We start from the raw sequence: 227156 nt of genomic DNA, 5'->3' as shown, positions 1-227156 counted from the left end.
CAATGCAGGGCGCAACTTGCTCAAAAACCTGCCCGCGCAACCGGATGCCTTGAACGCGCCACGGGCTGTGTTTTTCACAGGCGAAGCGCGCAATGCGCAGGGCATGTGGCAGCTGGGCAACCCCAAGTCTTTTGTGTGCACTTCGTCCAAGCCTACCCAGCAATGCGAGTTCAATGCACTGGACGATCAGCAGGAACGTGCCCGGTACGCACTCCTCGACTGGAACGTGCGCGTCTCGCTTCATAAATAATCGGGGTCTATGACCGACAAACTCAACGATCTCTTTTCCAGCAACCGCGCATGGGCCGCGGAGATGGAGCGCACCCGTCCCGGCTTTTTCACCGGGCTGGCCAATCAGCAAAAGCCCAAGTACATGTGGATCGGCTGCTCCGACAGCAGGGTGCCCGCCAATGAAATCATCGGCCTGGCACCGGGTGAAATTTTTGTGCACCGTAACGTGGCTAATGTGGTGGTGCATTCCGACCTGAACGCCTTGTCCACCATTCAGTTTGCGGTAGAGCGGCTCAAGGTCAAGCATGTGATGGTCGTGGGCCACTACGGCTGCTCGGGCGTGCAAGCAGCGCTCGAGGGCGCCCGTATCGGCCTGGCCGACAACTGGCTGCGCCATATCCAGGACGTGCGGGACCGCCACCGCGATATCCTGGACGCGATCCCCGACCACGGCAAGGCCGCCGCCTTGTGCGAGCTCAATGTGATCGAACAGGTGATCAACGTCGCGCAAAGCACCGTGCTGCAAGACGCCTGGGCCGCAGGGCAGGAAGTGACGCTGCATGGCTGGGTGTACGGCGTGCACGACGGCCTGGTGCAGGACCTGCACATGACGGTGGGCCGCGAGGACAACCTCGATGCGCTGTACCGGGAAGCCATTTCCGGCGTGCGGCTCATGCCCCGTCATCCCCGTTAAGCATCAAAACGGCCTGTGGCGCCCATGGAATATGCGCGAGCAGCTATCAAAAATATAGTGAATCTCGCGCATGTTTCCTACCCGGCTTGATTCCTCGGTTGCCTACGACATCGCGCGGGCGCTGCTTGACGGCTTTAACCGCCACTACCAGCTCTTCCGCACCGAGAGTGCGCGGGCCAAGCACCGGTTTGAAACCCGCGACTGGCATGGCCAGCAACGCGCCCAGCGCGAGCGCATTGAGTTTTACGGCTTGCGGGTACAAGAGTGTTCGCGCCGGCTGGAGCGCGAGTTCAAGGCCGGCGAGCAGGGCGCCGAGGTGTGGCAGCAGATCAAGCTCCACTACATCGGCCTGTTGGTGAATCACCATCAGCCGGAACTGGCCGAGACCTTCTTCAATTCGGTGACCACCAAAATCCTGCACCGCAGCTACTTTCAGAACGATTTCATTTTTGTGCGACCAGCGGTCAGTACCGAGTACATCGAGAACCTGGACGCGCCGGGTGCCCGCTACCAGCCCACCTACCGCTGCTACTACCCCACCCTGGACGACGTGCAGGCGCAGCTGGTGCGCATGGTGCAGGACTTTGACCTGCGGGTGCCGTTTGAAGACCTGGAGCGGGATGCCCGCAACGTGCTGGCGGTGATGACCCGGCAGTTGGGTGAGGCCAAGTTGCTCGCCAACTTTCAGGTGCAGGTGCTCTCCAGCCTGTTCTTCCGGAACAAGGGTTGCTACATCATCGGCAAGCTGATCAACGGCTATACCGAAGCCGGCTTTGCGCTGCCGGTGCTGCACAGCAAAGACGGCCAGCTGCGTATCGATGCGGCGCTGTTCGGGGAGGATGATCTTCTGCGCCTCTTCAGCTTTGCGCGGGCCTACTTCATGGTGGACATGGAGATCCCCAGCGCCTATGTGCAGTTTCTGCGCAGCATGATGCCGCGCAAACCGCGCAACGAAATCTACAACGCGCTGGGGCTGGCCAAGCAGGGCAAGACCCTGTTTTACCGCGACTTTCTGCACCACCTGCAGCACAGTAGCGACAAGTTCCGCATTGCAGCCGGTATCAAGGGCATGGTGATGCTGGTGTTTGACCTGCCCAGCTACCCTTATGTGTTCAAGGTCATCAAAGACTACTTTCCGCACCAGAAGGAAACCACCCGCGAGCAGGTCATGGGCAAGTACCAGCTGGTCAAGCAGCACGACCGCGTAGGCCGCATGGCCGATACGCTGGACTATGGCGATGTGGCGTTCCCTCGGGATCGTTTCAGCGATGAGCTGATTGCCGAGCTGCAGCAGTTTGCGCCCAGCCAACTGGAGATCAGCGACCGCGATGGCGATGGCCGTACCGAGGTCATCCTCAAGCACGTCTACATCGAGCGCCGCATGATCCCGCTCAATATGTACCTGCAAGAAGCGTTTGATGCGGGCGGCGCGGACCGCAGCAACCAGAGCCCCGCAGCCCTGCGGGCACGGCACCAGATTGAGCGCTCGGTGATTGACTACGGCTACGCCATCAAAGACATGGTGGCCGCCAACATCTTCCCCGGCGACATGCTCTGGAAGAACTTCGGCATCACCCGTAACAACAAGGTCGTGTTCTATGACTACGACGAAATCGAATACCTCACCGATTGCAACTTCCGCAAAGTGCCCGAACCACGCAACGAGGAAGAAGAAATGTCCGGTGAAGTTTGTTACGCCGTCGGCCCGCGCGATGTGTTTCCCGAAACTTTTGCGCCTTTTCTGCTGGGCAATCCGCTGGTGCGCGACGTGTTCATGCAATACCACGCCAATCTGCTGGACCCCGCCTTCTGGCAGACGCAGAAGGAGCGTATTGCTGCGGGGTATGTGCATGATGTGTACCCGTATGAGAAGGAAAAACGATTCACACGGCTGTGAGTTTTTTACTTTGTCGTACACTCCGCCCTGCCCGGGGTGCGCAGTGGTTGCGCTGAGATGGATACCAAACCCGTGAACTTGATCTGGTTCATACCAGCGTAAGAAGTGCAGAGCAGTGCCCCCGGCCGTGTGCCGTGCGGGCCGTGGCTCATTCCAAGTTTTCGGGGGCGTGTTTTTCTCTTTCTTCGGGCGTTAACCCGGAGATTTCCCAGTGAACGCACCCGACAAACTCGCCCAATTCATTCGCCTCACACGCGAGCCGCTTCCCGCTTCCACCAAACGTTATCTGCAAGGCAGCCGCCCTGACATTCAGGTGCCGCTGCGCGAAATCATGCAGAGCAATGGCGAGGCCATCACGGTGTACGACACCTCCGGCCCGTACACCGACCCGCGTGCCCACATCGACGTGCGTTCGGGCTTGCCGCTGGTGCGCGCACAGTGGATTGCCGGTCGTGGCGACACCGAGTTGTACGAAGGCCGCAAGCCCTTTGCGCTGGATGATGGCCTGAAGCACGGCGAAACCGACGCCCTGGCTGCCTTGCGTGCTCAAGCCGCCGGCCTGCAACGCCAGCCGCGCCGTGCCAAGAGTGGCGCCAACGTCACGCAAATGCACTACGCGCGCAAAGGCATCGTCACACCCGAGATGGAATACGTCGCCCTGCGTGAGAACCAGAACCTGGAGTGGCAAGCGCAATACCTGAGCAACGCAGACCGCGAGAAGCGTCTGGCCGGCAACAGCTTTGGAGCCAGCATCCCGAAGGTGGTGACGCCCGAGTTCGTGCGGGATGAAGTGGCCCGCGGCCGCGCCATCATCCCCGCCAACATCAACCATACCGAGCTGGAGCCCATGGCGATTGGCCGCAACTTCCTGGTGAAGATCAACGCCAACATCGGCAACTCGGCAGTGACGTCCAGCATCGAGGAGGAAGTGGAAAAGCTGGTCTGGTCCATTCGCTGGGGTGCCGACACCGTGATGGACTTGTCAACCGGCAAAAACATTCACACTACACGCGACTGGATCGTGCGCAACAGCCCGGTACCCATCGGCACCGTGCCGATTTACCAGGCGCTGGAAAAGGTGGGCGGCATTGCCGAAGACCTGACCTGGGAGATCTTCCGGGACACATTGATTGAGCAAGCGGAGCAGGGCGTGGACTATTTCACGGTGCATGCCGGCGTACGCCTGCCCTTCATCCACCTCACGGCGAACCGGGTAACAGGCATCGTCTCGCGCGGTGGCTCCATCATGGCCAAGTGGTGCATCGCCCATCACAAAGAAAACTTTTTGTACACGCACTTCGACGAGATGACGGAGATCATGCGCGCGTACGACGTGAGCTATTCGCTGGGCGATGGCCTGCGCCCGGGCTCTGGTGCTGATGCGAATGACGAAGCCCAATTTGCCGAGCTGCACACCTTGGGTGAGCTGACGCACAAGGCCTGGCAGCAGGATGTGCAGGTCATGATCGAAGGCCCCGGCCACGTGCCCATGCACATGGTGCAGGCCAACATGACCGAGCAGCTCAAGCACTGCGGTGAAGCCCCGTTCTACACCCTCGGGCCGCTGACGACTGACATTGCGCCGGGCTACGACCACATCACCAGCGGCATTGGTGCAGCCATGATTGGCTGGTTTGGTACCGCCATGCTGTGCTATGTGACGCCCAAGGAACACCTGGGCCTGCCGGACCGCGAGGACGTGAAGACCGGCATCATTACCTACAAGATTGCCGCCCACGTGGCCGACGTGGCCAAGGGCCATCCGGGCGTGCGGGCGCGGGATGATGCCTTGTCCAAGGCGCGCTTTGAGTTCCGCTGGATGGACCAGTTCAACCTCTCGCTGGACCCCGACACCGCCAAGCAGTTTCACGACGAAACCCTGCCGGCCGAAGGCGCCAAGGTGGCGCATTTCTGCTCCATGTGCGGCCCCAAGTTCTGCTCCATGAAGATCACCCAGGAGGTGCGTGACTACGCCAAGAACTTGGGCGTGAGCGAGGAGCAGGCGTTGCAATCGGGCATGGCCGTGATGTCGGGCGAGTTCAAAAAGGTGGGCGGGGAAATCTACATCCCCATCAACCTGGTACCGACCTCCGACCAAGACCCCAAGGCCTGACGATGGCGATGCGCATAGGCATTGCCGGCGCGGGCGTGCTCGGGCGGCTACTGGCGTTCACGCTCAGCCGCGCAGGCCACGACGTGCAGGTGTTTGACTCGGCGTCGGGCCCCGGCCCGCGTGCGGAGTCCGGTTCGCGGGCTGCGGGCTGGACCGCGGCTGGCATGCTGAGCCCAGTGGCTGAGCTGGAGCGCGCGGGTAGCGAAGTGTTTGTATTGGGCGTGCGCTCCTGCCAGCTCTGGCCGCAGATCGTGCAGGCGCTGTCTGAGCCGGTAGCCCTGCACATGCACGGCAGCCTGCTGCTGGCCCACCGCAGCGATGCCGGTGCGGCCCAGCGCGTTGTCGGACTCTTGCAAGCCAAGGCCGATGCGCCATACCAACCGCAGTCGTTAACGATGGATGCACTGCGCGCGCTGGAGCCCTCCATCCAAGGCCCGGCGCTGGCTTGGTTGCTGCCCAGTGAGGGCCAGATACACCCCGTTCAGGCCCTGCAGGCGCTGGGCGCACAAGCCGCGGTGCAAGGTGTGCAATGGCATTGGGGCAGCACCGTCACGGCGTTGGACGCAGGCGCGATCCAGGTCGGTGAAACACAACATCGCTTCGACCATGTGTTCGACGTACGTGGCGTGGGCGCCAAGCCCGCGTTGCCGGTGCGCGGTGTGCGTGGCGAGGTGTTCTGGTTGCACGCGCCCGGCGTGCCCTTGCACCGCCCGGTGCGCCTGCTGCACCCGCGCCACTCCATCTACATGGTGCCTCGCCCCGGTGATGTGATCGTGGTGGGGGCCAGCGAAATCGAAAGTGAAGACCGCTCGCCCGTGTCCCTGCGCAGCACGCTGGAGCTGCTGAGTGCGGCCCACAGCGTCATGCCCGCACTGGCCGAAGCCCGCGTGGTGCACACCGAAACCAACCTGCGCCCCGCGTTGCCCGACAACCTGCCGGCCATCCGCCACAGCGCACGCAAAACAGACATCAACGGCCTCTTCCGCCACGGCTGGCTCATCGCCCCGGCACTGGTGGAGCAGGCATTGCAAGAGCTCAAGCTATGACCACCACAGACACCGAGCCAAAGACCATCACAATCACTGTGAACGGCACCCCGGAAACGACAAACGCCCGAACCCTACAGGAATGGTTGGATGCACGCGGAGTGCTGCCGGCGGCGCTGGCCACCGCCGTCAACGGCAACTTCGTACCCCGCAGCCAGCGCGCCCAGCAGCCGCTGGCAGAGGGCGACACCATCCTCACCTTTCAACCCATCGAAGGCGGTTGACCCATGACTACACACATGAATGGCGAAGCGGTGGATCAACTTACCGCATCACAAAAGATCGATGGACTCGAACGCTCAACCGCCACACAAAGTGACTTGGCGGCAGCGTGTTCTGCGCAGGTCAAGGAGGAGCCCGCAAAGCGGGCGGGGGACACGGAGCAGAGCACACTGCCGCCAAGTCGCCTCGAAGAAGTAAGCGAATGGCACATAGGTGGAAAAGCATTGACCAGCCGCTTCTTCCTGGGCACCGCAGCCTACCCCTCGCCCCAAATACTGCAAGACGCTATTGCAACTTCCGGCGCCCAAGTCGTCACCATGGGCCTGCGCCGCCAACTCGCCCACGGAGCCGAGGCCGGCGACTTCTTCGCCCTCATCAAAGCCACAGGCGCCCACCTGCTGCCCAACACCGCCGGCTGCCACACCGCCCGCGAAGCCATCACCCTGGCCCACATGGCCCGCGAACTGTTTGACACCACCTGGATCAAGCTCGAAGTCGTGGGCGACGCCCACACCCTGCAGCCCGACCCCTTCGAACTGCTGGCCGCCGCCACGCAACTGGTGAAAGACGGTTTTGAAGTGTTTCCCTATTGCATGGACGATCTGGTGAGCTGCCAGCGCCTGCTGGATGCCGGCTGCAACATCCTCATGCCCTGGGGCGCGCCCATAGGCTCCGGCCAAGGGTTGGTGAATCCCGGCGCACTGCGCACCCTGCGCGCGCGCCTGCCCGGCGTGCCCCTCATCGTGGACGCCGGCATCGGCTCGCCGGCCGATGCGGTGCAGGCCATGGAACTGGGGCTGGACGCGGTGCTGCTCAATAGCGCTGTGGCCCATGCGGTAGATCCGGTGCGCATGGCCCGCGCGTTCAAGCTCGGTATAGCTTCCGGCCGCTTGGCCTATGAAGCCGGGGTCATGCCCCGCCAGGACATGGCGGTGGCGTCTACTCCGGTCGCGGGCCACCCCATCTTGTTGTGAATTTGCTATGAAAAAAGAAGCTACCCGCGCAATACCTATGGGCGCCAGAAGCACTTTAGACACCGAATTTGCCCGCGCCTCTGCGGGCCGACGCCCCGTGGTTTGGAGCATTGCCGGCTCCGACTCTGGCGGCGGTGCCGGCTTGCAGGCGGACCTGAAAGCCTTGCAGGCATTCGGGGTGCATGGCTGCACGGCCGTGGCCGCCATCACCGCGCAGAGCTCCGTGGAGGTTGTGCGTGTGGAGCCTGTCAGCGCCGATCTGCTGGACGCGCAGTTGGCCGCGCTGGCGCAGGACATGCCGCCGCAGGCCATCAAGACCGGCTTGCTCGGGAGTGTGGACAACCTGCGCGTGGTGTGCCGGTGGGTGGATGCATTGCGTGCACAGGGTTTCCCGATAGCGCTGGTGGTAGACCCCGTGCTGGGTTCCACTACAGGTACCCCATTTGTGGACGACGCCCTGCTGGACGCCTACTGCCGCCAGCTGCTGCCCCGCGCCACATTGATCACGCCCAACCGCAGGGAGGCATTGCGCCTCTTGCAGGCCGAGCGTGCAGATCACCCCCTGCATGCCGCCCCGGCTCCCGAACTGGCGCAAGCGCTGCAAGCCCGTTGGCGCCTGGGTACCCGGGAACGCGCACCTGCCAATGGGCAGAGCGCGTATGACTGCTTTGCGGTAGCCATCACCGGCGGTGATGACGCGCGTGCGCAAGGGTTGGCCAGTGATTGGTTGCAAAGCCCGCAGGCTACAGGCTGGCTGAGTCTCCCGCGTGTAGACACTTCGCAGCACCACGGCACGGGCTGCACTTTCGCCTCCACGGCGGCGGCGGCGCTGGCCAGCGGCTACTGTGTGGCGGATGCGGTGGTCATGGCCAAAATGGCTACGACCCATGCGCTGCGCCATGCCTATGCCGCAGGGCAGGGCGCAGGTCCGGTGCAGGCACTGCCTGACTTTGCGCAGCACGTGGGCAATCTGCCTTGCCTACAAAAAACGCCAGCGGCGCAGACTGCTTTTCCCGGTCTCACCGACCCGGCTTTGGGCGTCTATGCGGTGGTGGACAGCGCCGCCTGGGTGCGCCGTGTGTTGGCAGCAGGCATCCGCACGGTGCAATTGCGCATCAAAGACCCGGAAGAGCCCACGCTGTCTGCCCAGATCGCCGAGAGCATTGCAGCGGCCCAGGCCACGCCGGGCGCACAGCTGTTCATCAACGACCACTGGCAACTCGCCCTGCAACTTGGCGCCTATGGCGTGCATCTGGGGCAGGAAGATATGGACACCGTGGATTTGGACGCATTGCGCCAGGCCGGCGTGCGTCTGGGGCTCAGCACCCACAGCTACTGGGAGGTTGCCCGAGCCTGGGCGCTGCGACCCAGCTACATCGCCTGTGGCCCCATCTTTGCCACGCAAAGCAAAGACATGCCGTGGATTCCCCAAGGCTTGGACAACCTGCGCTACTGGGCGGGTGTGTTTCCAGTACCAGTGGTGGGCATCGCGGGCATAGATGCCAGCAATGTGATGGAAGTTGCCGCAACCGGTGCGGCCAGCGCAGCGGTGATTTCGGCGATCACCAAATCCTCAGACCCCGAGGCTGCCTGCGTCGCCTTGATGGCCGGCTTCGCAGCCGGTGCGGCTACGGCAAGCTAAGCGCCAAGTAGCTCTTGTCCCCGCCGTGCTGCACCAGCACAGCGACAGACTTGCCCGCTTTCGCCAGCAGCTGGCGGGCTTGCTCTACCGAGGTGAGTGGCGTCTGGTTGATGGCCAGCAGGATGTCGCCGGGTTCGATGCCGGCTTTGGTGGAGGGGCCTTCTGCCACGGCATCCACCAGCAGGCCTGTTTTGGTGTCCGCAGCGCGCTGCTCCAGCGGCAACAGATTGCGGACCGCAATGCCCAGTGGAGCGAGGATCGGAGAGTCCGGCAGGTTGCCAGCCTTGGCGTTGACGGCCGCTTCGGGAGCTTCCAGGGTGGCAATAGTGTTTTGTGCCTTGCCGTTGCGCAAGTAGTCCACCCGAATCTTCTGCCCCGGCACGGCCATGGCGATCCACAAGGGCAGATCGCTGGAGGTCTCAATGGCATGGCCGTCGATGCCCACAATCACGTCGCCGAACAGCAGGCCCGCTTTGGCGGCTGCACTGCCGGCATGCACTTCGGACAGCAGTGCGCCCGCCGGCTTGGACAGGTGCAATGCGGTGGCCAAAGCTTGCGTCACCTCTTGTGCCGACACACCCAAAACGCCGTGCGCGGCATGGCCGGTGGCTACAATCTGGCGTGCTACGGATTGGGCCAGGTCGATGGGGATGGCAAAGCTCAGACCCTGGTAGCCGCCGCTGCGGGTAAAGATTTGGGAATTGATGCCCACTACTTCCCCACGGGCGTTGAACAGGGGCCCGCCCGAGTTGCCGGGGTTGATGGCGGCATCGGTCTGGATGAAGGGCACGGTGTAGTCGTCGGGCAGGGTTCGGGCCTTGGCGCTGACCACGCCGGTGGTGACCGTGTTGTCCAGCCCGAAGGGCGAGCCAATGGCCAGCACCCATTCCCCCACGTTCAGCTCCGTGGGTGAGCCAATGGTGACTGTCGGCAGGTTCTGGGCTTCTATCTTCAGGACCGCCATGTCGGTCTTGGTGTCCACGCCCAGAATGCGGGCGGGGAACTCACGGCGGTCGGTCAGTTTCACGGTGACTTCGCTGGCGTGCGCCACCACGTGGGCATTGGTCAGCACCAGGCCGTCGCCACTCACGATAAAGCCGGAGCCCAGGCCGCGCACCGGCACTGTCATGCTGGCACCCGTGGCGCCAAATTGCTCCTGGAATTTGCGCAGAAAGGATTGCATGGCGTCACTGTCATCCGCTTCCGGGCTGCTGCCCTTGGGGGCGTCTTTGCCTCCGGCGGACACCAGGCGGGTGCCAGTAACACTGATGTTGACCACCGCGGGGCCGTAGCGCTTCACGATTTGCGTGAAGTCCGGCGCCACGATCTGGCGGATGGCCTGTGCGCTCGTTGTGGAGGGGGATGGTGCTTCCTGCGCGAAGGCAGAGTGTGGCGCAGCAAGCATGAGCGCGGCAGCAAGGCCGGCAAGCGCAGTCGCGCGGAGGGGGAGTCGCACAGGGGTAGTGAGGGTCAGCATGTCTGCATGGTGCCATGCGGGGGTGAAGTGCTTGCAATCTTGGGTGAAGCACGGGTAAAGATGAAGCTTGGCATCTTCTGGCAGAATTGACGTTTACGTAAACGTCAATTCATATGAGACGTCCCGCCACCCTACTGACCCCGAGGAAGACCATGCCAGAAACCGTTGTGATCGTCAGCGCTGCCCGCACGCCCATGGGCGCTTTTCAGGGCGACTTCGCTTCTCTTGCCGCCCACGACTTGGGCGGTGCCGCCATCCACGCCGCCGTGGAGCGCGCCGGCATCAGCCCGGAGCTGGTGACCGAAGTCATCTTCGGCAACTGCCTGATGGCCGGCCAGGGCCAGGCGCCAGCGCGTCAGGCAGCCTTCAAGGGCGGCTTGCCCAAGAGCGCCGGTGCGGTCACCCTGAGCAAGATGTGCGGTTCCGGCATGCGCGCGGCCATGTTCGCGCACGACATGCTGCTGGCCGGCAGCCACGATGTGCTGGTGGCCGGTGGCATGGAGAGCATGACCAACGCGCCCCACCTCTTGCTAAAAGGCCGCAGTGGCATCCGCATTGGCCACGACCGCGTGATGGACCACATGATGCTCGACGGCCTGGAAGACGCCTACGAGGCCGGCCGCTCCATGGGCACCTTCGGGGAAGACTGTGCTGCCAAGTACAGCTTCACCCGTGAGCAACAAGACAGTTTCGCCACAGCCAGCGTGCATCGTGCGCAAGCAGCTATCAAATCAGGAGCGTTTGAGGCGGAAATCACCCCCGTCACCGTCAAAACCCGTGCCGGCGACGTGCAGGTCAGCATCGATGAAGGCCCCGGCAAGATCAAGCTGGACAAGATTCCCGCGCTCAAGGCCGCGTTCAAAAAAGACGGCACCATCACCGCCGCCAGCAGCAGCTCCATCAATGACGGCGCAGCCGCCATGGTGCTGATGCGCGAAGGCACCGCCAAGGACTTCGGCTGCAAGCCGTTGGCGAAAATCGTGGCTCACTCCACCCATGCCCAAGAGCCCAACTGGTTTGCCACCGCGCCGGTGGGTGCCACCCAGAAGGTGCTGGCCAAGGCCGGTTGGAAAGTGGAAGACGTGGACCTGTGGGAAATCAACGAAGCCTTTGCCGTAGTGCCCATGGCGCTGATGGCTGAGCTGAACATTCCGCACGACAAAGTGAACGTGAACGGCGGCGCCTGCGCGCTGGGCCACCCGATAGGCGCGTCCGGTGCGCGCATCATGGTCACACTGATTCACGCCTTGAAAGCCCGTGGACTCAAGAAGGGCGTGGCGACCTTGTGCATCGGTGGCGGTGAGGCAACGGCCATGGCGCTCGAATTGCTATAAATTTAGGAGCTGCTCGCGCTTATTGGATGGGCGCTAGAGTTTCAAATGACCATGCGGGGATGCAGAGTGTCGGGGGCCGATTTGGCTGCGCCGAAGCTTCGCTTTCTGCTTCTTGGCAGTATGAGGCCCCCGGCACTCTGCATTCCTGCATAGCGAGAGCCACAAACTTGGAGTGAGCATGACTGTTTTTGTAATCGGCGCATCCCGCGGTATCGGCTTGGAGCTGGTGCAACAGTACCTGGACGCAGGCGACCGCGTGATCGCTACCGCGCGGGACGAGGCGGGCCTGACCCGTTTGCGTGACATGGGTGCCCAAGCCCTGAAGCTGGACGTGACCAACCCCGCCAGCATCAGCGGCCTGAGCTGGCAGCTTGATGGCGAAAAGCTGGACGTGGCGTATTACGTGGCAGGTGTGTTCTCGGAAGACGATGCCAAGTCTCCGCCGACGGTGCAGGCCTTTGACTCCATGATGCACACCAATGTGTTGGGCGCCATGCAGGCTTTGCCACAGGTGGCGCCGTGGGTGGAAGAGGCGCAGGGGCAGTTTGTGTTTCTGACCAGTGACTTCGCGCAAATCGGCGGTGTCGAGAGCAGCCGGGGCTGGGTGTACCACGTGAGCAAGGCGGCACTGAATATGGCGGTGGTGGCCGCGCAGCCGGATTACCCGAATGCCCAGTTCCTGCTCATCCATCCCGGTTGGGTGCGTACGGATATGGGCACGTCCGCCGCGCCCTTGTTGCCTGAGGAGAGCGTGTCAGCCATCCGTGCCACCGTGGCCGCACGCAAGACAAACGCGACAGGATTTGCCTGCAGCGATGTGCCCTACCTGCGCTGGGACGGAACCCCGTTTTCCAGCTGGTAGCGCCCCACAATAGAAAACGACCCGAGAGAGACATCCCCATGCTACTGACCCAAGACCAGGAAATGATCCGCGACGCGGTGCGCGACTTTGCCCAAGCCGAGCTGTGGCCGAACGCTGCGAAGTGGGACAAGGAACACACCTTCCCCAAAGCCGCGCACCAAGGCCTGGCCGCGCTGGGCGCCTACGGCATTTGCGTGCCTGAAGAATGGGGCGGCGCGGGGCTGGACTACGTGACCCTGGCGTTGGTGCTGGAAGAAATTGCCGCAGGTGATGGCGGCACTAGCACGGTGATCAGCGTCACCAACTGCCCGGTCAACGCCATCCTGATGAAGTTCGGCAATGCGCAGCAGAAAAAGCAGTGGCTGGAGCCCCTGGCCCAGGGCCGGATGCTGGGTGCCTTTTGCCTGACCGAGCCGCATGTGGGCAGCGATGCCTCCAGCCTGCGCACCACAGCGGTGAAGGACGGCGATAGCTACGTCATCAACGGCGTCAAACAGTTCATCACCAGCGGCAAAAACGGCGATGTGGCCATCGTCATCGCGGTGACCGACAAGGCGGCCGGCAAGAAGGGCATGAGCGCCTTTCTGGTGCCCACCCATGCGCCGGGCTATGTGGTCGCGCGGCTGGAAGACAAACTCGGCCAGCACAGCAGCGACACCGCCCAGATCAACTTCGACAACTGCCGCGTTCCCGCCGAGAACCTGATCGGCAAGGAGGGCGAGGGCTATGGCATCGCGCTCGGTGGGCTGGAGGGCGGGCGCATCGGCATTGCCGCGCAAAGCGTGGGCATGGCCCGCAGCGCACTCGATGTGGCGATTGCCTATGCCAAAGACCGCCAGAGCTTCGGCCAGCCCATCTTCAATCACCAGGCCGTCGCATTCCGTTTGGCGGACTGCGCTACCCAGCTGGAAGCGGCGCGGCAGCTGATATGGCATGCCGCTGCCCTGCGTGACGCGGGCCGCCCCTGCCTGAAAGAAGCTGCCATGGCCAAGCTGTTTGCCAGCGAAATGGCGGAGAAGGTGTGCAGTGCCGCCATCCAGACTTTGGGCGGCTACGGCTATGTGAGCGACTTTCCGGTGGAGCGCATCTACCGCGACGTGCGTGTGTGCCAGATTTATGAAGGCACCAGCGACGTGCAGAAGATCATCATCCAGCGCGCACTGGCTTGAGCTCCATGGCGCACGTACTGCCTGCCGGCGTTACTGTCTTTGAGCGAGGCTGGCTGTCCAGCAACAACATCCTGATTCAGGGCGAGGGCGGCACCGCACTCATCGACAGCGGCTACTGCACCCATGCCGAGCAGACGCTTGCGCTGGTGGACTCGGCTCTGCAAAGCCGGCCGCTGGACTTGCTGCTCAACACCCATTTGCACAGCGACCACTGCGGGGGCAATGCCGCACTGCAGGCGCGTTACCCCGCGATGGAAACGCATATTCCACCGGGCCACGCCGACTTTGTGCGCGTGTGGGACGCCCATGCCCTGAGCTACACACCCACCGGCCAGCAATGCCCACGCTTTCATTTGAATGCCACACTGCAACCGGGCACCGATATGCGGCTGGGCGACTTGCATTGGCAGGTGCATGCGGCGCCGGGGCATGACCCGCATTCGGTCATCCTGTTTGAGCCGCAAAGCCGCACGCTGGTGTCGGCAGACGCCCTGTGGGAAAAAGGCTTTGGCGTGGTGTTCCCCGAGCTGGACGGCGATGACGCGTTCGACGAAGTCGCCGCCACGCTGGCTGTGATCGAGCGGCTGAACCCGGCCACCGTCATTCCCGGCCATGGCGCGCCCTTCACAGATGCTCCGCAGGCCATTGCCTACGCCCGCCAGCGCCTGAACGGTTTTGTGCAAAACCCGGCCAAGCACTTGCAGTACGCGGCCAAGGTGCTGCTCAAGTTCAAGCTGCTAGAAGCCCGCCATGTGCCCCTGCCTGCGCTGATTGCGTGGGCGCGCAACACCAGCTATTTCAACCACACCTTCCAGAGCCACTTTGCCGGCGCCACTTTGGAAGAGGCTACCCAGCAACTGGTGCACGACTTGGTGCGCTCCGGTGCTGCAACGTTGCAAGATGGCGTGGTGTACAACCTCGGGTGAGTTGTTTGATTGGGGGCGCGGATGATGAAGCTTGTTTCTTTCTTGCTGGTTTACTTGTTTGGATTTTGGAGCTGGAATGCCTCGGCCCAAACGGTGGAGTGGGTGGATGTGCATTTTCACTACACGATGGACGATGCCAGCAGTACCAAAGAGTTGGCGGAAAAGTCTCTCGCTTTGATGCAATCCGAAAACATGCGGACCATGGTGGTTTCATCGTCACCACGTCCCGCGCTCAATGGTCCGGATTTTCTGGAAGTCCAGAGGATCTTGGCTCAGCATGGCAAACGCTTTGCCGTGTTGGCGGGTGGAAATTCTCTCAACCCCATGATGCATCACCTGCACGAAGGCAAGCTTCCGCCTGATGCGATCGAGAAATTTCAGGCGCTGGCAGAGCGTTCTGCGCAGAGTGGCGTAAAAGGCTTTGGCGAAATCGCGTTGCATCATATTTCTCTGAATGAGCAACATGCGTACGAGGTGATTCCTGCGGATGATGCGTTGGTCAAAATTCTGGTGGATACCGTGGCGAAGTACGACCTGGTACTGGATGTTCACTTTGACCCTGTATTGGCCAAAATGGTGAAACCATCAGTCCTGACATCATCCCGCAACCCGGGGGAGTTTGAACCGAACTTCGAGGCCTTTGAGCGCCTATTAGCGCATAACCGTAAAGCCAAGATCGTCTGGGCTCATGCCGGCGGTACCGACATGCTCGGAAGTTTTACCCCGCAATTGGCCGCGGCCATGTTGGCCAAGCATCCGAATCTGTATATGAGTTTGCGTCCTCGCGGCCAGCAGCCCAGCGTGATGTTGCCTGCACGTGGCAGGCTCAACAGTGATTGGGTGGCAGTAGTCGAGAAGTACGCCGATCGATTTGTCATGGGCAGTGACAGCTTCCTGGTTGCAGACAGCTTTCAAGGGGGCGGCGCAGCGCGCATTTTTGCAGAACGCTCGGCCAACCAGCGGCAGGGCATCCAGATGGTGCTAGCCGCTTTGCGTCCTGAGGTAGCCCGAAAAGTGGGCTCGGAAAATGCGATACGCCTTTACAAACTTGAACCTTGAGGAAACAGGATGCCCATTACCAAAGGATACCGCGCACTGGTGGACGAAGCCATGGCGCAGGTCACCACCTACAGCGTGGCCGAGGTGCAAGCCCGTTTGCAAGACCCGCGCGTCCAGATCGTGGACATCCGCGATATCCGTGAGCTGAACGATGGCACCGTAGTGGGTGCCTTTCATGCGCCGCGCGGCATGTTGGAGTTCTGGGTAGACCCCGAGTCGCCGTACCACAAGCCTTTGTTTGCCGATGAGTCCAAAGAGTTCATCCTGTTTTGCGGTGCGGGCTGGCGCAGTGCGTTGGCTGCCAAAGCCTTGCAGGACATGGGCATGAGCAATGTGGCCCACATCGACGGCGGTTGGGGTGAATGGGTGAAGGCTGGCGCGCCCACAGAAACCCTGGAAGCGCAAAAGGCACGCCGCCAAGCCAAGGGCTGATGCCACCTCAAGCCGAGGCATGATGGAGGGCATGAAGCCCTTTGTGATGACCGATGCCTGCCCCTGTGGCCGGCAACACCAGAAAATAACACTCCCCTATGGCCAATGCTGCGGCCGTTGGCTGGAGAGCGACACTCCCGCACCTGATGCTGAGAGCCTGATGCGCAGCCGTTACTGCGCCTTTGTGCTGGAGCGCGAGCCGTACCTGCTCAAAACCTGGCACGCCAGCCACCGCCCGGAGCGCATCGAGTTCGACCCCGGCGTCAAATGGTTGGGGCTGGACGTGCGCAGCCACACCATACAAGATGCCACCCATGCGGAGGTCGAGTTCGTGGCTCGCCAGAAACCGGTAAGTGGGCCAGCAGTGCGCCTGCATGAGCACAGCCGTTTTGTGCTGGAGGCGGGTGAGTGGCTGTATGTGGATGGAGATCAACCATGAAATTTGAAGCCGTTTTGTTTGACTGCGACGGCGTGCTGGTGGACAGCGAGCGGATTACCAATGGTGTGTTGCGCGACATGCTGGCCGAGCAAGGCTGGACCATGAACCTGCAGGAGTGCATGGCCGTGTTTGTGGGCAAAGCTGTGATGGATGAGCGCGCCCGCATCGAGGCGGAAACCGGCAAGCCACTCACGCCCGAGTGGATGGCGTCGTTCCGCGCGCGTCGCAATGCCGCGCTCATGGAACATGCCAAGCCGATTCCGTATGCGCCCGATGCGATTGCCCGCATCCACGCGGCCTACGCGGGCCAGATTGCCTGTGCTTCCGGCGCAGACTTGCCCAAGGTGCTGATGCAAATGGGCAAGACCGGCTTGCTGCCTTACTTTGAAGGGCGGGTGTTCAGCGGGCACGACTTGCCGCGCTCCAAGCCCCACCCGGATGTGTACCTGGCTGCGGCCGCTGCGCTGGGTGCAGACGCTAAGCGCTGCGCTGTGGTTGAGGACACGGTGACCGGCGTCACAGCGGGTGTGGCCGCAGGCGCTACCGTGTTCGGCTACGCCCCCCAGGGCGGCGGGCAAGCTTTGCTGGACGCGGGCGCGTCTCAGGTGTTTGCTTCGATGGCGGATTTGCCCACACTGCTGGGGGCTTGAGCGCTCAGGTTCCGGGTGTGGCGCTGCGCCGGAACTCGGCGGGCGTCTGTCCGGACCATGTTTTGAAGGCGCGGATAAAGCTCTTCTCGTTCTGAAACCCTGCGGCCTCCGCCACCTGCTTGATGGGCCGCTGGCTGCGCAGCAACAGTTCGCTGGCTTTGCTGTGGCGCACCTCATCTTTGAGGGCCTGCAGTGTGGCGCCTTCTTCCCTGAGTTGGCGGTGCAAGGTGCGGGGGGATACGTTCAACAGGGCGGCCAGTGCCTCTGCACTGTGGGTGTCTTGGGGCTGGGCGCTCAGCAGCTGGCGCACCTGCTGCACCAGCAAGCGGTCGCGCCGGTACTGGTGCACGGTCAGTGGCAGCGCATGTTGCAGCATCTGCTGCAAAGATTTTTCATCCCGCCGCAGGGGGAGCTTCAGGTACTCCGCATCAAAAACAATAGCGGCCCGCGCTTGCTGGAAGCGCGTGGGGCCCGGAAACAGCACTGCATAAGCATCTGCGTGCGGCGGTGGTTCAAAGGGGAAGTCCGCCTGTAGCAGGGTGATGCGCGAGTCGATCAGCCAGCAGGCTACGCCCAGCACATTGCGCAGTACGGAGACCATGCAGAACTCGCGGAATGGCTCAGGTAGCCGGTTTGTTAGGCGCAGACGGGGTGGCCGAAGTTTTTGCTCCGTGTCCCCCGCCCGCGTTGCGGGCTCCTCCTTGACCTGCGCAAATACTTCGGCCACCCCGTCCTCGTACCGGCCGTCCTCGGTGAGCGTGATGCTGGCGGTGTCACCTGCGGTGCTCAGCGTGAGGGTGATGTCCGGGGCGATCAGACCATGGTGGCGGCACCAGCGGCTTAGTGCGACGTACAAGGTGGGTGCTGAAATCGAGGCGCGGGCCAGCATGCCGTAGCTGCCCCAAGGCAAGCGACGGCTGAACCAGCCCAGGGCTTCGTCGTCCAGTTCGCGCATGGCCGTCTCTGACAGGCGCTCCATCTGCCACGCCGTGATGCGGGCATCCGATTGTTGCAGTTCACCTGGCGTAATCTGCGCCATCTCCAGTGCCCGGGAAGGATCTTTCTGATACCGCGCATACGCCTCTACCATGGCTCTGGCAAAAGCCATGGGCGTGGCGGCAACAGGGGCTTGGGAAGGCATGTCGCCAGTGTGCCAAAAATTGTGCCTCTTGTGGCGCAATTTGCAACCTCAGCGAGGCGGTGCTTGCCAGCCGTCAGTCGCACAATGCCGGATAACTGTTCAACCTTGACCGGATGCGCCCATGACGATGCTGGAATCCAAACTCAACCCGCGTTCTGCCGACTTCGCGGCCAATGCTGCCGCCATGCGCGCGCTGGTGGCAGACCTGAATGCCAAGATCGAAAAAGCGGCGCTCGGCGGTGGCGAAGCAGCCCGCGCCAAGCACACCGCCCGCGGCAAGCTGTTGCCCCGCGACCGCGTAGGCATGCTGCTGGACCCCGGCACCCCCTTCCTAGAACTCTCCTCCCTGGCCGCACTGGCCATGTACCCCGACCGCGATGGCACCGATAGCGCGCCTTGCGCCGGCGTCATTGCCGGTATCGGCCGCGTTAGCGGTGTGGACTGCATGATCGTGTGCAATGACGCCACCGTGAAGGGCGGCACCTACTACCCGCTCACCGTCAAAAAGCACCTGCGCGCCCAGGAAGTGGCCGCGCAGAACAACCTGCCGTGCATCTATCTGGTGGATTCGGGCGGCGCCAATCTGCCGAATCAGGACGAAGTGTTCCCCGACCGTGACCACTTTGGCCGCATCTTCTTCAACCAGGCCAATATGAGCGCGCAGGGCATTGCGCAAATCGCCGTGGTGATGGGCAGCTGCACGGCCGGTGGCGCCTATGTGCCCGCCATGAGCGACGAGACCATCATCGTCAAAAACCAGGGCACCATTTTCTTGGGTGGTCCCCCGCTGGTGAAGGCGGCTACCGGCGAGGTGGTGACCGCCGAAGATCTGGGCGGTGGCGATGTGCACACCCGCCTCTCCGGCGTGGCCGACCATCTGGCACAGAACGATCTGCATGCGCTCTCATTGGCGCGTGAGGCGATTGCGCATTTGAATAGAAAAAAGGCCCCGGCGCCCGAATTACGTGCGCCGGTAGCTCCTAAATATGTAGCAGATGAGTTGTACGGCGTCATTCCCACTGACACCCGCAAGCCTTTCGATGTGCGCGAAATCATCGCCCGCATCGTCGATGGCTCGGAGCTGCATGAGTTCAAGCCCCGCTATGGCTCTACGCTGGTGTGCGGCTTTGCCCATGTGGAAGGCATGCCGGTGGGCATCATCGCCAATAACGGCATTTTGTTCAGCGAGTCCGCGCTCAAGGGCGCGCACTTTATCGAGCTGTGCTGCCAGCGCAAGATTCCGCTGGTGTTCCTGCAGAACATCACCGGTTTCATGGTCGGCCGCAAGTACGAGAACGAAGGCATCGCCCGCAACGGCGCCAAGATGGTCACGGCCGTGGCCACCGCGCAGGTGCCCAAGTTCACCATCATCATCGGCGGCAGTTTCGGTGCCGGCAACTACGGCATGTGCGGCCGCGCCTACAGCCCCCGCTTCTTGTGGATGTGGCCCAACGCGCGCATCTCGGTCATGGGTGGCGAGCAGGCGGCCAGCGTGCTAGCGACCGTGCGTCGCGATGGCATTGAAGGCAAGGGTGGCAACTGGAGCGCGGAGGAGGAAGAAGCCTTCAAAGCACCCATCCGCCAGCAATACGAAGAACAGGGACACCCCTACTACGCCACGGCGCGCCTGTGGGACGACGGCATCATCGACCCCGCCGATACCCGCCGCGTGCTCGCGCTGGGCCTCAGCGCGTCATTGAATGCACCCATTCCCGACACAAAATTCGGCGTGTTCCGCATGTAATTTTGAAAGGGGCGAGGAATGCGTTTTCGTTATTGGTCTGCCGTAGCAGCGTTGTATGCATCGATGTTGATGCCGCACGCACTGGCACAAACGACATCCGCCACGCCCTCGGAAGTGATGGCCAAGGACATGCGCGAGGAAATTGTGCGCATCCCTGTCACGGTCAAAAACCTCTATGGCAAGGAAGAGACCAAGCCCATGCCCGTCACCATCTATCGCCCTGCGGGCGAGGGGCCTTTCCCCCTGATGGTGTTCAACCATGGCCGGGCAGTCCCGGAGAAAAGGGCCAGCCAAGGCCGCTATCGCCCGGAGATGGCCGCCCGCTACTTCACTGCGAAAGGCTTTGTGGTGATGGTCCCTACCCGTATTGGCTATTGGGAAACCTATGGCGACTTTGATCCCGAAGACACCGGCGGCTCCAACAGTCCCCGGTTTGAGGGCTTTGCCGACGCGGTGTACACCCAGGTCATGGCGACGGTATCCATGGCCAAGACCTTGCCGTATGTGGACGCCACTCGCTGGGTCGTAGCCGGACAAAGTGCGGGGGGGCACACCTCGGTCATCGTCGTGTCCAAATCCCCGCCGGGGCTCGTGGGTGGCATCAATTTCGCGGGCGGTTCCGGCGGCAATCCTTACACACGGCCAGGGCAACCTTACTCGCCGCAAGCGGTTGAATATTTCTGGGGCGGGCTCGCCAAGACGGCCAAGGTTCCCATGATCTGGTTGTATTGGCCGAATGACAAATACTGGGGTGCAGAGTTACCCAAGTCCTGGCACAAGGCCTGGGTCTCCAACGGCGGCAAGGCCGAGTTTCCGGTGTTCGGTCCCTCGCCCGGTGACGAAGGGCACCACGGCCTGGACGAAGACATGGACCATTGGCTGCCCTACGTGGACAACTTTCTCAACCAGTTGGGCTTTACTGCCCCGGCCATCGCAACCCGCCCAGCCGCCACAGGGTATGCAGATATCAACGACCTCAGCAAAGTACCCGTGCGCGAGGAACACAAGCAGGGCTACCAGCAATTTCTGGCAACCAAACTTCCGCGCGCATTCGCCGTCACCGAAAAGGGCGGCTACGGCAGCGCAACGGGTGACTACGCCGTGGGTCGGGCCATGGGCAAATGCCTTCGCTACGGTTTGAAATGCAAGCTTTACGCGGTCGATAACGATGTGGTTTGGAGCGGCAAATGAGCGCTTGGGGCGGTCCTGTGCGGAACATTGTTGTAGGGGCTTGGGCCGTTTGGGTGGGCCTGTGCAGTGCAATGGCAGCACCCGTGACCCAGGAAGTGAGCTTTGCCAGCCAGGAAGCGGGTGTCACGCTCAAGGCCTATTGGACCGCTCCCGCTGGATCGGCCAAGGCGCCAGCTGTTGTTGCATTGCATGGCTGCGGCGGGCTGCCGCAAGACCGGACCACGCTGAACTACGCGCAGAGCCGCTATATCCGCATCTTCCACGATGCGGGCATGGGCGTGTTGTACCTGGACAGCTTCGGGCCGCGTGGGTTCCACAGTATTTGCGAGCAAAAGCCCACTGAGCGCACGCTGACTGAGGCCAACCGGCGCCAGGACGTGCTGGCGGCTTTGCAATGGCTGGCCACACAACCCGAGGTAGACGCCAGCAAAATGGCGGTGGTGGGCTGGTCCCACGGCGGGCAGACGGTGCTGGCCACTGCGGACCGCAATGCCGATGGCGTGGCCCAAGCGCGCATCAAGCCTGCGGCATTGGTGGCGTTTTACCCAGGGTGCAATGTGTTTGAGAAGCAATGGGCCTACAGCGTGGTGGCGCCCTTGCTGGTGATGAGTGGTGAATTGGACAACTGGACGCCGGCTGCAACCTGCAAATCGAGGACTGATCGGCTGACTGCAGCCAAGCAGCCGGTGCGCTATGTGCAGTACCCCGGCAGCTACCATGCGTTTGACAGCGCCACGCCGGTGGTTGAGCGCGACAACGTGGGTGGCACCAAATCCGGCAAGGCCATGGTGGGTGGCAATCCGGAAGCACGGGTGGCGTCTGCCCGCGAGATGCTGCAATTCTTGTCCCGCGAGTTGGCGTTCCCGGTAGATCTGGCTGTGCTGGACGACAACGTACACGCGGCACCTGTGCCTGCGCCCAGCGGCTTTGCTGCCCTGGCCAATGTGGATGCGCTGCCTCGCATGAGCGAAAAGGGCAAAACGCTATACCGCGAATGGCTGGAAAAGTCATTTCCCCGAGCCGTGGCCCTTTCCGACAAGGGCGCGATTGCCCGAGGTTACGGCCGAACCGCCATGGAAACCGCCATCAAAAATTGTGAAAAGTTCGGTAACCCCTGCCGTCTCTACGCGGTAGACGACCAGGTGGTCTGGACCAACCCTTAGGCGTGGGCTACACGCGTCATTGAAAGAAAGAAACCCATGTTCACCAAAATTCTCATCGCCAATCGTGGAGAAATTGCCTGCCGCGTGGCCGCCACCGCTGCGCGGCTAGCTATCAAAACCGTAGCGGTTTATTCCGATGCGGATGCGCATGCCAAGCATGTTGCGGCGTGTGATGAGGCGGTGCACATCGGGGGCAGCGCACCGAAAGACAGTTACCTGCGCTGGGAGCGCATCATCGAAGCGGCCCAGGCCACGGGCGCGCAGGCCATTCACCCCGGCTATGGGTTTCTGAGCGAGAACGAAGAATTCGCCAACGCTTGCGCTGCCGCGGGTCTGGTCTTCATCGGGCCGCCTGCCAGCGCCATCCAGGCCATGGGCCTGAAGGCCGAGTCCAAGCAGCTGATGGAAAAGGCCGGTGTGCCGTTGGTGCCCGGCTACCACGGCAAGGACCAAGACCCCGCCATGTTGCAGCGCGAGGCCGACCGCATCGGCTACCCGGTGCTCATCAAAGCCAGCGCAGGTGGTGGTGGCAAGGGCATGCGCGCGGTGGACAAGTCAGAAGACTTTGCCGACGCGCTGGCATCGTGCAAGCGCGAGGCGATCAACAGCTTTGGCGATGACGCGGTGCTGATTGAGAAATACGTGCAGCGACCGCGCCATATCGAGATTCAGGTGTTCGGCGACACCCAGGGCAACTATGTCTACCTGTTCGAGCGCGATTGCTCGGTGCAGCGCCGCCACCAGAAGGTGTTGGAAGAGGCTCCCGCGCCAGGGATGACGCCCGCATTGCGCGCCCAGATGGGCCAGGCCGCCGTGGAAGCCGCCCGTGCCGTGAACTACGTGGGCGCTGGCACCGTGGAGTTCATCGTGGAGCAGCCCGGCGGCTACGAGCACCCCGAGGCCATGAAGTTCTATTTCATGGAGATGAACACCCGCCTGCAGGTGGAGCACCCGGTCACCGAGGCTATCACCGGCCTCGACCTGGTGGAGTGGCAGTTGCGTGTGGCCAGTGGCGAGCCGCTGCCTTTGCACCAGGACCAATTGCAGATCCACGGCCACGCCATCGAGGCCCGCATTTGCGCCGAGAACCCCGATAACAACTTCCTTCCTGCCACCGGTTCATTGCAGGACTATGGTTTGCCGCCCCATGCGAGCTTCACGCGTGCAGAGCGCGGCGTGCGGGTGGACTCCGGCGTGCGCGAGGGCGATGCCATCAGCCCGTTCTACGACTCCATGGTGGCCAAGCTGATCGTGCATGGTGCCACCCGTGAGGAGGCACTGGCCCGATTGGACGCAGCCTTGGCGCAGACCCACATCGTGGGCCTGGCGACCAATGTGCAGTTCTTGCGCCACGTGACCACTAGCGCTTCGTTTGCAGCCGCCCAACTGGATACGGCGCTGATTCCGCGCGAAGCAAGCGCCTTGTTCCATCAGGATAAGGTGGGCTTGCCACTGGCCGCGGCGGCACTGATTGCCCACACATTGCAGACGGGATCACGCCAAGCCGCACAAGCCGATGCGCGCGGCTGGCAAGACCCTTGGGCGCAGCGCGATGGTTGGAAGTCCCACGGCGCTCAGGTGCGCAGCTTTGCACTCGAATATGCCGGCGCGCCCCACACCGCCCTGTTGCGCACAATGCGTGGCGGCGCGCTGGAGCTGACGGTGGACGGGCAGACGTACCCGCTGCAATGGTCGGCGCAAGGCGAAGCCTTGGATGTGCGCGTCGGCGAGCAGCGCAGCTTGTTGCATGTGTATGGAAATGGGCCTCTGGCGCACGTATTCACTGCGCGAGGCGCTACACAAATCATAGCGATTGATGCGTTGGCCCATGCTGGTGATGCACAGGCTGAAGGCGGCCGCCTGACCGCGCCCATGCCCGGCAAAGTGGTGTCGTTTGCAGTGAAGGCGGGCGATGTCGTCAAAAAAGGTCAGGCCCTCGCCGTGATGGAGGCCATGAAGATGGAGCACACCATTGCCGCGCCGGCCGACGGCACAGTGGATGAACTGCTATTCGCGCCGGGCGACCAGGTGACCGAGGGTAGCGAACTGCTGCGCATGGCGGTCCCCGCTTGAAGGAAGGCGGCCTGCGCTGCGGTGAAAATGCGGGTATGAGTTCTTTGCGCATTACCTACTATTCGGCCGATTACGACGAGGCTACCTGGATCCCCGGCCTTCAAGGCGCCATTCCCGGCGCCGAGGTCTCCCTCTGGCAACCCGGCGCACCGGCGGCGGACTACGCAGTCGTTTGGAAGCCCCCGCAGCAAATGCTGGACGAGCAGCAGGGCCTGAAGGCCATCTTTAACACCGGTGCCGGTGTGGATGCCCTGATGAAGCTGAACCTGCCTGCCGGAGTGCCCGTCATCCGCTTGGACGATGCCGGCATGTCGGTGCAAATGGCGGAGTATGTGTGCCACGCGGTGATCCGCCACTTCCGTGAGTTCGATGGCTACGAGGCCGACATGGCCAACGGCAAGTGGTCTTTCCGCAAGCCGCGCAGCCGGGTGGACTACCCTGTGGGCGTGCTGGGGCTGGGGGTCTTGGGCGAGCGCGTGGCCAAAGCCGTGGCGCAGTTCGATTTTCCGGTGAATGGCTGGAGCCGTTCACCCAAAAATCTGGAAGGTGTGCAGTGCTTCCATGGGGAAGTGCGGCTGAAGGACTTTCTGGCGGCCAGTCGCATCGTGGTGTGCCTGCTGCCTCTCACGCCAGAGACTGACAGCATTCTCAATGCCCGCACACTGGCCCACATCCGCCCCGGTGGTTATGTGATCAACGTGGCCCGTGGTGCCCATGTGGTGGATGCTGATTTGCTCGCCGCCATCGACAGTGGCCATCTTGCAGGTGCCACGCTGGACGTATTCCGCGTGGAGCCCTTGCCCAAACGGCACCCTTTCTGGTCGCACCCCAAAATCACGCTCACACCCCACACCTCAGCGCGCACCCTGCGTTCGGAAAGCATTGCCCAGATCGCCCGCAAGATTGCAGCGCTGCAAAGCGGGCAGTCGGTGGCAGGGTTGGTGGATGCTGGGCGGGGCTACTGAGCGGCATGTCGGACCTCGACGCCTTCACCGCTTTGGCGCGCGCCCGCACTTCGGTGCGCGGCTTTACCGACCAGCCGGTGCCTGATTCCCTGTTGCATGAGTTGCTCGTCAATGCGCGTTTGGCGCCCAGTGGTGCCAACCTGCAGCCGGGCAGTTTCATTCAGGTGCGTGGCGCGGTGCGCGAGGCCCTGTCGCAGGCCATGTCTGGTGCTTACCGCGAAGGCAGCGCCGAGGCCGAGGACTACAGCTACTTCCCCGACCCCATGCCCGGCCATTTGCGCCGCCGGCAAGTGGCCGCGGCCCGAGCCCTTTACGACAGCATAGGCATTGCCCGTGAGGACCGCGCCGGGCGCGACCAGCAGTTTGAGCGCAACTTCCGTTTCTTTGATGCACCGGTGGCGCTGGTCGTGACCATCGAGCGGGGTTTGGGCAGCGGCAGCTTCATGGATTTGGGCATGGCGCTGTACGGCCTGTTGTTGGCGGCGCAGTCCCGCGGGTTGGCCAGCTGTGCCATTGGCGCGCTGGCGTCGTACCCCGGTCTGGTGCGCGAGCATCTGGGGCTGGGGCCGGAGAGCCATGTCGTGTGTGGCGTGGCCCTGGGGTACGCTGATGAAGCGGCTCCGGTCAACCGCACGCGCACCAGCCGCATCGACGTGGACAGCTTTTTCAAAGTGGTCGGCTAAGCCGTTTCGCCTAGCCACTCCACTACCGTCGCAGCGCCAATGCCGCCTGCGCCGGCCACCGCCGCCAAGCCCAACGCACACGGGCGGCCCAGGCGCTGCAAATCCGCCAACACCCGCACCAAGGCAATGGCGCCTGAAGCGCCGATGGGGTGGCCCCGCGCGATGCCTCCGCCCAGCCGGTTGATGGAGTCCGGGCTCAGACCCAAGGCCGCGCAATACGAGAGTCCTTGCACGGCAAAGGCATCGTGCAGCTCGATGACCTCACAGTCACTGGCGTTTTGCAGGTTCGCACGTTGCAACACCGCCCGCGTGGCCGCTTCGGCCGCCAAGAGCGGCATGGCGGGGTCCAGGCCTACCGACGCGCTGGCGCGCCATTGGGCAGCAGGCCGTACGCCATGTTTGCAGGCTGCGGCTTCCGTCATCAGCAGCACCATGGCCGCACCATCGGCGCGGGTGGAAATGGCCAGGGTGCTGACGGCGCAGTCCAAGGGGGCTATGCCTGCATCTGTCTGAGCGCCCACCGCTTGCACCGGCAGCCGGGCAACCGCAGCAGGACGCATGGCGCGCGGGTAGGCATCCCAATGCAGGCCCGCCACGGGCACGATTTCAGTTGCCTGCAGCTCGCGGTGCGCCAAAGCCCGCTCGTGGCTGTGCAGGGCGTAGGCGTCTTGCTGGGCCCGGCTGATGTGGTGGGTCGCTGCAAAGTCCGCAGCCGCTTGCAGCAAGTCGGGGTCGCGCGCCGGTTCAGGGGCAAAAGCGGGACGCTCGTAGGGTGATGTGGGATCGCCGGCCACCAAGGGGCGGTGCTGCCGTATGGGCGCGCGGCTCCAGGCTTCGACACCCCCAGCCACCACGACGTCGGCCTGGCCGCTGGCGAGCAGCCCGGCGGCAATAGCTACTGCATCCAGTCCGGCGCAGCATTGGGTGTCAACAGAAAACGCAGCGCAGCGGTCCGGTAGCCCGGCAGCCAGTGCCACCATGCGTGCCGGGTTGCCGCCTGCGCCCAGCGCATTGCCCATGACCACGGCATCCACCGCGCTGGCCGGTATGCCGGCACGCTCTAGCAGTGCTTGCAGCACTGGGGCACCGATCTCATGAGCATGCAAATGACGGAACGCGCCTCCGTGCGGCGCGACCGCGCTGCGGGCCCACGCAGCGATCAACGCAGCGGTGTCAGGCATGGCGCGGCCTCGTGCAGGGGAGAGGGCAAGTTGCGGCTCAGGGCCGGGTGGTCCGTCTTGCCGCTGGCCGTAAATGCCCAATCAGCGTGCACCCAAAGTTGGCGCGGTACCTTGAAGGCTTCGAGCCGGCTGCGACACCAGTTTTGCAGGGCATGCAGGTCGGCGCGTTCACTGCCCGTTGCCCACTGGATGATGGCCACGATCTGCACACCGCGCTGGGCATCCGGCAGCCCATGCACCGATGCGCGGGCCACGGCGGGGTGGGCTTCCAGTACGGCTTCCAGTTCTTCGGGGAACAGTTTTTTGGCCATGGTGACCAGCATGCGGCTTTCGCGTCCGGCCACCCACAAGCGGCCTTGCGCGTCCAGGTGACCCAGGTCGCGCACGCAGACCCAGTCACCATCGCGCAGAGCGGCGGTGTGGTCGTGGGCCGCGCCCACGTAGTCCATGAACACCATGGGGCTGCGGACATAGATCAGGCCGTCCGGACTGTCCGGCGTGGCCCCACGCACATCCAGCTCCACGGTATCGAACGGACGCCCCACCACTTGGTCGGGCAGGTCAGGGTGGGATTCGGTCCAAGCGATAAAGCTGGTCTCGGAGGCACCATAAAACTCGATGATGTGCGCCTGGGGAAACAGCGCTTGCAAGTCCGGAGTGCGGCTGCGCGTCCAGCGTGCGCCGCTGATCAAAATGAGCCGCACGCCACGCACGGGAGGCAGTTGCCGGTGGGCGGCCCACTCCAGCATCAGCAGCAACTGGCTGGGCACCGCCACCAGGCAGGGTGTTTGCCCCGTGGCCAAGGTGGCCAGCGCTGCAGAAGCCGAAAACTGCTCTTGCACCACCACGCCTGCGCCCGTCCACAAGCCCAGCAACATGCCGAAGAGAAACAGCGAATGTGAATCCCGACCCGGTGCGAGGATGCGGGTGGAGGCAGCGTCGCCAAAGGTGCTCAGGCACAGCGCGAAGCTTTCCGTCCAGGAATGGTGATGACGCCGGAAGCCTTTGGGCAGGCCGGTGCTGCCGGAGGTGAAGCCGGTGTAGAAAGGACTCAGCGGGGTAGGTGCGGCACTGTCGCAGGGCGTATCAGGCAGATTGGCACGCACGGCAGTCAGCACCGCCTCGGGCCAGGCCGGGTCGCTCACGGCAGCACAACGGCCGCTGGCAATCGTGCCCAAGAAAGCGGTCAAGCGTTGCAGCAGCGGCAGGCCGCTGTCTTGCAACACAGTGGCTGGTGCGCGGGAGCGAGACAAAGCCTCCGCATGGGCTTGTACCCGCTGAGCCAACTCCGCGAAAGTGATGTTTCCGGCCTCGCTCTGGATGGCGAGTGCCGTTCCCCGGTCCCGGGCCCAGCGGACCAGCCGGCTGTGCACCAGCTCCGGGGTTTCAGGCATCAGGCGCCTTGCTTGCCGAATTTCCAGTCGGGCAGGCCGCGCGCCACGGTGTGGCACACCACGGCGGTGAGCACGCACTTGATCAGGTCACCGGGCACGAACGCGCTGGTGGCGATCAAAGCTTGGGTGAAGCTCATGCCGGCGATTTTCATGAGACCGACTACGCCACTGGCGTGGATCACCAAGAGGCCGCCGATGGCTGAGGCTACAAAGGCACTCAGGGCAACACCGCGTGGCGAGCCGGCGGGCAGCGCGCGCATGACCAGACCTGCGACGAAGGCGCCCAAGGGCCAAGCCAACAGGTAGCCGGCCGAGGCCTTCATGAACACATCGAGTCCGCCGCGACCGCCGGAGAGCAAGGGCAGGCCGATGGCTACAGCCACCAGGAACAACACCAGTGCGCGCAGCGCCAGGCGGGGGCCCAGCAGGCAACCGGCAAGCATCACGCCCAGCGTTTGCAAGGTGATGGGAACGCCAAAAGGCAGGTCGATTTTGGGGATCAAGCCCAGCACCGCCATGAGGGCGGCAAACAGGGCGACGAGGGCGATGGAATGGTTACGTTGCATGGGGCTATTGTCGCGGTTTTGAGGTGGGCGGCTCGCCCAATCGGACGTCGAGTGTATCTGCGACCCTCCGTGCCGTTTGCAACATCTGGATGGTCAGCGGAGCCAGCAACCGGAAGCCACCGCCCTTGCCGGTGCGCAAACGGTAAGAGTCATCCAGACGGTTCCAGACCACAAAAAAATATTCAATAAAACGCAGCATCAGGGCAAGTTGCAGTGCAAATCGATCTGCGCGGATGCCGAAGCGTTGGAGTGGCGTCAGCAGGCGCTCCAGCACGTCCTGCAATTCGCCGCTGCTGGTGGTCAGGGTGAGGGCAATGCTCAGCAAGCACGCGCTGGCCATGCGCAGTACGCTGACTACGCCCACATCCATTTGCTGCAGTACGGCGTGAAATGCCAGCACCAATACCAAGGTGAATAGCAAGGCCCGTAGGGGTTTGAGCCCTTGCCTCATCGCTTGCCCCAGTGAAAGGTAGACCAAGCTGCACAGCACTCCCGCCACGCCGAGATGGGTCATGGATGAAAGCCGGAAGATGGCTGCGCACACGACCACCAGCAGGCCCAACTTCCAACCGGCGGGCACGGCGTGCAGCCAGGTGCGGTGTTCGCTGTAAAGGCTGCCCATGTTCAGCGCGTCAAGGCAGTGCGCGCCGCAATGCGGGCGGCTACATCAGCGCGGTACGCTGCGCACACCGCTTCGGCGTCGCCGTCGGCACGCACCCGGCCAGAGTCCAGCCAGATGACGCGATCAAAGTCGCGCAAATGCTCCAGCACGTGGGTGGAGACGATGATCTGCTGCGATGCCCGCGCCATGTCCTCGTGCAGCAAGGCCTGGCCCGGCAGGTCCAGGCTCGCAAAGGGTTCGTCCAGCAGGATCAATGCCGGTTGGCACAGCAGGATCGCCAGCCAGCAGACATGCTGGCGCTGCCCTTGGCTCAGGCTGCTGATGGCGCGTTCGGCCCAGGCTTCCAGTCCGCGGGTGGCGAGGAAAGCGCGGGCTCGGGTGATGGCCTCGCGCCGCGTCAAGCCGGTGGCCGTCAGACCCAGCGCCAGCTCTTCTTGCACCGTGGGAAAGACGATCTGGTCGTCCGGGTTCTGGAACATCATGCCCACGAGATTGGGCCGCTGGGCGTTGATGCGGAATGCTTGCAAGCCCTGCACGGTGACGCTGCCACTTTGCGGCGCCTCCAGTCCGCAGGCCATGCGGAACAGGCTGCTTTTGCCGGCGCCGTTGTCGCCAATGAGCCCGATGCGGGGCTCATTCAGTTGCAGAGTCAGGCCGTCGAACACCGGGGTGATTCCCCGCGTCAGGACGGCGTTGGAGATGCTTAACAAAACGGGCGCCTCTTAAGTGCCCCGGATGGGTGCTCCGGGAAAAGCCTGTGACTATAACAATGCCTCTACCCAGGCCCTCCGGGGTGGCTTGCGGGTTCGCGGTTTAATACAAGGCTTCGCGTTTGAAACTCTGAGTACGCCCCATGAACACTCCCTCCCGCGTCAAGATCATCGACGTCGGCCCGCGCGACGGGCTGCAAAACGAAAAGCAACCGGTGCCAGCCGCCATCAAGGTCGAGCTGGTGCACCGCTTGCAGGATGCCGGCCTCAAGGAAATTGAAGTCACCAGTTTTGTGAGTCCCAAATGGGTGCCGCAAATGGGCGATAACGCCGAAGTGATGGCGGGTGTGCAACGCCGCGATGGCGTGCGCTACTCGGTGCTCACGCCCAACATGAAGGGCTATGAGGCGGCGGTGCTGTCCCGACCCGACGAGATCGTGGTGTTTGGCGCTGCGAGTGAAGCCTTCAGCCAGAAAAACATCAACTGCTCGATCGAGGAGAGCATTGAGCGCTTCCGCCCGGTGGCCCAGGCAGCCAAAGAAGCCGGGATCGCAGTGCGGGGCGCAATCTCCTGCGCGGTGGGTTGCCCGTATGAAGGCGACATCGCGCCCGAACGTGTGGCGCTGGTAGCCCAACTGATGCGCGACATCGGTGTGGAGCACGTGGGCGTGGCCGACACCATTGGCGTGGGTACTCCGGTCAAGGTGCAGCGCGCCTTGGAAGCCACATTGCAGTACTACACCGTGGACCAGGTTTCCGGCCATTTCCACGACACCTATGGCATGGCGCTGGCCAACACGCTGGCGTCGCTGGAGCTGGGTATCTGGCACTTTGATACCTCGGTGGCCGGATTGGGCGGCTGCCCCTATGCCAAGGGAGCCACCGGCAATGTGGCTTCTGAGGACGTGGTGTACATGCTGCACGGCATGGGTATAGAAACCGGCATCGACCTCGACAAGCTGATTGACGCGGGCCAATTCATCAGCGATTTTCTGGGCCGCAAGCCGCATTCGCGTGCGGCCAATGCGCTGCTGTCCAAACGCTTGGGCTAGTTAAAAAGATGTGTGGAGCTGAATTGACGGAATTACCTGAAGGCGTGCAGCGCGTAGCGGCTGCATTGCAAGAAAAAAACCATCCCCATGGCCCTGTGATGTTGGATGGTGCTGCGCGTACCGCTCAGCAGGCCGCAGACGCGCTAGGCGTGGCGGTGGGTCAGATTGCCAAGAGCATCATCTTCAAGCGGGTTGCTGATGAGGCGGCTGTGCTGGTCGTGACCTCCGGCGACCGGCGTGTGGACGAAGCCAAGGTAGCCGCGCTGGTGGGGCCACTGGCGCGGGCGAATGCGGCGTTTGTGAAGGAGCGCACCGGCTTTTCCATCGGCGGGGTGAGCCCGGTGGCGCATGCCATGCCCGGTGTCACCTTGATTGACCGCGAGCTATTCCGCTTCGAGCAGGTGTGGGCCGCAGCCGGCCACCCGCATGGGGTGTTCCAGTTGCATCCGCAAGACCTGGTGGCGCTGACAGGGGCACCGGTGGCTGATGTGGTGGAAGCGCCGGAGGAAGAAAACGTGCTGGATACCCTTGCGCGTGAAAATGCTATCAAAACGCTAGCTGCTCGCGCAATATCCGTGGGCGCCATGGCCGAAAACATTCCTAGTCCCTGTGTGAATGTGTGCCGCATGGACACGGGCAGTGGCCTGTGTGAAGGGTGCTTCCGTACTATCGAAGACATTCGCGAATGGGGCCGCAGCGACGATGCCGCCAAAAAGGTGATGTGGGGCCAGATCACCGAGCGTTTGCGCCAGACGCACCCGGAAGCTTTTGTTGAAGCCTAGTCAACACCCTTCAGCCTGACAAACTACCCACATCCGGAGCCCGCATGAAACACATCACGTTTTATCTGGATTTCATTTCTCCCTACGCTTATCTCGCGTTTGAGGAGTTGCCTGTCGCGCTCATGGGGCTGAGCTACAGCGTGCGCTACAAGCCCGTGTTTCTGGGCGGCTTGCTCAAGCACAACGGGGTGCTGGGTCCGGCTGAGGTGCCGCCCAAGCGGGCCTGGATTTACCGCCATGTGCAGTGGCTGGCGCAGCGGCAGGGTGTGGAGCTGGCTTTTCCCGCCATGCATCCTTTCAACCCGCTGGGTTTGCTGCGGCTGGCCATTGCGACACAGGCCCAGGGCTTGCCCAATCGCTATGTGTGCGAGACCTTGTTCAAACATGTGTGGACAGGGGGAGCCGATGCGGCGGATGCTGCGCGGCTTCAGGCCGTGACGGCCTTGCTGGCTCCCGGGCGCGAACCGGGTGAGGACAGCGTGAAAGCGCAGCTCAAAGCCCATAGTGATGAGGCCATTGCGCAGGGCGTGTTCGGCGTGCCGAGCTATGAGGTTGACGGCAAGGTGTTTTGGGGCTTGGATGCCTTGCCCATGCTGCGCGCCTACCTAGAGGGCGACGCCTGGTTGGCTGACAACGACGCTGACAAACGCTGGAATGCCGTGCAAGCCATTCCCTCGGGTATACCCTCGCGCACGGCCTGATTTGCCGTGATGTGAAAAGCCCCTGCAGGGTTAAACCCTATTCTGTCAGAGGGGCGTCAGTTTGGCGCAAGCCTGCGTTGGTTTCGCGTCAGAGCAGGGTCAGTGGGTACTCCAAGAATACGTTCAAGCCTTCATGTCGAGGGCTGAACATAATGATTGGAGAGACAACATGGCAAACGCAGCCCCACGGCCGATGTCTGCGGAAGAGAAGAAGGTTATCTTCGCTTCCTCACTCGGCACTGTTTTCGAGTGGTACGACTTTTACCTGTACGGTTCTTTGGCAGCCATCATTGCCAAGCAATTCTTCAGCGGTCTGGACGAAGGTTCTGCCTTCATTTTTGCGCTGTTGGCGTTTGCCGCCGGCTTCATCGTGCGTCCCTTCGGCGCGCTGGTGTTCGGCCGTTTGGGCGACATGATCGGTCGCAAGTACACCTTCCTGGTGACCATCCTGATCATGGGCTTGTCCACTTTCATCGTGGGTATCCTGCCTAACTACGCCTCCATCGGCGTGGCTGCTCCCGTTATCCTGATCGGCCTGCGTTTGCTGCAAGGCTTGGCGTTGGGCGGTGAGTACGGTGGTGCTGCGACCTACGTAGCTGAACACGCTCCTCAGGGCAAGCGTGGTGCTTACACCGCTTGGATCCAGACTACAGCGACACTGGGCTTGTTCCTGTCCCTGATGGTGATTCTGGGTACACGTACCGCTATCGGTGAAGATGCCTTCGCGGATTGGGGTTGGCGCGTTCCGTTCCTCGTGTCCATTCTTCTTTTGGGCATTTCTGTCTACATTCGTTTGAGCATGAACGAATCCCCCGCTTTCACCAAAATGAAAGCAGAGGGCAAAACTTCCAAGGCGCCCCTGTCTGAGTCTTTCGGCCAGTGGAAAAACCTGAAGATCGTGATCTTGGCTTTGATCGGTTTGACTGCCGGTCAAGCGGTGATCTGGTACTCCGGCCAGTTCTATGCCTTGTTCTTCCTGACCCAGGCCTTGAAGGTGGACGGTCCTACCGCCAACATCATGGTGGCGATCTCCTTGATCATCGGCACACCGTTCTTCATCGTGTTCGGTTCCCTGTCTGACAAGATCGGCCGCAAGTGGATCATCCTGGGTGGCTGCTTGTTGGGAGTACTGACCTATTTCCCCGTGTTTGAAGCGTTGACCAAAGCAGCTAACCCTGATTTGTACGCCGCACAGCAGACCGCGAAGGTGACTGTAACTGCGGATCCCGCAGAGTGCTCGTTCCAGTTCAACCCCACGGGCACCAAGAAGTTCACTTCCAGCTGCGACATTGCCAAGCAACGTCTGGCTAGTGCCTCGGTATCGTATGACAACGTGGCAGCGCCTGCTGGTACACCCGCTGTCATCAAAGTCGGCGATACAGTGGTGAACGTGAAATACACCCCCGAGCAAATCGCAGAAGCCAAGGCCAAAGCCGAAGCCAAGCTGGCTGAGCTGTCTGCTGCCAACCCCGTGGACGAAAAAGCCGTGGCTGCTGCCAAGAAGTCTGTGGCTGACCTGAGCAACGAGAAGACCGCCGCCGGTACCCTGTTGGGTTCCAACCTGGGTGCTGCTTTGAAGGCTGCCGGCTACCCCGCCAAGGCTGACATGGCCAAGTTCGACAAGGTCAAGGTTGTCATCATCCTCACCTACCTGGTGTTGTTGGTGACCATGGTGTACGGTCCCATCGCCGCCATGTTGGTGGAAATGTTCCCGACCCGCATCCGCTACACCTCCATGAGCTTGCCCTACCACATCGGTAACGGCTGGTTCGGTGGCTTGTTGCCCACGACTGCCTTCGCTATCGTTGCGCAGACCGGCAACATGTACAACGGCTTGTGGTACCCCATCATCATTGCGGGTGCAACCGTGGTGATCGGTGGCTTGTTCATCAAGGAAACCAAAGACGTTGACATCTACGCCAACGACTGATTTTTGCGAGTGAAGTGAGTTAACGCCCCGGTCTCCAAGCCGGGGCAATTTCCAGGCTCTCCGCTCCGGAGAGCTTTTTTTTTGAAAGAAGTGGTATGTGGAAAATTGCTGTGGGTTTTGCGTTGTTTGCCGGCCTGGCTTTGTACATCCTGAGCAAGGGTGGAGATATTGATATGAGTGGTGAGAAGCACGGCGCTGATGCGACGCACAGCGAAGCTCCCGCAACTGCGGTCTCTGCACCTGCCGCTGCCCCCGCAGCACCTGCTGCCAGCGAAGCCAAATAAGCGTCTCCCGGATAGGGTAAACGAGGGGGCCTGATGGCCCCTTTCGTTCGAGTGGAGCTGCACCGCAGTCCTAAAATGCCACTCATGAAATTCACAAAAACGGAAGTGGGACAAAAAGCGTTCAAAGAGCGTTCGCCCTTGTTTTCGGCCCGCCAACGCTCCGCTTTCATCCTGTTTGACGGTCAAAAGACGGCAGACCAGGTGCTGACCGCGACCGCCGGCATGGGGGTGACCCGGGCCGATGTGGATTACATGGTGGAACAGGGCTTTCTGGCCCCCGTAGCGGGTCAGGTGCCTGCATCGGTGCCTGGGCCTGTCGTTGCGTCGGCAGATGCGGTGGAGCTGGCGGAAGCGTCTGCCAGCCCGGCGCAGCCCGTGAGTGACCGCACGCCCCAAGAGCGATACAGCGACGCGAAGCCGATTGCTACCAAGCTCACGGCGGGCTTGGGCCTCAGGGGTTTCATGTTGAACCTGTCGGTCGAATCCGCCGCAGGGTACGAGGACCTTCTGGCCCTTTTGCCCAAGATCCAGGACGCCGTGGGCACCAAAGCCTGTCGGGAATTGGAGCGTGCCCTGAAAGGGTAACGGTGCGTGCCTAGAATGTCTCTCCCCACCGCAGAGAGCATTCACCATGACCCAGGGCACCATCCGCATTCGCGGGGCGCGACAGCACAATCTCAAGAACCTCGATCTGGACATCCGCACGGGGGAGCTGACCGTGGTCACCGGCCCCAGCGGCTCGGGAAAATCCAGCCTGGTGTTCGACACGCTGTACGCCGAAGGCCAGCGCCGCTACGTGGAAACTTTCAGCGCCTATGCGCGCCAGTTTCTGGACCGCATGGACAAGCCCGCCGTCGACAAGGTTGAGGGTGTCCCGCCTGCGATTGCAATTGACCAGACCAATCCGGTGCGCTCCAGCCGCTCCACCGTGGGCACCATGACGGAGCTCAACGACCACCTCAAGCTCCTGTTTTCCCGCGCGGGTAGCCTGTTTGACAAAGACACTGCGCTACCCGTGCAGCACGATACCCCCGAGACGATTTACACCACGCTGCTGCAGCGCGCCGCTGCCGAAGGTAATCCCCGCTTGGTGCTGACCTTTCCTGTAGAGCTGCCGGGCAACGCCACCCCTGACGAAGTAACCCAGTGGCTGAGCGCCAGTGGCTTCACCCGTGTGCAGGCCGAGCGGGAAGAAGTGCGTGCGCTGAGCCCCGCCGGGCCGCCCCAAGGGGCGAAAGCCCCCAAGGGGGGCAGCGCAGCACGCGAAGCGGCAAGCGTGGGGGCAGTCAAAATTCTGGACGTCGTGGCGGACCGCTTCCGCATCGACGGTGTGGAAAAAGCACGCGTTCTGGAGGCTATTGAGACCTCCCTCAAGCGCGGCAGCGGGCGATTGAACGCTTATGTGTTGAAAGAGGACCTGGCGCCCGTGGATAGTGCGCGAGCAGCTCCTGAAACCATAGCAAACCCAGCGCCTGAGATCTGGCGTTTCTCCACGGGTCTGCACTGCCCTCAGAGCGATATCCGCTACACCGACCCGATTGCGTCCATGTTCAGCTTCAACTCGGCTGTAGGCGCCTGCGACGCGTGCCGGGGATTCGGGAGGGTGGTGGGCGTGGACTATGGGCTGGTCATTCCCAATGACAAGCTCACCTTGCGCGCCGGTGCCATCAAGCCCATGCAGACGCCCGCTTGGCAAGAGTGCCAGGACGACTTGATGCGCCACGCCGAGGCCAGCGGTATTCCGCGCGACACACCTTGGTACAAGCTGACCGCAGAACAAAAGCACTGGGTGCTCAAGGGCTCCCCAAACTGGAACGGCAAGTGGAACCAGCACTGGTTCGGGGTGGACCGGTTCTTTGAGTACCTGGAGACCAAGGCCTACAAGATGCACATCCGCGTGCTCTTGTCCAAGTACCGCAGTTACACAACCTGCCCGACCTGCAATGGCTCGCGATTGAAGACGGAGAGCCTGCTTTGGCGCATAGGCACCAAGGACCAGGCTGACATGGCGCTGGACCCGGCCAAGCGTTTCATGCCCAAGGGCGTGAAGTGGTCTCGTGAGCAGTTGGAAGCGCTGCCCGGCTTGTCGCTACACGATTTGATGCTGATGCCATTGGACCGGCTCAAGCGGTTTTTTGATGCGCTGCAATCCGATTTGGGCATCTTTGGGGGGGCGGAGCCCGGCGTGCCGGCAGGGGCCTCATCAACTCGCTTCGCGAGTAGCAAATCGGCCCCTTCCGGCACACCGGGCTCCGCTTCGCGTTCGGAAGATGTCGCGCCGGATAGCCAAGCCGAAGGCAGGGAAGTGGCGGGTGACGATTTGGCAGTTGCGCAGCAAATGCATGAGGAGCCCGGCGCTTCCCTGCCTGCGGCCCGCCCGGAGAAAACAGCTCCAACCGCCTCCGAGGCCGAGCACAAAACCCTCAAGCTTTTGTTCGAAGAGGTCGGCACCCGGCTCAAATACCTGTGCGATGTGGGCATTGGCTACCTCACTCTGGACCGCCAGAGCCGCACGCTGAGTGGCGGCGAGGTGCAGCGCATCAACCTCACCACCGCATTGGGCACCTCGCTGGTCAACACGCTGTTCGTGTTGGACGAGCCCAGCATCGGCCTGCACCCGCGCGACATGAACCGCATCATCGTGGCCATGCAGCGCTTGCGCGATGCGGGCAACACGCTGGTGGTTGTGGAGCATGACCCGGCGGTGATGCTGGCCGCCGACCGCATGATCGACATGGGCCCCGGCCCGGGTGAGAAGGGCGGCCAAATCGTATTTGACGGTACCACCGAGGCCCTCAAGGGCGCAGACACCATGACCGGCGCCTACCTGGGCGGCCGCAAGCAGGTGGGCATGGGCTTCAAGCGCATGGTCGCACCCAACCACCCGCGCCTGATTCTGGAGGGCGTGACCGAGCACAACCTCAAAAACGTGTCGGTGGAGATTCCACTGCAGCGCTTGGTCTGCGTCACCGGGGTCTCCGGCTCCGGCAAGTCCACGCTGATTCAGGATGTGTTGGCCCCTGCCTTGTTGCGCCACTTCGGAAAAGCCACCGAAACACCGGGCGCCCACACGAGCCTGCTGGGTGCGGAGCAGCTCAGCGACATGGTGTTTGTGGATCAGTCGCCCATCGGCAAAACGGCGCGCTCCAACCCGGTGAGCTACGTGGGCGCGTGGGACGCGATTCGCGAGTTGTTTGCCGGTGCCGCCTTGTCCAGGGAGCGCAGCTACACCGCCGCCAAGTTCAGCTTCAACAGCGGCGATGGCCGTTGCCCTACTTGCGGTGGCTCCGGTTTTGAGCACGTGGAAATGCAGTTCCTGAGTGATGTGTATTTGCGCTGCCCGGACTGCGATGGCAAGCGTTACCGTCCCGAGATTCTGGAAGTGACGATTGAGCGTAAGGGACGGAGCGTCAACGTGGCTGATGTTCTGGAACTTACCGTCAGCGAAGCGGCGGATCTGTTCAGCGCGGACCGCGAGGTCATCCGCGTGCTGCAACCCATCGTGGATGTGGGGCTGGAATATGTGAAGCTGGGCCAACCGGTGCCCACGCTGTCGGGTGGTGAGGCGCAGCGCCTCAAGCTCGCAGGCTTTTTGGCTGAAGCGGCCAAGAGCTCCAGTGCAAGCAAGCAGTTGCTGGCGCGCAAGGGCTCGCTCTTCATGCTGGACGAGCCGACGACCGGTCTGCACTTTGAAGACATCGCCAAGTTGATGCGCGCGCTGCGCAAGTTGCTGGACGCCGGGCATTCGCTGGTGGTGATTGAGCACAACCTCGATGTGATTCGTGCGTCCGATTGGCTGATCGACCTGGGCCCCGAGGGGGGCGATGCGGGTGGGCAGGTGGTGGCGTATGGCACGCCGGAGGACCTGTTGTTGCATCCCACTTCACATACCGGTAAGGCATTGCGGGAATACGCGGCGGCGATGGGTGTGGTGCATGAGGTGGCGGAGTCGTCGGCTACGTTTACTTCTGTTGCTGCGGCGGATGGTCGGGCGCGTGCTCCGGCGGATGGGCTTGCGCCCACGGCCTCATCAACTCGCTTTGCGAGTAGCAAATCGGCCCTAGGCGCGAGCCCATCCGCCTCCGGGGCGGGGGTGGTCGACACGTCGAATTCCATTCGCATCGTGAATGCGAAGGAGCACAACCTCAAGTCTTTGTCGGTGGATATTCCGCGCGGCAAGTTCAGTGTGGTCACTGGCGTGTCCGGGTCTGGCAAATCGACTTTGGCGTTTGACATCTTGTTCAACGAAGGGCAGCGGCGTTACCTCGAATCTTTGAACGCCTATGCCCGTTCCATCGTGCAACCTGCAGGTCGCCCTGAGGTGGATGCGGTGTATGGCATTCCGCCTACGGTGGCGATTGAGCAGCGGCTCTCGCGCGGCGGGCGCAAGTCCACGGTAGGTACCACTACCGAGGTGTGGCACTTCCTGCGCTTGCTTTATGTGAAGCTGGGCACCCAGCATTGCTTCAAAGACGGCGCAGCGGTGGAGCCGCAGTCCGCAGACAGCATTGCGGCCCAGTTGCTCAAGAACTACCGCGGCCAACACATTGGTCTTTTGGCACCGTTAGTGCAAGGGCGCAAGGGCGTGTACACCGAGTTGGCCGACTGGGCGCGACCCAAGGGTTTCACCCATCTGCGGGTGGACGGCAACTTCCTGCCCACCAGTGGCTTCCCGCGGATTGACCGTTTCAAGGAGCACAACATTGAGCTGCCTGTGGCCAGCCTGGATGTAACGCCTGCCAACGAGTTTGCCCTGCGCACCGCGCTGGCGGACGCGCTCACCCACGGCAAGGGCGTGGTCTATGTTCTCAGCGATATTGGCAGCTTGCGGGAGGTGATGGCATCAGGTGAGTCTGCTGCCAATGTGGGCAAGGTGCAGGTGTTTTCCACCAAGCGCGCTTGCCCGGTCTGCGCGACCTCGTATGCCGAGCTGGACCCGCGCTTGTTCTCGTACAACAGCAAACACGGCTGGTGCCCGGACTGCGTAGGCACCGGCGTGGCGCTCACCAAAGAGCAGCGCAAGGTGTTTGACGACTCAGTCAAGGACGATGACAACAAGGGCCGCGAGCAGACCTTTGCCGAAGCCGACATCGAAGACCTGCACGACAAAGCCTGCTCCACTTGCAACGGCACGCGCCTGAATGCCACGGCGCGCAATGTCAAATTTGCTGGTGTGGGCATCACCGACATTGCACGCCTTTCCGTGACCGATGTGCGCCAGTGGGTGCAGACATTGCAATTGGCGGGTGGCATGACGACCCGCGAGGCCGACATCGCCCGCGACCTGGTGCCTGAGATCCGCAGCCGCCTCGAGTTCTTGGAAGAAGTCGGCCTGGGCTACCTCACGCTGGACCGGGGCGCGCCCACACTGAGTGGCGGTGAGGCACAGCGCATCCGCCTCGCAGCGCAGCTGGGTAGCAACCTGCAAGGTGTGTGTTACGTGCTGGATGAGCCAACCATTGGCTTGCATGCGCGCGACAACAAAATCCTGTTGGGAGCCTTGCAAAGCCTGAGTGACAAGGGCAACACGCTGGTGGTGGTGGAGCACGACGAAGACACCATCCGCCACGCGGACCACATCATCGACATAGGGCCGAGTGCGGGCAAACGCGGTGGGCGGCTGGTGGCGCAGGGGTCTATTGCCGATGTGCAGAAGGCTGCGGAGTCTCAGACGGGGCGGTACTTGTTGCATGCGATGAAGCATCCTTTGGCTGTGCGTCGTGGCATGGTGTCGTTTGCGGAGACATTGGCGCTCGACGCGGTAGAGGCGCTTACGCCGGGCGCCTCATACGCTCGCGATGCGAGCTCGAAATCGGCTTCCGGCGCAAGCCTCTCCACCGCGGGTGCGGGTAAGCCTGCGAAGAAGCTCAGTGCCAAAACACAGAAGGCAGCCGTTGAAGCAGCGCGCATTCTGGACAGCGCCGCCGCCAACACGGAGCTAGCAGAACGCACCAAGGTTGCCGCCGAATACGCCGCCTTAGCCGACCGCCGCACCGCCCAAATGTCCGTCGCAGCCGCGGGTAGCCCGGCAGCGGGCGACGATTTGGAGCTCGCAAAGCGAGCGTATGAGGAGCCCGTTGCCGGGCTACCCATGGCGGGTTCAGCAACTACAGCCGCAACGTACAAACCAAAAATCGACTGGCTCACCGTCCACAACGCCACCATGCACAACCTGCAAGGCGTCACCGCCCATGTGCCACTCAAACGCCTGGTGGCCATCACCGGCGTCAGTGGCTCGGGTAAGTCCACCCTGGCGCGCGACGTGTTGTTGGCCAACGTGCAAACCGCCGTGCAAAAGCGCAGCACCAAAGCTGGTCGCGATGCGCTGGAGGCCGGTGAAAAAATCGACTGGCTGGGCTGCGAAGGCGTGACCGGCTATGAATCCATAGACCGCGTGCTCGAAGTGGACCAAACGCCCATCGGCAAAACACCGCGCTCCTGCCCGGCCACCTACATTGGTTTCTGGGACACCATCCGCAAACTCTTTGCCGACACGCTGGAAGCCAAGGCGCGCGGTTATGCGTCCAACCGCTTCAGCTTCAACACCGGCGAAGGCCGCTGCCCCAGCTGCGAAGGGCAGGGCATGCGCACCATCGGCATGAGCTTCCTGCCGGATGTGAAAGTGGTGTGCGAAACCTGCAAGGGCGCCCGCTTCAACCCCGAAACGCTGGCCGTCACCTGGCGGGGCAAAAACATCGGCGATGTGCTGCAAATGGAAGTGGACGAAGCGGTCGATTTCTTTGCCGCCATGCCTGTCATCGCGCATCCGCTACAGCTGCTCAAAGACGTGGGCCTGGGCTACCTGACCTTGGGCCAGCCCTCACCCACACTGAGTGGCGGCGAGGCACAGCGCATCAAGCTGGTCACCGAACTCAGCAAGGTGCGCGACGACGTGGGCAAGCGCGGCAACAAAGTGCCGCACACGCTCTACGTGCTGGACGAGCCTACTGTTGGCCTCCACATGGCTGATGTGGAAAAGCTCATCCATGTGCTGCACCGCCTGGTGAACGGCGGCCATAGCGTGGTGGTGATTGAGCACGACCTCGATGTAATTGCCGAAGCCGACTGGGTGCTGGACCTCGGCCCCGAAGGGGGCAATGGCGGTGGACGGGTAGTGGCCGCCACCACGCCAGAAGATGTGGTCAGGTTGGGCACACACACGGGCAAGGCGCTGGAGGCGGTGCTCGCCCGGTGATTTGTAGCACTTGCTGACAACGGGTAACACATAGCCACCCATGTCAGCACATCCGTGCTTACACTGAAGTCTTTGGTGTCGTAAACGAATGAGAGAGGTTTTTATGGTCCCCACGCTCAAGGCAGCCCGTAGAGTTCTTGTGGCCGGAATGACGGCTTGGGGGATGTTGGCACCCTGGCAGATGCTGCATGCACAGACGTCGAGCACCACCACCACTGCTACTAAATCAACTGCAGCCAACACCAAGCTGGTTGCCGAATACACCCCATGGGCGGGCTCCAAGGCCAATGCAACGGCCTTGATCACCAGTTTGCAAACCGGCAGCACCGTCACGCTGACAGGCTCCGGCACGACCTCTTCCACCAGCTTCACGCCCAGCACCGGCAAGCTGGGGAACGGCGAGGTCAATATTGCTTTGTCTCTTGCCAAGGCGTCGCTAGCCCAACAGGGCATCACCAACCCCACCCCTGCGCAGTTGAGCGCGGCCCTTAACGGCGGCGTGGTTACTTCGCCGACATCTACCACCAGCCTTGCAGGGGTGTTGACCCAGCGTCAGTCCGGTAGTGGCTGGGGCGAGATTGCGCACAGCTTGGGCATCAAGCTCGGTGCCGTGGTCAGTGCCAGCAAGACGGATAAATCCAAGGCGGGCGCTTCCCGCGAGGACCACGCAGGGCACCATGCCGGCAAGACCGGGCATGACACCGGGCGCGATGAGAATGCGGGCAGCAACCGCAGCACCTCGGGCTCCGGCCATGGCGGCGGGCATGGCGGCGGTGGCGGAGGCAGCAAGAAGTAAGCGCGCTGCTTGAAATAAACTGAAACAAACCGCAACCGCCCTGACAACCTGTGTCAGGGCAGCGGCGGCACCATCACGGTCATATTCCAACTACCCGACTGGGTTCAGAAAGACCGTGATGACCAACTTCTTCCTTCGTAGCCATGCCAAACGTACGCTCATCGGTGCCGTGACCGCCCTGGTGCTGGTCGGTGGCCTCGCAGCCTGTGGCCACCGCCCGCATGATTTCGGTGCCAACATGAGCGCCGAGCAATACGCCACCCAGCGCGACAGGATGGTCGACAAATTGGGCGGCAAGCTCGACCTGAACGCTGACCAGAAGAAGCTGCTGGCCTTGGTGGGTGACAAGATGTTCGAGCAGCGTTTGGCCCTGATCGGCCAGACCCAAGACCCGCGCGCTGAAATGAAGGCACTTGTGGCCGGCGACAAATTTGACGCCACCCGCGCCCAGACCCTGATTAACGACAAAACCGCCGCCATCCAGACCAAGAGCCCCGAAGTCATTGCGGCCATGGCCAACTTCTACAACAGCCTGAACCCCGCCCAGCAACAGAGGGTGCGCGACTACATGGACGGTCGCGGTCACTGGTTCAGCCGGGGTTGATCGTCATGGCGCCCGCAACCCTGAGCGCCATTGCAGCACCCTTGCGCGCCTACGGGGCCGTGGTGCTGGAGGGCTATGAAGAACCTCACGCCGAAGTCATGGCCCTGGTGTGGGGCCCGCGCTTTGACCGGGAGCACGCCCTGCGCCTGCTGGAGCGCCGGCCCGGTTACGTGCCCCAGGTGCTGCACGAAGTGCAAAAGGCGGCTGACCTGTTTGACCGGCTGGCCGATGCCGAGCGCGACCGCCTGCGCAGCCTGATCCAGCGCCACCGCAGCCTGCTTTTGGGCGGTGACAATAGGCCCGCAACCCACTGACGCCTATGCACCGCATTTTGCTCATCGATGACGACACCCAGCTCGGCGGCCCCTTGGCCGCCTACTTTGCGCGCTTCGACATGGCGCTGGAGCATTGCCTGCGCCCCAGCGATGGTCTGGCGCGGCTGGCGCAGGGCGGCATTGATGCGGCCATTCTGGATGTGATGCTGCCCGAGATGGATGGTTTTGCCCTGTGCCGCGCCATACGCAAAGACAGCGACCTGCCCATCGTGATGCTCACCGCGCGTGGCGAGGTGATGGACCGCGTGGTGGGCCTGGAACTGGGTGCGGACGACTATGTGCCCAAGCCGTTTGAGCCACGCGAGCTGGTCGCCCGCGTGCAAACCGTGCTTCGCCGCCGTGCCCCCGCCGCGCCCAAGGCTGCAGCGGCCGACCCCAACCACCTGTGCTTTCAGGGTCTGCGCATCGACGTGGCTACCCGCACAGTGCTGCGCAATGGCGACGCGGTGGACCTTACCGGGACCGAGTTTGATTTGCTGCTCCTGCTGGCCCGAGCGCCGGGCAAGGTGTTCAGCCGTGACGACATCCTGAACCAGCTGCGCGGTCATGAGGCCGAGCTCTATACCCGCGCGGTGGACATTGTGGTCAGCCGCCTGCGCAAAAAGCTGGAGCCGCTGGACTGCATCAAAACCTTGCGCAACGCCGGCTACACGCTGGCTTTGGCTCCTTTGGCAGCATCAGCGGCAGGAAGTGCCGCATGAGCATGTGGGCTGATTGGTGGCGCGTCTGCCGGGGCTGGCCGGCGTTCAAGGCCTGCATCCAGGCCCAGCGCCAGGCCAAACACGCCTTGGTGCACTCGCTGCGCGTGCGGCTGATTGCCATGTTTGTGCTGCTGGCCCTGGCCATGGCAACCACTTTCATGTTCGGCATGCAGGCGGCGCTCAGCATCGGTTGGCGCGATGCGGCCAAGCCGCTGGTGGCCGACTACATCGACAAACTGGCCGTTGAGATTGGCGACCCGCCCGACATTGAGCGCGCTCGCGCCATCACCCAGCGCCTGCCCTTGAGCGTGCGCATCAGCGGCCCGCAGATCAACTGGCGCAGCAACCCGGAGCAACCCGACAACCAGCACGACTGGATGGACGACAAACCGGCTGACCCCGAGAGCCCCCGCTTCTATGTGCGCACCACGGCAGATGGCCACCGCATTCAGTTCGGGGTGAGTGTGCAGGCCTGGCATGACCGCCCGCGCTTCATTGGCTGGGTCACGCTGTTCAGCCTGTTGGTGCTCACCACGCTGGCCTATGTGCGGGTACGCCGCATGCTGCGCCCGTTGGACGACATTCGCGCAGGCGCCCTGCGCTTTGGCGCGGGCGACTTTGCACAGGCTATTCCCGTGCGCCGCTCCCACCACCCGGACGAGCTGGGTGAGCTGGCCGCCACCATCAACACCATGGGCGCCGACATCCACCAGATGTTGGAAGCCAAGCGCACCTTGTTGCTGGCCATCAGCCACGAGCTGCGCAGCCCGCTCACCCGCGCCCGGCTGAATACCGAGCTGCTGCCTGAAACGGCCGACGTGCAGCCCGGCCGCGATGCCCTTTTGCGCGATCTGGCCCTCATGCGCGACCTCGTCACCGACTTGCTGGAAAGCGAGCGCCTGGCCAGCCCGCATGCCGCGCTCCACCGCGAGGCGGTAGACGTGCGCGCATTGGTGGAAGACGTGGTCTGCGAGCTGCAAACCGCCCACTCCGCGGAAGCTGATGCCGGCCCTGCCATCGACATGCATGTGCCCCTCGCCTTGCCCTGTCTGCAGCTGGACCCGACCCGCATCCGACTGCTGGTGCGCAACCTGCTGGACAACGCCTTGCGTCACAGCGCGGGTGCATCCGCGGCACCACAAATCACCGTGCATTGGACGGACGGGCAGTTGTCGATCACGGTGCGCGATTTCGGCACTGGTGTGGAGGAAAACCAGCTCCCCAACCTCGGTCAGCCCTTCTTCCGGCCTGATGCCGCCCGTACCCGCGAAGGCGGCGGCGTGGGGCTGGGCCTGTACCTGTGCCGCCTGGTGGCGCAGGCGCATGGCGGCAGCTTCGCGGTGCGCAATGCCCAGCCGGGCTTGGCGATTGAAATCGCCTTGCCAGCCGCTACAGTGTGAGCTGCAGCGCCGGGCAGGCAAATTTTTGCCCTGGCGCTTTCATGAGTTCACTATGTTTTTGATAGCTGCTCGCGCATATTCCGCGGGCGCTGGAGCCTGATTTGACTACCAAAAACCTCGTATTGCTCCCCGGCCTGATGTGCGACGCCGCCGTCTGGGCGCCGCAGGTGCAGGCCTTGTCCGCCACCCACCACTGCATGGTGATGGACTGGGGCCTGACCGACTCGCTCACCGCCATGGCGCAGCAGGTGTTGGCCGACGCCCCCGCTACGTTTGCCCTGGCCGGCCACAGCATGGGCGGGCGCGTGGCCCTGGAGGTGATGCGTCTGGCCCCCGAGCGGGTGGAGCGCGTAGCCTTGCTGGACACCGGCGTGCACCCCTTGGCCGAAGGCGAAGCCGGCGCCAAAGAAAAAGCCGGCCGCATGGCCTTGCTGTCGCACGCGCAGCGCGCCGGCATGCGGGCCATGGGCGCCATGTGGGCGCGCCCCATGGTGCACCCCGCCGTGGTGGGCGGCCCGGTGTTCGAGCAAGTGCTGGCCATGCTGGAGCGCAGCAGCCCCGCCCAGTTTGCAGCGCAAATCAACGCGCTTCTCACCCGGCCTGACGCCTCTCCGGTGCTGGCCGGCATCACCTGCGCTACGCTGGTGCTCACCGGCCGGCAAGACGCCTGGAGCCCGCCCGAGCAGCACCAGGCCATGGTGGACGCCATGCACGCAGTGCGCGCCGAGCTGGTGGTGCTGGAGGACTGCGGCCACATGGCCACCCTGGAGCAGCCCGACGCCGTCAACACCGCCTTCGCCCGCTGGCTGGCCGCCTGAAAAGTGCCAACTACGTCGCGGTTCCTGTAACCGTTACAGCACAAAGTTACATGAATCGTGCCCGGAGCGGTAACAATCTCCCCCTCGGCCGGAAAACCCCGGCCTCCCAACACTGAATCTCACCATGTCGACATTTGAAATTGAAGGCGGCGTGCCCCTGCGAGGCACCATTCGCGCTTCCGGCAACAAAAACGCCATCCTGCCCATGATTGCGGCCTGCATCCTGACGGACCAGGAAGTCATCCTCGACAACGTGCCCGACATCATCGACGTGCGCCATATGCTGGACGTGATCGTCGAAATCGGCGGCAAGGTCGAACGCAGCGGCGAGCGCGTCAGCATCCATGTGGCCAGCGTGCGCACCAGCGAAATCGGCCAGGCCCTGTGCAACAAGGTGCGTACGTCCATCCTGTGTGTGGCAGGCCTCTTGCATCGCACCGGCTCCGCGCGTCTGTATCCGCCGGGAGGCGACGTTATCGGCCGCCGCCGCTTGGACACGCACTTTTACGGCCTCATGAAGCTGGGCGCCAAGGTCAGCATCAATGGCGTGTACGACTTCACCATGTCCGGCCCACTCACCGGCGCCGAGCTGTTTTTTGACGAGCCCTCGGTCACCGGCACCGAGCACATCCTCATGGCTGCTGCCGTGAGCCGGGGCCACACCCTGATCCGCAACGCCGCCTGCGAGCCGCATGTGCAAGACCTGGCCCACCTGCTCAATGCCATGGGCGCCAAGATCAGCGGCATAGGCACCAACCAGCTCAGCGTGGAGGGCGTGGATTCGCTGCACGGCGCCACCTACACCGTGTGCCACGACCACATCGAGGCGGCGTCTTACCTGGCGCTGGCCGCTGCCACCGGTGGCGAAATCACGGTGGAGGGCACCGACAAACACGCCTACGGCATGTGCCACCGCGTGTTCGAGACCCTGGGCGTGAAGATTGATTTGCATGACAAACACATCTTCCTGTCCGGCAACCAGCGCATGCAGGTCACCCGCGACTTTGATGGCGCCATGCCGGTGATTGGCGACGGCCCCTGGCCCCAGTTCGCCACCGACCAGATGAGCTGCATGATCACGCTCGCCACGCAGGTCGAAGGCAATGTGCTGTTCTTCGAGAAGATGTTTGAGTCGCGCCTGTACTTTGTGGACAAGCTCATCGGCATGGGCGCCGCCGCCGTGGTGTGCGACCCGCACCGCGTGGTCATCAGCGGCAAGAGCCGCCTGCGCGGCACCACCTTGCCAAGCCCCGACATCCGAGCCGGCATGGCCCTGTTGGGCGCCGCCTTGTGCGCCAGCGGCAAGTCCACGGTGCAGAACGCCAACATGATCCAGCGTGGCTACGAAAAGCTGGACGAAAAGCTGCTCGCCCTGGGCGCACGCATCACCCACAAGCCCAACTGAAGGCAGCACGCGAAAGCGTGCTTGCTATCAATAAAAGAGCTGCTCGCGCACATTCCATGTGGGCTAGCGGCTCTTTTTTGTTTTTAACCTAGAATGGTGAAAAGGGAAAAAATATGGGCATGACGCCAGAGCAAGAAGCCAGAGTCAGCATCGATGCGCTGCTTGTCGCGGCCGGTTGGCGCGTCTGTGGTGAGGCGAAAGCCAACCTCCAACACGCGCAGGTGCTGAGGCCGTCATTTCTCGCAGCAGCATTTGCACCAGACCAAACAAAAGGGACAACTCCATGACCATCAACGCGCTTTACAAGGAATTGGAAACTTCACGCATTGCGTGGGGGAGCCTAAATGATCTGTTGGTCAATGGAAGTTATGACTTTGGAAGGCAACGGCCAGTACTTGACCAGCAGTCGATGGAAGTTTTTCGCCGTCGTGTCGACTTGGTCTTCGAGGTCTTGTTTTCTTTGCGTCCACAAAATGAAAGCGATGTTGCGCATCTGGTTATTGGATCGAAACTTGCTGAACTGCGCGCGCACCTGCTGAACTTTCAGCGTCATTTGGACGGGTCTCTCAGCCAGCTGAGGTCGCCATGGCGTGATGGTCTCACCATCCAGGATGGGAACGACAATTTCCTTTGGCAGTTGATGGACGGACCGACGAATGTCTCGGCCGTGGACGTGACTCCAAATTTTCAGCAAATGCATCCAGCGCTGAATTATTTGGTCGGCGCGATTGGCATGTTTCTTCCGCTTTGCAAAGCCAATGGGGTGGCGGATCTTTTGCAGCGTGTGGAAGCCTTTGGCAATGCAAATCGTGAAGCCGAACTGCTTCGAAGGCAAACGCAAGAACAGGGTGCGGATGTTTCTGCCACTGCATTACAAGTCGCAGCGCACGAGAAGGAGGCCCGGGACCATGTCGTGCAGGCTCAAACGGTAGTTGCCAGTTTGCGCGAAGTTCAAGTCAAGGCTGCAGCGGATGCGAGTAACGTCGCTACGCTGGTAGAGCAAATTAAAACGGTTGGGGCAAATTCGGACAAATTGGAGGCGCTAATCGGGACCTACACGAGCAAATTTGAGGCGTTTCAAAAGGAATTGGATGCTCGAAATTCGGAATTCACGCAGTTCCAAACAGACTCAAAAACTGCTACGGATGCAAACGTCAAGCGAGAAACAGAGATTGATCGTTTAACGACGCTTGCAGACGCGATGATTTCGGGGTCAACGACCGCAGGGCTCGCCAAGAGCTTAGAGGTGACTCGGAAGCGATATGAAGACCGAATGACTGCCGCAAGAACTGGGTTCATGGTTTCAATTGCGATTTTGGTTCTGTCTGCATTGCCATTGGCTGCCCATTTATTGCCCGGTTTATTTGGTGACTTTTTTCCGAGAGTGAGTGATACAGCCCATGAGAGTTGGTACGGAGTGCTTGGCAAGGTTTTGTTGATGGTGCCCGCCACATGGTTGACGGGTTTTTATACCAAAACGTTTGCAGACTTTTTCCACTTGGAGCGCGAGTACGCCCACAAAGCCGCGTTAGCGATGTCCGTAGATGGATTCAAGAGGCAGGCGCCTAAATATGAGGAGGAAATCACGGCGGAGGTTTTCCTTGAAATTCGTAACAACCCGGCAAAGGGCAGTCCCGTAGAACCTGCTTCTCATCCGCTTTACGACGTTTTGTCGAAGGTTGTTGGAAAAGTATTGGACAAGAAAAAGGAATAAGGCCCATCAATGCGCCAGCTCGACCTCTTCTCCGCCTTGCAGTCCAGCACCGAGGGCATCGACACCGAATTCAAGTCGGCGCGCGGTGGCATGCCGGGCAGTTTTTGGGAGTCCTACTCCGCCATGGCCAACACGCAGGGCGGCACCATTGTGCTGGGCGTGGCCGAGAAGGCTTCTGGCCTGGTGTGGGAGGGCGTGCCCGATGCCGCGCAGCTGCGCACGGTGTTGTGGGGGCAGTTGAACGACCGACATAAGGTCAGCGCAAATTTGCTGCGCGATGACGATGTGCGCACGGTGGAAGACGAGGGCCGTCAGTTTGTGGTGGTGCATGTGCCACGCGCATCCCGGTTGCAGCGCCCGGTGTTTGTGGGGCCTAACCCGATGACGGGCACCTACCGGCGAGCAGATGAAGGCGACTACCGCTGCTCGGACGATGAGGTGCGCCGCATGTTGGCCGACCAGTCCGACACGCCTGCGGACTCGCAAATCGTGGAGCATTTTGGACAGGCAGACTTTGACCCCGAGACGGTGAAGCAGTACCGCAACCGCTTTGCGTCCCGCGCGCCAGACCATCCGTGGCTGCTGCTCGACGATGCGCCGTTGCTCACCAAGTTGAGCGCCCTGCGTCGCGACCGTGCCACGGGTTTGGAAGGTGCCACCGTGGCAGGCCTGTTGATGTTTGGTCGGTTTGAGGCCTTGCGCGATGCGTTGCCCGGTTTTCATGTGGACTATCGCGAGCGTCTGTCTGACGACCCCGCTGTGCGCTGGACCGACCGTGTGTTGCCCGATGGCACCTGGGAGAACAACCTTTTCCAGTTTTATGTGAGGGTGATGCAGCGCCTGTCGGGCGACTTGAGGATGCCATTTCAGCTGGATCGAGAGCTGTACCGCAAGGACGACTCGCCGGTGCACGAGGCGCTACGCGAGGCGGTGGTGAACGCATTGGTGCACGCCGACCATCGCGGGCAAGGCGGCGTGGTGATAGAGCGCTACCCGGACCGCATTGAGTTGTCCAATCCCGGTTCGCTGCTGGTGTCGCGGGTGCAGTTGTTGCAAGGTGGCGTAAGCGAGTGTCGTAACAAGAGTTTGCAGCTCATGTTCCAGCTTATGGGCGGCGGCGACAAGGCCGGCTCCGGCATGGATAAGATTCGGGCCGGTTGGCGTGCACAGCATTGGCGCTCGCCCCGGTTGGAAGAGGTTTTGCAGCCCGACCGGGTGAAGCTGGTGTTGCCCATGGTTAGCCTGATTCCCGACGAGGTGGACCAGGCGCTACGCGTGCGCTTTGGCGACCGGTTTGCCAAGCTGGACAAGACGGCGGTGCAGGCCGTGGTGACTGCACAGGTCGAAGGCAGCGTGACCAACAGCCGCATGCAGGAAATCACCGGGGAACACTCCAAAGACATCACCGGCGTGCTGCAAAGCCTGGTGCGCGATGGCCTGCTGACGCAGCAAAATCAACGGCGCTGGGCCAGCTACCGCGTGGCGGAGGATTTCCCCCAATCAGACGGGGGCTCCCCTCATTTGGGGGTGGACTCCCCCCAAAGCTCCCCTCAATTGGCCGGGGACTCCCCTCATTTGGCGGCGAACTCCCCTCATTGGCCTCTGGAACTCCTGTTATTGGCGGAGCCCGCACGCATCAAAGGAAAGCTGCCTGCGGCTGAAATGCAAGCATTGGTTTTGCGCCTGTGCGATGGCCGTTGGCTGACTTCCAAGGATTTGGCTGCTTTGTTAAACCGTGACGCGGAAAACCTGCAGGGTCGCATTCTTGGCGGGATGGTGAAGAAGGGACAGCTTGAGCTGAGATTCCCTGATGTGCCAAATCGGCCAGATCAGGCGTATCGCAAGTTGGCAGTCGGATGAGGTCGCAAGTAGCCATCAAATACGCTTCTGTTTTGATAGCTTCTCGCGCAATATCCATGAGCGCTAGAGCCTGATTTGGCATAGATACTATGAAAACTCTCCCCATCCGCCTCACCCCCGGCCAAGACCTGCGCGCCACGCTGGAAGCCGCGGTTCTCGCCCAAAACTGCCGCGCAGCGTTTGTGTTGTCCGGCATCGGCAGCCTGTCCACGGCGGGCATCCGGCTAGCGGGCGCGGCGCAGCCCACGCGGCTGACCGAAAGCATGGAGATACTCACCCTCTCGGGCACCGTGGCTGCCAGTGGTGACAAGACCGGTTCGCACATGCACATGGCTATTTCCACCACCACGGGGCAGGTGCTGGGCGGGCATGTGGCGCCTGGCTGCATCGTGCTCACCACCGCCGAGGTGCTGCTGGGCCTGCTGCCCGACTGGCAGTTCACCCGCGAGCCGGACTCGCTCACCGGATACGATGAACTGGTGATCCGTCCCCGGAACTGATTTGCTATTTATTTAATAGCTGCTCGCGCATATTCCACGGGCGCTAGTGGCCAATATGTTTCGTAATCCATCATGAAAACCTTTTACAACCACCTCCACGCCCAACACCAGGGCAAAGTCGAAATGTTCCGCGGCGCGCTGGTGCCGTGTTTTGAGGTGCCGGCCCGTGCCGACCATGTGCTGGCCGAGCTGCAACGCCGCCAGCTGGGCGCGGTGCTGGAGCCGCAAGCCTTTGACGAGGCGGCGCTCACCGCCATCCACAGCCCGCGCTACCTGAACTTTTTGGCAACCGCCTGGGACCAGTGGGTGGCGTTGGACGCAGCCAATGCGGACAAGGACATCCTGCCCTCCGTCTGGCCCACGCGCACCTTCCGCACCGACATTGAACCTGACAACTTTGCCGCCAAGGTGGGGCTGTATTCGTACGACGCGGGCACGCCCTTCACCAGCGGTACTTGGGTGGCCGCTCGCGCCGGAGCGCACTGCGCATTGAGTGCCGCGCAAGCGGTGTTGGCCGGCGACCGTGCTGCCTTCGCCCTGAGCCGCCCGCCCGGCCACCACGCAGGGGCGGACTTTTTCGGCGGCTACTGCTTCCTGAACAACGCAGCTTTGGCGGCACAGCACCTGCGCAATGCTGGGATGCACAAAGTGGCGGTGCTGGATGTGGACTACCACCATGGCAACGGCACGCAGGCCATCTTTTACGACCGGCCCGATGTGTACTTCGCCAGCATTCACGGCGACCCGCGCACCGAGTACCCGTTCTATCTGGGCCATGCGGATGAAACTGGCTCCGGCGCTGGATGGGGGGCCAACCTCAACCTGCCACTGCCTCGCGGTACCGACTACGCCAGCTGGGCCCAGGCCCTGGAGACTGCCTTGGCGGGCATTGCCAAATTTGGCGCAGATGCATTGGTGGTGTCGCTGGGCATGGACACCTTTGAGGGCGACCCGATTTCCGGCTTCAAGCTCAAGACGGACGACTACCTGCGCATCGGCGAGCGCCTGGCGAAAGCCGGCTTGCCCACCGTGTTCATCTTTGAAGGCGGTTACGCCGTGGAAGAGGTGGGGGTGAATGCGGTGAATGTGTTGCAGGGCTTTACCAATCCGTAACACGCGCCGGGGCGGGCAGCCCGCCCGGAGCGGCTAAGCTTGCGTTTATGACTTCGATTTTTCAAATCTGCAGCCCCGTGTGGCTGCGGCGCGGTGTGCGCGCCACCGTTGTAGCCATGGCTTGTGCCGTGGCTACCCCCGCACTGGTGCTGGCCCAGGGCGTGACAGCCACCCTCGACAACGCAGCTTCTACGGAGCGGCTTATCTCCGAGTTCGGTGGCTGGATCGGCAACCGCCACGATGCGGATCAACTGGTCACCACCTTGCGCAGCGGCCGCCCGACGGCTACCGAAGGTGCGGCCAGCAAAGAACCAGCGACCGGACCTTTGGGTTACGGCGAAGTACGCCTGGCGCTCAAGCTCGCGCAAGGCGCACTGGCGCAGCAAGGCGTGGCCTACCCCAATCCGGATCAGCTGCAGGCGGCGCTGCATGGCGGGGTGTTGCGCACTCCGCAGGGCGAACAGGTGATGGATGGGGTCTTGCCCCAAAAGGCGAGGGGCACCGGGTGGGCCAACATGGCCGAGCGCTATGGCCTGACCATGGAAGATTTGCTGCCCCCGCCGGGCAAGGCCGTGACGGTGAAGAGCGCCAAGCAGTCGGCCGCCAAGGGCAAAGCCAAGGCGGGTGCCAAAGCCAAAGCATCTGCAAAAGCATCATCTAAAGGCAAGGCCAAGGCTTCGGCTAAAAAACCGGCAGCCAAGTCTGCCAAGCCAGCGGCCAAAGTCGTCAAAAAAGCGACCTCGGGCAAATAAGCGTTAAGGGCGGCAAGGCCGCGCGGTGGCGGATCAGGCCGGGTTGCGGCGGGCGCGCAGCAGGGCGGCCAGACCCACGGCCGCCACCAGAATCAATACCGCCGGAAAAGCCACCGTGGCCGACCAGTCAATCAGCGCGCCGCTGATGCCGGAGGCCACCAGCCCGCCCAAGGTGTAGTTCAACACCAGCACCGCGGTGCAGTTGACCAAGGCAATGCCTTTTTCGCGTGCGCCTATGTCGGTCATGCACAGGGTGTAGAGGCTGCTGCCGGCGGCGCCGAGCAAAAACACCACCGGCCACGCGACCCAGATGGCGTGCTCCACCAAAGGCAGGGCTGCAGCACACACTAAGGCGACGGCGGCCACGGCCACCATCAGGCTGCGGCGGCCACGCACCGGGTCGGCAAACCGGTCTGCAGCCATGCCCACTGGAATGGCTGCCAGCGTGCTGCCCAGACCGCTCACAGAAATCAACAACGCGGCTGCACTGGCGCCCAGACCCATGCTCAGGCCGTAGAGCGGCAGGATGGAGGCCAAGCCCAGCTCAAAGAAGCCGCCGATAAACCCGGCCAGCATCAGGATGGGGTGCTGCTGCACCGCCTGCCACAGGCCGCGCGGTCCGACGCTGGTGTTGCCGGCCTCTGCTGGGGTGGAGATGGGCGGTATGAACATCGTCCATACCAGGCCCAGGGTCAGCAGTGCGATCACCAGACCCAGCGCCACATGCCCTGTGCTGCCGGCCCAGGCCAAGAGGCTGGGGCCGATGATGAAGGTCGCGCCCACCATGGTGGCGTACATGCCCATGGTGCGCCCCAGGCGCTCGGGCGGCGAGAACTCGGCAATCAAGGCCTCGGCCAGCACCCAGCGCATGCCGCCTGCAATGCCCGCCAGAAGCTCCAACACAAACCACACCGGTATGGAGTCGGTACTCAAGAAGCCCACTGCCGCTGCCAGCGGCACGCCGGAGGCAAACCACATGGCGCGCCGACGGCCCCATCGCCGTGTGAGCGCTGACGCAAAGGGCGTCACGATGAATATGCCCAGCCAGGTCGTCGCCGCAAACAGGCCGGCGATGGTGGTGGACACCTCCCGCTCTGTGAGCAGCACCAGCATCAGCGGCGACAACATAAAGACGCCCGAGAGCTGAAACAGCGTGGAGCCGAACACGGCCAGCAAGCCCGTGCGGGAGCTGGGGTGCGCAGTGGCGCCGGTGGTGGGGTCGTTATGCAAAAGAACGTGCTTCCAGAATGGCGCGGGCGACCTCGGCAAAACCTGCGCCTCGCGCAGAAGGCGTGAGGTAGGTCGGCAGGTGGCTGAGCTGTGGCACAAAGCGCGCAATGTTGGCCACGCCCGCGCTGTGCCTGAAGTGCTCAAACATGGCCTGGTCGTTGCCCGAGTCGCCCACAAACACCCACTGGTCCAGCTCGGTGCTGAGGTCGCGGCCCAGCAGCTCGCGGACGATCCAGCAGGCGCCGGTCCATTTGTTGAAGTCCCCGAAGCAGCCGTGGATGTGGATGCTGCTCACCGTGGTTTGCATGCCGTGGCTTTGCAGCAGGGCCAGCACGCGTTGCACCGTTTCGGGCGAGTGATGGGCAAATTCGGCGTAGTCGAACGCGAGGTCGGTCTCGCGTCCCGCGCTGTCGCGGCTGAGCTCCATGCCCGGCACTTCGGCACAGACCTGGGCGGCAATGGCGTCCATGCGCTGTCGATTGGCGGTACGCACCTCGGCACTTTGTTGATATCTTTTTGATAGCACCTCGCGCATATCCGAAGGGCGCTGGAGGCCGATTTGGCTTGTAACCGCGTTGGCAGCGCCGGGCACAAACGCAACAGCCCCGTTCTCGGCCACCATGGCATCCACCGGCCAGGACGGGCCATTGGTGCCCGCCATGAAGGGCTCGCACCAGCCGATGGGCCGCCCGGTGATGGGAATCACCGTGAGCCCCGCAACCTTCAAATCGCCCAGCGCTTGCAGCGCCTCTGGGGCGATGTGGCCGTCGTGGGTGAGGGTGTCGTCGATATCGGTGAACACCCCGCGGATGGCACGGCGGCTGTCCACCGGCCATTGCGCCAGGGGTTTCACGTGGGGGCCTCTTGGTTAGCCTGCGGTTTGCAGTGCCAAGCCCGCATGCTCGCGCAGCGGGTGGAAGTGGATTTTGGGGAAGCGCTCTTGCGCCAGGCGCACGTCATAGGGGCTGGTGCAGAGGTAGGCCAGGGTATCGGCCGCGTCGTGCGCCATACGCAGTGGGTAGGCGGTTTCGAAGTCGCGCAGATCGGCGGCGTTGTCAGCCGTGATCCAACGGGCGCCGGTGTATTGGCAGCTTTCCAGTCGCACATCGCAGTCGTACTCTGCCTTCAGGCGGTGTTGCACCACTTCAAACTGCAATTGCCCCACGGCGCCCAGCAGCATGTTGCCGCCGGCATCGGGTTTGAAAACCTGGATGGCGCCTTCCTCCCCCAGCTGCATCAGGCCTTGTTGCAACTGCTTGGTGCGCAGCGGGTTTTTGAGCACCACGGTCATGAACATTTCGGGCGCAAAGAAAGGCAGGCCGGTGAACTGCAGGTTGGGTCCATCAGTGATGGTGTCGCCCAGCTGTACGCCGCCGTGGGTGGTAAATCCGATGATGTCGCCCGCGTAGGCTTCGTCCACCGCTTCGCGGCGCTGGCTCATGAAGGTCACCACGCTGGTAGGACGCAATTCTTTGGCGGTGCGCTGCACTTTCATCTTCATGCCGGGGGTGTACTTGCCGGACGCCACGCGCACAAACGCAATGCGGTCGCGGTGGTTGGCGTCCATGTTGGCTTGCACCTTGAACACCACGCCGGAGAAGCTCTCGTCGTCGGGCTGTATGGTTCGGGCTTCGCGGTTGCGGTTGACTTCGGTGTAGGCCACGCGCGGGCCCGGTGGCGGAGACATGTCCACCACCGCGTCCAAAACTTCCATCACACCGAAATTGTTCACCCCCGAACCGAAGAACACCGGCGTGAGTTTGCCGGCCAGGAAGGCGTCGTGGTCCCAATCGGAAGATGCACCCACCGCGAGTTCCATGCTCTCCAGTGCATCGTCAAAGGCTTGGCCAAAGCGTGCGCGAAGGTTGTCGGCATCCGACAGCGCAATGGTCTCGAAGTCTTGCGGGCGCTTTTCGCTGCCGGGCTGGAACACGGTCATGCTCTTGGTCAGCAAATTGATGATGCCGCCAAAGCTCTTGCCCTGGCCCACCGGCCAGGTGATGGGGCAGCAGGGCATGCCCAGTTCACGCTCTACTTCGTCCATGATGTCCAAGGGGTCGCGCACTTCGCGGTCCATCTTGTTCACGAAGGTGATGATGGGTGTGTCGCGCTGGCGGCAGACCTCGATCAGGCGGCGGGTTTGGCTTTCCACACCGTTGGCGGCGTCAATCACCATCAGGGCCGAGTCCACGGCGGTCAGCACGCGGTAGGTGTCTTCCGAGAAGTCCTTGTGTCCGGGGGTGTCGAGCAGGTTGACCACGTGGTCGCGGTACGACATCTGCATGACCGACGAGGCCACAGAGATGCCGCGCTGCTTTTCGATTTCCATCCAGTCGGAGGTGGCGTGGCGGCTGGCTTTGCGGGCCTTCACCGAACCGGCGATCTGGATCGCGCCCGAGAACAGCAAGAGCTTTTCGGTGAGCGTGGTCTTGCCGGCGTCCGGGTGGGAAATGATCGCAAAAGTGCGGCGGCGGCGGGTCTCGGGTGCGTAGGTCACAGGGGGGTCCAGGGTCGGGTGGGCCGCGCATCACAGGCGGGCCGCAGGAGAAGAGGGCGTATTTTACAGAGCCGCCTCGACAGCCGCGCGCGGGGCAGGCCTTAAACTCATCCCCATAACAAACGAGCAATCCCGGAGACACGCGTGAGCATCAAGCAGTTGGCCCAGGCATTGGGTCTGTCCACTTCCACGGTCAGCAGGGCCCTGAACGGGTACACCGACGTCAATGCCCTGACCCGCACCCGTGTGAAGGAAATGGCAGACGCCATGGGCTACCGCCCCGATGCGGGTGCGCGCAGGCTGGTGCGCGGCAATACCGATGCGATCGGGATTGTGTATTCCGCTGCGGTCGAAAACTTGGGTAACCCGCAGTTTCTGGACATGGCCGATGGTTTGGGCGAGCGCTTGGAGCGTGAGCACCAGGACTTGCTGCTGGCGGTGGCCAAGAACGAGACCGAGCTCGAAATCTACGAGCGCCTGTTCCGGGGTGGCCGGGTGGATGCGGTCATCGTGCCCAACACCCGGGTGCAGGACCCGCGTGTGGATTTTCTGCTGGAGAACAACTACCCCTTTGTGGGCTACGGCCGCACGGCCGACTGCGCGCATTACTCCTGGCTGGACTTTGACAACGACCTTGGCAGCCAGTTGGCGGTGGAGCACTTGCTCGCCCTAGGCCATACGCGCATTGCCTATGTGCACGCGCCGCTGGAGCTGAACTTCGCCTTTCAACGCCATCGGGGCTACATCAGCACCCTGAAGACAGCAGGCGTGGAGTGCCCGCCCGGCTATTGCATAGGGGGGGTGAACGACAGGCGCAGCGGCCTGAATGCCGTGGCGCAGGTCTTGGCCTTGTCACCCCGGCCGACCGCTGTGCTGGTGGACAACAACCTGGGCGGCGTGGGCCTGATCCGTGGACTGATGGATGCCAAGTTGCGGGTGGGGCAGGACATCTCGGTCGTGGTGCATGGCGACATTCCGCAGGACACCTTGCTCACCGGCTTGGACGTCACCACCGTGACCCAGCCCACCCCGCAAACCACCGGTTTCGCTTTGGCTGAGATGGTGATGAAGGTGCTGCGCGACCCCGAGGGCGGCCCTTACCAGCTGTTGCGCCAGCCGGCATTGCAGGTGGGTACCAGTACCGGCCCAGCGGCCTGAAGGCCGGACGCGGTCGGGTGACTTTGACCCAGTGGCTTGGTGCGGCAATCGACACGAGGTTAAAATCCGCAGCTTCCGAGGAGCGTTGCAGCCCGCCAAGTGCCCATACCGGCACCGCGAGTGAGGCTCGGAACCCACGATGCGCCCTGCATCGTGTCCCCCAACGGCGCTCACCCACTGGAAATGTGTGCGGTGAGTGGCCTCAAAAACCCCCGTGTGCGCCAGTGGCAATGCAAATCAACGTTTGGAGCACACCATGAGCGCTGTATTGAAACTGGTTAAGAACGCCAAGACCCCCAAAGCCGTGAAGGCCACCAAAGCGGTAGCTGCCGCCAAAGCGGTCGTCGCCCAATTTGAAGACTACAAAATTGCCGACCTGAGCCTGGCCGATTGGGGCCGCAAAGAGCTGACCATCGCCGAAACCGAAATGCCCGGCCTGATGGCCATCCGTGAAGAGTTCGCCAAGAGCCAGCCGCTCAAGGGCGCACGCATCACCGGTTCCCTGCACATGACCATCCAGACCGGCGTGCTGGTCGAAACCCTGCAAGCCTTGGGCGCCGAAGTGCGTTGGGCTTCTTGCAACATCTTCTCCACCCAAGACCACGCAGCCGCTGCGCTGGTGGCCAAGGGTACGCCCGTGTTCGCCCACAAGGGTGAGTCGCTGGAAGAGTACTGGGACTTCACCCACCGCATTTTTGAATTCGGTGGCAAGAAGGGCACTGCGGCTGAAGGCCCGAACATGATTCTGGACGACGGCGGCGATGCCACCTTGTTGATGCACCTGGGCGCTCGCGCTGAGAAAGACATCAAGGTGCTGGCCAAGCCCGGCAGCGAAGAAGAAGTGTGCCTGTTCAATGCCATCAAGGCCAAGCTGAAGGTGGACCCCACCTGGTACAGCCGTCGCCTGAAGAACATCATCGGCGTGACTGAAGAAACCACCACCGGTGTGATGCGTCTGGAAGAAATGTCCGCCAAGGGCACTCTGGCCCTGCGTGCCATCAACGTGAACGACTCTGTGACCAAGAGCAAGTTCGATAACCTGTACGGTTGCCGCGAATCGCTGGTGGACGGTATCAAGCGCGCGACCGACGTGATGATCGCCGGCAAGGTGGCTGTGGTGGCGGGTTACGGTGACGTGGGCAAGGGTTCTGCCCAAGCGCTGCGTGCACTGTCCGCCCAAGTGTGGGTGACCGAAATCGACCCGATCAACGCCCTGCAAGCCGCCATGGAAGGCTACAAAGTGGTGACCATGGAATACGCTGCCGACAAGGCCGACATTTTCGTGACTACCACCGGCAACAAGAACGTGATCACCTACGCGCACATGGATGCGATGAAGGACCAGGCCATCGTCTGCAACATCGGTCACTTCGACAATGAAATCGATGTGGCTTCCCTGTCCAAGTGCAAGTGGGAAGAGATCAAGCCCCAGGTGGACCACGTGATCTTCCCCGCCAAGGGCAAGAAGGCTTCCAAGCGCATCATCCTGTTGGCCAAGGGCCGCTTGGTGAACCTGGGTTGCGGTACCGGTCACCCCAGCTTTGTGATGTCCTCCAGCTTTGCGAATCAGACGATCGCCCAGATCGAACTATTCACCAAGCCCAAGGATTACAAGGCCGGCAAGGTCTATGTGTTGCCCAAGCACCTGGACGAAAAAGTGGCACGTTTGCACCTGAAGAAGGTCGGCGCCATGTTGACCGAACTGACCGACGAGCAGGCTGCGTACATCGGCGTGAGCAAAGCCGGTCCGTACAAGAAAGACACGTACAGGTACTGACACCCCCGAGGCGCTTGTAGCGCCTCCCCCTCGAGGGGGCGACACCTGCGGTCCGGCGAAGCCGGTCCCGCGGTGTCTCTGGCTTTAGGGGCAAATAACTTTGGATAACGATGCGAATTGATCAACTTTTGGTGCAGCGCGGGCTGGCCAGCACCCGCTCGCAGGCGCAGCGCCTGATTGCGGATGGCGTGGAGTGGCTGAAGATGGAGCTTTCGGGCGAAGTCTGGAAGCGTGTGGCCAAAAATGGCGACGACGTGCCCGATGGCGCCAAGATCCGTTTGCTCGATGATTCCGAAGCGCGATATGTGTCCCGCGGTGGCCTCAAGCTCGAGGCGGCGCTGAAGCACGTTGGCTTGTCTGTCACCGGCTTGCGTTGTCTGGATGTGGGGCAGAGCACCGGTGGCTTCACCGACTGCCTGCTCCAGGCTGGCGCGCAATCGGTGGTGGGTGTGGATGTGGGCAGTGCCCAGCTGCACCCAACGCTGCGCGACGATACCCGCGTGCTGTGTGTCGAGAGTGTCAATGCCCGTACCCTGTCCGCTGCAGATTTGATAGCTGCCTACGCAGACAGCACGGGCGCTGGTGGGCAATTTGATGTTGAACCCGATGGCGATGACGGCTGGGATGATGAGGACGACTTCGACGACGAAGACGACGCCCGCCCGCCCGTGGATGCGTCGGATGATGCTGACGAAGAGGCCGTGGAGCTGCCGCCTGAGTTTGCGCCGCCGTTTGACCTCTTGGTCGCTGACCTGTCCTTCATTTCGCAGACCCTGGTATTGCCTGCTGCAGTGCCCTTGTTGAAAGAGGGCGGCATCATGCTGACCTTGGTGAAGCCGCAGTTTGAATTGCAGCCGGGTCAGGTGGGCAAGGGCGGTATCGTCAAAGATCCGGCCATGTACCCCATCGTGGAGCAGCGCTTGCGCGATACCTGCGCCGATCTGGGGCTGACCGTGACGCATTGGTTCGACTCCGCCATTGAAGGTGGAGACGGGAACCGCGAATTCTTTATTTGTGCCCGCAAGGCGGGCTGAACCCGGTGCCTGCCATGCAGGCGCGGGAGACGGAGATGACTATGTCTACCAACCAACGGATTCCACTGAGCCTGGAGTTTTTCCCGCCCAAAACGCCGGAAGGCGCTGAAAAGCTGCGCACCGTGCGCCAGCAGCTCTACGGGCTCAAGCCTGAGTTTTGCTCGGTGACTTTCGGTGCAGGCGGCTCCACCCAGGAAGGTACGTTCAACACCGTGCGCGACATCCTGTCAGAGGGCGTGAGCGCGGCGTCCCATTTTTCGTGTGTGGGGGCGACCAAGTCCACCGTGCGCGAGCAATTGGCTACCTTGAAGACCATGGGCGTGAAACGATTGGTGGCCTTGCGGGGCGACTTGCCCAGCGGTTACGGTGCTGGCGGCGAGTTCCATTACGCCAGCGACCTGGTGGCATTCATCCGTGCCGAGACGGGCGATGACTTTCACATCGAGGTGGCGGCCTACCCGGAAGTGCACCCGCAAGCCAAGTCGCCGGCGAGCGATTTGCTGGCTTTCGCCACCAAGGTGAAAGCAGGTGCCAATTCAGCGATCACCCAGTACTTTTACAACTCTGACGCCTACTTCCGCTTCCAGGAAGAGGTGGATGCATTGGGCATCACCGTGCCTGTGGTGCCCGGCATCATGCCCATCACCAGCTCTACCCAGTTGATGCGCTTTTCGGACGCTTGCGGTGCAGAGATTCCCCGCTGGATTCGTCTGCGGCTGCAGAGCTACGGGGATGATGTGGCTTCCATCAAGGCCTTCGGTCTGGAGGTAGTGACAGACTTGTGCGAACAGCTGCGTGCCGGTGGCGCGCCTGCACTGCACTTCTACACCATGAACCAGAGTGCGCCCACTCTGGCTTTGTGCGAGAACCTGGGCCTGGGCGCTTAACGCGCCAGGGCCTTAGCCGCCGGCGTTCAGGGTGGACGTCGCGTTGGTGTCCTGACCCAGCAGCTCCACCATCTGCGGCAGCGCATCTTTGAGTGCTGCTTTGAGGGTGTGGGGCGGGTTGATCAAAAACATGCCGCTGGCGGGCAGTCCGGGGCGTACCACTTCACCTTGGGCATCCTGCGTGAGCTTGCTGGACTTGACGGTCAGTGTCGCGTGCAGCCAAGACTTGCCGGCCTTGTTCGCCATGGTCTTGAGCTTTTTGGGCAGGTCGTGCGCTTCCGGGCGAGGGATGATGGGGTACCACACCGCATACGTGCCGGTTGCAAAGCGTTGCATGGCATCTGCCACCATGCCGACCACGCGGGCGTAGTCGTTTTTGACTTCGTAGCTGGGGTCGCATAGCACCAGCGCACGGCGTGATGGTGGAGGCAAAAACTTCTTGAGCCCTTCAAAACCATCTTCCCGCAGCACGGTGACTTGTCGGCCGGCTTCCAGCTGGGCAACGTTGGCGATCAGTGTTTTGGTGTCGGTGGGGTGCAGCTCGAAGAGCTTGAGCTTGTCGCGACCGCTCAGCAGGCTTTGGATGATGAAGGGCGAGCCGGGGTACACCGACCAATGGTTGCCGGCGTTAAAGCCCGCCACCATGTCGATGTAGTCTTGCAACGCGGGGGCAAACGGCTTTTCAGGCTTGGTGGCAACCAGCTTCAGAAAGCCCTCGGCGGCTTCCTCGCTGGTCTTGGCAAAGTCGCCATCCAACCGGTACAAGCCCGCACCGGCATGGGTGTCAAAGACGTTGAGGGCGGTTTCTTTTTGCGTCATGTGACGCAATACAGCCAGCAATGTGGTGTGTTTTAGCACGTCGGCATGGTTGCCGGCGTGGAAGGCGTGTCGGTAACTGAACATCCCCTATGATACCCAGCGCCCCGGGATGCCTGCTGACATCTGGATTGGAAAGGCGCCTTTTTCGGGCGTTTGCGGGCATAAAAGAACAGATTTCACCTCTCCCCATGGCTGACATCACCACACCGACCAGTAAACCCAAGGCCACCGCGGCCGGGCATCTGGACGCCCTTGCACCCGGAACCCGATTGGCTGAATTCGAAGTCCAAGGGCTGCTGGGCGTTGGTGGTTTCGGCATGGTTTACCGGGGCTACGACCACTCCTTGCACAGGGCGGTGGCCATCAAGGAATACATGCCCACCAGTTTGGCGGGACGTGATGGCAACCAAGCTGTCACCGTCAAGTCCGCAGTGGACACTGGATCGTTCGATTCAGGCTTGCGTTCTTTTATGGCCGAGGCGCGTTTGCTGGCACGGTTTGACCACCCGTCTCTGGTGAAGGTGTACCGCTTCTGGGAGGCAAATAACACTGCCTATATGGCCATGCCCCTCTACGAGGGCATCACACTGAAGGAGGCAAGGCGTCGCATGAGCGGTCCGCCGCCTCAGGCGTGGCTTCAGTCGGTTCTGTGGTCGGTGCTGGCGGGGTTGAAGGTGCTTCACGACAACAGCACCTTGCACCGCGATGTATCGCCGGACAATATCTTCTTGCAAAACGTCGGACCGCCGGTGCTGCTGGATCTGGGCGCCGCCCGCCGCGCGATTCTGGACACCAGCCACAAACATACGGCGGTGCTCAAGGTGAATTACGCACCTATTGAGCAATATGCCGACGCTCAGGATATGCAGGAAGGCCCTTGGACAGATTTGTATGCCGTTGCCGCCGTGATGCACGGCTGCATTTGCAATGAGCCGCCTTTGCCTGCCACCTTCCGGGCCGTGCGGGACCGTATGCCGAGCTTTGAGCAGGTCACACAAACGGCCCAGACGCATTTCAACCAGACCTACTCCGATAGCTTTGTACAGGCGATTTCGCACGCACTGGCCATTGAGCCCACCGAGCGCACGGCCAGCGTTGAGGCTTTTGCCCGAGAAATAGGCATGAAATCGCCTCCTGACCTGGCCCGGTTTGATTGGCGCAAAGCTTTGGGCGATTCGGTTACCTTGGCCGAGACCGGTGATGATCCGTCGCCGATTACGACTGAGTTGTTGACGACCCAGCCCGCATCGGACTTTCCGGATACTGTTTTCCAGCCCTCGACTTACGACCATTCCAAAACTGTCAAAACCCCGTCACGGGCCGACACGGCGGCCAAACCACGCGCTGTCAGAGGCTCTGCGAAGGTCAGTAAGGGCATGCCGCTTTGGCTTTGGCTGGTGCCGGCGGTATTGCTGCTGGCGCTAATCGCGTGGTGGGTGCGGCCGACCGTTCCTCCTTCAGCGGTCGTTATGCCGCCCACGCCCGCCTCTACCCCTGAGGCGGTGATCCCAGAGCCGGTAAAGACGCCCTCCGTGCCCGCCGACTCCTTGCCCGTGTCCAAGCCGACTGCACCGGCTGTTGCCAATGTTTCCAAGGCGCCTGGCTCGGAGGCGATGGGTAGCGCGCAGCGTACGGTTGTCCCTGCAAAGCCTGTGGCTCAGGCGCCTGTAGCGGCTTTTGACAAGGCGGTGACATCCAAGCCGCAGCCACGCACTGATGCCAAGCCTTTGGAAGACAAACCCGCTCCCGCCAAAGATCCGGTTGCGATTTGTGCGGAGGCCAGCATCCTGACCCGGACCATGTGCGTCTACCGGGCGTGCCAGAAACCTGAGTTTTACCATCTGCCGGTTTGCGTGGCAGACCGCCAACACTGGGAAGAGCAGAACAAGGCCCGTAACTGAGCAGTTCGAGCCCCATTTGGTGAATTCGCCAGCTCTTTGTATAATCGAGGGCTTCGCAGCGCTTTTGTGGCTCCGCGGCGAAGGACTGAACCCCACCTAAGAGATTCCCATCAGAGGAACGCCGACCGTGGAAAAGAGCCCTCCCAAACCTTCTTTTTAAAGAGAAAACTCATGTCTACATTCAGCGCAAAACCCGCTGAGGTCGTGCACGAGTGGTTTGTGGTTGACGCGACCGACAAGGTCCTCGGACGAGTAGCCAGCGAAGTTGCTCTCCGTTTGCGCGGCAAACACAAGGCCATTTACACGCCTCACGTCGATACCGGTGATTTCATCGTCGTTATCAACGCAGCCCAACTCAAAGTGACTGGCACCAAGTCCTTGGACAAGGTGTACTACCGCCACTCCGGTTACCCCGGCGGTATCACAGCCACCAACTTCCGTGACATGCAGTCCAAGCATCCCGGTCGCGCTTTGGAAAAAGCCGTCAAGGGCATGCTGCCCAAGGGGCCCCTGGGCTACGCCATGATCAAGAAGCTCAAGGTGTACGGTGGTGCTGAGCACCCCCACACTGCCCAGCAACCCAAAGTGTTGGAACTGTAAGGAGCTCACATGATTGGTGAATGGAACAATGGAACAGGCCGTCGCAAATCCAGCGTCGCCCGCGTTTTCCTCAAAAAAGGCACTGGCAAGATCACCGTGAACGGTAAGGACATCGAAAACTTTTTCGGTCGCCAAACCTCCATCATGATCTGCAAGCAACCCCTGCTGTTGACGAATCACGCAGAATCGTTTGACATCATGGTCAACGTTGCTGGCGGCGGTGAATCCGGCCAAGCGGGTGCTACCCGTCACGGCATCACACGTGCTTTGATCGATTACGACGCGAGCCTCAAGCCCGCACTGAGCCAAGCCGGCTTCGTAACTCGTGACGCACGTGAAGTGGAACGTAAGAAGGTCGGCTTCCACGGCGCACGTCGTCGCAAGCAGTTCTCCAAGCGTTAATCACGCTGCAACATTGCGTTGCAATCCGGAGGCCGCCAGAGTGCAAACTCAGGCGGCTTTTTTCTTTCTGGCTGATAGACTTCGCCCTCCATGAGATTCCGTCTATTACGCCGCCGCCTCACCATCAGTGCCCCTCGCATGGCCGTGCGCAGTGCATTGCCGTGGCCATTCCGCTGGGCCTTGCTTGCCATCGTGTTGGGCTTTTGTGCTGCCATTGGTTTATGGGCGTTTGAGTTCGGCAAAGACATTGCTGGTCTGGAAAAAGGCTCCAAAGACGAATTGATGCAGCTCAGGGCCAACGCTGCCGCTCTCCAAACGGAAATGCTGACCCTGAAGGCCGAGCGGGACAAGGCCCAATCGATTGCCAACACGGCGGATACCTTGGTGACGGCAGAAAGAGCCGCCCAGGAAAAACTCATCGCGCAGGTCAAGCAACTGGAGGCGGACAACCGCACATTGCGGGACGACCTCGGTTTTTTTGAGAAGCTGATCCCGTCAGGTGGCACCGAGGGCGTAGCGATCCGGGGTCTTCAGGCAGAACTGATATCCCCGACCACACTAAAATGGCAGGCGCTGGTCATGCAGGCCGGCCGTAACACCCAAGAGTTTGCAGGTCGTTTGGAAATAACTCTGGTGGGTACGGCCAACGGAAAAACCTGGACCGCTTCGTTGCCGGACGGCGCCATGCCCGTCAAGCTCAAGCAGTACGGGCGTTTGGAAGGGGAGTTCCAACTCCCTCCTCAAACCGTGGTGAAAAGTGTGTCAGCACGTGTCCTTGAAGGTACGACGGTCCGCGCGACCCAGACCCTCAAGCTCTAGGTCATCACGAGATACGCCATGTTCAACAAAAATAAGCAGCCCCCCATCAAAAGCCTGATTGCCGATGGCACCGAAATTCAGGGCAACCTGTCATTCTCGGATGGCTTGCGCGTAGACGGAGTCATTGTTGGGAATGTGTTGGCAGCAGAGGCCGTGGCCAGCATTCTGGTGATTTCGGATTCTGCAAGCATTACCGGCGCGATCACTGCAGACCACATCATCATCAATGGCACCGTAAAGGGCCCTATCCATGCCCGGCGCATGCTGGAACTCCAGCCCAAAGCCCGTATTGAAGGTGACATTGAATACGCCGCACTGGAGATGCACCAGGGTGCTCTCATCGCGGGTCAGTTGCGCCCCATGCTGGCTGGTGAAGAAAAACCCACACTGAAACTAGCGGCAAATAACCAGTAAAAGAATTCCCGAGCGAATTCCTGTACTATTTGCCAATTCTTGAATCTGAATGGAGCTGCCATGAGCGCTGTTGCCGAAAACATCCAAACTGACATGCCCGCCCCGATCCTGTTTACCGACAGTGCCGCGGCCAAAGTGGCTGACTTGATTGCCGAAGAAGGCAACCCTGATTTGAAACTGCGTGTATTCGTGCAGGGCGGTGGTTGCTCCGGCTTCCAATACGGCTTTACCTTCGATGAAATCACCAACGAAGACGACACCACCATGACCAAAAACGGTGTGTCCTTGTTGATTGACGCGATGAGCTACCAATACTTGGTTGGCGCCGAGATTGACTACAAGGAAGACTTGCAAGGCGCCCAGTTTGTGATCAAGAATCCGAACGCCACGACCACCTGCGGTTGCGGCTCTTCATTCTCGACCTGAAGCACCATCCCGCCGCGCCTGATGAGTCAGGCGGGGTAAATTGCTCCCAGTATGCGGGCGCCTCTGGCGCCCGTAACTTTTGGAAGGTTGGCCGTGTGCCGCAGAATGGCTTGGCGTGCCAGCCATGCGAAGGCCGTAGCCTCCACTTGCAAGGGAGGCAGCCCGAGTTCATCAGAGCTTTGAACTTTGCAGCCAGGTAGCAGCTTTTGGATGCGCTGCATCAAATACTGGTTGTACGCGCCTCCCCCACACACTGCCAAAGTCGTGCATCCCGGCATATTCCGGCGCAAAGCATCCGCACAAGCGCCTGCTGTGAGTTCTGTGAGCGTGGTTTGGACATCTACCGAAGCTGCAGGGCCATGCCGGTCTTCATGGGTTTTGAGAATGTTCTCAAGCCACGCAGCGCTGAATAGGTCACGTCCTGTGCTCTTGGGCGGCTGGCGATGCAGAAAGGGCTCGGCCAACATGTGGTCCAGCAAGTCTGGCAACACGGTGCCGGAGGCTGCCCACGCTCCACCATTGTCGAAATGCTGTCCGGTGTGGCGGTGACACCAGCCGTCCATCAATGCATTGCCCGGGCCGCAGTCGAATCCCAGTACGGAGTTCTCCGCGCTCGCGTGCAGCAGTGTCAGGTTGGAGATGCCGCCGATGTTCAAGACGGCCAGGCGCTCGCCGTGGGGACTGAAGAACGCTTGATGAAAAGGGGGCACCAAAGGGGCGCCTTGTCCGCCTGCTGCGACGTCCCGGCTGCGAAAGTCCGCAACTACGTCCACGCCGCACAGCTCTGCCAAAAGTGCCGGTTGGTTCAGCTGGACGGTGTAACCGGTGCCATCGAATTCGCCAGGCCGGTGCCGAACGGTCTGGCCGTGGGCTCCGATGGCACAAATGGCAGAAGGGGGCAGCCCGGTCTCCTGCAACAGCTTGCCAACCACCGAGCCATACAAGCGGGCCAGCCCATTGGCTGCCAATGCGCCACGATGAATTTCGTCGCTGCCGGAGGCGTTAAGTGCCAGAAACTCAGCGCGTAAAGCATCGGGAAATGGGGACGCCTGATGCGCCAGGACGCGCATTCTCTCGCCAGAAAAGTCGGCCAGCACACCATCCACGCCATCGAGCGACGTGCCGGACATCAGCCCGATGTAAAGCTCTGACACAGGCTGGCCGTGGCTTACTCAGCCGAGCCTGGAGTCAACTGGGCAGCACTGGCCAGCTGTGCACGTACGCTTTGTGCAGCCTTGTCAAACAAGGGTTTGGCCGCGGTCGACACCGGTACCGCTTCGCTCTGGCGCGCGATGGTCAACGGATCATGGTGCACGCCATTGACGCGGAACTCAAAGTGCAAATGGGGTCCTGTGGCCCAGCCCGTGGCGCCTACCGCACCGATGTTCTGACCTTGCGAAACGTTTTGGCCCTTTTTGACATGGATACGGCTCAAGTGGGCATACACGGTGGTCTGGTTGTTCCGGTGCTTGACCATCACTACATTGCCAAAACCACCCTGCACACCTGCAAAGTCCACGGTGCCGTCACCAACGCTGCGCACGGGTGTGCCGGTAGCCGCTGCATAGTCCACGCCCAGATGGGCTCTCCACGTTTGCAAAATGGGGTGGAAGCGCATTTTGAAGCCGCTGGTTACGCGGGAGAACTCCAGCGGAGAGGCCAGAAAGGCGCGGCGCAGGCTTTCGCCGGCCAGGGTGTAGTAACCGCCTTTGCCGGGAGCCACCGGGTCCTTGAACCACATGGCCTGGAAAGGCTTGCCGGCATTCACGAACTCGGCGCTGAGTACCCGCCCCGCGCGCATCGGTTCGCCATCACCTTCCAGGGTTTCATACACCACCGAGAATCGGTCGCCCTTGCGCAGCGCGCGGTGGAAATCGATGTCACCCGAAAAAATCTCTGCCACTTGGGTCGCAATCGAATCCGGCAGGCGAGCGTCGTCGGTGGCGGCAAATAGCGAGCTGTTGATCACACCACTGGCCAGGCGCGTGTTGGCCACCAAAGGCAGCGTTTCCACTTGGGAGCGGAAGCCACTCACCGTCTTTTCGATGGTCAGGCGTTTGAAGGTGCCGTCATCAACAGGGCTCCAGCGAGCGCTGAGCTTGAGCAACCCTTGGCGTTCGTTGACTTCCGCAGTGACGTTGCGGCCGGCGCGGCCCAGTAATGCAGACTGCGCCTGAGCATCAGCCCGTAAGTAAGCGGCAGCCTGCGGGTCAATCACCCCGAGGCGCTTGAGGAGGGTGTCAGCCGTGTCGCTGGAGCGCGTGGTTTCCGAGCGGTAGAGGCGCATCGCCAGCTCGCTGATGTCCTCATTGCGAGCGGCGAGCAGGTCGCTTTGTACGGTCTCGACCACTGTGCGTACCGGCAAGTCCGATGCGTCCGGTGCGAAATTGGCCACGGCAAAGGTGGCGCCTGTGCCGCCCACCAGCAGGGCTGCAATGATGGCGGTTATACGCTTGGGATACTGCTGCACGAGAGCCGCGGCACGCACCACGCACTGCTCTACAGCCTGGTTCAGTCCATGCTTCAAATCAAAGACTCCGGTATGGGGGATGCGGCCCGACTAAAATCCAGCCGCTGGCAACGCTTGCGTTGCTGAAGGGAGCGGGCAGTATAGCCTTCGCTCCGATCCCGGCCACAAGAAAAACCCTTATGAATCAAGCCTTAAGCCCTCAGTTAGTTGTAAGCGATCGTGTGCGCGAGGCCCTTGCGGTCACCCTGCGCGGCGTGGAAGAACTGCTCCCGCAAGACGAATGGGTGAAAAAGCTAGTCCGATCCGAGGCCACCGGCAAACCGCTGCGCATCAAGCTGGGGCTGGACCCTACAGCGCCTGACATCCACATCGGCCACACCGTGGTGCTGAACAAGATGCGCCAGCTGCAAGATCTGGGCCACACGGTGATCTTTTTGATCGGTGACTTCACCAGCATGATCGGCGACCCGTCCGGCCGCAACAGCACCCGCCCGCCCTTGACGGCTGAGCAAATCAAGGTGAACGCTGAGACCTACTACCGCCAGGCCAGCCTGGTGCTGGACCCCGCCAAAACAGAAATTCGCTACAACAGTGAGTGGAGCGACCCGCTGGGCGCGCGCGGCATGATCCAGCTGGCCAGCCGCTACACCGTGGCCCGCATGATGGAGCGCAATGACTTCCATGACCGCTTCAAGGCCGGCACCCCTATTGCGGTGCACGAATTCCTCTACCCGCTGATGCAGGGCTACGACTCCGTGGCGCTGGAAAGCGACCTGGAGCTGGGCGGCACCGATCAGAAGTTCAATCTGCTCATGGGCCGCACCCTGCAGGCCGAATACGGCCAGGAACCCCAGTGCATCTTGACCATGCCGCTGCTCGAGGGGCTGGACGGCGTGGAGAAAATGTCCAAGAGCAAGAACAACTACATCGGCATCTCGGAAGAGCCGAACACGATGTTCGCCAAGGTGCTGTCCATCTCCGACGTGCTGATGTGGAAGTGGTACACGCTGCTCAGCTTCAAGAGCGAGGCGGAGATTGCTGCGCTGAAGGCCGAGGTGGAGGGCGGGCGCAACCCCAAAGACGCCAAGGTCGCGCTGGCCAAAGAAATCACGGCGCGATTCCACAGCGCTGCTGCCGCTGATGCGGCAGAGCAGGACTTCATCAACCGCAGCAAGGGCGGCATACCCGACCAGATCGACGAAATCACCTTGCCCTTGGGCGAAGGTGGTGCAGCGGTGGGCATTGCCGCGCTGCTGAAGTCAGCAAACTTGGCCGCCTCCAGCGGCGAGGGCAACCGCCTGATTGACGGTGGCGGTGTGCGGGTGGACAGCAACGTGGTGAGCGACAAGGGCTTGAAGCTCGGCGCGGGCACCTACGTGCTGCAAGTGGGCAAGCGCAAGTTTGCCCGCGTGACCCTGGCCTGAGTCCGGGCCTAGCGCTTCTCCAGCAAGCGCACCATCTCCGCGTAGCCATAGCTGCGCGCCAGATCCAGCGGCGTTTTGCCGTGGCGGTCGGTGAGTTGTAGGTTAGCGCCTGCTTCTACCAAGGCCCTCAGTGTGGCTTGGTGACGGGCGCCTCCGTTGCCCAGCACGATGGATTCAATGGTCGCGGTCCAGTGCAGGTTGTTCACATGGTCTAGCGGGGCGCCGGCGGCAATCAGCTGGCGCACCACGCCGTCGTGGCCCAGGTGGGCGGCCGCAATCAACGCAGTGCCCTCAAAACGGCTGGTTACCAGCTTGGCGCTGGCGCCCAGGCCCAGCAGGGTGCGCAAGGTTTCCTCGTCATCGGCCACTGCGGCGATGGTGACGGCGTCGTACCGGTCATTTTCCAAAGCGCCGGTGTCAGCGCCCGCTTGAATCAAGGCGCGCACCGCCGCGCGCTGTTTGGCAAAGGTGGCCACATGCAAGGGCGTGCGGCCATAGGCATCGCGCTGATTGATGTCGGCTTTGGCGCTCAGTAGCTGCGTGAGTGTGGCCACATCGCCCCGCGCTGCTGCAGCGTGCAGGCCGCGGTAGTCCGCTGTCTCGGCGGCCGTGGGCGCTACCTGCGCCTGAGACAGCGGCAACCACGCCATACCCGCCAGTAGCAGGGCGAATCGAAGGGTCCGGACAAGCCGGGTGCTAACGGGGGTTGACATGGTGCTTTACTTTATAAATGCTATAAAAACAGGAGCTGCTCGCGCAATATCCACGAGCGCTAGAGGTCTATTTACTTCAAAGAATCCTTGACCTTGTCCAACGCGGTCATGGCGCATTGTTCGTCCAAGTGGCCGCCAGGTGCGCCGCCTACGCCTACCGCACCAATCACTTCGTTCCCCACCTTGACCGGCACACCGCCACCCACCAGCAAGAAACCGGGGATGTAGACCAAGTTAGCCGCGGTCGGGTTCTTCTGGGCGCCTTCCATCATGGCCAGGGTGGTGTTTTTGGCAGAGGCGGAGGTAAAGGCCTTTTCCTGGCTGGCGGCCAGAGTGTGGGGGCCGGCATTGTCCGCGCGTTGTACTGCGCGGACGCTGCCGGCGCGGTCCACCACGGTGGCGGTCACGGCATAGCCGTTGGCGGAGCAGGCAGCCACGGTGGCGGTGGCAATCTGGTTGGCCAATTCCAGGGACATGTTGCGCTCGGTGCGCACGGCTTGCGCGCTTGCTGCGGTGGCAACGGTGGAAAGAATCAAAGCGAGGAGGTGGGAAGTACGCATTGAATGCTCCGGATATTGAGGGGTACAAGCGGTTCGATCAACCGTGCAGGTACTGTAAAAATCCGGGGCCGATTTGCCCATGCGTACCGCTACGCCCGCGCCTCCGTACAACTACGGAGCGCCACGACCTTCACGCTGCGGTGTCTTCGTCCACCAGTGCGGCGTACTGGCGCACCAGCTGGGCCAGCGCGTCAATCTCCAGCTTGGCGAACAGGTTGGCGCGGTGGGTTTCTATGGTGCGGGGTGACACATTGAGCGCGCGGCCGATTTCCTTGTTGGTCAGCCCGGACACAATCAGGCCCAGCACCTCGCGCTCGCGCTCGGACAGTTGCGCGTAGCGCTGTCGGGTGACGCGGTCCGCCTGGTTGCGTTGGCGGGACTGCACATGCTGGCGCACCGCAGTTTGCAGCGCTTCAAGCAGGCGCTCGTCGTCCACCGGCTTTTCCAGAAATTCGGCGGCTCCGGACTTGAACGCGCGGCGGCACATGTCGATGGTGCCGTGCCCGGTGAGCATGATGACGGGCTGGTCCACTTTTTGTTCCTTCAGGGTGTCCAACACCGTCAGCCCGCTGATGCCGGGCATGCGCACATCGAGCACGATGGCGCCAATGCTCTCCCGGTCAAAGGTCTGCAAAAACGTTTGAGGGTCGTCCCAAGGCTGCACGCGCAAGCCCACGGTGCTGATCAGCAAGGCCAGGCTGTCGCGCACGGCTTCGTCATCGTCGATCAGGTGGATCAGGGGCGAAAGCGGCGCGGTCATGGGGCGGGCGTTGCGAGAGGCATCTGCAAGGTGAACTCGGCGCCTTGGGTGGGCAGATTGGCAGCGCTCAAGTGCGCGCTCATGCCCTGTGCCAAAGATTCGCACAGGCTCAGGCCCAGACCGAGGCCGCCTTCACGCGTGGAAAAGAAGGGCTCAAACACCTTGGCCAATGCGTCCGGCGGGATGCCGGGCCCGGAGTCCTGCACACGCAGCACGCCGTGGGTGGCTGTGTGGCTGAGCACCAGTTGCAGCGTACGCTGCGGCGGCTGCACCTGCTCCATGGCTTGCAGTGCGTTGGTCAGCAGGTTGTGGATGATTTGCTCTAGCGCCACCGGGTCGGCCTGCACTTCCAATGGGGTGCCGACCACGGTCAAGGTGGGGGTGCAGCGGCCGCGCTGCAGCTCGGGCTCCAGCAGGTAAAGCGCGTGCTGGCAGGCCGCGTGCAGGTCCACGCTTTGCACCGCTGCGGCGCTGCCCGGGCGCTCTACCGTGCGGCGCAGGCGCCCCACCACATCAGACGCTCTGCGCGCCTGCTGCACCGCCATCTGCATGGCGCTACGGGCGGCGGTCAGGTCCGGTTCGGCGTCGTCCAGCAGGCGACTGGCGGCCTGGGTGTTGGCAAGGATGGCGGTGAGCGGCTGGTTGATTTCGTGGGCCATGCCGGCTGCCAGTTCGCCCAAGGTGTTGAGCCGTGTGCGTTGGCCCACGCGTTGGCGCTCTTCTTCACGGCGTTGCTGGGTGTGTTGCTGCACCAGCATCCGGCCGCGCAGCAAGGCCAGTGCAATGGCGCCGGCGCTGATCAGCATATAGGTCCATGGCAGAGCCGACCACGGCACAAGCAGGCGCGACACCACCTCAAAAGGCTGGCTCTCCGCCGCCAGTACTTTGCGGGCTTCAAAGGTCCAGCCCGCATCTTCCGGGGCAAAAGGGCGACCGGCTTGCACGGTGTAGGTCTTGGCGCCCAGATCGAGGCGGACTTGCACCGGGCTGGTGTCCGGCTTCATGGGCCATTCCGCCCACGGCACCATGTTGCGCAGGGCAATGGTCAGGGCATAGCTGTCCGGCTGCGCAGCCAAGACCAGCTGGTAAGTGCCCTTTTGCAGGTCGACATCGGCCAGCACTGCGCGCTTGAGGCGGAGGGATTCGGCCTCCGCGTTGGCAAGTTCGGGCGAGGGCCAGGTTTCATTGGCGCCCCGGTGGGCTGCCGCCGCAATCTGGCCATACAGCGCGGGCAGGCGTTGCTCAGGACGATCAGCCGCATTGCCGCCGTGCAGCAGCGCCAGCGTGGCCAGAATGGCATCGTGTTGCACCACCTGCTGGCTGAGCAAGCGGTGCACGATGCGGGCGTTGGTGTCGAACACGTCCTGCTGACGCGCCAGCTCGCCGCGCGCGATGTACACACCGCTCAACAGCGACAGCGCGGCCCAGGCCAGCAGCCACAATCGGAGGCGTTGAAGGTGTGCAAACATGGTGATTCATTGTGGCACAGGGGTGCGCGGCACAATGGCCGCAGACAGTTTCGAGAGGTACACGGGATGATGGCTTTGGTACAGCGCGTTCGCCGCGCACAGGTGGTGGTGGATGGTGCTACGGTCGGCAAGATTGAGCAAGGCTTGCTGGTGCTGGTGTGCGCCGAGCAGGGGGATACCGAGGCCCAGGGCGACAAGCTGCTGGCCAAGCTGCTCAAGCTGCGTATCTTCAGCGATGCTGACGGCAAGATGAACCGCAGCGTGCAGGATTTGGATGGCGCAGGCCAGCACGGCGGTCTGCTCATCGTGAGCCAATTCACCCTGGCCGCAGACACCTCGGGCGGCAACCGGCCCAGCTTCAAAGCGGCTGCTGCGCCCGATGAGGGGCGACGTTTGTACGACTACTTTGTGGCCCAGGCCCGCACAGTGCACCCCATCGTGCAGACCGGAATTTTTGCGGCGGACATGCAGGTGGAGCTGGTCAATGACGGGCCGGTGACGATTCCCATGCGGGTGGCGCCTGCTGTTTAAATGCTACTGATTTTATAGCTGCTCGCGCATATTTCGCGCGCGCTAGAGGCTGAAAATATTCAAGGGTCAACGCCGTCGCTTCCAAAGGAAGGCCCCTGCAAGCGAGGGCTCATGCTGCGGCATGTCGCGGCGAATTCACGCGCGGTCCCGATAATTTGCGCATGAAAATCGCACTCGCTATCGCAACCGTATTTCTCGCCCTGTTGTGGACTGGCTTTATCGGCCTCTCGGCGGCCTTGGCCAACTGGGTGGCAGGCCAAGGTATGGACCTGCAGGGCGGGCTTCAGACCATCGCACAGTGGCCGCTGCCACCATGGATTGCGCTTTGGACCGACGCAGCCACGGCGGAAGCCGTGCGCGCAACGATCGTTTGGTCCGTGGAAATGCTCGCCGCTGTCATGCCCTGGATTACTCCACTGCTGGACTGGGTAGCCCCGCTGTTGTGGGTGATCTGGGCTTTCGGCATGGTGGGGTTGGTGGTGCTGGCTGCCGTGGGCTTGCTGCTGATTGGCCGCATGCGTAAGCGTGCACGGGTCGCTGGGGCGCGATACGCGGACTGACCTGGGGCCTGGTGCGTGCCTCCCGGAGGCGTAGCTGCCTTGGGTGCTTTGCGCAGGTCAAGGAGGAGCGCGAAGCGCGGGGGACACGGAGCAAAGCGCCCAAGGCAGTTACGCCGGAGCGCAACTACCATCGAAGTCAATACGGATTCTTAAACCCCAACCGCCCCATGATCTCGCTCTCGCGCAGCTCCATCACCTCGGCGTCTTCATCCAATTCGTGGTCCCAGCCCTGCGCGTGCAGGGTACCGTGCACGATCATGTGGGCGTAGTGGGCTTCGAGCGTTTTCTTTTGCTCTTTGGCTTCTTTGGCAATCACCGGCGCGCACAGTACCAGGTCGGCGGTGACGGGCTCTTGGGTGTAGTCGAAGGTCAGCACGTTGGTGGCGTAGTCCTTTTGCCGGTATTCGCGGTTCAGCGTTTGGCCTTCTTCGGCGTCCACGATGCGCACGGTGATTTCACCGTCCACCTCCAAGGTGTTGCGGATCCAGCGAATCACTTTGTGGCGCTTGAGCGCGTCGCGGTGTTTGTCTGCGTCTTGGATCTTGCCGAATTGCAGGGAGAGGCTGAGTTCTGGAAGCATGGGGTTCGTAGGTGCAAAAAGGTTTAGCTACTGCGCACGGTTCGTGATGCACTGCGGGTCTTGGGCAGGCCGACGCGGGGGAGTTCGGGCTCAGGCTCGGGAATAGCGATCTGCGGCAGGTCTTCCAGCCGTGCGGCCTCGTAGGCATCCACGATGCGGGCCACTAGCGGGTGGCGCACGATATCGGAGCTGGTCAGGCGGGTGATCGCAATGCCCGGCGTGCGGCGCAATACGCGCTCGGCTTCCACCAGGCCGCTCATCTGCGCTTTGGGCAAATCAATCTGGGTCAGATCGCCGGTAATGACAGTTTTGGTGCCGAAGCCAACGCGTGTCAAAAACATCTTCATCTGCTCGGGCGTGGTGTTCTGCGCCTCGTCCAGGATCACAAATGCATTGTTCAAGGTGCGCCCTCGCATGAAGGCCAGAGGGGCAATTTCGAGCTGCTGGCGCTCGAACGCTTTGTGCACCTGGTCGTAGCCCATCAGGTCGTAGAGCGCGTCGTACAGGGGGCGCAGATACGGGTCTACCTTTTGGTTCAGGTCGCCGGGCAGAAAGCCCAAGCGCTCGCCGGCCTCTACCGCGGGGCGGGTCAGCACAATGCGTTGTACCGAGCTGCGTTGCAGCGCGTCCACGGCCGCAGCCACGGCCAGATAGGTCTTGCCGGTGCCGGCGGGGCCGATGCCAAACGTGATGTCGAACTCGGCAATATTGTCCAGGTACAGCGCCTGGTTCTGACTGCGCGGTTTGAGGTCGGCGCGGCGGGTGGAGAGGCTGGGGCCCTCGGCGCCCAGTTCGCCATCGCCGCTGAGCATGAGCTGCACGGTGGATGCTGCAATCGGTCGGCCGGCAATCTCGTACAGGGCCTGCAGCATCTCCATGGCGCGTTGGGCTTTGGCCTTGGGGCCTTCCACCTTGAACTGTTCATGTCGGTGGGCAATTTTGACTTCCAGCTCGCGCTCGATGGTGCGCAGGTGTTCGTCGGTCGGGCCGCACAGGTGCGAGAGACGCGTGTTGTTCAGCGGGGTGAAGATGTGTTTGAGAATCAAGCTGATAATCCGGCAAAGCAGAGGACTGCGAAGGGGCGCCACTTAAGCGCTACCCCTGCATTGTCCCCAATTTGATCGGAACCGTGGCCTCGCCGGCCATCCACCACCCCAGAACCCCGGACTCCGCACCATGATCGGCAAACTCACAGGCATCGTCAGCGACAAAAATCCACCGCAAGTCATCATCGACTGCGGCGGCGTGGGCTACGAGGTGCAGGTGCCCATGAGCACCTTCTACAACCTGCCGGCTGACGGCAACAAGGTCACGCTGCTCACCCATTTTGTGGTGCGCGAAGACGCGCAAATCCTCTACGGTTTTGCCACCAGCACCGAGCGCGAGGCCTTCCGCGAGTTGATCAAGATTTCCGGTGTAGGGCCGCGCACGGCGCTGTCGATTTTGTCGGGCCTGAGTGTGGGGGATTTGGCGCAGGCCGTGACAACCCAGGAGGCCGGGCGCTTGGTCAAGGTGCCAGGCATCGGCAAAAAAACGGCCGAGCGCTTGCTGCTGGAACTCAAGGGCAAGCTGGGCGCCGACCTCGGGGCGCCTTTGGGCGCCGTGGGCGATGCGCAGTCCGACATCCTGCAGGCGCTGCTGGCCCTGGGCTACAGCGACAAGGAGGCGGCAGCCGCACTCAAGGCCTTGCCCAAGGATGTGGGCGTTAGTGATGGTATCAAGCTGGCCTTGAAGTCTTTGGCCAAATAAGCCCCTGGCGCCCATCGACAGGGCGCGAGTAGCTTCTCTTTTGATAGCAAAGTCGGATCTCGGGGATGCGGGTTTGCGATAGGTGGGGTACCTTGCCGTCTGGCTACCATGCAGTCAGGCCCGTAGAGGCCGTGTCTGTTGACGTACCCCACCAGAGAGGAACTGCCCCATGAAGAAAACCGTGTGCCCGAGTGTGTTGGCTTTGTGTCTGTTGTCCGCCAACGCATGGGCGGCCAAAGACTGCGAAGTGTTGAAAACGGAACTCAACGCCAAGATCGAGTCCCACGGGGCCAAAAACTTCACCTTGGACGTGGTGGACCGCGATGCCGACAGCGGCAAAAAGCGCGTGGTCGGCACCTGTGAGGCGGGCAAAAAGAAGATCGTCTACACCCGCAATTGACATCGCTCGGTCACGGGTCTGCACCGGCCAGAGGCCGGTGCATGCTTACTGCGCGTCACGCACGGGGCGGCCGTTCAGCGGCTGCACCGGGCGCGCATTCATGGGGTAAAGCTGGGTGAACAAGCGCAGTTGGTTGCGGCTGATGGCCATGGGTTGCTTGAGCACCATCCACAGTACGCCTTCGGTACAAGGCGGCGTGGTCAGTGAGCCAATGAACTGGTAGTAGCGCTGGTCGGAGGGCAACAGTTCGTTCATGTTGAGCAGTTCGCGCGGCATGCGCACCCGGTCTCCCGCGTCCAAGGGCATGTAGGTCCACACTTTGTCGATCAGCGGGTTGGGCGCTGAGCCGGGGTCCAGCAGCACGGCCACCACGGCAAGCTGGCCTTCATCATTTTTATGCACCAGGTGCGCCACCATGGCAAAGCGCTTGTAGTTCACCGACTCTTCCGAGGGGGTGTGGAAATGGAACTGCAGCAACCGGTAGCGCGAGCCGCGGACGGTGATGTTGTTATCGCCCTGGACGTCCACCTGGATGGTGTGGCCGTTGTTCACCACGGTGCCACTGCTAGGGGTGTAGTTGAACTGCACCGGCTCCGCAGGACCTTGAAGGGTCGTGCCCTCTTCGATGTTGATAGGAGACTGGCGTTTGCCGATGGCGCAGATGTTGAAGTCTGGCTTGAGTTTTCCCCAAGCCTGCGGGCCGTTTTCGCCCTCATAGGTCCAGTGGACTTCGCTTCCATGTGCATCGGCAGCGGGTGCACCAGCTGCTGCGATCTGTGCCGTGTCGCCGTGGCCTGCCAATGCGGCAGCGCGTGCCTGGATGTATTGCCGGCTGCTCATGCCAGCGCCAGAGGTGCTGCCACTGCTGCGGCCACTGGCGGCTGGAGCGGATGTGCCGCCTGGCACTTTGGATACATTGATCAGCAGCTTCTTTTTTCCGGCTACTTCGGCGCCCAAGGCTTCGCGCAGATGGTCGCCAACTTCCTTGGCGTTGGACGCACTGGTGGCCGAAATCTCGCCCAGAACCTCTTTTTTGGCCGCTTTGGTGGCGGCCTTGGCGGCCGGTTCCGCGTCATTCGCCCAAGCGGGTGCGCAACACAGGGCGGCCAGAAGCAAGGCGATCAGAGCCTTGGGGCGCAGGCGCTGCGCGGCAGAGGGTGGGCGGATGGGCATGGCGGGCGCTGCCTTTCAAGCAAACACAAATGCAAATCTCCGGCGGGCCATGGGGCACGCCAGAAGGGGATAAGGTGCTTATCGGCAGTCTGCCGCCTTCTCTTGAGCGCGGTAAGCTGCGCGCTATAGTGGGCACCCCGCTGGAGTTTCTTGTTTTTTCTGCTTGGATAGGCCGCTGCTGTGAGCATTCAGACCGACGATTTTGCTGTTCCCCCGCCGCCCGCACCCCGCGTGGTGTCGGCCGCGCCCGTGTCCAACAGCGAAGAGGCCATCGAACGCGCCCTGCGCCCCAAGCTGCTCGACGAATATGTGGGCCAGGCCAAGGTGCGCGAGCAGCTGGAAATCTTCATCGGTGCCGCCAAAAAGCGGGACGAGGCACTGGACCACGTGCTGCTGTTCGGTCCGCCCGGCTTGGGCAAAACCACTCTGAGCCACATCATCGCCCACGAGCTGGGCGTGAACTTGCGCCAGACCTCGGGCCCGGTGCTGGAAAAGCCCAAGGACCTGGCTGCGCTGCTGACCAATTTGGAGAAGAACGACGTTCTCTTCATCGACGAAATCCACCGCCTCTCAGCGGTGGTCGAAGAAATCTTGTACCCCGCGCTGGAGGACTACAAGATCGACATCATGATCGGCGAAGGCCCGGCGGCCCGCTCCATCAAGCTCGATTTGCAACCCTTCACGCTGGTGGGAGCCACCACCCGCGCCGGCATGCTGACCAACCCGCTGCGCGACCGCTTCGGCATCGTGGCGCGGCTGGAGTTTTATACGAATGAAGAGCTGGCCCGCATCGTCAAACGCAGTGCGGGCCTCTTGGGTGTGCCCATGGACGAGGATGGCGGTTTCGAGATCGCCCGCCGCTCGCGCGGCACACCGCGGATTGCCAACCGCCTGCTGCGCCGCGTGCGCGACTTTGCCGAGGTCAAGGGCGACGGCAAGATCACTCTGGACATTGCCAACCGCGCGCTCGCCATGCTGGATGTGGACCCGCAAGGCTTCGACCTGATGGACCGCAAATTGTTGGAGGCCGTGATTCACCGCTTTGACGGTGGCCCTGTGGGACTGGACAACATTGCCGCCAGCATCGGCGAAGAGCGCGAAACCATTGAAGACGTGATCGAGCCCTACCTGATCCAGCAGGGCTACTTGCAGCGCACTCCGCGTGGCCGCATTGCCACGCTGGCCGCTTACCGCCACCTGGGGGTGACGGCACCTGCGGGTCCGGCGGTGGATTTGCTGGGCGACTAAGCGGGCGAGTCTGCGGCTTCTGTGCCGGCAGGTCGTGCGAAATGTACGATCAGCAACTGCGCCGCAAAATAGGTCAGCAAAATCCAGAAAGAAGCCAGAGGTATTGGCGCCAGGAACTTGTTGACCGCGATCAGAGAGTCACTCGCCATGAAGATGCAGGCACCCAAAGCCACACGTCCCGCCGCCGCATCGCCCAAGGTGCCGGCCCGGCCCAAGGCTTGGGACGTCATCAGGCAAATCACCGTGACGTAGGCGGCCACAGCGATTTGCAGGCCCGCGTCGGGCAAATGGCTCCACAGCAAGGCATAGACCGCAGCGCCGAAAGCCAGCACCACTTGCAAAGCGCGGCGGTTGGCAAACCAAGGGGCATCCTGCCGGAACAGGGCGATGTAGAAGGCGTGCGCCACCAGGAACGCCGCCAGTCCGGGGATGAAGTAGTCGCCCGGCAGCATCAGGAACACATCACCCGCCAACGAGAACACCAATGAAGCCAGTAGCAGTGCGGTAGATTTTGATTGTTTTTGGCCGTTGGCGCTCATGGAATATGCGCGAGCAGCTACGAAAACAATAGCAATCGTCATGACCAGCGGCTTGGCCAGCAGGTGGCCGGGCAGCAGGTCTACCGCACTCAGGCTGGCCCATGCGGCAGCCTCCACCGCCAATACCTCCAGCATGCTCAGGCCATGTTGCATGAAGCGCCCCACTGCCCATACCGAAGCAAACAGCCCTGCCGCATACAGTGCCGCATTGGTAAAGCTCAAGCTGTCCGCAACCCACAAAAATGCCGCCACCGCACCCAGCAGTCCCAAAAACTGGAGGCCTGCAAACCACTGTTGGGTGGTGGTCAAGGGCGGGTTGAAGGTCTGCACCTGCTCAAGCCGGAAAGCGGGTTTGGGGTGGGCAGCGGCCAGGTCTGCCGGTTGCCAGCCCGGCGGCATGAACCAGACGCGCAGCTTGTCCATCCAGCGGCGGGTGGCCCAGCTGTCTTTGGCCAGGCCCCAGTACACCTCGGCATTGGCCCAGACCGGGTCCCAGCTGTTGAGCGCGCCGCGGGTGCCGTAAACGCAGGGCTCCTCTTCTTCACGGAAGGTGCCGAACATGCGGTCCCACACCATCAGGATGCCGCCGTAGTTTTTGTCGATATACGGGTCGTTCACGGCATGGTGCACCCGGTGGTTGCTGGGTGAGCAGAACACGCGGTCAAACCAGCCCAGCTTGCCCACCTGCTCGGTGTGCACCCAGAACTGGTAGAGCAGGTCGATCAGTGCCACGATGCCGAAAACCAGCGGTGGTACCCCGGCTACGGCCATGGGCAGGTAAAACACCCAGCCGAAAAATGCCCCGCTGCTGGTCTGGCGCAGGGCAGTCGAGAGGTTGTAATGCTGGCTCTGGTGGTGCACCACATGGGCCGCCCAGAACAGCGCGACCACGTGGCCGGCACGATGCAGCCAGTAGTAGCAGAAATCGTAAAACACCAAGGCCAGCACTACGCCGTACCAGGTGCTCCAGAAAGCTAGGTCGGGGTACAAGGCCACGGCCTTGAACACCGCGGCATAGATGCCCACGGTCAGCACTTTGGTCAGCACGCCTGCTACCTGGCTCAGGATGCCGAGGCTAATGCTGTTGATGGCGTCATTGAGCCGGTAGGCCCGGCTGCCGGGGACGCGGGCGTTGGCACGCCGGCTCCAGGCGAATTCGAGGGCGATGAGTAGAAAGAAAACCGGGGTGGCGAAGACGATGATTTTGCTCATGCAGCATTTTTGCCGAGCAAGCGCTTGGTGCCGATCGGGGGAACCCTAGGCCGCGCTGGAGGGGCGCGCCTATTTACGGCCGCGGAAGTCGCGCCACTTCACGCGGGTGAACCAAGCAGTCACGCCGCCAAGCACCATGTAGAAGGCAAACGTGCCCCAGTCTGATGGCGGGAAATGCCAAATATCACTGAAGACGGCCAATACGCTGATCAAGCAAAGCAGGCCGGAAAGCAGGGACAAAATCAGTGCCAGAAAGCGCTCCACGCCCGTCTTGACGTTCTCCATGGTGTGCCGGGTTTCCTGCCAGGCATCAGCCGCATCGGCCAGTGGGCTTTGGGCTTGGGCCTCCAGTGCTTCGGCCACGTTGCCCTGTTGGACCAGCGCCGCGAAGTCGCCTTGTTGCGGGCGACTGGCCCGCTTGCGCCACCAGAGACCAAAGAACACTACGGCAATCACCGCGATGATGAGGCCGGCATACAGCAGTTGGTCTTGCCAAGGGACGGAGCCGGCGTGTAGCACGTAATGGAGCATGGCAGGTTTTTGTGGCGCCTCAGGCGGTGGTTTCGTCCAATGCGTCGTCTTCCAGATGGCGTGCATCGCCCCAGCCGACCAGGCTCAGACCATCCGGTGTCCACAGTAGCCGGTTGATCGCCGCGTTGCCCAAGTGCCAGGTGCGCGGGGCATGCAGCTCCTGCCGGGTGGCCAGGCGGTAAAGCATGTCCATCACACCGCCGTGGGCTACCAGCACGATGTGTTCGCCGGGATGGCGAGAGGCAATGTCGTCCACTGTGGCCTGTACACGTGCCAGCAGTTGGGTCGGAGTTTCACCGCCGGGCGGGGCGAAGTGAGGGTCGCGCTGTTTCCAGCGGCGGGACTCGTCGGGCCACTTTTCTGCAATGTCGGCCCAGGTCTCCCCTTCAAAGGTGCCGAAGCCGCGCTCACGCAGGCCGGTGTGCAGTTGCACTTCGCGTGCTGTCGGGTTGGCCGTGTGCCGTGCTATGGCTTGCGCGGTGCTGTGGGCGCGTTGCAGGTCGCTGCTGTAAATCCGGTCTATGGCTTCTTCAGCCAATGCTTTGCCCACACGCTCTGCTTGCCAGAGACCGCGCTCGTTCAAGCCAATGTCGAGTTGCCCTTGGATGCGGGTGTCCACATTCCAGGCGGTTTCGCCGTGGCGCACGGCGATGATGCGGGTCACGGGCATTCAGGGGTTCTCTTTTCCGGGAGCAGGCAGCTCCACCACCACACGCCTGCTGCCGGGGTTGGGGTAGTCCTTGAGTGCGGCTTCCAGCATGGGCGGTACAAGGTTCAGGGTGTCGCGCCAGGGGCCGTCAAAGATGGCGGTGGTCTCAAAGGCCACTTGGCTGATAGTGCTGTCGCGCAGGGTCAGGTGTACTCGGTGGCGGAACCAGGGCACTTCAATGTCCGGCATCACTGGCCATTCTTCGTACAACTTGCCATCGGCACCCCGCACCAGACGGGGGCGGGGCGGGCGGTAGTGCGGATTGCGGATGTTGTCCACACCGATGCCCACTTGCGCCAGATAGCGGCCGGAGGTGTCATTGCGGGTCAGCCCCACGCGCTCCAGGGCTTCCTGCGCCATGCTTTCCAGCGTGTCCTGCAAGCCCGGGTTTTGCTGCTGCGAGGGCAGGCGCTCAAACCGGAAATCCGCATTGCTGACGGGCAGTGCCGCACCGGCGAAGCTTTGCACATCGCTGTCGATCATGCGCGGCAGGGAGCAGCCGGTCAGGCCAACCAAGGCTGCCAAAGCCGACCAGCGGGCTAGCGTGTGAAAGAAGTGAGGCATGGTGTGTTCCTCGCGTTTCAAAGTGGGTTGCCGCGTCAGAGGTTCACGACTTGCACACCCGGCAGCCCGGAGAGGCTGGGCAGGGTGGGGGTGGGCAGGTCTTCCGCGTCGAAGGCTTTGTCACCATTCTCGTCAGCGATGCCGGTGGGGCGGATGTTCTTGAAGTCGTGCTTGGTGTGGTCCATAAGGTGCGAGGGCACCACGTTTTGCAGCGCAGTGAACATGGTCTCCGCACGGCCGGGGTATTGCTTTTCCCAGTCGCGCAGCATGTTGCCGACCTGTACGCGCTGCAGGTTGGTCTGGCTGCCGCACAGCGAGCAAGGGATGATGGGGAACTCGCGGTGCGCGGCCCAGCGGATCAGGTCTTTCTCGGCCACATAGGCCAGCGGGCGGATCACGACGAATTCTCCGTTGTCGCTGGTGAGCTTGGGCGGCATACCCTTGAGCTTGCCACCGAAAAACATGTTCAGGAAGAAGGTTTGCAACATGTCGTCGCGATGGTGGCCCAGCGCGAGTTTGTTGCACTTGAGCTTGCGCGCCACGTTGTACAAAATGCCCCGGCGCAAGCGGCTGCAGAGGCTGCACATGGTCTTGCCTTCGGGGATGTTGCGCTTGACGATGGAGTAGGTGTCTTGCGTTTCGATGTGGAATTCCACCCCCAACTTGGCCAGGTACTCAGGCAAGATGTGGTCGGGGAAGCCGGGTTGCTTCTGGTCGAGGTTGACCGCCACGATCTCGAAGTTGATGGGCGCGCGCTGCTGCATCTTGAGCAGGATGTCGAGCATGCCGTAGCTGTCTTTGCCGCCAGACATGCAGACCATGACGCGGTCGCCTTCTTCAATCATGTTGAAGTCCACAATGGCCTGGCCCATCTGGCGGCACAGTCGCTTTTCCAGCTTGTGGGTTTCACGCTCGATCTTGAGTTCTTTGTTGCGGTTGGCAGCAGCCTCCGCCGCTTCGGTAGTTGTGTCTTCTTCAACCCATGTAGCGTTCATGCTTCTCTCCTTGTTGCGTTGGTGCGATGGCGGGGTGGATCACCACTCTCCGGTCTCCATGCGGATGGCAACTTCACAGTCTTCAAAAATTTCCAGTTTCGCGATCTTGACGCGCACGCCCAGCACGCCGGGCAACTGCATCAGCCGGTGGGCCAACTTGCCGATCAGGGTCTCCAGCAGGTTCACGTGCTCCGCCGTGCATTCGCTGATGATGATCTGGCGCACCTTGCGGTAGTCCAGCACGTGGTTGATGTCGTCGTCATGCGGCAGCAGGGGCTGGGTGCCCAGGCTCAGCTCGGCGTCCACCTGGATGGGCTGGGGTGCGACTTTTTCGGACTCCAGAATGCCGAGGTTGGCGTCAAAGCGCAGGCCCGTGAGGGTCAGGGTTTGGTGACCGGTGCTGGCCTTCATGTGTTCACGCCTTTCATGCGGAATACTTCGACGCCTACGCCCGCGCAGTCGGGGTACACGTCCGGTTTTTGGGTCGACAGGCGCACGGCGCGCACCTGCGGGTGGGCCAGCATTTGCTGCACCAATTCATCGCACAGGGTCTCCTGCAGTTCGACATGGCCACGCGCAATGCGGCGGGCAATGAGTTCGCGCACAAAGTCGTAGTCCACCACTTCTGACAAGCTGTCAGAAACAGGCGTGCTGCCCTCATAGGGCACGAACAATTCCACATTGAAAATCAAGCGCTGCGACACACCTTTTTCAAAGTCATGGGCGCCGATGTGCACTTGCACTTCGTGGTCCCGTAAAAAAAGGCGGCGGCATTCCAGTGCCAGGGTCAGCAAGGGATCGTGGCTCATGGGGTGTCTTTCACAGAAGAGGGCTCCACGGCAAACATCACATCGCGCTCCAATGGCACCAAATGTTGGCCGTTGTCCACGCACAGGGTGCTGCCGGTAATGCAAGGGTTCTCGGCCAGAAACAGGCAGGTGGCAGCGACCTGGCCGGGGTCTATGGGTTCGCGCAACAGGTTGACGCGTGCGGCCTTGTCGAAGTTGTCCCGGGTTTGCGGGCCGCTCAAAAACATCAGGCCCGGAGCCACACCGCACACGCGCACGGCGGGTGCCAGCGCCTGGGCTTGCAAAGCCACTGCCCGTTCCAGCGCCAGCTTGCTGACGGTGTACGAAAAATAGTCGGGGTTGAGGTTGAACACCTTCTGGTCCAGCACATGGATGATGCTGTGCGCGCCCGGGGTGGCGTCCGCCCCCAAGCTGTTGGCCATCCAGCGTGAAAGCGACAAAGGTGCCATCAGGTTGACTTCCAGCTGTTGGCGTGCGCCCTCGGTATCGATGGCATCGCCACTGTCGGGCTCGAAGCTGGAGGCGTTGTTCACCAAGCAGTGCAGCGGGCCGGACTTGGCGGCAATTTCTGCAATCACGGCCTTGCGGCTGCCTTCATCTGACAGGTCTGCATGGATGGCGTGGGCCTCATGCCCTCGGGCACGCAGCCCGGCGCACAGCGCCTCGGCCGCTTCAGCGCTGCGCTGGTAATGGCACCACACCTCCCACCCGGCCGCAGCGAAACGGGCGCAAAGGAGCGCACCCAAACGATGGGCACCACCGGTGACAAGTACGCGCTTCAACACAAATGCATCCTGAAAAAAGGGAGGGGGCGTGGAGGGAAAGATAATCCGTGGCTTTACGCAACACGAGACCCATGCCCATGTCCACGACGGAGAGTATTCCGGCCAACTTGACCCGAATTATCGCGGATGCCATTGAAAAGGCGGGCGGATGGATGGGATTTGACACCTTTATGGCCCTGGCTTTGTATGCGCCGGGTTGGGGCTACTACGCCAACGGCTCCGCCAAATTCGGCCAGATGCCCCAGGGATTGGTGGGTGAAGCAGGGGTCGAAGGTGCCGGTAGCGACTTTGTGACGGCCCCGGAGATCAGCCCTTTGTTCGGCCAAGCGCTCGCCCGCCAGGTAGCGCAGGTGCTGGAAGCCACAGGCACCGACGAGCTCTGGGAATTCGGCGCGGGCACTGGAGCCTTGGCGCTGCAGTTGCTCGACGCATTGGGCGACCGGGTGCGCTCGTACACGATTGTGGATTTGTCAGATTCCCTGAAAGCCCGCCAGCGGGAGCGACTGGCAGGCCATGCCGGCAAGGTGCAGTGGGCGAGCTCGTTGCCTGCACAGATGCGTGGCGTGGTCGTGGGCAATGAGGTGCTGGATGCCATGCCGGTGCAGCTGCTGGCCCGTGTGGCGGGGGGCTGGCATGAGCGCGGTGTGGCCTTGGCTCAGGGCCAATTGGTCTGGGCAGACAAGCCCAGCACCTTGCGCCCGCCTGTCGATATCGATGGCGAACATGACTACCTGACGGAAATCCACGCACAGGGTGAAGCCTTTGTCCGCACGCTGGCGGATCACCTGGAAGCTGGGGCTGCTTTCTTGCTGGACTATGGTTTCCCCGAGAGTGAGTACTACCATGTGCAGCGGTCCGGGGGGACGGTCATGTGCCACCGCGCCCACAGGGCGGACGCCGATCCATTGAGTGATGTGGGGCTTAAAGACATCACCGCGCACGTGAACTTCACGGGTGTTGCGGTTGCCGCCCAGGACGCGGGCCTGGATGTGTTGGGCTATACCAACCAGGCCCACTTTCTGATGAATTGCGGCTTGGTGGAAGCCATGCAATCGCAGCCACTGCAAGCCCGTGTAGCCGCCCAGAAACTTCTGATGGAGCACGAGATGGGCGAGTTGTTCAAGGTAGTCGCGTTGGGTCGGGGTGTGGATGTTCCGCTTCTGGGCTTTGCCCGTGGCGACAGGACCCATCGGCTGTAATCCTGAGGCATTCGCGGTTTCTCCTGAGGCATCCTTCGGGATGCAGCGGAAACTAAGGCTACAATCTAAATGCGAATTGTTGTTATTTGTGTTGTGGCCGAAACAAGACGGCCGGATTAAACCCTTTGCCTGCACCATGAAACGTAAATTCCTGACCTCTTTGTTCCGCTTGGCTGCCTTGGGCGCTGCGATCGCCACCGTAGGATTGCCTGCACAAGCGCAGACGCCTTCCGCAGAAGGCATCCTGGTCTACAACGCCCAGCACGCCAGCTTGACCCAAGCCTGGGCAGAGGCCTTCACCAAAGAAACCGGCATCAAGGTTACTTTGCGCCAAGGCGGCAATACCGAGTTGGGCAACCAACTGGTGCAAGAAGGAGCCGCCTCGCCGGCCGACGTGTTTTTGACTGAAAACTCCCCGGCCATGGCCCTGGTGGATGGTGCCGGCTTGTTTGCTCCGCTGGACCCTGCCACGATCAACCAGATTGCGCCCGCCTACCGCACGGCGCATGGTCGCTGGGTAGGTATTGCTGCGCGTAGTACCGTCTTTGTGTACAAGAAAACCAAATTCACCCCTGAGCAATTGCCCAAGTCCCTGATGGATCTGGCCAAGCCCGAGTGGAAGGGCCGTTGGGCTGCCTCTCCCGCTGGCGCTGACTTTCAGGCCATCGTGAGTGCTGTGCTGGAGCTCAAGGGCGAGTCTGCTACAGCTGCCTGGCTCAAGGGTATGAAAGAAAACGTCGTGCCTTTCAAGGGCAACAGCATTGCCATGAAAGCCGTGAATGCAGGCCAGGTGGACGGCGCGGTGATCTACCACTACTACTACTACGGCGACATGGCCAAGACCGGTGAGAACAGCGAGAAGGTGGGTTTGCACTATTTCCGCAATGAAGATCCGGGCGCGTTTGTGAGCATCTCCGGTGCGGGCGTGCTGGCTTCCAGCAAACGCAAAGCAGAAGCCCAGGCCTTTGTGAAGTGGATCGCCGGCAAAGGCGGCCAGGAAATTTTGCGCACGGGCAGCTCGTTTGAATATGCCGTGGGCCAGGGTGCCGCATCGCACCGCAGCCTCGTGCCACTGGCAGACTTGCAAGCACCTAAAGTCGAACCTTCCAAACTCAATAGCAAAAAGGTCTCTGACCTGATGACCCAGGCGGGCCTGCTGTAATCCTCTCGTGACTTCTATCGCAGTGCGCGTTCCTGCGCCCCTGGCCCGCCCCGCGCGCCAGGGGCGTTTGTCTTGGGTGGCGCTGGCTGCGTTGCTCGTGTCCGTGTTCGCCTTGCTGCCGCTGGGCTTCGTGACATGGGTCGCTTTTCAGAGCGGTTGGGACACGGTGGTGGCCTTGGTATTCAGGCCGCGGGTAGGCGAGTTATTGATCAATACCGCGCTGCTGGTGGTGTTGACCGTGCCCCTTTCCATCGTGCTCTCCTTGGCCTTGGCGTGGCTGACCGAGCGTTCGGATTTGCCCGGTGCGCGATGGTGGTCGTGGTTGGCTGCGGCGCCTTTGGCAGTGCCGGCCTTTGTGCACAGCTACGCATGGATCAGCGTTGCGCCCGGCATGCACGGCCTGTGGGCGGCGGTGCTGATTTCGCTGGTGGCTTATTTTCCGTTTGTGTATTTGCCTATCGCAGCCGCATTGCGCCGACTAGACCCGGCCATGGAAGATGCTGCGGCTTCGTTGGGCTACGGCCCGTGGGCCGTGTTTATCAAAGTGGTGCTTCCTCAGCTGCGGCTGGCCATCTGGGGCGGTGCACTGCTGGTGGGGCTGCATTTGCTGGCGGAATACGGATTGTTTGTGACCATCCGCTTTGACACCTTCACCACCGCCATCGTGGACCAGTTCCAATCCACCTACAACGGCCCGGCCGCCAACATGTTGGCAGGGGTGTTGGTGCTGTGCTGCTTTGGCTTGCTCGGCTTGGAAGCCGGCACCCGCGGACGGGAGCGGTATGCGCGGGTCGGCGCGGGTTCTGCCCGGCAAGTGCCTGTGCGGGCCTTGGGCCGCTGGACTGCACTTTGCCTGCTACTGCCTGCTGCGACTGCCTTGTTGTCGCTGGGCGTGCCGCTGGTCACCCTGAGCCGCTGGCTGTGGGCCGGTGGCGCAGAGGTCTGGAACTTCAAGGAATTGGCGCCCGCACTGTGGCAAACCTTGTTGTTGGCCGGTTTGGGGGCCTTGCTCACTACCGTATCTGCGGTACCCATGGCTTGGTTGTCTATCCGGTCGCCCGGGAAAGTGCAACGTTGGGTAGAAGGTGCCAATTACCTGGCCGGTGCTCTGCCCGGCATCGTGGTGGCGCTGGCATTGGTCACCGTGACCGTGCGTGTGGCGCTGCCGCTGTACCAGACGGTGTTCACGGTATTGCTGGCCTATGCGCTCATGTTTTTGCCGCGTGCGCTGGTGAGCCTGCGCGCAGGCATTGCACAAGCCCCCATGGAGCTGGAGCAAGCCGCACGCAGTCTGGGGCGCACGCCATTGCAGGCCCTGTGGCAGATCACCATGCGCTTGGCGGCACCCGGCGCAGCTTCAGGGTACGCCATGGTGTTTTTGGCCATTACCACTGAACTCACGGCCACCTTGTTGTTGGCCCCCAATGGCACCCAGACGCTGGCGACCGCTTTCTGGTCCCACAGCTCGGAGATCGACTATGCCGGCGCCGCGCCGTATGCGCTGCTGATGGTGCTGATGTCGCTCCCGCTAACCTGGATGCTTTACCTCCAATCTCGACGCATGGCGGGACGATGACGACTCTTGAACTGCACGGTGTGCACAAATCGTATGGAAATGTGGCGGCCCTCAAAGGCATACAGCTGAGCGTGCCGCGCGGTAGCCGCACCGCCATCGTGGGCCCCTCGGGCTCCGGCAAGACCAGCCTCTTGCGCATCATTGCAGGCTTTGAGGCGCCTGACGCAGGTCGCGTGGTGTTGCAGGGTGATGTGCTTGCGGACGGGCCTGCCATCGTGCCTGCGCACCAGCGTGGCATTGGCTATGTGCCGCAAGACGGCGCGCTGTTTCCGCATTTGAGCGTGGCGGACAACGTGGGCTTCGGACTGGATAAGTCGGCTCCCGATCGCAAGGCGCGTATCAATGAATTGATGGACATGGTCTCGCTGGACCGGGCCATGCTGCAACGCCGCCCACACGAACTTTCGGGTGGCCAACAGCAGCGCGTGGCGCTGGCGCGCGCCTTGGCGCAGCGGCCCAAGTTGATGTTGCTGGACGAGCCGTTTTCTGCGCTGGACACGGGCTTGCGGGCTTCCACGCGCAAGGCGGTCGCCCGGTTGTTGCAAGACGCAGGCATTACCACCATTCTGGTCACACACGATCAAGCGGAAGCTTTGTCTTTCGCAGACCAGGTCGCCGTGATGCGTGGCGGCTTGCTCGCGCAAGTGGGCATGCCTTTGGACTTGTACTTGCGCCCGAACGATCCGGTCACTGCCAGCTTCCTGGGCGATGCCGTGGTACTCGACGCGACGCTGTCAGCCGGCTGGGCAGACTGCGCGCTGGGCCGGCTGCCCACGCAAGACCACGCCCGGGTGGGGTCGGGCCAGATTCTGTTGCGCCCTGAGCAGCTGTCAGTCAGTCCCCTGGATACGGCGGCAGTATCCGCAGGGGAGGCGCCTTCCTGTGTGGGCACGGTGGTGGAAACCGATTTTTGTGGCTCGGTATGCGAGCTGATCGTGCAGTTGGATACTTCTGCCAACGGTGCTCGTGTGCACGTGCACAGTGCAGGGCTTGAGGCGCCTGGCGTGGGTGCGCGGGTGCAGGTTTCAGCGCGTGGCATGGCCCACGTGTTTCCCGCATCCTGATATTCGGCAGTAACAAGCCCGTAACGACGGGGGTGTGATGCGGGGTAGGATAGCCGCGCCGTTTTAAGGATTGTTTAATCATGCAAACTACCTTGCGAACCGAGACCATCGAACGCACCCTGCGCCCGTGGGGCTGGTACGAAACCATCTCCGAAGTACCGGGCAACAAAATCAAGCGCATCGGTGTGCACCCCGGCCAGCAACTGAGTTTGCAGAAGCACCACCAGCGTGCAGAGCATTGGGTGGTGACCGAAGGCATTGCGCGGGTCACACTGGATGACCGCCAGTTTGATCTGAGGCCCGGTGAGTACTGCGACATTGCCATCGGGCAAGTGCACCGCCTGGCCAATCTGACCGACGGCCCGGTAGAGATTGTGGAAGTACAGTTCGGTAGTTATCTGGGCGAGGACGACATCGTGCGTCTGCAGGACGACTACGGCCGCAACTGAAACCCAACCCCTGTTAATTTTCAAGATTTGAGAGCGAGTGCATCATGGCATTGACCCACGACATTGAATTGAACATCGCCCCCGGCAGCGCGCCAGTCGCCTGTGTGGACATCGGCGGCACCAAGGTGGCAGTCAATATTGCCGATGCTGCCGGCGTGCGGGGCAAGGTTTCTGAGCCCACCGCCAAAGAAGGCAACAACGACGCGCTGGCCCGTCAGATCATCCGCATGGTGGGCGAGAGCTGCGCCTTGGCGGGCGTGGCCGTGGCGGACATTGCTGCAGTGGGGGTGGCCACCTGCGGGCCTTTTGTGATCAACCAGGGCATGGTCGAGTTGGCCGGCCCCAACATCTGTGGCGGCCTGGCTGGCAAGGCGCGCGGTTTGCCCAACGACTGGGTGACCGCCTTGCTCGAAGCCCCCTTGAAAGCCACATTCCCGAACGTGCGGGTAGAGAACGACGGAGTAGGCGCCCTGGAAGCAGAGCGCCGCTGGGGTGCGTTGCAGGGTGTGGCCAATTGCGCTTACGTGACCTGGAGTACCGGTATCGGCATGGGCTTGTGTGTGGACGGCAACATCCTGCGCGGCAAAAACGGAAACGCAGGCCATGCGGGCCACACCTTTGTGAGTTCCAACAACGATGCCTTGTGCGGCTGCGGCAACGTGGGCGATGTGGAAGGGCTGGTCGCCGGCAACGCGATTCCGCGCAGGTTCGGCGCACAAGGCTTTGCAGATGCTGCTACGCTTTTTGTAGCTGCTCGCGCAGGCGACGCGGGCGCTGTGGCCATTGTGGATGATCTTTGCGACGTCATGGGGCGCACCCTGTACAACATGGTGGCCACGCTGGACCTGCAGCGCATCAGCGTGGGCGGCAGTGTGTTCTGGCACAACCGCGATTACCTCTTGCCCAAACTCCAAGCCGCTCTCAAAGGCAAGCTGCCGGCCCTGACCGACGGTGTGGAGATCGTGCCCGCCGGCTTGGGTGAGAAGGTCGGGGATTACGCCGCGCTCGCATTGGTGGTGGCCTGAGCCGGTAAATCAAGCTGATAGATCTAAGTCTCCCTAGGGAAACTCCTAGTAGTTCAACGTTAAAAATTAATTAAAAATTAATTAATTCAAGTGGACATGGTGTTCGCTCGAATTCAACGTTGCTTCCGGCCCGTTTTGTTGCACAGCCGGACAGATACACTTTTTTGGAGACAAGATGTTGAAGCTTTCTAAACTCGCCACCGCAGTGGCACTCGTGGTTGCTGGTTCGGCCGCTGTGGCTGGTGAAGTGGAAGTCCTGCACTACTGGACATCCGGCGGCGAAGCCAAGTCCGTGGCTGAACTGAAGAAGATCATGCAAGGCAAGGGCCACACATGGAAAGACTTCGCAGTGGCCGGCGGCGGTGGTGACAACGCTGCTACCGTGCTGAAGAGCCGCGTGGTGAGCGGAAACCCTCCTGCAGCCGCCCAGATCAAAGGCCCTGCCATTCAGGAGTGGGCTTCTGAAGGTGTGTTGGCTAACCTCGACGCTACCGCCAAGGCTGAAAAGTGGGACGACCTGCTGCCCAAGGTGGTGGCTGACGTCATGAAGTACAAAGGCAACTACGTGGCTGCTCCCGTGAACGTGCACCGCGTGAACTGGATGTGGGCTAACTCCGCTGTCCTGAAGAAGGCCGGCGTGACGGCTACCCCCAAGACATGGGACGAGTTCTTTGCTGCTGCTGAAAAGGTCAAGAAGGCCGGCCTGATCCCCGTGGCACACGGTGGCCAGAACTGGCAAGACTTCACCACCTTTGAGTCTGTGGCTCTGGGCGTGGGCGGCACCAAGTTCTACAACGAAGCTCTGATCAAGCTCGACCAGAAGGCACTGACCAGCGCCACCATGACCAAGGTCCTGGAAACATTCCGCAAGGTCAAGGGTTACACCGACGCAGCCGCCCCCGGCCGCGACTGGAACCTGGCGACCGCCATGGTCATCCAAGAGAAGGCCGCATTCCAGTTCATGGGTGACTGGGCCAAGGGCGAGTTCTCTGCTGCTGGCAAGGTTCCCGGCAAAGACTACGTCTGCGCTGCTGCTCCCGGCACCGGCAATGCGTACACCTTTAACGTGGACTCCTTCGCGATGTTCAAGCTGAAGGACGCTGGCGCCCAAAAGGCCCAGGCTGATCTGGCTGCTTCCATCATGGGCACAGAGTTCCAGGAAGTCTTCAACCTGAACAAGGGTTCCATCCCCGTGCGTTTGAACATGTCCATGGACAAGTTCGACGACTGCGCCAAGACTTCCGCCAAGGACTTCGTGTCTACCGCCAAGTCCGGTGGTCTGGTTCCTTCCGTGGCTCACGGCATGGCCATCAAGCCCGCTGCTGAAGGCGCGATCAAGGACGCCGTGTCCCAGTTCTGGAACGACGACAAGATCTCCGTTGCTGACGGTGTGAAGAACATCGCCAAGGCCGCTGCTACCAAGTAAGCCCTGGCCGGGCGCCTGGCGCCCGTTCTTCCAAGATGGCCCCATCCCTTGACGGGGGTGGGGCCATTCCCCATCACGTGTTCTTCAGGTCACTCTCATGTACTTTTCAGCCCTAGCGCGCACCATGGCCGCTGCATTTGCGCTGTGCGCAAGCGCCGCGTTGCATGCCGGCGAAGTAGAGGTCTTGCACTACTGGACCTCCGGCGGTGAAGCCAAATCGGTTGCAGAACTCAAAGACATGATGGGCAAACGCGGCCACACCTGGAAAGACTTTACCGTGACCGGTGGTGGTGGCCAGAATGCCATGGCGGTGCTCAAACAGCGTGTGCTCGCGGGCAATGCTCCAGCGGCAGCCAACATCAAAGGGCCGGCCATTCAGGAATGGGCCGAACTGAACGTGTTGACCAACCTCGACGCGATGGCGTCGTTCGAAAAGTGGGACGAAGCGCTCCCCAAGGTCGTGGCCGACCAGATGAAATACAAAGGCCGCTACGTGGCCGTCCCGGTGAATGTACACCGGGTGAATTGGTTGTGGGCCAACTCCGCCGTGCTCAAAAAAGCGGGTGTCGCAGCACTGCCCAAAACCTATGACGAATTTTTTGCCGCAGCCGACAAGATCAAGGCTGCCGGCTTCATCCCTGTCGCACACGGCGGGCAGGACTGGCAGGACTTCACGGTGTTTGAAAGCGTGGTTCTTGGCGTTGGCGGTACCGCGCTGTACGACAAAGCCTTGGTCAAGCTGGACCGCGCTGCGATGACCAGTGACGAGATGAAAAAGTCTCTGGAAATCTTCCGCCGCATCAAGTCTTACACCGATGCCAATTCCAACGGCCGTGACTGGAACGTCACCACCGAGATGGTCATCAACGGCAAAGCCGGCTTCCAGTTCATGGGCGACTGGGCCAAGGGCGAGTTTCTGGCTGCGGGCCAGACACCGGGCAAGGAATTCACCTGCTCCGCTGCACCCGGCACCGCCAACGCCTACACCTTCAACGTGGACTCCTTTGCCATGTTCCAGCTCAAGAGCTGGGAAGCCCAAAAGGCCCAAGGCTACCTGGCCTACCTGCTCATGGGCAAGGAGTTTCAGGAAAAGTTCAACCTGCGCAAAGGCTCCATCCCTGTGCGACTGGGCATGAACATGGAGAAGTTTGACGACTGCGCCAAGACCTCCAGCAAAGACTTTGTAGCCACCTCCGCCTCGGGCGCGCTGGTGCCCTCGGTAGCCCATGGCATGGCACTGTCGTCATCACAGCAAGCGGCCATGCGTGCCGCGGTGAGCGAGTTCTGGAACAACGACAAGCTGAGCGTGAGTGAGGCCGTCGCCAAATTGGTCGCAGTGAGTGCGCCCAAGCAAAAGTAAGACTTATGAAAACCCTTGAAAACATCCTCCCCAAGCTGGTGATTGCTCCGGGCTTTGTGCTCGGCTTCGCCTTCATTTACGGATTCATGATCTGGAACGGCATCCTGTCGGTCACCGGCTCGCGCATGCTGCCCAACTACGAAGAGTTCGTGGGGCTGGAGCAGTACGTGCGCCTGTGGGAAATGGACCGCTGGTACATCGCTCTCAAAAACCTCGGCATCTTCAGCGTGTTGTATGTGGGTGGCTCCATGATTCTGGGCATGGCCTTGGCGATTTTTCTGGACCAGAAAATCCGTGCCGAAGGCGTGCTGCGCACCATTTACCTCTACCCCATGGCCTTGTCGTTCATCGTGACCGGCACTGCCTGGAAATGGATCTTGAACCCGAGCCTTGGTTTGGAAAAGTTGGCGCACGATTTCGGCTGGACCAGCTTCAGCTTTGACTGGCTGGTGCAGTCTGAAACCGCCATTTACTGCGTGGTAATTGCCGGCATCTGGCAGTCCGCGGGCTTTGCCATGGCCTTGTCGCTGGCCGGCCTGCGCGGCATTGACGACAGCATCATCAAAGCCGCCCAGATCGACGGCGCTTCGCTTCCCCGCATCTACTGGCGCATCATTCTTCCCATCCTGCGCCCCGTGGTGTTCTCCACCGTGCTGGTGTTGTCGCACCTGTCTATCAAGAGTTTTGACCTTGTGATGGCGCTCACGTCTGGCGGCCCCGGCTATGCGTCTGACGTACCCGCCACCTTCATGTACGTGATGAGCTTCACCCGCGGCCAAATCGGCCTGGGTGCAGCCAGCGCCACCATGATGCTGATGTTCGTGGCGGCCCTCGTGGTGCCGTATCTGTACAGCGAATTGCGCACCAAACCTCACGACCGTTAATCCACGACCGTACCACCACGATCGCACCCTATGTTGTCTAAAAACCTACCCCGCATCCTGATCTACGGCACGTTGCTGTTGGCCGCCTTCTTTTTCCTGGCGCCGCTGTACGTGATGTTGGCCACCTCGTTCAAAGATGCCGAGCAAATCCGCTCCGGCAATTTGCTGAGCTTGCCCAACTCCCTCAATTTCGAATCCTGGCAACTCGCCTGGTCCAGCGCCTGTACCGGTGTGGACTGCCGCGGCCTGCAGCCTTACTTCATGAACTCCATCATCATGGCGGTGCCCGCTGTGCTGATCTCCACCGCCTGGGGCGCCATCAATGGCTATGTGCTGAGCATGTGGAAGTTCAAGGGCAGCGAAGTGCTGTTTGGCTTCATGCTGTTTGGCGTGTTCATGCCCTTCCAGGTGGTGTTGTTGCCCATGAGCCAGGTGTTGGGCTACTTGGGCCTCTCCAGCTCACTCGGTGGCTTGGTGCTGGTGCACTGCATTGCCGGTTTGGCCGGTACCACGCTGTTCTTCCGCAATTACTACACCGCCATCCCCAAAGAGCTGGTGAACGCAGCGCGCATTGACGGTGCCGGTTTCTGGCGCATCTTCTTCCGCATCGTGGTGCCCATGTCCACCCCGATCCTGATGGTGACGCTCATCTGGCAGTTCACCAACATCTGGAACGACTTCCTGTTCGGCGTGGCCTTCAGTGGCGCGGACAGCAAGCCCATCACCGTGGGCCTGAACAACATGGCCAACACTTCCAGCAGTGTCAAAAGCTACAACGTCGACATGGCTGCGGCCGTGATCGCAGGTCTCCCCACCATGTTGGTCTACGTACTGGCAGGTCAATATTTCGTGAAAGGTCTCACCGCTGGCGCGGTGAAAGGATAAAAAATGGCAGCTTCTCTCCAAATCGCAGGCATCCGCAAAGTTTTCGGCAAGGGCGACAAAGCCGTTGAAGTCCTGAAAAAGATCGAAATCGACGTCGCCCCCGGCGAGTTCCTGATCCTGGTCGGCCCCTCCGGCTGCGGCAAGTCCACCTTGCTCAACATCATTGCGGGCCTCGAAGAGCCGTCCGAAGGCGAGCTACGCATTGCCGGCAAAAACGTGGTGGGCGTGGCCCCCGCACAGCGCGACATCGCCATGGTGTTTCAAAGCTACGCGCTCTACCCCACCATGAGCGTGGCTGACAACATCGGCTTCGCTCTGGAAATGCGCAAGGTGCCCGTGGAAGAGCGCAAAAAGCGCATTGCTGAAGTGGCGGCCATGCTGCAAATCGAACACTTGCTGGACCGCCGCCCCGCGCAGTTGTCTGGCGGTCAGCGCCAGCGTGTAGCCATGGGCCGTGCTTTGGCACGTGACCCCCAACTCTTCCTGTTTGACGAGCCGCTCTCCAACCTGGACGCCAAGCTCCGCGTAGAAATGCGCGCTGAAATCAAGCGCCTGCACCAGGTGTCCGGCATCACCAGCGTGTACGTGACGCACGACCAGATTGAGGCCATGACCCTGGGCAGCCGCATCGCAGTGATGAAGGACGGCATCCTGCAACAGATCGGCACACCCGACGACATCTACAACCGCCCGGCCAACACCTATGTGGCCACCTTCATCGGCTCGCCCACCATGAACCTGATCAAGGGTCATGTGGAAGTGCCCGGCGCGCAAGGCCGCTTTACTTTCAACGGCAGCACCCTGGAGCTGGCGACCCCCGCCGCTGGCGACGCCACCCTGGGCGTGCGGCCCGAGCACATCGAGCTGATCACTGGCGATGCCGCCTGGCGCGGCGAAGTGGCAGTGGTGGAACCCACTGGCGCCGACACGTACGTGGTGGTGAAAACCTCTGCGGGCGAAGTGACTGTGCGCACCGCTCCGAGCGCATCCTGGAAAGCCGGTGATCAAGTCGGCCTGCGCGTGAACCCTGCGAACACCAACTGGTTCAGCACTGCGACGGGTGTGCGTTTGGACGTGTAAGTCTTCTGGACTTCAACGCAAAAGCCGAGCTGTCCAAAAAAGGCAACCCGGCTTTTTTGCCAAAAAACTATCGTGCGCGGCCCGTGAGATTCACAGACTTTTCGCCTCGACGTGCTTGGCAAAGTTATTCAAGATGGCCTGCCAACCCTGACGCTGTTGTTCCAAAGGGTGTTGGGTTTCAGCATCAAAAGTAACGCGAACCGTCACACCACCGGAAGTGCTGTTGAACTCGACCGTCCCATTCCTGTCACCAAAGGCATATTCGATGCGTTCATGGAGCACCACTTTGGTATAGGTCCCTGCGAAATCAAAGCCGAAGCTGCCATCTTTGGCTTCCATGCGCGAACTGAAGTTGCCGCCCGCGCGCAAATCAACAGTAGCTTGCGTGGTGTGCCAGTCATCAGATGCCGTGTTCCACTGCTTGATATCTTGCGGAGTTGTGTAGGCGGACCAGACGGTCTCAATCGGCGCCTTCACAGTAGTCTCAACGGTGATTTGCATGTCGTACACCTTTCGTGGAAAAAATGGATGCGGAGGTGATGCTGTGAAAAAAAGATTTCTCTGCAAGACTATCTAAATTAGGGGCTGTAAAGGCAACTGCAACCGAATCGTCAACCCATGCGGCAACGTCGTCTGCGCTGTTGCCGTGCCGTTATGGCGCCGCGCGATTTCCGCCACGATGGACAGGCCCAGTCCACAGCCGCCGGGCAGTTCGCTGGCGCGCCAGAAGCGTTCAAACACGCGCTCTAGCTGCTCACCAGAGACGCCGGGGCCGGTGTCTTCCACATCCAGCCAGCAGAAGCCATCGTGCACCGTGGTGCGCAGCGTAACCACGGCACCTTTGCCGGCGTAGCGCAGGGCGTTGTCGATGAGGTTGCTCAGCACTTCGCGCAGCAGCAGTTTGTCGGCGGGCACCATGACACTGTCTTCGCCCTCGTAGCCCAGGTCCACGCCAGCCGCCAGGGCGCGGCGCGTCCATTCGCGTGCCACTTCCCGCGCCAGCGAAGCAGCATCCACCGGCACCAGGCTCACCTCCGCTTCCGTGCGGGCCAAAGACAGCAGCTGATGCACCAGGTGTGCGCTGCGCTGGGCGCCGGTGTGCACTTTGGTCAGGCGCTGTTGCAAGGCCTCGGGGTCTTTCTCTTGCATGGCCAGCTCGGTCTGGCTGATCAGGCCCGCAAGGGGCGTGCGCAGTTGGTGGGCGGCGTCATTCAAAAAGCGCTTTTCCTGGCTCAGGCTGCGGCGCAGGGTGGTGAGCAGCTGGTTCAGGGTGTTGGCCAGGGAGTGCACTTCCTCCGGCGCTTGCGTCATCTCGATGGGAGAGAGCGACGCCATGTTGCGGTTGGCCAGCTGCGCCTCCAGCCGCTCCAGTGGAGCCAGGCCGCGGCGTATGCCTTCGTACACCAGCACGCTGAGCACGGCGCCCAAGATCAGCAACGGGAAGAGCACGTCACGCACCAGCTCCCGGGCAATGCGTTGCTGCGCTACCAGGCTCTTGGCCACCTGCACCCGCATGCGCTGGTCGGTGAAACCATCGCCAAAACTCAGGTCGATGGAAGCCACGCGCATGGGCCGGCCATCCATCACCACTTCGTAGAGCACGGGCTCGTTGTCGGCGGAGTACAGGTCGGGCGTGCGCCCTGGAATTTTGGTGTTGCCCAGCAAGAAGCTGCCGGGCGGGGAGGACACCATGTAGGCCACGCGGTCGTCCGGGTCTTGTTCGATGATGTCGCGCGCCGCACGCGGAAAGTCCACCAGCAGGCCGGAGCCCATGGGCTTGACCTGCCTGGCCAGCGAGCGCACCGATTGCGTGAGCGACTGGTCAATGGTTTTCTCCGCATAGGCCAGCGCCACGCGGAATGCCAGCACGCCACCCATGAGCCACAACACCAGCTGGGGCAGCAGCAACCAGATCAACAACTGCCGCTTGAGCGAGAAGCGCGCAGGGCGGCTCACGGAGTGTCCGATTCGAGCATGTAGCCCAGGCCGCGCACGTTGCGGATGTTCAAGCCGCTATCGGTGAGCTTGCGGCGCAGGCGGTGCACGTACACCTCCAGCGCGTTGGAGCCGGCGGCGCCGCCCTCCAGCGGAGCGGTTTGCCAGACGGACAACACGTCTTCCCGGCCGACGACCTGCCCCATGTTGTTGACCAGCAGCGAGAGCAAAGACCATTCGCGATGGGTGAGCTCCATCGGGTCATCGCCCAGCCAGGCCAGGGGCAGTACCGGGTCCAGACGCAGGTTGCGGCTGTGGGTGCTTTGCACCTCCAGCGAGCCACCGAATGCAGGCAGGCGCGAGCGGCGCAGCATGGCCTGCAGGCGGGCCAGCAGCTCGGCCATGTTGAAGGGTTTGGTGAGGTAGTCGTCGGCGCCCGCGTTGAGGCCTTGTACGCGGTCGTCAACGCCATCACGCGCGGTGAGGATGAGCACCGGCAGCGCGGCAAGGCGCTGGCGTATCCATTGCAGCACGGCAATACCGTCCACCACCGGCAGGCCCAGGTCGAGCACCACACCGTCAAAGCGGGTGGACTCCAGCAGGCCTTGGGCTTGCGCGCCGTCGCTGGCGCTGCTCACGCTGTGGCCGGCGTGTACCAGCTGCGCGCACAGGCCGTCGCGCAGCAATTCATCGTCTTCAACAATCAGTAAATGGGCCATGCTTGGAGCATACCAAGGCAAGCCCCGGCGCTGGCAGCGGAACAACCCTCAGGCAGCGGTGGCAGCCGGCAGGCCAGCGGCAATGGCCTCAGCGCGGGCGGTTTGGATGAATTGACCGATCTTTGGGCCGGTAGCGCCCATGGATATTGCGCGAGCAGCTATGGAATCTGTAGCAACTGCCAGCGCCAGGTCCAGTGCCTGCCCCAGCCGCTGGGCTTGGGGGTAGGGCGCATCGTGCAGACCGAGGCGACCTTGGGCATCGCACTGGCAGGCCAGCAAGGCGGCGCGAAAGCGCTCAGGTTTGCGGATGGCGTCGCAGCGCTCCAGGAGGCGCAGCAGGGCAGCAGCATTGAGCGAGCCGCTGCGGTGGATGTTGCCGTGCTCGCGGGCGACTACGTCGGCCAGCTCGGCGCAGTCGTTGGGCACGCGCAGCCGCTGGCAAACGCCCTTGAGCAGGCGGGCGCTGCGCTCCTCATGGCCGATGTGGCGGGGCAGCACGTCAGCGGGCGTGGTGCCTTTGCCCAGGTCGTGGCCCAGGCAGGCAAAGCGCACCGCCAGCGGCGCATCCAGCTGTGCTGCGCGGTCCAGCACGAGCATGACGTGCACGCCCGTGTCCACCTCGGGGTGGTGCTCGGGGCTTTGGGGCACGCCCCAGAGCCGGTCCAGCTCAGGCAGCAGGCGCTTCAGGGCGCCGCAGCTGCGCAGCACCTCAAACATGCGGGAGGGGCGGGCTTCCATCAAGCCTTTGGCGATCTCTTGCCACACGCGCTCAGGCACCAGGTGGTCCACCTCGCCGTCTTCCACCATGGTCTGCATCAGGGCGGTGGTTTCAGGTGCCACCGTGAACTCGGTAAACCGCGCCGCAAACCGGGCCACACGGAGGATGCGCACCGGGTCTTCGCGAAAGGCAGGCGTCACATGGCGCAGTACACGCATCTGCAGGTCTGCCTGGCCGCCGAAGGGGTCTATCAGGTCTTTAGTATCAAAAGTGCCATTGGCGCCCGTGGAATCTGCGCGAGCAGCTATGGAATTGATAGTGAGGTCGCGCCGGGCCAGGTCTTCTTCCAGCGTCACATCCGGTGCGGCGTGCACCGCAAAGCCCTTGTAGCCGGGCGCGGTTTTGCGCTCGGTGCGGGCCAGGGCGTATTCCTCCTGGGTGCGGGGGTGCAAAAACACCGGGAAGTCTTTGCCCACGGCGAGGTAGCCCGCATCCAGCATTTGCTGCGGGCTGCTGCCCACGACCACCCAGTCGCGGTCTTTCACCTCCAGGCCCAACAGCGCGTCGCGCACGGCACCACCTACCAGAAAGGTGCCGGTGGAGTGGGTGTGGGCGGGCGAGCCGGCGGGCATGGAAGGTTCAGGCTGAGGAAGGGGTTCAGCGTTGCAGGCGGTAGGGTTCTTCAAAGTCCAGAAAGTCTTTCTCCGCCAGCGCGCCGGTGATCCAGGCCTGCACGCCGGGCAGTGCCAGCACGCGGGACACATAAGCACCCACCACCGGGCTGACCGGCAGGCCATAGGTTTTGAGGCGGGCGCAGACGGGGGCGAAGTAGGCATCCGCCACGGAGAACTGGCCGAACAACATGGGGCCGCCATACTGGGCCAGCAGCTCTTCCCACATGGCGCTCAGGCGGGCCACATCGGCGCGCACGGCGGGCTTGTCGCGCCAGATTAGGGCGCCGGTTTCCAGCAGGGTGGCCTCGATGTTCATGGGGCAGTTGCTGCGCAGGCCGGTGAAGCCGGAGTGCATCTCGGCGCACACGCTGCGGGCCCGTGCACGGGCGGCTTTGTCGGCGGGCCAGAGCTGCAGGTTGGGAAACGCTTCGGCCACGTATTCGGCAATGGCCAGGGTGTCCCAGACCGCGAGGTCGCCATCGACCAGCAAAGGCACCTTGCCGGTGGGGCTGAGCTTGGCGAGCGTGGTTTTGAATTGCGACTGGCTGTCGAAGGAGTCAAACCGCACCATGACTTCTTCAAAATCGATTCCGGCTTGCTTTAACAGCACCCAAGGGCGCATGGACCACGAAGAATAATTTTTGTTACCGATGTAGAGCTTGATCATGCGCAATCCTTGGTCAAAACGTCATGCTAGCACCGCCTGTGGGGGCTAGGCGCGCGGCGGGGCCGGTCCTATACTGGCTTCAAGGACTCGGACACTGCACTCCAGCAGACACAACGAGAGGGACACAACCATGGCGCACACCACAAGCTCTTGCCGGCGCACCGTCTTCGGGCTGATGGCTTTTTGCCTGGTCATGCTGCATGGCGCAGTGGCGGCACAAACCATCCGCTTTGCGCCTGAAAAAGATTACGCCCCCTTTGTAAGCGCCGGGCCTGCCGGGCAGGTGCAAGGCCTGTCCATCGATGTGCTGGACATCCTCAAGCCCCGATTGGGCGCCAACGTGCAGGTGCTGCCCGCAGACAATCTTGCAAATATCTTGCAAGCGGCGCGCCGTGGCGAGGTAGACCTGATTTCTTCCTTGCGCCCCACCCCGGAGCGGGCCGAGTTTCTGGCCTTCACGGAACCTTACGTCAAGGTACCCGCCGTGTTGGTGGTGAAGCAGGGGCCCATTCCCCCGACGCTGAAAGACCTCGCCGACCGACCGGTCGCCGTGGGCAAGGGCTATGCGGTAGAGAGCTTTGTGCGCACCAATTACCCGCTGATCCGTTGGGTTGCGGTGTCCGATGATGTGGCCGCGTTACAAGCCCTGCTGCGTGGTGATGTGGACGGCGTGGTGGCGGATGTGGCCAGCGTGAGCGATGCCACCCGTCACAGCGGCATACGCGGGGTGCAGGTGGTGGAGTCGCTCCCCTTTGAGTACGAGCTGAGCTTTGCCTATCGCAAAGAACTGGCAGCGCTGGGCGATGCCTTGAATGCCGGCCTCAAGGACATCACGCCCGCTACCCGACAGGCGCTGTTGCGCCGCTGGATAGACACTGAGACATTGACCTACGAAGACCCGCGGCTCACCTGGGTGCGCAAACTGGCCATGGTGTTGTCGGTGCTGGCTTTGGTCATGGTGGGGGTATGGCGATTGCGGGCCAAACGTTCTTCAGACAGGGCTGCGGATGGTCTTTGAAGTCCAGCAAACCGGTGCCATGCGGCCCCGCGCACGCAGCGTGCGGTGGATGCTGCTGTGGGCAGGTGTCTGCGCAGCCATGGGGCTGCTATCGCTGATGGTGTCCGACGCGCGGCCGGGGCAGGTCATTATCTGGATGGCCAACCCGGTAGGGGCCGTGGCTCTGTTGCGCCTGCAGCGCTCGCAGTGGCCCGCCATGTTGGCTGCTTTGTTGGTGGCCGTGTGGGCGGCGCACGTGGCGTACGCCTGGGGGGCCGGACCAGAGTTTCAAGCCTGGATCAGCCCCATGACCATGGCGTGGCGTGCCGGCTTGGACGTGCCAGTGCATTTGTTGGAAATGATGCTGTCTGCCGTCATGCTGGACCGCATCCGTGCCTTGGAGCACGCCGGGGAACGGGCCGCAGTGCAGGGAATGGTTCTGCTGCGCGCGGCCCTGTTACCCGCAGCGCTGCTTGCTCCATTGGGTGGAATGGTCTGGGTGGGCGCCGCCATCGGCGACTGGCAAGTGTTGTCGCTGAACTGGTTCATCGGACACACCATAGGCACAGTGGCGGCATTGCCTCTGGCTTTGTCCGTGGCCACCAAGCGGCCCCGCGTGGCGCTGGCGCAAGTCACCGAACCTCTGGCCCTGGCCATGTTGTTGGGCAGTGTGGCGGTCACGCTGTGGGCAAGTACCAGCCTGCCCAAGCCCTTTGTGATCATGGTGGCTCCCGTCGTATGGATGGCCATGCGTTCGACCCTGGTAGCCACCTTTGCTGCCAACCTGCTGGTCGCCGCCAGCATGGCTGCACTGATCCGCTACGGCGTGTTGCTGCCTCCGCCAACCTCCAGCTGGTGGGGCGATGCCTTGTTCTATTTGTCGGTATTGGCCACGCTCTTGCCGGGCTTGTTTCTGGCTGTGATGTCTGAAGGGCAGCGCCAGGCTTTGCAGGTGCTGGCCGACAGTGAATCGCGGGCCCGGGACCTTTACTTTCAGACTCCGGCCATGCTGCATTCGATTGATGCGCAAGGTCGCATCGTGCAGGTCAGCAAGTTGTGGCTGGACACGCTGGGCTATGCCGAGGCAGATGTGTTGGGACGGCATGTGGCCGACTTTATGGATCCCGCTTCCGCGCGCAAAGCACGTGAGGTCGTGATCCCTGCCGCCGTGCGCGATGGCCGTTGCGACAACATCGACTACCAGTTATGTCGCCGCGATGGCACGCTGTGCGACGTGATCCTGTCTGCCATTTGGGAATACGACGAAGCGCACCAACCCGTGCGCAGCCTTGCCGTATTGCAGGACGTGACGGAGAAAAAGCGGCTTGAAGCCCGCAGCCACTTTGCCGAGCATGACGCCCTGACGGGTTTACCCAACCGGGTGCTCCTGCAAGACCGGCTCAAGATGCTGTGCGCGCACTACAGCCGGCACAAAGGGGTGTTTGCCATCGGGTTTCTGGATCTGGACCACTTCAAAGAGGTCAACGACAACCACGGCCACGACGCAGGCGACTTGCTGTTGAAGGAAGTGGCCCGCAGGTTGCAGGGCACTTTGCGCGCGGCGGATACGGTATGCCGCTTGGGTGGTGACGAGTTTGTGATGATTTTCAGCGCAGTGGAAGGCCGGACCGAACTCCAGGTGCTGGCCACCAAACTGATGTCTGCCATTGCCGCACCGTGCGTCTTGGGTGAGGGGCCTGACCCACCGGTGGTGCAGGTGTCAGGCAGCCTGGGGCTGGCGCTTTTTCCTGAGCATGGCTCGGAGCCTCAGACGCTGCTAACGCATGCGGACCAAGCCATGTATGCCGCCAAGCGCGGCGGCCGCAACCGATACGAGTTTTATCGAGGAGCGGCCTGAGCCTTCTGCAACTTCATCAAGGCAGGTCCAGGCCTGCTTCAGGGCTAGCTGCATCCCGGGGGCCCACGGTGCCTAGTTTGGCCTTGAGGGACTGAGGTTGACCCGTGATGAGCGCGGCATATAGCGTGGTGTTGGCCAGTACTTTCTTCACATAGTCTCGGGTTTCAGAGAAAGGAACATTCTCGGCCCAGATGGCGGCCTCCCAGGTGGGGCCGCCGGACTGGCCGCGCCAAATCCGGGGGCGGCCGGGGCCCGCGTTGTAAGCTGCCGCTGCCATGGGCATGGAGCCGTTAAAGCTGTCGAGTACCAGCTTCAAATACCCGGTGCCGATGGCGATATTGGTGTCGCGGTCAGTGATCTGGTGGCCCTGGAAGTCATTGAGGCCGATTTTCTTGGCGGTCCATTTCGCGGTAGCCGGCATGACCTGCATCAGGCCGGAGGCGCCCACACTGGATTTGGCGTCGGTGATGAAGCGGCTCTCCTGCCGGATCAAACCGTAGACATAGGCCGGGTCCAGCCCTATGAGTTGGGTACGGGCCAGCACCGCGATCTTGTGCGGCATGGGATAGCGCTGATCGATATCGACCATGCCTTTGGTGCGTTCGCTGGTGTTGATGCAGCGGTCCCACACCTCGGCCTTGCAGGCCAGATCAGCTGCTGCCAGCAAAGCACGGTCATCCAGGCCGCCGCGGTTGTGCAGGTTGGTGGTGTAGTTCCATTCGCGCACGCCGTCGCTGCGCAAACCAATGGCGATGGCGTGCAGGGCGCGGGCCAGACCGGGGTTCTTTTTGGCTTGCTCTTTTTCTTCCGGTGTCAAAGGTGCCGGTTTGGCCGGCACCACGATTTTTTGGCCCAATTCTTCCAAGGCCAGCATCTCGTAAAAGCCTTTGGTTCCGGCAATGGATTCGAGCAGAGCCTGGCTCTCCATCTTGGCCGTCTCTACGTTGCTGCGTTGCGCCAGTGCGCGGGCACGCCAGTAGACCCAGGTCGGGTCACTGCGCATGGACTCGGGCATGGCGGCAATGGCTTCCGCCACCTGGCTCCAGCGGCCAGCCCGCAGTGCGGCGCGCGCAGCCCAAGCAAGATGGTCTTCATGCATTTGGGCGAGCTGCCCTTTTGCGAAGGCTGCGGGAGCCTCGTCGGAGAGTTTTTGCGCCAGACGTTTACCGATGACACCCCAGACCCAGCTGCGTTCTTCCTGGTTGAGCTGGGCTTTCCAGCGCAGTTTGTCGATCTCAACAGCTGCACTGTCCGGGTCTATATAGGCCAGCCGGATCAGGGCGAGCGATACAAATTCGCGCGTCTGTGGACGCAGCGCGGTGACTTTGTCGTTCAGGTACTTGGCCGGCGTGCTGTAAATGGTGTTGACGGTTTTGACGTAGTCGCTGTCCAGTGCCGCAACGGCTTGTGTGGCCACACGCAAGCGGTCGTTTTCCATGCCCAACCGTGCCCGGACCCATGCGCTGTGCGCGCTGAGCTTTTTGTCTTTGACCAGTTGGGCAGCCAGACCGCCGCATGCGTCGTCGGCTTCTTTCTGTCCCCACCAAACAGGTTCCAAGGCACCGGCTACATCGGCATTGCGGGTGCTGTAGTCTGCCCACAGCGCATAGCAACGCACGGATTTGTCGTCGTTCATTCGGTAGAGCGGGTACTCGCGCCCGAAAGTGTCCCAGTCGCGGTTGCGGCCGAGTTGAAGCAGCCACTCAGCGCGCAGGCGATCTTCCTGGTAAGTGCCGTTGTAGCGATTCAGATAGTCTTGAATTTCGGACTTGCTGGCCTCGTCTAGGCGGGCAGAGAGTTCCCAATACGCGGCCCATGGTTCCAAGATGTAGCCCTTCATTGAGGGCAAGGCAGCGCTCAGACGTTTGCGGTCCCGGTTTTTGTAGGCTTGGGCCAGGTCCAGAATGGTCTCATCGAGACGGGTGATATCGCGCCCTTGCGCGTATGCTGAAGTGAAAGTGGAGGACATCAGGGCACCGCACAGGGCCAGTGATGTCAGAATGGCTGAAAACTGCATGTGGGGATTATGGACAACTCGGACGACAGCAAAGCTGCACAAAAGAAAGCCCTTCGCAAGGCCCTGTTGGATCAACGTCTGGCGATGCCGGATCGACTACAGCGTGCCGATCTTTTACAACGCGTGATGCGCATCTGGCTGGTAGGCCGGCCGGATGCGGTGATCGGTGCCTATTGGCCGATCAAAGGCGAGTTTGACCCCTTGCCGGCCTTGCACCGCTGGAAAGAAGACGGGGAGCTGATCGACCAGCCCCAGCCGCGCCGCATCGGCTTGCCGGTGGTAAACCGCGCGCACAAAACCATGACCTTCCATGCCTGGTACCCCGGCTGCCCGATGGAAGAGGATGCCTATGGCATTCCCAAGCCCAAAGACACCGAGCTGATCGTGCCCACCTTGCTGTTTGTGCCCTGCGTGGGCTATGGCCCCGGCGGGTACCGCTTGGGCTATGGCGGTGGTTTTTACGACCGCATGCTGGCCAGCTTGAATCCCAAGCCCTTCACCGTAGGCTTGGGTTTTGGTACTGGTTTTGTGGATGATTTTGAGCCGGAAGCCCACGATATGCCGCTGGACGCCATTCTCAACGACCACGGAGTGGTTTGGCCCGTCTAGCGGGGGCTGGATTGCGGGCTGCCAGCGCAGCCTGCCAGGCTAGCTGTGCCCAATCCCGCATCAAGGCCGGTGACTCCATGGCGTCCGCCGGGGCGCTGTAGTAATTCATGCCACGTGGCACGCCCTTGGCGGTGTAAACGAAGCGTTTGCAGCCCTCCGCTTCATAGATGGCACGGTTGTCTGCACTGGCTTTGAGCCAGAGTGTGTCGCCGTCGCCCAGGTCCACTATCACGGCCACCGTCAAACCATCGCAGCTGATGCCCCAACCACCAAACATGCGTTTGGCGTGGCAGGGTCCCAGGCTGGCCAAGAGTTCGCAGCAATAGTCGGCAAATCCGGAGTCAGTGGTGCTCATGGCGATTCAGCGTTGCATCAGAGCGCGCACATCGTTTTCGTAGCCCTGCAAGGTTTGTTGCAGCTTGGTGCGCTGGGCCGGGCTGGTGGCATTGTGAAGCTCTGCGGCAGATTCACAGAAATGGCTGCGAACCCGCTCGGTGTATTGCACAAACGTGGTGTCAGGCGACTGGAGGCTGCGCAACAACAGGGCCCGCATTTCGGCCTGTACATGAATCTCACTGGGCGCGCCGGCTTTGAGCGCGCGCAGGGTTTGGAGTGCGTCTTTCTGCCGCCGCAGCACCTCTTTGTATTGGATGGCCGCATCGAAAGGCGAGCTTTCCAATTGGCTGCGGATCAGCGCTTTCTGGACGTCGGTGAGCCGGCCGTAAAAGCCCTCGGCGCGTTCGATGGTAGTTTTCAGGCGCCGGCTCAGTCGTTCCTGCGGGGACCCGTCCAGCCATTCCTCCCGCCATTCCGCATTGCGCTTGTCCCAGGAGCGCGCCAAGTGGTCCAACTGGGCGTTGCTCAGGGTGGGGCCGAGTGCAATCGCTGTCGGCGTGGCGCGGTCAAGCACCGCCTGGAACCGGCCTTCCAAGTAGCGCGATAACTGGCATACCTGATCGCCCGCCACGGGCTGGGGAGACGCGGCTTGCAGGTTCTTGAGCATTTCAGCCACTGCGGGCAACTCTTCTTTGCGGTGCCAGGCCTGCAGGGCATTCAGGTCACTGCGCAGGCGCACGCTTTGCGTGCTATCGAGGTCCAGAAAGCCATCCAGCCACCAGTAGGTGAGGTCGGGGGCGTTGTTGTAGGCCAGTCGCACCGCGCCGCAACCTGTCAGAGTCAGCCCCGCTGCCAGCAGGCAGATAATGGCGCACCAGCGCCGGACTACACCCCCCGCGCGAACTAACGTTCCAGAATTCAACAAAGGCATGGCTTTGACTTCCAATCCCCATCTTTCAAGTGGCGCACCGGCACACGCTCCGGTGGACGTGGTCATTATGGCGGCGGGCAAAGGCACCCGCATGCGCAGCAAAATCCCTAAAGTCTTGCAGCGCTTGGCCGGGCGCCCCTTGTTGCAGCACGTGGTGGAAACCGCAGCGGACCTGCAGGCCCGTCATGTGGTGGTGATCACCGGCCACAGTGCTATGGAAGTGGAAGCAGCCTGCGCAGATTTCACGGGCGCTGGCGCCGGATTTGCCTTGAATTTTGTGCGCCAGGTGCCGCAGCTCGGCACCGGCCATGCCGTGCAGCAAGCCGCGCCGGTGCTGCCGGACGATGGCGTGGTGGTGGTGCTCTCAGGTGACGTGCCCTTGACGCAGTCCGATACCTTGTTCCACCTTATTCAGGCCTGTGGCGGCAACAAACTGGCGCTGCTGACGCTGGAACAAAGCAACCCGGCGGGCTACGGGCGCATCGTGCGGGATGCGGGTGGCGCGGTGCAAGCCATCGTGGAGCACAAAGATGCTTCTGAGGCACAACGTGCAATCACAGAGATTTACAGCGGCATCATGGCGGTGCCTGCGGCGCAGCTTAAAACTTGGTTGGCTCGCCTGGACAATAAAAACGCCCAGGGCGAGTACTACCTGACCGACGTGGTGAAGTTTGCAGTGGCCGACGGCGTGGCGGTGGTGGGGCACAAGATTTCGGATCCCGTGCAAGTGGCCGGGGTGAATAGTCCGGTGCAACTGGCAGAACTGGAGCGTGCCTACCAATTGCAGCAGGCCCACCGTTTGATGGACGAAGGCGTTCGGCTGGCCGACCCTGCGCGCATCGATGTGCGTGGCGACCTGTTGTGCGCCCATGACGTCAGCATCGATGTGAATTGTGTTTTTTCAGGCCAGGTGAGTCTGGGCGAAGGCGTGTCCATTGGCGCCAACTGCGTGATTGCCAACTGTGTGATCGAGGCGGGCGCAGTGATTCACCCTTTTACGCACATTGATGGCGAGAGTTTGGGCGTGACCGTGGGTGCAGGCGCGTTGATTGGCCCCTTCGCCCGCTTGCGACCCGGCGCCAAGTTGGGCGCCGAGGTGCATATCGGCAATTTTGTGGAGGTGAAGAATTCCACCCTTGCCGCCGGCGCCAAAGCCAACCACTTGGCTTATTTGGGCGATGCCACAGTCGGTGAGCGGGTGAACTATGGCGCAGGCAGCATTACCGCTAACTACGACGGCGCCAACAAACACCGCACTGTCATTGAGGCGGATGTGCATGTGGGCAGCAATTGCGTGTTGGTCGCGCCCGTCACCATTGGTGCAGGCGGCACCATCGGTGGCGGCTCGACCATTACCAAGAGCACCGAAGCCGGTGCCCTGAGTGTGGCGCGCGGTAAACAGGTGAGCATTGCCAACTGGAGCCGGCCGGCAAAGAAACCCAAAGCCTGAGGGGTGAACATGCACAGCAGCGAGCACCAATTGCAGCAACGTATCCAAGAGCTGGAAGCAGAACTTGCTGCCAGCCGTGCTGAGCTGCAGGAGTTCACCTATACCGTGTCTCACGACCTGCGGGCGCCGCTACGCCATCTGGTGTCGTTTGCGCGTTTGCTGGAGGAGGAAGCCGGTGCCCAGCTCACGGGCGAAAGTGCTGACTTTCTGCGCACCATCACGGCCTCCGCCGATCACATGGGCGTGTTGCTGGACGCTTTAACGGCCCTGTCCCGCCTTGGGGCTGTGCAGGCAATGCCGAGTGCTGTTGAACTGGCTCCCTTGGTGGAGTCTTGCGTGCGGGAGGTGCAGGCAGGCTTTGCTGCTCGCACTGTCGCAGTGACGGTGGATGTGCCCGCCCCGCTCGAGGTGCTGGCTGATGAGGCCATAGTTCGGCAAGCGCTGACACAGGTTTTGGCCAATGCCTTCAAATTTACCGCCAAGGTGGCGGAGCCTGTGATTTCCGTGTCGGTCCATCAAGGTCCGGAAGGAAAGGTGCAGCTGCGGGTGGAAGACAACGGTGCCGGTTTCAACCCGGCGATGCAAGACAAGTTGTTCAAGGTGTTTGGCCGATTGCATTCCGCCAAGCAGTTTCCCGGTTTGGGTATGGGCCTACTGACGGCTCAACGCCTGCTGGCCAAAGTGGGCGCGACCATCAGCCTGATGCCCAGAGAGCAGGGCGGCGCGCTGGCATGTCTGTCTTTCCCGCAGGCAAAAAAATAGCCCGGCGGTGCCGGGCTGGTGCGGGTTGCGCTCACGGCCTGTGGGCCGTAGTGCGGATTACCACTTCTTGATTTTGTCCAGGTCCGCGTAAGCGTCAGTGGACTTGCTGTCAGCTGCTTTGGCGGCAACGGCTTGCTTGTCGGCAGCCTTGGCATCGGTAGCAGCGTCAGCAGCGAAAGCTTGACCGGCCAACAAAGAGCCGAGAACCAGGGTGATCGCAGCAAAAGTAGTCTTGTTCATGATGAAGTTCCTTTCAAAGTTGAAGATTCCGCTCCGGCGGGTTTCAGTCCGTCTGAACAGCATCGATGGGGCGTTTATTTCGTTTGCGTCTCGTCGATGGGATGAACTGTAAAATTCCTCAAAACAAAGATAAACTATCAAAATAGAACTTCAGCGTTGCTGATTTGGAAACAATCGAGTTCTTGTTGGAAAAGGAAAGTGCGATGGACCGGTTGCAATCCATGCGGGTGTTTCAGCGAGTCATTGACGAAGGCGGTTTTGCAGCTGCAGCACGTGCCTTGGACATGTCGCCGGCCGTTGTGACGCGGCTGGTGGCCGATCTGGAAGAACACTTGGGGACCCGTTTGCTCCACCGCTCGACGCGGAAGGTTTCTTTGAGTGAAGCCGGTGAGGCCTATCTGGCCCGGGTACGCGCCATTCTTCAGGACATTGACGAGGCTGATGCCTTGGCCAACTTGCATACCCAGGAGCTTGCCGGGGAGCTGCATGTGCTGGCCACGCCGGTGCTGGCCACCTACTTGTTGGCCCCCATGCTGGCTGGGTTCCGTGCCAAGTACCCCAAAATCACGCTGCACATCCGGGTGGAATCATTTGAAGAGCCCTCGGTCGAGGAGCACGACGTGACACTTTTTGCGGCAGATGAGGCGTATGACGGCACCATCGTGGCACGGAAAATCGCGACGACGCACGGCATCCTGGTGGCCGCGCCCTCGTATATGCAGCGCAAGGGCATACCTCAAACTCCCGATGAGCTGGTTGCACACGATTGTTTGGAGCTTTCGGGCAGCATTGCCCGCCACCAGCGTTGGCACTTGCGCAATGAAACGAATCCGCAAGAAACGGTGGACTTGAATCTCACTCCGGTGATCAGCTCAAACCACATCGAAACCCTGATTGCCGCCACGCTGGACGGTGTGGGCATCACCCCTTGCACCGTGGAGTTGGTGGGGCCATTGCTGGCCACAGGCGAGTTGGTGCGTGTGCTCGCGCCTTGGGTGGCGGGGCAGGTGCACTTGTATGCAGCATTGCCCAGCCGCCAGTATTTGCCGCGTCGTACCCGCGTGTTCTTGGATTACCTCACAGAGCAAACCGCCCTGATGCTGGCCGATGCCCAAGCGGTATGCGGAGGCATGAGCGGCTTGCGTTAGCGCAGGGGCAGTTCTGCGCCGAATTTGCTGCGCTTGACGCTGAAAAAAGCTTTCACGTTGCGCACATTGGCATCACTGGTGAAAAGACGTTGCGTGAGCGCCTGGTAGTCCGGCATGTCTTTGGCATGCACTACGAGGCAAAAGTCAGGACCGGGTGACACGCGATAGCACTGCTGCACGCTGAAGTCGTCTGCCACACGGGCTTCAAACTTTTCCAGTGCGCCGGTGTCCTGCCGGTCCAGCGTGATTTCCACAATAGCGGTCAGACCATGGCCTGTGACTTCTGCTACACGCTGCGGATTCAGGATGGCGACTTGCCGTTCAATCAACCCGGCCTCATGCAGGCGCTTGACCCTGCGCAAGCAGGTGGGGGGCGAGGTATGCACCCGCTCTGCCAAGGCCTGATTGCTCAAGCTGGCATCCGCTTGCAATTGCGCCAGCAACTGAAGGTCGGTGGGGTCTAGCTCCATAAATTCAAAATGTAATAAAAAATGAAATTAAATTTCTCAACGAAGATTGGATGAAATTTTCATTCAATTCAAATAAAAAAACAATTATAAATTTCTTTCAAAAGTTCTACCATCCACACCATTGTTTGAATTGGAGACTGTCTATGTGTGGCATCGTTGGCGCGGTTTCGACCCGCAACATCGTTCCCGTCTTGGTCCAGGGCTTGGAGCGGCTGGAATACCGGGGGTATGACTCCTGTGGCGTGGCGGTGTATGCGCAAGACGAAGCTAGTAACGGTGGCGCTCCGTTCAATGGCTTGCGACGTGCCCGCAGTACGTCTCGCGTGGCCGAGCTGGTGGAGCAAGTGGCGGCTGGTGCCGTACAAGGGCACCTGGGCATTGCCCACACACGCTGGGCCACGCACGGAGCTCCGGTGGTGCATAACGCGCATCCCCATTTCAGCCACGGCCCCGGTGCGGATGCAGAGAGCAAACCCGGCCGGATTGCACTGGTCCACAACGGAATCATCGAAAACCACGATGACCTGCGATGGGCTCTGAAAGCCAAGGGCTATGTCTTTCACAGCCAGACCGATACGGAAGTGATTGCCCACCTGATCGACAGCATCTACGACGGCGACTTGTTCGAGGCGGTCAAAGCCGCCGTGTTGCAGTTGCATGGCGCCTACGCGATTGCCGTGTTTTGCAAAGACGAGCCGCACCGGCTGGTCGGTGCGCGCGCAGGCTCGCCGCTGATACTGGGTGTCGGCAAAGACGGGCAAGAACATTTTTTGGCCAGCGATGCGATGGCGCTTGCCGGTGTGACGGACCAGATCGTCTACCTCGAAGAAGGCGATGTGGTGGACCTGCAGCTGGGCAAGTACTGGCTGGTGGACAGGGCACACAAAGCAGTTGCACCTGCGCAGCGCCCGGTCAAAACCGTGGTGGCCCACAGCGGTGCCGCAGAGCTGGGGCCCTACCGCCACTACATGCAGAAGGAAATCTTCGAGCAACCCCGCGCGATTGCCGACACCCTCGAAGGCGTGGAAGGCATAGTCCCCGAGTTGTTTGACCAGCAAGCCAACCACGCACCCGGTGCAAATGCCGCACGCGTGTTCAAGCAGATTGACAGCGTTTTGATTCTTGCTTGCGGCACCAGCTACTACAGCGGCTGCGCGGCCAAGTACTGGATCGAGAGCATCGCCAAAATTCCTTGCAATGTGGAGGTGGCCAGCGAGTACCGCTACCGCGATTCGGTGCCGAACCCGAACAACTTGGTGGTCACCATCACCCAGAGTGGGGAGACCGCCGACACCTTGGCAGCATTGCGCCACGCCCAGTCTTTGGGCATGAAGCACACGCTCACCATTTGTAACGTGGCGACCAGCGCCATGGTGCGTGAGTGCAGCTTGGCGTATGTGACCCGGGCAGGTGTGGAAATCGGTGTGGCGTCTACCAAGGCGTTTACCACCCAGCTGGCCGGTTTGTTCCTGTTGACCTTGTGCCTGGCGCAAGCCAAGGGCCGCTTGAGCGATGCGGAAGAGGCTCGCCACCTCAAAGCCATGCGCCACCTGCCGGCCGCGCTGCAAGCAGTGCTGGCCCTGGAGCCACAGGTGATGGCATGGGCGGAAGACTTTGCCAAGAAAGAAAATGCCCTGTTCTTGGGCCGTGGCTTGCACTATCCCATTGCGATGGAAGGCGCGCTCAAGCTCAAGGAGATCACCTACATCCACGCCGAAGCCTATGCCGCTGGTGAACTCAAGCATGGCCCCTTGGCTTTGGTAACCAGCGAGATGCCGGTGGTCACGGTGGCGCCTAACGACGCGCTGTTGGAAAAACTCAAGAGCAATATGCACGAGGTGCGCGCTCGTGGCGGCGTGCTGTATGTCCTGGCCGATGCAGATACCAAGATCGAGAGTGGCGAAGGCTTGCATGTGATCCGCATGCCGGAGCACTATGGTGAACTCTCGCCCTTGCTCCACGTAGTGCCCTTGCAATTGCTGTCCTATCACACCGCCTGCGCGCGTGGGACCGATGTCGACAAGCCGCGCAATCTGGCCAAAAGCGTGACCGTCGAGTAACTCTGCACATGCGCTTTTTCGGTATTGCTGGCCACTCCGGCATGGGCAAAACCACCTTGCTGGAGCGGCTGATTCCCGAGCTCACCGGGCGGGGGCTGCGGGTATCACTGATCAAGCACAGCCATAAAGACATTGAAATCGACCGGCCAGGAAAAGATTCGTTCCGCCTGCGCGAAGCAGGATGCTCCGAAGTACTGTTGTTGGGGCGGGAGCGTTGGGCACTGATGCATGAATTGCGCGGCCAACCCGAACCCTCGCTGGACTATCTGCTGGATCGCATGCAGGCCTGTGATCTGGTGCTGGTCGAGGGTTTTAAGGGTGGCACATTTCCCAAACTGGAAGTCTGGCGTGCCAGCGAGGGCAAGGCCACGCTTTGGCCCGCGTGGCCCGGCGTGATCGCGGTTGCCAGTGATACTGCGTCGTCCCCTGCAAACTTACCGCATTTGGACTTGAGCGATATCGGTCAGATCGCAGACTTTGTGCTCGCGCACGCAGCACAACGCTTGGCCCGAGAGTCCTTCGCGTCCTAAATGGCGAGTGCTGCGTCGGCGGCCGGAAGTCTTTTGCTCTGCAAGGTTTGGAATGCTTGAGATACCGACGGAAACACCTGGCCTGACAAGCCGGTCCACAGCTCGGTGTGCATCAACCGGTCTTGCACCGGACCTTTGACCTCTGCGAAGTGGAGTTTTATGCCGCGTTCTCGCAGATCGCGGTTGATGTCTTCGAGAACTTCCATGGCTGAAGTGTCAACGCGATTGACTGCTGTCATCACCAAGACGACATCCTCAACTTGCTCTGATTGCCTCAATTCCTGGCTCAGGCGGGCTTCGACCGCTTGCAGGTTGCCGAAGAACAGACTCTCATCGATACGCAGCAACAGCGCGTGCGGCAAGGTCTCCGTTTCGTAGCGCTCCACATTCCGGAAGGTGGATGTACCCGGCAATCGACCAAGAACCGCGATGTGCGGTGCGCTGGAACGCCACAGCAGTGTCGCCAAGGACAGCCCGATGCCCATGGCTATTCCGGTATCCAAGCCCAGGGTGATGACCCCCAGAGCGGTGCCCAGCCACGCAATGGCATCTGCACGGTCGTAACCCCAAGCTTGGCGCAGTGCTCGCACATCAATCATCCCCCAGGCGGCCACCACAATGCTGGCAGCCAGCACTGCCAGCGGGAGTTTGGTCAGCCATTCCGTGCCCACCAGTACCAGCACCACCATCGATAGACCCGAGACTACACCGGCCAGAGGCGTTTGGGCGCCGGCCGCCACATTGATGGCAGACCGGGACAAGCCCCCACCCACGGGCATGCCACCACTGAAGGCCGCAGCAATGTTGGCTGCGCCCAAGCCGGTCAGCTCCCGGTTCGCATCGACGCGCTCCCGCCGTTTGACGGCAAGTGCCTGCGCCATGGTGATGCACTGCACCATGCCGATGAAGGAAATCAGCAAGGTGGGCCCCGCCAATGCTTGGAGGGATGCCAACTCCGGCAGGGTAAACACCTGAGACATTCCATCGAGGCGTATGGTGCCTACCACTGCGACCGCATGCTTGGAATCCAAATCAAGCGAGGAGACGATAAGCGTGCTCACCAGCAACACCAGCAAGGGCGAGAGGCGCATCCACACGGGCCACCGCTTGAGCCCCACGCGGGCGATGGTGAGCGCCGCAATGGAAGCCAGACCCAGCATCAAGGTGACTTGATTGGTGTTGGGTAGCTGCTGAGCCATGAGGCGCAGGGTCTGGCCCGTGGAATTGCCGTGTACTTCAACACCAAGAATGAATTTGGCTTGGCTCACCATGATCAACACGGCCGACCCGGCAACGAAACCACTGACAACCGGGCGGCTCAAAAGCTGGGACAGAAAGCCCAGTCTCGCCACGCCGCATGCAGCGATCAGCAGGCCAGATGACAAACTCAGCCAAGCTGCCAGTTGGATGTAGTGCGCTGAACCGGGTTGGGCGATCGGGCTCAACACGCTGTACGTCATGATGGCTGTGATGGCTACAGGTCCTACCGCTTGCACCATGCTGCTTCCGAGCAAGGCATAAGCGATGGCGGGCAATATGCTCACATAGAGCCCCGCCTGCGGAGGTAAGCCCGCCAACAGTGCATAGGCCAGACTCTGCGGAATGACCAGGACAGTGAGTACCAAACCGGCAAGGACATCGTCCCGCAAATGGTGGCGGGGGTAGTGTTGAATCCAGTGCGGTATCAGGGCCATGCACTATGCTAACCGCCGGCCAAACGAAGGTTGAAATTTGGTAACACAATGCAAGCGCGTCAGCCCACCCTCGGCCCCGGGCGTTGTGCGCATAGATTGTTTCAACAAAAGGATATTCATGCGCGTTTCTGCTCCTCTCGCTGCCGGTAGTGTGCTGCTCAGTGTTGCTTTGTTCGGCCAGGCACAACCAGTGGAGCAGCGCAGCAGCTTGGCTGACCAGCAGGAAGTCGCTGTCACCATCTACAACGAGAATCTGGCGCTCGTGAAAGACGTGCGCAAGATTCCCTTCAAGAGCGGCCCGCTGGCTCTCGCGTTCCGCGATGTCAGCGCGCGTATGCGGCCTGAAACGGCATTGCTGCGCAGCCTGAGTTCGCCAGGCGCACTGAAGGTTCAGGAGCAGAACTTTGATTTTGACCTGCTAACCCCCCAGAAAATGCTGGAGAAATATGTAGGCCGGCAGGTCAAGGTCGTGCGCACGAATGCGGCAACTGGCCAGGAAACGGTAGAAGCGGCCACGGTGCTTTCGGCCAATAACGGAGTCGTCTTGAAGGTCGGCGACCGCATAGAAACCGGTGTCCCCGGACGGCTGGTCTTTGACGATGTGCCGGCCAATCTCCGCGACCGCCCCACGCTGGTCATGTCTTTGAACAACACCGGTGCAGCCAGCCAGGATGTGGAGCTCAGTTACCTGACGGGTGGCCTGTCCTGGAAGGCCGATTACGTGGTCGAACTCAACGCAACGGACGATGCCCTTGACATGTCGGGCTGGGTCACGCTGACCAATACCAGTGGTGCCACTTACCGCAACGCCAAACTCCAGTTGGTGGCCGGGGATGTGAATCAGGCTGCCCCGGAAATGGCGCTCCGGGGGCGGGCGGTATTGATGGCAGCGCCCGCGATGGCCAAGGCGGACAGCTCCATGGCCGAAGAGTCTTTGTTCGAATACCACCTCTATACCCTGGACCGCCCGACCACCATCGCTGAAAATCAGACCAAGCAGGTGGCCTTGCTCTCCGCCAACGGCGTGCCGGCCCGCAAAGAAATGGTGCTGCAAGGTGGCGACTACTATTACCAGGGCGCTTCTGGCGAGCTGGGCCAAAAGCTCAAGGTAGGTGTGTTTCTGGAGTTCGACAACAAAGACAATGCCCGTTTGGGTTTGTCCTTGCCCAAAGGCGTTGTCCGGGTCTACAAGAAAGACAGTGCAGGTAACGCACAGTTCATCGGCGAAGACCGCATAGAGCACATTCCCAAAAATGAAAAAGTGCGCCTCAAGTTGGGCAATGCGTTTGACGTCACGGCAGACAAGAAGCAAACCGACTTCAAGCGCCTGCCCAACGCCGGCAAATACGGATTTGTGTCAGAGAGTGCGTATGAGATCGTGCTCAAAAACGCCAAAAAGGAGGCGGTCACCGTGACGGTGCAAGAGCCCATCCCCGGCGATTGGCAGATGCTGGGCAGCAGCCAGGCGCACACCAAGGCCGCGTCGAATATGGCTGTCTGGAAGGTGACAGTTCCCGCAGAAGGCAAAGCTGTTTTGACCTACAGGACACTTGTGCGCTATTGACCGGTTTGGCGCTTTGTCCTGATACTGCGGGCCACCCGTTTTCAGGATAGAGCGTATGAAGAATTTCAGCATCGCACTCAAACTCTGGTTGCCGGCCATCTCGGTCAGTGTGGCTTTGGTAGCCATGGCGTCAGGATCAGCGATCCGGACCATCCGCTCCCAGGCCATGACCGTGGCCGAGCAGTCGGAACAGCAAAGCAAACTCGAAATGAGTGCCCGTTGGTACGGTCTGGCACAAGCCCAAGCCTTGCGTGGCATCGGGGCTGCCCTGTCCACGGATGCGGCTGCATCTGAACTGCTGATATCCGGCAGGGAGTCCGGTGCTCGGGAAGAATCGCAACTTCAGGCAGATCTTGAGCGCTTGATGCAGAGTCCTGCGGAGCGGGCGGCTCTGGATGCGGTCAAGGTCAAGGCGCTATCGCTGAAGGCGTCCATCGCCAAAGCAGAATCTTTGCGTGCCGGGGGGGACATGGCGGCAGTTCTTGCAGAAATCCGATCTACCACCCAGCCGGAGCTCACCGCTTTTATTGCCGCCCAGCAAGCTTTGGTGAAGTTGACGGAAGAGGGTGCCACAGCATTGCGCGACAAAGCTGGTGCTGAGCGCATGCGTACGGTGTGGTCCGTGGCCGGCATCATGGCCTTGATTGTTGTATTGATCTCCATCGGGACACGGCTGTTGCAGCGCAATGTGTGTGATCCGCTGGACGAGGTGGTCAGGGTCGCCAAATCCATAGGCGACGGTGATTTGAGCGTGCGCATCCACACTGATCGCAAAGACGAAATGGGTGACGTGCTCCGTTCGCTCTCCCACATGGCTCAGTCTTTGGCAGAACTGGTGGGGCAGGTTCATAAATCCACCGGAAGCATCACGGTCGCCAGTTCGGAAATTGCCCATGGAAACCAGGATCTCTCCAACCGCACGGAAACCACCGCCTACAACCTGCAGCGGGCGGCCTCCTCCATGGAGCGCTTGAATGGTTCCGTCCAACAGTCGGCCGAGGCAGCCCGTCAGGCCAATGCCATGGCCGGTTCTGCCTACTCTGTGGCTGAAAACGGTGGCGAATCAGTCTCGAAGGTTGTGAGCACCATGCATGCGATCCATGGCTCGTCACGCAAAATCGTGGACATCATTGGCGTGATCGACGGCATTGCATTCCAGACCAACATCTTGGCATTGAATGCCGCAGTCGAGGCGGCCCGCGCAGGCGAGCAAGGGCGCGGTTTTGCGGTGGTGGCCAGTGAAGTGCGCGCTCTGGCCGGTCGCAGCGCAGAGGCTGCCAAAGAGATCAAAGCCCTGATCACCAGCTCTGTTGAAAACGTGGAGCACGGCTCCCAGCTGGTAGACGGAGCCGGACAAACCATCCAAGGCGTGGTGGAAGCAGTACAAAAAGTCAGTGGAATCATCGCGGAAATCACAGCATCCACTGCTGAGCAAAGCCAGGATATGCATGAAGTGAGTGCGGCGGTCAGTGAGTTGGAACAAATGACCCAGCAAAACGCCGCATTGGTGGAGCAGAGCGCGGCGGCTGCGGCATCTTTGCGGGAGCAGGCCGCATTGCTGGATCAATTGGTGGGCCGCTTCACCTTGCCTTCCGCCGCGGCGACTTCCTCTGGTGCACGTCCGGCAGCACTTTTGGGTTTTCAGCCCAGCTGACGAATCCCGCAACCCCGTGCAATGCGGGGTTTGCACCGCTTTGGTGCGACAGACGGTGCTTCAGGCTAGGGGCGGCGCAAAAAAATTCGAAAAAATTTTGGAAAAAGGCCTAAATAACCCCCTAAATCTGCCGTTAAGAAACGTACGTCAACTCCTAAAAGTCACCGGAGGGGCCGCAAGGCCTACCCAAAATGCAACTGCCAACCATTGAACGAACCCCGAATATGCGCCCCGCCGGCGCAGACGCGGTTTCGTCTGGGGCAAATAGGGTTATCCCAGTTGCTCCGGTCAACCCGTCTGTGAGTGCCACCACGTCGATCGAGTCCACCCCGGACGTGATTGACAAGGTGAACCCTGCTCTCAAGCCGCAAGCGAGCGCAGAGGCACCCTACCAGAGCGTGTCAGACCCGTCAGTCAAGGGCTCTGACGGGGCTGTGCCCAAGGATTGGACTATTCATCGGCCAGAGAAAGAAAAAGTGGAAGATCCTCCGCCCAAGCCTATCTCGCAGGTGCTGATGGACCACCTCAAGACCATGTGGACGGCCAGTGCCAGCGCCGTCCAGATCGAGCAGGTCAAGAACCAGGTGAGCACGCCCCAGCCTCTATCCCCCGCCGAAGTGCCGGGGCAGTTGGCCAAACAAGCCTTGGTCTATACGCCCAGCAAGATCAAAAAGACAGAAAACTTGTAATGGGCTATCGCGTTGCCGGCGGGGTGGCAACGCAGACCGGGCTCGGTGTTCTAACATCGCAGCCATGCATACCTCCGCACTTGTACTTTTTTCCGGTGGCCAGGACTCCACGACCTGCCTCGCCCATGCTTTGGCGCGCTACGAGCGTGTAGAAACCATTGCTTTTGACTACCGCCAACGCCACAACGTGGAGCTGGAGGCGCGCTTGAACGTGCTGCGCGAGATCAAGGCCCGCTTTCCGCAGTGGGCCGCCAAACTGGGCGAAGACCACTTGCTGGATCTGGCGGTGCTGGGTGAAGTGAGTGAGACCTCCCTCACACGGGACACAGCATTCAAGATGGAGGCCAATGGCCTACCCAACACCTTTGTGCCGGGCCGCAACCTGTTATTCATGACATTGGCAGCGGCCTTGGCCTACCGCCGCGGCTTGCAGGTGATCGTGACTGGTGTCTGCGAAACCGACTTTTCCGGCTATCCCGACTGCCGTGACGACACCATGAAGGCGCTGCAGTTGGCCTTGTCGCTGGGCATGGATCAGCGCTTCCTGATCGAAACGCCTCTCATGTGGATCAACAAGGCCCAGACTTGGGAGCTCGCCCATGAATTGGGCGAGCGCTCCGGCGTACAAGATGGCGGGAAGGCGTTGGTTGACTTGGTGGTCGAGCACACCCATACCTGTTACCTGGGCGACCGCACCCATCGCCATGCCTGGGGCTACGGTTGCGGCACCTGCCCGGCTTGCGAACTCCGGGCCAAGGGTTATGCCGGCTTTGTAGACAAGGTGAACAAAGCGCCAGCCTGAGGCGCAGAGCTGCCCGCATCTGCGGCAGCCTCACGAGGCTCCAATACCCAACGCTGGTTGTGGAACGCCACCACGCCCGGCCTGTGGGCGATGGACACCAGAGCCCCGCCCCGATGGGTCACCACCTCGCACAAGCGCTGGTAGAGCACAGCCTCGGCTGCCTCATCCAATGCACTGGTAGCTTCGTCCGCAAACAGCCATTGCGGCTTCTTGAGCAGCACCCGGGCAATCGCCAGGCGCTGCTGCTCTCCGCCCGAGAGTTTCTGGCTCCAGGCATCCACGGTGTCGAGCGCATTTGCGAGGTGGGGCAGCAGTGCATCCCGCAGTGCTTGCTGCAACTCGGCGTCGCTGTAGTTGCTGGCCACCTCCGGGTAGGCGAGCGCTTCGCGCAATGGCCCGTTGGGGAAGTAAGCCCGCTGGGGCAGGAACATGCTGTCAGTAGGCAGCTCTACCGCTCCTTGCGCATAAGGCCAGATGCCGGCCAGTGTGCGGAACAGCGTGGACTTGCCACTGCCTGATGGACCTTGCAACAAAATGCGGTCGCCCGGTTGTGCATGCAGGCGGGTGTGTTCCAGCAGCGTGGTGCCGTTGGGAAGGGAAATGCGCAGAGGTTCCGTATCCAAATATCCGGTATTTGCTATAGATTTGGTAGCTTCTCGCGCAGATTCTACGGGCGCCAGGGCCTTGAAAGACTCTTCAAAGCTGGTCAGCCGGTCGGTCGTGGCACGCCAGCTGGCCAGGCTGCTGTAAGTGTCCACGAACCAGCTCAATGCGCCTTGGACCTGTCCGAAAGCACCCGAGATTTGCGTGAGTTGTCCCAGCTGGATAGCGCCGCTGAAAAAGCGCGGGGCGGCCACCAGAAACGGGAATACAACGGCAGCTTGTCCGAAAAAGCTGGTGAACCAGATCAAGCTCTTTTGCGCCTTGATGAGCGCCAGGTTGTTGGCCAGTACCCGGCGGAAGCGTTGGCTCATTTGCTCACGCACCACGTTTTCGCCCCGGTCAAAGGCAATCGATTCGCTGTATTCCCGGGCGCGCACCATGTGGTGGCGGAAGTCGGCTTCCACGCGTTGCTGCTCAAAGTTCAGTGGAATCTGCTTGCGGCCTATGTAGTGGGTGATCACGCTGCCCACCAGGCTGTAGAGCACTGCCATCCACACCATGAAGCCGGGAATGTTGTACTCCTGCCCCCGCAGGGTGAAGGCAAAGCCGCCGGAGAGCGTCCACAAAATGCCCACGAAGCTGGCCAGGGTGACCACTGAATTCAACAGGCCCATGCTCAGCGAGATGGTGTAGCTGGTGAACTGGTTGATGTCTTCCTGAATCCGCTGGTCAGGGTTGTCGGGGTTGGCGCCCTGCGCATTCGCGGAGGGTGCGAAGCGCGCCAATTCCAGCCGGTAAAAAGCCTGGTGTGACATCCACTTGTGCAGGTAGTGGTCGGTCATCCACGCGCGCCAACGCATTTCGAGCAGCTGCGTCAGGTAGAACTTGTAGACCGCGATGACGATGAAGCCGAAGGCCAGGTAAGTGAAGCGGCCCAATTGCTCCCAGAAGACGGCGGCATTTTTGTCCTGCAGAGAGTCGTAAAACAGCCGGTTCCAGTCATTGAACACCACCGCCATGTAGACCAGTGCGAGGTTGAGGGCCACGATAGCCGCCAGCATGCCGCGGGCCTTCCATTTGTCTTTCGACGAAAAATAGGGGGTAGACAGGGCTACGGCGCGAAGGATGAATGCCTTGAACGCCGACCATTTGGCGGACGCAGATGCTACAAATGCCATTCAGAAAGTCTCGGTGGGTAGTCGGGGCTGGCCGTGCGGAATGCACAAGGCCTGACGCTAGCGGGATATTAGCGCCCGGCCGGAGGCACAGGGTCTAAAGGCTTTGGAATCCGCTTTGGTGGGTGTCCGCGGAGGGTGTCCGGTCTTCGTCAGCCGCATCCCGCGAAGCATCGTCTCCCTGCGTCGCACGCACCATTTGTGCAGCGCGTCGGTAACCTACCACTGCCAGTCGGCGCCATGCTTCTGCGTTTGCGGACAGGGAGTGCTCGGAGCCCGGATGCTCATGCGCCGCATCCCAGCTGCGCAGGCTGGCAGGCGGGCGAGGGGGGATGCGTGCATAGGACATGGCTGCAGGATAGACCTGCAGGCCTTACGTGTCAGTCGGTTTTACATTGGTTTACCAATGCAGCTCCGGCTTTTACACGCTTGATACAAACTCAGTTGCGCACGCCGCTGGCGACATGGCCGCTGGGCACATGGCGGGCTGCAGATTCGATGTGGCCTGTCTGGTCGTCAAAGAAGAAGTCCGGCTCGAATTCACGCAGGAACTCGCCCTTGTCCAGGCCGCCCAGGAACATGGCTTCGTCAACCTCAATGTTCCAGTCCATCAGGGTGCGGATGGCGCGTTCGTGCGCGGGTGCACTGCGGGCGGTGACCAGCGCCGTGCGGATGCGCATGTGCGGAATGGCGGCTTGTTGCATGCGGTGCAAGGCGACCAAAAGGGGCTTGAAGGGGCCGTCGGGCAGGGGCTGGCCCACTTTGTCCATCTCGTGTTTCTGGAAAGCCGTCAGGCCGCCGCTCTGGTACACCTGCTCGGCCTCGTCGCTGAAAAGCACGGCGTCGCCGTCAAAGGCAATGCGAACTTCGGCGGGGTGTGCGTCGCTGGCATGTGCGCTGTGGGGGTAGACCTGCGCAGCAGGCACGCCGGCTGCCAGGGCGTCGCGCACGTCTTTGAGGTGGGTGCTCAAAAACAGGTTGGCCCGCAAAGGCTTGAGATAGCGCCAGGGCGACTCGCCGCGGGTGAACGAGCAGCGAATGATGGGCAGCGCATAGTGCGCCGCACTGCGCATGACGCGCAGGCCGCTGACGGGGTCGTTGCGCGAGAGGATGACCACCTCCACCCGTTGCGACGGGGTCTCGTTAAACGCGAGCAACTTCTTCACCAGCGAAAAGGCGACCCCCGGTTTTGCAGGTACATCCAGCCGCTCGCGCTGGAGCTGCATGTAGGCGTGGTCGTCAGTTTGCTCGAAGACCTGGTTCTCTTCTTCGAAGTCAAACAATGCACGGCTGGAGATGGCGACCACCAGCTTGCCGTCGAGGGTCAGTCCCATGGGAGTCCTTATTTCGCGTTCACGATGCCCTTGAAGTCGTAGGGCACCACAATGGTTTGCACTTTGCCGTTGGCCACGCCTTCGGCAATTTTCAGGTTGGCCATGGCATTCATGTAGCCGATGGCGCCTGCATTGGCGTTCAGGGCTGCAATGCGTTCCGCTTCTTTCTTGGCGGTTTGCACTTCCACCTCTTTGGTCTTGAGTTCGTTCTGGGCACGCACCAGTTCATTGGCGCTTTGCACAATGACATCGGCCGGCGTGATCGCACGCACCTGCACTTGAGATACGGTGATCTTGTCACCCAGCTTCTCGTCCGTCAGGGTTTTGATGATGTTCTCGCGGATTTGTTGCTCCATCAATGGCCGGTTGTCCGCCATCTTGAGCGATTCGTAACCCCGTGCCACTTTGTACGCAGCGTTGCGGGCGCTCAGCGCCACGTAGTTCTGCATCAGCAGAATGTCGCCGCCTTTGTCAGAGATGCCGTGGAAGGTGCGGTTCTTGGTGGTCCACAGCTCGGACACGGCCGAGGGGTTCACGTTGTAGACCACCGTCATGTCGAAATCTTTGATGGTGGAGTTGTCCGAGGCCAGCGGCGTCATGTTGTCTACGCCGACTGCCACATCCTGAATCTTGAAGGTCAGGATTTCACCGATGACGGTCTGGTTGAACGAGCCCGGTAGCCGCTCTGTCGGATCAACGGTTTTGTCGAAGTTGATGCGCAAACCCACCTCGCCGGATTCAATGCGGGTACAGCCGCTGAGGGGGATCAGACCGGCGACGAGCGCCAGAGAGAGAGTCAGAGAACGCGGTTGCACGAGACCTCCTTTTATTTGACGAGCTGATTGAGTTGGATGATGGGCATCAGCACTGCGAGCACGATCAGCATGACCACCAGACCCATGGCGACGATAAGCAAGGGCTCCAGCAGGGTTGCCAATTGCAGGGCACGGCGTTGCACTTCGGTGCGCAGTTGCAGGGCTGCGCGGTCCAGCATGTGGGGCAGGCGGCCGGTTTGCTCACCCAGGCGGGCGAACATGCTCAACAGGGCCGGGAAGCGCTGGTTGCGCGCCAGGGCACTGGCCAGTGGCGCACCTTCACGTACCAGCGTCAGGGCCTCGAGAGCATCGTCACGCATCGCGCGGTTGCTCAGGGTTTCGGCGGCAGCTTGCAGGGCTTTGAGGATGGGCACGCCCGCGGCTGCCAACATGGCCAGCGTGCTGGCAAAGCGCGCGGCGTTGTAGCTGCGGGACATGCGGCCCAGCACCGGCAGGCGCAGCCAGGTGGCGTCCACCTTAGAGCGAAAAGCGGCTCCAGTCCACGCAATACGTGCGCAAGCAGCTCCTGAAATAATAGCAATCAGCGCGAGCAGTCCATAGCTGCGCACCGCGTCACTGATGGTCAGCATCACCCGCGTCAACCACGGCAAAGCTTGTTTGGAGCCGGCGAACACATTGGCAATTTGCGGCACCACATAGGCCAGCAAAAACAGCACGATGACCAGCGCCACCACGCTCACGATGGCCGGGTAGAGCGCTGCGCCCATGAGTTTGGAAGACAAGTTTTGCTGCTCTTCCAGATCGTCGGCCAGCCGCTCCAGCACCAGACCCAACTGGCCGCTTTGCTCCCCGGCACTGACCACGGCCACGTAAATGTCAGAAAACTCTTTGGGGTGCTGGGCCAATGCCGTGCCCAAGGGCTTGCCGCCATTCACCTCGGAGCGGATGGTGGCCACCACGTCGCGTTGAGCCGGAGTTTCGGCTTCCTCAGCCAGCGAGCTCAGGGCACGTTCCAGGGGCAGGCCGGCAGATACCAGTCCTGCCAACTGGCGGGTCCATACGGTCCGTTGGTGGTTGTTGAAGGCGCGTTGGCCCCAGCTACTGCGACTGGCAGTGCTGCCATCCGGCTTGTCGCCACTGAGTGCCTGCACCTGCAAAGGCACCAGCTGTTGGGCCCGCAATAACGAACGCGCTGACTTGGCGGCGTCAGCCTCCACCACGCCGGTGCGGGTCTTGCCATCGGCATCAAGGGCTTGGTAGGAGAAGGCGGGCATGGCGCAATGGTAGCGGTGCGCTGCATGCCACGGGTTTTCCACCATGACAAAAACATGTCTTGCGTACATACTTCAATAAAAGCACGATCGTGCTATTTTGATGGTCGCCCTACGACACAAGCAGCAGGCAATCCGTCACCCGCGACAGCGCCCCCACCCCAGAGGTCGCAACGGTTCTTCTATTCCCTTGACATCCCTTCAACACCATCGACCCTCAGAGGTCCCGAGGAGACACACATGAAGCGAATCGTGATGGGCTGGCTTGCCGCATGCGCGCTGGCTATCGGCCTACTTCCATCGGCAGCGCAGGCGGCCGGTTATACCCAGACCAAGTACCCCATCGTGCTGGTGCATGGCTTGTTCGGCTTTGACAACATCGGTCCCGTTGAATACTTCTACGGCATTCCCTCTGCACTGCGCGCAGACGGCGCTCAGGTCTATGTGGTGCAAGTGGCTGCAGCCAACAGCACCGAGGTGCGTGGCGAACAGTTGCTCACCCAAGTGCGCCAGATTCTGGCTGCCACGGGTGCCGCCAAGGTCAACCTGATGGGCCACAGCCATGGCGGCCCGACCGCGCGCTATGTGGCATCGGTGCGCCCTGATCTGGTAGCGTCTGTCACCAGCATCGGTGGCGTTAACAAAGGGTCTGCGGTGGCAGACGTGTTGTTGGGTGTGGCACCTCCCGGAAGTTTGCAAAACACCGCTTTGGTATCTGTCACCAACGGCTTGGCTTCCATCATCAGCTTCTTGTCGGGCGGAAGCGGCTTGTCCCAGAACGCATTGGCCGCAGCCCAATCCCTGAGTACTGCGGGCACCTTGAAATTCAATGCCAAGCATCCGCAAGGTGTGCCTACCTCCGCGTGTGGTGAAGGGGCCTACAGCGTCAATGGCGTCGCCTATTACTCCTGGAGCGGAGCCCAGCCGTATTCCAACCTGCTGGATCCTGTGGACCCTGCGCTGGCGCTGACCTCGCTGGCTTTTGTGGGGGCAAAAAATGATGGACTGGTGAGCAGCTGCTCCTCTCGCCTGGGGCGCGTTATCCGGGATGACTATGCCTTCAATCACCTCGATGAGGTCAACCAGACCGTGGGCTTGACCAACTTGTTTGAAACCAATCCCGTCACCATCTTCCGCCAGCAGGCCAACCGCCTGCGCAACGCCGGTTTGTGATGACACTGCGCTGGAACAAGCGCACAAGCCTGGCAGCCTTGGGGATGCTGGGCCTGTTCGGCGTTGCCCTGTGGATAGGGTGGGGGCCAAGTGGAGACGACGCCTCAAACCCGCCCTCCCCGGAAAACAGGCAACCGGCGCTTTCTTTGGCGGGTACTGCACCGGATGGTTTGATGGCCTTGCAAGCGAGCGCGTTGAATCCCCTGCCGGGTCAGTGCCGCGAGGCCGGCTGCAGCACACTGGCGTATGGGGAGCTCAAGCGATTGTTTGACTACTACCTCAGCACTGTCGGCGAGCAAACCATTCCAGACATCACGCGACAGATACAGCAGGTTCTGGCCGAGAACCTCAGGCCTGCCCAGTTGCCTCAGGCCCAGCGCTTGTTGGACCGGTATATCGCCTTCAAATCCGCATTGCTCCGGCTGGAGCAGGATTACGCGAAAAAGTCCGAGGCTGAGCGAAGCTTGCGCGCGCGGTTTCTGGCGATGCAGACTTTGCGTGACAACTACTTCAATGCGGAAGAGACACAGGCCATGTTCGGCCTGGAAGACGCCAACGATATGGACGCGTTGGCCCGGCTGGAAATCGCCAATGATGCGACATTGAGCGCGTCAGACAAGCGATCCCGGCTGGCAGCTCTGGATCAACAAATGCCGCGCATCCTGCGTGAAGACCGGGAAGCGCCTCGTGCAGTGATCCGGCTCGAAGCGCAAATTGCAGCTCTGCGTGCTCAGGGGGCGGGGGACGACGAGGTATTCCGTGCCCGGGCCAAGGCCTTGGACACTGCTGCCGCTGGCCGCTTGGCTGAGCTGGACCAGGAAGAGCGCCAATGGCGCCAAAGGATCGACAGCTATTTGAGTGATCGGACTCGCGCTTTGCAGCGGCTGGCGGATGCGCCGGACTCAGAAAAGCAGGCAGCCTTGGCAGACTTGCAGCAGGCCCGGTTCAACGAACTGGAGCGCAAGCGCTTGGCGGCGTACGAGCCTTAAGCTGTCAGTCGCGCACTACGCGCATCAGCTCTTCTCTGCTGGTCAGGCCGCTGCTGACCAGCCGTTCCCCATCGTCACGCAGTGGCACCATGCCTTGACGGAGTGCTGCGCTACGGATGTCTGCCTCTGAGGCGTTATGGTGAATCAGCTCCGCAATCGCGTCGTCTGCCACCAGTAGCTCGAACACCCCGGTGCGGCCCAGGTAGCCCGTGTGACCGCAATGCTCGCATCCCTTGCCCGCGCAGGATTTGCAGAGTTTGCGTACCAGCCGCTGCGCCAGCACGCCGCGCAACGACGAGCTCAGCAGAAATGGCTCCACTCCCATGTCGATCAATCGCGTCACGGCGCTGGCGGAATCGTTGGTGTGCAGAGTCGCAAGCACCAAGTGACCGGTAAGCGATGCCTGAATGGCGATTTGCGCCGTTTCGAAATCGCGGATTTCCCCGATCATGATCACGTCCGGGTCCTGGCGCAGGATGGCGCGCAAGGCTTTGGCAAACGTCAGATCGATCTTGGGGTTCACCTGCGTTTGGCCCACGCCGGGCAGCTCGTATTCGATAGGGTCTTCCACCGTCATGATGTTCTGGCGTGCGGCGTCCAGCCGCCCCAGAGACGCGTACAGCGTGGTGGACTTTCCCGACCCCGTGGGCCCGGTTACCAGAATGATGCCGTGGGGCTGGGCAATCAGGCCCTCAAAGCGGCGCAGCACATCGCCCTGCATGCCCACGGCTTCCAGGCTGCGCTGGTCCTGACTTTTATCCAAGAGGCGTAGCACCGCGCGTTCGCCGTGGGCGCTGGGCAGGGTGCTAACACGCACATCCACGGCACGGGTCCCGATGCGCAAGGAAATGCGCCCGTCCTGCGGCAGGCGCTTTTCCGAGATATCCAGATCAGCCATGATTTTGAGGCGCGAGATCAGGGCCGCATGTAGCGCGCGGTGGGCTTGCACCACTTCACGCAAGCTGCCATCCACCCGGAAGCGGACGGACGAATTGCGTTCGTAGGGCTCAATGTGGATGTCACTCGCACCGTCACGGGCTGCTTGCGTCAGCAGCGCATTGAGCATGCGGATGATGGGCGCGTCATCCGCGGTTTCCAGCAAGTCTTCGACGGCGGGCAACTCCTGCATCATGCGGCTCAGGTCCGCTTCGCCCTCCACCTCATTCATCACCGTGGCCGCACTCGATTCACCTTGGGCATAGGCCACGCTAATGCGCTGGGTCAGTTCCGCCGCATCCTGGGTTTGCAGGCTGTCAATGCGGTATTTGCGCATCACCTCCGAGATGGCCGAAGGTGACGTCGCGCCATGGACCCACAAGCTCAGGCGCTCGTGATCGTCTTCCAGCAGCAACTGCTGGGTGCGCGCAAAGGCGTAGGGCAGCGGGTAGCGCATGGGCCGGGCTTATTGCGCAGGCGCTACCGGCGGCACAGGCGCCGCAGCGGCCGGCTTGGCGGGCAGCCCCGGCAACACCGGCGCATCATTCACTGGCATCGCACTGCTGGGCTCCGGTTGGGCGCCCTGCTGGGAGCTGCGCATCTGCTCATAACGTTCGTTAGATAGTGCCTGAGTGGCCGTGGCATCTCGCACCACCACCGGGCGCAGAAACACCATCAGGTTGGTTTTCTTGCGGCTGCGGGATTCGCTCTTGAACAGGTTGCCGAAGAAGGGCACATCGGCAAGACCCGGTACTTTTTCCTGGTTGCCGGCGTACTCGTCTTGCAGCAGTCCACCCAGCACCACCACCGCGCCGTCTTCCACCAGCACGTTGGATTCAATGGTGCGTTTGTTGGTAGTGGGGCCATTAGCAGCGCCGGCGGTGGAGGCCAAGACACTGGACACCTCTTGGTATATCGCCAATTTGATGGTGCCGTTCTCACTGATTTGTGGCTTGACCTTCAGCGTCAGGCCCACGTCCTTGCGTTCAATCGTCTGGAAGGGGTTCACGCTGCCGCCGTTGCTGCCGGTGTTGGTGAACTGGCCCGTCACAAAGGGTACGTTCTGACCGATGACGATCTTGGCCTCTTCGTTGTCCAGGGTCAGCAAATTGGGGGTGGAGAGCACATTGCCGCTACCGGTCGATTCCAGGAATCGGGCCAGAAATCCCAGCACGTACACCCCATTCGTCCGGTTCGCCACGCCTATGTTCAGCCCCTTGGCGGGTGACACAGTGCCGGATGCACCCGCGGTGGCCAGGCTGATGATATTGCTGCCCGCGCTGCCGAAGTTGGTGCCCAGCACACCGATGGCGCTGTCGCCCGCACTGCCCAAAGCACCTTGCCACTGGATGCCGAATTCGGCCGCCTTGTCGGCGCTCACCTCGGCAATCAGGCTTTCCACAAACACCTGGGCGCGGCGGGCATCGAGCTTGTCGATCACGGCACGCAACTGCCGGTACTGCGGTTCGCTGGCGGTGATGATCAGTGAGTTGGTGGCCGGGTCGGCCTGGATCTGCCCGCCGGTGCTGGGTGCTGTGGCTGCGCCCAGGCTGGCGCCGCCAGCTCCTGGAGTGGCGGCAGCCGTTGGGGTAGCCGGTGAAGGCGAACTGCTGCTTGTCGAACCTGTCGCACTGATGGCCGCGCGCAGAGTGGTAGCCAGTTGGGTGGCGTTCGCGTTCTTCAGGTAGACCACATAAATATTGCCTGCAGCGCCATTGGCCCCCGCCATCGGCTGGTCTAGCTTGTCGATCAGGTTGCGTGCCAAAGCCAGGCGGGCTTGGTTGGCTGCACGTACGATCAAGGTGTTGCTGCGGGGTTCAGCGACCACAGTCGTCTTGAAGCTCGCATCCGCGGTTCCACCAGCGGCGCCCGCACCGGAGCTTTCCATCAGCCGCAACACCAGGGGTGCGAGGTCCGTGGCACTGGCATTCTTAAGCGTTATGACTTCCACATCTGTGGCATTGGGCACATCCAGCGCTGCCACGATGCGGGCCAGGCGCCTCAGGTTGTCGGCGTAGTCGGTGATCACCAGCGAATTGGTCGCCGGGTTCACATTGATCGGGTTGTTGGGGTTGATCAGCGGGCGCAGCACCGCCACCAGGTTGTTCGCGTTTTCGAACTGCAGCTTGATGATTTGCGTCACCAGCTGGTTGCCCGGCGCGTTGGCCATGCCGCTGTCGGTGGAGGCTACGCTGCCGCCCAACAATTTGGCGTCTGCCTCAGGCACTACTTTGTCGAGACCGTCGGCCTGCACCACGGTGTAGCCCATGGTGCGCAACACGGCCAGAAAGTGGTTGTACGCGCGGGCGGGGGACATGGGGCTGTCCGACACCAAGGTCATGGTGCCTTTGACGCGGGGGTCCACCACCACATTGCGCCCAGTGAGGGTGGCCATGGTGCGGGCCACGGCTTCAATCTCGGCGTTGCTGAAGTTCAGAGTGATCGGTTCGCCGCGCTTGATTGCCGGTGCTGCCGTGTTGGTCTGCGCCCAGGCTTGAGTGCCAAAAAGGCCAGTGGCGCCCGTGCACAGTGCGCCAGCAGCTATCAATTGAATAGCAATGGTGGTGATGCGCCGTTGCGGGGGCTGATGGTGTTGTGGCATTCCTTAACCCAGGTGAATCAGAGACCGTGCGCCTTGGCGCTGCCCGATGATATTCAGCAAATTGGAGAGTGCCTCTTCCCGGCCCTCCGCCGCGGTCGCTTCTCCGTCAAAAACAACACGCCGGCTCTGGATGACACCGCTGCCCCGCAACTGCAAAGCCCCTTCCAACGTGCTCAAGGTCAGACCCGGATGGGTGGCGCCTTGCAAGACAAAGCGGTAGCTCCCTATGGGCTTCAGGGTGGACAGGCTGGTGCTCACGCCCAGCGCATCGAGCTGCTGGGTACCTTGGAGTTGCAAGCCCCCGGGACTTAACCGTATCTCCAATGCGCGTGTGCTGAGTTCCAGCCGGCCTTGGGGTTGCAAGGTGTTCCAAGGCGTGCCCAGCCCGGTCAGCATAGATGCCGGCATCCGCAGAGGCTGGCTGGCAGGCAGGTCGTCGGTCTGGAGCTGTACGGTGTGCAGGTCGGTGCTGATACGCCAGACCCACGGCTGGCTCAGGCAGCAGTCGGCACGCCATTGCACGCGCAGGCCGGGATGCTGGTGAATCCATGCCGGGCGCAAGGTCCATTCCAGCGGGCCCGGCAGGGCGGTACTGCCTTGGGCGCCGCTTTGGAATGTCAGCTGGCCGCTCCCATTCCAGAGCGTGCCCTGGGCGTTGTGCAGTTGCAAAGGCGAGCCCGCCCAATCCAGCCCCGCGGCCAGCCAACGCGCAGGTGCAAACACCAAGGCTCCGGCAAGCAGGCCCAGGGTGATGCCGCTGACGGCCCAGACCCACGGTGCGCGATAGCGCGAGGTACCCATGCTGCTCGCCCGCTCGGTGAGCGTAGGCAGGGGTTTGCGGAGCAAAAGCGGGTGGGCGGCCATGTTCTCAGCCCCCCGGCAAGTTGAATTGCACGGTGCCACTCCAGTTGCTGCCCTCACGGCTCAGCTTGGCTTGTGCGGGTACCAGACGCGCCTCGCTGCGGGTGCGGGCCAGCCACTGAGCCAGAACGGCAGCGTCCAGGCCTTTGAGGGTGACGGTCGCTTGCTGGCCGATGACCAACAAGTTGGCCTTGGTGCCCAGGCTTGCCACTGCACTTTGCAAGGCGGCTTGGGCGGCGCGGCCATCGACGGCGGGCTGGCCTTTGAGGTTCTGCGCGCGCATCTGCAATGTTTGCATGGTCTGCAGCTGCGCATCTAGCGTGCCACGCTGGGCAGGGTAGGCTTTGACGGTGCTCAGGGCCGGCGCAATGCCCATGGTCCAGAGCAATGCACCCAGCACCAACACGACGGCCAGGGTCAGCAAACGCCGCTCACGGGCCGGGCGTTGCGCCCACCAGCGTGCGGCAGCAGAGGGGGGTGTGTCGCTGCGGCTCATGGGCTGATCACCATGGCGTTGCCGTCCAGGCGGGTGCGGTAACCGCGGGATTGCAGTCCGTCGCGCAGGCGCTGGGTGACCTCGGCGTCTGCATTGAAGGCGCTCAAGCGCAGCTCGCCTGCTACGAATTCAATAGCTGCTGGCGCAACATTGGCGGGCGCCAGCGCGCCAAAAGCCTCCAACATGCGCTCTAGGTCGCGCGATTGGGCCTGGCCACTGCTTTGGCCCAATGCGTCTACGGCGCGTTGCATTTGCAGCGGCGCATCCACCACCACCGTTGTGTTGGGAAAAGTGGTGAGCAGCACGTTCTGGATGGCGCTGCGCTGGCTGCTCAGGGCTTGGCGGGCTTGCCAGGCTTGTGCGTTCAGGCCTGCGACCTGAACGGCACAGAGCAGCGCAAATGCCCAGCGGGCGGGCCGCCATGCGGGAGCCTGCCACATCGTCAGCGCAGCATCTCCCGCGCGGCGCAATGCGGCGTTGCGGGTGGCGAATTCCCCTTGGGCGAGGTTCCAGTGGGTATCGGTGCAGCTTTGCAGCCGTTGGGCGCGGTGCTGCACGGTGGCTACGCGGTGCAGAAGCTGCTCGGCCAGAGCGGCGCAGGCGGGCTCCGCATACACGGCGGCGTCTGTGGGAAAAGCGGCCGGCGCCATACCAGAGCCTGTTTTGCCGGGAGGCACGATGCGGCGATGCACACCAGCGTGGTCTGCCCACACCAGCTCGGCGCTCGCTGCCTCACCGGTGAGCCAGACGGTTGAGGGGCTGTCCGCGTGGGTCAAGGGGGCCCATTCGGGCACCATGCGGCGTACGGTGTGCCCGGCGCCCGTGAGCGTGCTCAAGGTGTCCTTGAGCCACAGCTTTTGGCAAGCGGCTACCCAGAGGGCGCCAGATTCGCCGGCATTCGCTTGAACTGCTAGATGCAGCTGCGCGGGTTCGTCGAGCAGCTGGTCTTCCAGCAAGCCCTCCAGTACGGCACGCAGTTTGGTCGGGTTGCGGGCCTGTCCGTTGCGCCCCAACAAGCCGGGCGGCAGGCTCACACAGTGCCAGGACAGGGCGGCTGCCGGAACGATCAGTAGGGTCTCTGCGTTGCCGCTTGCGGCCGGCACACCAGCGCTTTGCTGCGTGGACTGCGGGGAGTCACTGCGCACGCAATCCCACATCGCACCATCGGGTGCGTGGGGGGCTGGGGGCATGACAAGGAGCGGGCGCATGGATCTTTCATTGTACGGAGGCATCCAGGGGCGCCTCGCGTTCTTTCCAGAGGGCTTTCGCCAGCAAACCTTCACGTTGCACCACGGTGCGCTCTTGGCTTGTCAAGGTACCCATACGAAGTCGCACACGCACTTCGAAAAAGCGCGAGTTCACGCTGTGCAGGTTCTCACTAAAGGTGCTTTCTGCCTGCCCGATGGCGCTGGCCGCATCGGCCAGACTGCGAAAAGGGGTCTTGGCTCGGGTGTCAATCATTCGCTGGGCATTGCCGGCATCCAGTCCCTGCGTAATGGCTTGCAGCACCAGCGCGGGAGCGGTGTTGATATTGACAGTCGTCCGGTCCGGGAGGACCACCACGTAGGGTCGCAGCAGGGCGACGGAGCGTGAAGACAGCCCCAGCCAGCGCAGTTGATCGAGGCTTCGCGGGATGAGGCGAGTCCCGTTGACCAGGCGCGTCGCGGCGGAATTTGCGTTACGGGTGGTGTTGGCTGCCGCGGCACTGCCTTCGGCGGGCTCCAGTCCAGCCCGCAAATTTGTTACCAGTAGTTGCAGTTCCGCTGGGGGAATCTGTAGCGCTTCAAACAAGCGGCCGAATGCGCGCAGGGTCGGTCCGTGAGTCTGCTGGTCCAAGACGAGGTTGGTCACATTCAGCCGCGACTGCAGGTCGGTGATGTTGCCGGAGAGGTAGGCGTTTTGCAGTGCATCGCTGGCTAGCGGCTCTTCGCCCACGGCACCATTGGCGAGGAAGGTGCTGAGCTTGGCTTCCTGCAAGGTGATGGCCCAGGGCTCGCCGAGGTGGTCCACCGCGCCGGAGCGGGCGTCTTCCCGCAAGATGAGGCGCGCCCAGTCAGTGGTGCCTTGCAGGATCCAGTTGGCTTGCACCCGAGCGCGCTCGGAGGCTTCGAGGTCGTAAGCACGCGCTTGCTGCCACAAGGCGGCGGTGCTGAGCGTGGCTACCAGCGCCATCAGCAGCAGGGCTGTCAGGATGGCTGCACCTTGATGCCCCGCTGTGCGGAGTGGTTTGCGACCGGTACCCGTCATTGAGCGGCTCCGGTCAAGGTGCTGCGGGCCCAATCGCGCACCACCGTGCCCGCCAGCGGATGGCGGGGGGAGGGTGAGCACCAGACGTACGCCATCAGGGATGACGGAGCTGTCTTGTGCGCCCGTGCTGGAGAGCGGGTTGCTCCAGGCGCCGCCGCGGTAAAAGAACAGCTGCCAGCCATCGAGCGCCACCACCGACACCTCGCGCTGACGCAAGCCGGGCTCGTTCCCCGAGGAGCTGTTGGCGCCCCTGATGCTGCCTTCCGCGCCCTGGGTCCATGCAGCGGCGGCGGCCCACGCGGCTTGCCAAGCCTCGCGGGTCTGCACCGGGCCTGATTGCCAGCGCAGCCAGCGGGCTTGGCCCTCGCGCTCGGCGCGTGTCCAGGCCACGACGATGGCGCCGTCCCCGTCCTGCACACTGCGGCGTGTGAGTCGCAGGGCGCGGCCATCCCACTCCAAGCTGCGGGTTTGGGGCAGCTCCAGCACGGCGTCCAGGTCGGCAGTCCATTGGTTGAGGCCGGCTTCGGTGGTGAGCACTGCGTCGTTGTGGCTGCGGTTGACTTCCATGGCCTGCTGCATGCCGCCGAGCGCCTGCCAGCCCATGGTGGCCATCAAGGCCATGACGGCCAGCGCAACCAGCAGTTCGATGAGCGTGAAGCCCCGCATTCCGGGGCTGCGGTTAGGGCGGAGGGTGGATGGGCGCATCAGTACCGGCCCACCACGGTGCTCAGTTGCAGCAGGGCGATGCCTGACTGGGCCACGCGCGCTTCCACCCGCCGGAAATTCGGGTTGGGCGTGGCCTGCACCAACAGGCGCAGCTCCAGGGTCTGTCCGCCTTGGGTGCACTCCTGGGTGTTGTCGCTCACGTCAGGCAATTGGCGGCTGAGGCGGATTTGCACCAGGGCGTTCTCGGCGCAGAGCTGGGCCAGCACCCGGCTGCTTTGGCGTTCGGTACTGCGCGTCATGGTGGCGCTGGCACGCAATCCGGCAATCAGCGTCACAGCCACGATGGCCAGCGCTACCAGCACTTCGATCAGGGTGAAGCCGCGACGGTGGTTTAAGGGGTTGCCCGTGTTCATGGTGGCGCGTTGCGGACCTCAAAAGCGCGCAGGCCGTCGGTGCTGATCCAGCGGCTGCGGTCCGGCGCCTCCCGGCTCCACAGGCGCAGGCTTTGCGGGCCGATCACCGGCTCCGGGCCCAGTTGCAGCGGCGTGTCGCTTTGCGCTTGCATGCCGGCTTGCTCCCAGCGCTGGGGTCGGGCGGTGAGACCGTTGGTGAATTCAAAACCCTCCGCCGTGGCGCGCCACTGCAGTGCGACGCCGCTGGCCCGGGATTCGGCTCGGGCGGATTCGAGCAAGGCTACCAGGCGCTGGGCTTCGCGGTCCAATTGGTTCTGGGCGCTGTCACGCAGTGCAAAGGCCACCATGGCCGATGCCATGCCCACGATGGCGACGACGATCATCAGCTCCAGCAGCGTGAAGCCGTGCTGGCCTGCAGTACGCCAGAAAGGTGCGGGCGCTTTACCAGTTGCCGATATCGGCATCTTTGCCTTCGCCTCCGGCCTGGCCGTCTGCGCCGAAGGACATCACATCCACCTCGCCTTTGAGGCCGGGGTTGATATAGAGGTAGGCACGGTTCCACGGGTCAGCTGGCAGCTTGTCGAGGTAGGGTCGCCAGTTGGCAGGCACGGGGCCCGCGGTGGGCTTGGCTACCAGTGCTTGCAGGCCTTGCTCGGCGGTGGGGAAGCGTTGGTTGTCCAGCTTGTAGAGCTTGAGCGCCTGACTCAGGTTGGCGATGTCGGTTTTGGCTGCAGTGACGCGGGCGTCGTCGGCACGGTCCAGCACATTGGGCACGATCAGGGCTGCCAGCACGCCGATGATGACCAGCACCACCATCAGTTCGATCAGGGTGAAGCCGTGCTGGGCAGCGCGCTGGAGACGGTGAAGCGGGTTCATGGGGTGTGCCGTTGGATCGGTCGGGTGGAGAAAAGTGCCTTCAATGATAATGCGGCCATGGTATCTGTTGCGTCTGTCTGGCCCCCGCGCATTGCTGCTCTGGTTGTATCCACCGCGGCTGCACTGAGCGTCGCGTATTGGGGCTTGCATTGGAAATTGCCGTCCAGCCCGGTGTTGGCCGCGACCTCTTCGAGTGCGGGCGACCAGCCGGTGGACAGCAGCGCGGTCGCCAAAGCCTTGGGCGCGACAGCCGCCGCCAAGGACGTCACGCCCTTGGCGCCTCAGGCCACGGAGGCATCGCGCTTTGTGTTGCAGGGAGTGGTAGGCAATGCCAGCTCCGGCAGCGCGCTTATTGCGATCGACGGTAAACCGCCCAAGCCGGTGCGGGTCGGGGATGCAGTGATAGAGGGGTGGACGCTTCGCGAGGTAGAAGGTCGCCGCGCAGTGCTCAGCCGCAATGGTGCTGATCTGGAACTTGCGCTTCCCGCCTTGCCACTGCCCGCGACTTTAAGTAAAAAGGCGCCCTAGCGCCCGTCCGCTCAGCGTGGGCAGCTATCATTTTTGAAGAAACATCCGGTACACCGGGTTGTGGGTTTCCTCCACATACGGGTAGTTCAGGGTCTGTAAAAACTTCTCAAAGGCTTTGTCATCTGCAGCCGGCACTTGCAGGCCCACCAGAATGCGGCCGTAGTCGGCACCCTGGTTGCGGTAATGGAAGAGGCTGATGTTCCAGCCCGGGCGCATCAGGCTCAGGAACTTCATCAGCGCGCCCGGCCGCTCGGGAAATACAAAGCGCAGTAGGCGTTCGTCTTGCGCCAGGCTGGATATGCCGCCCACCATGTGACGGATGTGCTCTTTGGCCAGCTCGTCGTGGGTCAAGTCCAGGGTCTTGAATCCGTTTTTCTCAAAATTCTTGGCCACCTTGGCGGATTCGCCTTTGCTTTGGGTGGTCAGGCCCACAAACACATGGGCGTTGGCCGCATCGCTGATGCGGTAGTTGAACTCGGTCACATTGCGGGTGCCGCCTGGCAGATCGCCGATCAACTCGCAAAAGCGCTTGAAGCTACCGCGCTCTTCAGGGATGGTGACCGCGAACAGGGCTTCACGCTCTTCACCCACTTCAGCCCGCTCGGCCACAAAGCGCAGGCGGTCGAAGTTCATGTTGGCGCCGCACAGGATGGCAGCGTAGGTTTCGCCCTTGGTTTTGTGTTCGGCCACGTACTGCTTGATCGCCGCCACCGCCAGCGCGCCGGCGGGCTCCACGATGCTGCGGGTGTCTACAAAGATGTCCTTGATGGCAGCGCACACAGCGTCCGTGTCCACCGTCACGTAGCCGTCGACCAGGTCGTGGGCGATGCGGAAGGTTTCTTCACCGACCAGCTTCACGGCGGTACCGTCGGAGAACAGGCCCACGTCGGGCAAGGTGATACGTTCGTGCGCGCCCACCGACTGGATCATGGCATTGGAGTCGTTCATCTGCACTCCAATCACCTTGACGCCCGGCGCCACCGCCTTGATGTAGTTCGCCACCCCGGAAATCAGGCCGCCACCGCCAATGGCCACAAACACCGCATCGATGCCGGGGCCGGTTTTACTGCCGGTTTTGTGGCCGGACTTGGCAGCTTTGTCGGCCCCCAGGGTCTGCACTTGGCGCATGATTTCCATGGCCACGGTGCCCTGGCCGGCAATCACATCCGGGTCGTCAAAGGGGTGCACAAAGGTGAGCCCCTCTTTCTTTTGCAGAGCCAGTGCGTGGTCGTAGGCATCGGAATAGCTTTCGCCGAACAGCACCACTTCGCCGCCGAAGCCGCGTACCGCATCCACCTTGAGTTGGGGCGTGGTGGTGGGCATCACGATGATGGCGCGCACGCCCATGCGGCTGGCGGACAAGGCCACGCCCTGGGCGTGGTTGCCGGCGGAGGCGCAAATGACTCCTTTGGCAATCTGCTCGGCAGGCATTTGGGCCATCTTGTTATAGGCGCCACGCAGCTTGAAGCTGCGCACGGGCTGCTGGTCTTCGCGCTTGAACAACACCGTGTTGTGCAGGCGCCGGCTGAGCGCGCGGGCGGGCTCCAGCGCAGTCTCTACCGCCACGTCGTACACACGGGCGGTGAGAATCTTCTTCAGGTAGTCGGCCGGTGTGAGCGGGGCTGGGGATTTCAGGGCGGGGAACGGGGTCTTGGTGCTCACAGGGCTACACTCCGGTGGGTGAGAAAAGCAGTCGTGGCGCTCCGCGCGGAGCGATCCACGGCATTGTAACGTTGTATAGAGTTGCCCCGCGCGGGGCTTAGACAGGAAACACACCATGGAATGCACCGTAAGTTGGACCGGCGGCCTCAATACCCGCTCAGGCATGGGCTTTGTGGCAGAGACCGGCAGCGGTCACACACTGATGATGGATGGCGCCCCTGACGCTGCCAAACCCGAAAACGGTGGCCAGAATCTGGCTCCCCGCCCCCTGGAAACCGTGCTGGCGGGCACGGGTGGATGCACTGCCTATGACGTGGTGCTCATCCTCAAACGCGGCCGCCATGATGTGCAGGGCTGTACCGTGAAGCTGACCGCTGAGCGTGCCGAAACAGACCCTAAGGTGTTCACCAAAATCCACATGCAATTCACCGTGACCGGAAAAGGAATTCCTGCCAGCGCCGTGGAGCGTGCCATTGCCATGAGCCACGATAAATACTGCTCGGCCAGCATCATGTTGGGCAAGACAGCGGAAATCACTACAGGGTTTGACCTCATAGAGGTCTGATGACTTTTGCGAGAAAGCGCTAGATAATCGGGTTTTCTCAATAGTCGTCTGACGACTTACTGTGGGGTCCGAGATATGTCTAGAGGTATTTGGCTGGTTTCTTTGGTGTCTGCCGTCATGGGTGTGGCCGGATTGACTGCTTGCAGTTCGGTCGCACCCACTGCCATATCTGCTGCCCCTGCTCGTTCTCCCCAGGTTCTGAGAACGGTCGCCCTAATACTGGGCGAACCCAACTTTTCGGTGGATGGTGCCTACCAAGAACTGGAAGAGGGTCTGTACACCCAGCCCGAACTGCGCAACGGCAGTCTGGTAATGGCCCCTTTGGGCGATATCGTTCCGTATTTGGGTGGTCAATACAGCTTCTCAGCTTCTGACGGGCGGATCCAACTCTCACTGGGCGACAAGACCCTGCTGGCGTCTGTGGGGCAGCGCAACGCCATAGTCAACGACGAACCGGTGGTTCTGGATGCGCTAGTCGAAGAACGCGGCGGGAGCGCCTGGGTGCCGGTGAGCTCCGTGTGGGAAGCCTTGGGCGGTTTTGTGAAATGGGACAAAGCCCGTCAGCGCCTCACAGGCGCGTTTGTCCTGCCCGCTGGTGCGAAACTGGCCGATTTTGCGCGTGGTGGGCCGGTGACGGAAGAGACTTTGTTGTCCCAAAATGCGGCGTTTTATGGATCTGCGGACGGAGTGCGCATGGCTGACGTCATCGTGGGATACCAGAATGCGGACGGTGGTTGGCCCAAACTGGAGAAAACCGTCAGTCTCTTGACCCCGGTGAATAAGGAAGCAATGACCGGGTTCCGCAGCAAGTCCACCATTGACAATGACTCCACGACCAAGCGGTTGGTCGCGTTGGCCAAAGTGCATGCGGTCAGCGGCAAGTCCAGCCACAAAGCATCTTTTTTGCGCGGCCTGGACTACCTGTTGGCGGCCCAGCACGCAAGTGGTGGTTGGCAACAATTCTGGCCCCAGCCACAGGGTTACAAGGCGCGCATCACTTTCAATGATGACGCGATCGCAAACGTATTGGAAATACTGCGTTACGTTGCCAACAGAGAGCCAGAGATGGCATTTGTGGATGCTGCAAGGGTCGAAAAAGCCCGCAATGCCTATGAAAAAGGACTGAAGCTGATCCTGGCAAGTCAAATACGGATCGATGATAAAAAAACCGGATGGGCCGCCCAATACGATGAGGTCACCCTGAAACCAGCGATGGGGCGTGCTTTTGAGCTGCCGTCGGTGAGCGGAGATGAAAGCGTCAATGTGCTTCGCTTCCTGATGTCCGTACCGAGTCCGCAGCCCGAGGTCGTGGACGCTATCCAAAGCGGTGTCACTTGGTTTGAGGCTGCAAAAATTTCCGGCATGCGCTTGGTCCAGGTGAACGACAAGACACTGGAGTTCGGCTTTGACCGGCGGGTGCTTGCAGACGCCAGTGCGCCACCTGTGTGGGCCAGGTTTTATGACCTGGAGACCGGCCGCCCGCTATTTACTTCCAGGGATGGGGTCAAAAAAACTAGCTATGCCGATGTGAGTTACGAGAGGCGTGTGAAATACACCTGGTACACCAGCGCGGCTCTGGAACTGCTGACCAAAGACTATCCGGCATGGTTGGCTCGGAACAAGGTAGGTGGCCGTTAGGGCGCGGTATCAAATCCGCTCCGCCACGGTGGTCATGACCTTGGCAGCAGCGCGCATCAGTTCCTTGACGGGCTGGGGGAGTTCGGTGGCGCCTGCGGCAGCTGCGTCATCCGCATGACGCAGCTCATCGCTTCGCATTTGGGCGACGATGGCCCGTGACTCATGGTCGCCCTCTGGCAGCAGTGTCAGGTGACTCTGCAAGTGGGCGCCAACCTGACGCTCGGTCTCCACTACAAAGCCCAAACTCCAAGCGTCCCCCATGCGGCCTGCAAGCATGCCAAGCCCAAATGCGCCCGCGTACCAGAGCGGATTCAATATGGAGGGTCGGGAGCCCAAGGCTTCAAGCCTTTGCGCTGTCCAGGCCAAATGGTCGGTTTCTTCTATGCACGCTTTGGTGAAGTGGTCACGCAGCGCTTTGTTGGGCGTGGTCAAAGCCTGTGCCGTATATAGAGCTTGTGCACAGACCTCCCCCACATGGTTCACGCGCATCAGGCCGGCAGCTTTCCTTTTGTCTGGATCACTCAGCTGGGTTGCAGCATCCGGCAATGTGGGGCAAGACTGCGAGGCGCGCGGGGTTGCAAACAGGGTGCGCAAGGCGGTATCGGCAGCGTTTAAAAGGGAATCCATACAAATGCTCTAGTTTTCGCGTTAAATCAAGTAAGAAGTCTATCGGGAGTGTGAAAAACTGCACTTGACGTGGATTAAAGGCCTTGTTGCACGTCCACAACGGTAACCCGTAGGAACCCTGATTTTTCATTCGTTTTCTTTGCCAAAGCTTCATCGCTCTGGTGCAATAGCTCCAACTTCCTGAACAAGGAGGTTGGCCCGGAGTTCCGAACAATCGGTCCGGAGCTCTATGTTTAACCTTGGAGTATTTCTAATGAAAAAGACTTTGATCGCTTTGGCCGTTCTGGCTGCTTCCGGCGCTTCTTTCGCTCAAGTGACCATCACTGGTACTGCTGCTTACGGCTACCGTATCGATAGCGCTCCTACAGCGAACGCTTCCGGCTTCGGTATCGATTCTTCGAACGTGACCTTCGCTGCTCAAGAAGACTTGGGCGGGGGTAATACCGTGAAGGCTTCTTTGGTTTTGGATAAGACTAACCGTACCGGTACTGGTGGCGGTGACTTCGGTCTGAATATCGGCGGTGCATGGGGTGCTATCGATATGTCTCTGGCTGAAGGCTCTGACTATTTGTCTGGTGACTTCGTTGGCTTGGATGGCAAGGTCTTTGGCGGTTTGAGCGCTACTGACGGTGTTTCTTACAAGACTCCCGCTATCATCCCCGGCCTGACTTTTACAGTCGCTCACGCCGAAGCTGACCAAGCTTTGGGCACTGGCTCTGCAGGCAATGTTTACAACAAGCAGCGCCACAACACTCTGACTGCCGCTTATTCCGCAGGTCCTCTCTCCGTGAATTTGGGCTTCCGTTCGTATGACAACGCAGATTTGGACGCAGACAAAAAGTCTCGCGTTCGTGGCAAGGCTTCTTACGACTTTGGCGTTGCCAAGGTTGGAGCTGGATTTGTGAACACTCAATTGGTGCAAGGCAACACTGCTGACACCAATGTCGGCGTGTCGGTTCCATTTGGTTCCTTGGCTTTGGCAGCCGATTACGGTTGGACAAAGAATGCGGCTGATCAAACTCGTTCTGGTTACGGCATCACTGCCGCTTACAGCCTGAGCAAGCGCACAGCCGTGACAGCCAAGTACTTCAACTACTTGGGTGCTGTTGGTGATTCTTCCAATACAACTCGCACAGACTTGATCTTGTCACACTCTTTCTAAATCAGTGCTGGCAATTGCCAGTTTGAGTTAGTAAAAAAAAGCCACCTTTAGGTGGCTTTTTGCATTGTGGGAAAAGCAAGGCATTTGGTGCTATTACAACAAAGCAACAAAAACGAACGGTCATTCGAAATTTTCCCCTCGACATTGCATGACTAAGGAAGAAATTTTTGCTTCAATAGAGGTTACTTCTGATTTCAGAGGTAGAGGGCGTTGGTGATCTGTCCAGACCGTCGACGGAATCAATTTCAATTTAAAGAGACATGCTTATGAAAAAAACACTCATTGCTGCTGCAGTTTTGATGCTCTCCAGCGCCACCTTCGCGCAAGTGACAATTACGGGTACTGTTGCTTACGGCTACAAGGCTAGCTCAACTTCTGCTAACCAAGGTTCTACTGCAGATCAACTGAAGCAAGGCGTTACAAACGCGATTGTGGGCGGCTCAGGTGGTAATCCCACGGGGAATTCTTCCGGATTTGGTATTGATACTTCACTAGTCACTTTTTCAGCCAAAGAGGACCTGGGTAGCGGAATGAGCATCGCAGCGGAAATGGCGATCGATGGCTTGAATCGTGCGAGTATCGGCGGTGGAGATATGTCTTTGAAGCTGACTACGGGCGTTGGGCGCCTTAGTTTGCAAACGTATAAGCCAGCCGATTATTTGTCGGGTGGAATTTCAGGCGTCGGCGGTGTTGGCATGGACAACAAGGTGTTTCCATCCCGCGGTTTGAAGGATGCGGTGGGCTTCGATACCAAACTCGGGCCAATTTTTGTGGGTTTTGCGCACATGGAGCAGGCCTCAGTTAGCTCTAGTACGACTTCGGGTGTTGGTGCCGGTTTGGGCATAGGTGGTGAAGGAGCTGCGTCAACCACTGGTCAGCGTTTGACAAGCTTGTCGGCGACATATGTGGGTGGCGCTCTGATCGCTAACTTAAATTATTTAGTTTATGACGGTCGGACAGATAACGTCAATACGTCTTATAAGGATGTGATACGCACGGCTGCTTCCTATAACTTTGGCTCGTTTAAGGTCGGCGGTGGCGTCTCTGTACTGACCGTTACTGGCGGCGGTACTCTGACCGATTCTTTGGTTGCAGTTTCTGTTCCAGTTGGTGCATTTACCTTGGGCGCGAACTTTGCCCAAGAGACATTCAGTGGTTCCGTTGCCCAGACTATTCCTGTTACTGGGGTTGGCAACGTGCCATTCGCCGCGGGACGTTTGGATCAAACGCGCAGCGGTTACGGTTTGTCAGTAGCATATGCGCTCACCAAACGCACTAGTATTACCGCCACATACGCAGATTGGTTGCCTGCCGAAGGCAAGAATCGCAATAATGAAGCCACAATGCTGTTGTCTCATTCCTTCTAATCTGACGCTGGCCTAAGCCAGTGTTCGACTATGAACAAAGCCCCGCTACAGCAATACAGCGGGGCTTTTTATTGGCCGACGCGGAGTGTGAATGCGGTGAAGCGTGTCAGCCGCCGGATCAAGCGTAGCGTTTGTTCCGCAAGTTGTGCTTCATCTCACTGAGCAAAGGCTGCAGCTTTCCACCGCCGATACGCAGGGCCACGCAGGTAGCTAGGATGTCGATGATCATCAGGTGCAAGAGTCGGGAAACCATGGGGCTGTATTTGTCGAAGCCTTCCGGGTGGTCCGCGCTCAGGTGAATATGCCCGGCACTTGCCAAAGGTGAACCGCTGGCGGTGATGACAATGGTAGTAGCACCGTTCTTGCGGGCTATGTCGCAAGCGTCCATCAAATCGCGGGTTCGTCCTGAGTTGCTGATGACCACTACGCAATCGCCCGGCCCCAAGATAGACGCGCTCATCACTTGCATGTGGCCATCGCTGTAGGCGGTGGTGTTAATCCCCAAGCGGAAGAACTTATGCTGTGCGTCTTGCGCCACGATACCTGAGTTGCCTACGCCGAAGAACTGGATTTGTCGACCGGCTCCGTAGGCATCCACCAAAGCGACCACCGCCTTTTCAATCGCCATGGTGGAAGCATCGTTCCGGTAGCGCAAAAAGGCGGCAACGGTGTTGTCGATTACCTTGACCATCACGTCGCCGGTCTTGTCATCCGCATCCACACTGCGGTGAATGAAGGGAACACCTTCGTTCACCGTACCCGCCAGCTTGAGCTTAAAGTCGGACAGGCCGTCGTAGCCCACGCTTCGACAAAACCGTACAACCGTGGGTTTGCTGACGTGGGCGCGGTCGGCCAACTCACTGACAGGCAGTTTTGCAAACGCGCGTGGGTCAGCGAGGCAGAGCTTGCCCACGCGCTGTTCCGCAGGGGCCAGAGATGGCAGGGATGCTTTGATTCGGTCCAACATGGTCGGTACTTCCAGGTGGACGTAGCGGTCGCCTCTGGCGGCCCCTACGTCATCAGCACATCAAGACTCTTCTGACCAGCAGAAGCCGTCGCGGGCGATCATGGCGCTGGAGGCGCTGGGGCCCCAGGTGCCGGCAGCATACAAACGGGGTCCGGAAGTGTCTGCTGCCCAATGTTCCAGCATCGGTTCGACCCAACGCCATGCCTCTTCCTGTTCGTCGCTGCGGACAAACAGGTTCAAACGACCGTCGATCACGTCGAGCAGCAAGCGCTCATAAGCGCCCACACGCTCGGAACCGAAGCGTTTGTCGAAGTCCAGGTCCAATTGCACAGGTGCGAGGCTTTGGGTTGCGGACGCACGACTCTGGCGATTGTCCTGGCCTTGGGCCAGCAAGTGCAGCTCCAAGCCGTCTTTGGGCTGGAGGTTGATCACCAAGCGGTTGCCCACACCTTCGTTGGAATTGAAGATGGCGTGCGGCGTGGGACGGAAGTTGATCACTATGCGTGCATCGCGACCGGACAAGCGCTTGCCGGTACGGATGTAGAAGGGCACGCCGGCCCAACGCCAGTTGGCAATCTCGGTGCGCAGGGCCACAAATGTTTCGGTGTTGCTTTGGGGGTTGACGCCGGTTTCTTCCCGGTAGCCGGGCACCTTGGCGCCGCCACTGGTGCCGGCAGAGTACTGACCGCGCACTACGTCCTGCTTCAAAGTCTCTTGTGTCCAAGGCTTGAGCGAGCGCAGCACTTTGAGCTTTTCATCGCGAATGGCGTCGGCGCCCGCGTTGATGGGCGGTTCCATGGCAATGGCACACAGCAATTGCAGCGCATGGTTTTGCACCATGTCTCGCAATGCGCCCGTGGTTTCGTAAAACGCGCCACGGCTTTCCACACCCAGGTCTTCGGCGATGGTGATCTGGATGTTGGCAATGTGCTCACGGCGCCAGAGCGGCTCAAACAGGGCATTGCCAAAGCGCAAAGCAAACAGGTTTTGCACTGAAGGTTTGCCCAGATAGTGGTCGATACGGTAAACCTGATCTTCCTTGAAGAAACGGCTCACTGTCTGGTTGATGGCGCGGTTGGAGGCCAGGTCATGACCCAGGGGCTTTTCCAGCACGATGCGCACCTTGGGACTGTTCAGCCCCGAGGCGGCCAACTGTTCGCACACATTGGTAAACAGGCTGGGCGCAGTGGCCACGTACATGACGATGCCGTCGGCGTTGCGGGCGTTCAGGGTTTCTGCCAGACGGGCGTAGTCTTCGGACTTGGACAAGTCCATGCGCACGAATTCGAGGATGGCGGCAAAGCGGGCAAACTCTTCAGCGCTGGGGCGCTTGGCGAGCTCGACTTTTTCAAAGCGGGACTGGATCAGCGCGCGGTACTGGTCATGGCTCAGGTCATCGCGGCCCACGCCGATGATGCGGCCGCCTTCAGGCAAAGTGCCATGGCGGAAGGCCTGAAACAGGGCGGGCATGAGTTTGCGCCAGGCCAAATCGCCGGTGCCGCCGAACATGACTAAATCAAAGCTCATAAGACTGGGTGTACGTTTAAGAGTTACATGAAAGCTGACGTTGTAATGTAACTTTGTTTCATTGATAATTCAAGGGGACAAATCGCAACTCTTTGCGCGTTTTCCCCTAGTTTTAAACCCCGGCCTCGCGGCCCGTGCCCCATGAACCAACTCGACGCACTCAAACAATTCACCACCGTGGTTGCCGACACCGGCGACTTCAAACAGCTGGACGCATTCAAGCCTCAGGACGCGACCACCAACCCGTCGCTGATATTGAAAGCGGTGCAGAAGGCCGATTACGCGCCTTTGGTGAAAGACACCGTGAACCAGTACCGTGGCCGCGCCATGGACGAAATCGTAGACCGTTTGTTGGTGCGTTTCGGCTGCGAAATTCTCTCCATCATTCCCGGCCGCGTGTCGACGGAAGTGGACGCCCGCCTGAGCTTTGACACCGCTGCGACTGTGGCCCGCGGTGAGCGTCTGATTGAGCTGTATCAAGCCCAAGGCATTCACTCCGATCGCGTCTTGATCAAGGTTGCCTCGACCTGGGAAGGCATCCAAGCTGCCGAGCAGTTGGAGCGCAAGGGCATTCACACCAATCTGACCCTGTTGTTCGCGTTCTGCCAGGCCGTGGCCTGTGGCCAGGCCAAGGTGCAGCTGATTTCTCCCTTCGTCGGCCGAATTTACGACTGGTACAAAAAGAACGCTGGCGCTGCCTGGGTAGAAGCCGACAACGCTGAACTGAACGATCCCGGCGTGAAGTCCGTGGCGCAGATCTACAACTACTACAAGAAGTTCGGCATCGCCACCGAGGTAATGGGTGCAAGCTTCCGCAACGTAGGCCAAATCACAGCGCTGGCCGGCTGCGACCTGCTGACCATCAGCCCCGACTTGCTGGCTCAAATGGCGGCGTCCAACACGCCTGTGACCCAGCACTTGAAGGCCGATGCCGCCAAGGCTGCCGACATCGAACACGTCAGTTACGACGAAGCCGGTTTCCGCTTGGCCCTGAACAACGACGCCATGGCAACCGAAAAGCTGGCCGAAGGTATTCGCGCGTTCTGTGTGGACGCCGTCAAGCTCGAACAGCTGCTGCTGGCAGCCTGACCCCAGGAGAAAGCTGCGAACATGGCACGTACCCGATGTGACCGCACGCCCGCCTGGGCCCAACTGCAAGCTGCCTATCAAGCCACTGGCCAGGCGCTCGACATCCGAGATGCCTTCAAGGCCGATGCGCAGCGCTTCAGCCGCTTCAGCCAGGAGGCTCCTTATGTGTTTGCGGACTTGTCCAAAAACCTTATCGACGCTGCGACCGAAGCCCTGCTGATGGACCTGGCGCGCCAGAGCGGCGTGCTGGAACACCGTGACGCCATGTTCGCCGGCCAGAAGATCAACAACACCGAGCAGCGCGAGGTGTGGCACGTTTTGTTGCGAAATCCGCCTTCAGCGCTCGTGGAATATGCGGGAGCAGCTCCTGAATTCATAGCGAGTGAGCAAGCCAAGGTGCACGCTACGTTGGACGCCATGCTGGCCTATGCCGAGCAGCTGCGCGCAGATGCAGCCATCACCGATGTGGTGAACATCGGCATAGGCGGCTCCGACCTCGGCCCGCAAATGGCGGTGCTGGCGTTGGACGCATTCGCTAATAGCGGCAAGCGCCTGCATTTTGTGAGCAATGTGGACGGGCATGAACTGGCCGCCAAGCTGCCGCATTTGAAGCCGGAAAGCACGGTCTTTCTGATCGCCAGCAAGACCTTCACCACGATTGAGACCATGACCAACGCGGCTTCCGCCAAGGCCTGGTTTCTGGCAGAAGGCGGCACTGACATTGCGCGCCACTTCGCGGCATTGACCACCAACGTGGCTGCGGCAAACGCGTTCGGCATCACTACCACCTTCGGGTTTTGGGACTGGGTGGGCGGGCGCTACTCCATGTGGTCGGCCATAGGCTTGCCGATTGCCATTGCCATCGGTGCCCAAGGCTTCCGCGATTTCCTCGCGGGTGCCCACGCCATGGACGAACACTTTCGCACCGCGCCGCTGGAAAGCAACCTGCCCGTGCGCATGGGGCTGTTGGACGTGTGGTATCGCAACTTTCACGGCTTCACCAGCCGCAGCATTGCGCCCTACCACAGCGCCTTGCGCCGCGTGCCGGCTTACCTGCAGCAGTTGGAGATGGAAAGCAATGGCAAGCGCGTGGATGCATCCGGTGAGGCCTTGCCCTTTGATACCTGCCCGGTGCTGTGGGGCGAGCCTGGCACCAACGGCCAGCATGCGTATTTCCAGATGCTGCATCAAGGGACCGACGTGGTGCCCGTGGAGTTCATCGCCGTCAAGAAAGCGCGGCATGATTTGAAGGGCCACCACCCCATGTTGCTGGCCAACGTGCTGGCGCAGGCACAGGCACTCATGCAGGGCAAAGCGGATGCGGGAGGTCACAAGCACTTCACGGGCAACCGCCCCAGCACCTTCTTGTTGCTGGACGATTTGACTCCCGCTTCGTTGGGCGCGCTGATTGCCTTGCAGGAACACCGCGTGTTTGTCAGCGGTAGTTTGTGGGGCATCAACAGCTTTGACCAGTGGGGCGTGGAGTTGGGCAAGGTCTTGGCCAAGGACATTGAGCCGCGCTTGGCGTCGGGGGATGTGTCTGGCTTGGATGGGTCTACGGCGGGGCTGTTGGCGCGGTTGCGGGCTTAAGTTGCGTGCCTGTGCGATGGCGATGCTTGGCGCTCGCGCAGCACACCGGGGTACAGCGGCGGGCTCATGCTGCCAAATTGCAGAAAACGCAGTTTCGGCGAAGCCAAATCGCCCGCCACTGCACCCCGGCATGCTGCGGGGGCTGGGTGGCATGGGGCGCAGACGACTATGAGTACTTCCCTCCAGCTTGCACAAGCCCGCTACCTGCACCTCGCAGCGCAGGGTTTGCTGCAAGCACCTACGCGTGCTGCTAAGCCCACTGACATAGCCGCCTGCATTCAGCGCATGGCGCTGCTGCAGATCGACACCATCCACGTCGTCTCGCGCAGCCCGTATCTGGTGCTGCATTCCCGCTTGGGTGATTACCCGCGCGAATGGCTGGAGGAAGCCTTGGCTTCGGGCCAGATATTCGAGACTTGGGCGCATGAGGCTTGCTTTGCGCCCATGGACGACTTGCGCCTGCACCGCGCCTACAACCGCCTCACCCGCCGCCACTGGGGGCTGGCCAAAGCCGACAAGACCCACGTGGCGCAGCGCCCCCATCTCGACAAGCTGCTGGAGCACATACGCACCCATGGACCCGTGAAGTCGTCGGACTTTGAAAGGCCTGCGGGCAAGGGCGGCGCCTGGTGGGGCTGGAAGGACGAGAAGCGCTGGTTGGAGGCACTATTCGGGTTGGGTGAGCTGATGATTGGGCGGCGCGAGAACTTTCACCGTGTCTATGACCTCAGCGAGCGCGTCGCACCACAGTTGTTGCAACCCGCGCCAGAATGGACCCCTGCGGAACTCGACACTGCGCTGACTGAAAAAGCGATTGCGGCGTTGGGCATCACCCAGGCGCGCTGGGTACATGACTATTTCCGCACCAAGCCCCGCCTCAAGGACTCAGACCTCGACACCCTGGTGGAGCAGGGCAGGGTAATGCGTGTGGAAGTACAAGGCTGGGATGCGCCGGGCTATGTGCATGCCAGCCACGCCGCGCTGCTGAAAAAGGCTATTGCCGGACGGCTGGAAGCCACGCACACCACGTTGTTGTCGCCCTTTGACCCGGTGGTGTGGGACCGGGAGCGGGCCTCTGTTTTTTTTGATTTCGATTACCGGCTGGAGTGCTACACGCCCGAAGAAAAGCGTGTCTATGGTTATTTTGTGTTGCCCATCCTGTGTCGCGGAGAACTCATAGGCCGGCTGGACGCCAAGGCGCACCGCGCAGAGGGCGTATTCGAGGTGCGGGCGCTCCATGTGCAACCCGGCACGGTGTGGACCGCTGCACAGGTGGCCGATGTGGCGCAGGCACTCCAGCGCAGTGCCGATTGGCATGGCACCCCCCAAGTGCGCATCACCCGCACGCAACCGGCCAAGGTCGCTGCTGCACTTCGACGTGCACTCAAAGAGGCAGTTGCAAGCTGATCCAAGCGGGCGACTGCGATAACCCCGAAAGTTTTCCGGATTTTCTTCGCGGATCTGCACGATGTAGTTGTGTTTGAGACTATCCAGTCTTTATTCAAACTCAGGAGATTGCACATGGTGACTCGGCGCGACTTTTTTGTGGGCGGTGGAGCCGCATTGGCTGCGTATGCTGCGGGTTCGTTCATGCCCTTGGGCGCCCAATCGGCGCCGAACTTCGGGGCGCCCAGCGTGGTACAGGTGGGCTTCCGCAAGCAAAAAATCGGCGATATAGAGGTTATCGCCCTGAACGACGGCGTGACACGCCGCCCGCTGGCTGCCGAGTTTGTACGCAATGCCCCCTTGGGCGAAGTGCAGGAACTGCTGCGTTCGCAAAACCTGCCGACCGAGTACCTGGATGTGCCCTACACCGCCTTCCTCGTGGTTTCGGGCAACCGCAAGGTCCTGATGGACACCGGCTTTTCGGACAACGGAGGCCCCACCACCGGTCGATTGCTGGCTAACCTGAATGCAGCAGGCTACAAGGCCGAGGACATCGATACCGTGATCCTGAGTCATTTCCACGGCGACCACATTTTGGGTGTGCGCAACAAGGCAGGCCAGTTGGTGTACCCCAACGCCAAGATCATGGTCCCGTCCGTTGAGCATGCGTTCTGGATGGACGACGCACGCATGGCAGCCGCACCTGACGCCATGAAAGGCGCCTTCCAGACCGTGCGCCGCATGCTGGGCGGATTGAGTGACATCCAGCTGGTCAAGTTTGAAGCAGGTACTGAGATTGTTCCCGGCATCAAGAGCGTCGCGGCCTATGGCCACACACCGGGCCACACACTGTTCATGGTGGAAAGCAAGGGCGAGAAGTTCGCCTACCTGGCCGACATCACCAATGTGCCGCAACTCTTTGCCCGCAACCCGGATTGGGCGGTGCAGTTCGACATGAACGCTGAAGAGGCGCGCGTGGCCCGTCGCAAGGTCTTTGACATGATCGTGGCAGACAAGGTCATGGCAGGTGGCTTCCACTTCCCCTTCCCGGCATTCGGCCGCGTGGAAAAGCTGGGTAACGGCTTCGAGTTCAAGCCTGTCGCCTGATTCCCCGGTAACCTCAAGTCGAGCCCCGCTGGCGCTATGCTGGTGGGGCTTTTTTACGGGGATAACAAGATGAATGTGGTGTTTGATTTCGGCGCGGTGTTGTTCACCTGGCGGCCGGTGGATTTGATGATGGAGTGCTTTCCGCAGCGTGCGGCTACCCGCGCTGAGGCAGGCCACCTCGCCCATGAGGTGTTCGGCCACGCCGAATGGCAGGCTTTTGACCGCGGCACCGTCTCCATGCCCGACGTCATCGCGCAGGTCGCCCAGCGCGTGGGGCTGGATGCCACCGTGTTGGGCGCGCTGGTAGAAAGCATTGGCGAGCGCCTCATACCTATGCCCGAGTCAGTGGCGCTTTTCCATCAGTTGGTGGCCTTGCGTGCGCAGCGCGCAGCAACCGGAGGCGAGCCCGTGCGCCTGTATTACCTCTCCAACATGCCTGTGCTCTATGCCCGCACACTGGAGCGGATGAACCCGTTCCTGAAAGAATTCGACGGCGGCATTTTTTCAGGCGACGAACTGTTCATTAAACCTGAGCCGGCGATTTACCAACGCCTTCAGAATCGATACGCCCTGGAACCCGCCAAGACGGTGTTCCTGGACGATTTGCTCCCCAACATCCAAGCGGCGCAGCGCGAAGGCTGGCACGGCATTCACTTTCACAACGCGCAGCAAGCCATGCAAGCTCTGCAAGCCTTGGGTTTAAGCGAAATCAGTCTCTAGCGCTCATGGAGTAAGCGCGAACAGCTATCAAAAGCATAGTAGCTAAGAAGTAAAAAAGCCCCGCAAGGCAGAATCTTGCGGGGCTTTTTATTGGGTTTTAGCTCGGGTGAGCGAACCTCAAGCGGCGTAGCGAGCAGGTGTCAGGCTAGGCGCACGGAGCACAGCAACCGGAACGTACTTGCGGTACGTGAGGATTGCGAGCACCGCGCAACGACGCATGACGCCTGCGCAGTAGCCGTCGAAATTACATGCCCATGCCGCCCATGCCGCCCATGCCACCCATATCAGGCATACCGCCAGCAGGCGCGTCGTCCTTAGGCGCTTCAGACACCATGCACTCGGTCGTCAGCATCAGGGACGCCACGGAAGCAGCGTTCTGCAGAGCAGTACGTGTCACCTTGGTGGGGTCCAGAATACCCATTTCGATCATGTCGCCGTAGGTGTCGTTGGCAGCGTTGAAACCGTAGTTGCCCTTGCCGGCCAACACAGCGTTCACCACCACAGAGGCTTCGCCACCGGCGTTGAACACGATCTCGCGCAGAGGCGCTTCGATAGCCTTCAACACCAGCTTGATACCGGCGTCTTGGTCAGCGTTGTCACCCTTGATCTCGCCAGCCGCTTGCTTGGCGCGCAGCAGAGCCACGCCACCACCAGCCACAATGCCTTCTTCCACCGCAGCGCGGGTCGCGTGCAGAGCGTCTTCCACGCGGGCCTTCTTTTCCTTCATTTCGACTTCGGTCGCAGCGCCGACCTTGATCACGGCAACACCGCCAGCCAACTTGGCCACGCGCTCTTGCAGCTTCTCACGGTCGTAGTCGGAAGTGGCCTCTTCGATCTGGATGCGGATTTGCTTGACGCGGGCTTCGATGTCAGCAGCCACACCAGCACCGTCGATGATGGTGGTGTTTTCCTTGCCCACTTCGATGCGCTTGGCAGATCCCAGGTCGGCCAGAGTCACTTTTTCCAGGGTCAGGCCCACTTCTTCCGCGATCACCTTGCCGCCGGTCAGGATGGCGATGTCTTCCAACATGGCCTTGCGACGGTCACCGAAACCGGGAGCCTTCACAGCCACCACTTTCAGGATGCCGCGGATGGTGTTCACCACCAAAGTAGCCAGCGCTTCGCCGTCCACGTCTTCGGCAATGATCAACAAAGGACGGCCAGCCTTGGCAACTTGCTCCAGGGTGGGCAACAGGTCACGGATGTTGCTGATCTTCTTGTCGAACAACAACACGAAGGGGTTGTCCAGCAAGGCAGCTTGCTTTTCAGGGTTGTTGATGAAGTAAGGGGACAGGTAGCCGCGGTCGAATTGCATGCCTTCCACGACATCCAGTTCATTCTGCAGAGACTTGCCGTCTTCCACAGTGATCACGCCTTCCTTGCCCACTTTGTCCATGGCGTTGGCGATGATGTCACCGATGCTGGAGTCAGAGTTGGCGGAAATGGAACCCACTTGGGCGATTTCCTTGGAGGTGGTGGTGGGCTTGGAGGCCTTCTTCAGCTCGGTGATCAAAGCAGCGACTGCCTTGTCAATACCGCGCTTGAGGTCCATGGGGTTCATGCCGGCGGCAACGTACTTCATGCCTTCGCGTACGATGGCTTGGGCCAGCACGGTAGCGGTAGTCGTGCCGTCACCCGCGTTGTCAGAGGTCTTGGAAGCGACTTCCTTGACCATCTGCGCGCCCATATTTTGCAGCTTGTCTTTGAGTTCGATTTCCTTGGCCACGGACACACCGTCCTTGGTCACGGTGGGGGCGCCGAAAGAACGCTCCAGCACCACGTTACGGCCCTTGGGGCCCAGGGTCACTTTGACTGCGTTGGCCAAAATGTTCACGCCTTCAACCATGCGTGCGCGGGCTTCGCCGCCGAAAATTACGTCTTTTGCTGCCATGTTTGGCTCCTAAGATTTAAGTAAAAAGGACTGCTGACGCACATCAGATATGCGCAACCAGCTATGAATTCAGTAGCAGATCAGCTTAGGCTTCGACGACTGCGAACAGGTCGTCTTCCTTCATGACCAGCAGCTCGTCGCCGTCAACCTTGACGGTCTGGCCGGAGTACTTGCCGAACAACACGCGGTCGCCGACTTTCACGGTCAGGGCCTTGGTTTCGCCCTTGTCATTGGTCTTGCCGGGGCCGACAGCCAACACTTCACCTTGATCTGGCTTTTCAGCAGCAGCATCGGGAATGTAGATGCCGGAGGCGGTGCGGGTTTCGTTTTCAACGCGCTTCACAATCACGCGGTCTGCCAATGGGCGCAGTTTCATGAAAAATCTCCTAAATGGGGAAACAAGGAACACCAGGCACTGCCGAAGGGAGGCAGCAACCTGAGAACTAATCCGGCAATGCTGTTAGCACTCGTGTCCGGTGAGTGCTAATGATAAGGGGTTTTCTGTCCGATTCAAGGGCGGGGCGATGTTCTCTGGTGCGCAAAATGGGCCTATTTGTCATCCCATACACCCCAAAAGAGCAAGGGGGGGCGTACTGCTTCCACAGTATTTAGATACCGGATCACTGCATTTCCCTGAGAAAAGCGGGTGGCATGCGACAATGACCGCAAACTCGTTTGCCCGGTGTCCCACATGTCTCCTACGGTCAGCAAGCCTCGGATTTTGGTGGTCGAAGATGAAGCCATCGTTGCGAGGGATATACAGTTCCAATTGGTGGAGCTGGGCTATGAGGTCGCCGGCCATGCCGCCCGTGGCGACGAGGCCATCGAGCTTGCTGGTGCGCTCCGCCCTGACCTGGTGTTGATGGATATTCAGCTCGCCGGCGAGATGGATGGCATCGCTGCGGCGCGGGTTATGCGAAACCAATTCGGCTTGCCAGTGGTTTTTCTCACTGCCTTTGCGGCCGACGACACCCTGGATCGCGCCAAGCTGTCGGAGCCCTATGGATATATCCTCAAGCCGTTTTCAGAGCGGGAGTTGCGCACCGTCTTGACGATGGCCCTGTACAAGCACCAGGCGGAGGCCAAATTGTGGGAAAACACGCTGCAACTGCAGTCCATGTCGCGGCGGGTATTGGAAGCACAAGAGAAGGAGCGGCGGCGTGTGGCCCACGAGCTGCACGATGAACTGGGACAGGCACTGACGGCTATCAAGATCAATTTGCAGTCGCGGGGGCATTTCCAAGGCGGGGCTACGGACAGTTTGGACGTTGAAAACATCCGGATTCTGGATGATGCTTTGCAGCAAGTACGCCGTCTCGCACTCGCGCTGCGTCCTTCCATGTTGGATGACCTTGGCTTGGGTCCGGCCTTGCAATGGCTGGGAGAGCAAACCGCTCTGCGCAGCGGTTTGGACGTGAAACTGGACATCCCGCGTCTAGAGCCGCGCCTGCCCCCGGAGATGGAAACGGCGTGCTTTCGTATCGTGCAGGAGGCACTGACCAACATCACTCGCCACGCCAAAGCGAAGCATGTCTCCATTGCGCTGCAGCGACAGGAAACCAGCATGGTGCTTACCGTGAACGATGATGGTTGCGGTTTTGATTTGGCTGCAGTGCGTGCGCGTGCCATTCAGGGCGGCAGTATCGGTGTGCTTGGCATGCAAGAGCGTGCCATGCTGATCGGTGGCCAGTTGGATATCACCTCCTCGCCTGGGCAGGGTAGCCAACTGCGCTTGCACTGTTCTTTGCGCAGACAGGGAGAGAGGCTATGAGTTTGCGGGTCTTGCTGGCGGATGACCACACCTTGGTGCGTGCCGGGTTGCGAAAGTTGCTGGAGATCATTCCTGATCTGGAAGTAGTCGGCGAAGCCAGCGATGGCGTTGCGCTGATGGCACTGACAGCAGAACTGAGGCCGGATATGGTGCTGATGGATATATCCATGCCCGGTCTGAATGGCCTCGAGGCTACCGCACGCCTGTGCAAAGAGTGGCCGGAGATCAAAATCATCATTCTTTCGATGCACCAGAGCGAAGAATACGTGCGCCAGTCGCTTCGCCATGGCGCATCCGGATACCTGCTCAAAGATTGTGCACCCATGGAGCTCGACAAGGCCATCAAAGCGGTCAGTGCAGGGGAGACCTACCTCAGTCCTGCTGTGACCAAAGAGGTGCTGAACGATTATGTGCACCGCCTGCGCGAGGAAGCCCAGCCCGGCGACCAGCTCACACCGCGTCAGCGCGAAGTGTTGCAACTGGTGGCAGAGGGTTTGAGCACCAAGGAAATCGCGCGGCGCCTCGATCTCTCGGTCAAGACGGTAGACACCCACCGCAGCCAGCTGATGCGTCAGCTGGATATCCACGAGGTGACCGGCTTGGTTCGCTATGCCTTGCGGATCGGACTGATCAGCGCCTGATCCTCCTGAGTCGGCCCCGCAGACCGGCCACACGCTCAGGTATTTTTCCTGCAGCACTCAGGTGTCTGCCTGATGGCTCCCGCTTCGTTGGCACCCTACATTCAAGTTGCCATGAAGAACGCACATGTCTGCCCCCCATCAGAAGCCTGGCTTCAACACGCAACCTGTGTTGTCGCGGGGAGCATGGCATGAGCCTTCGTATTTTGCTCGTGGACGACAGCCTGACATTTGTCGGTGCGGTTCGTCAGTTCCTGGCCCTGTTGCCCGGCGCTTCGGTTGTGGGTGAGGCCCACGATGGAAAGGATGCCATCGAGAAAGTTCGAGCCCTTTCGCCGGATCTGGTTTTGCTGGACGTGAGCATGCCCGGAGTAGGTGGGGTGGAAGTAGCGCGAACATTGCGTTTGTGGCCCCAACCGCCCAGTGTGGTTTTCCTGTCCATGCATGACGCTAGCGCCTACCAAACAATGGCCGACGAGCTGGGTGCCCTGGCGTACATCAATAAATCAGACTTCGTTCTGCGGCTTTTGCCCATCATCGAACGCATGGTTGCAGTAAGTGCAGCTCAGAGTCATGAAAACTGATGACCGTCCCGGCGAGGTAATCGGGGTCCTCCCAATGGAGGCTGTAGAGCGCAGCCCGCAGGGAACACCCGGCGCCGGCTACGCTGGAGGAGACACGCAAGGCAGGACCGAAGATGCGGTTGCTGCCCGGGATGCCTGGCCGCATTCTCGCGGGCAGATTCCAAGCCTCAAGAGAGATGGCATTCCGTTTTTGAACGACATATCCACAGACCCCGCAGCCGGCAATGCGGACGAGCTGGCTCACAATGTGCATAAGTATTGTGAGATACCGGCCCTCCGGGCAGGGTCTATGGCCGCAGACGGACCTGCAGAAACATGCGTCGGACTTGTGGTACTGGATCGCCAAGGTCGCATTGCTTCGGTGAATCCGGCATTCACTCAGCTGTGTGGCTACCTTCCCTCTGACGTACTGGGTGAGTCGCTGCAAATGCTCTCGTATGGCGGAGCACATGCCGCGTTTTGCAGGGTCATGTGGAAATCCATCGAGCTTGGGGGCTACTGGAGTGGTGAAGTGTGGATCAGGCGCAAAGATGGCACCGGGACGCTGACATGGCTCTCCATGTATTCCATGCAAGACGGAGCCGGTCCTGCTTGCAGCTACCAGGTCACCTTGGCTGAAGTCGGTAGCGCCATGCTTACCCACGAGCCTTCCGGATACCCGCAACACTTGCCTCCGTTCATGGCCTTGCCCAGTCGTGCGCGATTCATGGACCAATTGGGCACGTTCATCCAGCGATCGCAATGTGCAAGCACTTCAACGGCTTTGTTGCTTTTGGATATAGACCATTTTCAGGAAGCCAACCATGCTTTGGGATACGAGGCGTGTGACCGCGTGTTGATGGCTGTAGCCCAGCGTTTGTGTACCGTCGTTCAGGACAAGGGACTTGTTGCCCGCACCGGAGATGATGAGTTTTCAATCTTCATCGGTGACGCTTGCGATTCGCACGCGGTGCAAGTTGCCGCCCAAGCCATGCTGGATGCCCTCTCTGAATCTTTTGCATTGAGGGAAGGCTCCGTCTATGTGACCACCAGTATCGGCATTGCGCTGTTCCCGGGGGATGCCAACGGTGCTGACGACTTATTGAGGGCTGCGGGCAAAGCCATGCGAGCAGCCAAAGCAAGCGGACGCAATTGCTACAACTATTTCACCCCGGAACTGGAACTGCAGACCCCAAACAGGCTGTGGTTGGCCCATGACTTGCGGTCGGCCCTGTCCCAAAAGCAGTTCTGGTTGGCTTATCAGCCCATCGTGAGTTTGAAGACTGGCAAGGTGCACAAGGCGGAGGCATTGATCCGCTGGCAGCATCCGGCGCGCGGACTGATCAGTCCGGCAGATTTCATCCCGGTTGCCGAATCCACCGGCATGATTGTGGAAATTGGCGAATGGGTTTTCCGGACTGCGGCCGACCAAGTGGCACAGTTGCGCCGTCAGCATGCCGCCGATTTTCAGGTAAGCGTCAACAAGTCACCCGCACAGTTTCACCGTCAGACCGAGCTCTCCGAATCCTGGAGTGACTATCTGAGACGCCGTGGTCTGAGTTGCAGAAGCATCGTGGTGGAAATTACGGAAGGACTGTTGCTGGAAGACAGTCAGCGCGTTGACGATCATTTGCGTTTACTGCGCGAAGCTGGTGTGCAGCTGTCATTGGATGACTTCGGTACCGGCTATTCCTCGCTGGCTTACCTGCAGAAGCACGATATCGATTACGTGAAGATCGATCAGTCTTTCGTGCGCAATTTGGTCGCCGACTCCAAAGAAATGACCTTGTGTGAAGCCATCATCACGATCGCTCACAAACTGAACATGGAAGTGGTTGCGGAGGGAATAGAAACCGCCGAGCAACTGCAGCTGCTTCGCGATGCGGGGTGCGATTACGGGCAAGGCTACTTCATGGCCCGCCCTATGTCGGCCTCGGCGCTGGATGCATTTTTGGCGCCATCAGGGAATGGCGGTAACTCCGCGCTCAAAGGATGAAATGCACATGGAGTACCTAAACCGCATGTTCAGACACTTCCGCCCATGGGCGACTTTGGCAGGCGTCGTCTGCTTGGCAGGGTGGGCCCTGGCGTGGCCTTGGCTGACATGGATAGGTGCCATCTGCCTGCTTGTGTTAGCGAGCGGTCTGCTGGATGGCCTCATGCGTTCAGGTGCAAATGATTTTCCCGCAGACATACAGGCCCGAGGTCGAGACCTGACAGTCTCGGACCTGCTGGAACACGCCACCCTGACTTGGGTGACCCATATCCAGTCGGTACAACGACACATGAGGGAAGCCACGGATGAGCTTTTGCAGGGGTTTGTGTCTATCCTCGATGAGCTGGACAAAATCACCGCGAACGGAAGTTCTGTCGATCAGACCTCTCTGGATCAGCGGGCGGACATGCTCCAGGAGTGTGAGCAGGAATTGCACTCGATAGTGCGGAATTTCAGTGCCTTTATTGAGTCGCGGGACAAGATGTTGGGCACGATGAGCGGCTTGGATCGCGCATCGGTCGGGCTGCGCAGCATGGCGGAGGATGTGGGTGTCATTGCCCGTCAGACCACCTTGTTGTCACTCAACGCTGCCATAGAAGCAGCGCGCGCCGGTACCGCGGGGCGGGGCTTTGCGGTTGTCGCGGCGGAGGTGCGGCGCTTGTCCACGGCATCCGCTGATACTGGAAAACGTATCAATGATCAGGTGCGGGAATTCAGTGCGGGTGTTCATCAGACCCTGGAGGAGGCATCTGCCCGGGCAGAGATCGATCGCACCATGGTGAGTGATTCAGAGCGGACGATTGTCTCTGTCATTGAACGGGTAGACGGTGCTGTGAGCGAACTACACAGCCGGGCCACCGAACTGGGTGTCCGGGGTGAAGCCGTGCGGGGCTACGTGGAACAAATGATGGTGGCCTTCCAGTTTCAGGACAGAGTGCAACAAATCCTTGATCAGATTGTCCAGTCGATGCAGGCCGTCACGTCGAACTTGCAAGAGACAGCAGCGCAAGGGCATCTGCCGGATCTTCAGGCTTGGGACAGCCTGCTGTCGGATGGCTACACCACTGACGAGCAACGTTCCGGGGGGGTGGCCAGTAGCGAAGGCAAACCGCAAACCGCCTCGGCCACCTTCTTCTGATGACACCCTGAAACGGCAACCGAAAGGAAAAATCCATGGGCAAGACTATTTTGATTGTTGATGACTCCTCTTCTTTGCGCCAGGTGGTGAGTTTGACCTTGACGCGTGCGGGCTATGAAGTCATCGAAGGAACCGACGGCATGGATGCCCTGGCCAAGCTGGATGGCCGAAAGGTCAACCTGATCGTGAGCGATGTGAATATGCCGCGCATGGACGGCATTGCTTTCGTCACGCGAGTCAAGCAGGATCCCCGCTACAAATTCACGCCGGTCATCATGCTGACTACTGAAGGGCAGGATGCCAAGAAAGAGCAGGGGCGTGCTGCCGGCGCCAAGGCGTGGATCGTCAAACCCTTCAGTCCGCCGATCTTGCTCGATGCGGTTTCCAAGCTCATCCTTCCTTGAAGACCACAGTCCATTCCGCGATGTCACCAGTCTGACTGGTGATGGACCGGTACTTCTTCGCGGTCTCAGGTGTTTCCCTTTCCGAACTCAGGTATCTGCCTGATTGGTCCCCTAGTCAGTCGCTCCTACAGTTGGGTCCATGTTGTTTGAGATTCCGGCAAAGCGCATCAAGAACGCAAATGTTTACAGGAGAAGCGCACCATGACTGCTGCATTCCAACTTCCAGCGGAGTTGACCATCTACAGTGTCGGAGCGACCCGCGATGCCTTGCTCGACTGGTTGACGCAGCAAGATCCAAAGTCCGGTGATCGCGTAGAGATCGATGCTGCGCATGTTGACGACATTGACGGCGCCGGCATCCAGTTACTGGGGGCTTTGACCAAGACTCTTTCGGAGCGGGGAGTCCTCTGGCAGGTCAACGACGCAAGTACGCATCTGATGGAGATATGCGGTGTCATGGGCAGTCGACACTGGCTGGACCGCACAGTGGCGATGGAGGTGACTGTATGAAGCCCGATACCCACGACGCCGACTTGAACTTCATCGCTGAGGCCATGCCTGCATTCATCAGTGAGGCCCATGAGCAACTGGAAAGCATTGAGCACCTGTTGCTGCAACTGGAGGAGTGCCCGGATGACAGGGAACTCTTGGATGCCTTGTTTCGTTGCGCGCACACGGTGAAGGGTTCAGCCGGCATATTCGGACTCGACCAGGTGGTTTCCTTTACGCACCATGTAGAAACATTGTTGGACAAAATGCGGGAGGGCACTGTTGCCTTGGGTCCTGATCTGAGTACGCTGTTACTCGAATGCAAAGATCAGGTGTTGCATCTTGTGGATTCGGCCGGCCATAGTGAACGGGATACACCGGACGACAGGGAAGTGCGTGCAGACTTGATTACGCGTCTGTGTGCGGCCTTGGGGCCATCGGGTGCGCCGTTGACCAACCCAAGCACACCACAGGATTCCGGTGCACACCAATCCCCGGTCGTCCTCAACCAAGGTAGCTGGTTGATCTCGGTTAGCTTTGGCATCGATTGCTTTCGCAACGGCATGGACCCGTTGAGCATACTTCGCTATCTTGGCAAGCTCGGGAATGTCGAAGCCATTGCCTGCGACCTGGCGCTGCTTCCCACGTTGGAGAAGCTGGATCCGGAGTCCTGTCATCTGGGGTTTGAGTTCCGATTGAAGACGGATGCCGATCGCCAAGCCATTGAAGATGCCTTTAGCTTTGTCAAAGAGGATTGTTCGCTTCGGTTGGTCGCACCCAGCGCGCCTATCGCCCACTATGAGAAGTTGCTGGAGGACATGCCTGATCGCCCCTTGTTGGGTGACATCCTGGTCAAAATCGGTGCCATCAGTCAATCTCAATTGGATGATGGATTGCGCACACAGCAGATGGCGCGCCAAACGCCCGGTGTCTCCGTTCCGAAACTAGGAGACATTCTTCAACAGCAGGCTGGTGTCGCAGCAGAGGTCGTTTCGGCAGCACTCAACAAGCAAACTAAGCGCGAAGCGACTCCAGGCGCCGAAGACAACCGCTACATCAGGGTGCAGGCTGACCGGCTCGACGATGTCATCAATTTACTTGGAGAACTGGTCATCGCAGCCGCGGGCGCCGAAATGCAAGCGCGGCAAACCCGCAGCGCGGAGCTGATCGAATCCAACCAACACATTGGAAGGCTGGTGGAGGAGATCCGCAATGGCACATTGCAGTTGCGAATGGTGCCCATTGGTGAAACTTTCAGTCGGTTCCGCCGGGTTGTGCGAGACACCGCCGCATCCTTGGAAAAAGATGTGGCGCTGGAAATACTGGGGGGCGATACCGAGCTGGACAAGTCGGTGGTTGAGCGCATTGCAGATCCGCTCATGCACTTGGTGCGCAACGCCTTGGATCATGGACTTGAAACGCCAGCCGAGCGTACTGCAGCAGGCAAGCCGGAAACCGGAAAGTTGATCCTCAGCGCACGCCATGAGTCGGGAAGCATTCTGATCCGTATCGAGGACGACGGACGCGGCATTCACCGTGAGCGCGTATTGCAGCGTGCCTGGGATAGGGGGCTGTTGGAGAAGGGCGTAAGACCCAGCGATCAAGAGATAGTGAATCTCATTTTTGAACCCGGCTTTTCCACCGCCGAACAAATCACCAATTTGTCGGGACGTGGCGTGGGTATGGATGTAGTGCGAAGGAATATAGAAGCCTTGCGTGGAACGGTGGTGGTCAGCAGCACCCATGGTCTTGGTTCTCAAATCAATATCCGTTTACCTCTGACGCTGGCGATCATCGATGGCTTTCTGGTGAGTGTGGGCAGCTCGAAATTCATATTCCCTCTGGATACGGTGGTGGAAGTCATTGAGAACCGACCAGCCGCCACTGGGCGGGATGTGCATGGGCGCAGTGTGGTTGAACTCCGTGGAGAAGTATTGCCAGTCGTTTGTCTGCGATCCCTCTACGGACTCGACTCCGTGGCTCCCGAGCGCATCAGCGTGGTAGTCGTCCAGTGCAGCAGCGGACCCTTTGGGGTGCTGGTGGATTCGCTGATGGGGCAGCATCAAACCGTGATCAAGCCGCTGGGCCGACTCTTCAAAACCTTGCGTGGCATCTCGGGCTCATCGATTTTGGGCAATGGGGAAGTAGCCCTCATTTTCGATGTGGTGTCCCTCAGTCAGCTTGCATCAGATCCGCCGGTGATCGCCCATCAGCTGCATTCAGTTCCGTCTGAAGTTCTTCCAAACCCCGTTTCATTTTCTGAAAGGTAAGCATCATGACCACCAGCAATACCTCTTGGGTCGCCCGACTTTTATGTGGTGCCGAACTTCAGCGCCTCCACGCGCACGCCTCGGAGCAGGAACGTTTGCGCTCGGAGGGCGAACAGGCGCTCGCCGAATTGCAGGCCCGACTCTCTGAATTGGAGAGTGAGGTCAAGGTTCGCACCGACATCATGAACATGACCAGCATTGTCTCAGTGGCAGACAAAAAGGGAGACATCGTCAGTGTGAATGACAAGTTCACGGAAGTCTCCAAATACAGCCGCGCTGAATTGATCGGACAGCCGCACAGTACCACCCGACATCCAGACATGCCAAAGGAAACGTTCAAGCAACTTTGGTCCACCATCGGACGGGGCGACATGTTCCGGGGAATCATCAAAAACCGAGCCAAAGACGGAACTCCGTATTACGTGGATGCGGTGATTGCGCCCATCCTTGGTGAGAACGGCAAGCCGGTGCAGTACCTGGGTGTGCGCTATGACATTACCGTCGCGGAGATCGAACGCCAGAATGCGAGAGGTATCCTGGGAGCCATAGATGCGAACTTTGCTTTCATCGAGTTCAACCTGGATGGCACGGTCATCCACGCCAATGAAAACTTTTTGAAAACCCTGGGATACAGACTGGACGAGATACAAGGCAAGCACCACCGCATGTTTTGCGAGCCCTCTTTGGCGAACTCCCCGGCCTACACACAGTTCTGGCGTGATCTGGGAGAGGGCAAGCCTCAAAGCGAAGTATTCAAGCGCATTTCAAAGTCTGGCCAGGACATTTGGATACAGGCCGTCTACGCGCCGGTGAAGGATGAGATGGGGCGAGTGTTCAAGGTAGTAAAAATAGCCACCGATGTGACGGAGGAGGTGAAGGCGACCAACATGCTGCGCTTGGCTGTAGAGCAGGCGCAGAAAGTAACCAGTGCAGCCAAGGATGGCGATCTCACACAACGTATTCCACTGGAAGGAAAGAGCGGGCCGATCGAAGTGCTCTGCGTTGGAATCAACTCTCTGATGGAGACCACATCAGTTATTTTTGGCGATGTCGTTCGAAGCTTCAGTGCCCTGGCAGCCGGCGATCTGAGCCAGCGAATCACCCGTGACTACGCCGGAACTTTTGAGCAGGTCAAGATGGATGCAAACGCAACCAGCGAAAAGCTGGCTGCCACCATTGAAGACGTGGGGAGGGTGTTTTCGGGTTTGGCCAGCGGGGATCTCAGCCAGCGGATTACACGGGAGGCGGATGGTGTCTTCAACCGGGTCAAGGAGGATGCCAATGCCACTTGCGAGAAGCTGGCCAGCATTATTGAAGAAGTGCGAGCAGCTACTGACGCGCTCAGTGGCGCTGCGGGGCAGGTCAGTGCCACTGCACAGTCGCTCTCTCAAGCCGCCAGCGAACAGGCCTCCTCGGTGGAAGAGACCACGGCTTCGATTGACCAGATGTCGGCCTCCATCTCCCAGAACAGTGATAACGCCAAGGTGACTGACGGCATGGCCAGCAAGGCCTCCAAGGAAGCAGGCGAGGGAGGGGACGCGGTGACCCAGACGGTCAAAGCGATGAAGCAGATTGCTTCCAAGATCAGTATCGTGGATGACATTGCGTACCAGACGAACTTGTTGGCTCTCAATGCGGCTATAGAGGCGGCGCGGGCCGGTGAACACGGAAAAGGCTTTGCCGTCGTGGCGGCAGAGGTGCGCAAGTTGGCGGAGCGCAGCCAGGAGGCAGCCAAAGAGATCGGTGATCTTGCGGCCAATAGCGTTTCCACCGCAGAGCGTGCGGGCAAGTTGCTTGACGAGATCGTGCCTTCCATCAAACGCACATCGGATCTGGTGCAGGAAATTGCCGCTGCGTCCGGTGAGCAGAGCTCTGCAGTGTCCCAGATCGGTGGTGCCATGGGGCAATTGAGCAAAGCTACGCAGCAAAATGCGTCAGCGTCCGAAGAGCTGGCTGCAACCTCTGAGGAGATGTCGGGTCAGGCGGAACAGTTACAGCAAGTGATCGGCTTCTTCGGCGCTGGCCAGGAGATGCCCAAGCCATTGCGCACGCGCCGATCCGACGACCCCACACCTCTGCGTACACGTTCCACGGCATCCGCTTCAGTAGCCATGTTGGGTGTCAGCAGTCTCCGGAATGGCACCAATAACTTCAAGCCATACGGAGGCATGTAATGGGTACCGCCACCATCATGCCAGCCAAGGCGGCAGAGACCCAGGAGGCCACAGCGCAGTATCTGACATTCATGTTGGCGGACGGAGTATTCGCCATGGATATTGCCACTGTGCGCGAGATTATTCAGCACTGCCAGATGACGACGGTTCCTCTCATGCCGTCTTTCGTACGGGGGGTCATGAATCTGCGTGGCGCAGTGCTGCCTGTCATTGACTTGCAAGCCCGGTTGGGCAGACCGAATGCCACGGTGGGAAAAAAGACCTGTGTGGTGATCTTCGATGTCCAGCGTGAAGGGGAGCGCATTGAGCTTGGATTGATGGTGGACGCTGTGAGTGAGGTCATTGAAATTCCCTCTACAGACATTGAACCCCCCCCGCAGTTTGGAAGTGCCATCAAGCGGGATTTCATACGGGGTATGGGCAAGGTCGGTGGAAAGTTCGTCATCATTCTGGATCCTGAGCGGGCGCTCAACGTGGATGAGATGACAGATATGGTGGAGCGCTCACAAGAGGGCGCCACAGCATAAGGAAAACCACAGTGCAAGCCCTGAGTGATGACACTTTCCGCCGGGTCAGCGAGATCATGTACGAGGCGATCGGACTGTCTTTCAGCCAATCCAAGAAGCCCTTGATTTCAAGCCGCTTGGCCAGCCGGATCCACAAAATCGGATTGCCCTCATTTGAGGCCTATGTAGACCTCCTGGAAGACCATAACCAGGCGGCTGAATTTCAGATGGCCGTGGATTTGCTGACTACCAATGAGACGTATTTTTTCCGCGAACCCAAACACTACGAGCTGTTGGAGCAAGATTTGCTTCGGCGCAAAGATCGTGGCCCACTGGCAGTGTGGAGCGCGGCATCCTCATTTGGAGATGAGGCCTACAGCACCGCGATGTTGCTCTCCGACATGCAGCGAAAAGGCCAATTGGGTCCGGACTGGTCTATCTTGGGCACCGACATCAGCCATCGCGTATTGTTAAGCGCTGCAGAAGGCATCTACCCGCAAGATCGGTTGCGCCATGTACCGCAGGAACAAATGCATCGTTACTGTTTGCAGGGCGAGGGTCCCGCCACTGGACAAGTCATGATGCAAGAAAGCCTGCGCGCGCATGTGCGTTTTGGGCAACTGAATCTGACCAAGAGCTTCGAGGGCTTGGGTCCATTCGACGTGATTTTTCTGCGCAATGTACTGATCTACTTTGATACGCCTACCAAGATTGCAGTAGTGGATCGTGTCCTTGCGACTCTGCGCCCTGGCGGCTTGTTCTTTATGGGTACTGCCGAGGGGCGCGTGCCATGCAAAACCCGCTTGGAAGCATTGATTCCCGGCGCCTATCGCAAAGCTGCATGAGGCCCCCATGTCTGCTTATCAAAATCCGGATTCCCAGCTTCACGATACGGGAGGCACTCCAGTCAAAGTGTTGCATCCGGGCGATGTTGCTCTTGCGTTTGAGGGGGATCGTTTGGAGACCTTGCTGGGGTCGTGTGTTTCTGTCATTCTCACCGACCCTCGCCGCACTGTGGCGGCCATGTGCCATATCGTGCATGCTGGAACGCCCCAGGGCGCCAATAAGGGTGACACTGCGTTTGCGGTCTGCGCCATGCAGGAGATGTTGACCCTGTTGCGTGCAGTTGGCATCGCTCCTCTCCTGTGCCATGCATTCGTGTTTGGCGGTGGAAACATGTTTCCGCAGCTATTTGGACATCGGCATGTCGGCGCTTCCAACCTGGCGTGGGTCGAGGAGTTTTTGCGCGCGCAAGGTATTGAGGTGGTCGGCATGTCAGCAGGCGGGGACTTCTACCGTAAGGTTCGTTGGACGGTGGGCCGGAATCCTATCCAGGTGGAGTGTTCCGGGGTCGTGGCTGGTCAAGAGAAGCACGAGGAATTCTGAGTGACTCCCATCAAGGTGTTCGTGGTCGATGATTCGGCAGTGGTGCGTCAGACCGTTACCCATCTGTTGTCAGGTTCTGCGGAGTTCGTGATGGCAGGTAGTGCCCCCAATCCGCTGATCGCCATGGAGGCCATCCGCAAGACCACACCGGATGTGCTGTTGCTGGATATAGAGATGCCGGGCATGGACGGATTGACCTTTCTGCGCCGGATCATGGCGGAGAATCCGATCCCGACGGTCATCTGTTCCACCTTGAGCACCGAGGGCAGCCGGGTGGCACTGGAGGCGATGGCAGCGGGGGCAGTGGCTGTTATTGCAAAACCCAAACTTGGCCTCAAACAGTTTTTGGAGGAATCGCGTCGTGAACTGGTAGACGCACTCCGAAGTGCCGCGCGAGCCAAACCGCGCGTGGTCAAGTCCGGCCATCAGGGGCCGGATGCCGTCAAGTTGCTGGCTGGCAATGCCAATGCGCAGGCCAACAGCCATGCCACACACACATTCGCCGTGAACAAGCCCGTGGTCATTGGCAGTTCAACGGGTGGAACGCAGGCTTTGGAAGTGGTGTTGACCGCACTTCCGGCTGATGCGCCCGGGATTGCCATTACCCAGCATATGCCGGAAAAATTCACAGCGATGTATGCGCAGCGGCTTGACGGTCTGTGCGCCATCAATGTACGCGAAGCCAAGGACGGAGATCGCCTGGAACGCGGGGTGGCATTGATCGCACCCGGGGGGCGACATATGCAATTGCGCAAGGCCGCTGGGCAGTACTTTGTCATTGTGGCCGATGGCCCTCCGGTAAATCGACATAAACCGTCAGTCGATGTGTTGTTCAAGTCTGCCGCAGAGTCTGCGGGCCGTGACATCCTTGGCATCATCCTGACCGGCATGGGGGATGATGGTGCGCGTGGCATGAAGCGGCTGCACGATGGCGGCGCGCGCACCATCGCGCAGAATGAGGCAACCTGTGTTGTTTTCGGCATGCCCAAGGAAGCCATTAAGCTCAACGCGGTGGATTACGTGTTGCCCTTGGAGATGATCTGCAATGCGATTTTGCAGTTCGATGCACGCGCATGAATGGGCGGGAGGCGTTCTACTTGGGCGAGGTGTTTTGGCGTTGCCCGATCCATCGCTATCCCTGGGTGACCATAGCGGCACCTCGCATCGCGAAACGGGTAAACCCTTGGCTCCCAATCCAGGGCTTAAGAAATAATTCCATGGCTACCCCGTAGTGAACTGCCGGCCCCTGCAAACGCTTACCTACCTGGCTGAATCAACATCTAGAAAACCTCATGTCAGTGAAGCCAGTCACCCCCTTGCTCCGTGCAGTCTTTTTCATGCTCCTGGTCTTGGCAGGACTTGTCGGCAATTACTTGAAGTTCCCCCTTTTCCTGAATATCGATTTCATTTTCGGCAGCATATTTACCTTGCTGGCGGTCCAGATCTTCAGGCTGCGCTACAGCATTCTTGCCGGGGCGCTGATTGCCAGTTACACATTCGTACTTTGGAACCATCCCTATTTCTTGCTCGTTTCCACGCTGGAAGTGTTGGTCGTCGGAGTTCTGTTTCACAGATACAAGGTAGGGCTGGTGCTTGCAGATGCACTTTTTTGGGTCTTTGTCGGGATGCCGACGGTGTACCTGACTTACCACGTGCTGATGTCGGTGCCGGAAACAAGTACCACGCTGGTGATGTGCAAGGCCTCTATCAATGGCATAGCGAATGCATTGGTTGCCCGATTTGTTTATACGCTGGTTGCTTTGCGTTGCAACAAGTCGCGCGTGGAGTACCGCGATATCACCTACAACCTTTTGGCTGTGTTTGCGTTGGTACCCGCCCTTGCCATTGGCGTTGTCAATGGTCGTGATGATTTTTCCGTTACTGACCAGAACATCCGCGCCGAGCTCTTGGAAAACAGTCAGCAACTTACCAAGAAAATCTCCATCTGGCTGCAAAACAGGGCTGCGTCTATCACTTATCTGGCAGGCAGGGGCGTGACCCACTCGCCAGTCCAAATGCAAAGCATGCTTGAGCAATCCAATGAGAGTGATATCAACATTCTGCGGGCAGGCCTTATCAACCGTGATGGCATCTCCGTCGCTTTCTCGCCGACGTTAGATGATTCTGGCCACAGCAACATTGGGAGAGACTTTTCAGACCGACCCTATATCGCCGCCATGCGGCAGTCCCTCCAACCCGTGCTTTCGGAAGTGGTGATGTCCAAGGTGGGGCGTCCAACGCCGACGGTCATTTTTGCAGCCCCGGTGGTTAAGCAAGGGGACTATGCCGGTTATGTCGCTGGCGTTCTGAGCCTGGATCAGCTGGGTGAAATGTTTGAGAAGAGTTCTACTTTTCATTCGATGCATTTCACGCTGCTCGACAAGAACTCGAACGTCATCATCACCAGTATTCCCCACCAAAAGTTGATGGCACCCCTGCAACGCGGCGCTGGGACCTTGACCCCGTTGGGCAATGGCGTGGGGCAGTGGGTTCCTGCCAATCTTGCAGGCGCGCCCATCATGGAGCGTTGGAAGTCCTCCTATTACGTGATTGAGAGTCCCATTGAAAAATATGCAGAGTGGAAGCTGGTCCTGGAGCAACCAGTGGCACCTTTTCAAAAAGTTCTGTTTGAGCGCTATACGAAATCGCTGACGCTTTTGCTCGTGATTCTGCTGGTCGCTCTTACCCTGGCCGAGTTGATCAGTCGCCGTTCAATCCGTTCCCTGATTACGCTGACATCGATGACGCAAGCGCTACCGTCCCGTTTGTTGGCCAATGAATCCACGATTGACTGGCCGAAAACCAGTGTTTACGAAGTTCGGCAACTGGTGGCCAATTTCAAGGAAATGGCGCAATCCCTCACGGCACAGTTTAAAACCATCAATCAAAGCAACGAACTCTTGGAGACCCGGGTACGTGAGCGCACGTCGGCGCTCAATGCATCCTTGAAAGACAAGGAAGCACTTCTGAAGGAAGTGCACCACAGGGTCAAAAACAATATGCAGGTCATTACCAGCCTGCTCAGATTGGAGAGCAGGCGCAGCACCGTTGCGGACACCAAGGTGGTGCTGGGTGATATGCAAGCGCGCATTCGAGCCATGGCGTTGCTCCACGAGCTGCTGTACCGCACCGGAACCTTTGCTTCTGTGGACTTGGGGAAATACTTGAGTCAGCTCTCTACGCAGGCGTTTCAAAACCAGGCCGTGAACTTGCGCTCTGTTCAGCTGGTGCTGAATTTGGGTTCGGTCCCAGTGGGCATGGACCAGGCAGTCACCTGCGGTTTGCTGGTCAATGAACTCATCTCCAACTGTCTGAAGCATGGCTTTCCTGCCCATGACCAGGGGCTCGTGAGCATCGACTTGATTCGTCTGGACGATGCCGACCTGTGGAGCCTGCGTGTGGCGGATACCGGTGTAGGCCTTCCCGGCAATTTTGAAGAGAAGCGAAAGGAGTCGCTCGGCTTGCAGTTGGTGTCCGATTTGGCACGCCAAATTGGGGGAGAGCTTGAGATTGCTCCCAATTCGGACAAAGGCGTGGTGTTTATCGTGAACTTCAGGGCCGTTGAGCCCAATCCTTTGCAGATGCCGGACTGAATCGGGCGGCGCTCAGAATCAGCGGTGCAAGAACTGTGCAATGCCTCCACCACGCACGGACTGACAGCTTTTACTTCTTTTTGCGCATCGAAAACCGATTTGGGGGATTTCCCGGCTTCCTCTATAGTCTGACTTTTCGCGCCTAGAGCGCATGGGCAAACCTGCCGAGAGGCAGGGACGCAAAGCCTCCGGTCCTCCCTGCACAGCAGGCGGATAGCGGGGTTGCTTTCAGCAGCGTTGGCTGTGGAAACGGCGTCATGCCCTCCGGATGCAAAGTACGGGAGTCCACACCATGAAGCAAACCAAGCCCTTTGGACGGGCTTTCATCCCCGCCGCCGAGGCCGCCAGTGCTCACAGTGCTGAAACCCAGGTGCCCCAGCCTGCTGCGGCTCAAGAGGATGGTGCAGCACCGGCCACCGGGAGTGCCGACCTGTTCAGTCTGAGCGGCGGTGCCCTTCCCATGGACTCGCCCGAAGTTGCAAGCCCCTTGCAACAAAAAATGCGGGAGTGGTGCTCTCTGGCAGCCACGGTTGTCGCATTGCTCACGGTGTATGTACTCCTGCGGGACAGCATGACCCTCGCCAACTTGCTGCAGCAGGTCACGACCGAAGAAACAGTGATGATCTGCAAAGACGGCAAGATGGTCTACCCCGACTACAGCATCCTTGACCGGCTGATGAACAACGGACGCTTCTTGTGCACCGAGTGGAGGGTGCAACGCGGCTTTCTCACGCTGCCGCGTCACTGATCGCAGTTCAACGGCAGGTCACAAGCCGACAGCGGGCTGCATCTGGGCCGGGTGCAGATAGCGCCAGCGTCCTATCCAGCAGGCCAGCAACATCGAGATCAAACCGCAAGCGGTGACCAGCAGCATGGGCGATTGCCAGGCACCCCCATAGGCCCCGAACATGGCCGCCTTCACCGCCCGCACCACCCAGGTCATGGGCAGCCAGGGGCTGATGATTTCATACAAGCCGCCACTCAGTTCCACCGGCAAAACGCCACCCGATGCCGACAGCTGCACCGCCAGAAACACCATGGCGAAGACTTTGCCCGCATCGCCCAATGCGCGCGTGAGCAGCATCACGATCATCAAGAAAGACAGTCCTGCCACTGTCAGGCACAAGGCAAAGGCAGCGGGATCAAAAATGCGCACCTTCAAGCCCCATAACACTGTCAGCCCCAGCACCAGCGCCTGCATCAGCACCACGATAGCCGGCATGGCGATCTTGCCGATGAATTTGGCCGGCGGTGAAAAGCGCTTGGCATGCCGCGGCATCACGCGGATATGGATCAGGAAAGCCGCCACACCGGCTCCCAGCCAGAGTGCTGCGGGGATCACGTTGGGTGCAAAGCCGCTGCCGCTGTTGCCGACCACGGCATCGACTTCAATAATGGGTTTGACAGAGTTGGCCAGACCTTCCGGGCTGCCTTCCGGTGTCTCAATGGAAGCCGGCAGCGAATGGGCGAGCAAATCCAATCCACCCGAAAGTGCTTGCGTGCCTGTTTTGAGTTTTTGCAAGCCTTCGGACAAGGCGCCGGCACCATTGCTGAGCTGATTGCTCCCGGCATCCAGCTCGTCGAGCTGGCTGTCCTCGGGCAGTTTGGTCACGGCCTGGCGAATAGCGCCGCTCATGGAGCGCATGCCGTTCGTCAAGGTCCCCACTCCGGCGGCCACCCGGTTGGCGCCATCGGACAGTTTCTTCTGTCCTTCGGATGCATCGCGGATGCCGTCGTCCAGCTGATTCATGCCGCTTGCGAGTTGCCCCGCGCCTTCCTTGACGCGGGTAGGCAACAGCAGGCTGTCGTCCGCCTCTGTCTTGAAGGCCATCACACCTTCCAGCAATTTATGACTTCCGCCCTGCAGTTCGTCCATGCCTCTGCCCAGATCCACATGGCCCGCTGCCAGCGCGTCGGCGCCGGATTTCAGCGCATTCAGGTCCGAGTTGCGGGGGCGCTTGGAGTCCAGGGTGCGCAGCCCATTGCTCAGTTGCTTGAATCCGTCGGTGAACTGCCCGACACCGCTGTGCAGTTTGACCGAGCCATTGGACAAGGCACGTCCGGCATTGGCGGCTTGCAGCGCGCCGGTGTTGAGTTCCATGGCACCTTCGCGCAGGCTGTTGACGCCGGCCCTGAGCTGGTCCACGCTGCGCTGTGAACCGGCGGCATTGGTCAGCACCATGGCCCAGCGTCGCTCGTTCAGGCTCTCGTTTACCTCATGGCCCAGCTCATTGGCGAATTGTTTGGCGATGACGGCGGTCTGGTAGTTGTTGCCCTCAGACGCGTAAATCACCAACTTGCCGCCGCCCGGCATGGCCCCGGGGATGGCGTTGGAGCTGAAGTCCTTGGGAACTATCAGCGCGAAGGCCACTTTGCCCATGCGCACGTCTTGGCGGGCATCCTCCGCATGCTCGTACGTGACGTAGCCAAATCGTGCACTGCGCTCCAGGCGCGTGATCACCTGGGAGCCGATGTTGAACATGTGGTCTTTGTATTCCACGCCATCGTCCAGGTTCACCACCGCCACGCGCAAGGCATTGGTGTGGGAGGTCGGGTCCCAGACGCTGGTGAGGTAGATGGAGGCGTAGACTGAGGGCAAGACGGCTACCACCAACACTGCCAACAGCATCTTGGGGTGGCGAACAAGAACCTTCAGTTCCTGTTTGGCCACATAGGCAATTTCGTTGATCAGCTTCATGGGGAGATGTGAACTAAGTCACACCCACTATACCCATTACCTGCAGCGAAAACCGATCTGTCAGTCTGTCTCAGGATGTAACTTGCAGGTAACGCGCCACATGACGGCGGTCGGTCCAGTCTTTGAGCCAGTTCAGGGTGCGGCCGGTGGCGCTGTAGCTGCCCCAGCTGGCTACCGCTTGCTGGCTGCCACCGAATAAAAAGTGCAGCGCGTGGGATGTATCTCGCACCGCATGCAGGCTGGCACCGGTGGTGGCGGCCGGCAGGTTGTGCACCAAGGCCTCGCTCTCATCCTGGACGGAGAACACTTGGCTGTGGCTGGTGCTGCGCTGGTAGGCGTCGATGGCGACCTGACCTTGGCCATCCAGGGCCAGCCCGCTGTCGGCCAGCCACGCAGGCGTCTGGGATTCGAGCGCGATCAGCGGCACATCGCAGGCCAGGTGGGCGCCGCAGCCCAGGTGCACGGACTCAGCGGTCATGCCCACCGCCACATCCTGCAGCACCGTGATGCGCTGGGCCTTCATGGCGGCTACCAGCCGGGCGTGCACCGGGCTGTCCAAATCCACGCCGCCTTCACCGGGCTTGATCACCAGGGTCACGGCGCTCGAAGGCAGGCGCTGGCGCACGGCCAAGGCGAGTTCCAGGGCGGCGGTGTGGTCGCCGATAACTGTCACCCGCAGCGCCTTGCTGTTGGCGAGCTCACACACCCGCGGCCAGAGCAGGGCAAATGTCTCCAGCGGGTGGGCAAACAGGCCGAACTCCCGGGCGCCGGGAATGTCGCGCTCGATCTGCTCGCGGTTTTGCACCGGCCCGGTGTTGATGGACAACCAGTCGTAATGCTGGCTGCTGCCATCATCGAGTTGCAGCGTCTGGCTGCCGGCATCCAGCGATTTGACGCTGCGCTGCAGCCAGCGGATGCCGGCGCGCCGCACCAGCGGCTCCAGCGGAATGGCGCATTCGTCCTGGCTGTAGCGACCGGCCACAAAGCCGGGCAGCATGCCGGGATAAATGGTGCGGGGAAAGGGGGCCACCAGAATGATGCGCATCTCCGGCAGGGGCTTGGCCGCCAGTGCCGAGAGCACTTGCAGGTTGGCCATGCCGCCACCCAGCAATACCAGCTGGCGGGGCTGGTAGCCGCGCGCGTCGGCCGCGTGGGCGGAGTCCACATCCTGCTTGATATGCGCAGCCAGAGCTTTCATGCCGCTATTGTTCCACGATTGGGGCGGGTTTGACAAATAAATCAGCCTCCAGCGCCCACGGAATATGCGCGAGCAGCTATGGAAAGCATAGCGTTTTCCCTGCTTGCGCCGGCAACTGTGGCTAGGGTTTCACAAGGCCAAGCCCTTTGACAAAGGCCAGACTGCTCCCACCGGTGTTGTCACTGTCCGCACCGACGACCACGGCCAACAAGGGCGGTACGGTCGCGCTTTCTTCTCCGAAGGCGCGCACAAAGTCGGCGTTCAAGTCCCGTGCATGGCTGACCCAGGTTCCGGGCCGCGCGGGGCCCTGATCGAGCACGATAAAGCGCAGGCGTTTGCTGTACACATTGTTCACCACTGTGCCCGGCGGCTGCAGGCGGTCCCACACGTAGCAGAGCGTGGCACCCGGCAGGTTCTCGCCGCTCAGGGTGCGTGCCAGGCGCAGCAGGTTGCGCTCTACGAAAGGAATGTTGGCAAGAGGCAGGTCGAACATGGCGCAGACCTTGAGCGCCACGTCGTCCCCTTCTTTGCGCTGCAGGTCTGCGTGAGCCAGACCTTCGTCCAGTCGCCACTGCCATTGCAAGCGGCTCTCACGGGTGCCGGCAGGCAGCGCGTGGCTCAGGGTGCTGTAGCTCTTGTCGCTGCGCAGGCGCAGCACAGGCTCTGCGCCTTGCAACACGATGTCGGGCGCCATCAGCAGCACCTTGCCTCCGGGCAAGCCCACCGCCCGCCATGGCGCGGGTGGCGTGCCGGGGCCTGTCGCCTCCAGTGGTGTGAGCGGCGTTACGCCCGGGGCCTGCGCCCACACCATGGACAAGCTGCACCACGCCGATAGAGCTAGAAAAGTGACTCTGGCGCCCATGGAATCTGCGCGAGAAGCTACTCTTTTCATAGCGGTCGCACGTCGATGGTGATGGGCAGTTCGTCGGCAGGTAATGCACGCACATGGCCGATGGCGCAGGCTTCTGGGTAACCCTGTGCTCGCAGTGCGCGCAAGCAGTCATCAACCGCTGAGACGGGCACGGACGCCAAGAGTCCCCCGGCGGTTTGGGGGTCCACCAGCAGCGGCCACAGCGGGTGCGTCATGGCCTGTGCGGCGTTTTGCACCACATGCTGCTGGCGGGCATTGGCGCCGTGCAGGGAGCTCAGCAGGCCCTGCTGCACACACTCCAGAGCGCCGTCCAGCAGGGGCAGGGCGGCGGCATCCAGCACGACTTGCACGCCGCTGGGGCGGGCCATTTCTACCGTGTGGCCGATGAGGCCGAAGCCTGTCAGGTCGGTGCAGGCGGTGGCGCCAAAGGCTCGCAATGTCTGCGCGGCAGTCTGGTTGCTCTGCGTCATGCTCTGCAGCGCAGCTTGTACCCAGCGGCCTTTCGCGGCTGCACGACCATGCGCGGCAAACAAGGCACCGGTGCCAATCGGCTTGGTCAGCAGCAGCACATCGCCGGGCTGCATGCCGCCTTTGCGCAGCACGCCGGTCATTTGGCCATGGCTGTCCACGTCCACCAGGCCGTTCACTCCAAAGCCCAGTGCCAGCTCGGCGCCTTCACCGCTGTGCCCGCCGATCAGGGCGCAGCCGGCGGCGTTCAGCACCTCGACGGCGCCTTGCATCATCTGGCGCAGGGTGACTTCCACCTGCCGGTCCAAGCCGGGGGGCACGGTGGCGATAGCGGTCGCGGTGTGCGGCTGCGCGCCCATGGCAAACAAGTCGCCCAGTGCATGGTTGGCGGCAACGCGGCCAAACACATAAGGGTCATCCACAAACGCGCGGAAAAAGTCCACGCTGTGTACCAGCGCTTTGCCGGGCGGCACGCGCACCACGGCAGCGTCGTCCGGGCTGTCCAGGCCCAGCAATACATCGGGGTTGGGTTGCACCCACAGGTTTTGCAGTGCACGGGAGAGCACGCTGGCCCCCACCTTGGCGCCACAGCCTCCGCAGCGCATGGCGACTGCGGCTTGCGCCTGTTGGGCTTCATCAGCGTTTAGCTGAATGGATGCTGTGGCGGATGTCCTGGCCGTAGTCATGTTTGAGAGGCCGGCGAGTCCATCCACGCCTTGCACGCTGAATCGCTGCATGAAACGGCGGTCTATCCAGTCTTTCCAGCGCCAGACCCAGGCACCCGCAAAGCCGAGGGCGCCGCGTGAGGCCACGGCAAATTTGTCACCGGTGCTGATTAGCGCCAGCCAGTGGCGCTGCGGGCGGTAGGGCTGCAGGGGCAAGCCTAGGACTGCACGCTGCAGGTTGATGGCCAGCGGCATACCCATGCGCACGGCAAACACGCCGGCTTTCTCCAGCGCAAAGTTCTCCATCGCTGCCACGTCACCCGCCGCAAACACGCGCGGGTCGGTGATACTTTGCAGCGTGTCGTGTAACCGTATGCAGCGGTTGTCAGTCAGGGGCAAGCCGGTGCCTTTCAGCCAGGCGCCACCGCCGGCTTGGGTAACCCAGAGCACCTCGTCAGCGTCAAACCAGTCGCCTCCTGCGCTGCGCAAACGGCCCGCCTGCACTTCCGCCACGTGCGTTTGCAAGTGCACCTGTACGCCGCGCTCGGCTAGCACTTTGGCAAAGCGCCTCTGTACACCCGCGTTGTGGGTGGGCAGCAAGCCGTCAGACGTAAACAAGTGGAACTGCGGTGCCAAGTCCGCCCGCCTGGCGGCTTGTGTCTCGGCACGCAGCCGGTACTGCATGGACAGGCACAGCTCCACACCGCCCGCGCCACCACCCACGATGGCTATCGTCAGCGGCCGCGTAGCGTGCGCCACCTTGTCGAGCAATTGCAACCATCGCTGGTTGAAGCCTGTGATGGGTTTGACCGGCACCGCATGCTCGGCGGCGCCCATTGCGCGCATCTGCGGCGTGGAGCCGGTGTTGATGGAGACCACGTCGTAGTCAATGTCGGGCCGGCCGCGCAGCTGCACGGTGCGTGCCTCACGGTCCAGACCCATCACCTCTGCTTGGATGAACCGCGCGCCGGTGGCGGCACACAGGCGGCACAGGTCGATGTGCACATCGTCATAAGCGTAGTGCCCCGCCACGTAGCCGGGCAGCATGCCGGAGTAGGGCGTGTGCGCGTCGGTACAAATCAGGGTGATGCGCACGCCGGGTAGTGGGTGCATGGCGAAGTAGCGCAGCGCCACCACATGGCTGTGGCCGCCGCCCACCAACACGATGTCTCTAACGATGGGCGTGGTGGGTGTTTGCATATCTCTGAATTGTGCCGCTACACGCACAGTGGCGAAACGTGGGGGTACGGTTTGCGGCGCCGGGCCGCCCCAAGCGCAAACGCGCCCCCTCGGGGGCAGCGACCCGCAAAGCGGCGGAGCGTGGGGGCAAGTTTCTAGCCGCGCTTCCAGTCGTGGAACTTGCGTACCCATTCCAGCAGCTTGTGCGGCTGGTGCGCGCGCTTCCATTCTCCTGCGGCGTATTTGTTGGCTTCGGCCAGTGTGGGGTAGGTGTGGATGGTGCCCAGAATCTTGTTCAGTCCCAGCCCGTGCTTCATGGCCAGCACGTACTCGGCCAGCAAGTCGCCGGCGTGGGTGCCGACGATGGTCACGCCCAGAATCTTGTCTTTGCCAGGTACGGTCAGCACTTTCACAAAGCCGTGCGCCTCGCTATCCGCAATCGCGCGGTCCAGGTCGTCGATGCCGTACTTGGTGACCTCGTAGGCAATGCCTTGCTCTTTGGCGTCCTGCTCATTCAGACCGACGCGTGCGACTTCGGGGTCAATAAACGTGGCCCAAGGGATGACCGAGTAGTCGGCCTTGAATTTCTTGAAATCCCCGAACAGGGCGTTGACTGCCGCATACCAGGCCTGGTGCGCCGCCGTGTGGGTGAACTGGTAGGGCCCGGCCACATCACCCGCTGCATAGATGTTGGGGTAGATGGTTTGCAGGTACTCGTTGGTCTGCACCGTCTTATGGGTGGGAATGCCCAACTCTTCCAGGCCGTAGCCTGCGAGGCGGGCGGAGCGGCCCACGGCGCACAGCAGTTGGTCAAACGCAATGCGCTTTTCCACGCCTGCATGTTCGACCACCAGCACCTTTTCGCCATTCACTATTTCGCAGCGCAGGGCCTTGTGGCTCGTCAGCAGGTCCACGCCATCGGCGCGTAGGGCGTTGGCGGCCAGTTCCGACACTTCCGCATCTTCCCGTGCCATGATGCGCGGTGCCATTTCCACTTGGGTCACGGCAGAGCCCAGCCGTGCAAAACTTTGCGCCAGCTCGCAGCCGATCGGCCCGCCGCCCAGCACCACCAGGCGCTTTGGAACTTCATCCAGCTTGGCGAATTCGTCCCATAAGGTGTCGCTGGTGACATAGCCCACCTTGTCCAGACCAGGTAGCGGTGGCACAAACGGCCGTGCGCCTGCCGCAATGACGATGCTGCGGGTGGTCAAAGTTTGTTTGCCGCCGTCGTTGAGGGCAATCTCCACCGTCCAGGGGTTGACGATCTTGGCGTAACCCTGCAACACCTCCACGCCCAGGCCTGTGTAGCGTTCCACGCTGTCGTGCGGCTCAATGGCTGCAATCACGTCATGGATGCGCTGCATCACCGCCTTGAATGAAAAAAGGTTCTGGCGCCCGTCGGATGTGCGGGGGGTGCTATGTAAACCATAGCGCTCTGCATGCTGCATCTGGTGAGCGAGCTTGGCGCTTTTGATCAGGGCCTTGCTGGGCACGCAGCCGTAGTTGAGGCAGTCACCGCCCATCTTGTGGGCCTCTACCAGTGTGACCTTGGCTTTGACCGCTGCCGCAATGTAGGCCGAGACCAGCCCGCCCGCGCCCCCGCCGATGACGATGAGGTTGCGGTCAAAGGTTTGCGGGCGCACCGCGTTCCAGCGGGCGTAGACCTTGCGTTGTTGAATGAAGTTCATAAGCGCCTTAGCAACGAGAGGAAACACACCGAGCAGCACAAACGCGCCCAGCAGCTGGGGGCTGGCAATGTCCTTGAGCGACTGCAGCTCTGCCAGCCGCGTGCCTGCGTTCACGTACACCGCCGTGCCGGCCAGCATACCGAGCTGACTCACCCAGTAAAAGGTGCGGGTGCGCATGGTGGTCAGGCCCATGGCGAGGTTGATCACAAAAAACGGCACCACCGGAATCAGCCGCAGGCTGAACAGGTAAAGCGCGCCGTCCCGCGCCACACCCTGATTGATATCTGCCAATCGTGCGCCAAAGCGCGCCTGCACCATGTCCCGCAACACAAAGCGCGCTGCCAGGAAGGACACCGTGGCGCCCAGGCTGGACGCAAACGACACCAGCAACAGCCCCCAACCAAGGCCGAACACACCACCACCTGCCAGCGTGAGGATGACTGCACCCGGCAGGGAGAGCGACGCCACCAGCACATAAAGGGCGAAGTAGGCAGCCCGCAAGCCCCAGGGGTTGGCGGCGTACTGCGCAGCCAGCGCGTCCTGGCTCTGGCGCAGAGCCTCCAGGCTCAAAAAACGGCCTAGATCGAAGACTACAAAGGTTGCAATGGCTGACGCTGCGACCGCCAGCACCAGGATTTTGGAAGCTTTCATGCGGGGCCTTTCAGGAGAAAGCGCGCCAACCCCACCAGATGCGGGTGGCGGTGGTCACAGCGCACAAGGCGGCAAAGGTGTAAGCCAGCACATCAAAATGCGCAGGCCAAATGCACATGGCCACAAAGAAGGCCAGCGTCTCGGTAGCCTCGGTCAGTCCGCCCAGAAAATAGAACGACTTGTCGGGGTAGGCCAGGTTGTCCATGCCGCGCTTCGCGGCAAGGGCGGCAAAAGCCAGAAAGCTGCTGCCGGTGCCGATGAAGGCCGCCAGCAGGACTGCGGCGGGCAAGGCGTTGGTAGTGGGCTCAGCTACCGCAAAGGCCAGCGGAATGCTGGCGTAAAACAAAAAATCCAGCGAAATGTCGAGAAAGCCACCAGCGTCGGTAGGCTGCGTCTCCCGCGCCACTGCGCCATCCAGTCCGTCCAGCAATCTGGATACCAAAAGGGCTATCGCGCCCATGGAATATGCGCCGGCAGCTATCAAAATAGCAGCAAGCATGCCGACGGCAAAGCCGGCGAGCGTCACCGTGTTGGCACCCACACCGCCGCGCACCAGCACGCGTGCGATAGCCTGCAACGGCGGGCGAAGGAGGGGAGTGGCGAAGCGGTCCAGCATGGCGGGTCAGGGCAGCAGGTCAGCCACGCTGTCCCACACTTCGGGGGCGAGTCGACCTTCAAAGCGTTTGAGCACCTTGCCTTTGCTATCGATCAGCAGGGTCAGCGGCAGGCGCGCACCGGCGGGCAATTCACCGTCTAAGCGCACTGAGTAAAGGCTTTTGGCGTTCATCTGTGTCTGGCCCACCAGCTTTTCGTAGGCCCGCCAGTCGTCTGCTTTGCGGTCCAGATTGACCAGCAGCAGGCTGAAGGGTTTGGTTTTCCAACCTGCCAGGTTGGCGCGCAGCTCGGGCAGGCTGTCGCGGCAGACGGCGCAGTTGCTGTTCCAGAAAAAGGCCACGGTCACCGTTCCATCGAGGGTGCTGGTGTTGAATCTTTGGCCATTGGCGTATGCAGACGCCACTGCAAAGGGAGCACCGACGGCGATGGTGCTGGTTGGCACCTGTGCCCATGCGCTTGAAACCGAGCCCATACACCATGCGGTGAGGGCAAGCCAAGTCCGTGCAATGCGGCTAAAGCGAAGAGAGAGGGTGGAGCGCATGGGGCGAGTCTATAGCGGGGTGGGAAACCCCTTTGTCGCTCGGATGCCAGCTTTCTTACAAATCGCCCAAGCGGGTCAGCAGGTCGGGGGCCGCAACGTCCGCCGCGTCGTGGGTCACCAGCAGGGCGGGGATGCCACGGCTGCGCACCAGCCCGAACACCAGTGCGCGCATGCGTTCGCGCAAGGCGGCGTCGAGTTTGGAGAAGGGCTCGTCGAGCAGCAGCGCTTGGGGGCGCGCCACCAGTGCGCGTGCCAAGGCCACCCGTGCCCGTTGGCCGCCCGACAAGCGTGCCGGGTCAGCGTTTGCAAACTCTTGCATTTCCACATCCTGCAGCGCCTGCTGCACCGCTGATTCCCTGGTGGCAGCGGGGCCTGCCGGCACGGCGAAGAGCAGGTTCTCCCGTACGGTCATGTGGGCGAAAAGCAAATCGTCCTGAAACAGGATGCCCACCTTGCGCGTCTGCACCGGCAGGTTCTCCATCCGCTGCCCATGCAAGTGCACCGTGCCGCTCCATTGCATGCCGGGTTCCAGGGTGCCGCACACTGCCGCGAGCACGCTGCTTTTGCCACAGCCGCTGGGCCCCATGAGCGTGTGGACAGCGCCGGGGGCGATCTCCACCTGCAGGTCGCGAACCAGCACGCCTGCGGGGCTGGAGAGGGTGGCGATGTGAATCTGCAGGCTCATGGCGCGATGCGGATCGTGCCATCTGCATCGACGGTCAGGGGGATAGACAACAGCGACTCGCCTTCGCAGTCACCCGCGGTGCACACGCCGTCACTCCATCGGTAATGGGCGTAGTGCACATTGCAAGTGATCCGCACATGGGGCTGGAACTTCAGCAGGTCTTGCCGTGCGGCCAGCGGCACGCCGAAGTGGGCGCAGCGGTTCACATAGGCCCGCACTTCGGACCCACTGCGCAGCAAGAGGTAGCGGAATACCCCTGAGCCGTTGGCCGCATCTGTAATCTCCGCCATCGTCGCACTGCCATCCGCCAGCTTGCCCGTGTGGCCCAGCACTGTGCCGGGCAGCGGCGCGCAAGGTACCTCATGCCAATGCCGGGGTTCAGCGGGGTGGGGCGTGGGCGCAGTCGTCATGCTTGCTATTGTGACTTTGCCGGCACGGGTGCCGGCCAGCGCCGCGCACGACCCACCCAGGCAGCCAGCCCGAAGGCCAGCACCGGCAGCATCCATTGCAGCCAGGCGAATGCCGACGTCAGGGAGCGTTGGCCGCCAGCGGCCAGTGTCACCGCTTCGGTGGTGACAGTTTGGAACCGGCCGGCCCCCACATACAGGGTGGGCAGATATTGGGCCACGCTGACCGCAAAGCCGATCGCCCATGCCGCTGCGAGTGCGCTACGCAGCAGCGGCCACTTCACCCGCCACAAAAACACTGCGCGAGGGTGGCCCAGGGTAGCGCTTACCATCTGCAGGCGGCGGTCAAACCCGAGGTAGGGGCCCTGCAGCGCCATCAGCACATAGGGGACGCCAGCCAGCGTGTGGGCCAGCCATAGCCCCACGCCCGTGGTGTCCAGACCCCAGGCCAAACTGACGCGGTGCACGCCCAGCACCCACAACAGGGCGGGCAGCACCAGCGGCACCATCCACAGCGGCATCAGGCCTTGTTGCCAGCGCGCCGGTGCCCACTCCAGCCACGCCACGGTCCACACCACCGCTGCGGTGCTACTGGCCAGCGCCAGCCACACACTGGTCCACAGGCTGCTGTGGCTGCCGACGACCTGCTGCCAGGCGGACCAGGTCAGGGTCTGCGGCCACAACGCCGGGAAAGGCCAGGCCCCCGTGATGCTGCCAACTAGCAGTGCAAACATGACGGCGGCGTAAACCAGTACCAAGCCAATTAGGGAACCGGGAAGCGATGCCGCGAGGAGACTTCGCTTTGGGAGACTTTGGGTTTGCATGTAGAGACTCACCGGCCCCCGGGTGCATCGTTTCCGCCAGAAACTCAATCGCCACAAGCCCCAGAGCACCATTGCACCAACCGCCAGTACCAACGCGAGACACCATGCCGCAGCGGCACCTTGCGCGTTGACAGTGGAGTCAGCATCTTGCAGCCATTGCCAGGCCAGCATGGCCAGCGTGGGGGGCGTGGTCGGCCCGATGACCAGCGCGACATCCACCACCGTGAGGCCATACGCCCATACCCCCAGTAGAGGCACCGCCAGGCGCGGCAGTAACTGCGGCCAACCCACCCGCCACCAGGCTTCTCGCTCGCTGTAGCCCAGCGTGTGGGCGAGCCTGAGCTCCTGCCGCAGGCGACGCGCCACATCCGGGCGTTGCAGGTGCGCCAGGGCGGCCCACAACAAAAACGGGACCTCCTTGAGCACCAGTACGAATATCAGGCCCAGACCCCACGGATCCTGGGTGGTGGGCCAAGGCGGCGGGTCCGTCAGACCGGTGCCCCAGGGCGAAAAGAGTCGCAGCAGCCAGCCGCTGGGCGCCAGCAGCGCCACGCAGCCAATGGCAAACGCCGCATGCGGAACTGAGAGCAGGGGCGCCAGCCATCGCGCCAGTCGGTTACTGCCCTCCAGCGATTGCAAGCGGCCCACGGTTGCGGCCAGTATCCAAGCGCTCAGTCCCAGCGCGAGCAGGGTGGATGCCAAGCCGGTCCAGATACTCTGGCACAGCGCCCGCCACACCAAGGGTTCTTGCCACAAGGCCCGCCAGGCTTCGAGCTGAGCGGCAGACGCCCCTGCAGCAGCCAAGCTCCAGAGCATGGGCAATGCCACCACAGCTGCGAGCGCAGCGGCCGTGACATGGCGGGCGGATGAAAGGCCGGAGGTGGCGGGGTGCAAGAAAATCCCTCTTCGGAGCGCAGAAATCGGTGCGTTCTATCCTACACACTGGGGGTTCATCGCCCGGTTTGAGCGCCACCGGTTCGTCAAGCCTCCCAATCCATCGCGCCTTTGGCCCATTCATAGGCAAAGCCTATGCACAAAATGCCGAGGAAGACCATGCCCGCGATAAAGCCGGGCAGCCCTATCTCTTTGAGTGCCAGAGCCCATGGAAACAGGAAGGCGATCTCTAGGTCAAAGATGATGAACAGGATCGCGACCAGATAGAAGCGCACGTTGAACTGCATGCGCGCATCGCCAAAGGGCTCGAACCCACATTCGTAGGCCGAGCCCTTTGCCGGATCGGGCCGGCTGGGCCCCAAAACGTAGCCCGCCAGCTGAGGGAGCACTCCCACTGCAAGTCCTACTGCAATGAACAGCAGGACCGGTAGGTACTGCTCCAGGTTCATTCGACCTGCTGAATGCCGGCCAATACCCAACCGCCGTTACCTTGGCGAGCCTTGGTCAGGTGCCAGATTTCGTCGAACGTTTCGTCGTCGCAACCTGCGCCGAAGCGGATAAAGCCTGTGAACTTCACGCTCACCAGATAGCGGTTTGCTTCTTCCACCACCTCCAGCACGGTGGTGTCGATACGGACCACCTCGCTGGTCTGGGTAGCCGCTTCGCGCTCCGCAAAGTCCAGCTTGATTTCAGCAAACATTTCAGGCGTGGTGAACTCACGGATATCGTCCAAGTTGCCAGCGTCATAAGCTGCTTGCAAGCGGATGAAGTTCACCTTGGCATTGCGCTCGAAACCTGCACGGTCAAAGTCGGCGGGAATGGCAGTGCTTGCGTTTTGCGCGCCGATGCCGGAACCGATCAATGAGCCCGAGGACGAACCACCGAGGCCGGAGGGTGCGGGAGTAGCGACCTTGAATGCTTGGTTGGATGTGCCTGTGCCAGCACCTGCAGCAGCACCAGCCGGCATCATGCCGCCTGCACCGGCCATGCCACCTTGGCGGGCCATGGCCCGCTTGCGCATGATGAATCCGATGATTGCCATCACGGCGAAGGCTACCAGGGCCATGGTCATCATGGAGGCGAGCTCGTCACCGAAACCGAAGTGAGAAGCCAGCGCGGCAATACCCAAACCAGCGGCCAAGCCGGCAACAGGACCCATCCAGGAAGGCTTGGAAGCGGCCGCTGCACCTGCGCCTGCACCGGCAGCGGGCGCTGCATTTTGTGCCGTAGGCGCGGAAGGCGCCTTGTCTTGCACTGCCTGGCGTTGCGTGCCCATGGATTTGCCGGAACCCAGACGCTTGGCGGCCTCGGCATCCAAGGAAACACTCGCGATGCCCAGTGAGAACACCACGGCCAATACAGATAAAAGCTTTTTCATCGTCATCTCCTAAAAACAAAGGACGAATTGGAGATTACGGATGATGAGCCTCAAGAAAAACCAGTGTTTAGTGGAAATTCATTCCTATAAAAACTGAATGAAAGGGCGCTTCCCGCGTGGCGACTTACACGACGCCCTGCAGCACCCTCAGCACCAGCGGATGTTGGACCTTGCGTTCAGTGCCTACCGCATAGAAATGCTCCACCACGCCTTCACAGGGCCCGAGACGCTTGACGCCGTAGTGCGCCAGCAGGTCGTCTTGAACCCATTCGGCCGCCGGAAAGGCACCCATGCCGCTGCCGCCAAAGGTCTTGAGCAGGGCGCTGTCTTCAAATTCCCCCACGATGCGGGGCCGGATGCCGATTTGCTCGAACCAATGGTCCAGCCTCGCACGGACTGCGGTATGTGCTGTGGGCATAAGTACCGGCATGTCGGCCAGGCTGTGGGGAAACTTGCGACCTCCGGCGCGCACCATGGCCGGGGTGGCATACCAGGCCATGGGCGAATTTCCCATGGCGTGGCTGTAAAGCTTGATGTTGGGGTTGGCCGGCGCGGGGCGATCGGAAAACACCACATCCAGGCGGTGCAAGGCCAGGTCGCCCAGCAGGTCTTCCAGCTCTCCCTCGTGGCAAATCAGGCGAAGGTTCGGCTCGGCTATCACCGGCTGCAACAGTCGTCGCACCACCAGCTTGGGCAAGCCATCAGAAATGCCGACTGCCAGGCGCGTGGCCGGTGTGCTGGCCGCATCGCGTACCAGCGTGGGCAGGTTTTCGCCGATCTGGAAGATCTGGTCGGCCAGCTGCATGGCCGTGACGCCGGCATCCGTGAGGACGAGCCCACGCCCTGCTGGTTTGAGTAGGGCGTAGCCTAGCGAGCGTTCCAACTCCCGGACTTGTGCGCTGACGGTTTGCACTGCCATGTCCAGCTTGTCGGCGGCCCGGGACATGCCCCCTTCCTTGGCCACCACCCAGAAGTAGTACAGGTGCTTGTAGTTGAACGAGGTGCTCATATTCAGTTTTATAGGGAATTTAACTAAGTAATTATCTGCTTTTTACGCAATGAGGCGCGGGCTAAGGTCGGGTCTTGTTCATCGCTTGGAGAGGCTTTATGCAAGTCATTTTCGAATCCCGACACCCTCAAGGCGGTGCCTTGCGGGAAGAGGCCCTGCGACGTGTGCGCTTTGTGTTGCGTCGCTTGGGCGCAGTAGTTCCACGCGCCAAAGTCATGTTTACCGACATCAACGGCCCGCGCGGTGGCGTTGACAAACACTGCCTGTTGGAAGTGAAAACCGAGAAGTCCGGTGTGCTGGTCATTTCCTCCCTGGCCAGCGACTGGCGTACCGCATTGGACGAAGGTCTGGACCGTTTGGTGCGTGCTCTGACCCGTACCCTGCACCGTCAGCAAAAGCCCGTTCGCGGACGCTTGGTCAAGCAGGACGCGGAGACACTGTGATGGATATTGATTTCTTTACCCCGCAGTGGATCGGCCTAGCCCTGTCGCTGCCGGTGATGTATGCCGCTTGGCATGAGTACTCCGCCCGCAATACGCGCGATGCCAAGTTGCTGGCGGGCTTTGGCGTAGGTGGTTTGCTGTTGTCTGCCGCCGGATTTGCTTTGTGACCCCAAGGAGCCTGATATGAAATGCCCCCATTGCACCGATAGCACTCTGGTGATGACCGAACGCCAGGGCGTGGAGATTGACTACTGCCCGACTTGCCGCGGTATCTGGCTGGACCGTGGTGAGCTCGACAAGCTGCTGGAAAAGGCTTCCGGCCCCGCGGTGGCCGCGGTGCCCCCGGCGCGCGTAGCCCGCGAACCGCAACACCGCGACTTTGAGGATTCTGATTTCCAGGAATACAAGCGCTACCCGCAGAGCCGCAAGAAGTCGTGGCTACACGAAATTTTTGATTAGTCCCGAAAGAAGGTGGCCGGCGTCTGCCGGGGCCCAGCCCCTCAGGTGATCTTGAAAACCGTGATCACTTTCTTGCCGCCAACTTTCTCCTCATAGGCCGTCCATTGCTTGATACCTTTGACCAGCACCGTGTTGCTGATGTCCTTTACCGGCTGTTTGGCTTTGAGCTTGGCGGTCACCCAGTCTTGCATGTGAGGCAACAGGGGACCTTCCACCCCGGTGGGGATGAACAGGAGCTTGCCGGCGACGGTACCGGCGGATTTGCATTGCAATTCGGTGGCGGGCATGGTGTTGGTGCTGTGAAATGATTATTGCGCTGCGTTTTCAGCTTTGTACACCAGCACCTTGAGCGCGCGCTCCGGCTCGACATCCGCGAATACTGCGGGATTCGGCAGGCGCTGCACGAATTCAAGGGAAGGCGCTTGCTCTTGCATGTGGCCTTTCAGGAAGGCTGTGTCCAGCTCAGGCGCATTCAGACACACCAGCGCATGGCCGCCCGGGGCAAGCAACTCGGGCAGGCGGCGCACCAGGCGCGCATAGTCTTTGGTGGCAACAAAGCTGCCTTTCTGGTAACTGGGCGGGTCCAGCAACACGAGGTCGTAGGGGCCACTGCGGGTGATCTTGCCCCAGGTTTTGAAGATGTCGTGCCCCAGAAAACTCACACCGCTCTCGATGCCATTGAGCCGGTGGTTTTGCTGGCCGGTAGCCAGCGCGCCTTGGCTCATGTCCACATTCACCACATGCCGCGCACCGGCCTGCAAGGCCACCACTGAAAACGAGCAGGTGTAGGCAAACAGGTTTAGCACCCGGAGGGCATAGGTCTTGGGGTGGGCCGCCACATAGTCGCGTACCCAGCGCCTGCCCTCCGCCATGTCCAGAAACAGGCCGTGGTTCTGCCCCCGCAGCACGTGCACCTTGTACCGGGTGCCTGACTCCGTCACCACATGGGGCTCAGGCACCGTCCCCGCCATCAGCCGGGTGTCCGCCAGCCCTTCGGCGCGGCACTGGAAGACCCAGTTCAGCGCCTGCCCGGGGCTGAGTGTGTGCCAGCGCGCGGACAACGCGGCACCGATGGTGGCTAACTCATCCTCGCTCACCGGTTTGAAGCTGGTGAGCACCAGCACCGGCGGGTACCAATCCAGCGACCATTGCTCGCATCCGGGGTACAGACCGCCGCGGCCATGAAAAAGGCGGCAGGCGTCGGGGGAGGAAATGTCCATCGAGGCGATGGCGTGGAGCAGAGCTTGCAAAGTGAAGGGCCTTCAATGGATGACTAGGCTGGGAGTGTATGCATCGCAGCTCCCACAAAAATGCCTATGGCGGGTATTGGGCAATCCAATTGGTGATTTCGATAGCTAAAACCTAAACTGCAACGCATACCGATTTACCAACCGCAACAGGAGATTCGCATGACCACAGAAGCCAAGTGCCCCTTTCCCCACGCAGCCCGCAGCCACACGCAAGCCGCTGCGCCATCGAACGCCGATTGGTGGCCCAACCAACTGAAGTTGGGCATCCTGCACCAGCACGCACCGGCCTCGAATCCCATGGGCGAAGACTTCAACTACGCCGAAGAATTCAAAACACTTGATCTCGACGCCGTGGTGCAAGACCTGACCGCGCTGATGACCGATTCACAAGACTGGTGGCCTGCTGACTGGGGCCACTACGGCGGCCTGATGGTGCGCATGGCCTGGCACTCGGCCGGCACCTACCGCACGGCAGACGGCCGTGGTGGCGCCGGGTCCGGCAGCCAACGCTTCGCCCCGCTCAACAGCTGGCCGGACAACGGCAACCTCGACAAAGCCCGCCGCCTGCTCTGGCCCATCAAGCAAAAGTACGGTCGCAAACTCTCCTGGGCAGATTTGATGATTCTGGCCGGCAACGTGGCACTCGAATCCATGGGCTTCAAGACCTTCGGTTTCGCCGGTGGCCGTGAAGACATCTGGGAACCTGAACAAGACATTTACTGGGGTGCCGAGAAGGCGTGGCTCGCCACCAGCGACAAGGAAAACAGCCGCTACAGCGGTGACCGCAAACTCGAGAGCCCGCTGGCTGCCGTGCAGATGGGCCTGATTTACGTGAACCCCGAAGGTCCGGACGGCAAGCCCGACCCCGTGGCCAGCGGCCGCGATGTGCGCGAAACCTTTGCCCGCATGGCCATGAACGACGAAGAAACCGTAGCCCTGGTGGCCGGCGGCCACACCTTCGGTAAAGCGCACGGTGCTGGCGACCCGACCCTGGTGGGCCCCGAGCCCGAAGCGGCAGGCATTGAAGAACAAGGCTTTGGCTGGATCAACAAGCTCGGCAGCGGTAAAGGTGTGGATACCACTACCAGCGGCATTGAAGGCGCCTGGAAGCCCAACCCCACCACCTGGGACAGCGGCTATTTCGACATGCTGTTCGGCTACGAATGGGCGCTGACCAAGAGCCCCGCCGGCGCGCACCAGTGGGTCGCCCAGAATGTGAAGCCGGAGCACATGATTCCGGACGCGCACGATGCATCCAAGAAGCACCCGCCCATGATGACTACGGCCGACATGTCGCTGCGCATGGACCCGGCGTACGAGAAGATTTCGCGCCGATTCCACCAGAACCCGGCCGAGTTTGCCGACGCGTTTGCGCGTGCCTGGTTCAAGCTCACCCACCGCGACATGGGCCCCCGTGTCCGCTACCTGGGCAAGCTGGTGCCCTCCGAGGTGCTGAGCTGGCAGGACCCGATTCCGGGCGTGGACCACGCCTTGGTGGATGCCGCCGATGTCGCTGCGCTCAAAGCCCAGGTGCTGGGCTCCGGCCTGAGCATCTCTGAGCTGGTGGGTACCGCATGGGCCTCTGCCTCTACCTTCCGCGGCAGCGACAAGCGCGGCGGTGCCAACGGTGCCCGCATCCGCTTGGCTCCTGCCAAAGACTGGGCGGCCAACCAGCCTGCGCAGCTGGCTAAAGTTTTGGGCAAGCTCGAAGCCATTCAGCAAGCCTTCAACGCGGCCCAGAGCGGCGGCAAGAAGATCTCGTTGGCCGACTTGATTGTCTTGGCAGGCAGCGCTGCGGTGGAAGCGGCCGCTCAGAAAGCGGGTCAAACCGTGACCGTGCCTTTTTCCCCCGGCCGCATGGATGCCTCGCAAGCGCAAACCGATGTGGAGTCCTACCAGGTGCTGGAGCCGGTGGCCGATGGCTTCCGCAACTACGCTCACCAAGGGCTGGAAGGTGTGGCTGCCGAGTTGCTGCTCGACAAGGCCCAGTTGCTCACCCTGAGCGCACCCGAGATGACGGTGCTGGTCGGTGGCCTGCGTGCGCTCAATGCCAATGTGGGCCAGGCGCAGCATGGTGTGTTCACCACCCGGCCTGAAACGCTGAGCAACGACTTCTTTGTGAATCTGCTCGACATGCGTACGAAGTGGACTAAGGCGACAGAGGCTGGCGTGCTCGAAGGCCGCGACCGCCAAACCGGTGCCCTGAAGTGGACCGGCACCGTGGTGGACCTGGTGTTCGGCTCCAACTCGCAGCTGCGTGCCTTGGCTGAGGTGTACGCCACGGACGATGCGCAAGCCAAGTTTGTGCGCGACTTTGTGGCCGCATGGACCAAGGTGATGAACCTGGACCGTTTCGACCTCGTCTGAGCTAAGTGATGGTGACTGCCGCCGCCTTCGGGTGGCGGCCTACAACCCCGCTGTGTTGCCGGTACGTCGGTCATGCAGGGGGTTTTTTTGCATCAGCCTGTGGTCGGGACCCGCAGATCGTCGAGGTAATCGGTAGCGATGTTGATGCTGCACTCCACCCCGATGGAAGCCACATGTTTTTTGAGCCACTGCTGGGCGGACGCGCGGCCCAAGTCCCGCAGGGCGTGGATGAGCTTGGCGTCGGTGTCGGACTTGGTGGAAGCGGGGTAGGCCTCGAGCGCGCCACCCCCATCTATGCGGTGCATCAGAACGTTCTTGTAGCGGCTTGGGTCCAGTTTGCCCTCGGCCAGCAAGCGCTTCACAAAGTCGATAGCCCGCATCTCGGCAATCAGCGCTGAGTTGAAGGTGATTTCGTTGAGCCGGTCCAGAATGCCTGCGGCAGTGGTGGGCAGCTTGTGGCGTTCGATGGGGTTGATCTGCACCAGCATCACGTCCGGACTTTTGCACTCGTAAATGAGGGGGTGGATGGCGGGGTTGCCGGCGTAGCCACCGTCCCAGTAGTGTTCGCCTTCGATCTCCACCGCCTGAAACACGGTGGGCAGGCAGGCGGAGGCCATCACTGCATCGGCTGTGAGACGCTTGCCGGAAAAAATCTCGGCCTTGCCAGTGCGCACCTTGGTGGCCACCACAAACACCTTGAGCGGCTGGTAGGCGGCCAGGCGCTCAAAGTCCATTTGTCGCTCCAGGAAGGTGCGCAACGGGTTGATGTCCAGCGGGTTGCTTTGATAAGGCGATACGGCCTGCGTCCAGAAACTGGTGACCGCGTCCGAGAGGATCTGGCTCGGGGACGCCGAGCCGGTGAGGGCTGAGAGCCCGCCGAACAGCAAATCAAACGGCACCTTGTGGGCGCCGGCCAGTGTGCTGCTGAGGGCGCCCATGTTGACCACACCTTCCCAAAAATGTGCCAGCGACTGTCGGGCGCTGTCTCTGGCCACTTTGCGCGATTTGCCCTCAGCTTGTGCAAAGCCGTGGGCCAGCGCCACCGCATTCATGGCGCCGGCACTGGTGCCGCTAATGCCTTCAAAGTCCAGTCGACCATCTTCAAGGAGTGCGTCCAGCACGCCCCATGTAAATGCCCCGTGTGAGCCTCCGCCCTGGAGGGCGAGGTTGACTATGGAAGGCCTCGAAGCGGGGCGTGTGGACACTGTCATGGCCCGAGCTTAGGGCAAGGAGTCATTCAGGCGGCTGACGGCGCACCCAAGACTCCATCCCTGAAATCGCTCAGCGCCTGATAGATCTCCTGCTGCGAGTTCATGACAAAGGGGCCGTATTGCACGATGGGCTCTTTCAGGGGCTTGCCGGCAATCAGCAGGAATTTGGCGTCCGCGCTGGCGTTAATCGTCACGCCATCGCTGGCCGCATCATTGCTGAAGATGGCCATGCGCTGGGCGGGCACAGTCTTCTCGCCCACTTGTACCTCGCCGCGATACACATAAATGAACGCGTTGTGCGTGGCGGGCAGAGGTTGGCTGAAGGTGCTGCCGGCGGGCATGTGCACATCGAGGTATAGCGGCTGTGTTTTCTCGCGCTGCACTGCGCCCACGGTGCCATGGCTTTCGCCGGCAATCACGGTCAGCTGCACCCCTTGATCGGTAGTGACTTTGGGCAGGTCGGTCGCCTGGATGTCGCGGTACCAGGGGGCGCCCATCTTTTCGCTGCTGTGCAGGTTCAGCCAGAGCTGAAAGCCTTCCATGCGGCCTTCGGTCTGCTGCGGGATTTCGGAGTGGATTACGCCGCGTGCTGCGGTCATCCACTGCACGCCACCGTCTGTGACGAGGCCCTCGTGGCCCGCGCTGTCGCGGTGGCGCATGCGGCCGCTCAGCATGTACGACACGGTCTCGAACCCGCGGTGCGGATGCTCGGGAAAGCCGGCAATGTAGTCATCCGGGTTGTCGCTGCCAAAGGCGTCCAGCATCAGGAAGGGGTCCAGCCGGTGTTGCAGGTTCTGGGTCAATACCCGGGTGAGCTTGACGCCTGCGCCATCCGAGGTGGCTTGCCCCGCCACCAGGCGCTCAATGGTGCGTGATTGTTGAACTGTCATGGTGATCTCCTTGGTGGATACGGACTCACAGGCCGCAAAGGCAGCCTGTGGTTTAAGTGCTGTGTGCGGCGTGCCGGGCCGAGCTGTACCAGGTTTTAGGCGCGGCGTGCGTCCAGGCTCCAGCCACCGGCGCCGTTAGCAGCCAGGGCCAGCAAGCCACCGACCACTGCCACGTTCTTGAAGAACAGCAGTTGCACCATGAAGGCCTGGTCAGCAGGCACAGCCCAGAAAGCGTGGAAGAAGAAGCTCGCCACCAGCGTGAACGCTGCCAGCACCAGCGCGGCGATGCGGGTACCGAAGCCGGCAATCAGCGCCACGCTGCCGACGATTTCCACCAGCAGAGCGAGCACAGCGCCGACCGCGGGCAGCGGCAAACCGACGGAAGCGATGTAACCCACGGTGCCTTCAAAGCCGGTGAGCTTGCTGATGCCGGCAGGCAAAAACAGGGCAGCCAAAAGCACACGACCTGCGAGGTTGAGTGCGTTTTGAGCGGTAGTGGAAGTGTTGCTGGAGGACATGATGGTTTCCTTTCAAAAGGGAAGTTGTTTGCGATGGATGAACTGTATTCCTCATCAATAAAGCTGAAAATCCCATGAAATGGATATGATTGTTGTCGCCATGGAACAATCAAGCGCACTCCAGACTACTGTCATCGACCCCAACGACCTGCTCATCTTTGCCCGCGTGGCGGAGCTGGGCAGCTTCAGTCGTGCGGCCGACAAGGTGGGGCTGCCCAAGTCCAGTGTGTCGCGCCGGCTCGCAGCCCTCGAGCAACGTTTGGGCGAGCGACTGCTATTGCGCACCACGCGCCGCCAAACGCTGACCGAGTTCGGCCAGCAACTGCTGGAGCACGCCAAGCAGGTGGTGCTGGAGGTCGAGGCTGTAGCCGCCTTGAGCGAGCGCCGCCAGGCTACGCCTACCGGGCGATTGCGCGTCTCCATGCCGGCCGACATTGCCCACTTGTTGCTGGCCGACATGCTGGGCGCTTTTGTGGCCATTTACCCCGACATATCGCTGGAGCTGGACCTGTCTGCCCGCCGGGTGGATTTGCTGGGTGAAGGCTTTGACGTGGCGGTGCGCATCGGCGCCTTGCCGGACGACAGCCTGCTCGCCGCACGGCGCTTGAGCCTCATGTCGACAGGGGTGTATGCCTCGCCCCAATACCTGGCCGAGCACGGCACGCCCCGAGTGCCGCAAGACCTGCTGCAGCACCAAGCGGTTCGCTTGTTGGGTGGTAACGGGGAGCCCATGCCTTGGCGCCTTGTGAACGGCGAGCAGGAGTGGACGGCTCTACCGCCCGGTCGCTTTGCGGCCAACGCGCCGGACCTGCTGTTGCGCATGGTGCTGGCGGGCACCGGCATAGGTGCAGTGCCTGATGTGTTTGCCCAGGCTGATGTGCGCCGCAATGCACTGGTGCGCATCCTGCCCGACTGGTGTTTCTCCCGCATGCCCATATCCGCTGTCTTCCCCGGCCGCAAACTCATGCCGCCCAAGACGCGGGTGTTTATTGAGATGCTGCATGCGGCACTGGGAGACCCACATGCTGTTTGAAACCTTGGCCAATCCTGCCGAACTCCGGGCACACGCCCTCGCTGAACTGCAAAAGTACTCAGCCCGCTTTCCCGCTGAGTCCGCAGGCTTGAAGGCCATTGCTGAACTGCTTGCCGACACGTTCGCAGACTCGTTTTCAAGGGCCACCATGCAAGGTCACATCACCACCAGCGGCTTGGTGTACGACGCGGCGGTAGACAAGGTGCTGCTCATCCACCACCGCACCCTGAACCGCTGGCTACAGCCTGGCGGCCACCACGAGGGCTTGGACCGGCTGGACGTGTCTGCCGCGCGGGAGGTGGAGGAAGAGACGGGCGTGAACGTGCGCTTGGCTCAGTCTGCTACCCAAAACTTGGATGCGCCACTGATCGACATCGATAGCCAAGCCATTCCTGCCAACCCCGCCAAAGGCGAGGGCGCGCATGTGCACCACGACTTTTTGTACCTGTTCCGGGGCGATGCGTCCGCTCCATGGAGCCCGCAGTGGGAAGAAGTGCGTGGGGTGCGCTGGGTGGCGCGTGAGGCCTTGCTGTCGCTGCCGAGTGCGCGCTTTGGGAGGCTGGTGAGCAAGCTGCAGTTTGCTCTTTGAGTATTCGTGGTTTTGTATAAAAGGTGCCGCTAGCGCTCGTGGAATGTGCGCGAGAAGCTCCTAAATAGATAGCAAATCAATACGGGTGTACCGCACCCGCCCATGCCAGTCCGGCGGCCACGCCACCAAACCGGTTGCCTTCCACCAGCGTTGCTTGGGGCATGGCTTGGCGCAGCGCTGCTATCAGCGTGCGCAGTGCGGACGAACCACCGGTGAGGTAGACCGCGTCCACCCCCTGCAGTCCGGCGGCGGCCACGCAGTCCTGGGCACACTGAACTACTTGCGCCAGCGATGCGTGCAGGGCGACTTCCATATTCGCCGCGTCCACGGTGGGGGCCAGGCTGCTGTCCAGAAAGTCCAGCTCCACTACGGCGCTGTCGCCGCTGATGGAGCAGGCAATCTTGGCGGCTTCCACACTGGCCAGCATGCGGTGGCCGTGTTGTTCTTCCAGCGCGTCCATCAGGCGGCGATGCAGGGTCTGGTCGGTGTAGTCGGTCCACAGCTCTTTGGCAAAGTGCATGGACTTGCGGGTGTAGGCCTGGTGGATCAGGTGCCAGGTGCTCAGGTCAAAAAACACGCTGTTGGGCACAATGCGCCCGCCGGTGCCCACATGCTTGTAGCCCAAGTGGGGCATCACGGTGGCCAGGTCCAGCAAGCGGTCAAAGTCGGTGCCGCCAATGTGCACGCCGGTGGTGGCCAAGATATCCGCCGTGCGGTCGCCCTGCGCGCTGCGCTCGGGGTTCAGGCGGATGACCGTGAAGTCGGAGGTGCCGCCACCAATGTCCACCACCAGTGCCGTAGTCTCTTTTGCTACGCGCTGCTCGTAGTCCAGCGCGGCGGCAATGGGCTCGAGCTGGTAGGCAATGTGGGTAAAGCCGGCCTCTGTCGCGGCGCGGCCCAGCGTCTCTTGCGCCAGCTGGTCGCGCTCGGGATCGTCGTCCACAAAGTGCACCGGGCGGCCCAGCATGGCGTGGGTCAGGGGCTGGCCCACATGGGCTTCGCAGCGGCGCTTGAGCTCTTTGAAGAATAGCACCACGATGTCAAAGAAGCGGATGCTCTTGTCGCCCACGGCGGTGTATTCATCCATCAGGCGGCTGCCCATCAGGCTTTTGAGCGAGCGCAGCAAGCGCCCCTCGGTGCCATTCAGGTAGGCCTGCATGGCGTCTGCGCCATAGAGCACGGTATGCCGCGCAGCATCCACGGTCTCGCTGGCAAAAAACAGGGCGGTCGGCATTTCGGCCTTGGCACCATCCAGCGGGATGACCTGCAAGGCGCCGTGCGCGTCAATCAATGCACAGGCGGAGTTCGATGTGCCGAAGTCAATGCCCAGCACCAGGGGGCGAGCTGCACCCATTACGCGGGCAACACTTGCTTCAAGAAGGCGGCAATGTCAGCCACTTCGCGCGGGTGCACGCTGTGCGGCATGGGGTAGGTGTGCCACTGCACTTTGTGGCCGAGGGACGCCAGCGCATCGCGCGAGTCTTCGCCGCGTTTCAAGATCACCACCGGGTCCTGGGTGCCGTGCGCCATGAAGATGGGGGTGCTCGCGTTGGCGGCATTGCGCTCGGTGGCAAAGCGGTCTGCCAGCGGCAGGTAGCCGGACAAGGCCATGACGCCTGCAATGGGGTGTGGCAAGCGCAGCGCGGTGTGCAGCGCCATAGCGCAACCCTGGCTGAAGCCTGCGAGCACGATGCGTTCATACGGAATGCCACGTGCCACTTCACGGTCCACCAGCGCCGCAATGGCTGTTTCTGAGCGCTGAATGCCCGCTGCATCCTGCTTGCTCACCAGATCCATGCCATACAGGTCGTACCAGCCGGGCATTACGTAGCCACCGTTGATGGTGATCGGGATGCTGGGTGCCTGCGGAAACACAAAGCGGATGGGCTGGCAGCCTTCCAAGTTCAGCTCGGGCACCAGGCCTGCAAAGTCATCGCTGGTGGCGCCCAGCCCGTGCATCCAGATGACAGCGGCCGTGGGGTTGGGGGCGGATTCGAGTTCGATGCAAGAGAGCAGGGCAGTCATGGCGCGGGATGGGGTAGTCAATTGGGGGAGACGGGTTTATACCTGAGTTGCACCGGTTATCGTCAGGGCATGTCTTCACACCGCTTTCATCATGTACTGCCTTTGCTGGCGGTTTTGGGTTCTGTCACGGCCTTGGGGCTGGGCACATCGATTGCCAAACAGTTATTCCCTGTGGTTGGCTCTCTGGGCACCACCGCGCTTCGCGTGGGCTTTTCAGCGCTATTGCTTTTGCTGATCTGGCGACCCTGGCGTTGGTCGTTGGCACCGGCCGACCGCATGTCACTGTTGCGTTACGGTGTGGCGCTGGGGCTGATGAACTTGTTGTTTTACATGTCGCTGCGCACCATTCCATTTGGCATTGCGGTGGCGATCGAGTTTTCGGGGCCTTTGGCGGTGGCGCTGTATTCGTCGCGCAAGCCGGTGGACTTTGTCTGGCTGGTGCTGGCGATTGCGGGGCTGGGTTTGCTGCTGCCCTTTGGCAGCAATGTGCAGGCACTGGACGTGACCGGCGTGCTCTATGCACTGGCTGCCGCCGCATTCTGGGGTGCTTACATCGTGTTCGGCAAGCGCGTGGGTCACTTGCATGCGGGCCACTCGGTGGCGCTGGGGCTCACGGTGGCGGCCATTACCGTAGTGCCCTTCGGCATCTGGCACGCAGGTGCGGCTCTGCTGGATCCACACGTTTTATGGATCGGGCTGGTGGTGGCGGCGATTTCCAGTGCCATACCTATCTCGCTGGAGATGGTGGCCCTCAAGCGTCTGCCGCAAGAGGCCTTCGGCATCATGACCAGCATGGAGCCCGCGGTGGCAGCCTTGCTGGGCTTGGTGATGTTGAATGAACAGCTCAGCGCCCCACAGTGGTGGGCGATTGTGTTCATCATGGGTGCGGCGGCCGGCAGCGCAGTCACGGCCAAACGCGAACCGCCGGCGGTGGCGGCCGGGCTGGTGCAGTAAATCCGCCTTACTTGGGCAACCAGCCCAGACCGTGGGCGTGCAGGCTCTGCACATACAAGCGGTCTTTGGTTTCGGTAATCGCTGTGGTTTCGGGGTAACTTCCGCTTGGGTCTTGCAGGTCGGCCACTACTTTGCCGTCTTCGGTGAAGGCCATGACATGGCCGTAGGCCTTGGGGATGGGCCACAGCACACGCGGCAAACGCAAGGTGAGGCTGCGCAACCAGGGTTTACCGGCCATGTTGTCGACGGTCGGGTTGCGGGGCTTGGCAAAGCCCAGCCAGATTTTTCCGTCCAGGCCGCGCATCAGGTTGTCGGGGTAGCCGGGCAGGTTGTCCAGCAGTACTTGGGCTTGCGCATGGGCGTGGGTGCCTAGCGTGCGCACATCGAGCTCATTGGCGTTCACCGCAATTTTCCACACCCGATATTTGCCGGTCTCGTTCACAAACAGAGACTGTTCGTCCTCGCTCAGCGCCACACCGTTGGCAAAACTCAAGCCGCTGGCGACCAGGCGGGTGGTTTTGGTGGCCGGGTCATATTCCAGAATGCGGCCGGTGCTGGCTTGCTCCAGGATGTCGAGCACGCTGGCCTCGAAAGTGCCGCCCCAGTCTTTGGGTGCGAAGCGGGTGGATGCATCGCTGAAATACATCTTGCCATTTTTGGCAACAACCACTGCATCCGCATAGCGGATCGGGTCTCCGTTCACCGTATCGGTGAGCACGGTGACCTTCGCATCCGGGGCGATGGAGAGCAGCCCTTTGACAGCATCCGCTGCGATCAGGTTGCCCTGTGCATCAAAGTCAAAGCCCAGCACCCGGCCGTCGGTGTTGGCAAATACCTGCTGCGCGGTGCCATCGGCCTCCATGCGCAAGATGTTGCCGCTCGCCACGGTGGTGTAAAGCTTGCCGTCGCGGCCGAACTGGATGTGCTCAGGGCCCACCTCGCCTTGCAAGTCGATCATCCGCAAGTTGCCAAGCCGTGTGTTCACTGCGTGCGGGCCGGTGTAGCCCGGAGCAGCGGGAGCATTCCAAACCACGGGGCTGACGGGTACCGGCCACAGCAACAGGTACAGCAGCACCAGGCCCGAGGCGGCGGCCACGAATGGAGCAATTTTTTTCAAGGCGTGTCTCCCGTTGAGGAGCGCCTATTCTGAGTGAGGCTGCTGGCCCTTGTTGTCGCGTGCGCGAACCTGTGCTTCGAGCTGGATGATCTGCTTTTCGAGCTGGCTGCTGCGCTGGTGGTGGTGCATGACCTGGTCGCGCCGGTCCAGGGCGGCTCTCGCAGCGCGGTCAAACCAGGGCTTCCAGAGGGCAGGCACTTTGGGTGGGCGCTTGATGTTGGGGCCCTCGGCGTTCTGTACGTAATCGGCTAACTGCAGGGCAGGCAAGGTGAATTGGCGGCTGAGCCAGAGTGCAGTGCCTGCGGCCGCCAACAAGCCCAGCAGACCGGTGACGAGCATGGGCATCAGCTTGCCCAAGGTGTGGCTGGCTACCACGCCGTCGGGCGCATAAATCACCAGGCTGAACGGCGAGCCGCGTAGGGCATAGCGCAGCCAGCCTGCTTCCGTGGTGTACGGGCCGGAGGGCGGGGTGCCTGCCTTGGTGTCGCTGCTGGCGAGCACGCGCCCTTCTTTGTCGATCACCCAGGCCTGCCCCATGGCCAGCGGGCGTTGTTGCATGACGGTGCCAAGGGCCTCCAGGCTCAGGTCGGTGCCCATGGCACCGACAAAGGCTTCACCCACATACACCGGGGCCAATGCAGAAACGACAGTGATTTTCTTGAAGGGGTCGGTGTGCGGCGCAGACCACACCGGTTCCTTTTGCGGGTTGCGAGCCGGTCCCGCCGCATCCAAGCCTGCGGCATCCCACAGCACCGGCAGGGCTGCACCCATGTCGGCTTTGCCGGTGGCGATCAGCACTTCGTCCCGGGCCTGGGCCGGATACACCCATCGCCAGCGCTTCTGGGCGTCAAAAAAGTAGCTCCAAGCAAGGCGCTGCTGCTGGGCGTGTGCGGCTACCGCTTGACCCAGCGCACCCAGCGGCGCATTGAGTTCGCGCCGGTAGTCGCCACTGGCAGCAGGGTTGGTATGTACGGCACCCATGTCTTTTGCCAGGTCTTGCGGCATGCGATCCCACGGTGCATCGCGCAGCGGCGCGAGGTTTCGGCGCTCCAGCCGTTCCGCGAGGCTGCTGTCGTTAAAAAGGGGTTGGCGCAGGTTGCGTTCAGCGCTTTGGCGCATGCCCATGGCGTGCAGGCGGGCAGCGTCGAGCGTGTCATTCAGGGCGAGCTGTAGTTGTTCGCCTTGTGCACTCAGGGCCCAGGTCAGGGCAGCTTTCTGGCGGCTGTACAGGCTCCAGCTGCCCAGCAGCAGTACCAAGGCCAAGCCGCCCAGCACAAGGACCAGGCTCAGGTGGTGTTTGCGCGTGAGCCCTTGGGCGTTGAGCGCGGGCGCTTCAGGTGCGGGTGCTGTGTTTGGCATGGCTGCCATTGTGGGCCCGGCCACCACTTGCACGGGCCCACAATTCGCGAACGGTCAGGTTTGCGCGCTGGCCGGTTCAGCCGGCTTTGGCATTGGGGGGCACTTTGCGATTGAGCTCTGCCAGTGCAGCCCGCCCTGCCACGTAGCCGGCCTGGATCAGGTCTTTGCGGGCACCAAAGTCGGTGCTGCTGAAGCGCGAGGTATCCGGGCGGATAAGGAAGTCGGCCTCTTTTCCTTCGAGGTTGGCCAGCGCACGACCCATGATTTCGAAGGACTGCAGAATGACTTCGTACAAGCCGTTGCCCACATTGTTTTGCGGTTTGGTGCCCACGTCCACCGCAATCACCTGGGTTGCGCCCAGGGCCCTTGCAAAGCGCACAGGCAGCGGGCTCACCAGGCCGCCGTCCACCAGCTCGTTACCGCCCACTTGCGTGGGCACAAACACGCCGGGAATGGCGCTCGATGCGCGCACTGCCTGGCCGGTGTCGCCCGAGCGGAGCAGCACGGCTTCGCCGCTATGCAGGTTGGTCGCCACCGCGCCGAAGGTGAGTTTGAGCTTTTCTATGGGCTGCTGGCGCACGTAGTCGTTCACCAGTTTTTGCAATGCCTCGCCCGCGAACATGCCGCGTTTATTGGCTGAGTTGAGGTCTGCCACATCAATGTCTCGCACCTTGAGGGCCACTTCTTCCATTTGCCAAGGCGTATAGCCCGCTGCATAAAAGGCGCCCACCAGTGAACCCGCGCTGGTGCCTACCACCACGTCTGCCTTGTAGCCGCTTTCTTCCAGTGCTTTGAGCACACCGATGTGCGAAAAGCCCCGGGCTGAGCCGCCGCCCAATACCAAGCCCAGCTTTCCACCGCGCTTGGGTACTGTTTGCGCACCAGCAGTGCCTGCCAGCGTGGTTGCTGAGGCTGCCGCCAAACCCTTGGCCAGTGTGGAATTGAACGCGCGGCGTTGCATGGTGTGGCGCTCCATCATTGCGCCATCATGGGTTTGATCAGGCCCTTGTCCATCATGGCCTTGAGGCGATCCCAGGCGTTTTCAAATGCGTTAGGTGCTTCACCGCGGGTAATGTTTTCTACCTTTTCTTCCAGAATCACCACCTCGACACGGCGGTTGAGCTTGCGGCCGTCGTCAGTCGCGTTGGAGGCAATTGGGCGCTTGAAGGAGAAGCCGCTAGTGTTCAGGCGCTTGGCGTCTACGCCCTGGGCGAGCAAAGCCTCTTTCACGCTACGGGCTCGGGCTTCCGACAGCTCCTGGTTCAGGGCTTCGTTGCCGACGTTGTCGGTGTGACCTTCCAACACCACATTTTTGTCGGTCTTGGTGTTGATGAGTTGCGCCACGCGCTGCATGTAGGCGGCTGATTCGGTGGCATTCAAGGTGGACTTGCCGGATTCAAACAATGCTGCGCTGGGCAGAAAAATCTGTACACCTCGATCGGACTGCGCAATCGGCAGAGTCGGGCCACTGTAAACCGGTGCTGCGGATGCCACAGGTGCTTGCTGGCAGGCGGTGAGACTAGCGCCTGCAACAGCGACAAAAGCAACAGTGGCGCCCATGCGCGCCAAGCGGGAAGAGTGTGTGAGGAAAGACATGCAAACAAATCCAAAGTTAGGGCCGCCAGCCGGCCAGCCCGCATTGAACGGGCAGAGCTTCAGATTTGTCTACCGGATTGCCAAGGGCGCTTGAAAAAGTCCGCTTTTGTGCGAACTATTTCTCACCCAGCGTAGCGCTTGGTCCACTCTTTCTCCAGCGCATCCACCCAACTGCCGTGTGGCTCAGGGATGGCGGGCGCTGGCTTTTCTACCTGGCCGGGCAGGGGCTTGGCGGCAAATGCAGCCCGCTCTGTGGCGCTGAGCTTGTCCATGGCGAGCACGGTCGGGTCTCCCCACACGGTGATGTCGGCCTTGCGGGCTTGGGCCTCGGCGCTGAGCAAAAAGTTGGCAAACACCTGCGCACCTTCCTTGGCGGTGGCATTCACCGGAATGGCCACGAAGTGCGTGTTTCCGATGGTTCCGCTACTGAATTGATAGCTTGTCACGCTAGCTGGGAGGCGCTTGGCGGCTATTTCGTTCGCGGCATCGTTGGGGTTGAAGGTGAGGGCGAGAGCCACTTCGCCATCGGCCAGCATCTGGCGGATGGCTTCTGCGTTGTTGGGGAACTGCTTGCCGCCGCGCCACAGATGCGGGTGCAACTGGTCCAGCGCGGCCCACAAGGGCGCGGTGGCTTTGGCGAACGCATCGGGAGTGACCGGTTTGTACAGCGCGTCGCGGTTGGCGTTCACATCCATTAGCACTTGCTTCAGGAATGTGGTGCCGTGGAAGTTGGGTGGGCGCGGATAGGTCACGCGGCCGGGGTTGGCTTTGGCAAAGGCTTGCAGCTCTGCGAGGTTCTGTGGCGGCTTGGGCGTGCGTTTGCTGTCGATCATGAAGGTCAGCTGTGCCATGCCCCAGGGGGCTTCCAGGCCGTCGGTGGGTTCCGCAAAGTCCAGGCGGGTGGTGGGTTTTCCCTGCACATCCACCTTGGCGTACGAGGGCAGGCTCTCAGCAAATGGCCCGAAGAGCAGGCCCTCGCGCTTCATGGTCAAAAAGTTCTCACCGTTGATCCACACCAGGTCCACGCTGCCATTGGTTTTGCCAGCGGCTTTTTCGTTGCGCACCCGCTTGATCATGTCCGGCGCATCGGCAATCTTGACGTGCTGCACGGTCACACCAAAGCGCTTCTGCGCTTCACCAGCTGCCCACTGGATGTAGGCGTTGATGGTCTCCGACCCGCCCCAGGCGTTGAAGTAAACAGTCTGGCCTTTGGCCTTGGCCTCGATGGCCGACCATGCGGGGGCGGATTGGGCGAATACGGGAAGTGTTACTGATGCTGCAGAGGCGGCAAGAAGTTGGCGGCGTTGAATGGATGAGCTCATGGTTCCGGTTGTCCAAGGAAAACAATGGGTCGGACGATAAGCCCGTTTCTTACACCTTGCCCACGACGGGGCTTAAGCCAACAAGGCCTGCGCAAATTCCCGCGCGTTGAAGGTTTCCAGCTCGTCGAGCTTTTCGCCCACACCGATGAAGTACACCGGAATGGGCCGCTCGCGGGCGATGGCTGCGAGCACGCCGCCCTTGGCGGTGCCGTCGAGCTTGGTGACAATCAGGCCGGTAAGGCCTAGCGCGTCGTCAAATGCTTTGACCTGGGCCACGGCGTTCTGGCCGGTGTTGCCGTCGATGACCAGCAGCACTTCGTGCGGAGCCGTGCCGTCGGCTTTGCCGATGACGCGCTTGATCTTTTTCAGCTCTTCCATCAGGTGCAGTTGCGTAGGCAGGCGACCTGCGGTGTCGATGAGCACCACGTCCTTGCCGCGTGCCTTGCCGGCGGTCACCGAGTCATAGCTCACGGCAGCGGGGTCGCCGCCTTCCTGGCTCACGATTTCTACGGTGTTTCGGTCGGCCCACACGGTGAGTTGCTCGCGCGCAGCGGCGCGGAAGGTGTCGGCCGCGGCCAGCAACACGCTGGCGTTGCTGTCGGCGAGGTGCTTGGTCAGCTTGCCGATGCTGGTGGTTTTACCTGCACCGTTCACACCTGCCACCATGATGACGGTGGGCGTGTGCTCGCCGATCACCAGCGGCTTTTGCAGCGGCTGAAGCAGCTCGGTCAGCTCGGCGATCAGGATGTTCTTGAGGGCCGTCGGGTGGGTCACGCCGGTAGCCTTGACCTTTTTTCGCAGTGCGTCCGTCAACAACTGGGTGGCGGCCACGCCGGCGTCGGCCATCAGCAAGGCGCCTTCCAGGTCCTCATACAAGGCTTCATCGATCTGGCTGCCGCCGAACACGCCGGAGATGCTGCTGGCGGTTTTGCCCAGGCCCGCCTTGAGTTTGTCCAGCCACTTCTGGCGTTCGGGCGGCGTAGCCGGAGCCTCAGGAATTTCAATGGGCGCCACCAGCGCGCTGCCGATCAGCGAGCCGGAGCCCCAGCCGGTACTGGCGGGTGCCGCGTTCGCCGGTTCTGGTGCGGGCGGGGCGGGGGTAGAGCTGGGGGGGCTTGTGACCGACGCTGCGGGGGCGCTAACCGCTTCTGCTGGTGCATCGGAGGCCTGCGCCGGTACTTCGTCTGCTAAAGGTGCAACGGCTGGCGCTACCGCCTCAGAGGCCGGAGTGGACGAAGAAAGGAATTTCTTTTTGAAAAAACTGAACATGAGGGTGTTTCTAGAATCACAGCATTCTATGAAACACCCATTTCACCTGTCGGGCGCCCGCTGGGCCGCCCCGGTTTCCACGTTCGCGCTGGCCGCATCCCTCACCATTCCTTGTCTTCTACTGCCCCTGACAGCCTCGGCCGCTGAGGTGCAAACCACGCCGGCCGCCACGCTGGCGCAGCAGTTCACCCTGAAGAATGGGATGACGCTCATCGTCAAGCCCGACCGACGTGCCCCTACTGCAGTGCACATGGTGTGGGTGCGCGTGGGCTCCATGGACGAGGTGGACGGCACCAGCGGCGTGGCTCACCTGTTGGAGCACATGATGTTCAAAGGCACGCCTACGGTGAAGGCTGGCGATTTCTCGCGCAAGGTCGCCGCGCTGGGTGGCCGCGAAAATGCATTCACCAGCAAGGACTACACCGGTTACTTACAGCAGATTCCTTCAGCCAAGCTCGAAGACGTGATGCGCCTGGAGGCTGACCGCTTTGCCAACAACACTTGGACGGATGAAGTGTTTGCCAAAGAGCTGGAGGTGGTGAAAGAAGAACGCCGCCTGCGCACCGAAGACAAGCCTCATGCCCGTCTGCACGAGGCCATGGACGCGGTGATCTACCAGGCCGACCCCTACCGCCGCCCCATCGTGGGCTGGATGAGCGACCTGGAGAGCATGACCGCGGACGACGCCCGCGCCTTCTACCGCCGCTGGTACACGCCCACCAATGCTGCCGTGATCGTGGCCGGAGATGTGGATGTGGACGCCGTTCGCGTGCTGGCAGAAAGGTATTACGGCACCCTGCCGGTGCACGCCCTGCCGCAGCGCAAGCCGCGCACTGAGCCCGAGCAAACCGGGATGCGCCGCTTGGACTTCAAGGCGCCCGCTGAACAGGCCTATGTGGCACTCGCCTTCAAGGTGCCGGGCCTCCAACCTGCCGGTTTGCCTGCCACGGCGGCAGCTTCCACCGATGCGACCAGCGAGGATGCTCTGGCGCTCACGGTGCTGTCGGCAGTCCTTTCCGGCTACGACGGTGCCCGGCTGCCGCGCGCGCTGACGCTGTCGGACAAACCTGTGGCGGATGAAGCTGGCGCGTACTACGGGCTCACCGCCCGCGGCCCGCAGCTCTTTACGCTGTATGGCATACCAGCCGTAGGCAAAACGGCCACCGAGGTGGAGGCTGCATTGCGCGCCCAAGTGGCGCTGGTCGCCAAAGACGGTGTGACCGAGGCTGAACTCACCCGCGTCAAAAACCGCTGGGTAGCGGGCGAGGTCTACAAGCAAGACAGTGTGTTCAATCAGGCCCGCCTGCTGGGTGTGAGCTGGATCAATGGCTTCCCCTTGGGCGCGGACCAGCTGCTGCTGGAGCGCTTGCGCAGAGTGACAGCCGCGCAGGTGCAGGCGGTAGCCGCCAAGTACTTTGGGGATGACGCCCTGACCGTCGCCACCTTGCTGCCGCAGCCGGTGGACAGCACCCGCAAGCCCCGCGTCCCCGCGGTAGGCCTTCGCCATTGAACAGCGCTTCCAGCCATTGACTCCATGATTACTCCTAAATTCATAGCTGCTCGCGCACTATTGGTGTGCGCTAGCGCCTTGTTTGGCATGCATTCCGTGTGGGCGGGCATTCCCATCCAGCACTGGATGCAGCCCAGTGGTGTGCGTATCTACCTCGTTGAGAGCCCTGCCATTCCGATGGTGGATGTGCAGATCGATCTGGATGCCGGCGCCCGCCGCGACCCTATCGACAAGCCCGGCCTGGCCAACCTGATGGCTGCCAGCACCGCGAACGGCGTGCGCGCCAGCGGTGCCGGCCCTGCGCTGGACGAGCACCAGCTCAGCGAAGCCTGGGCGGACTTGGGCGCGTCTTTCGGCGGCAGCGCGAGTGCCGACCGCATGAGCTTTGGCCTGCGCTCCCTGACCTACCCGGACTTGTTGGACAAAGCCGTAGCGCTGGCCGCCCGCCAGTTGGGCGAGCCATCGTTCCCCGAAGCCCCTTGGCTGCGTGACCGCCCCAAGATGATTGCCAGCCTGAAGGAAGCCAACACCCGCCCCGCCACACTGGCCGCGCGTGCGTTCAGCCAGGCCGTGTACGGCAGCCACCCCTATGGCCGCGAGACGACCGAAGCCAGCCTGTTGCGGACGAATGTGGAAGACCTGCGTGCCTTGCACGCCAAGGTCCTGCGCGCCTGCGCGGCACAGGTCAGCATCGTGGGTGCGCTCAACCGTGCGCAGGCGGATGCACTGGTAGCCAAGCTGCTGGCCCGCCTGCCGCAAGGCGGCTGCACGGCGCAGCCGGCAGTGCCCGAGGTGGCTGCGCTGACGGCCGCGAGCGAGGTACGCATTCCGTTTGCATCGGCCCAGGCGCATGTGCTGGTGGGACAGCCGGGCTTCAAACGCAATGACCCGGATTTCTTTGCGCTCACGGTGGGCAACCACATCCTGGGCGGTGGCGGCTTTACCGCCCGCCTGACTGAAGAGGTGCGCGAGAAGCGGGGGCTCACCTATAGCGTGTACAGCTACTTTGCGCCCGGCATGCATGCAGGTGCCTTCACCATCGGCCTCCAAACGCGGCCTGACCAGGCGGAGCAAGCACTGACTTTGGTGCGCGAGGTGGTGACCAAGTTCGTGGAAGAGGGGCCGACTGAAAAAGAGCTGCAAGCTGCCAAAGACAACCTGATCGGCGGATTTGCCCTGCGCATCGACAGCAACAAGAAGCTGCTCGACAACGTGGCCAACATCGCCTGGAACGGCCTGCCGCTGGACTATCTGGACACTTGGACGCAGCAGGTCGAGCGCCTTACGGTGGCTGATGTCCGTGCGGCCATGGCCCGCACATTGCAGCCGAACCGCATGGCGACGGTAGTGCTGGGGGCGCCTGAGCCAAGCCGTTGAGGGTGGTGCATTCAGTTAAGCTCCTTGCATGAACGCCAAAGCCACCTCTTCACGCAGCGCTGCAGCTGCGCCCAAGCGCCCCGCGCGGCCCCGCGCCGGCCAGAGCCGCGAAATCCGGATCATCGGCGGGCTGTGGAAGCGCACCAAACTCAAAGTAGCCGACAAGCCCGGCCTGCGCCCCACGCCGGACCGGGTGCGCGAAACCGTGTTCAACTGGCTGGGGCAGGACATGACCGGCCTGCGGTGCCTGGACGCTTTTGCGGGCACCGGCGCCTTGGGTTTCGAGGCCGCGTCCCGTGGCGCGAAAGACGTGCTCATCATTGAGCAGGACGGCGCCCTGATCGAGCAGCTCAAGAAAACCCAGGCCCAACTGGGGGCGACTGCGCTGCACGTGCAGCGCGGGGACGGGGTGGCCGCGATCCGCCAGGCGGCACCGGGCAGCCTGGATGTGATTTTCATCGACCCGCCCTTTGACGCGCCGCTGTTTGAACCTGCGTTGGGCGCTTGCGCCCGTGCGTTGGCGCCTGAGGGCTGGGTGTATCTGGAGGCGCCCACTGCCTACACCGATGACACCCTGAGTGCTGTGGGGCTCAGTGTTCACCGCCACCTCAAGGCCGGTGCGGTGCATGCGCACCTGCTCAAGCACGCGCCTGCATAATTTCCGTCAACGCCTCACCGGCTTTTGAAACCCCTCCGCCATGCCCCAAGCTGTCATTGCCGTATTCCCCGGAACCTTTGATCCCATCACCTTGGGGCACCAGGATTTGATACGCCGCTCGTCCCGGATGTTTGGCACGGTGATTGTGGCGGTGGCTGCGGCGCACCACAAGAAAACCATGTTCAGCCTGGATGAGCGGTTGGAGATGGTGCGTGAAGTGTTTCAGCCCATCGACAATGTGCAGGTCGAAAGCTTCACCGGGTTGGTGCGTGATTTTGCGGTGGCGCACGGGGCCCGCGCGATGGTGCGCGGCGTGCGCTCGGTCACCGATTTTGACTACGAAGCGCAGCTGGCCGGCATGAACAAGGCCTTGGCGCCCGAGGTGGAAACCGTGTTTCTCACACCGGATTCGCGTTTTCAGTTTATTTCGAGTACGCTGGTCCGGGAAATTGCGACCCTGAAGGGCGATGTGGGCTCTTTCGTTGCGCCCGTAGTGCACACCCGCCTGATGGAAAAACTTTCCAACTAACTTCTCAGGAGGTCACCATGCGAGTCCTGCTACCGGTAGATGGTTCGGAGGTGTCGATGGGGGCTGTGCATCTGGCATTGCGCATGCATGGGAACGGCCTGCGCATGGAGGCTGTGTTGGCCAATGTGCAGGAGCCGGCCACGCTCTACGAGCTCCTGGTCATGCACGATCCCGAAGCGGTCGATCGCATCAGTGCCCAGGCGGGACTGGACGCCTTGGCACCGGCCCGTGCGTTACTGGATGCCGCAGGTTTGCAGTACGAGTGCGAAGTGGCAAAGGGGGATCCGGCCCACACCCTGGTTGAGATTTCGGAGCGCTTCGGTTGCGACATGGTGATCATGGGCGCGAGCGGCATGAGTGGCTTGCGCAGCGCCATGTTGGGTTCAGTGTCCAACGAAGTGCTGCACGCCAGCGGGGTGCCAGTGGTGATCGTCAAGCCCGACTCTTCGGAAGGGTGATCTCGGCCTGCAGGCGATAATCAGGCCATGGAGCGTGTACTGCTGTGGCACTGTTAATCACCGACGAATGCATCAATTGCGATGTGTGTGAACCCGAATGCCCGAACGAGGCGATTTATCTGGGTGAGCAGATTTACGAAATTGATCCGCACAAGTGCACGGAATGTGTGGGCCACTTCGACGAGCCCCAGTGCGTGCAAGTCTGTCCTGTGGCCTGCATTCCGGTGAACCCGGAGTTTGTGGAAAACAAGGAAACGCTGATGCAAAAGTACCTGCGCCTGCAGGCGGCAGCCGGCAAGCCTGCCTGACTTTGGTGCGATCCGCTGCCCAGTGTCAGGGCTTGGCCGCCGGTGCTTCTTTGGCGGTAAAAAATTCGGGCGGTTTCTTGTTCTTCAGAGGTGCTTGTGTGCTCACCGCGGCGCCGGTGGCACCTTTGGCAGCTTTCGTTTTTTCTTCCTCGATGGCCTTGAGTTCTGCCTGATGGCGCTTCAGGGCTTCAGCCTCTTGCGCCAGCCGGGCTTTTTCCATGGCCTTGGCCGCTTCCATTTGTCGCTTGTTCTCTTTGTCAACCGCTTGCCTGCGGGCCGCTGCGGACGTGGCGTTGGGGGAGGTGGTGTCCAGGGTTTTGTCTCCTCCGCATGGCGTCTGGCTGTAGGTGTTGCCACAGCGATAGACTTTTTGGCCGCTGGCTCCGGTGGACAGTGCGCAAGCAGCTATAAAAGATATAGCAATCAATAGACGTTGGTGCATGGCTGGTCTCCGGAGTGGGTGGTGGGGCGTTCAGGCGGCGGGGGGAGAAGGTGGTGTCACTGCCGAAGGCGCTTCCGATGCGGGCGATGGGATAGATTCGGCCGCGGTTGGCGCAGGCGGGCGAGGGGGTTTGGGGCGTGGTGGTTTGCTGGTGTGGATCAGCATGGTGGCTTTGTCCATTTCGCCGGCAAGCAGGTGGGGCAAGGCCTTGAGCGATCGGTCAATGCTTTGGTCGATGGCAATGCGGTGGTCCAGCGAGGGCTTTTTCAACACCCAATGCACCACCTCTGACTTGACGCCGGGGTGGCCCACGCCAAGGCGCAGTCGCCAGTAGTCGCCGGTGCCCAGTTGGGCATGGATGTCGCGCAGGCCGTTGTGGCCAGCGTGGCTGCCGCCGAACTTGAGCTTGGCCTCGCCGGGCACCACATCGAGCTCGTCGTGCGCTACCAGAATTTCTTCCGGTTTGATCTTGAAGAAGCGGGCCAATGCGGCTACGGACTTGCCTGACAGGTTCATAAAGGTTTGCGGTTCCAGCAGCCAGACGGCTTCGCCCTTGATGGTGGTGCGTGCCACGAGGCCGTGATAGCCACGGTCCATCACCAGGTTGACTTTGAGTTCACGCGCCAGTGCATCTACCCACCAGAAGCCTGCGTTATGACGGGTTCCGTCGTACTCGGGGCCGGGGTTGCCCAGGCCGACAAACAGTTTGATCATGCGGAAAATTATGGCTTACAAAACATCAGGCGCTTGAGGGCGCAAAGCAAAACGGCCCACCGAAGTGGGCCGTTTCAAGGCGATCAACGCTGGGCGTGAATTACTTCTTGCCTTTTTTGCCCTTGGCATCCGCAGCAGGAGCGGCAACAGGAGCTGCCACTTCTTCCACCGGAGCCACCACGGACACAACCACGGGGTTGGGTTTGCCGTGGGTCACAGCAACGGTGCCCTTGGGCAGAACCAGATCGTTCACGTGCAGGGATTTGCCCTTCACCAAGCCGCTCAGGTCCACAGCGATGAACTCAGGCAGATCTGCAGGCAAGCATGCCACTTCCAGTTCAGTGATGACGTGATTGATCAAGCAAGCGTCGGTCTTCACGGCAGGAGAGTTTTCCTGACCGCTGAAGTGCAAAGGCACCCGCATGCTGAGCTTGGTGTTGGCTTCCACGCGTTGGAAATCGATGTGCAGAACCAGTTGCTTGTAGGGGTGCACTTGCACGTCACGCAACAGGACCTTGCTTTCCTTGCCGTTCAGTTCCATGTCCAGGATGGTGGAGTGGAAAGCTTCTTTCTTGAGGGCGTGCCACAAAGCGTTGTGGTCCAGTTCGATCAAGAGAGGTTCGCCGGTGCCACCGTAAACGATGCCAGGTGTACGACCAGTAATGCGGAGACGGCGGCTCGCACCCGTGCCCTGCTTAGCGCGCTCAAAAGCGACAAATTTCATATCTAACTCCAAAAAAGAGTCCACCGCGACCAGTGTGACTCCGACAGTAAAAGACGCCTCTGGCCGAAACCTGCAGCGTCCGCTTTTTGTACCGGGTGATTACTCGGTAAACAAACTCATGACCGAATCTCCCTTGGCGATACGCTGGATCGTATCGGCGATCAGCGGGGCCACGGAGAGTTGGCGAATCTTGCTGCACTGCGCGGCGGCAGCGCTCAAAGGAATGGTGTTGGTCACCACGACTTCGTCGAGAGCATCGCCACCGGCGATACGCTCAATGGCCGGGCCGGAGAAGATGGGGTGTGTGCAATAGGCATACACCTTCTTCGCGCCGCGGGCCTTCAATACTTCAGCGGCTTTCACCAGGGTGCCTGCGGTGTCGATCATGTCATCCATGATCACGCAGTTGCGGCCTTCGATTTCGCCGATCACGTGCATGACTTCAGACACGTTGGCCTTGGGGCGACGCTTGTCGATGATGGCCATGTCGCAGTTCAATTGCTTGGCCAGCGCACGGGCACGCACCACACCGCCGACGTCAGGCGACACCACGATCAAATCGCTGTAATTCTTCTGGCGCAAATCGCCCAGCAGTACGGGGGACGCATAAATGTTGTCCACCGGAATATCAAAGAAGCCCTGGATCTGGTCAGCGTGCAAATCCATGGTCAGCACGCGGTCCACACCCACGGCTTGCAGCATGTTCGCTACCACTTTGGCAGTGATGGGCACGCGGGCAGAGCGGGGACGACGGTCCTGGCGGGCATACCCAAAGTAAGGAATCACTGCGCTGATACGTTCAGCAGAGGCACGCTTGAGCGCGTCCACCATGATCAGCAGTTCCATCAGGTTTTCGTTGGTGGGCGCGCAAGTGCTTTGAACCACAAACACATCACGGGCACGCACGTTCTGGTTGATCTCGACGGTAACTTCACCATCGGAGAAGCGGCCGACACTGGCGGCGCCCAGAGAAATGCCAAGGTGCTTGGCAATGTCTTCAGCCATGCCGGGGTTGGCATTGCCGGTGAAAACCATGAAATCAGGGGGGGTGAATGCCTGCATGTGGGGTGGTCCAGCGAAGAGATTGGGTTTATTTCGTCACAGATCGCATGCTGCATCGGGACCGGCCCGAACAGCAATTTGGCAGGGGAAGAAGGATTCGAACCTTCGCATGCTGGAATCAAAATCCAGTGCCTTAACCAACTTGGCGACTCCCCTACACGGGTTGATAGCTAAACGCTACCCACCGATAAACCGTCGCTGGGTGCCCATCCCTGAAGGGGGTGAACATCCAAACTGCTGCACACTTTGACTTCAAAGTTGCTTGGCACATCATCCAGATTGATGTCTTGGTTGAGGTGCGCAAAAACTGCGCTTCCTGAACCCGTCATCCGACCGCTTAAGCCTTTGGAATCCAGCCACTGAAGGGCTTGATGAACCTCGGGGCATAGCGTCTGGGCTATGGCCTGCAAGTCGTTTCGGGTTTGACTCAATGTCTTATCGAAAGTGTGTGCAGCGAAGCCATAGATTGTAGCGCACTCTGAGTCCCGTTTCAAGTTTGGATCAGAAAAAATTCTTTTCGTCTCCAATCCGGCGTCCGGTTTGACCACCAGCCAACGCGAAACCGGTATCTCTATAGGAGTGAGTTTCTCTCCGATACCTTCCACCCAGGCATTGCGCCCGCCCAAAAAGAATGGCACATCAGCGCCCAGTTGCAGGCCGATTTTGGCGAGCGCCTCCAAGGGCAGTTTGAGGTTCCAGAGCCGGTTCAATGCGAGCAGCGTCGATGCCGCATCGGATGAGCCGCCACCCATGCCGGCTTGGGCGGGGATGGACTTGTGAATGGCGATATGTGCACCTGCAGTGCAGCCGGTCGCTTGCTGCAAGGCGCGCGCGGCGCGGACCACCAGGTCGTCTTCCGGCAGGGCCCAGGTCAAATCTTCGCGGCTGACTTGTCCGTCGCTGCGTTGACTGAAGTGCAGGGTGTCGCACCAGTCAATCAACATGAAGGGCGATTGCAGCAGGTGGTAGCCATCGTCGCGGCGGCCCACGATATGGAGAAACAGGTTGAGCTTGGCGGGGGCGGGAATGTCGTAGAGCGACTGCATGCCCGCGATTATCAATGCAGCGCTTGTGCGACCTCAGCGCTGCAGCACGATACGCAAATCCACCGCGGGAAATGCGCCCGCTGCTCGGGCGGCTTGCAAGCGACCTTGCTCCAGCCGGCTCAGGTCCACGGTCCAACCGGGGACCTCGGTGGCTTGGCCGTTCAGCCAGTCAAACAGGGCCCGCACTGGCAGTTCGGCGCCAGTCGCTTGCTGCGCCAAGGCAGCAAGGGAGTCGAAATGGCGGGTTTCGCCGTCAGCCAGGAGCGTGGCAACGCCCGGTGCCCATTGCAGGCGCGCGGCGGCGGTGCCCAGGGGGGTGAAGAACACCAGCAGACCGCTTTGCGGACTGCCGCCCAGCTCAAAGTCGGCGCTGAAGGCTTGAGGCGGTTCGGTTTGCACCTTGAGTGCCAGACGACCGTTCCATTGAGCTTCTGCAGGAAAAGCGCCATTGGCGCCCGTCCTGTGTGCGCAACCAGCTATAAAAGATGTAGCAACCAGCGCCAGGGCACTGGTAAAACGCCTGCGCTTCATAGCGAAGGGTTCAAGCGCTTGATGGTTTCCAGAAGCGTTTCGTTGTCTTTTTGCTGCTCCAGGCCCTGGCGCCATACCTTATTGGCGGCATCGCGTTGCCCGGAGACCCAGAGCACCTCGCCCAAGTGAGCTGCAATCTCTGCATCCTGCCGTTTGGCAAAAGCTTGTTCCAAAAGACGCTTGGCTTCTGCCAGATTGCCGCTGCGATATTCCACCCAAGCCAAGCTGTCCACGATGAAGGGATCACCGGGGGCGAACTCCAGCGCTTTGAGAATCAGTTGGCGGGCCTCCGGCAGGCGCATGTTGCGGTCCGCCAGCGAGTAGCCCAGCGCGTTGTAGGCGTGGTGGTAATCCGGTGCTTTGCTGATGAGCTGTCGCAACAGGCGTTCCATCTCGTCGATGCGGCCCAGCTTTTCGGCCACCATGGCCTGGTCATAGGCAAAGGTGGTGTCATCCGGATAGGTTTTGACGGCCTTGCCCAACAGGGCGTAGGCCTCGTCCATTTTTTTGTATTCCCGCAGCAGCTGTATTTCGGTGGCCAGCTTGGTACGGGCGTCATCCGCTTGCAGCTCGGGCGAAGTGCGGATCACCATGAGCGCATCGTCCAGCTTGCCTTGGCGGGCCAGGAGCATGGCGCGGCGGGTGTTCACCCGAAGAGCGTCCTGGGGGCTCTTGATGCGTTGCAGGTAGGCATTGGCTTCATCGGCTTTGCCGTTCTGCTCCGCAATCTGCGCCAGCAGCAGGTAGGCCTGCACGGCACCGCGGCCGGTTTCTGATTCGTCGCTGCTGTCCTGCTCAGCGGGCAGCAGGCTCAAGTACTTTTTGAGCGACTTTTCCGCCACGGTGTTTCCGCGGTCTTGCAGCTCCAGGGAACCTCGCACCAGCCAGGCATCCGGGAATTCGGGCTTCTGCTGGTTCAGCACCTTCATTTGCTCCAGCGCTTCGGAATAGCGTTGCGCACCTATCAGGGTGCGGCCATAGGCCATGCGGATTTCGGGAATGGCTTTGCCAGCCAGGTATTTGCGCACGACCGCTTCAGCGGCGGGCGTCTTGGCTTCCATCAGGTTCAGGGCCAATATGGCGGGCTCATCCGCGGAGCTGTCGAGCGCCGCACCGCGCTGGGCGGCATCCAGTGCGCCGGCCGTGTTGCCAGCGCCAAACCGCATTACGCCTACAGCGGCCCAAGCGGCAGGGCCGTAATTGCTGGTCGGCAGGTCTGCCGCCAGTGCTTGCTCCACCACGTTGGCGGCCAATGCTTTGTCCGTCACCCGGGGGAAGTAGCGGGGAATCTGGTTGATCGCGGTCACCCGTTCCTTGCCCGTTAACCCCTGCAGTTCGCGCTTGAGGGGGTCCGCAATTTCGGCAAGGCGGTTGGTGCCAATCAATATCTGCAGCACATAGCGGTTCGGTTCTTTGGCGGTCGGGTAGGCACGCTGCCAGGCACGTGCCGCTTCGATGGCAAATTCGGCGCTACGGGCCCGCAAACCCAGCTCAACCGCACGCTCATACAACTTGACCGAGCCCGAGCGCCGGGCAGCGTCGAGCGTGAGCGAGAAAGCATTCGCCTCGTCACCATCGAGTGCGCTCATCTCTGCCTGAAGGATCTGGTACATCAGCCGTGCATCGAGGTCGGAATTGACGATCACCGGCGCGGGTGTTGCCGCCATGGCGGGAGCGATGGGGGCGAGTCCGGCCAGCAGGGCGGCCAGGGTAATGAGGCGTGGGGTACGGTGCATCGGACCATAATAATCCAAGCCCCAATACCGAGAGTCCCCATGCCTGAATTGCCCGAAGTCGAAGTGACCCGCCGGAGTTTTGCCGACCGCATCACCGGCGCCACCATTCAGGGCGTGCGCATGGGCAAACCCCTGCGCTGGCCCTTGCAATGTGAGCCGGCAGTGTTGGTCGGCATGCGGGTGCGTGGCGTGCGGCGCCGGGGCAAGTATTTGCTGATCGACCTGAGCGACGGCTTGCTGCTGGTGCACCTGGGCATGTCAGGCTCGGTCATCTTTGACCGCCACTTGCCGCCCGCCGGCTTGCATGACCACTTTGACATGGTGACGGACCTGGGCACCCTGCGCCTGCACGACCCCCGCCGCTTCGGAGCGGTGGTGTTTGCGGCAGGCGAGTCTGACCCGGTTGCGCAAAAGCTGCTGGGCCACCTGGGTGTGGAGCCGCTGGGCGATGGTTTTGACCCCGCCGCCTTTCTGGCCGGCCTGCGCCAGCGCAAAGCGCCTATCAAACAGGTGTTGCTGGCCGGCGAGGTGGTGGTCGGGGTGGGCAATATTTACGCATCGGAGGCCTTGTTTCTCGCCGGCATACGCCCCACCAGCCCGGCCAACAGCATCAGCAAACCAAGGGTGGCCAAGCTCCATGCGGCGGTCAAAGACGTGCTCAGCCGCGCGGTAGAGAAGGGCGGCAGCACCCTGCGGGATTTTTCCAATGCCAATGGCGAAAGCGGGTACTTCCAGCTCGAAGCCAATGTCTACGGCCGCGAGGGCGCGCCTTGTCGTGTGTGCGCCACACCGGTACGCGCCATCCGGCAGGGCCAGCGCTCCACTTACTACTGCATGGTTTGCCAGAAGCGCTAAGAGAGGGGCGCGGTGCTATATTGGCCGATTCTCGGGGGACTACGTGGCTACTTCATTCAACGAACAGTTTGACCAACACGGTACATGGCGGCGCGAATTCGCCCTGCGCCTGAAGTTACTGGCGGAATGGCTCAAAGACCACGAGTTACTGGACGCCGGTGTGGAGGAGCGCCTGTTGCGCCTGGAAACCCAGCTGCGCTCAGACAAGGTGATGGTGGCCTTTGTGGCCGAGTTCTCGCGCGGCAAATCCGAGATGATCAATGCCCTGTTCTTCGCAGGTTACGGCCGGCGCATCATGCCGGCCAGCGCAGGCCGCACCACCATGTGCCCTACCGAAATGGGCTACGACGCTGATGTGCCCCCCTGCCTGCGCCTGCTCCCCATCGAAACCCGCCTGCAACCCCAGGCCCTGATGGAATGGCGCATGGCCCCCGAAAAATGGGCTCGCATCGACCTCGATGTGAACAATCCCATGCAGTTGGCCAAGGCCCTGGAAAAAGTGGCCGAAACCCGCAAGGTCACGCAAGACGAAGCCCGTGCATTGGGCTTCTGGCATGCGCAAGCCCCCGAGGACAACCCCATGGTGGACGCGCAGGGCATGGTCGAGGTGCCGCGCTGGCGCCATGCGCTTATCAACATCGCCCATCCGTTGCTCAAGCAAGGGTTGGTGATTCTGGATACCCCGGGCCTGAACGCCATCGGCGCCGAGCCGGAGCTGACCGTCAGCCTGATTCCGCAGGCCCATGCGGTGGTGTTCATGCTGGGTGCGGACACCGGTGTCACCAAATCCGACCTCTCCATTTGGCGCGAGCACCTGATTACCGAGTCCACCGACCCCGATGCGCGCTTGGTGGTGCTCAACAAGATCGACACGCTGTGGGACGCCCTCAGCACCCCGGCCCAGATCCAGACCCAGATTGACCGCCAGCGCACCAGCACGGCCGACATTCTGGGTATTCCCAAAGAGCGGGTGATTGCCGTCTCCGCCCAGAAGGGCCTGGTCGCCAAGGTCACCGAAGACGACGTTCTGCTGCGCCAGAGCTGCCTGCCGGTGCTCGAGGACGTACTCGGCCACGGCATGATGGGCAAGCGCCAGAAGATCCTGGCCTCGGCCATGAAAGGCGGCATCACCGACCTGCGCGGCGAGACCGGCCGCGTCATCAACATCCGCAAGCGCGACCTGACCGAGCAGATGCTGGAGCTGCAAAGCCTGCAGGGCAAAAACGCCAACGTCATCAAGCACATGCGCAACCGCATCTCGCAAGAGCAGGCGGAGTTTGACCAGGGCGGCGCCAAAATCCATGCGGTGCGATCGGTACACCTGCGCCTGCTGCGCGATGTGTTCAACATCCTGGGCGCCTCGGTGCTCAAGAAGGAAATGGCTTTGCTCAGCGACACCTTGCTGCAAAAAGGCCTGAAGCTGGGCGTCAAGCGCGCCTACAGCGAAACCTTTGACCGCTTGCGCGGCAACCTGCAGCGCGTGCAAAGCCTGTGCGCCGAAATCCAGAGCATGCTGGAGGCCAGCTTTACCTCGTTGAATGCCGAATACGGCTTCTCGCTGCAGCCGCCGGTGGAGCCCGACATGGCCCGCTTCTCGGCAGACGTGGACACCGTGGAGCGCAACCATCTGCAGTACCTCGGCTTGGGCAATGCCTTCAAGCTGGCCCAGCCCGAGTTTGCCGACCGCCTGGTGCGCGCGCTTTCCACCCGCCTGCGTAACATCCATGAGGCCGCGCTGGCCGATGTGGAGCTGTGGAGTAAATCGGCCGCTGCCCAGCTGGACGCCCAATTGCGCGAACGCCGCCGCAACTTCGCCCGCCGCATCGAGGCGATAGACCGCATCTCGCAAGCTGCTGGGGGACTGGAAGACCGCATCAACGAGATCAACCAGCAAAGCAACGCCCTCAACGAGATGGACGCCAAACTCATGGAGCTCACGTCCTACCTGGTGGCCGCCCAGCAAAGCGCCAAACCCGCTACCAAAGTCGACGTGGAACTGGTCTGAGCGTGGCGCCGAGCAGTTTCGCCACCGCCGTGGTGCGCTGGCAGGCGCAGCACGGCCGCAACAGCCTGCCCTGGCAAAACACCCAAGACCCGTACCGCGTGTGGCTGTCGGAAATCATGCTGCAGCAGACACAGGTGGCCACCGTCATCGGCTACTTCGACCGCTTTCTGGCCCGCTGCCCCACGGTGGCAGACCTGGCCGCCGCCAGCAGTGACGAGGTCATGGGCCTCTGGAGTGGCTTGGGCTACTACAGCCGCGCCCGCAACCTGCACCGCTGCGCCCAACTGGTCATGGAGCTGCATGGCGGCGCCTTCCCGCGCGATGCGGCCACGCTGGTCACCCTGCCCGGCATAGGCCGCTCCACCGCCGCGGCGATTGCCTCGCTGTGTTTTGGCGAGCGCGTGGCCATCATGGATGCCAATGTGAAGCGGGTACTCACCCGCGTGCTGGGCTTTGATGCGGATTTGGCGTTAGCTAGCAACGAACGCGCCTTGTGGGACCGCGCCACCACCTTGCTGCCCACTGAGGCCGAAGTGGCCGCCGAAGGCCCGCGCGTGATGCCGCGCTACACGCAAGGCATGATGGATTTGGGCGCCTCGCTATGCAGCCCCAAAAAGCCCAGCTGCCTGCTTTGTCCGGTAAACAGCCAATGCGCTGCCGCCCAGGCGGGTGACGCCGAACGCTACCCCGTGCGCACCCGCAAGCTCAAGCGCAGCAGCCAGAGCCTGTGGCTGCTGTGGTTGAAGCGGGATGACGGCGCCGTTTGGCTCAGCAAGCGCCCCACACCCGGTGTGTGGGCAGGCTTGCAGTGCTTCCCGCTGTTTGAGAGCGAAGACGCCTTGCGCGCTGCGCTGCCGCCGGCGTTTGCTGCCGACTTGCGGTTTATGCCTGCAGTGACCCATGTGCTCACGCACAAAGACCTTTTTTTGCACCCGGCGCATGTGGAATGTGCGCGAGCAGCTACTGATTTGATAGCAAAAAGTTTGGGCGATGGCGCCTGGTTCACACCTGCCGAGTGGGCTGCAGCAGGATTGCCGGCACCGGTGCGAAAGCTGTTGAAAGGCTAAACCCGCCGCCGGGCCGTCCCAAGGCGGGTTAGCCCCCTTGGGGGGCAGCGACCCGCGTAGCGGAGGAGCGTGGGGGCATCAACCCGCCGCCGGGCCGTCCCAAGGCGGGTTAGCCCCCTTGGGGGGCAGCGACCCGCGCAGCGGCGGAGCGTGGGGGCTTGCCTAGTCCCTCGCGTCCATCTCGCGGTGCCGCTTGAGCGTCACCCACTCGCCGCTAAAGCGCTTGGCCAGTTGCTCCACCAGGTACACCGAGCGGTGCTGCCCGCCGGTGCAGCCTATGGCCACGGTCACGTAGCTGCGGTGGTCGCGGGCCAGGGCGTCCAGCCAGCTTTCCAGAAAGTGGGCGATGTGGTGCTGCATCAGCTCCACCGCCTCCTGGGCTTTCAGGAAGTCGATCACCGGCTGGTCGCGCCCGGTCAGATGTTTGAGCTCGGGGTCGTAGTGCGGGTTGGGCAGCATGCGCACGTCGAACATGTAGTCCGCATCGGTGGGCACGCCGCGCTTGAACGCAAAGGACTCAAACACCAGCGTCAGCTGTCCGCCGGGCGCGGCAATCATGGCCTTCACGTAGCCTTGCAGCTGCGAGGGGCGGATGATGCTGCTGTCAATCACATGGGCCTGCTCGCGCAGGTCGGCCAGCAGCTCGCGCTCCAGTTCAATGGCGTCTACCAATGCACGGCGCTCGTCGCGCTCGCCGTGGTCGGAGGTGCCTTGTGACAGTGGGTGCTTGCGCCTTGTTTCGGAATAGCGGCGCACCAGCGTGTCGGTGGTGGCGTCCAAAAACAAAGGTTTGACCACCACTCCCAGCGCACGCACGGCAGCCAACTGCTGGGGCACCAAGGGCAGGGAGGTGGCACTGCGCACATCCATGGCAATGGCCACGCGCTGCGCGTTGTGCTGGCGCTCCAGCTCCACAAAGGGCAGCAGCAGCTCGGGCGGCAGGTTGTCCACGCAGTAAAAGCCCGCGTCTTCCAGCGCGTTGAGCGCCACCGACTTGCCCGAGCCAGACATGCCGGTGATGAGCACGATCTCCATGGGCACTGACGAAGGGGGGGGCATGTCGCTCATTTACAGGCCTGAATCCAGCATTTCTTTGGCATGCGCCAGCGTAGTGCCCGAAAGCTTTTCCCCACCCAGCATGCGGGCAATTTCGGCCACGCGCTGCTCGCCGCCTACAGGGGCCACGGTGCTCAGGGTGGCGCTGCCTTGCAGCTGCTTGGACACCACCAAGTGGTGGTGCGCGCAGGCGGCCACCTGGGGCAGGTGGGTCACGGCCAGCACCTGGCGGTCGCTGCCCAGCTGCTGCATGAGGCGGCCCACGGTCTCGGCCACTGCGCCACCCACGCCGGAATCCACCTCGTCAAATATCAAGGTCTGGGCGGTGCCCAAGCGGCTGGTGGTCACCGCAATGGCCAGCGCGATGCGCGACAACTCGCCGCCCGACGCCACCTTGCCCACCGGGCGCGGTGTGCTGCCCGCATGGCCGGCAGCCAGAAACTGCACGTCTTCCAAGCCGCTGGCTTGGGGCTGGGCCAAAGGCTCCAGCGCCACCTCAAACCGGCCACCTTGCATGCCCAGCCCTTGCATGGCTTGGGTGATGCTTTGGGCCAGCAGGGGCGCGGCCTTGGCGCGTTGTTTGGAGAGGGCTTTGGCCTCCGCCATGAAGGCGGCCTGGGCCTTGCGCTCTTTGGCCTGCAGGCCGTCCAGGTCGGCAGCGGCGTCCAGCTGGGCCAGCTCGGTTTTCCAGCTCGCCCACAACTCGGCCAGCTCCTCGGGCGGGCGCTTGTAGCGGCGCGCCAAGCTCACCCAGAGCGACATGCGTTCGTCCAGTTCGGCCAAGCGCTCCGGGTCCAGCTCGGCACGGCGGG

The 227156-nt window shown here is 61.4% G+C and carries 215 protein-coding genes, 1 tRNA gene, 3 pseudogenes and 3 riboswitches (2 of these 222 cut by a window edge); of the genes and pseudogenes, 124 read left to right on the top strand and 95 right to left on the bottom strand.

Annotated features, from left to right (window positions below):
- The 8 genes from RAN89_RS18520 to thiE form a co-directional block, all read left to right on the top strand.
- Positions 1-250, top strand: partial view of an LTA synthase family protein gene (locus tag RAN89_RS18520; protein ID WP_313867680.1) — the 3' end only. The gene continues 1754 nt to the left of window position 1, outside the view; 250 of the gene's 2004 nt are visible here — the last part of the coding sequence; its start codon lies beyond the left edge, outside the window; the stop codon is at positions 248-250.
- Between the two features lie 9 nt (positions 251-259).
- Positions 260-925, top strand: coding sequence for a carbonate dehydratase (gene can / locus RAN89_RS18515; protein ID WP_087495178.1), 666 nt, complete (start codon positions 260-262; stop codon positions 923-925).
- A gap of 70 nt (positions 926-995) precedes the next feature.
- The gene (gene aceK / locus RAN89_RS18510) at positions 996-2822 is read left to right on the top strand and encodes a bifunctional isocitrate dehydrogenase kinase/phosphatase (protein WP_313867679.1); all 1827 of its coding nucleotides are present in this window, start codon (positions 996-998) and stop codon (positions 2820-2822) included.
- A gap of 22 nt (positions 2823-2844) precedes the next feature.
- Positions 2845-2945: riboswitch (TPP riboswitch) on the top strand.
- Between the two features lie 88 nt (positions 2946-3033).
- Positions 3034-4935 carry a phosphomethylpyrimidine synthase ThiC gene (thiC, locus tag RAN89_RS18505; protein ID WP_313867678.1) on the top strand — a complete coding sequence of 634 codons (1902 nt, stop codon included), beginning with the start codon at positions 3034-3036 and terminating at the stop codon, positions 4933-4935.
- A gap of 8 nt (positions 4936-4943) precedes the next feature.
- Entirely contained in the window at positions 4944-5981 is a 1038-nt protein-coding gene (locus RAN89_RS18500; protein ID WP_313869436.1) for an FAD-dependent oxidoreductase, read from the top strand.
- Positions 5978-6205, top strand: a complete 228-nt coding sequence (gene thiS / locus RAN89_RS18495) for a sulfur carrier protein ThiS (RefSeq protein WP_313867677.1) — start codon at positions 5978-5980, stop codon at positions 6203-6205. The genes RAN89_RS18500 and thiS overlap by 4 nt, the downstream gene beginning before the upstream one ends.
- Positions 6206-6208: 3 nt before the next feature.
- The gene (locus RAN89_RS18490) at positions 6209-7177 is read left to right on the top strand and encodes a thiazole synthase (RefSeq protein WP_313867676.1); all 969 of its coding nucleotides are present in this window, start codon (positions 6209-6211) and stop codon (positions 7175-7177) included.
- Between the two features lie 7 nt (positions 7178-7184).
- A complete protein-coding gene (gene thiE, locus RAN89_RS18485; protein WP_313867675.1) occupies positions 7185-8819 on the top strand; it encodes a thiamine phosphate synthase in 1635 nt (544 codons plus the stop codon).
- Here the strand turns inward: thiE and RAN89_RS18480 are convergent.
- A complete protein-coding gene (locus RAN89_RS18480) occupies positions 8806-10275 on the bottom strand; it encodes a Do family serine endopeptidase (protein ID WP_313867674.1) in 1470 nt (489 codons plus the stop codon). The genes thiE and RAN89_RS18480 overlap by 14 nt on opposite strands.
- 173 nt (positions 10276-10448) lie before the next feature.
- On the opposite strand from RAN89_RS18480, the gene RAN89_RS18475 reads away from it, so the two are divergent.
- The 8 genes from RAN89_RS18475 (at position 10449) to RAN89_RS18440 (ending at position 17167) form a co-directional block, all read left to right on the top strand.
- Complete coding sequence (locus RAN89_RS18475; protein ID WP_313867673.1) at positions 10449-11630, top strand: acetyl-CoA C-acyltransferase; 1182 nt, start codon at positions 10449-10451, stop codon at positions 11628-11630.
- 178 nt (positions 11631-11808) lie between these two features.
- Positions 11809-12492, top strand: a complete 684-nt coding sequence (locus RAN89_RS18470) for an SDR family oxidoreductase (protein WP_313867672.1) — start codon at positions 11809-11811, stop codon at positions 12490-12492.
- A gap of 38 nt (positions 12493-12530) precedes the next feature.
- Positions 12531-13661 (top strand): acyl-CoA dehydrogenase family protein, encoded by a 1131-nt coding sequence (locus tag RAN89_RS18465; RefSeq protein ID WP_313867671.1) that lies wholly within the window; start codon positions 12531-12533, stop codon positions 13659-13661.
- A 5-nt stretch (positions 13662-13666) separates the two neighbouring features.
- On the top strand, positions 13667-14587 hold the full coding sequence (locus tag RAN89_RS18460; protein ID WP_313867670.1) for an MBL fold metallo-hydrolase: 921 nt from the start codon (positions 13667-13669) through the stop codon (positions 14585-14587).
- A 126-nt stretch (positions 14588-14713) separates the two neighbouring features.
- On the top strand, positions 14714-15646 hold the full coding sequence (locus tag RAN89_RS18455) for an amidohydrolase family protein (protein ID WP_346432727.1): 933 nt from the start codon (positions 14714-14716) through the stop codon (positions 15644-15646).
- Positions 15647-15655: 9 nt separating this feature from the next.
- Entirely contained in the window at positions 15656-16078 is a 423-nt protein-coding gene (locus tag RAN89_RS18450) for a rhodanese-like domain-containing protein (RefSeq protein WP_313867669.1), read from the top strand.
- A 31-nt stretch (positions 16079-16109) separates the two neighbouring features.
- On the top strand, positions 16110-16517 hold the full coding sequence (locus RAN89_RS18445) for a YchJ family protein (protein WP_313867668.1): 408 nt from the start codon (positions 16110-16112) through the stop codon (positions 16515-16517).
- Positions 16514-17167 (top strand): HAD family hydrolase, encoded by a 654-nt coding sequence (locus tag RAN89_RS18440; RefSeq protein WP_313867667.1) that lies wholly within the window; start codon positions 16514-16516, stop codon positions 17165-17167. The genes RAN89_RS18445 and RAN89_RS18440 overlap by 4 nt, the downstream gene beginning before the upstream one ends.
- Before the next feature lie 4 nt (positions 17168-17171).
- Here the strand turns inward: RAN89_RS18440 and RAN89_RS18435 are convergent, their stop codons facing one another.
- Positions 17172-18308, bottom strand: coding sequence for an AraC family transcriptional regulator (locus RAN89_RS18435; RefSeq protein WP_313867666.1), 1137 nt, complete (start codon positions 18306-18308; stop codon positions 17172-17174).
- 121 nt (positions 18309-18429) lie between these two features.
- Here RAN89_RS18435 and RAN89_RS18430 point away from each other — a divergent pair, with 121 nt between their 5' ends.
- The 6 genes from RAN89_RS18430 to RAN89_RS18405 are packed head-to-tail and all read left to right on the top strand — an operon-like array spanning position 18430 to position 26127.
- Positions 18430-20052, top strand: a complete 1623-nt coding sequence (locus RAN89_RS18430; protein ID WP_313867665.1) for a carboxyl transferase domain-containing protein — start codon at positions 18430-18432, stop codon at positions 20050-20052.
- 18 nt (positions 20053-20070) lie between these two features.
- Positions 20071-21243, top strand: coding sequence for an alpha/beta hydrolase family protein (locus tag RAN89_RS18425; RefSeq protein WP_313867664.1), 1173 nt, complete (start codon positions 20071-20073; stop codon positions 21241-21243).
- Positions 21240-22406, top strand: coding sequence for a dienelactone hydrolase family protein (locus tag RAN89_RS18420; protein WP_313867663.1), 1167 nt, complete (start codon positions 21240-21242; stop codon positions 22404-22406). The genes RAN89_RS18425 and RAN89_RS18420 overlap by 4 nt, the downstream gene beginning before the upstream one ends.
- Positions 22407-22442: 36 nt before the next feature.
- Complete coding sequence (locus tag RAN89_RS18415) at positions 22443-24479, top strand: ATP-binding protein (protein WP_313867662.1); 2037 nt, start codon at positions 22443-22445, stop codon at positions 24477-24479.
- Positions 24480-24514: 35 nt separating this feature from the next.
- Positions 24515-25444 carry a 2-hydroxyacid dehydrogenase gene (locus RAN89_RS18410; protein WP_313867661.1) on the top strand — a complete coding sequence of 310 codons (930 nt, stop codon included), beginning with the start codon at positions 24515-24517 and terminating at the stop codon, positions 25442-25444.
- 5 nt (positions 25445-25449) lie between these two features.
- Complete coding sequence (locus RAN89_RS18405) at positions 25450-26127, top strand: nitroreductase (protein ID WP_313867660.1); 678 nt, start codon at positions 25450-25452, stop codon at positions 26125-26127.
- Here the strand turns inward: RAN89_RS18405 and RAN89_RS18400 are convergent.
- The 5 genes from RAN89_RS18400 to RAN89_RS18380 are packed head-to-tail and all read right to left on the bottom strand — an operon-like array spanning position 26124 to position 30600.
- On the bottom strand, positions 26124-27308 hold the full coding sequence (locus RAN89_RS18400) for a thiolase family protein (RefSeq protein ID WP_313867659.1): 1185 nt from the start codon (positions 27306-27308) through the stop codon (positions 26124-26126). The genes RAN89_RS18405 and RAN89_RS18400 overlap by 4 nt on opposite strands.
- Positions 27287-28702, bottom strand: coding sequence for an AMP-binding protein (locus RAN89_RS18395; protein ID WP_313867658.1), 1416 nt, complete (start codon positions 28700-28702; stop codon positions 27287-27289). Before RAN89_RS18395 ends, RAN89_RS18400 begins: the two co-directional genes overlap by 22 nt.
- The gene (locus RAN89_RS18390) at positions 28702-29268 is read right to left on the bottom strand and encodes a biotin transporter BioY (protein ID WP_313867657.1); all 567 of its coding nucleotides are present in this window, start codon (positions 29266-29268) and stop codon (positions 28702-28704) included. The genes RAN89_RS18395 and RAN89_RS18390 overlap by 1 nt, the downstream gene beginning before the upstream one ends.
- A 4-nt stretch (positions 29269-29272) precedes the next feature.
- Complete coding sequence (locus RAN89_RS18385) at positions 29273-29890, bottom strand: energy-coupling factor transporter transmembrane component T family protein (RefSeq protein WP_313867656.1); 618 nt, start codon at positions 29888-29890, stop codon at positions 29273-29275.
- 2 nt (positions 29891-29892) lie between these two features.
- The gene (locus RAN89_RS18380) at positions 29893-30600 is read right to left on the bottom strand and encodes an energy-coupling factor ABC transporter ATP-binding protein (protein ID WP_313867655.1); all 708 of its coding nucleotides are present in this window, start codon (positions 30598-30600) and stop codon (positions 29893-29895) included.
- Positions 30601-30743: 143 nt separating this feature from the next.
- Here RAN89_RS18380 and RAN89_RS18375 point away from each other — a divergent pair, with 143 nt between their 5' ends.
- The 19 genes from RAN89_RS18375 to RAN89_RS18285 all read left to right on the top strand — a co-directional run bounded on the left by RAN89_RS18375 (position 30744) and on the right by RAN89_RS18285 (position 54542).
- Positions 30744-31652 (top strand): hydroxymethylglutaryl-CoA lyase, encoded by a 909-nt coding sequence (locus tag RAN89_RS18375; protein WP_313867654.1) that lies wholly within the window; start codon positions 30744-30746, stop codon positions 31650-31652.
- Positions 31653-31675: 23 nt separating this feature from the next.
- Positions 31676-32434 (top strand): YbaK/EbsC family protein, encoded by a 759-nt coding sequence (locus RAN89_RS18370; protein WP_313867653.1) that lies wholly within the window; start codon positions 31676-31678, stop codon positions 32432-32434.
- Positions 32435-32478: 44 nt separating this feature from the next.
- Positions 32479-33135 (top strand): 2-hydroxychromene-2-carboxylate isomerase, encoded by a 657-nt coding sequence (locus RAN89_RS18365; RefSeq protein WP_313867652.1) that lies wholly within the window; start codon positions 32479-32481, stop codon positions 33133-33135.
- A 193-nt stretch (positions 33136-33328) separates the two neighbouring features.
- Complete coding sequence (locus RAN89_RS18360) at positions 33329-35065, top strand: MFS transporter (RefSeq protein WP_428983790.1); 1737 nt, start codon at positions 33329-33331, stop codon at positions 35063-35065.
- A gap of 95 nt (positions 35066-35160) precedes the next feature.
- The gene (locus tag RAN89_RS18355) at positions 35161-35349 is read left to right on the top strand and encodes a hypothetical protein (protein ID WP_313867650.1); all 189 of its coding nucleotides are present in this window, start codon (positions 35161-35163) and stop codon (positions 35347-35349) included.
- Positions 35350-35433: 84 nt separating this feature from the next.
- Positions 35434-35934 carry a hypothetical protein gene (locus RAN89_RS18350; protein WP_313867649.1) on the top strand — a complete coding sequence of 167 codons (501 nt, stop codon included), beginning with the start codon at positions 35434-35436 and terminating at the stop codon, positions 35932-35934.
- Between the two features lie 46 nt (positions 35935-35980).
- Entirely contained in the window at positions 35981-42544 is a 6564-nt protein-coding gene (locus RAN89_RS18345) for an excinuclease ABC subunit UvrA (RefSeq protein WP_313867648.1), read from the top strand.
- Between the two features lie 103 nt (positions 42545-42647).
- Complete coding sequence (locus RAN89_RS18340; RefSeq protein ID WP_313867647.1) at positions 42648-43340, top strand: hypothetical protein; 693 nt, start codon at positions 42648-42650, stop codon at positions 43338-43340.
- 118 nt (positions 43341-43458) lie between these two features.
- Positions 43459-43944: a Spy/CpxP family protein refolding chaperone gene (locus RAN89_RS18335; protein WP_313867646.1), complete on the top strand. Its 486-nt coding sequence runs from the start codon at positions 43459-43461 to the stop codon at positions 43942-43944.
- Between the two features lie 5 nt (positions 43945-43949).
- Entirely contained in the window at positions 43950-44258 is a 309-nt protein-coding gene (locus RAN89_RS18330; RefSeq protein ID WP_313867645.1) for a hypothetical protein, read from the top strand.
- Between the two features lie 5 nt (positions 44259-44263).
- Positions 44264-44980: a response regulator transcription factor gene (locus tag RAN89_RS18325; protein WP_313867644.1), complete on the top strand. Its 717-nt coding sequence runs from the start codon at positions 44264-44266 to the stop codon at positions 44978-44980.
- Positions 44977-46380, top strand: a complete 1404-nt coding sequence (locus RAN89_RS18320; protein WP_313867643.1) for a sensor histidine kinase — start codon at positions 44977-44979, stop codon at positions 46378-46380. The genes RAN89_RS18325 and RAN89_RS18320 overlap by 4 nt, the downstream gene beginning before the upstream one ends.
- Positions 46381-46481: 101 nt before the next feature.
- Complete coding sequence (locus RAN89_RS18315; protein WP_313867642.1) at positions 46482-47198, top strand: alpha/beta fold hydrolase; 717 nt, start codon at positions 46482-46484, stop codon at positions 47196-47198.
- A gap of 124 nt (positions 47199-47322) precedes the next feature.
- A complete protein-coding gene (murA, locus tag RAN89_RS18310) occupies positions 47323-48603 on the top strand; it encodes a UDP-N-acetylglucosamine 1-carboxyvinyltransferase (RefSeq protein ID WP_313867641.1) in 1281 nt (426 codons plus the stop codon).
- Positions 48604-48886: 283 nt separating this feature from the next.
- The gene (locus tag RAN89_RS18305) at positions 48887-50317 is read left to right on the top strand and encodes a hypothetical protein (protein ID WP_313867640.1); all 1431 of its coding nucleotides are present in this window, start codon (positions 48887-48889) and stop codon (positions 50315-50317) included.
- 9 nt (positions 50318-50326) lie between these two features.
- Positions 50327-52177, top strand: coding sequence for an RNA/DNA-binding domain-containing protein (locus RAN89_RS18300; RefSeq protein WP_313867639.1), 1851 nt, complete (start codon positions 50327-50329; stop codon positions 52175-52177).
- 89 nt (positions 52178-52266) lie between these two features.
- Entirely contained in the window at positions 52267-52677 is a 411-nt protein-coding gene (locus tag RAN89_RS18295; protein WP_313867638.1) for a PPC domain-containing DNA-binding protein, read from the top strand.
- 72 nt (positions 52678-52749) lie between these two features.
- Positions 52750-53790: a histone deacetylase family protein gene (locus RAN89_RS18290; protein ID WP_313867637.1), complete on the top strand. Its 1041-nt coding sequence runs from the start codon at positions 52750-52752 to the stop codon at positions 53788-53790.
- Between the two features lie 47 nt (positions 53791-53837).
- Positions 53838-54542, top strand: coding sequence for a hypothetical protein (locus RAN89_RS18285; RefSeq protein ID WP_313867636.1), 705 nt, complete (start codon positions 53838-53840; stop codon positions 54540-54542).
- Between the two features lie 33 nt (positions 54543-54575).
- On the opposite strand, the gene RAN89_RS18280 is transcribed toward RAN89_RS18285, so the two are convergent.
- Genes RAN89_RS18280 through RAN89_RS18270 form a run of 3 tightly spaced genes read right to left on the bottom strand, consistent with a single transcriptional unit; the run spans position 54576 to position 58269 of the window.
- A complete protein-coding gene (locus RAN89_RS18280) occupies positions 54576-55772 on the bottom strand; it encodes an MFS transporter (protein ID WP_313867635.1) in 1197 nt (398 codons plus the stop codon).
- Positions 55765-56625, bottom strand: a complete 861-nt coding sequence (locus tag RAN89_RS18275) for an HAD-IIB family hydrolase (RefSeq protein WP_313867634.1) — start codon at positions 56623-56625, stop codon at positions 55765-55767. The genes RAN89_RS18280 and RAN89_RS18275 overlap by 8 nt, the downstream gene beginning before the upstream one ends.
- A 15-nt stretch (positions 56626-56640) precedes the next feature.
- Positions 56641-58269 carry a peptide chain release factor 3 gene (locus tag RAN89_RS18270; RefSeq protein ID WP_313867633.1) on the bottom strand — a complete coding sequence of 543 codons (1629 nt, stop codon included), beginning with the start codon at positions 58267-58269 and terminating at the stop codon, positions 56641-56643.
- 144 nt (positions 58270-58413) lie between these two features.
- Between RAN89_RS18270 and RAN89_RS18265 the strand changes: the two genes are divergently transcribed.
- The 4 genes from RAN89_RS18265 to metF all read left to right on the top strand — a co-directional run bounded on the left by RAN89_RS18265 (position 58414) and on the right by metF (position 63125).
- Entirely contained in the window at positions 58414-59427 is a 1014-nt protein-coding gene (locus tag RAN89_RS18265) for a substrate-binding domain-containing protein (RefSeq protein ID WP_313867632.1), read from the top strand.
- Positions 59428-59498: 71 nt separating this feature from the next.
- A riboswitch (S-adenosyl-L-homocysteine riboswitch) is annotated at positions 59499-59606 on the top strand.
- A 77-nt stretch (positions 59607-59683) separates the two neighbouring features.
- Positions 59684-61204 carry an adenosylhomocysteinase gene (gene ahcY, locus RAN89_RS18260; protein ID WP_313867631.1) on the top strand — a complete coding sequence of 507 codons (1521 nt, stop codon included), beginning with the start codon at positions 59684-59686 and terminating at the stop codon, positions 61202-61204.
- A gap of 110 nt (positions 61205-61314) precedes the next feature.
- The gene (locus RAN89_RS18255; RefSeq protein ID WP_313867630.1) at positions 61315-62238 is read left to right on the top strand and encodes a TlyA family RNA methyltransferase; all 924 of its coding nucleotides are present in this window, start codon (positions 61315-61317) and stop codon (positions 62236-62238) included.
- Between the two features lie 35 nt (positions 62239-62273).
- On the top strand, positions 62274-63125 hold the full coding sequence (gene metF / locus RAN89_RS18250) for a methylenetetrahydrofolate reductase [NAD(P)H] (RefSeq protein WP_313867629.1): 852 nt from the start codon (positions 62274-62276) through the stop codon (positions 63123-63125).
- A 12-nt stretch (positions 63126-63137) separates the two neighbouring features.
- Here metF and RAN89_RS18245 read toward each other — a convergent pair whose 3' ends face one another.
- Positions 63138-64028, bottom strand: a complete 891-nt coding sequence (locus RAN89_RS18245) for a 23S rRNA (adenine(2030)-N(6))-methyltransferase RlmJ (RefSeq protein ID WP_313867628.1) — start codon at positions 64026-64028, stop codon at positions 63138-63140.
- A 104-nt stretch (positions 64029-64132) separates the two neighbouring features.
- Here RAN89_RS18245 and RAN89_RS18240 point away from each other — a divergent pair, with 104 nt between their 5' ends.
- The 6 genes from RAN89_RS18240 (at position 64133) to erpA (ending at position 68506) form a co-directional block, all read left to right on the top strand.
- On the top strand, positions 64133-65845 hold the full coding sequence (locus RAN89_RS18240) for a serine/threonine protein kinase (protein WP_313867627.1): 1713 nt from the start codon (positions 64133-64135) through the stop codon (positions 65843-65845).
- A gap of 171 nt (positions 65846-66016) precedes the next feature.
- Positions 66017-66445, top strand: a complete 429-nt coding sequence (gene rplM / locus RAN89_RS18235) for a 50S ribosomal protein L13 (RefSeq protein WP_087495115.1) — start codon at positions 66017-66019, stop codon at positions 66443-66445.
- A 9-nt stretch (positions 66446-66454) separates the two neighbouring features.
- Positions 66455-66847, top strand: a complete 393-nt coding sequence (rpsI, locus tag RAN89_RS18230; RefSeq protein ID WP_087495114.1) for a 30S ribosomal protein S9 — start codon at positions 66455-66457, stop codon at positions 66845-66847.
- Between the two features lie 90 nt (positions 66848-66937).
- Positions 66938-67666: a DUF6776 family protein gene (locus tag RAN89_RS18225; protein ID WP_313867626.1), complete on the top strand. Its 729-nt coding sequence runs from the start codon at positions 66938-66940 to the stop codon at positions 67664-67666.
- Between the two features lie 18 nt (positions 67667-67684).
- Positions 67685-68080, top strand: coding sequence for a bactofilin family protein (locus tag RAN89_RS18220; protein WP_313867625.1), 396 nt, complete (start codon positions 67685-67687; stop codon positions 68078-68080).
- 60 nt (positions 68081-68140) lie between these two features.
- Complete coding sequence (erpA, locus tag RAN89_RS18215; protein ID WP_138517021.1) at positions 68141-68506, top strand: iron-sulfur cluster insertion protein ErpA; 366 nt, start codon at positions 68141-68143, stop codon at positions 68504-68506.
- 26 nt (positions 68507-68532) lie between these two features.
- On the opposite strand, the gene RAN89_RS18210 is transcribed toward erpA, so the two are convergent.
- Both RAN89_RS18210 and RAN89_RS18205 read right to left on the bottom strand, forming a co-directional pair.
- Positions 68533-69660 carry an anhydro-N-acetylmuramic acid kinase gene (locus RAN89_RS18210; protein WP_313867624.1) on the bottom strand — a complete coding sequence of 376 codons (1128 nt, stop codon included), beginning with the start codon at positions 69658-69660 and terminating at the stop codon, positions 68533-68535.
- A 14-nt stretch (positions 69661-69674) separates the two neighbouring features.
- Entirely contained in the window at positions 69675-71033 is a 1359-nt protein-coding gene (locus RAN89_RS18205; RefSeq protein WP_313867623.1) for a M23 family metallopeptidase, read from the bottom strand.
- A gap of 122 nt (positions 71034-71155) precedes the next feature.
- On the opposite strand from RAN89_RS18205, the gene tyrS reads away from it, so the two are divergent.
- Positions 71156-72400: a tyrosine--tRNA ligase gene (tyrS, locus tag RAN89_RS18200; protein WP_313867622.1), complete on the top strand. Its 1245-nt coding sequence runs from the start codon at positions 71156-71158 to the stop codon at positions 72398-72400.
- 8 nt (positions 72401-72408) lie between these two features.
- Here tyrS and RAN89_RS18195 read toward each other — a convergent pair whose 3' ends face one another.
- The 4 genes from RAN89_RS18195 to RAN89_RS18180 all read right to left on the bottom strand — a co-directional run bounded on the left by RAN89_RS18195 (position 72409) and on the right by RAN89_RS18180 (position 75902).
- Positions 72409-73050, bottom strand: coding sequence for an ankyrin repeat domain-containing protein (locus tag RAN89_RS18195; RefSeq protein ID WP_313869434.1), 642 nt, complete (start codon positions 73048-73050; stop codon positions 72409-72411).
- Positions 73051-73184: 134 nt separating this feature from the next.
- A complete protein-coding gene (locus tag RAN89_RS18190; RefSeq protein ID WP_313867621.1) occupies positions 73185-73673 on the bottom strand; it encodes a GlcG/HbpS family heme-binding protein in 489 nt (162 codons plus the stop codon).
- A gap of 130 nt (positions 73674-73803) precedes the next feature.
- A complete protein-coding gene (locus tag RAN89_RS18185) occupies positions 73804-74433 on the bottom strand; it encodes a response regulator transcription factor (protein ID WP_313867620.1) in 630 nt (209 codons plus the stop codon).
- Positions 74430-75902, bottom strand: a complete 1473-nt coding sequence (locus tag RAN89_RS18180; RefSeq protein ID WP_313867619.1) for a sensor histidine kinase — start codon at positions 75900-75902, stop codon at positions 74430-74432. The genes RAN89_RS18185 and RAN89_RS18180 overlap by 4 nt, the downstream gene beginning before the upstream one ends.
- A gap of 66 nt (positions 75903-75968) precedes the next feature.
- Between RAN89_RS18180 and dtd the strand changes: the two genes are divergently transcribed.
- Entirely contained in the window at positions 75969-76433 is a 465-nt protein-coding gene (dtd, locus tag RAN89_RS18175; protein ID WP_313867618.1) for a D-aminoacyl-tRNA deacylase, read from the top strand.
- Between the two features lie 161 nt (positions 76434-76594).
- Positions 76595-76993 (top strand): hypothetical protein, encoded by a 399-nt coding sequence (locus tag RAN89_RS18170; RefSeq protein ID WP_313867617.1) that lies wholly within the window; start codon positions 76595-76597, stop codon positions 76991-76993.
- Positions 76994-77129: 136 nt separating this feature from the next.
- Here RAN89_RS18170 and ybeY read toward each other — a convergent pair whose 3' ends face one another.
- A complete protein-coding gene (gene ybeY, locus RAN89_RS18165) occupies positions 77130-77573 on the bottom strand; it encodes an rRNA maturation RNase YbeY (protein WP_313867616.1) in 444 nt (147 codons plus the stop codon).
- Between the two features lie 23 nt (positions 77574-77596).
- On the bottom strand, positions 77597-78619 hold the full coding sequence (locus RAN89_RS18160) for a PhoH family protein (protein WP_313867615.1): 1023 nt from the start codon (positions 78617-78619) through the stop codon (positions 77597-77599).
- Positions 78620-78749: 130 nt separating this feature from the next.
- Between RAN89_RS18160 and ruvA the strand changes: the two genes are divergently transcribed.
- Positions 78750-79322, top strand: a complete 573-nt coding sequence (gene ruvA, locus RAN89_RS18155) for a Holliday junction branch migration protein RuvA (RefSeq protein ID WP_313867614.1) — start codon at positions 78750-78752, stop codon at positions 79320-79322.
- A 169-nt stretch (positions 79323-79491) separates the two neighbouring features.
- Entirely contained in the window at positions 79492-79722 is a 231-nt protein-coding gene (locus RAN89_RS18150) for a DUF1161 domain-containing protein (protein WP_313867613.1), read from the top strand.
- A 45-nt stretch (positions 79723-79767) separates the two neighbouring features.
- Here the strand turns inward: RAN89_RS18150 and RAN89_RS18145 are convergent, their stop codons facing one another.
- Entirely contained in the window at positions 79768-80895 is a 1128-nt protein-coding gene (locus RAN89_RS18145) for a carbonic anhydrase (RefSeq protein WP_313867612.1), read from the bottom strand.
- Positions 80896-81075: 180 nt separating this feature from the next.
- On the opposite strand from RAN89_RS18145, the gene ruvB reads away from it, so the two are divergent.
- Positions 81076-82143, top strand: a complete 1068-nt coding sequence (gene ruvB / locus RAN89_RS18140) for a Holliday junction branch migration DNA helicase RuvB (RefSeq protein WP_313867611.1) — start codon at positions 81076-81078, stop codon at positions 82141-82143.
- Here the strand turns inward: ruvB and RAN89_RS18135 are convergent.
- The 8 genes from RAN89_RS18135 to RAN89_RS18100 form a co-directional block, all read right to left on the bottom strand.
- Positions 82140-83894: a lysoplasmalogenase family protein gene (locus RAN89_RS18135; RefSeq protein ID WP_313867610.1), complete on the bottom strand. Its 1755-nt coding sequence runs from the start codon at positions 83892-83894 to the stop codon at positions 82140-82142. The genes ruvB and RAN89_RS18135 overlap by 4 nt on opposite strands.
- A 69-nt stretch (positions 83895-83963) precedes the next feature.
- On the bottom strand, positions 83964-84425 hold the full coding sequence (locus RAN89_RS18130; protein ID WP_313867609.1) for a hypothetical protein: 462 nt from the start codon (positions 84423-84425) through the stop codon (positions 83964-83966).
- Positions 84426-84444: 19 nt separating this feature from the next.
- Positions 84445-85095: a histidine phosphatase family protein gene (locus RAN89_RS18125; RefSeq protein ID WP_313867608.1), complete on the bottom strand. Its 651-nt coding sequence runs from the start codon at positions 85093-85095 to the stop codon at positions 84445-84447.
- A complete protein-coding gene (locus RAN89_RS18120) occupies positions 85096-85698 on the bottom strand; it encodes a DUF4136 domain-containing protein (RefSeq protein WP_313867607.1) in 603 nt (200 codons plus the stop codon). It abuts the gene before it with no gap.
- A 35-nt stretch (positions 85699-85733) separates the two neighbouring features.
- On the bottom strand, positions 85734-86693 hold the full coding sequence (ttcA, locus tag RAN89_RS18115; protein ID WP_313867606.1) for a tRNA 2-thiocytidine(32) synthetase TtcA: 960 nt from the start codon (positions 86691-86693) through the stop codon (positions 85734-85736).
- A 39-nt stretch (positions 86694-86732) separates the two neighbouring features.
- Complete coding sequence (locus RAN89_RS18110) at positions 86733-87104, bottom strand: dihydroneopterin aldolase (RefSeq protein ID WP_087495090.1); 372 nt, start codon at positions 87102-87104, stop codon at positions 86733-86735.
- Positions 87101-87502, bottom strand: a complete 402-nt coding sequence (locus tag RAN89_RS18105; RefSeq protein ID WP_313867605.1) for a dihydroneopterin aldolase — start codon at positions 87500-87502, stop codon at positions 87101-87103. The genes RAN89_RS18110 and RAN89_RS18105 overlap by 4 nt, the downstream gene beginning before the upstream one ends.
- Positions 87499-88287, bottom strand: a complete 789-nt coding sequence (locus tag RAN89_RS18100; protein ID WP_428984469.1) for an SDR family oxidoreductase — start codon at positions 88285-88287, stop codon at positions 87499-87501. Before RAN89_RS18100 ends, RAN89_RS18105 begins: the two co-directional genes overlap by 4 nt.
- Before the next feature lie 77 nt (positions 88288-88364).
- Between RAN89_RS18100 and RAN89_RS18095 the strand changes: the two genes are divergently transcribed.
- The 11 genes from RAN89_RS18095 to RAN89_RS18045 all read left to right on the top strand — a co-directional run bounded on the left by RAN89_RS18095 (position 88365) and on the right by RAN89_RS18045 (position 100397).
- A complete protein-coding gene (locus RAN89_RS18095) occupies positions 88365-89486 on the top strand; it encodes a class I SAM-dependent methyltransferase (protein WP_313869433.1) in 1122 nt (373 codons plus the stop codon).
- A 136-nt stretch (positions 89487-89622) separates the two neighbouring features.
- Positions 89623-90648 (top strand): iron ABC transporter substrate-binding protein, encoded by a 1026-nt coding sequence (locus tag RAN89_RS18090; protein WP_313867603.1) that lies wholly within the window; start codon positions 89623-89625, stop codon positions 90646-90648.
- A 7-nt stretch (positions 90649-90655) separates the two neighbouring features.
- Entirely contained in the window at positions 90656-92224 is a 1569-nt protein-coding gene (locus tag RAN89_RS18085) for an ABC transporter permease (protein ID WP_313867602.1), read from the top strand.
- Positions 92221-93288 carry an ABC transporter ATP-binding protein gene (locus tag RAN89_RS18080; RefSeq protein WP_313867601.1) on the top strand — a complete coding sequence of 356 codons (1068 nt, stop codon included), beginning with the start codon at positions 92221-92223 and terminating at the stop codon, positions 93286-93288. The genes RAN89_RS18085 and RAN89_RS18080 overlap by 4 nt, the downstream gene beginning before the upstream one ends.
- Positions 93289-93368: 80 nt before the next feature.
- On the top strand, positions 93369-93737 hold the full coding sequence (locus RAN89_RS18075) for a phosphomannose isomerase type II C-terminal cupin domain (protein ID WP_313867600.1): 369 nt from the start codon (positions 93369-93371) through the stop codon (positions 93735-93737).
- Positions 93738-93781: 44 nt separating this feature from the next.
- Positions 93782-94762 carry an ROK family protein gene (locus RAN89_RS18070; RefSeq protein WP_087495085.1) on the top strand — a complete coding sequence of 327 codons (981 nt, stop codon included), beginning with the start codon at positions 93782-93784 and terminating at the stop codon, positions 94760-94762.
- 175 nt (positions 94763-94937) lie between these two features.
- Entirely contained in the window at positions 94938-96188 is a 1251-nt protein-coding gene (locus RAN89_RS18065) for an ABC transporter substrate-binding protein (protein WP_313867599.1), read from the top strand.
- A 97-nt stretch (positions 96189-96285) separates the two neighbouring features.
- A complete protein-coding gene (locus tag RAN89_RS18060) occupies positions 96286-97548 on the top strand; it encodes an ABC transporter substrate-binding protein (RefSeq protein ID WP_313867598.1) in 1263 nt (420 codons plus the stop codon).
- A 5-nt stretch (positions 97549-97553) separates the two neighbouring features.
- Complete coding sequence (locus tag RAN89_RS18055) at positions 97554-98432, top strand: carbohydrate ABC transporter permease (RefSeq protein WP_313867597.1); 879 nt, start codon at positions 97554-97556, stop codon at positions 98430-98432.
- Between the two features lie 30 nt (positions 98433-98462).
- The gene (locus RAN89_RS18050; RefSeq protein ID WP_313867596.1) at positions 98463-99317 is read left to right on the top strand and encodes a carbohydrate ABC transporter permease; all 855 of its coding nucleotides are present in this window, start codon (positions 98463-98465) and stop codon (positions 99315-99317) included.
- A 3-nt stretch (positions 99318-99320) separates the two neighbouring features.
- Positions 99321-100397 carry an ABC transporter ATP-binding protein gene (locus RAN89_RS18045; RefSeq protein ID WP_313867595.1) on the top strand — a complete coding sequence of 359 codons (1077 nt, stop codon included), beginning with the start codon at positions 99321-99323 and terminating at the stop codon, positions 100395-100397.
- A 90-nt stretch (positions 100398-100487) separates the two neighbouring features.
- Here RAN89_RS18045 and RAN89_RS18040 read toward each other — a convergent pair whose 3' ends face one another.
- From RAN89_RS18040 to RAN89_RS18020, 5 genes are all read right to left on the bottom strand, one after another.
- Entirely contained in the window at positions 100488-100898 is a 411-nt protein-coding gene (locus RAN89_RS18040) for an SRPBCC family protein (protein WP_313867594.1), read from the bottom strand.
- 72 nt (positions 100899-100970) lie between these two features.
- A complete protein-coding gene (locus tag RAN89_RS18035; RefSeq protein ID WP_313867593.1) occupies positions 100971-102353 on the bottom strand; it encodes a sensor histidine kinase in 1383 nt (460 codons plus the stop codon).
- Positions 102350-103051: a response regulator transcription factor gene (locus tag RAN89_RS18030; protein ID WP_087495080.1), complete on the bottom strand. Its 702-nt coding sequence runs from the start codon at positions 103049-103051 to the stop codon at positions 102350-102352. The genes RAN89_RS18035 and RAN89_RS18030 overlap by 4 nt, the downstream gene beginning before the upstream one ends.
- Positions 103052-103099: 48 nt before the next feature.
- Positions 103100-104401, bottom strand: coding sequence for a multifunctional CCA addition/repair protein (locus tag RAN89_RS18025; protein WP_313867592.1), 1302 nt, complete (start codon positions 104399-104401; stop codon positions 103100-103102).
- 25 nt (positions 104402-104426) lie between these two features.
- Positions 104427-105110 carry a glutathione S-transferase family protein gene (locus RAN89_RS18020; RefSeq protein WP_313867591.1) on the bottom strand — a complete coding sequence of 228 codons (684 nt, stop codon included), beginning with the start codon at positions 105108-105110 and terminating at the stop codon, positions 104427-104429.
- 130 nt (positions 105111-105240) lie between these two features.
- Between RAN89_RS18020 and RAN89_RS18015 the strand changes: the two genes are divergently transcribed.
- Positions 105241-106128: a transporter substrate-binding domain-containing protein gene (locus RAN89_RS18015; RefSeq protein WP_313867590.1), complete on the top strand. Its 888-nt coding sequence runs from the start codon at positions 105241-105243 to the stop codon at positions 106126-106128.
- Entirely contained in the window at positions 106118-107965 is a 1848-nt protein-coding gene (locus tag RAN89_RS18010) for a diguanylate cyclase domain-containing protein (protein WP_313867589.1), read from the top strand. The genes RAN89_RS18015 and RAN89_RS18010 overlap by 11 nt, the downstream gene beginning before the upstream one ends.
- A 16-nt stretch (positions 107966-107981) precedes the next feature.
- Here RAN89_RS18010 and RAN89_RS18005 read toward each other — a convergent pair whose 3' ends face one another.
- On the bottom strand, positions 107982-109982 hold the full coding sequence (locus RAN89_RS18005) for a lytic transglycosylase domain-containing protein (RefSeq protein WP_313867588.1): 2001 nt from the start codon (positions 109980-109982) through the stop codon (positions 107982-107984).
- A gap of 9 nt (positions 109983-109991) precedes the next feature.
- Between RAN89_RS18005 and RAN89_RS18000 the strand changes: the two genes are divergently transcribed.
- Positions 109992-110591, top strand: a complete 600-nt coding sequence (locus tag RAN89_RS18000; RefSeq protein ID WP_313867587.1) for a 5-formyltetrahydrofolate cyclo-ligase — start codon at positions 109992-109994, stop codon at positions 110589-110591.
- Here the strand turns inward: RAN89_RS18000 and RAN89_RS17995 are convergent.
- Entirely contained in the window at positions 110560-110946 is a 387-nt protein-coding gene (locus RAN89_RS17995) for a TfoX/Sxy family protein (protein ID WP_313867586.1), read from the bottom strand. The genes RAN89_RS18000 and RAN89_RS17995 overlap by 32 nt on opposite strands.
- Before the next feature lie 6 nt (positions 110947-110952).
- Positions 110953-111858 (bottom strand): DUF6279 family lipoprotein, encoded by a 906-nt coding sequence (locus tag RAN89_RS17990; RefSeq protein WP_313867585.1) that lies wholly within the window; start codon positions 111856-111858, stop codon positions 110953-110955.
- Here RAN89_RS17990 and glmU point away from each other — a divergent pair.
- Together glmU and RAN89_RS17980 are read left to right on the top strand one after the other, a co-directional pair.
- On the top strand, positions 111857-113308 hold the full coding sequence (gene glmU, locus RAN89_RS17985; RefSeq protein WP_313867584.1) for a bifunctional UDP-N-acetylglucosamine diphosphorylase/glucosamine-1-phosphate N-acetyltransferase GlmU: 1452 nt from the start codon (positions 111857-111859) through the stop codon (positions 113306-113308). The two genes, RAN89_RS17990 and glmU, sit on opposite strands and share 2 nt — an antisense overlap.
- Positions 113309-113317: 9 nt before the next feature.
- Complete coding sequence (locus RAN89_RS17980) at positions 113318-114070, top strand: sensor histidine kinase (protein WP_313867583.1); 753 nt, start codon at positions 113318-113320, stop codon at positions 114068-114070.
- Positions 114071-114127: 57 nt separating this feature from the next.
- Here the strand turns inward: RAN89_RS17980 and RAN89_RS17975 are convergent, their stop codons facing one another.
- Entirely contained in the window at positions 114128-114310 is a 183-nt protein-coding gene (locus RAN89_RS17975) for a hypothetical protein (RefSeq protein WP_313867582.1), read from the bottom strand.
- 203 nt (positions 114311-114513) lie between these two features.
- Here RAN89_RS17975 and RAN89_RS17970 point away from each other — a divergent pair, with 203 nt between their 5' ends.
- Positions 114514-115458: a LysR family transcriptional regulator gene (locus RAN89_RS17970; RefSeq protein ID WP_313867581.1), complete on the top strand. Its 945-nt coding sequence runs from the start codon at positions 114514-114516 to the stop codon at positions 115456-115458.
- Here RAN89_RS17970 and RAN89_RS17965 read toward each other — a convergent pair.
- Complete coding sequence (locus tag RAN89_RS17965) at positions 115455-115928, bottom strand: Lrp/AsnC family transcriptional regulator (RefSeq protein ID WP_313867580.1); 474 nt, start codon at positions 115926-115928, stop codon at positions 115455-115457. The genes RAN89_RS17970 and RAN89_RS17965 overlap by 4 nt on opposite strands.
- 143 nt (positions 115929-116071) lie before the next feature.
- Here RAN89_RS17965 and glmS point away from each other — a divergent pair, with 143 nt between their 5' ends.
- Positions 116072-117988, top strand: coding sequence for a glutamine--fructose-6-phosphate transaminase (isomerizing) (glmS, locus tag RAN89_RS17960; RefSeq protein WP_313867579.1), 1917 nt, complete (start codon positions 116072-116074; stop codon positions 117986-117988).
- 17 nt (positions 117989-118005) lie between these two features.
- A pseudogene (gene mobB, locus RAN89_RS17955) lies at positions 118006-118518 on the top strand (molybdopterin-guanine dinucleotide biosynthesis protein B); the annotation flags it as partial.
- Here the strand turns inward: mobB and RAN89_RS17950 are convergent.
- Positions 118515-120212 (bottom strand): SulP family inorganic anion transporter, encoded by a 1698-nt coding sequence (locus tag RAN89_RS17950; RefSeq protein ID WP_313867577.1) that lies wholly within the window; start codon positions 120210-120212, stop codon positions 118515-118517. The pseudogene mobB and the gene RAN89_RS17950 sit on opposite strands and share 4 nt — an antisense overlap.
- A 118-nt stretch (positions 120213-120330) precedes the next feature.
- Between RAN89_RS17950 and RAN89_RS17945 the strand changes: the two genes are divergently transcribed.
- The 4 genes from RAN89_RS17945 (at position 120331) to queC (ending at position 124921) form a co-directional block, all read left to right on the top strand.
- A complete protein-coding gene (locus tag RAN89_RS17945) occupies positions 120331-121776 on the top strand; it encodes a DUF4139 domain-containing protein (protein WP_313867576.1) in 1446 nt (481 codons plus the stop codon).
- A 55-nt stretch (positions 121777-121831) separates the two neighbouring features.
- Positions 121832-123430, top strand: coding sequence for a methyl-accepting chemotaxis protein (locus tag RAN89_RS17940; RefSeq protein WP_313867575.1), 1599 nt, complete (start codon positions 121832-121834; stop codon positions 123428-123430).
- Between the two features lie 299 nt (positions 123431-123729).
- Complete coding sequence (locus tag RAN89_RS17935) at positions 123730-124119, top strand: hypothetical protein (RefSeq protein WP_313867574.1); 390 nt, start codon at positions 123730-123732, stop codon at positions 124117-124119.
- Positions 124120-124183: 64 nt separating this feature from the next.
- Complete coding sequence (queC, locus tag RAN89_RS17930; protein WP_313867573.1) at positions 124184-124921, top strand: 7-cyano-7-deazaguanine synthase QueC; 738 nt, start codon at positions 124184-124186, stop codon at positions 124919-124921.
- Here the strand turns inward: queC and RAN89_RS17925 are convergent.
- The 5 genes from RAN89_RS17925 to gspF all read right to left on the bottom strand — a co-directional run bounded on the left by RAN89_RS17925 (position 124879) and on the right by gspF (position 130083).
- Complete coding sequence (locus RAN89_RS17925) at positions 124879-126702, bottom strand: ABC transporter ATP-binding protein/permease (RefSeq protein WP_313867572.1); 1824 nt, start codon at positions 126700-126702, stop codon at positions 124879-124881. The genes queC and RAN89_RS17925 overlap by 43 nt on opposite strands.
- Positions 126703-126796: 94 nt before the next feature.
- Positions 126797-127048, bottom strand: a complete 252-nt coding sequence (locus RAN89_RS17920) for a hypothetical protein (RefSeq protein WP_313867571.1) — start codon at positions 127046-127048, stop codon at positions 126797-126799.
- A 91-nt stretch (positions 127049-127139) separates the two neighbouring features.
- The gene (locus RAN89_RS17915; protein ID WP_087495057.1) at positions 127140-128033 is read right to left on the bottom strand and encodes a 5'-nucleotidase; all 894 of its coding nucleotides are present in this window, start codon (positions 128031-128033) and stop codon (positions 127140-127142) included.
- Positions 128034-128041: 8 nt separating this feature from the next.
- Positions 128042-128848, bottom strand: coding sequence for an SPFH domain-containing protein (locus RAN89_RS17910; RefSeq protein WP_313867570.1), 807 nt, complete (start codon positions 128846-128848; stop codon positions 128042-128044).
- 11 nt (positions 128849-128859) lie between these two features.
- Entirely contained in the window at positions 128860-130083 is a 1224-nt protein-coding gene (gene gspF, locus RAN89_RS17905; protein WP_313867569.1) for a type II secretion system inner membrane protein GspF, read from the bottom strand.
- A 237-nt stretch (positions 130084-130320) separates the two neighbouring features.
- Here gspF and RAN89_RS17900 point away from each other — a divergent pair, with 237 nt between their 5' ends.
- Positions 130321-131253 carry a triacylglycerol lipase gene (locus RAN89_RS17900; protein WP_428984468.1) on the top strand — a complete coding sequence of 311 codons (933 nt, stop codon included), beginning with the start codon at positions 130321-130323 and terminating at the stop codon, positions 131251-131253.
- Positions 131253-132242, top strand: coding sequence for a lipase secretion chaperone (locus RAN89_RS17895; protein WP_313867568.1), 990 nt, complete (start codon positions 131253-131255; stop codon positions 132240-132242). Before RAN89_RS17900 ends, RAN89_RS17895 begins: the two co-directional genes overlap by 1 nt.
- A gap of 4 nt (positions 132243-132246) precedes the next feature.
- On the opposite strand, the gene RAN89_RS17890 is transcribed toward RAN89_RS17895, so the two are convergent.
- From RAN89_RS17890 to gspG, 9 genes are read right to left on the bottom strand one after another with little or no spacing between them, the layout of a single operon-like run.
- On the bottom strand, positions 132247-133635 hold the full coding sequence (locus RAN89_RS17890) for a GspE/PulE family protein (RefSeq protein ID WP_313867567.1): 1389 nt from the start codon (positions 133633-133635) through the stop codon (positions 132247-132249).
- Between the two features lie 9 nt (positions 133636-133644).
- A complete protein-coding gene (gene gspD, locus RAN89_RS17885) occupies positions 133645-135780 on the bottom strand; it encodes a type II secretion system secretin GspD (RefSeq protein ID WP_313867566.1) in 2136 nt (711 codons plus the stop codon).
- A 3-nt stretch (positions 135781-135783) separates the two neighbouring features.
- On the bottom strand, positions 135784-136644 hold the full coding sequence (gene gspN, locus RAN89_RS17880; protein WP_313867565.1) for a type II secretion system protein N: 861 nt from the start codon (positions 136642-136644) through the stop codon (positions 135784-135786).
- A gap of 4 nt (positions 136645-136648) precedes the next feature.
- Positions 136649-137137, bottom strand: a complete 489-nt coding sequence (locus RAN89_RS17875; RefSeq protein WP_313867564.1) for a type II secretion system protein M — start codon at positions 137135-137137, stop codon at positions 136649-136651.
- The gene (gene gspL / locus RAN89_RS17870) at positions 137134-138345 is read right to left on the bottom strand and encodes a type II secretion system protein GspL (RefSeq protein WP_313867563.1); all 1212 of its coding nucleotides are present in this window, start codon (positions 138343-138345) and stop codon (positions 137134-137136) included. Before gspL ends, RAN89_RS17875 begins: the two co-directional genes overlap by 4 nt.
- Before the next feature lie 7 nt (positions 138346-138352).
- Complete coding sequence (gspK, locus tag RAN89_RS17865; RefSeq protein ID WP_313867562.1) at positions 138353-140089, bottom strand: type II secretion system minor pseudopilin GspK; 1737 nt, start codon at positions 140087-140089, stop codon at positions 138353-138355.
- Positions 140089-140463, bottom strand: a complete 375-nt coding sequence (gene gspI / locus RAN89_RS17860; protein ID WP_313867561.1) for a type II secretion system minor pseudopilin GspI — start codon at positions 140461-140463, stop codon at positions 140089-140091. Before gspI ends, gspK begins: the two co-directional genes overlap by 1 nt.
- Positions 140460-140927 (bottom strand): pilus assembly FimT family protein, encoded by a 468-nt coding sequence (locus RAN89_RS17855; protein WP_313867560.1) that lies wholly within the window; start codon positions 140925-140927, stop codon positions 140460-140462. The genes gspI and RAN89_RS17855 overlap by 4 nt, the downstream gene beginning before the upstream one ends.
- The gene (gspG, locus tag RAN89_RS17850; protein ID WP_313867559.1) at positions 140905-141339 is read right to left on the bottom strand and encodes a type II secretion system major pseudopilin GspG; all 435 of its coding nucleotides are present in this window, start codon (positions 141337-141339) and stop codon (positions 140905-140907) included. The genes RAN89_RS17855 and gspG overlap by 23 nt, the downstream gene beginning before the upstream one ends.
- 57 nt (positions 141340-141396) lie before the next feature.
- Here gspG and RAN89_RS17845 point away from each other — a divergent pair, with 57 nt between their 5' ends.
- A complete protein-coding gene (locus RAN89_RS17845; protein ID WP_313867558.1) occupies positions 141397-141867 on the top strand; it encodes a type II secretion system protein N in 471 nt (156 codons plus the stop codon).
- Positions 141868-141894: 27 nt separating this feature from the next.
- On the opposite strand, the gene ilvA is transcribed toward RAN89_RS17845, so the two are convergent.
- Positions 141895-143529, bottom strand: a complete 1635-nt coding sequence (gene ilvA, locus RAN89_RS17840; RefSeq protein ID WP_313867557.1) for a threonine ammonia-lyase, biosynthetic — start codon at positions 143527-143529, stop codon at positions 141895-141897.
- Positions 143530-143644: 115 nt separating this feature from the next.
- Here ilvA and RAN89_RS17835 point away from each other — a divergent pair, with 115 nt between their 5' ends.
- Positions 143645-144094, top strand: a complete 450-nt coding sequence (locus tag RAN89_RS17835; protein WP_313867556.1) for an OsmC family protein — start codon at positions 143645-143647, stop codon at positions 144092-144094.
- A gap of 75 nt (positions 144095-144169) precedes the next feature.
- The gene (gene pelA, locus RAN89_RS17830) at positions 144170-145732 is read left to right on the top strand and encodes a pectate lyase (RefSeq protein WP_313867555.1); all 1563 of its coding nucleotides are present in this window, start codon (positions 144170-144172) and stop codon (positions 145730-145732) included.
- Positions 145733-145741: 9 nt separating this feature from the next.
- Here the strand turns inward: pelA and coq7 are convergent, their stop codons facing one another.
- The gene (gene coq7 / locus RAN89_RS17825) at positions 145742-146359 is read right to left on the bottom strand and encodes a 2-polyprenyl-3-methyl-6-methoxy-1,4-benzoquinone monooxygenase (protein ID WP_313867554.1); all 618 of its coding nucleotides are present in this window, start codon (positions 146357-146359) and stop codon (positions 145742-145744) included.
- 253 nt (positions 146360-146612) lie between these two features.
- On the opposite strand from coq7, the gene RAN89_RS17820 reads away from it, so the two are divergent.
- Together RAN89_RS17820 and RAN89_RS17815 are read left to right on the top strand one after the other, a co-directional pair.
- A complete protein-coding gene (locus RAN89_RS17820; protein ID WP_313867553.1) occupies positions 146613-147521 on the top strand; it encodes a porin in 909 nt (302 codons plus the stop codon).
- 266 nt (positions 147522-147787) lie between these two features.
- A complete protein-coding gene (locus RAN89_RS17815; protein WP_313867552.1) occupies positions 147788-148888 on the top strand; it encodes a porin in 1101 nt (366 codons plus the stop codon).
- Positions 148889-149006: 118 nt separating this feature from the next.
- Here RAN89_RS17815 and RAN89_RS17810 read toward each other — a convergent pair whose 3' ends face one another.
- Positions 149007-149855: a MurR/RpiR family transcriptional regulator gene (locus RAN89_RS17810; protein WP_313867551.1), complete on the bottom strand. Its 849-nt coding sequence runs from the start codon at positions 149853-149855 to the stop codon at positions 149007-149009.
- 60 nt (positions 149856-149915) lie between these two features.
- Positions 149916-151382, bottom strand: a complete 1467-nt coding sequence (zwf, locus tag RAN89_RS17805) for a glucose-6-phosphate dehydrogenase (RefSeq protein ID WP_313867550.1) — start codon at positions 151380-151382, stop codon at positions 149916-149918.
- A 141-nt stretch (positions 151383-151523) separates the two neighbouring features.
- On the opposite strand from zwf, the gene tal reads away from it, so the two are divergent.
- The 5 genes from tal (at position 151524) to RAN89_RS17780 (ending at position 157274) form a co-directional block, all read left to right on the top strand.
- Positions 151524-152471, top strand: coding sequence for a transaldolase (tal, locus tag RAN89_RS17800; RefSeq protein ID WP_313867549.1), 948 nt, complete (start codon positions 151524-151526; stop codon positions 152469-152471).
- A gap of 21 nt (positions 152472-152492) precedes the next feature.
- Positions 152493-154061, top strand: coding sequence for a glucose-6-phosphate isomerase (pgi, locus tag RAN89_RS17795; RefSeq protein WP_313867548.1), 1569 nt, complete (start codon positions 152493-152495; stop codon positions 154059-154061).
- 168 nt (positions 154062-154229) lie between these two features.
- Positions 154230-155468, top strand: a complete 1239-nt coding sequence (locus RAN89_RS17790) for a winged helix-turn-helix domain-containing protein (protein WP_313867547.1) — start codon at positions 154230-154232, stop codon at positions 155466-155468.
- Positions 155469-155582: 114 nt separating this feature from the next.
- On the top strand, positions 155583-156554 hold the full coding sequence (locus RAN89_RS17785) for an MBL fold metallo-hydrolase (RefSeq protein ID WP_313867546.1): 972 nt from the start codon (positions 155583-155585) through the stop codon (positions 156552-156554).
- A gap of 69 nt (positions 156555-156623) precedes the next feature.
- The gene (locus tag RAN89_RS17780) at positions 156624-157274 is read left to right on the top strand and encodes an HAD family hydrolase (protein ID WP_313867545.1); all 651 of its coding nucleotides are present in this window, start codon (positions 156624-156626) and stop codon (positions 157272-157274) included.
- Positions 157275-157518: 244 nt separating this feature from the next.
- On the opposite strand, the gene groL is transcribed toward RAN89_RS17780, so the two are convergent.
- Both groL and RAN89_RS17770 read right to left on the bottom strand, forming a co-directional pair.
- Positions 157519-159165 (bottom strand): chaperonin GroEL, encoded by a 1647-nt coding sequence (gene groL, locus RAN89_RS17775; RefSeq protein ID WP_313867544.1) that lies wholly within the window; start codon positions 159163-159165, stop codon positions 157519-157521.
- An 85-nt stretch (positions 159166-159250) separates the two neighbouring features.
- Positions 159251-159541 carry a co-chaperone GroES gene (locus RAN89_RS17770; RefSeq protein WP_087495027.1) on the bottom strand — a complete coding sequence of 97 codons (291 nt, stop codon included), beginning with the start codon at positions 159539-159541 and terminating at the stop codon, positions 159251-159253.
- A 315-nt stretch (positions 159542-159856) separates the two neighbouring features.
- Here RAN89_RS17770 and RAN89_RS17765 point away from each other — a divergent pair, with 315 nt between their 5' ends.
- The 16 genes and pseudogenes from RAN89_RS17765 to RAN89_RS17695 all read left to right on the top strand — a co-directional run bounded on the left by RAN89_RS17765 (position 159857) and on the right by RAN89_RS17695 (position 176841).
- Positions 159857-160936: a response regulator gene (locus RAN89_RS17765; RefSeq protein WP_313867543.1), complete on the top strand. Its 1080-nt coding sequence runs from the start codon at positions 159857-159859 to the stop codon at positions 160934-160936.
- On the top strand, positions 160933-161577 hold the full coding sequence (locus tag RAN89_RS17760) for a response regulator (protein WP_313867542.1): 645 nt from the start codon (positions 160933-160935) through the stop codon (positions 161575-161577). The genes RAN89_RS17765 and RAN89_RS17760 overlap by 4 nt, the downstream gene beginning before the upstream one ends.
- A 188-nt stretch (positions 161578-161765) precedes the next feature.
- Entirely contained in the window at positions 161766-162158 is a 393-nt protein-coding gene (locus RAN89_RS17755) for a response regulator (protein WP_313867541.1), read from the top strand.
- Positions 162148-164133 (top strand): sensor domain-containing protein, encoded by a 1986-nt coding sequence (locus RAN89_RS17750; protein ID WP_313867540.1) that lies wholly within the window; start codon positions 162148-162150, stop codon positions 164131-164133. The genes RAN89_RS17755 and RAN89_RS17750 overlap by 11 nt, the downstream gene beginning before the upstream one ends.
- A 25-nt stretch (positions 164134-164158) precedes the next feature.
- Entirely contained in the window at positions 164159-165271 is a 1113-nt protein-coding gene (locus RAN89_RS17745; RefSeq protein WP_313867539.1) for a methyl-accepting chemotaxis protein, read from the top strand.
- Between the two features lie 35 nt (positions 165272-165306).
- A complete protein-coding gene (locus tag RAN89_RS17740; RefSeq protein WP_313867538.1) occupies positions 165307-165675 on the top strand; it encodes a response regulator in 369 nt (122 codons plus the stop codon).
- A 201-nt stretch (positions 165676-165876) separates the two neighbouring features.
- Entirely contained in the window at positions 165877-166185 is a 309-nt protein-coding gene (locus tag RAN89_RS17735; protein ID WP_313867537.1) for an STAS domain-containing protein, read from the top strand.
- Entirely contained in the window at positions 166182-168434 is a 2253-nt protein-coding gene (locus RAN89_RS17730) for a chemotaxis protein CheA (RefSeq protein ID WP_313867536.1), read from the top strand. The genes RAN89_RS17735 and RAN89_RS17730 overlap by 4 nt, the downstream gene beginning before the upstream one ends.
- 5 nt (positions 168435-168439) lie before the next feature.
- A pseudogene (locus tag RAN89_RS18655) lies at positions 168440-169315 on the top strand (PAS domain-containing protein); the annotation flags it as partial.
- Positions 169316-169789: 474 nt separating this feature from the next.
- Positions 169790-170608: pseudogene (locus tag RAN89_RS18650) on the top strand (methyl-accepting chemotaxis protein); the annotation flags it as partial.
- A complete protein-coding gene (locus RAN89_RS17720) occupies positions 170608-171135 on the top strand; it encodes a chemotaxis protein CheW (RefSeq protein ID WP_313867534.1) in 528 nt (175 codons plus the stop codon). The pseudogene RAN89_RS18650 and the gene RAN89_RS17720, both read left to right, overlap by 1 nt.
- 11 nt (positions 171136-171146) lie before the next feature.
- Positions 171147-171959 carry a CheR family methyltransferase gene (locus tag RAN89_RS17715; RefSeq protein ID WP_313867533.1) on the top strand — a complete coding sequence of 271 codons (813 nt, stop codon included), beginning with the start codon at positions 171147-171149 and terminating at the stop codon, positions 171957-171959.
- A 7-nt stretch (positions 171960-171966) separates the two neighbouring features.
- Positions 171967-172500, top strand: a complete 534-nt coding sequence (locus RAN89_RS17710; RefSeq protein WP_313867532.1) for a chemotaxis protein CheD — start codon at positions 171967-171969, stop codon at positions 172498-172500.
- On the top strand, positions 172501-173577 hold the full coding sequence (locus RAN89_RS17705) for a protein-glutamate methylesterase/protein-glutamine glutaminase (protein ID WP_313867531.1): 1077 nt from the start codon (positions 172501-172503) through the stop codon (positions 173575-173577). It abuts the gene before it with no gap.
- Between the two features lie 260 nt (positions 173578-173837).
- A complete protein-coding gene (locus RAN89_RS17700; protein WP_313867530.1) occupies positions 173838-176093 on the top strand; it encodes a sensor histidine kinase in 2256 nt (751 codons plus the stop codon).
- Between the two features lie 144 nt (positions 176094-176237).
- A riboswitch (cyclic di-GMP riboswitch) is annotated at positions 176238-176323 on the top strand.
- 62 nt (positions 176324-176385) lie between these two features.
- Positions 176386-176841, top strand: coding sequence for a hypothetical protein (locus RAN89_RS17695; protein WP_313867529.1), 456 nt, complete (start codon positions 176386-176388; stop codon positions 176839-176841).
- 18 nt (positions 176842-176859) lie between these two features.
- On the opposite strand, the gene RAN89_RS17690 is transcribed toward RAN89_RS17695, so the two are convergent.
- From RAN89_RS17690 to RAN89_RS17630, 13 genes are all read right to left on the bottom strand, one after another.
- Entirely contained in the window at positions 176860-178791 is a 1932-nt protein-coding gene (locus tag RAN89_RS17690; protein WP_313867528.1) for a YhgE/Pip family protein, read from the bottom strand.
- Between the two features lie 70 nt (positions 178792-178861).
- Positions 178862-179989 carry an FAD-dependent oxidoreductase gene (locus RAN89_RS17685; RefSeq protein ID WP_313867527.1) on the bottom strand — a complete coding sequence of 376 codons (1128 nt, stop codon included), beginning with the start codon at positions 179987-179989 and terminating at the stop codon, positions 178862-178864.
- 121 nt (positions 179990-180110) lie between these two features.
- The gene (locus RAN89_RS17680; protein WP_313867526.1) at positions 180111-180881 is read right to left on the bottom strand and encodes a DUF3047 domain-containing protein; all 771 of its coding nucleotides are present in this window, start codon (positions 180879-180881) and stop codon (positions 180111-180113) included.
- Positions 180878-183193, bottom strand: a complete 2316-nt coding sequence (gene selD / locus RAN89_RS17675; RefSeq protein ID WP_313867525.1) for a selenide, water dikinase SelD — start codon at positions 183191-183193, stop codon at positions 180878-180880. Before selD ends, RAN89_RS17680 begins: the two co-directional genes overlap by 4 nt.
- Before the next feature lie 134 nt (positions 183194-183327).
- The gene (locus RAN89_RS17670; RefSeq protein WP_313867524.1) at positions 183328-185511 is read right to left on the bottom strand and encodes a dihydrolipoyl dehydrogenase family protein; all 2184 of its coding nucleotides are present in this window, start codon (positions 185509-185511) and stop codon (positions 183328-183330) included.
- Positions 185512-185521: 10 nt separating this feature from the next.
- On the bottom strand, positions 185522-186127 hold the full coding sequence (locus RAN89_RS17665) for a CDP-alcohol phosphatidyltransferase family protein (protein ID WP_313867523.1): 606 nt from the start codon (positions 186125-186127) through the stop codon (positions 185522-185524).
- Positions 186128-186133: 6 nt separating this feature from the next.
- Positions 186134-186667: a TlpA family protein disulfide reductase gene (locus RAN89_RS17660; protein WP_313867522.1), complete on the bottom strand. Its 534-nt coding sequence runs from the start codon at positions 186665-186667 to the stop codon at positions 186134-186136.
- 55 nt (positions 186668-186722) lie between these two features.
- Positions 186723-187352 (bottom strand): ATP-binding cassette domain-containing protein, encoded by a 630-nt coding sequence (locus tag RAN89_RS17655; protein ID WP_313867521.1) that lies wholly within the window; start codon positions 187350-187352, stop codon positions 186723-186725.
- On the bottom strand, positions 187349-187762 hold the full coding sequence (locus tag RAN89_RS17650; protein WP_313867520.1) for a Rieske (2Fe-2S) protein: 414 nt from the start codon (positions 187760-187762) through the stop codon (positions 187349-187351). The genes RAN89_RS17655 and RAN89_RS17650 overlap by 4 nt, the downstream gene beginning before the upstream one ends.
- A gap of 5 nt (positions 187763-187767) precedes the next feature.
- A complete protein-coding gene (locus RAN89_RS17645; RefSeq protein WP_313867519.1) occupies positions 187768-189477 on the bottom strand; it encodes an ABC transporter permease in 1710 nt (569 codons plus the stop codon).
- Positions 189478-189563: 86 nt separating this feature from the next.
- Positions 189564-189926 carry an NADH-quinone oxidoreductase subunit A gene (locus RAN89_RS17640; RefSeq protein WP_313867518.1) on the bottom strand — a complete coding sequence of 121 codons (363 nt, stop codon included), beginning with the start codon at positions 189924-189926 and terminating at the stop codon, positions 189564-189566.
- Positions 189923-190855, bottom strand: coding sequence for a Tim44 domain-containing protein (locus tag RAN89_RS17635; protein ID WP_313867517.1), 933 nt, complete (start codon positions 190853-190855; stop codon positions 189923-189925). Before RAN89_RS17635 ends, RAN89_RS17640 begins: the two co-directional genes overlap by 4 nt.
- Before the next feature lie 124 nt (positions 190856-190979).
- Positions 190980-191864, bottom strand: coding sequence for a LysR family transcriptional regulator (locus RAN89_RS17630; protein WP_087495013.1), 885 nt, complete (start codon positions 191862-191864; stop codon positions 190980-190982).
- 98 nt (positions 191865-191962) lie between these two features.
- On the opposite strand from RAN89_RS17630, the gene RAN89_RS17625 reads away from it, so the two are divergent.
- From RAN89_RS17625 to RAN89_RS17615, 3 genes are read left to right on the top strand one after another with little or no spacing between them, the layout of a single operon-like run.
- Positions 191963-192307 carry an HPF/RaiA family ribosome-associated protein gene (locus RAN89_RS17625; RefSeq protein ID WP_313867516.1) on the top strand — a complete coding sequence of 115 codons (345 nt, stop codon included), beginning with the start codon at positions 191963-191965 and terminating at the stop codon, positions 192305-192307.
- The gene (locus RAN89_RS17620) at positions 192307-192474 is read left to right on the top strand and encodes a hypothetical protein (protein WP_313867515.1); all 168 of its coding nucleotides are present in this window, start codon (positions 192307-192309) and stop codon (positions 192472-192474) included. The genes RAN89_RS17625 and RAN89_RS17620 overlap by 1 nt, the downstream gene beginning before the upstream one ends.
- Positions 192475-192490: 16 nt before the next feature.
- Positions 192491-192766 carry a TFIIB-type zinc ribbon-containing protein gene (locus RAN89_RS17615; protein ID WP_313867514.1) on the top strand — a complete coding sequence of 92 codons (276 nt, stop codon included), beginning with the start codon at positions 192491-192493 and terminating at the stop codon, positions 192764-192766.
- A 41-nt stretch (positions 192767-192807) separates the two neighbouring features.
- Here the strand turns inward: RAN89_RS17615 and RAN89_RS17610 are convergent, their stop codons facing one another.
- Together RAN89_RS17610 and RAN89_RS17605 are read right to left on the bottom strand one after the other, a co-directional pair.
- The gene (locus RAN89_RS17610; RefSeq protein ID WP_313867513.1) at positions 192808-193053 is read right to left on the bottom strand and encodes a hypothetical protein; all 246 of its coding nucleotides are present in this window, start codon (positions 193051-193053) and stop codon (positions 192808-192810) included.
- 21 nt (positions 193054-193074) lie between these two features.
- Positions 193075-194016: a class I SAM-dependent methyltransferase gene (locus RAN89_RS17605; RefSeq protein WP_313867512.1), complete on the bottom strand. Its 942-nt coding sequence runs from the start codon at positions 194014-194016 to the stop codon at positions 193075-193077.
- 159 nt (positions 194017-194175) lie between these two features.
- On the opposite strand from RAN89_RS17605, the gene katG reads away from it, so the two are divergent.
- Positions 194176-196383: a catalase/peroxidase HPI gene (gene katG / locus RAN89_RS17600; RefSeq protein WP_313867511.1), complete on the top strand. Its 2208-nt coding sequence runs from the start codon at positions 194176-194178 to the stop codon at positions 196381-196383.
- 92 nt (positions 196384-196475) lie between these two features.
- On the opposite strand, the gene RAN89_RS17595 is transcribed toward katG, so the two are convergent.
- From RAN89_RS17595 to RAN89_RS17585, 3 genes are all read right to left on the bottom strand, one after another.
- Positions 196476-197594, bottom strand: a complete 1119-nt coding sequence (locus RAN89_RS17595; RefSeq protein WP_313867510.1) for a patatin-like phospholipase family protein — start codon at positions 197592-197594, stop codon at positions 196476-196478.
- A gap of 26 nt (positions 197595-197620) precedes the next feature.
- Positions 197621-198484, bottom strand: a complete 864-nt coding sequence (locus RAN89_RS17590; protein ID WP_313867509.1) for a pirin family protein — start codon at positions 198482-198484, stop codon at positions 197621-197623.
- Between the two features lie 95 nt (positions 198485-198579).
- Positions 198580-199002 (bottom strand): DoxX family protein, encoded by a 423-nt coding sequence (locus tag RAN89_RS17585; RefSeq protein ID WP_313867508.1) that lies wholly within the window; start codon positions 199000-199002, stop codon positions 198580-198582.
- A 79-nt stretch (positions 199003-199081) separates the two neighbouring features.
- On the opposite strand from RAN89_RS17585, the gene RAN89_RS17580 reads away from it, so the two are divergent.
- The gene (locus RAN89_RS17580) at positions 199082-200035 is read left to right on the top strand and encodes a LysR family transcriptional regulator (protein ID WP_313867507.1); all 954 of its coding nucleotides are present in this window, start codon (positions 199082-199084) and stop codon (positions 200033-200035) included.
- A complete protein-coding gene (locus RAN89_RS17575; RefSeq protein ID WP_313867506.1) occupies positions 200025-200624 on the top strand; it encodes an NUDIX hydrolase in 600 nt (199 codons plus the stop codon). Before RAN89_RS17580 ends, RAN89_RS17575 begins: the two co-directional genes overlap by 11 nt.
- 76 nt (positions 200625-200700) lie before the next feature.
- On the opposite strand, the gene RAN89_RS17570 is transcribed toward RAN89_RS17575, so the two are convergent.
- Both RAN89_RS17570 and RAN89_RS17565 read right to left on the bottom strand, forming a co-directional pair.
- Positions 200701-201978, bottom strand: coding sequence for an Hsp70 family protein (locus tag RAN89_RS17570; RefSeq protein ID WP_313867505.1), 1278 nt, complete (start codon positions 201976-201978; stop codon positions 200701-200703).
- Entirely contained in the window at positions 201978-202649 is a 672-nt protein-coding gene (locus tag RAN89_RS17565) for an alpha/beta hydrolase (RefSeq protein WP_313867504.1), read from the bottom strand. The genes RAN89_RS17570 and RAN89_RS17565 overlap by 1 nt, the downstream gene beginning before the upstream one ends.
- Before the next feature lie 69 nt (positions 202650-202718).
- Here RAN89_RS17565 and RAN89_RS17560 point away from each other — a divergent pair, with 69 nt between their 5' ends.
- Positions 202719-203603 carry an EamA family transporter gene (locus RAN89_RS17560; RefSeq protein ID WP_313867503.1) on the top strand — a complete coding sequence of 295 codons (885 nt, stop codon included), beginning with the start codon at positions 202719-202721 and terminating at the stop codon, positions 203601-203603.
- A 7-nt stretch (positions 203604-203610) separates the two neighbouring features.
- Here RAN89_RS17560 and RAN89_RS17555 read toward each other — a convergent pair whose 3' ends face one another.
- The 6 genes from RAN89_RS17555 to ftsY form a co-directional block, all read right to left on the bottom strand.
- Positions 203611-204720 carry an SMP-30/gluconolactonase/LRE family protein gene (locus tag RAN89_RS17555; protein ID WP_313867502.1) on the bottom strand — a complete coding sequence of 370 codons (1110 nt, stop codon included), beginning with the start codon at positions 204718-204720 and terminating at the stop codon, positions 203611-203613.
- A gap of 24 nt (positions 204721-204744) precedes the next feature.
- Positions 204745-206079 (bottom strand): cache domain-containing protein, encoded by a 1335-nt coding sequence (locus RAN89_RS17550; RefSeq protein WP_313867501.1) that lies wholly within the window; start codon positions 206077-206079, stop codon positions 204745-204747.
- A 76-nt stretch (positions 206080-206155) separates the two neighbouring features.
- Positions 206156-207040: a patatin-like phospholipase family protein gene (locus RAN89_RS17545; protein ID WP_313867500.1), complete on the bottom strand. Its 885-nt coding sequence runs from the start codon at positions 207038-207040 to the stop codon at positions 206156-206158.
- A 14-nt stretch (positions 207041-207054) separates the two neighbouring features.
- Entirely contained in the window at positions 207055-207675 is a 621-nt protein-coding gene (locus tag RAN89_RS17540) for an OmpA family protein (RefSeq protein WP_313867499.1), read from the bottom strand.
- A 122-nt stretch (positions 207676-207797) separates the two neighbouring features.
- Positions 207798-208997 carry an ABC transporter substrate-binding protein gene (locus tag RAN89_RS17535; protein WP_313867498.1) on the bottom strand — a complete coding sequence of 400 codons (1200 nt, stop codon included), beginning with the start codon at positions 208995-208997 and terminating at the stop codon, positions 207798-207800.
- 72 nt (positions 208998-209069) lie between these two features.
- A complete protein-coding gene (gene ftsY, locus RAN89_RS17530; protein ID WP_313867497.1) occupies positions 209070-210266 on the bottom strand; it encodes a signal recognition particle-docking protein FtsY in 1197 nt (398 codons plus the stop codon).
- A 28-nt stretch (positions 210267-210294) separates the two neighbouring features.
- On the opposite strand from ftsY, the gene RAN89_RS17525 reads away from it, so the two are divergent.
- The 6 genes from RAN89_RS17525 to RAN89_RS17500 are packed head-to-tail and all read left to right on the top strand — an operon-like array spanning position 210295 to position 215106.
- Positions 210295-211776: a M16 family metallopeptidase gene (locus RAN89_RS17525; RefSeq protein ID WP_428984467.1), complete on the top strand. Its 1482-nt coding sequence runs from the start codon at positions 210295-210297 to the stop codon at positions 211774-211776.
- Positions 211777-211800: 24 nt separating this feature from the next.
- Entirely contained in the window at positions 211801-213153 is a 1353-nt protein-coding gene (locus RAN89_RS17520) for a M16 family metallopeptidase (protein ID WP_313867496.1), read from the top strand.
- A 28-nt stretch (positions 213154-213181) separates the two neighbouring features.
- Positions 213182-213811, top strand: coding sequence for a 16S rRNA (guanine(966)-N(2))-methyltransferase RsmD (gene rsmD, locus RAN89_RS17515; protein WP_313867495.1), 630 nt, complete (start codon positions 213182-213184; stop codon positions 213809-213811).
- A 40-nt stretch (positions 213812-213851) separates the two neighbouring features.
- A complete protein-coding gene (gene coaD, locus RAN89_RS17510) occupies positions 213852-214340 on the top strand; it encodes a pantetheine-phosphate adenylyltransferase (RefSeq protein WP_313867494.1) in 489 nt (162 codons plus the stop codon).
- 17 nt (positions 214341-214357) lie between these two features.
- A complete protein-coding gene (locus RAN89_RS17505) occupies positions 214358-214798 on the top strand; it encodes a universal stress protein (RefSeq protein WP_313867493.1) in 441 nt (146 codons plus the stop codon).
- A 44-nt stretch (positions 214799-214842) separates the two neighbouring features.
- The gene (locus tag RAN89_RS17500; RefSeq protein WP_313867492.1) at positions 214843-215106 is read left to right on the top strand and encodes a YfhL family 4Fe-4S dicluster ferredoxin; all 264 of its coding nucleotides are present in this window, start codon (positions 214843-214845) and stop codon (positions 215104-215106) included.
- A gap of 25 nt (positions 215107-215131) precedes the next feature.
- Here the strand turns inward: RAN89_RS17500 and RAN89_RS17495 are convergent, their stop codons facing one another.
- The 8 genes from RAN89_RS17495 to RAN89_RS17460 all read right to left on the bottom strand — a co-directional run bounded on the left by RAN89_RS17495 (position 215132) and on the right by RAN89_RS17460 (position 221361).
- Complete coding sequence (locus RAN89_RS17495) at positions 215132-215548, bottom strand: hypothetical protein (RefSeq protein WP_313867491.1); 417 nt, start codon at positions 215546-215548, stop codon at positions 215132-215134.
- Between the two features lie 30 nt (positions 215549-215578).
- Entirely contained in the window at positions 215579-216262 is a 684-nt protein-coding gene (pth, locus tag RAN89_RS17490; protein ID WP_313867490.1) for an aminoacyl-tRNA hydrolase, read from the bottom strand.
- 100 nt (positions 216263-216362) lie between these two features.
- Positions 216363-216986: a 50S ribosomal protein L25/general stress protein Ctc gene (locus RAN89_RS17485; RefSeq protein WP_313867489.1), complete on the bottom strand. Its 624-nt coding sequence runs from the start codon at positions 216984-216986 to the stop codon at positions 216363-216365.
- A gap of 99 nt (positions 216987-217085) precedes the next feature.
- The gene (locus RAN89_RS17480; protein ID WP_087494859.1) at positions 217086-218048 is read right to left on the bottom strand and encodes a ribose-phosphate pyrophosphokinase; all 963 of its coding nucleotides are present in this window, start codon (positions 218046-218048) and stop codon (positions 217086-217088) included.
- A 79-nt stretch (positions 218049-218127) separates the two neighbouring features.
- A tRNA-Gln gene (locus tag RAN89_RS17475) sits at positions 218128-218204 on the bottom strand.
- Between the two features lie 14 nt (positions 218205-218218).
- A complete protein-coding gene (gene ispE, locus RAN89_RS17470) occupies positions 218219-219094 on the bottom strand; it encodes a 4-(cytidine 5'-diphospho)-2-C-methyl-D-erythritol kinase (RefSeq protein ID WP_313867488.1) in 876 nt (291 codons plus the stop codon).
- 33 nt (positions 219095-219127) lie between these two features.
- Positions 219128-219625 carry a lipoprotein insertase outer membrane protein LolB gene (locus RAN89_RS17465; protein WP_313867487.1) on the bottom strand — a complete coding sequence of 166 codons (498 nt, stop codon included), beginning with the start codon at positions 219623-219625 and terminating at the stop codon, positions 219128-219130.
- Positions 219622-221361: a tetratricopeptide repeat protein gene (locus tag RAN89_RS17460; RefSeq protein ID WP_313867486.1), complete on the bottom strand. Its 1740-nt coding sequence runs from the start codon at positions 221359-221361 to the stop codon at positions 219622-219624. The genes RAN89_RS17465 and RAN89_RS17460 overlap by 4 nt, the downstream gene beginning before the upstream one ends.
- A 39-nt stretch (positions 221362-221400) precedes the next feature.
- Here RAN89_RS17460 and mutM point away from each other — a divergent pair, with 39 nt between their 5' ends.
- The 3 genes from mutM to mutY are packed head-to-tail and all read left to right on the top strand — an operon-like array spanning position 221401 to position 225288.
- Positions 221401-222216: a bifunctional DNA-formamidopyrimidine glycosylase/DNA-(apurinic or apyrimidinic site) lyase gene (gene mutM, locus RAN89_RS17455; protein WP_313867485.1), complete on the top strand. Its 816-nt coding sequence runs from the start codon at positions 221401-221403 to the stop codon at positions 222214-222216.
- 43 nt (positions 222217-222259) lie between these two features.
- Complete coding sequence (locus RAN89_RS17450) at positions 222260-224221, top strand: dynamin family protein (RefSeq protein WP_313867484.1); 1962 nt, start codon at positions 222260-222262, stop codon at positions 224219-224221.
- A 2-nt stretch (positions 224222-224223) separates the two neighbouring features.
- Positions 224224-225288, top strand: coding sequence for an A/G-specific adenine glycosylase (gene mutY, locus RAN89_RS17445; RefSeq protein ID WP_313867483.1), 1065 nt, complete (start codon positions 224224-224226; stop codon positions 225286-225288).
- Between the two features lie 162 nt (positions 225289-225450).
- On the opposite strand, the gene rapZ is transcribed toward mutY, so the two are convergent.
- Positions 225451-226323 carry an RNase adapter RapZ gene (gene rapZ / locus RAN89_RS17440; RefSeq protein WP_428984510.1) on the bottom strand — a complete coding sequence of 291 codons (873 nt, stop codon included), beginning with the start codon at positions 226321-226323 and terminating at the stop codon, positions 225451-225453.
- A 33-nt stretch (positions 226324-226356) separates the two neighbouring features.
- Positions 226357-227156, bottom strand: partial view of a DNA repair protein RecN gene (gene recN, locus RAN89_RS17435; RefSeq protein WP_313867481.1) — the end only. It continues 850 nt past the right edge of the window; only the last 800 of its 1650 coding nucleotides appear in the window; its start codon lies off the right edge, out of view — the gene reads right to left on this strand; its stop codon occupies positions 226357-226359.

The sequence above is a fragment of the Rhodoferax mekongensis genome (assembly GCF_032191775.1).
Lineage (GTDB): Bacteria > Pseudomonadota > Gammaproteobacteria > Burkholderiales > Burkholderiaceae_C > Allorhodoferax > Allorhodoferax mekongensis.
The sequence above is the reverse complement of the archived record's forward strand: the minus strand, read 5'-3'. Positions and strand labels throughout refer to the sequence as shown.

Bases quoted from the DNA above. Each gene is read 5' to 3' on its own strand.
- can (WP_087495178.1), top strand. From the start codon at position 260: ATGACCGACAAACTCAACGATCTCTTTTCCAGCAACCGCGCATGGGCC.
- aceK (WP_313867679.1), top strand. From the start codon at position 996: ATGTTTCCTACCCGGCTTGATTCCTCGGTTGCCTACGACATCGCGCGG.
- RAN89_RS18500 (WP_313869436.1), top strand. From the start codon at position 4,944: ATGCGCATAGGCATTGCCGGCGCGGGCGTGCTCGGGCGGCTACTGGCG.
- thiS (WP_313867677.1), top strand. From the start codon at position 5,978: ATGACCACCACAGACACCGAGCCAAAGACCATCACAATCACTGTGAAC.
- RAN89_RS18490 (WP_313867676.1), top strand. From the start codon at position 6,209: ATGACTACACACATGAATGGCGAAGCGGTGGATCAACTTACCGCATCA.
- thiE (WP_313867675.1), top strand. From the start codon at position 7,185: ATGAAAAAAGAAGCTACCCGCGCAATACCTATGGGCGCCAGAAGCACT.
- RAN89_RS18475 (WP_313867673.1), top strand. From the start codon at position 10,449: ATGCCAGAAACCGTTGTGATCGTCAGCGCTGCCCGCACGCCCATGGGC.
- RAN89_RS18470 (WP_313867672.1), top strand. From the start codon at position 11,809: ATGACTGTTTTTGTAATCGGCGCATCCCGCGGTATCGGCTTGGAGCTG.
- RAN89_RS18465 (WP_313867671.1), top strand. From the start codon at position 12,531: ATGCTACTGACCCAAGACCAGGAAATGATCCGCGACGCGGTGCGCGAC.
- RAN89_RS18460 (WP_313867670.1), top strand. From the start codon at position 13,667: ATGGCGCACGTACTGCCTGCCGGCGTTACTGTCTTTGAGCGAGGCTGG.
- RAN89_RS18455 (WP_346432727.1), top strand. From the start codon at position 14,714: ATGGACGATGCCAGCAGTACCAAAGAGTTGGCGGAAAAGTCTCTCGCT.
- RAN89_RS18450 (WP_313867669.1), top strand. From the start codon at position 15,656: ATGCCCATTACCAAAGGATACCGCGCACTGGTGGACGAAGCCATGGCG.
- RAN89_RS18445 (WP_313867668.1), top strand. From the start codon at position 16,110: ATGAAGCCCTTTGTGATGACCGATGCCTGCCCCTGTGGCCGGCAACAC.
- RAN89_RS18440 (WP_313867667.1), top strand. From the start codon at position 16,514: ATGAAATTTGAAGCCGTTTTGTTTGACTGCGACGGCGTGCTGGTGGAC.
- RAN89_RS18435 (WP_313867666.1), bottom strand. From the start codon at position 18,308: ATGCCTTCCCAAGCCCCTGTTGCCGCCACGCCCATGGCTTTTGCCAGA.
- RAN89_RS18430 (WP_313867665.1), top strand. From the start codon at position 18,430: ATGACGATGCTGGAATCCAAACTCAACCCGCGTTCTGCCGACTTCGCG.
- RAN89_RS18425 (WP_313867664.1), top strand. From the start codon at position 20,071: ATGCGTTTTCGTTATTGGTCTGCCGTAGCAGCGTTGTATGCATCGATG.
- RAN89_RS18420 (WP_313867663.1), top strand. From the start codon at position 21,240: ATGAGCGCTTGGGGCGGTCCTGTGCGGAACATTGTTGTAGGGGCTTGG.
- RAN89_RS18415 (WP_313867662.1), top strand. From the start codon at position 22,443: ATGTTCACCAAAATTCTCATCGCCAATCGTGGAGAAATTGCCTGCCGC.
- RAN89_RS18410 (WP_313867661.1), top strand. From the start codon at position 24,515: ATGAGTTCTTTGCGCATTACCTACTATTCGGCCGATTACGACGAGGCT.
- RAN89_RS18405 (WP_313867660.1), top strand. From the start codon at position 25,450: ATGTCGGACCTCGACGCCTTCACCGCTTTGGCGCGCGCCCGCACTTCG.
- RAN89_RS18400 (WP_313867659.1), bottom strand. From the start codon at position 27,308: ATGCCTGACACCGCTGCGTTGATCGCTGCGTGGGCCCGCAGCGCGGTC.
- RAN89_RS18395 (WP_313867658.1), bottom strand. From the start codon at position 28,702: ATGCCTGAAACCCCGGAGCTGGTGCACAGCCGGCTGGTCCGCTGGGCC.
- RAN89_RS18390 (WP_313867657.1), bottom strand. From the start codon at position 29,268: ATGCAACGTAACCATTCCATCGCCCTCGTCGCCCTGTTTGCCGCCCTC.
- RAN89_RS18385 (WP_313867656.1), bottom strand. From the start codon at position 29,890: ATGGGCAGCCTTTACAGCGAACACCGCACCTGGCTGCACGCCGTGCCC.
- RAN89_RS18375 (WP_313867654.1), top strand. From the start codon at position 30,744: ATGAACACTCCCTCCCGCGTCAAGATCATCGACGTCGGCCCGCGCGAC.
- RAN89_RS18365 (WP_313867652.1), top strand. From the start codon at position 32,479: ATGAAACACATCACGTTTTATCTGGATTTCATTTCTCCCTACGCTTAT.
- RAN89_RS18360 (WP_428983790.1), top strand. From the start codon at position 33,329: ATGTCTGCGGAAGAGAAGAAGGTTATCTTCGCTTCCTCACTCGGCACT.
- RAN89_RS18355 (WP_313867650.1), top strand. From the start codon at position 35,161: ATGTGGAAAATTGCTGTGGGTTTTGCGTTGTTTGCCGGCCTGGCTTTG.
- RAN89_RS18350 (WP_313867649.1), top strand. From the start codon at position 35,434: ATGAAATTCACAAAAACGGAAGTGGGACAAAAAGCGTTCAAAGAGCGT.
- RAN89_RS18345 (WP_313867648.1), top strand. From the start codon at position 35,981: ATGACCCAGGGCACCATCCGCATTCGCGGGGCGCGACAGCACAATCTC.
- RAN89_RS18340 (WP_313867647.1), top strand. From the start codon at position 42,648: ATGGTCCCCACGCTCAAGGCAGCCCGTAGAGTTCTTGTGGCCGGAATG.
- RAN89_RS18335 (WP_313867646.1), top strand. From the start codon at position 43,459: ATGACCAACTTCTTCCTTCGTAGCCATGCCAAACGTACGCTCATCGGT.
- RAN89_RS18330 (WP_313867645.1), top strand. From the start codon at position 43,950: ATGGCGCCCGCAACCCTGAGCGCCATTGCAGCACCCTTGCGCGCCTAC.
- RAN89_RS18325 (WP_313867644.1), top strand. From the start codon at position 44,264: ATGCACCGCATTTTGCTCATCGATGACGACACCCAGCTCGGCGGCCCC.
- RAN89_RS18320 (WP_313867643.1), top strand. From the start codon at position 44,977: ATGAGCATGTGGGCTGATTGGTGGCGCGTCTGCCGGGGCTGGCCGGCG.
- murA (WP_313867641.1), top strand. From the start codon at position 47,323: ATGTCGACATTTGAAATTGAAGGCGGCGTGCCCCTGCGAGGCACCATT.
- RAN89_RS18305 (WP_313867640.1), top strand. From the start codon at position 48,887: ATGACCATCAACGCGCTTTACAAGGAATTGGAAACTTCACGCATTGCG.
- RAN89_RS18300 (WP_313867639.1), top strand. From the start codon at position 50,327: ATGCGCCAGCTCGACCTCTTCTCCGCCTTGCAGTCCAGCACCGAGGGC.
- RAN89_RS18295 (WP_313867638.1), top strand. From the start codon at position 52,267: ATGAAAACTCTCCCCATCCGCCTCACCCCCGGCCAAGACCTGCGCGCC.
- RAN89_RS18290 (WP_313867637.1), top strand. From the start codon at position 52,750: ATGAAAACCTTTTACAACCACCTCCACGCCCAACACCAGGGCAAAGTC.
- RAN89_RS18285 (WP_313867636.1), top strand. From the start codon at position 53,838: ATGACTTCGATTTTTCAAATCTGCAGCCCCGTGTGGCTGCGGCGCGGT.
- ahcY (WP_313867631.1), top strand. From the start codon at position 59,684: ATGAGCGCTGTATTGAAACTGGTTAAGAACGCCAAGACCCCCAAAGCC.
- RAN89_RS18255 (WP_313867630.1), top strand. From the start codon at position 61,315: ATGCGAATTGATCAACTTTTGGTGCAGCGCGGGCTGGCCAGCACCCGC.
- metF (WP_313867629.1), top strand. From the start codon at position 62,274: ATGACTATGTCTACCAACCAACGGATTCCACTGAGCCTGGAGTTTTTC.
- RAN89_RS18245 (WP_313867628.1), bottom strand. From the start codon at position 64,028: ATGTTCAGTTACCGACACGCCTTCCACGCCGGCAACCATGCCGACGTG.
- RAN89_RS18240 (WP_313867627.1), top strand. From the start codon at position 64,133: ATGGCTGACATCACCACACCGACCAGTAAACCCAAGGCCACCGCGGCC.
- rplM (WP_087495115.1), top strand. From the start codon at position 66,017: ATGTCTACATTCAGCGCAAAACCCGCTGAGGTCGTGCACGAGTGGTTT.
- rpsI (WP_087495114.1), top strand. From the start codon at position 66,455: ATGATTGGTGAATGGAACAATGGAACAGGCCGTCGCAAATCCAGCGTC.
- RAN89_RS18225 (WP_313867626.1), top strand. From the start codon at position 66,938: ATGAGATTCCGTCTATTACGCCGCCGCCTCACCATCAGTGCCCCTCGC.
- RAN89_RS18220 (WP_313867625.1), top strand. From the start codon at position 67,685: ATGTTCAACAAAAATAAGCAGCCCCCCATCAAAAGCCTGATTGCCGAT.
- erpA (WP_138517021.1), top strand. From the start codon at position 68,141: ATGAGCGCTGTTGCCGAAAACATCCAAACTGACATGCCCGCCCCGATC.
- tyrS (WP_313867622.1), top strand. From the start codon at position 71,156: ATGAATCAAGCCTTAAGCCCTCAGTTAGTTGTAAGCGATCGTGTGCGC.
- RAN89_RS18195 (WP_313869434.1), bottom strand. From the start codon at position 73,050: ATGGCGTGGTTGCCGCTGTCTCAGGCGCAGGTAGCGCCCACGGCCGCC.
- RAN89_RS18190 (WP_313867621.1), bottom strand. From the start codon at position 73,673: ATGCGTACTTCCCACCTCCTCGCTTTGATTCTTTCCACCGTTGCCACC.
- RAN89_RS18185 (WP_313867620.1), bottom strand. From the start codon at position 74,433: ATGACCGCGCCGCTTTCGCCCCTGATCCACCTGATCGACGATGACGAA.
- RAN89_RS18180 (WP_313867619.1), bottom strand. From the start codon at position 75,902: ATGTTTGCACACCTTCAACGCCTCCGATTGTGGCTGCTGGCCTGGGCC.
- dtd (WP_313867618.1), top strand. From the start codon at position 75,969: ATGATGGCTTTGGTACAGCGCGTTCGCCGCGCACAGGTGGTGGTGGAT.
- RAN89_RS18170 (WP_313867617.1), top strand. From the start codon at position 76,595: ATGAAAATCGCACTCGCTATCGCAACCGTATTTCTCGCCCTGTTGTGG.
- ybeY (WP_313867616.1), bottom strand. From the start codon at position 77,573: ATGCTTCCAGAACTCAGCCTCTCCCTGCAATTCGGCAAGATCCAAGAC.
- ruvA (WP_313867614.1), top strand. From the start codon at position 78,750: ATGATCGGCAAACTCACAGGCATCGTCAGCGACAAAAATCCACCGCAA.
- RAN89_RS18150 (WP_313867613.1), top strand. From the start codon at position 79,492: ATGAAGAAAACCGTGTGCCCGAGTGTGTTGGCTTTGTGTCTGTTGTCC.
- RAN89_RS18145 (WP_313867612.1), bottom strand. From the start codon at position 80,895: ATGCCCATCCGCCCACCCTCTGCCGCGCAGCGCCTGCGCCCCAAGGCT.
- RAN89_RS18135 (WP_313867610.1), bottom strand. From the start codon at position 83,894: ATGAGCAAAATCATCGTCTTCGCCACCCCGGTTTTCTTTCTACTCATC.
- RAN89_RS18130 (WP_313867609.1), bottom strand. From the start codon at position 84,425: ATGCTCCATTACGTGCTACACGCCGGCTCCGTCCCTTGGCAAGACCAA.
- RAN89_RS18125 (WP_313867608.1), bottom strand. From the start codon at position 85,095: ATGCCCGTGACCCGCATCATCGCCGTGCGCCACGGCGAAACCGCCTGG.
- RAN89_RS18120 (WP_313867607.1), bottom strand. From the start codon at position 85,698: ATGCCTCACTTCTTTCACACGCTAGCCCGCTGGTCGGCTTTGGCAGCC.
- ttcA (WP_313867606.1), bottom strand. From the start codon at position 86,693: ATGAACGCTACATGGGTTGAAGAAGACACAACTACCGAAGCGGCGGAG.
- RAN89_RS18110 (WP_087495090.1), bottom strand. From the start codon at position 87,104: ATGAAGGCCAGCACCGGTCACCAAACCCTGACCCTCACGGGCCTGCGC.
- RAN89_RS18105 (WP_313867605.1), bottom strand. From the start codon at position 87,502: ATGAGCCACGATCCCTTGCTGACCCTGGCACTGGAATGCCGCCGCCTT.
- RAN89_RS18095 (WP_313869433.1), top strand. From the start codon at position 88,365: ATGTCCACGACGGAGAGTATTCCGGCCAACTTGACCCGAATTATCGCG.
- RAN89_RS18090 (WP_313867603.1), top strand. From the start codon at position 89,623: ATGAAACGTAAATTCCTGACCTCTTTGTTCCGCTTGGCTGCCTTGGGC.
- RAN89_RS18080 (WP_313867601.1), top strand. From the start codon at position 92,221: ATGACGACTCTTGAACTGCACGGTGTGCACAAATCGTATGGAAATGTG.
- RAN89_RS18075 (WP_313867600.1), top strand. From the start codon at position 93,369: ATGCAAACTACCTTGCGAACCGAGACCATCGAACGCACCCTGCGCCCG.
- RAN89_RS18070 (WP_087495085.1), top strand. From the start codon at position 93,782: ATGGCATTGACCCACGACATTGAATTGAACATCGCCCCCGGCAGCGCG.
- RAN89_RS18065 (WP_313867599.1), top strand. From the start codon at position 94,938: ATGTTGAAGCTTTCTAAACTCGCCACCGCAGTGGCACTCGTGGTTGCT.
- RAN89_RS18060 (WP_313867598.1), top strand. From the start codon at position 96,286: ATGTACTTTTCAGCCCTAGCGCGCACCATGGCCGCTGCATTTGCGCTG.
- RAN89_RS18055 (WP_313867597.1), top strand. From the start codon at position 97,554: ATGAAAACCCTTGAAAACATCCTCCCCAAGCTGGTGATTGCTCCGGGC.
- RAN89_RS18050 (WP_313867596.1), top strand. From the start codon at position 98,463: ATGTTGTCTAAAAACCTACCCCGCATCCTGATCTACGGCACGTTGCTG.
- RAN89_RS18045 (WP_313867595.1), top strand. From the start codon at position 99,321: ATGGCAGCTTCTCTCCAAATCGCAGGCATCCGCAAAGTTTTCGGCAAG.
- RAN89_RS18040 (WP_313867594.1), bottom strand. From the start codon at position 100,898: ATGCAAATCACCGTTGAGACTACTGTGAAGGCGCCGATTGAGACCGTC.
- RAN89_RS18030 (WP_087495080.1), bottom strand. From the start codon at position 103,051: ATGGCCCATTTACTGATTGTTGAAGACGATGAATTGCTGCGCGACGGC.
- RAN89_RS18025 (WP_313867592.1), bottom strand. From the start codon at position 104,401: ATGCCCGCCGGCTCGCCCGCCCACACCCACTCCACCGGCACCTTTCTG.
- RAN89_RS18020 (WP_313867591.1), bottom strand. From the start codon at position 105,110: ATGATCAAGCTCTACATCGGTAACAAAAATTATTCTTCGTGGTCCATG.
- RAN89_RS18015 (WP_313867590.1), top strand. From the start codon at position 105,241: ATGGCGCACACCACAAGCTCTTGCCGGCGCACCGTCTTCGGGCTGATG.
- RAN89_RS18010 (WP_313867589.1), top strand. From the start codon at position 106,118: ATGGTCTTTGAAGTCCAGCAAACCGGTGCCATGCGGCCCCGCGCACGC.
- RAN89_RS18005 (WP_313867588.1), bottom strand. From the start codon at position 109,982: ATGCAGTTTTCAGCCATTCTGACATCACTGGCCCTGTGCGGTGCCCTG.
- RAN89_RS18000 (WP_313867587.1), top strand. From the start codon at position 109,992: ATGGACAACTCGGACGACAGCAAAGCTGCACAAAAGAAAGCCCTTCGC.
- RAN89_RS17995 (WP_313867586.1), bottom strand. From the start codon at position 110,946: ATGAGCACCACTGACTCCGGATTTGCCGACTATTGCTGCGAACTCTTG.
- glmU (WP_313867584.1), top strand. From the start codon at position 111,857: ATGGCTTTGACTTCCAATCCCCATCTTTCAAGTGGCGCACCGGCACAC.
- RAN89_RS17990 (WP_313867585.1), bottom strand. From the start codon at position 111,858: ATGCCTTTGTTGAATTCTGGAACGTTAGTTCGCGCGGGGGGTGTAGTC.
- RAN89_RS17980 (WP_313867583.1), top strand. From the start codon at position 113,318: ATGCACAGCAGCGAGCACCAATTGCAGCAACGTATCCAAGAGCTGGAA.
- RAN89_RS17975 (WP_313867582.1), bottom strand. From the start codon at position 114,310: ATGAACAAGACTACTTTTGCTGCGATCACCCTGGTTCTCGGCTCTTTG.
- RAN89_RS17970 (WP_313867581.1), top strand. From the start codon at position 114,514: ATGGACCGGTTGCAATCCATGCGGGTGTTTCAGCGAGTCATTGACGAA.
- RAN89_RS17965 (WP_313867580.1), bottom strand. From the start codon at position 115,928: ATGGAGCTAGACCCCACCGACCTTCAGTTGCTGGCGCAATTGCAAGCG.
- glmS (WP_313867579.1), top strand. From the start codon at position 116,072: ATGTGTGGCATCGTTGGCGCGGTTTCGACCCGCAACATCGTTCCCGTC.
- RAN89_RS17950 (WP_313867577.1), bottom strand. From the start codon at position 120,212: ATGGCCCTGATACCGCACTGGATTCAACACTACCCCCGCCACCATTTG.
- RAN89_RS17945 (WP_313867576.1), top strand. From the start codon at position 120,331: ATGCGCGTTTCTGCTCCTCTCGCTGCCGGTAGTGTGCTGCTCAGTGTT.
- RAN89_RS17940 (WP_313867575.1), top strand. From the start codon at position 121,832: ATGAAGAATTTCAGCATCGCACTCAAACTCTGGTTGCCGGCCATCTCG.
- queC (WP_313867573.1), top strand. From the start codon at position 124,184: ATGCATACCTCCGCACTTGTACTTTTTTCCGGTGGCCAGGACTCCACG.
- RAN89_RS17925 (WP_313867572.1), bottom strand. From the start codon at position 126,702: ATGGCATTTGTAGCATCTGCGTCCGCCAAATGGTCGGCGTTCAAGGCA.
- RAN89_RS17920 (WP_313867571.1), bottom strand. From the start codon at position 127,048: ATGTCCTATGCACGCATCCCCCCTCGCCCGCCTGCCAGCCTGCGCAGC.
- RAN89_RS17915 (WP_087495057.1), bottom strand. From the start codon at position 128,033: ATGGGACTGACCCTCGACGGCAAGCTGGTGGTCGCCATCTCCAGCCGT.
- gspF (WP_313867569.1), bottom strand. From the start codon at position 130,083: ATGCCCGCCTTCTCCTACCAAGCCCTTGATGCCGATGGCAAGACCCGC.
- RAN89_RS17900 (WP_428984468.1), top strand. From the start codon at position 130,321: ATGAAGCGAATCGTGATGGGCTGGCTTGCCGCATGCGCGCTGGCTATC.
- RAN89_RS17895 (WP_313867568.1), top strand. From the start codon at position 131,253: ATGACACTGCGCTGGAACAAGCGCACAAGCCTGGCAGCCTTGGGGATG.
- RAN89_RS17890 (WP_313867567.1), bottom strand. From the start codon at position 133,635: ATGCGCTACCCGCTGCCCTACGCCTTTGCGCGCACCCAGCAGTTGCTG.
- gspD (WP_313867566.1), bottom strand. From the start codon at position 135,780: ATGCCACAACACCATCAGCCCCCGCAACGGCGCATCACCACCATTGCT.
- gspN (WP_313867565.1), bottom strand. From the start codon at position 136,644: ATGGCCGCCCACCCGCTTTTGCTCCGCAAACCCCTGCCTACGCTCACC.
- RAN89_RS17875 (WP_313867564.1), bottom strand. From the start codon at position 137,137: ATGAGCCGCAGCGACACACCCCCCTCTGCTGCCGCACGCTGGTGGGCG.
- gspL (WP_313867563.1), bottom strand. From the start codon at position 138,345: ATGCGCCCGCTCCTTGTCATGCCCCCAGCCCCCCACGCACCCGATGGT.
- gspK (WP_313867562.1), bottom strand. From the start codon at position 140,089: ATGCGCCCATCCACCCTCCGCCCTAACCGCAGCCCCGGAATGCGGGGC.
- gspI (WP_313867561.1), bottom strand. From the start codon at position 140,463: ATGAACACGGGCAACCCCTTAAACCACCGTCGCGGCTTCACCCTGATC.
- RAN89_RS17855 (WP_313867560.1), bottom strand. From the start codon at position 140,927: ATGCCGATATCGGCAACTGGTAAAGCGCCCGCACCTTTCTGGCGTACT.
- gspG (WP_313867559.1), bottom strand. From the start codon at position 141,339: ATGAACCCGCTTCACCGTCTCCAGCGCGCTGCCCAGCACGGCTTCACC.
- RAN89_RS17845 (WP_313867558.1), top strand. From the start codon at position 141,397: ATGGTATCTGTTGCGTCTGTCTGGCCCCCGCGCATTGCTGCTCTGGTT.
- RAN89_RS17835 (WP_313867556.1), top strand. From the start codon at position 143,645: ATGGAATGCACCGTAAGTTGGACCGGCGGCCTCAATACCCGCTCAGGC.
- pelA (WP_313867555.1), top strand. From the start codon at position 144,170: ATGTCTAGAGGTATTTGGCTGGTTTCTTTGGTGTCTGCCGTCATGGGT.
- coq7 (WP_313867554.1), bottom strand. From the start codon at position 146,359: ATGGATTCCCTTTTAAACGCTGCCGATACCGCCTTGCGCACCCTGTTT.
- RAN89_RS17820 (WP_313867553.1), top strand. From the start codon at position 146,613: ATGAAAAAGACTTTGATCGCTTTGGCCGTTCTGGCTGCTTCCGGCGCT.
- RAN89_RS17815 (WP_313867552.1), top strand. From the start codon at position 147,788: ATGAAAAAAACACTCATTGCTGCTGCAGTTTTGATGCTCTCCAGCGCC.
- RAN89_RS17810 (WP_313867551.1), bottom strand. From the start codon at position 149,855: ATGTTGGACCGAATCAAAGCATCCCTGCCATCTCTGGCCCCTGCGGAA.
- zwf (WP_313867550.1), bottom strand. From the start codon at position 151,382: ATGAGCTTTGATTTAGTCATGTTCGGCGGCACCGGCGATTTGGCCTGG.
- tal (WP_313867549.1), top strand. From the start codon at position 151,524: ATGAACCAACTCGACGCACTCAAACAATTCACCACCGTGGTTGCCGAC.
- pgi (WP_313867548.1), top strand. From the start codon at position 152,493: ATGGCACGTACCCGATGTGACCGCACGCCCGCCTGGGCCCAACTGCAA.
- RAN89_RS17790 (WP_313867547.1), top strand. From the start codon at position 154,230: ATGAGTACTTCCCTCCAGCTTGCACAAGCCCGCTACCTGCACCTCGCA.
- RAN89_RS17785 (WP_313867546.1), top strand. From the start codon at position 155,583: ATGGTGACTCGGCGCGACTTTTTTGTGGGCGGTGGAGCCGCATTGGCT.
- RAN89_RS17780 (WP_313867545.1), top strand. From the start codon at position 156,624: ATGAATGTGGTGTTTGATTTCGGCGCGGTGTTGTTCACCTGGCGGCCG.
- groL (WP_313867544.1), bottom strand. From the start codon at position 159,165: ATGGCAGCAAAAGACGTAATTTTCGGCGGCGAAGCCCGCGCACGCATG.
- RAN89_RS17770 (WP_087495027.1), bottom strand. From the start codon at position 159,541: ATGAAACTGCGCCCATTGGCAGACCGCGTGATTGTGAAGCGCGTTGAA.
- RAN89_RS17765 (WP_313867543.1), top strand. From the start codon at position 159,857: ATGTCTCCTACGGTCAGCAAGCCTCGGATTTTGGTGGTCGAAGATGAA.
- RAN89_RS17760 (WP_313867542.1), top strand. From the start codon at position 160,933: ATGAGTTTGCGGGTCTTGCTGGCGGATGACCACACCTTGGTGCGTGCC.
- RAN89_RS17755 (WP_313867541.1), top strand. From the start codon at position 161,766: ATGAGCCTTCGTATTTTGCTCGTGGACGACAGCCTGACATTTGTCGGT.
- RAN89_RS17750 (WP_313867540.1), top strand. From the start codon at position 162,148: ATGAAAACTGATGACCGTCCCGGCGAGGTAATCGGGGTCCTCCCAATG.
- RAN89_RS17745 (WP_313867539.1), top strand. From the start codon at position 164,159: ATGTTCAGACACTTCCGCCCATGGGCGACTTTGGCAGGCGTCGTCTGC.
- RAN89_RS17740 (WP_313867538.1), top strand. From the start codon at position 165,307: ATGGGCAAGACTATTTTGATTGTTGATGACTCCTCTTCTTTGCGCCAG.
- RAN89_RS17735 (WP_313867537.1), top strand. From the start codon at position 165,877: ATGACTGCTGCATTCCAACTTCCAGCGGAGTTGACCATCTACAGTGTC.
- RAN89_RS17730 (WP_313867536.1), top strand. From the start codon at position 166,182: ATGAAGCCCGATACCCACGACGCCGACTTGAACTTCATCGCTGAGGCC.
- RAN89_RS17720 (WP_313867534.1), top strand. From the start codon at position 170,608: ATGGGTACCGCCACCATCATGCCAGCCAAGGCGGCAGAGACCCAGGAG.
- RAN89_RS17710 (WP_313867532.1), top strand. From the start codon at position 171,967: ATGTCTGCTTATCAAAATCCGGATTCCCAGCTTCACGATACGGGAGGC.
- RAN89_RS17700 (WP_313867530.1), top strand. From the start codon at position 173,838: ATGCTCCTGGTCTTGGCAGGACTTGTCGGCAATTACTTGAAGTTCCCC.
- RAN89_RS17695 (WP_313867529.1), top strand. From the start codon at position 176,386: ATGAAGCAAACCAAGCCCTTTGGACGGGCTTTCATCCCCGCCGCCGAG.
- RAN89_RS17690 (WP_313867528.1), bottom strand. From the start codon at position 178,791: ATGAAGCTGATCAACGAAATTGCCTATGTGGCCAAACAGGAACTGAAG.
- RAN89_RS17685 (WP_313867527.1), bottom strand. From the start codon at position 179,989: ATGAAAGCTCTGGCTGCGCATATCAAGCAGGATGTGGACTCCGCCCAC.
- RAN89_RS17680 (WP_313867526.1), bottom strand. From the start codon at position 180,881: ATGAAAAGAGTAGCTTCTCGCGCAGATTCCATGGGCGCCAGAGTCACT.
- selD (WP_313867525.1), bottom strand. From the start codon at position 183,193: ATGCAAACACCCACCACGCCCATCGTTAGAGACATCGTGTTGGTGGGC.
- RAN89_RS17670 (WP_313867524.1), bottom strand. From the start codon at position 185,511: ATGAAAGCTTCCAAAATCCTGGTGCTGGCGGTCGCAGCGTCAGCCATT.
- RAN89_RS17665 (WP_313867523.1), bottom strand. From the start codon at position 186,127: ATGCTGGACCGCTTCGCCACTCCCCTCCTTCGCCCGCCGTTGCAGGCT.
- RAN89_RS17660 (WP_313867522.1), bottom strand. From the start codon at position 186,667: ATGCGCTCCACCCTCTCTCTTCGCTTTAGCCGCATTGCACGGACTTGG.
- RAN89_RS17655 (WP_313867521.1), bottom strand. From the start codon at position 187,352: ATGAGCCTGCAGATTCACATCGCCACCCTCTCCAGCCCCGCAGGCGTG.
- RAN89_RS17650 (WP_313867520.1), bottom strand. From the start codon at position 187,762: ATGACGACTGCGCCCACGCCCCACCCCGCTGAACCCCGGCATTGGCAT.
- RAN89_RS17640 (WP_313867518.1), bottom strand. From the start codon at position 189,926: ATGAACCTGGAGCAGTACCTACCGGTCCTGCTGTTCATTGCAGTAGGA.
- RAN89_RS17635 (WP_313867517.1), bottom strand. From the start codon at position 190,855: ATGAAAAAGCTTTTATCTGTATTGGCCGTGGTGTTCTCACTGGGCATC.
- RAN89_RS17630 (WP_087495013.1), bottom strand. From the start codon at position 191,864: ATGAGCACCTCGTTCAACTACAAGCACCTGTACTACTTCTGGGTGGTG.
- RAN89_RS17625 (WP_313867516.1), top strand. From the start codon at position 191,963: ATGCAAGTCATTTTCGAATCCCGACACCCTCAAGGCGGTGCCTTGCGG.
- RAN89_RS17620 (WP_313867515.1), top strand. From the start codon at position 192,307: ATGGATATTGATTTCTTTACCCCGCAGTGGATCGGCCTAGCCCTGTCG.
- RAN89_RS17615 (WP_313867514.1), top strand. From the start codon at position 192,491: ATGAAATGCCCCCATTGCACCGATAGCACTCTGGTGATGACCGAACGC.
- RAN89_RS17610 (WP_313867513.1), bottom strand. From the start codon at position 193,053: ATGCCCGCCACCGAATTGCAATGCAAATCCGCCGGTACCGTCGCCGGC.
- katG (WP_313867511.1), top strand. From the start codon at position 194,176: ATGACCACAGAAGCCAAGTGCCCCTTTCCCCACGCAGCCCGCAGCCAC.
- RAN89_RS17595 (WP_313867510.1), bottom strand. From the start codon at position 197,594: ATGACAGTGTCCACACGCCCCGCTTCGAGGCCTTCCATAGTCAACCTC.
- RAN89_RS17590 (WP_313867509.1), bottom strand. From the start codon at position 198,484: ATGACAGTTCAACAATCACGCACCATTGAGCGCCTGGTGGCGGGGCAA.
- RAN89_RS17585 (WP_313867508.1), bottom strand. From the start codon at position 199,002: ATGTCCTCCAGCAACACTTCCACTACCGCTCAAAACGCACTCAACCTC.
- RAN89_RS17580 (WP_313867507.1), top strand. From the start codon at position 199,082: ATGGATATGATTGTTGTCGCCATGGAACAATCAAGCGCACTCCAGACT.
- RAN89_RS17575 (WP_313867506.1), top strand. From the start codon at position 200,025: ATGCTGTTTGAAACCTTGGCCAATCCTGCCGAACTCCGGGCACACGCC.
- RAN89_RS17570 (WP_313867505.1), bottom strand. From the start codon at position 201,978: ATGGGTGCAGCTCGCCCCCTGGTGCTGGGCATTGACTTCGGCACATCG.
- RAN89_RS17565 (WP_313867504.1), bottom strand. From the start codon at position 202,649: ATGACTGCCCTGCTCTCTTGCATCGAACTCGAATCCGCCCCCAACCCC.
- RAN89_RS17560 (WP_313867503.1), top strand. From the start codon at position 202,719: ATGTCTTCACACCGCTTTCATCATGTACTGCCTTTGCTGGCGGTTTTG.
- RAN89_RS17550 (WP_313867501.1), bottom strand. From the start codon at position 206,079: ATGCCAAACACAGCACCCGCACCTGAAGCGCCCGCGCTCAACGCCCAA.
- RAN89_RS17545 (WP_313867500.1), bottom strand. From the start codon at position 207,040: ATGCAACGCCGCGCGTTCAATTCCACACTGGCCAAGGGTTTGGCGGCA.
- RAN89_RS17540 (WP_313867499.1), bottom strand. From the start codon at position 207,675: ATGTCTTTCCTCACACACTCTTCCCGCTTGGCGCGCATGGGCGCCACT.
- RAN89_RS17535 (WP_313867498.1), bottom strand. From the start codon at position 208,997: ATGAGCTCATCCATTCAACGCCGCCAACTTCTTGCCGCCTCTGCAGCA.
- ftsY (WP_313867497.1), bottom strand. From the start codon at position 210,266: ATGTTCAGTTTTTTCAAAAAGAAATTCCTTTCTTCGTCCACTCCGGCC.
- RAN89_RS17525 (WP_428984467.1), top strand. From the start codon at position 210,295: ATGAAACACCCATTTCACCTGTCGGGCGCCCGCTGGGCCGCCCCGGTT.
- RAN89_RS17520 (WP_313867496.1), top strand. From the start codon at position 211,801: ATGATTACTCCTAAATTCATAGCTGCTCGCGCACTATTGGTGTGCGCT.
- rsmD (WP_313867495.1), top strand. From the start codon at position 213,182: ATGAACGCCAAAGCCACCTCTTCACGCAGCGCTGCAGCTGCGCCCAAG.
- coaD (WP_313867494.1), top strand. From the start codon at position 213,852: ATGCCCCAAGCTGTCATTGCCGTATTCCCCGGAACCTTTGATCCCATC.
- RAN89_RS17505 (WP_313867493.1), top strand. From the start codon at position 214,358: ATGCGAGTCCTGCTACCGGTAGATGGTTCGGAGGTGTCGATGGGGGCT.
- RAN89_RS17495 (WP_313867491.1), bottom strand. From the start codon at position 215,548: ATGCACCAACGTCTATTGATTGCTATATCTTTTATAGCTGCTTGCGCA.
- pth (WP_313867490.1), bottom strand. From the start codon at position 216,262: ATGATCAAACTGTTTGTCGGCCTGGGCAACCCCGGCCCCGAGTACGAC.
- RAN89_RS17485 (WP_313867489.1), bottom strand. From the start codon at position 216,986: ATGAAATTTGTCGCTTTTGAGCGCGCTAAGCAGGGCACGGGTGCGAGC.
- RAN89_RS17480 (WP_087494859.1), bottom strand. From the start codon at position 218,048: ATGCAGGCATTCACCCCCCCTGATTTCATGGTTTTCACCGGCAATGCC.
- ispE (WP_313867488.1), bottom strand. From the start codon at position 219,094: ATGCAGTCGCTCTACGACATTCCCGCCCCCGCCAAGCTCAACCTGTTT.
- RAN89_RS17465 (WP_313867487.1), bottom strand. From the start codon at position 219,625: ATGAAGCGCAGGCGTTTTACCAGTGCCCTGGCGCTGGTTGCTACATCT.
- RAN89_RS17460 (WP_313867486.1), bottom strand. From the start codon at position 221,361: ATGCACCGTACCCCACGCCTCATTACCCTGGCCGCCCTGCTGGCCGGA.
- mutM (WP_313867485.1), top strand. From the start codon at position 221,401: ATGCCTGAATTGCCCGAAGTCGAAGTGACCCGCCGGAGTTTTGCCGAC.
- rapZ (WP_428984510.1), bottom strand. From the start codon at position 226,323: ATGGAGATCGTGCTCATCACCGGCATGTCTGGCTCGGGCAAGTCGGTG.